The 189,812-nt window shown below is 65.3% G+C and carries 162 protein-coding genes, 1 tRNA gene, 1 other RNA gene and 1 pseudogene (1 of these 165 cut by a window edge); 80 read left to right on the plus strand and 85 right to left on the minus strand.

Features of this window, described 5'->3' with window-relative positions; all coding sequences use genetic code 11:
* On the minus strand, positions 1 to 56 hold the 5' end (the start) of the coding sequence (locus EAH73_RS16620; protein WP_140468558.1) for an arabinan endo-1,5-alpha-L-arabinosidase. Its footprint begins 937 nt before the window's first position; only the first 56 of its 993 coding nucleotides appear in the window; its start codon is at positions 54 to 56; the stop codon falls past the left edge of the window.
* 340 nt (positions 57 to 396) lie between these two features.
* Between EAH73_RS16620 and EAH73_RS16625 the strand changes: the two genes are divergently transcribed.
* From EAH73_RS16625 to EAH73_RS16645, 6 genes are all read left to right on the plus strand, one after another.
* Positions 397 to 1,452 carry a LacI family DNA-binding transcriptional regulator gene (locus tag EAH73_RS16625; protein ID WP_140468559.1) on the plus strand — a complete coding sequence of 352 codons (1,056 nt, stop codon included), beginning with the start codon at positions 397 to 399 and terminating at the stop codon, positions 1,450 to 1,452.
* 166 nt (positions 1,453 to 1,618) lie between these two features.
* Positions 1,619 to 1,753, plus strand: a complete 135-nt coding sequence (locus EAH73_RS23915) for a hypothetical protein (protein ID WP_262711091.1) — start codon at positions 1,619 to 1,621, stop codon at positions 1,751 to 1,753.
* A 132-nt stretch (positions 1,754 to 1,885) separates the two neighbouring features.
* A complete protein-coding gene (locus EAH73_RS16630) occupies positions 1,886 to 2,527 on the plus strand; it encodes an FKBP-type peptidyl-prolyl cis-trans isomerase (protein WP_140468560.1) in 642 nt (213 codons plus the stop codon).
* Positions 2,528 to 2,653: 126 nt separating this feature from the next.
* On the plus strand, positions 2,654 to 3,190 hold the full coding sequence (locus EAH73_RS23420; RefSeq protein ID WP_193560208.1) for a hypothetical protein: 537 nt from the start codon (positions 2,654 to 2,656) through the stop codon (positions 3,188 to 3,190).
* Between the two features lie 84 nt (positions 3,191 to 3,274).
* Positions 3,275 to 5,218: a KUP/HAK/KT family potassium transporter gene (locus EAH73_RS16640; protein WP_140468561.1), complete on the plus strand. Its 1,944-nt coding sequence runs from the start codon at positions 3,275 to 3,277 to the stop codon at positions 5,216 to 5,218.
* A 298-nt stretch (positions 5,219 to 5,516) separates the two neighbouring features.
* Positions 5,517 to 5,783 (plus strand): hypothetical protein, encoded by a 267-nt coding sequence (locus tag EAH73_RS16645; protein ID WP_140468562.1) that lies wholly within the window; start codon positions 5,517 to 5,519, stop codon positions 5,781 to 5,783.
* A 103-nt stretch (positions 5,784 to 5,886) separates the two neighbouring features.
* On the opposite strand, the gene EAH73_RS16650 is transcribed toward EAH73_RS16645, so the two are convergent.
* The 8 genes from EAH73_RS16650 to EAH73_RS16685 all read right to left on the minus strand — a co-directional run bounded on the left by EAH73_RS16650 (position 5,887) and on the right by EAH73_RS16685 (position 21,782).
* The gene (locus tag EAH73_RS16650; protein WP_140468563.1) at positions 5,887 to 7,509 is read right to left on the minus strand and encodes a glycoside hydrolase family 32 protein; all 1,623 of its coding nucleotides are present in this window, start codon (positions 7,507 to 7,509) and stop codon (positions 5,887 to 5,889) included.
* Positions 7,510 to 7,530: 21 nt separating this feature from the next.
* The gene (locus EAH73_RS16655; protein WP_140468564.1) at positions 7,531 to 9,066 is read right to left on the minus strand and encodes a glycoside hydrolase family 32 protein; all 1,536 of its coding nucleotides are present in this window, start codon (positions 9,064 to 9,066) and stop codon (positions 7,531 to 7,533) included.
* A 39-nt stretch (positions 9,067 to 9,105) separates the two neighbouring features.
* Positions 9,106 to 10,011, minus strand: a complete 906-nt coding sequence (locus EAH73_RS16660) for a carbohydrate kinase family protein (protein ID WP_140468565.1) — start codon at positions 10,009 to 10,011, stop codon at positions 9,106 to 9,108.
* 52 nt (positions 10,012 to 10,063) lie between these two features.
* Positions 10,064 to 11,383 (minus strand): sugar porter family MFS transporter, encoded by a 1,320-nt coding sequence (locus tag EAH73_RS16665; protein WP_193560210.1) that lies wholly within the window; start codon positions 11,381 to 11,383, stop codon positions 10,064 to 10,066.
* A gap of 131 nt (positions 11,384 to 11,514) precedes the next feature.
* Positions 11,515 to 13,239, minus strand: a complete 1,725-nt coding sequence (locus EAH73_RS16670) for a RagB/SusD family nutrient uptake outer membrane protein (RefSeq protein ID WP_140468567.1) — start codon at positions 13,237 to 13,239, stop codon at positions 11,515 to 11,517.
* A gap of 23 nt (positions 13,240 to 13,262) precedes the next feature.
* Complete coding sequence (locus EAH73_RS16675) at positions 13,263 to 16,439, minus strand: SusC/RagA family TonB-linked outer membrane protein (protein ID WP_140468568.1); 3,177 nt, start codon at positions 16,437 to 16,439, stop codon at positions 13,263 to 13,265.
* Between the two features lie 320 nt (positions 16,440 to 16,759).
* Positions 16,760 to 19,543: a substrate-binding domain-containing protein gene (locus tag EAH73_RS16680; RefSeq protein WP_140468569.1), complete on the minus strand. Its 2,784-nt coding sequence runs from the start codon at positions 19,541 to 19,543 to the stop codon at positions 16,760 to 16,762.
* A gap of 427 nt (positions 19,544 to 19,970) precedes the next feature.
* Complete coding sequence (locus tag EAH73_RS16685; protein ID WP_240047301.1) at positions 19,971 to 21,782, minus strand: M61 family metallopeptidase; 1,812 nt, start codon at positions 21,780 to 21,782, stop codon at positions 19,971 to 19,973.
* 125 nt (positions 21,783 to 21,907) lie between these two features.
* Between EAH73_RS16685 and EAH73_RS16690 the strand changes: the two genes are divergently transcribed.
* The 3 genes from EAH73_RS16690 to EAH73_RS16700 all read left to right on the plus strand — a co-directional run bounded on the left by EAH73_RS16690 (position 21,908) and on the right by EAH73_RS16700 (position 24,356).
* Positions 21,908 to 22,447, plus strand: coding sequence for a C40 family peptidase (locus EAH73_RS16690; RefSeq protein WP_140468570.1), 540 nt, complete (start codon positions 21,908 to 21,910; stop codon positions 22,445 to 22,447).
* Between the two features lie 685 nt (positions 22,448 to 23,132).
* The gene (locus EAH73_RS16695) at positions 23,133 to 23,570 is read left to right on the plus strand and encodes a DUF2147 domain-containing protein (RefSeq protein WP_140468571.1); all 438 of its coding nucleotides are present in this window, start codon (positions 23,133 to 23,135) and stop codon (positions 23,568 to 23,570) included.
* Positions 23,571 to 23,714: 144 nt separating this feature from the next.
* Entirely contained in the window at positions 23,715 to 24,356 is a 642-nt protein-coding gene (locus tag EAH73_RS16700) for a hypothetical protein (protein ID WP_161599581.1), read from the plus strand.
* A 22-nt stretch (positions 24,357 to 24,378) separates the two neighbouring features.
* Here EAH73_RS16700 and EAH73_RS16705 read toward each other — a convergent pair whose 3' ends face one another.
* The gene (locus EAH73_RS16705; RefSeq protein ID WP_161599582.1) at positions 24,379 to 26,436 is read right to left on the minus strand and encodes a M1 family aminopeptidase; all 2,058 of its coding nucleotides are present in this window, start codon (positions 26,434 to 26,436) and stop codon (positions 24,379 to 24,381) included.
* Positions 26,437 to 26,709: 273 nt separating this feature from the next.
* Between EAH73_RS16705 and EAH73_RS16710 the strand changes: the two genes are divergently transcribed.
* Complete coding sequence (locus EAH73_RS16710) at positions 26,710 to 27,879, plus strand: L-dopachrome tautomerase-related protein (RefSeq protein ID WP_140468574.1); 1,170 nt, start codon at positions 26,710 to 26,712, stop codon at positions 27,877 to 27,879.
* A 415-nt stretch (positions 27,880 to 28,294) separates the two neighbouring features.
* Positions 28,295 to 29,074, plus strand: coding sequence for a DUF5672 family protein (locus tag EAH73_RS16715; protein WP_140468575.1), 780 nt, complete (start codon positions 28,295 to 28,297; stop codon positions 29,072 to 29,074).
* A 34-nt stretch (positions 29,075 to 29,108) separates the two neighbouring features.
* On the opposite strand, the gene EAH73_RS16720 is transcribed toward EAH73_RS16715, so the two are convergent.
* The 4 genes from EAH73_RS16720 to EAH73_RS16735 all read right to left on the minus strand — a co-directional run bounded on the left by EAH73_RS16720 (position 29,109) and on the right by EAH73_RS16735 (position 31,904).
* A complete protein-coding gene (locus tag EAH73_RS16720) occupies positions 29,109 to 29,753 on the minus strand; it encodes a heme-copper oxidase subunit III (RefSeq protein ID WP_140468576.1) in 645 nt (214 codons plus the stop codon).
* 77 nt (positions 29,754 to 29,830) lie between these two features.
* Positions 29,831 to 30,169: a hypothetical protein gene (locus EAH73_RS16725; RefSeq protein ID WP_140468577.1), complete on the minus strand. Its 339-nt coding sequence runs from the start codon at positions 30,167 to 30,169 to the stop codon at positions 29,831 to 29,833.
* The gene (locus EAH73_RS16730; RefSeq protein WP_140468578.1) at positions 30,162 to 30,401 is read right to left on the minus strand and encodes a hypothetical protein; all 240 of its coding nucleotides are present in this window, start codon (positions 30,399 to 30,401) and stop codon (positions 30,162 to 30,164) included. The genes EAH73_RS16725 and EAH73_RS16730 overlap by 8 nt, the downstream gene beginning before the upstream one ends.
* Before the next feature lie 138 nt (positions 30,402 to 30,539).
* A complete protein-coding gene (locus EAH73_RS16735) occupies positions 30,540 to 31,904 on the minus strand; it encodes a M23 family metallopeptidase (protein WP_140468579.1) in 1,365 nt (454 codons plus the stop codon).
* A 93-nt stretch (positions 31,905 to 31,997) separates the two neighbouring features.
* Here EAH73_RS16735 and EAH73_RS16740 point away from each other — a divergent pair, with 93 nt between their 5' ends.
* The 3 genes from EAH73_RS16740 to EAH73_RS16750 all read left to right on the plus strand — a co-directional run bounded on the left by EAH73_RS16740 (position 31,998) and on the right by EAH73_RS16750 (position 34,137).
* A complete protein-coding gene (locus tag EAH73_RS16740) occupies positions 31,998 to 32,849 on the plus strand; it encodes a hydroxymethylglutaryl-CoA lyase (protein WP_140468580.1) in 852 nt (283 codons plus the stop codon).
* A 119-nt stretch (positions 32,850 to 32,968) separates the two neighbouring features.
* Complete coding sequence (locus EAH73_RS16745) at positions 32,969 to 33,346, plus strand: hypothetical protein (RefSeq protein ID WP_140468581.1); 378 nt, start codon at positions 32,969 to 32,971, stop codon at positions 33,344 to 33,346.
* A 35-nt stretch (positions 33,347 to 33,381) separates the two neighbouring features.
* Complete coding sequence (locus EAH73_RS16750) at positions 33,382 to 34,137, plus strand: (Fe-S)-binding protein (protein ID WP_140468582.1); 756 nt, start codon at positions 33,382 to 33,384, stop codon at positions 34,135 to 34,137.
* A gap of 6 nt (positions 34,138 to 34,143) precedes the next feature.
* Here the strand turns inward: EAH73_RS16750 and EAH73_RS16755 are convergent, their stop codons facing one another.
* Both EAH73_RS16755 and dapA read right to left on the minus strand, forming a co-directional pair.
* Positions 34,144 to 35,640 (minus strand): ATP-binding cassette domain-containing protein, encoded by a 1,497-nt coding sequence (locus tag EAH73_RS16755; RefSeq protein WP_140468583.1) that lies wholly within the window; start codon positions 35,638 to 35,640, stop codon positions 34,144 to 34,146.
* A 191-nt stretch (positions 35,641 to 35,831) separates the two neighbouring features.
* Positions 35,832 to 36,698, minus strand: coding sequence for a 4-hydroxy-tetrahydrodipicolinate synthase (gene dapA, locus EAH73_RS16760; RefSeq protein ID WP_140468584.1), 867 nt, complete (start codon positions 36,696 to 36,698; stop codon positions 35,832 to 35,834).
* A 69-nt stretch (positions 36,699 to 36,767) separates the two neighbouring features.
* Here dapA and EAH73_RS16765 point away from each other — a divergent pair, with 69 nt between their 5' ends.
* Entirely contained in the window at positions 36,768 to 37,706 is a 939-nt protein-coding gene (locus EAH73_RS16765) for a polysaccharide deacetylase family protein (RefSeq protein WP_240047302.1), read from the plus strand.
* A 100-nt stretch (positions 37,707 to 37,806) separates the two neighbouring features.
* Positions 37,807 to 38,994, plus strand: coding sequence for a lactonase family protein (locus tag EAH73_RS16770; RefSeq protein ID WP_161599583.1), 1,188 nt, complete (start codon positions 37,807 to 37,809; stop codon positions 38,992 to 38,994).
* Positions 38,995 to 39,083: 89 nt separating this feature from the next.
* On the opposite strand, the gene ligA is transcribed toward EAH73_RS16770, so the two are convergent.
* The 5 genes from ligA to EAH73_RS16795 all read right to left on the minus strand — a co-directional run bounded on the left by ligA (position 39,084) and on the right by EAH73_RS16795 (position 44,828).
* On the minus strand, positions 39,084 to 41,174 hold the full coding sequence (gene ligA / locus EAH73_RS16775) for an NAD-dependent DNA ligase LigA (RefSeq protein ID WP_140468586.1): 2,091 nt from the start codon (positions 41,172 to 41,174) through the stop codon (positions 39,084 to 39,086).
* A gap of 147 nt (positions 41,175 to 41,321) precedes the next feature.
* Positions 41,322 to 41,522 (minus strand): hypothetical protein, encoded by a 201-nt coding sequence (locus EAH73_RS16780; protein WP_140468587.1) that lies wholly within the window; start codon positions 41,520 to 41,522, stop codon positions 41,322 to 41,324.
* A 48-nt stretch (positions 41,523 to 41,570) separates the two neighbouring features.
* A complete protein-coding gene (locus EAH73_RS16785; RefSeq protein ID WP_140468588.1) occupies positions 41,571 to 42,170 on the minus strand; it encodes a hypothetical protein in 600 nt (199 codons plus the stop codon).
* A gap of 139 nt (positions 42,171 to 42,309) precedes the next feature.
* On the minus strand, positions 42,310 to 43,071 hold the full coding sequence (locus EAH73_RS16790) for a hypothetical protein (RefSeq protein ID WP_140468589.1): 762 nt from the start codon (positions 43,069 to 43,071) through the stop codon (positions 42,310 to 42,312).
* Positions 43,068 to 44,828, minus strand: a complete 1,761-nt coding sequence (locus EAH73_RS16795; RefSeq protein ID WP_140468590.1) for a S8 family serine peptidase — start codon at positions 44,826 to 44,828, stop codon at positions 43,068 to 43,070. Before EAH73_RS16795 ends, EAH73_RS16790 begins: the two co-directional genes overlap by 4 nt.
* 112 nt (positions 44,829 to 44,940) lie before the next feature.
* Between EAH73_RS16795 and EAH73_RS16800 the strand changes: the two genes are divergently transcribed.
* A complete protein-coding gene (locus tag EAH73_RS16800; RefSeq protein ID WP_140468591.1) occupies positions 44,941 to 45,744 on the plus strand; it encodes an OmpA family protein in 804 nt (267 codons plus the stop codon).
* 107 nt (positions 45,745 to 45,851) lie between these two features.
* Here the strand turns inward: EAH73_RS16800 and EAH73_RS16805 are convergent, their stop codons facing one another.
* Both EAH73_RS16805 and EAH73_RS16810 read right to left on the minus strand, forming a co-directional pair.
* On the minus strand, positions 45,852 to 47,249 hold the full coding sequence (locus EAH73_RS16805; protein ID WP_140468592.1) for a M20/M25/M40 family metallo-hydrolase: 1,398 nt from the start codon (positions 47,247 to 47,249) through the stop codon (positions 45,852 to 45,854).
* 62 nt (positions 47,250 to 47,311) lie between these two features.
* Positions 47,312 to 47,842 (minus strand): SixA phosphatase family protein, encoded by a 531-nt coding sequence (locus EAH73_RS16810; RefSeq protein WP_140468593.1) that lies wholly within the window; start codon positions 47,840 to 47,842, stop codon positions 47,312 to 47,314.
* Positions 47,843 to 48,173: 331 nt separating this feature from the next.
* On the opposite strand from EAH73_RS16810, the gene EAH73_RS16815 reads away from it, so the two are divergent.
* The 3 genes from EAH73_RS16815 to EAH73_RS23155 all read left to right on the plus strand — a co-directional run bounded on the left by EAH73_RS16815 (position 48,174) and on the right by EAH73_RS23155 (position 50,638).
* Positions 48,174 to 48,860, plus strand: coding sequence for a response regulator transcription factor (locus tag EAH73_RS16815; RefSeq protein ID WP_070742176.1), 687 nt, complete (start codon positions 48,174 to 48,176; stop codon positions 48,858 to 48,860).
* Positions 48,861 to 49,025: 165 nt separating this feature from the next.
* Positions 49,026 to 50,387, plus strand: a complete 1,362-nt coding sequence (locus tag EAH73_RS16820) for a sensor histidine kinase (RefSeq protein WP_140468594.1) — start codon at positions 49,026 to 49,028, stop codon at positions 50,385 to 50,387.
* A 74-nt stretch (positions 50,388 to 50,461) separates the two neighbouring features.
* Positions 50,462 to 50,638 carry a hypothetical protein gene (locus tag EAH73_RS23155; protein WP_161599584.1) on the plus strand — a complete coding sequence of 59 codons (177 nt, stop codon included), beginning with the start codon at positions 50,462 to 50,464 and terminating at the stop codon, positions 50,636 to 50,638.
* A 2-nt stretch (positions 50,639 to 50,640) separates the two neighbouring features.
* On the opposite strand, the gene surE is transcribed toward EAH73_RS23155, so the two are convergent.
* On the minus strand, positions 50,641 to 51,543 hold the full coding sequence (gene surE, locus EAH73_RS16825) for a 5'/3'-nucleotidase SurE (RefSeq protein WP_140468595.1): 903 nt from the start codon (positions 51,541 to 51,543) through the stop codon (positions 50,641 to 50,643).
* A 76-nt stretch (positions 51,544 to 51,619) separates the two neighbouring features.
* On the opposite strand from surE, the gene EAH73_RS16830 reads away from it, so the two are divergent.
* Entirely contained in the window at positions 51,620 to 53,386 is a 1,767-nt protein-coding gene (locus tag EAH73_RS16830) for a M14 family metallopeptidase (RefSeq protein WP_140468596.1), read from the plus strand.
* A 121-nt stretch (positions 53,387 to 53,507) separates the two neighbouring features.
* On the opposite strand, the gene EAH73_RS16835 is transcribed toward EAH73_RS16830, so the two are convergent.
* Complete coding sequence (locus EAH73_RS16835; protein ID WP_140468597.1) at positions 53,508 to 54,419, minus strand: DUF5996 family protein; 912 nt, start codon at positions 54,417 to 54,419, stop codon at positions 53,508 to 53,510.
* A gap of 144 nt (positions 54,420 to 54,563) precedes the next feature.
* Here EAH73_RS16835 and EAH73_RS16840 point away from each other — a divergent pair, with 144 nt between their 5' ends.
* On the plus strand, positions 54,564 to 55,253 hold the full coding sequence (locus EAH73_RS16840) for a 2'-5' RNA ligase family protein (protein ID WP_140468598.1): 690 nt from the start codon (positions 54,564 to 54,566) through the stop codon (positions 55,251 to 55,253).
* 66 nt (positions 55,254 to 55,319) lie between these two features.
* Here EAH73_RS16840 and EAH73_RS16845 read toward each other — a convergent pair whose 3' ends face one another.
* Together EAH73_RS16845 and EAH73_RS16850 are read right to left on the minus strand one after the other, a co-directional pair.
* Positions 55,320 to 56,555: a bifunctional 3,4-dihydroxy-2-butanone-4-phosphate synthase/GTP cyclohydrolase II gene (locus EAH73_RS16845; RefSeq protein WP_140468599.1), complete on the minus strand. Its 1,236-nt coding sequence runs from the start codon at positions 56,553 to 56,555 to the stop codon at positions 55,320 to 55,322.
* A gap of 112 nt (positions 56,556 to 56,667) precedes the next feature.
* Positions 56,668 to 57,855 (minus strand): glycosyltransferase, encoded by a 1,188-nt coding sequence (locus tag EAH73_RS16850; RefSeq protein WP_140468600.1) that lies wholly within the window; start codon positions 57,853 to 57,855, stop codon positions 56,668 to 56,670.
* A 144-nt stretch (positions 57,856 to 57,999) separates the two neighbouring features.
* Between EAH73_RS16850 and EAH73_RS16855 the strand changes: the two genes are divergently transcribed.
* Positions 58,000 to 58,725, plus strand: coding sequence for an FkbM family methyltransferase (locus EAH73_RS16855; protein WP_140468601.1), 726 nt, complete (start codon positions 58,000 to 58,002; stop codon positions 58,723 to 58,725).
* A 242-nt stretch (positions 58,726 to 58,967) separates the two neighbouring features.
* Here the strand turns inward: EAH73_RS16855 and EAH73_RS16860 are convergent, their stop codons facing one another.
* From EAH73_RS16860 to EAH73_RS16875, 4 genes are read right to left on the minus strand one after another with little or no spacing between them, the layout of a single operon-like run.
* The gene (locus EAH73_RS16860; RefSeq protein WP_140468602.1) at positions 58,968 to 60,209 is read right to left on the minus strand and encodes a glycosyltransferase family 4 protein; all 1,242 of its coding nucleotides are present in this window, start codon (positions 60,207 to 60,209) and stop codon (positions 58,968 to 58,970) included.
* 29 nt (positions 60,210 to 60,238) lie between these two features.
* Positions 60,239 to 61,420, minus strand: coding sequence for a glycosyltransferase family 4 protein (locus EAH73_RS16865; protein ID WP_140468603.1), 1,182 nt, complete (start codon positions 61,418 to 61,420; stop codon positions 60,239 to 60,241).
* A gap of 34 nt (positions 61,421 to 61,454) precedes the next feature.
* A complete protein-coding gene (locus tag EAH73_RS16870) occupies positions 61,455 to 62,516 on the minus strand; it encodes a potassium channel family protein (RefSeq protein ID WP_140468604.1) in 1,062 nt (353 codons plus the stop codon).
* 56 nt (positions 62,517 to 62,572) lie between these two features.
* A complete protein-coding gene (locus EAH73_RS16875; RefSeq protein ID WP_070739681.1) occupies positions 62,573 to 62,791 on the minus strand; it encodes a PspC domain-containing protein in 219 nt (72 codons plus the stop codon).
* A gap of 151 nt (positions 62,792 to 62,942) precedes the next feature.
* Here EAH73_RS16875 and EAH73_RS16880 point away from each other — a divergent pair, with 151 nt between their 5' ends.
* The 3 genes from EAH73_RS16880 (at position 62,943) to EAH73_RS16890 (ending at position 71,021) form a co-directional block, all read left to right on the plus strand.
* A complete protein-coding gene (locus tag EAH73_RS16880; RefSeq protein ID WP_140468605.1) occupies positions 62,943 to 64,757 on the plus strand; it encodes a hypothetical protein in 1,815 nt (604 codons plus the stop codon).
* 21 nt (positions 64,758 to 64,778) lie between these two features.
* Positions 64,779 to 65,849, plus strand: a complete 1,071-nt coding sequence (locus EAH73_RS16885) for a pyruvate dehydrogenase complex E1 component subunit beta (RefSeq protein ID WP_262711092.1) — start codon at positions 64,779 to 64,781, stop codon at positions 65,847 to 65,849.
* 666 nt (positions 65,850 to 66,515) lie between these two features.
* Positions 66,516 to 71,021, plus strand: coding sequence for a PA14 domain-containing protein (locus EAH73_RS16890; protein ID WP_140468607.1), 4,506 nt, complete (start codon positions 66,516 to 66,518; stop codon positions 71,019 to 71,021).
* Positions 71,022 to 71,218: 197 nt separating this feature from the next.
* On the opposite strand, the gene EAH73_RS23160 is transcribed toward EAH73_RS16890, so the two are convergent.
* On the minus strand, positions 71,219 to 72,622 hold the full coding sequence (locus EAH73_RS23160) for a hypothetical protein (protein WP_161599585.1): 1,404 nt from the start codon (positions 72,620 to 72,622) through the stop codon (positions 71,219 to 71,221).
* 105 nt (positions 72,623 to 72,727) lie between these two features.
* On the opposite strand from EAH73_RS23160, the gene EAH73_RS16900 reads away from it, so the two are divergent.
* Positions 72,728 to 73,294: a DinB family protein gene (locus EAH73_RS16900; protein ID WP_140468608.1), complete on the plus strand. Its 567-nt coding sequence runs from the start codon at positions 72,728 to 72,730 to the stop codon at positions 73,292 to 73,294.
* Here EAH73_RS16900 and EAH73_RS16905 read toward each other — a convergent pair.
* Both EAH73_RS16905 and EAH73_RS16910 read right to left on the minus strand, forming a co-directional pair.
* Complete coding sequence (locus EAH73_RS16905) at positions 73,291 to 73,758, minus strand: thioesterase family protein (RefSeq protein ID WP_140468609.1); 468 nt, start codon at positions 73,756 to 73,758, stop codon at positions 73,291 to 73,293. The genes EAH73_RS16900 and EAH73_RS16905 overlap by 4 nt on opposite strands.
* 70 nt (positions 73,759 to 73,828) lie before the next feature.
* Positions 73,829 to 74,587, minus strand: a complete 759-nt coding sequence (locus tag EAH73_RS16910; RefSeq protein WP_140468610.1) for a class I SAM-dependent methyltransferase — start codon at positions 74,585 to 74,587, stop codon at positions 73,829 to 73,831.
* A gap of 75 nt (positions 74,588 to 74,662) precedes the next feature.
* Between EAH73_RS16910 and EAH73_RS16915 the strand changes: the two genes are divergently transcribed.
* Positions 74,663 to 74,830, plus strand: coding sequence for a DUF2256 domain-containing protein (locus tag EAH73_RS16915; protein ID WP_140468611.1), 168 nt, complete (start codon positions 74,663 to 74,665; stop codon positions 74,828 to 74,830).
* Here EAH73_RS16915 and EAH73_RS16920 read toward each other — a convergent pair.
* Positions 74,827 to 75,273 (minus strand): hypothetical protein, encoded by a 447-nt coding sequence (locus tag EAH73_RS16920; RefSeq protein ID WP_140468612.1) that lies wholly within the window; start codon positions 75,271 to 75,273, stop codon positions 74,827 to 74,829. The genes EAH73_RS16915 and EAH73_RS16920 overlap by 4 nt on opposite strands.
* A gap of 640 nt (positions 75,274 to 75,913) precedes the next feature.
* On the opposite strand from EAH73_RS16920, the gene EAH73_RS16925 reads away from it, so the two are divergent.
* On the plus strand, positions 75,914 to 76,297 hold the full coding sequence (locus tag EAH73_RS16925; protein ID WP_140468613.1) for a hypothetical protein: 384 nt from the start codon (positions 75,914 to 75,916) through the stop codon (positions 76,295 to 76,297).
* 173 nt (positions 76,298 to 76,470) lie between these two features.
* Here the strand turns inward: EAH73_RS16925 and ffh are convergent, their stop codons facing one another.
* Complete coding sequence (gene ffh / locus EAH73_RS16930; protein ID WP_140468711.1) at positions 76,471 to 77,835, minus strand: signal recognition particle protein; 1,365 nt, start codon at positions 77,833 to 77,835, stop codon at positions 76,471 to 76,473.
* 154 nt (positions 77,836 to 77,989) lie between these two features.
* Between ffh and EAH73_RS16935 the strand changes: the two genes are divergently transcribed.
* A complete protein-coding gene (locus tag EAH73_RS16935) occupies positions 77,990 to 79,321 on the plus strand; it encodes a glycosyltransferase family 4 protein (RefSeq protein WP_240047303.1) in 1,332 nt (443 codons plus the stop codon).
* On the opposite strand, the gene EAH73_RS16940 is transcribed toward EAH73_RS16935, so the two are convergent.
* Positions 79,314 to 81,131: a hypothetical protein gene (locus EAH73_RS16940; RefSeq protein ID WP_140468614.1), complete on the minus strand. Its 1,818-nt coding sequence runs from the start codon at positions 81,129 to 81,131 to the stop codon at positions 79,314 to 79,316. The genes EAH73_RS16935 and EAH73_RS16940 overlap by 8 nt on opposite strands.
* A gap of 62 nt (positions 81,132 to 81,193) precedes the next feature.
* On the opposite strand from EAH73_RS16940, the gene pseB reads away from it, so the two are divergent.
* Complete coding sequence (gene pseB, locus EAH73_RS16945; protein WP_140468615.1) at positions 81,194 to 82,213, plus strand: UDP-N-acetylglucosamine 4,6-dehydratase (inverting); 1,020 nt, start codon at positions 81,194 to 81,196, stop codon at positions 82,211 to 82,213.
* Positions 82,214 to 82,216: 3 nt separating this feature from the next.
* On the opposite strand, the gene EAH73_RS16950 is transcribed toward pseB, so the two are convergent.
* The 3 genes and pseudogenes from EAH73_RS16950 to EAH73_RS16960 all read right to left on the minus strand — a co-directional run.
* Positions 82,217 to 82,615: a hypothetical protein gene (locus EAH73_RS16950; RefSeq protein WP_140468616.1), complete on the minus strand. Its 399-nt coding sequence runs from the start codon at positions 82,613 to 82,615 to the stop codon at positions 82,217 to 82,219.
* Positions 82,609 to 82,809, minus strand: coding sequence for a hypothetical protein (locus EAH73_RS16955; protein WP_140468617.1), 201 nt, complete (start codon positions 82,807 to 82,809; stop codon positions 82,609 to 82,611). The genes EAH73_RS16950 and EAH73_RS16955 overlap by 7 nt, the downstream gene beginning before the upstream one ends.
* A gap of 7 nt (positions 82,810 to 82,816) precedes the next feature.
* Positions 82,817 to 82,975, minus strand: a pseudogene (locus tag EAH73_RS16960) (PKD domain-containing protein); the annotation flags it as partial.
* Between the two features lie 63 nt (positions 82,976 to 83,038).
* Between EAH73_RS16960 and pseC the strand changes: the two are divergent.
* The 9 genes from pseC to EAH73_RS17005 all read left to right on the plus strand — a co-directional run bounded on the left by pseC (position 83,039) and on the right by EAH73_RS17005 (position 92,607).
* A complete protein-coding gene (gene pseC, locus EAH73_RS16965; protein WP_140468619.1) occupies positions 83,039 to 84,220 on the plus strand; it encodes a UDP-4-amino-4,6-dideoxy-N-acetyl-beta-L-altrosamine transaminase in 1,182 nt (393 codons plus the stop codon).
* Between the two features lie 45 nt (positions 84,221 to 84,265).
* Entirely contained in the window at positions 84,266 to 84,919 is a 654-nt protein-coding gene (locus EAH73_RS16970; protein ID WP_140468620.1) for a pseudaminic acid biosynthesis-associated methylase, read from the plus strand.
* Positions 84,920 to 84,951: 32 nt separating this feature from the next.
* Positions 84,952 to 85,650, plus strand: coding sequence for a cytidylyltransferase domain-containing protein (locus EAH73_RS16975; protein ID WP_240047305.1), 699 nt, complete (start codon positions 84,952 to 84,954; stop codon positions 85,648 to 85,650).
* A complete protein-coding gene (pseG, locus tag EAH73_RS16980; RefSeq protein WP_140468622.1) occupies positions 85,643 to 86,677 on the plus strand; it encodes a UDP-2,4-diacetamido-2,4,6-trideoxy-beta-L-altropyranose hydrolase in 1,035 nt (344 codons plus the stop codon). Before EAH73_RS16975 ends, pseG begins: the two co-directional genes overlap by 8 nt.
* 53 nt (positions 86,678 to 86,730) lie before the next feature.
* A complete protein-coding gene (gene pseH / locus EAH73_RS16985; RefSeq protein ID WP_140468623.1) occupies positions 86,731 to 87,276 on the plus strand; it encodes a UDP-4-amino-4,6-dideoxy-N-acetyl-beta-L-altrosamine N-acetyltransferase in 546 nt (181 codons plus the stop codon).
* 67 nt (positions 87,277 to 87,343) lie between these two features.
* Positions 87,344 to 88,387, plus strand: a complete 1,044-nt coding sequence (pseI, locus tag EAH73_RS16990) for a pseudaminic acid synthase (RefSeq protein ID WP_140468624.1) — start codon at positions 87,344 to 87,346, stop codon at positions 88,385 to 88,387.
* Positions 88,377 to 89,687, plus strand: a complete 1,311-nt coding sequence (locus EAH73_RS16995; protein WP_240047306.1) for a hypothetical protein — start codon at positions 88,377 to 88,379, stop codon at positions 89,685 to 89,687. Before pseI ends, EAH73_RS16995 begins: the two co-directional genes overlap by 11 nt.
* 27 nt (positions 89,688 to 89,714) lie before the next feature.
* On the plus strand, positions 89,715 to 91,088 hold the full coding sequence (locus EAH73_RS17000; protein ID WP_140468625.1) for a DUF7033 domain-containing protein: 1,374 nt from the start codon (positions 89,715 to 89,717) through the stop codon (positions 91,086 to 91,088).
* Positions 91,089 to 91,119: 31 nt separating this feature from the next.
* Positions 91,120 to 92,607: an oligosaccharide flippase family protein gene (locus EAH73_RS17005; protein WP_140468626.1), complete on the plus strand. Its 1,488-nt coding sequence runs from the start codon at positions 91,120 to 91,122 to the stop codon at positions 92,605 to 92,607.
* A gap of 104 nt (positions 92,608 to 92,711) precedes the next feature.
* Here EAH73_RS17005 and EAH73_RS17010 read toward each other — a convergent pair whose 3' ends face one another.
* The 8 genes from EAH73_RS17010 to ffs form a co-directional block, all read right to left on the minus strand.
* Positions 92,712 to 93,410, minus strand: a complete 699-nt coding sequence (locus tag EAH73_RS17010; RefSeq protein ID WP_140468627.1) for a hypothetical protein — start codon at positions 93,408 to 93,410, stop codon at positions 92,712 to 92,714.
* A 113-nt stretch (positions 93,411 to 93,523) separates the two neighbouring features.
* Positions 93,524 to 94,543 (minus strand): Gfo/Idh/MocA family protein, encoded by a 1,020-nt coding sequence (locus tag EAH73_RS17015; RefSeq protein WP_240047307.1) that lies wholly within the window; start codon positions 94,541 to 94,543, stop codon positions 93,524 to 93,526.
* 323 nt (positions 94,544 to 94,866) lie between these two features.
* Positions 94,867 to 96,030, minus strand: a complete 1,164-nt coding sequence (locus EAH73_RS17020; RefSeq protein ID WP_240047308.1) for a DegT/DnrJ/EryC1/StrS family aminotransferase — start codon at positions 96,028 to 96,030, stop codon at positions 94,867 to 94,869.
* Between the two features lie 48 nt (positions 96,031 to 96,078).
* Positions 96,079 to 96,972: a glycosyltransferase family 2 protein gene (locus tag EAH73_RS17025; RefSeq protein ID WP_140468628.1), complete on the minus strand. Its 894-nt coding sequence runs from the start codon at positions 96,970 to 96,972 to the stop codon at positions 96,079 to 96,081.
* Positions 96,973 to 96,984: 12 nt separating this feature from the next.
* Entirely contained in the window at positions 96,985 to 97,662 is a 678-nt protein-coding gene (locus EAH73_RS17030) for a cell division ATP-binding protein FtsE (protein WP_140468629.1), read from the minus strand.
* Positions 97,663 to 97,671: 9 nt separating this feature from the next.
* Positions 97,672 to 97,875, minus strand: coding sequence for a fructose-6-phosphate aldolase (locus tag EAH73_RS17035; RefSeq protein ID WP_068232643.1), 204 nt, complete (start codon positions 97,873 to 97,875; stop codon positions 97,672 to 97,674).
* Between the two features lie 97 nt (positions 97,876 to 97,972).
* Entirely contained in the window at positions 97,973 to 98,629 is a 657-nt protein-coding gene (gene fsa, locus EAH73_RS17040) for a fructose-6-phosphate aldolase (RefSeq protein ID WP_140468630.1), read from the minus strand.
* A 140-nt stretch (positions 98,630 to 98,769) separates the two neighbouring features.
* An RNA gene (gene ffs / locus EAH73_RS17045) (signal recognition particle sRNA small type) lies at positions 98,770 to 98,867 on the minus strand.
* 228 nt (positions 98,868 to 99,095) lie between these two features.
* On the opposite strand from ffs, the gene guaA reads away from it, so the two are divergent.
* The gene (gene guaA, locus EAH73_RS17050; RefSeq protein ID WP_140468631.1) at positions 99,096 to 100,631 is read left to right on the plus strand and encodes a glutamine-hydrolyzing GMP synthase; all 1,536 of its coding nucleotides are present in this window, start codon (positions 99,096 to 99,098) and stop codon (positions 100,629 to 100,631) included.
* Between the two features lie 172 nt (positions 100,632 to 100,803).
* Positions 100,804 to 101,532 (plus strand): type 1 glutamine amidotransferase, encoded by a 729-nt coding sequence (locus EAH73_RS17055; RefSeq protein ID WP_140468632.1) that lies wholly within the window; start codon positions 100,804 to 100,806, stop codon positions 101,530 to 101,532.
* A gap of 84 nt (positions 101,533 to 101,616) precedes the next feature.
* Here EAH73_RS17055 and EAH73_RS17060 read toward each other — a convergent pair whose 3' ends face one another.
* The 4 genes from EAH73_RS17060 to EAH73_RS17075 form a co-directional block, all read right to left on the minus strand.
* Entirely contained in the window at positions 101,617 to 102,354 is a 738-nt protein-coding gene (locus EAH73_RS17060; RefSeq protein ID WP_140468633.1) for an SDR family NAD(P)-dependent oxidoreductase, read from the minus strand.
* A 14-nt stretch (positions 102,355 to 102,368) separates the two neighbouring features.
* A complete protein-coding gene (locus EAH73_RS17065; RefSeq protein WP_140468634.1) occupies positions 102,369 to 103,688 on the minus strand; it encodes a family 1 glycosylhydrolase in 1,320 nt (439 codons plus the stop codon).
* Positions 103,689 to 103,930: 242 nt separating this feature from the next.
* A complete protein-coding gene (gene dgt / locus EAH73_RS17070; protein WP_140468635.1) occupies positions 103,931 to 105,307 on the minus strand; it encodes a dGTP triphosphohydrolase in 1,377 nt (458 codons plus the stop codon).
* Between the two features lie 104 nt (positions 105,308 to 105,411).
* Positions 105,412 to 106,080 carry a DUF1361 domain-containing protein gene (locus tag EAH73_RS17075; RefSeq protein WP_140468636.1) on the minus strand — a complete coding sequence of 223 codons (669 nt, stop codon included), beginning with the start codon at positions 106,078 to 106,080 and terminating at the stop codon, positions 105,412 to 105,414.
* A 109-nt stretch (positions 106,081 to 106,189) separates the two neighbouring features.
* Between EAH73_RS17075 and EAH73_RS17080 the strand changes: the two genes are divergently transcribed.
* The 6 genes from EAH73_RS17080 to EAH73_RS17105 all read left to right on the plus strand — a co-directional run bounded on the left by EAH73_RS17080 (position 106,190) and on the right by EAH73_RS17105 (position 113,145).
* Positions 106,190 to 107,122 (plus strand): cation diffusion facilitator family transporter, encoded by a 933-nt coding sequence (locus tag EAH73_RS17080; protein ID WP_140468637.1) that lies wholly within the window; start codon positions 106,190 to 106,192, stop codon positions 107,120 to 107,122.
* A 122-nt stretch (positions 107,123 to 107,244) separates the two neighbouring features.
* Complete coding sequence (locus EAH73_RS24005) at positions 107,245 to 109,296, plus strand: tetratricopeptide repeat protein (RefSeq protein ID WP_140468638.1); 2,052 nt, start codon at positions 107,245 to 107,247, stop codon at positions 109,294 to 109,296.
* 188 nt (positions 109,297 to 109,484) lie between these two features.
* Positions 109,485 to 110,783, plus strand: a complete 1,299-nt coding sequence (hemL, locus tag EAH73_RS17090) for a glutamate-1-semialdehyde 2,1-aminomutase (RefSeq protein WP_140468639.1) — start codon at positions 109,485 to 109,487, stop codon at positions 110,781 to 110,783.
* A gap of 149 nt (positions 110,784 to 110,932) precedes the next feature.
* The gene (locus tag EAH73_RS17095) at positions 110,933 to 111,868 is read left to right on the plus strand and encodes a hypothetical protein (protein ID WP_140468640.1); all 936 of its coding nucleotides are present in this window, start codon (positions 110,933 to 110,935) and stop codon (positions 111,866 to 111,868) included.
* 75 nt (positions 111,869 to 111,943) lie between these two features.
* A complete protein-coding gene (gene dcd / locus EAH73_RS17100; protein WP_140468641.1) occupies positions 111,944 to 112,480 on the plus strand; it encodes a dCTP deaminase in 537 nt (178 codons plus the stop codon).
* A 101-nt stretch (positions 112,481 to 112,581) separates the two neighbouring features.
* Entirely contained in the window at positions 112,582 to 113,145 is a 564-nt protein-coding gene (locus EAH73_RS17105) for a hypothetical protein (RefSeq protein WP_140468642.1), read from the plus strand.
* A 93-nt stretch (positions 113,146 to 113,238) separates the two neighbouring features.
* Here the strand turns inward: EAH73_RS17105 and gldC are convergent, their stop codons facing one another.
* The 5 genes from gldC to EAH73_RS17130 form a co-directional block, all read right to left on the minus strand.
* Positions 113,239 to 113,577: a gliding motility protein GldC gene (gene gldC, locus EAH73_RS17110; RefSeq protein ID WP_140468643.1), complete on the minus strand. Its 339-nt coding sequence runs from the start codon at positions 113,575 to 113,577 to the stop codon at positions 113,239 to 113,241.
* A gap of 161 nt (positions 113,578 to 113,738) precedes the next feature.
* Entirely contained in the window at positions 113,739 to 114,863 is a 1,125-nt protein-coding gene (dnaN, locus tag EAH73_RS17115; RefSeq protein ID WP_140468644.1) for a DNA polymerase III subunit beta, read from the minus strand.
* A 150-nt stretch (positions 114,864 to 115,013) separates the two neighbouring features.
* A complete protein-coding gene (locus EAH73_RS23425) occupies positions 115,014 to 115,667 on the minus strand; it encodes a helix-turn-helix transcriptional regulator (protein ID WP_140468645.1) in 654 nt (217 codons plus the stop codon).
* A gap of 36 nt (positions 115,668 to 115,703) precedes the next feature.
* Complete coding sequence (locus EAH73_RS17125; RefSeq protein WP_140468646.1) at positions 115,704 to 116,519, minus strand: hypothetical protein; 816 nt, start codon at positions 116,517 to 116,519, stop codon at positions 115,704 to 115,706.
* A gap of 82 nt (positions 116,520 to 116,601) precedes the next feature.
* Entirely contained in the window at positions 116,602 to 117,840 is a 1,239-nt protein-coding gene (locus EAH73_RS17130; protein WP_140468647.1) for an ABC transporter permease, read from the minus strand.
* 133 nt (positions 117,841 to 117,973) lie between these two features.
* On the opposite strand from EAH73_RS17130, the gene EAH73_RS17135 reads away from it, so the two are divergent.
* The 5 genes from EAH73_RS17135 to fahA all read left to right on the plus strand — a co-directional run bounded on the left by EAH73_RS17135 (position 117,974) and on the right by fahA (position 124,246).
* Entirely contained in the window at positions 117,974 to 119,251 is a 1,278-nt protein-coding gene (locus EAH73_RS17135) for an asparagine synthetase B (RefSeq protein WP_140468648.1), read from the plus strand.
* Between the two features lie 316 nt (positions 119,252 to 119,567).
* On the plus strand, positions 119,568 to 121,412 hold the full coding sequence (locus tag EAH73_RS17140) for a glycoside hydrolase family 2 protein (protein WP_140468649.1): 1,845 nt from the start codon (positions 119,568 to 119,570) through the stop codon (positions 121,410 to 121,412).
* A gap of 79 nt (positions 121,413 to 121,491) precedes the next feature.
* Positions 121,492 to 122,592, plus strand: coding sequence for an Mrp/NBP35 family ATP-binding protein (locus EAH73_RS17145; RefSeq protein ID WP_140468650.1), 1,101 nt, complete (start codon positions 121,492 to 121,494; stop codon positions 122,590 to 122,592).
* A gap of 20 nt (positions 122,593 to 122,612) precedes the next feature.
* Complete coding sequence (locus EAH73_RS17150) at positions 122,613 to 122,849, plus strand: NifU family protein (protein WP_070741633.1); 237 nt, start codon at positions 122,613 to 122,615, stop codon at positions 122,847 to 122,849.
* Between the two features lie 113 nt (positions 122,850 to 122,962).
* The gene (fahA, locus tag EAH73_RS17155) at positions 122,963 to 124,246 is read left to right on the plus strand and encodes a fumarylacetoacetase (RefSeq protein ID WP_140468651.1); all 1,284 of its coding nucleotides are present in this window, start codon (positions 122,963 to 122,965) and stop codon (positions 124,244 to 124,246) included.
* 112 nt (positions 124,247 to 124,358) lie between these two features.
* Here the strand turns inward: fahA and EAH73_RS17160 are convergent, their stop codons facing one another.
* The 3 genes from EAH73_RS17160 to lpxK all read right to left on the minus strand — a co-directional run bounded on the left by EAH73_RS17160 (position 124,359) and on the right by lpxK (position 128,247).
* Positions 124,359 to 124,955, minus strand: a complete 597-nt coding sequence (locus EAH73_RS17160) for a tRNA-(ms[2]io[6]A)-hydroxylase (protein WP_140468652.1) — start codon at positions 124,953 to 124,955, stop codon at positions 124,359 to 124,361.
* A gap of 86 nt (positions 124,956 to 125,041) precedes the next feature.
* Entirely contained in the window at positions 125,042 to 127,120 is a 2,079-nt protein-coding gene (locus EAH73_RS17165) for a putative porin (protein WP_161599586.1), read from the minus strand.
* Between the two features lie 65 nt (positions 127,121 to 127,185).
* A complete protein-coding gene (lpxK, locus tag EAH73_RS17170; RefSeq protein ID WP_140468654.1) occupies positions 127,186 to 128,247 on the minus strand; it encodes a tetraacyldisaccharide 4'-kinase in 1,062 nt (353 codons plus the stop codon).
* A 128-nt stretch (positions 128,248 to 128,375) separates the two neighbouring features.
* On the opposite strand from lpxK, the gene EAH73_RS17175 reads away from it, so the two are divergent.
* The 14 genes from EAH73_RS17175 to groL all read left to right on the plus strand — a co-directional run bounded on the left by EAH73_RS17175 (position 128,376) and on the right by groL (position 142,966).
* Positions 128,376 to 129,071, plus strand: coding sequence for a DUF6992 family protein (locus EAH73_RS17175; protein ID WP_140468655.1), 696 nt, complete (start codon positions 128,376 to 128,378; stop codon positions 129,069 to 129,071).
* Positions 129,072 to 129,091: 20 nt separating this feature from the next.
* Positions 129,092 to 129,778 carry a uracil-DNA glycosylase family protein gene (locus EAH73_RS17180; RefSeq protein WP_140468656.1) on the plus strand — a complete coding sequence of 229 codons (687 nt, stop codon included), beginning with the start codon at positions 129,092 to 129,094 and terminating at the stop codon, positions 129,776 to 129,778.
* A 23-nt stretch (positions 129,779 to 129,801) separates the two neighbouring features.
* Positions 129,802 to 130,923, plus strand: a complete 1,122-nt coding sequence (locus EAH73_RS17185) for a Nif3-like dinuclear metal center hexameric protein (protein WP_140468657.1) — start codon at positions 129,802 to 129,804, stop codon at positions 130,921 to 130,923.
* On the plus strand, positions 130,913 to 131,683 hold the full coding sequence (locus EAH73_RS17190; protein WP_140468658.1) for a zinc ribbon domain-containing protein: 771 nt from the start codon (positions 130,913 to 130,915) through the stop codon (positions 131,681 to 131,683). Before EAH73_RS17185 ends, EAH73_RS17190 begins: the two co-directional genes overlap by 11 nt.
* A gap of 93 nt (positions 131,684 to 131,776) precedes the next feature.
* Complete coding sequence (locus EAH73_RS17195; RefSeq protein ID WP_140468659.1) at positions 131,777 to 133,357, plus strand: tetratricopeptide repeat protein; 1,581 nt, start codon at positions 131,777 to 131,779, stop codon at positions 133,355 to 133,357.
* Positions 133,358 to 133,375: 18 nt separating this feature from the next.
* Positions 133,376 to 134,668 (plus strand): anthranilate synthase component I family protein, encoded by a 1,293-nt coding sequence (locus tag EAH73_RS17200; protein WP_240047309.1) that lies wholly within the window; start codon positions 133,376 to 133,378, stop codon positions 134,666 to 134,668.
* 191 nt (positions 134,669 to 134,859) lie between these two features.
* Complete coding sequence (gene miaB / locus EAH73_RS17205) at positions 134,860 to 136,296, plus strand: tRNA (N6-isopentenyl adenosine(37)-C2)-methylthiotransferase MiaB (RefSeq protein ID WP_140468660.1); 1,437 nt, start codon at positions 134,860 to 134,862, stop codon at positions 136,294 to 136,296.
* 38 nt (positions 136,297 to 136,334) lie between these two features.
* Positions 136,335 to 136,775 (plus strand): four helix bundle protein, encoded by a 441-nt coding sequence (locus tag EAH73_RS17210; protein ID WP_140468661.1) that lies wholly within the window; start codon positions 136,335 to 136,337, stop codon positions 136,773 to 136,775.
* Positions 136,776 to 136,777: 2 nt separating this feature from the next.
* Entirely contained in the window at positions 136,778 to 138,079 is a 1,302-nt protein-coding gene (locus EAH73_RS17215) for a sigma-54-dependent transcriptional regulator (RefSeq protein ID WP_140468662.1), read from the plus strand.
* Positions 138,060 to 138,599, plus strand: coding sequence for an LPS assembly lipoprotein LptE (gene lptE / locus EAH73_RS17220; protein ID WP_140468663.1), 540 nt, complete (start codon positions 138,060 to 138,062; stop codon positions 138,597 to 138,599). The genes EAH73_RS17215 and lptE overlap by 20 nt, the downstream gene beginning before the upstream one ends.
* A 117-nt stretch (positions 138,600 to 138,716) precedes the next feature.
* A complete protein-coding gene (locus tag EAH73_RS17225; protein WP_140468664.1) occupies positions 138,717 to 140,339 on the plus strand; it encodes a hypothetical protein in 1,623 nt (540 codons plus the stop codon).
* 23 nt (positions 140,340 to 140,362) lie between these two features.
* Positions 140,363 to 140,752, plus strand: coding sequence for a preprotein translocase subunit SecG (secG, locus tag EAH73_RS17230; RefSeq protein WP_140468665.1), 390 nt, complete (start codon positions 140,363 to 140,365; stop codon positions 140,750 to 140,752).
* A 213-nt stretch (positions 140,753 to 140,965) separates the two neighbouring features.
* A complete protein-coding gene (groES, locus tag EAH73_RS17235; protein WP_068232777.1) occupies positions 140,966 to 141,256 on the plus strand; it encodes a co-chaperone GroES in 291 nt (96 codons plus the stop codon).
* A gap of 63 nt (positions 141,257 to 141,319) precedes the next feature.
* Positions 141,320 to 142,966, plus strand: coding sequence for a chaperonin GroEL (gene groL, locus EAH73_RS17240; RefSeq protein WP_140468666.1), 1,647 nt, complete (start codon positions 141,320 to 141,322; stop codon positions 142,964 to 142,966).
* 283 nt (positions 142,967 to 143,249) lie between these two features.
* Here groL and EAH73_RS23765 read toward each other — a convergent pair whose 3' ends face one another.
* The 3 genes from EAH73_RS23765 to EAH73_RS17255 all read right to left on the minus strand — a co-directional run bounded on the left by EAH73_RS23765 (position 143,250) and on the right by EAH73_RS17255 (position 146,439).
* On the minus strand, positions 143,250 to 143,729 hold the full coding sequence (locus EAH73_RS23765; RefSeq protein ID WP_140468667.1) for a putative quinol monooxygenase: 480 nt from the start codon (positions 143,727 to 143,729) through the stop codon (positions 143,250 to 143,252).
* A 128-nt stretch (positions 143,730 to 143,857) separates the two neighbouring features.
* Positions 143,858 to 145,420, minus strand: coding sequence for a peptide MFS transporter (locus EAH73_RS17250; RefSeq protein WP_140468668.1), 1,563 nt, complete (start codon positions 145,418 to 145,420; stop codon positions 143,858 to 143,860).
* A 113-nt stretch (positions 145,421 to 145,533) separates the two neighbouring features.
* The gene (locus tag EAH73_RS17255; protein WP_161599587.1) at positions 145,534 to 146,439 is read right to left on the minus strand and encodes an AraC family transcriptional regulator; all 906 of its coding nucleotides are present in this window, start codon (positions 146,437 to 146,439) and stop codon (positions 145,534 to 145,536) included.
* A gap of 346 nt (positions 146,440 to 146,785) precedes the next feature.
* Between EAH73_RS17255 and pckA the strand changes: the two genes are divergently transcribed.
* Positions 146,786 to 148,423 (plus strand): phosphoenolpyruvate carboxykinase (ATP), encoded by a 1,638-nt coding sequence (gene pckA / locus EAH73_RS17260; RefSeq protein WP_140468670.1) that lies wholly within the window; start codon positions 146,786 to 146,788, stop codon positions 148,421 to 148,423.
* Positions 148,424 to 148,684: 261 nt separating this feature from the next.
* Here pckA and EAH73_RS17265 read toward each other — a convergent pair whose 3' ends face one another.
* A complete protein-coding gene (locus EAH73_RS17265) occupies positions 148,685 to 150,280 on the minus strand; it encodes a Na+/H+ antiporter (protein ID WP_140468671.1) in 1,596 nt (531 codons plus the stop codon).
* Between the two features lie 324 nt (positions 150,281 to 150,604).
* Here EAH73_RS17265 and EAH73_RS17270 point away from each other — a divergent pair, with 324 nt between their 5' ends.
* The gene (locus EAH73_RS17270) at positions 150,605 to 151,399 is read left to right on the plus strand and encodes a S1/P1 nuclease (protein WP_140468672.1); all 795 of its coding nucleotides are present in this window, start codon (positions 150,605 to 150,607) and stop codon (positions 151,397 to 151,399) included.
* 21 nt (positions 151,400 to 151,420) lie between these two features.
* Here EAH73_RS17270 and EAH73_RS17275 read toward each other — a convergent pair whose 3' ends face one another.
* Complete coding sequence (locus EAH73_RS17275) at positions 151,421 to 152,392, minus strand: ADP-ribosylglycohydrolase family protein (RefSeq protein ID WP_193560209.1); 972 nt, start codon at positions 152,390 to 152,392, stop codon at positions 151,421 to 151,423.
* A gap of 85 nt (positions 152,393 to 152,477) precedes the next feature.
* On the opposite strand from EAH73_RS17275, the gene EAH73_RS17280 reads away from it, so the two are divergent.
* Positions 152,478 to 153,185, plus strand: a complete 708-nt coding sequence (locus EAH73_RS17280) for a 16S rRNA (uracil(1498)-N(3))-methyltransferase (protein ID WP_140468673.1) — start codon at positions 152,478 to 152,480, stop codon at positions 153,183 to 153,185.
* 443 nt (positions 153,186 to 153,628) lie between these two features.
* On the opposite strand, the gene EAH73_RS17285 is transcribed toward EAH73_RS17280, so the two are convergent.
* Entirely contained in the window at positions 153,629 to 155,035 is a 1,407-nt protein-coding gene (locus EAH73_RS17285; RefSeq protein ID WP_140468674.1) for an RtcB family protein, read from the minus strand.
* A 35-nt stretch (positions 155,036 to 155,070) separates the two neighbouring features.
* Complete coding sequence (locus EAH73_RS17290) at positions 155,071 to 155,550, minus strand: ankyrin repeat domain-containing protein (protein ID WP_140468675.1); 480 nt, start codon at positions 155,548 to 155,550, stop codon at positions 155,071 to 155,073.
* Between the two features lie 92 nt (positions 155,551 to 155,642).
* On the opposite strand from EAH73_RS17290, the gene EAH73_RS17295 reads away from it, so the two are divergent.
* A complete protein-coding gene (locus EAH73_RS17295; protein WP_140468676.1) occupies positions 155,643 to 156,311 on the plus strand; it encodes a DUF4159 domain-containing protein in 669 nt (222 codons plus the stop codon).
* 76 nt (positions 156,312 to 156,387) lie between these two features.
* Here EAH73_RS17295 and EAH73_RS23165 read toward each other — a convergent pair whose 3' ends face one another.
* From EAH73_RS23165 to EAH73_RS17320, 5 genes are all read right to left on the minus strand, one after another.
* Positions 156,388 to 156,966 carry a hypothetical protein gene (locus tag EAH73_RS23165; RefSeq protein ID WP_161599588.1) on the minus strand — a complete coding sequence of 193 codons (579 nt, stop codon included), beginning with the start codon at positions 156,964 to 156,966 and terminating at the stop codon, positions 156,388 to 156,390.
* A 30-nt stretch (positions 156,967 to 156,996) separates the two neighbouring features.
* A complete protein-coding gene (locus EAH73_RS17305) occupies positions 156,997 to 157,569 on the minus strand; it encodes a 1-acyl-sn-glycerol-3-phosphate acyltransferase (RefSeq protein ID WP_140468678.1) in 573 nt (190 codons plus the stop codon).
* Positions 157,570 to 157,629: 60 nt separating this feature from the next.
* Positions 157,630 to 158,481, minus strand: coding sequence for a patatin-like phospholipase family protein (locus EAH73_RS17310; RefSeq protein ID WP_240047310.1), 852 nt, complete (start codon positions 158,479 to 158,481; stop codon positions 157,630 to 157,632).
* A gap of 65 nt (positions 158,482 to 158,546) precedes the next feature.
* Entirely contained in the window at positions 158,547 to 159,392 is an 846-nt protein-coding gene (locus tag EAH73_RS17315; protein WP_140468679.1) for an MBL fold metallo-hydrolase, read from the minus strand.
* A 105-nt stretch (positions 159,393 to 159,497) separates the two neighbouring features.
* Positions 159,498 to 160,445, minus strand: a complete 948-nt coding sequence (locus EAH73_RS17320; RefSeq protein ID WP_140468680.1) for an acetyl-CoA carboxylase carboxyltransferase subunit alpha — start codon at positions 160,443 to 160,445, stop codon at positions 159,498 to 159,500.
* A gap of 278 nt (positions 160,446 to 160,723) precedes the next feature.
* Here EAH73_RS17320 and EAH73_RS17325 point away from each other — a divergent pair.
* From EAH73_RS17325 to EAH73_RS17355, 7 genes are all read left to right on the plus strand, one after another.
* Positions 160,724 to 160,797, plus strand: a tRNA-Asp gene (locus EAH73_RS17325).
* Between the two features lie 282 nt (positions 160,798 to 161,079).
* Complete coding sequence (locus EAH73_RS17330; protein ID WP_140468681.1) at positions 161,080 to 164,139, plus strand: DUF5691 domain-containing protein; 3,060 nt, start codon at positions 161,080 to 161,082, stop codon at positions 164,137 to 164,139.
* 9 nt (positions 164,140 to 164,148) lie between these two features.
* Complete coding sequence (locus EAH73_RS17335; RefSeq protein ID WP_140468682.1) at positions 164,149 to 165,246, plus strand: ATP-binding protein; 1,098 nt, start codon at positions 164,149 to 164,151, stop codon at positions 165,244 to 165,246.
* Positions 165,247 to 165,372: 126 nt separating this feature from the next.
* The gene (locus EAH73_RS17340) at positions 165,373 to 166,236 is read left to right on the plus strand and encodes a hypothetical protein (RefSeq protein ID WP_140468683.1); all 864 of its coding nucleotides are present in this window, start codon (positions 165,373 to 165,375) and stop codon (positions 166,234 to 166,236) included.
* Between the two features lie 8 nt (positions 166,237 to 166,244).
* Positions 166,245 to 168,566: a DUF5682 family protein gene (locus EAH73_RS17345; protein ID WP_140468684.1), complete on the plus strand. Its 2,322-nt coding sequence runs from the start codon at positions 166,245 to 166,247 to the stop codon at positions 168,564 to 168,566.
* Positions 168,567 to 168,588: 22 nt separating this feature from the next.
* The gene (locus EAH73_RS17350; RefSeq protein WP_140468685.1) at positions 168,589 to 169,125 is read left to right on the plus strand and encodes a CbrC family protein; all 537 of its coding nucleotides are present in this window, start codon (positions 168,589 to 168,591) and stop codon (positions 169,123 to 169,125) included.
* Between the two features lie 12 nt (positions 169,126 to 169,137).
* On the plus strand, positions 169,138 to 170,241 hold the full coding sequence (locus EAH73_RS17355) for a VWA domain-containing protein (protein ID WP_140468686.1): 1,104 nt from the start codon (positions 169,138 to 169,140) through the stop codon (positions 170,239 to 170,241).
* Positions 170,242 to 170,355: 114 nt separating this feature from the next.
* Here EAH73_RS17355 and EAH73_RS17360 read toward each other — a convergent pair whose 3' ends face one another.
* Complete coding sequence (locus EAH73_RS17360) at positions 170,356 to 170,571, minus strand: hypothetical protein (protein WP_140468687.1); 216 nt, start codon at positions 170,569 to 170,571, stop codon at positions 170,356 to 170,358.
* A gap of 71 nt (positions 170,572 to 170,642) precedes the next feature.
* On the opposite strand from EAH73_RS17360, the gene EAH73_RS17365 reads away from it, so the two are divergent.
* Complete coding sequence (locus EAH73_RS17365; RefSeq protein WP_140468688.1) at positions 170,643 to 170,984, plus strand: hypothetical protein; 342 nt, start codon at positions 170,643 to 170,645, stop codon at positions 170,982 to 170,984.
* On the opposite strand, the gene EAH73_RS17370 is transcribed toward EAH73_RS17365, so the two are convergent.
* The 10 genes from EAH73_RS17370 to EAH73_RS17420 all read right to left on the minus strand — a co-directional run bounded on the left by EAH73_RS17370 (position 170,977) and on the right by EAH73_RS17420 (position 182,362).
* Complete coding sequence (locus EAH73_RS17370) at positions 170,977 to 171,399, minus strand: response regulator (protein WP_140468689.1); 423 nt, start codon at positions 171,397 to 171,399, stop codon at positions 170,977 to 170,979. The two genes, EAH73_RS17365 and EAH73_RS17370, sit on opposite strands and share 8 nt — an antisense overlap.
* 4 nt (positions 171,400 to 171,403) lie before the next feature.
* Complete coding sequence (locus EAH73_RS17375; protein WP_140468690.1) at positions 171,404 to 173,134, minus strand: sensor histidine kinase; 1,731 nt, start codon at positions 173,132 to 173,134, stop codon at positions 171,404 to 171,406.
* A gap of 27 nt (positions 173,135 to 173,161) precedes the next feature.
* Positions 173,162 to 174,724: a PAS domain-containing protein gene (locus tag EAH73_RS17380; RefSeq protein WP_140468691.1), complete on the minus strand. Its 1,563-nt coding sequence runs from the start codon at positions 174,722 to 174,724 to the stop codon at positions 173,162 to 173,164.
* Positions 174,725 to 174,884: 160 nt separating this feature from the next.
* Positions 174,885 to 175,664, minus strand: coding sequence for an MBL fold metallo-hydrolase (locus EAH73_RS17385; protein WP_140468692.1), 780 nt, complete (start codon positions 175,662 to 175,664; stop codon positions 174,885 to 174,887).
* Positions 175,665 to 176,241: 577 nt separating this feature from the next.
* A complete protein-coding gene (locus EAH73_RS17395; RefSeq protein WP_140468694.1) occupies positions 176,242 to 177,111 on the minus strand; it encodes a DNA/RNA non-specific endonuclease in 870 nt (289 codons plus the stop codon).
* Positions 177,112 to 177,327: 216 nt separating this feature from the next.
* Positions 177,328 to 177,843 carry a DUF4112 domain-containing protein gene (locus EAH73_RS17400; protein ID WP_170214093.1) on the minus strand — a complete coding sequence of 172 codons (516 nt, stop codon included), beginning with the start codon at positions 177,841 to 177,843 and terminating at the stop codon, positions 177,328 to 177,330.
* 398 nt (positions 177,844 to 178,241) lie between these two features.
* Positions 178,242 to 178,772 carry a GAF domain-containing protein gene (locus EAH73_RS17405; protein ID WP_140468695.1) on the minus strand — a complete coding sequence of 177 codons (531 nt, stop codon included), beginning with the start codon at positions 178,770 to 178,772 and terminating at the stop codon, positions 178,242 to 178,244.
* Positions 178,773 to 179,031: 259 nt separating this feature from the next.
* Positions 179,032 to 179,793: an SDR family NAD(P)-dependent oxidoreductase gene (locus EAH73_RS17410; RefSeq protein WP_140468720.1), complete on the minus strand. Its 762-nt coding sequence runs from the start codon at positions 179,791 to 179,793 to the stop codon at positions 179,032 to 179,034.
* A gap of 84 nt (positions 179,794 to 179,877) precedes the next feature.
* A complete protein-coding gene (locus tag EAH73_RS17415) occupies positions 179,878 to 181,593 on the minus strand; it encodes an IlvD/Edd family dehydratase (protein WP_140468696.1) in 1,716 nt (571 codons plus the stop codon).
* 265 nt (positions 181,594 to 181,858) lie between these two features.
* Entirely contained in the window at positions 181,859 to 182,362 is a 504-nt protein-coding gene (locus EAH73_RS17420) for a DinB family protein (protein ID WP_140468697.1), read from the minus strand.
* A 474-nt stretch (positions 182,363 to 182,836) separates the two neighbouring features.
* On the opposite strand from EAH73_RS17420, the gene EAH73_RS17425 reads away from it, so the two are divergent.
* Entirely contained in the window at positions 182,837 to 185,092 is a 2,256-nt protein-coding gene (locus EAH73_RS17425) for a patatin-like phospholipase family protein (RefSeq protein WP_140468698.1), read from the plus strand.
* Positions 185,093 to 185,357: 265 nt separating this feature from the next.
* On the opposite strand, the gene EAH73_RS17430 is transcribed toward EAH73_RS17425, so the two are convergent.
* Together EAH73_RS17430 and EAH73_RS17435 are read right to left on the minus strand one after the other, a co-directional pair.
* Positions 185,358 to 188,186, minus strand: a complete 2,829-nt coding sequence (locus tag EAH73_RS17430) for a prolyl oligopeptidase family serine peptidase (protein WP_140468699.1) — start codon at positions 188,184 to 188,186, stop codon at positions 185,358 to 185,360.
* Positions 188,187 to 188,291: 105 nt separating this feature from the next.
* On the minus strand, positions 188,292 to 189,812 hold a 1,521-nt coding region (locus EAH73_RS17435; protein ID WP_140468700.1), incomplete at its 5' end, for a serine hydrolase domain-containing protein.

Raw genomic sequence — 189,812 nt, forward strand, 5'->3', positions numbered from 1 at the left:
GCTCCGGCCCCACGGCTAATTAACAGCAGCAGCGCCGCAAACAACCGCTTTTTCATAAGGTCTAGCGAAACATTATCGATTGTGTAAATATGTACAAATTCTGGTAATGCCTACCCCGCTTGGGGCCCATCACCAAGCACCCCGCTGTATTATTTGCTGACAACCACACATTTGATGCATATTGCGCCCTGCCAAATAAATACACCAACTACTCACAAACGTTTGCAGATAGCCTGGCAATACCTTTTTTGGTACTGCTGGGCCCGCGCCCAGGCCTAGGGTGGCCGCTGCCCGGTCCGGCCCTACATCAGTCATTCGGCGCGGCCATTCTTGCACTAACATTGCGCTAAATTTGCGGTAGCGCCGGGTTTTTCGCCCTCAGGTACCGCCCCACGCATGGCCCTTCCCAAAAAACCTTCCCCTACTTCCCCGGCCACAGTTTCGATGGCCGACCTGGCCCGTGAACTGGGCGTGTCGATGACCACCGTATCGCGCGCCCTGAGCGACCACCACAGCATCGGGGCCGCCACCAAGCAGCGGGTGCTGAAGCTGGCTAAAAAGCTCAACTACCAGCCCAACCACATGGCCGCCGCCCTGCGCCGGGGCCAGAGCCGGCTGCTGGGCGTGGTGGTGCCCTACATCGAAGGCAAGTTTTTTCCCTCTGTCATTCAAGGCATTGAGCAGGCAGCCAGCAAGGCTGGGTTCAGCGTCATTGTGTGCCAGTCGCACGAAGACGTGCAGTTGGAGCGACGCAACGTAGAAACGCTGCTCAACGCCCAGGTGGCGGGCGTGCTGGTGTCGCTGGCGCGCAACACCCAAGAGTTTCACCACTTCGACAAGGTGCGGGGCCGGGGCATTCCGCTGGTATTTTTCGACCGGATTCCGGCCGGCGAGCAGGTGAATTCGGTGGTGCTGGACGACCACGCGGGGGCCCTGCAAGCCACCAGCCACCTGCTAGCGCAGGGCTGCCGGCGCGTGGCCCACCTGGCGGGGCCCCAGCACCTCAACATTTACCGCCACCGCCGCCAAGGCTACCTCGACGCGCTGGCCGCCTTCGGCATTGCCCCCGACGAGGCCCTGATTGACTACTCCGACATGACCACCGAGGACGGGGCCGCGGCCATGCGCCGCCTGCTGGCCCTACCCAACCCAGTCGATGGCGTGTTTGGGGCCGGCGACTCGGCCATCCTAGGGGCCCTGCAAGCGCTTAAGGCCCAGGGCATCAGCATTCCGCGCGACGTGGCGCTGGCCGGCTTCAGCAACGAAGGCTTCACGGCCATCACCGAGCCGCGCCTCACCTCCGTTGACCAGCGGTGCGAGGAAATGGGCGAAGCCGCCGTGCGCCTGTTTCTGGAGCTGGCCGCTGCGCCCCACGCGCCGTTTGCCCAGCGCCAAGTGGTGCTCCAGCCCGAGCTATTCGTGCGCGAGTCGTCGCTGCAAGGGCAGGCCTAGGGCACAGGGCGGGTGGGTACGAGCACCGTGCGGCGGGGCGGGGCGCGGCTTTTTTTTGGGCTAAATGTGGCCGCGCAATCGTTGTCATTATGCTGCATGCATAACAAATTGCGGTCGGTGGCGTATCTTTGCCTTACTACTTCACCATCCTATCAACTACGCTGTTATGAAAAAATCCACTGCTTTCTCTTCGCTGCTGCTGCTCGGCGGCTTTGGTTCGCTGGGCTTCCTGGCGGCCCGCCTGCGCTCGCTCGATCTACGCTTCAGCCTGCACGGCGAAGACGCGGACCACTATTGCTAGCAGGGCAGCCTTTTCGCGCGGCGGCCCGTAAGGGGAACAGCCCTGCCCGGCGGCAGGGCTTTTTTGTGGCCGTTCGCGGCGCGGTGCCGACCTTTGCGGCCGGTTTTTTTCCTATCTCAACCACCCTTTTACATGACGCTTGACACCAACCAGCAGCAGGTGAGCTACATCATCGGCCGCGACCTGGCCCGCAACTTTGCCCAGCAGGGCCTGGAGCTCGACGTTGATACCCTGGCCGCCGCCCTCAAAGAAGGGCTGCAGGGCCTCCCCAGCCGCCTCACCCCCGAGCAAATGCAGGCCGCCATGCAGCAGCTGCAAGAACAGCTCGGCGGGGCCCCCGGCGGAGACGATGACGACAACGATTTAGACCCCAACACCATGGCCAACAACAAAGCCGAAGGCGAAGCCTTCCTCGCCGAAAACGCCCAGAAAGCCGGCGTCACCACGCTGCCCAGCGGCTTGCAGTACGAAATCCTCACCGAGGGCAGCGGCAAGAAGCCGACCCTGAAATCGTCGGTGACGACCCACTACCACGGCACGCTGCCCAACGGCACCGTATTCGATAGTAGCTACCAGCGCGGCCAGCCCGCCACCTTTCCCGTAAACGGCGTGATTGCCGGCTGGACCGAAGCCCTGCAGCTGATGCCCGAGGGCTCGAAGTGGCGCCTGTACATCCCCTCCGACCTGGCCTACGGCAAGCGCGGCGCTGGGCGCGACATCGGCCCCGACGCGGCCCTGGTGTTCGACGTAGAGCTGCTGAAAGTAAACAACTGAGGTCCCATCGCCGGTCCCTCCTCCGAAGCCGCTGCGGAATCTTCCGCAGCGGCTTTTGCGGCCCCGCCCCTACCGCCTGGCCCCGCCCCTGGGGCCCCCACGCTGCGCAGCGCCGACGGCCGCTTCGTGCTCACGGCTACCGCCGTGACCGTGCAGGGCCAGGCCTACGCCCTGCGTGAGTTGGAGCGGGCCGATGTCATGCGCGTGCGCTGGCTGCTGTGGTACTTGCTGGGGGCCCTAAGCTTGGCCGGCGTCATGATTGTGTACCTGCAAAACGGACTACGCACCGTGCCCGCCATGGCAGGTATGGCCGCGGCGGCGCTGCTGCTGGCCTACGGGCAGCGCGGCACCAACCGCCTGCGGCTATTTCGGCTGGGGCGCGAGGCGGCCCACTTTGCCCTACCGGGCGAAACCCCGCCTTGGCAGCGCCTCACCGCCGAGCTGAACCGCCGCATCGGCCAAGCCCACGACCAGGCCGCAGCCGAAGCGGCGGCGGCCCTGGCGGCTGCTGAAGCTGAGGCCGCCGTAGCCGCAGCCCTGGCGGAGGCTGAAGCCGCAGAGGCAGCGGCGGCTGCTGAAGCGGCGGTTGGGCTGGGGCCCCTGGGGCCGGGCGGCCTGCCCGGATGGAGCTTGCCGGCGTCCAATTTATTCTTGCGAACGTAGTACCGCCATACCGCGGGTAGGGCCTCGGCCTGGCCCACGGCTTCTGCTTTTTCTTCTCCGCATTCCGAACACCTACCCGTTTTTATGGATTCCAAACAATCGCACACCGCCATCTCCGGGGCGGGGCTGCTCATCGCGCTGGGCATCATCTACGGCGACATCGGCACCTCGCCGCTGTACGTGATGAAGGCCATCGTGCCGGCCCTTATTGAGCCGCGCCTGGTATTGGGCGGCATTTCGTGCGTTATCTGGACGCTCACGCTCCAGACCACCATCAAGTACGTGCTGCTCACGCTGAACGCGGACAACAACGGCGAAGGCGGCATTTTCTCGCTTTACGCGCTGGTGCGCCGGCGCGGGGCCTGGCTCTCGGCGGTGGCCATCATTGGGGGCTCGGCGCTGCTGGCCGACGGCGTAATTACGCCGCCCATCTCGGTGGCCTCGGCCATTGAGGGCCTCAAGCAGGTGTACCCCGGCCTCACGCAGAGCGTGATTGTGTACATTGTCATCGGCATCATTGCGGGGCTTTTTCTGCTGCAAAGCTTTGGCACCCAAATTGTTGGCAAAGCCTTCGGGCCCATTATGTTCCTGTGGTTCACGATGCTGGGCGTGCTCGGCGTCAGCTGGATCGTGCAAGATCCGGCCATCCTCAAGGCCATCAACCCCTACTATGCCTACGACCTGCTGGTGAACTATCCCGGCGGGTTCTGGCTGCTGGGGGCCGTGTTTCTGTGCACCACCGGGGCCGAAGCCCTATACTCCGACCTGGGCCACTGCGGCAAGGGCAACATCCGCATCAGCTGGACATTTGTAAAAACCACCTTGCTGCTCAACTACTTGGGCCAGGGGGCTTGGCTGCTTTCGCACCAGGGCCAGCAGCTCGGCGGCCGCAACCCGTTCTATGAGCTGATGCCGCCGTGGTTCCTGCTCATCGGCATCGGCATTGCCACAGTGGCGGCCATCATTGCCTCGCAGGCCCTCATCACCGGCTCGTTTACGCTCGTGGCCGAGGCCATCCGCCTAAATATGTGGCCCAAGGTGAAGCTCAACTACCCCACCGACGTGAAGGGCCAGCTCTTCGTGCCCAGCATGAACCGGCTGCTGCTCGTGGGCTGCATCGGGGTGGTGTTGTTCTTCCGCGAAAGCTCAAACATGGAAGCTGCCTACGGCCTGGCCATTACGCTCACCATGCTCATGACCACGGTGCTGCTGTGCACGTGGCTGCGGGTGAAGCGCGTGGGCAAACCCCTGATTGTGCTGTTCGCGGTGGTGTACGGCCTCATCGAGGGCTCGTTTCTAATTGCCAACCTGGTGAAGTTTCCGCACGGCGGCTGGGTGTCGCTGGCCATCGGGGCCACGCTCATGGGCGTAATGTACGTGTGGCTCAAGGCCTACTACATCAAGCGCCGCCTCACCGACTTCGTGAAACTGGAGCCCTACGTGGAGGGCCTTAAGCGCCTGAGCGACGACGAGAGTATTCCGAAATATTCCACTCACCTAGTGTTCCTCACCGGGGCCGAGCGCAACTCGGAAATTGAGCAGAAAGTCATCTACTCCATCTTTCAGAAGCGCCCCAAGCGGGCCGATATCTACTGGTTCATCCACGTCGAAACCACCGACGAACCCTACACCATGGAGTATAAGGTGACCGAAGTAGCTCCCGATGACGTGTTCCGCATCACCTTCCGCCTGGGCTTCCGGGTGCAGCAGCGCATCAACCTCTACTTCCGCAAGGTCATCGAGGACTTGGTGCGCAACAAGGAGGTGGACATCACCTCGCGCTACGAGTCGCTGAGCCAGCGCCACATCACCGGCGACTTCCGCTTCGTGGTGCTGGAGAAGTTCCTGAGCGTAGAAAACGACTTCCCCACCCAGGAGAAGCTCGTCATGCAGGCCTACTTCTACATCAAGCAGTTCATCGCTTCCGAAGACCAGTACTTCGGCCTCGATACCTCCTCGGTAAAAGTCGAAAAAGTGCCGCTCGTCATCGCCCCGCCCCGCGAGGTGGCCTTGACGCGCATTCGCTAAATCTTCATTTACTGCCATTTATTTAGCGGGGCCGCACCGATGCGGCCCCGCTTTTTTGTGGCCTGTGGTGTACGTGGCTTGGGAAGTGCTGAATTGCATCGCCCTGTACTTGTTGGTACGGACCGTTTTTAAAGCCCTGAACCTACTCGGCCGCGAATGGGGGGCCCTAAAAACGGGCGCTTTTTGCATCGTCTTGCTAAGCACCTGCCAGGGCCACAGCGCAGCCCCCGCGGCAAATCCGGCGGCGTCAGCAGCGGCTACTGGCGACGCCAGCGGCGTGGGCCCAGGGGCCCATTTTATGACGCTAATCGAAGAGCCGATGAGTAGTGTCGTGCTGACGGTAATGAAAGGTGCTACCACCAATCCTACTGGTTTGCAGGTGATAAGGTCCGTGGCCGGCACTTTCTTGGGCGGCCATAGCTGGGAGCCGGTTGGCCTCAGCAACTACCACATCGAGAAAGGCCAATTCACTTACAACACCACAGAACTACTGCACTGGCGGCTGCTGGGGCTGACAGTGTTCACGCAAGTAAAGGACTTACACGGTACTAAAACCTTGCAGTAATCGGCTAGAAACTTCGTTCCACAATACGAAACAGGGCCCCGGCGCAATTGCACCGGGGCCCTGTTTTTTGGTAATTAAGACACCTAACTTTTCTACCTAAGCACTAGTTAGCGGTGGTAACTGTCAAGTTCTTAAAGGTGGCGGTGGCGTTATCGGCGAACAGGCCCCACGAGGACTGGGGCGCACGGTACACGCGGCAAGTGAGGGCGGCCGTGTTGTTGAGGTACACCACGACGACCGAATTTTCTTCCACGATGTCCACCGTATAATCCGTGTTAGGACTCATTTTGAAAGGCACATCGACCGAAGTGGAGCTGACGGTCACGTTGCGGCGGTCGGTTTTGTCGAGGCTGAAGCGGTTTTGCGACGGGATAAAGCGCAGGCTGTAAAAGCCGTTGTAGTTGTCGCAGGCGCCCAGCATAAAGCCAAAATCTTTTGCGGCGCTGGCGTAGTTAATGGTCGTGCTTACTTTGAATTTCGTAGCCGCGATGGGGTTGAATACCACGCTGTTGAGGAAGGTGCTCGTGGTAGAAGCCAGCGTGTAGGTATTGTTGGTGCCCGCCGTAATGGTGCCGGCCTGGGCGTTTTTCACCAGCGTAATGGGCTTGGCTTCGAGGTTGGCCTTGAGCGTGTGCGGGATGGTCACGGCCAGGTCGCCATTGGCTTGCTGGTAGAGCTTGTGCACCACCAGGTTGCCGCCAAACATGCGGTTGCCGGTGTCGGAGTTGCCTTCCTGCCGGTTTACCCAGCCCATTAGGTAGTTGTCGCCGTACTTGTCGGTGATAAGCTTCGGGGCGTAGAAGCCGTTGCCATCGAGGCGAGCGGTGCCGCTGGGCGCACTCCAGGGGCCGTTGAGCGAGTTGCTTTTGCGGTAGTACGCGTTCTGGCTGCCCTGGTCCGAAAACAGCAGGTAGTACGTACTGCCGAGCTTGAAAACGCTGGGGCACTCCATGTTGAAGAAATTATCCGCTCCCCCATCGTAGAGCACGCCTTGGTAGCTCCAGTTGAGCAGGTTGGCCGAGGTGTACTTGGCTATTATTCCCTTAAAGTTGCCGCCGCCCACATCCTTCCGGGCTGCTATCAGCATCAGGTACTGGTTGCTGGGCGCATCAAAGTACACGTAGGGGTCGCGGAAGTTATCGTTGAAATCATACCCCTGGTTCGAGGGCGCGTAAATGGTCGCGAAGCTGGTATTCTTGGTAAACTTCTGGCCGGGCCCCGTGGCCGTAGCCAGCATCAGGCCCTCTTTTTGATTGGTGCAGCCGCCGGCATTGGGGTTGTTGCCGGTGTAGAAGAAGTAATAAATACCGTTGCGCTGCACCACGCTGCCCGTGCCAATGGCAAAATCCTGGGCGCAGGTCGCCGAATTGCTGCTCAACACTTCGCCGGTCGCAGTTTGCGCGTAGCTGATAAAGTCGGTGGTAGTGAAGGCATTAACCGGATGGTGCTGCTGGGTGGCATCGTTCCAGATGTCGCGCAGGTAGTAGATGTACGAGGTGTTGGACGCCGCATCGTAGTACGGCATCACGTCGCCTACCCCTGCCCCGCCGCTGCCCAGCGGATAGATGGAGTAGTTGGTACCTTCAGCCGGCGCGGCACAGGTAAAGGCGGTGGCCGGCTTGGTGTCATCCACTACCTCCAGGGAGCCAGTATCTTTTTTGCAAGCGCTCAGCGAGAGCAAGGCGATGCCAGCCGCGCCCAGCGCGGAAACAAAAACAGGTTTCATAAAGAGTGGGGTGGGAATGGATTAGCGCTGGCCAACCACCGTTGGTTTGCCCATAGCTTTCGGGGCCAGCGGCGTATTGCTGATTGTCTGGAACGTGATGCCCCGGGTGGCCCGTAGCTTGATGGTAGTCAGGGGCTTGGTAGCGAAGAAAATCTCGGTCATCGCCGTCAGGCCCTGGTCGGCAAACAGCTCGACCGAGGCCGCATCCAGGTACAGCGTCAGCTCGGTGCCGGCCGCCGCGCTCAGGCGCGGGGCCGTGGCGCGGCCCGCAAACTTGGGGCTGAAGCCCACCTGCCCGGCCTTGCTGCGGTCAATGAAGTACTGCTTGGCGGCCTGGTCATAGCCCAGCACTAGCTCCTCGCCGGCCGCATTGCCCAGCACCAGTTCGAAGCTGCTAAGCTGCGCGGTTTTGAGCGTGAGCTTGTGCCTGTCGCCGGTGGCTTTGAGGCGGGTAGTGAGGTCCACCGGGGTTTTTACGGCTACGTTTTGGAGGGTCGTCGCTTTCGTGGCCAGCGTTTCCAGCTCGGCGGCGGGCTGCGAGGTGAGGTACAGCTCGCCGCCTTCCTGGCGCAAGCCCAGCTCGCGCGGAATGGTCATGGCGCTGCGCCAGGGCGAGGTGGGCACCTGGTTGGCGTACTCCCAGTTGCTCATCCAGCCCAGAAACAGGCGGCGGTTGCCGGTGTTGGCCCAGGTCACGCCGGCGTACTCGTCGGGGCCGTAGTCGGCCCACTTCGTCTTCTCGTTAAGGGGCGTAAACGTGTGCCCATCAAACTGGCCCACAAAGTATTGCGTGGCCGAGCCGCCGTTGGGGCCCCCGGGGTTTAGGTTGACCAGCAGCACCCAGTGCGTTTTGCCATTGAGCGTGAGCGGAAACAAGTCGGGGCACTCCCACACGCCGCCGTGCGCGCCCAGCTTCTGGCCAAACTCGCTTTCCTTTGTCCAGTCCTTGAGGTTGGGCGACGAGTAGAAGGTGATGCGGTCGAGGGTGGCCAGCGTCATCACCCACTTGCGGGTGGCCTCGTTCCAGCTCACCTTGGGATCGCGGAAGTCCTTGATGCCGGGGTTTTTAAGCACCGGGTTCCGGTCGTATTTCATCCAGGTTTTGCCCGCATCCAGGCTGTAGGCCAGGCTCTGGTTTTGAAAGGTGTTGGTACCGGCCTTTTCGCCCTTGGGGTCGTGGTGGGTGAAGATGGCCACCAGCGCGTCTTTGCCAAAGCCGGCCGTGTTGTTCTTGTCCACCACGGCCGAGCCCGAGAAGATATAACCCAGGCTATCAGGCGCTAGCGCAACGGGCTGCTCTTTCCAGCTCAGCATATCGGGGCTGGTGGCGTGGCCCCAATGCATGGGGCCCCAGGTCATGCCGCCGGGGTAATACTGAAAAAACAGGTGGTAGGTGCCCTGGTAGTACACCATGCCGTTGGGGTCGTTCATCCAGTGCGCGGCCGGGGTAAAGTGGTAGGCCGGGCGGTACTGCGGCGTGGCGGGCGGCGGAGTGGTCTGGGCAAAAGTTGCCGTGGTGAACAGCGAGCAGCCGAGGAGCGCGAGCAGCTTTTTCATGGTCAGAAAGCAAAGGGTGGGAAAGGGAGAATCTAGTGGCTAAGCAGTTTGCCGCGCCAGCAGCTGGGTTACGTCGCCCGCCGTAATCGCCGGGGTAGCGCCTTGGTGCGTGGCTACCAGGGCCCCGGCCGCGCAGGCAAAGCGCAGCATAGTATCCGGCTCGTCGCCGGCCAGCCAGCCCTTGAGCAAAGCAGCCAGAAAAGCATCGCCGCTGCCGATGGTGTCGCGCACCTCAACCGACAGGCCGGGGGCCCGGTACAGCTGGCCCCCGGTGTAGAGCATCGCCCCGTCGGCCCCGCAGGTAACGCACACGGCCTGCAGCTGGTAGCGTTCGGCCAGCCAGCGCATGGCGGCGGCGCGGTCTTCGCGGTCCGCCACCGGGCCGTAGCCCAGCCAGTCCATCAGCTCGACCAGCTCGTGGTGGTTCATCTTCACCAGGTGCGCCTTGCTGAGCAGGTACTTGGTTATTTCCTCGGTGTAGTGCGGCGGGCGTAGGTTCACGTCGAACACCCGGAAGCGGGCGTTTTCGAGCAGGCGGTAGAGGGTTTCGCGGCTGCCGGCCTGGCGGGCTACCAGGCTACCGTATACCAGCACATCGGCCTGCGCCACCGCTTCGGCCAGTTCAGGCTCGTACTGAATGTAGTCCCAGGCCACGGGCTGTACTATCTTGTACACCACCTCGTTGGCATCGTCTACGTTGGCCTTTACTACGCCCGTGAGGTGGGTGTGGCCCTGCTGCACATGGGCCGTGCTCAGGCCCTTCGACTCGATGAAATCGAGCAGCTCGCGGCCCAGCTCATCGTCGCCCACACGGCTGATCAGCTGTACGGGCTGCCCCAGCTGGTGCAGGTGCACGGCCACGTTGAAGGGCGCGCCGCCCGGCTGCTGGCCGGTGGGTAGGATGTCCCACAGTACTTCGCCAAAGCAGATAACAGAGTTATTCATAGTAGCTTAATTAAAGAGCAGTGCTTGAGGTAGGGGGTAGCAGAAACGCCGATTAGTGCAGCACGAGCACCTTGTCGGCTTCCTCCAGGGTTTTGCCCTTCGTTTCGGGCATTAGTTTCCACACGTACAGCAGCTGGAGCACCATCATGGCGCAGAAAAAGGCAAACGTATTGCCGCCGCCCAGCTTTTCGGTGAGGACCGGAAACACGAACGTGATGGCGGCGGCCAGCACCCAGTGCGTCGAGCTGCCCAGCGCCTGCCCCTTGGCCCGCACGGCGCTCGGGAAAATTTCGGAGATGAACACCCAGATAACCGCCCCCTGCGAAAAGGCAAAGAACGCGATGTACAGAAACAGCAGCACCGGCACCAACATGCCCCGCTGCTGGCTGTAAAAGGCCCACGACACCAGCCCCAGCGTGGCAATGAGCCCCACCGAACCCACCAGCATCAGCTTGCGACGCCCAAACTTGTCGATGATGTTGACAGCCAGCAAGGTAAAACAAAAGTTGACCAGCCCGATGCCCGCCGACGACAGCAGCGCCGCGCCCTGGCCTAGCCCCGTCAGCTCGAAAATGCGCGGGGCGTAGTAGATGATGGCGTTGATGCCCGCCAGTTGGTTGAACATGGCGAAGAGCACCGCCAGCAGCACCGGCCGCCGGTACTGCGGGGCCCAGAGCGACTCGCCGGGGCCCTGCTCGGCTGCATTGGCGACCAGAATGGTGGCTACGTTGGCCTCGGCCGTGGCCGGGTCGATGCGCTCAAAAATGGCCCGGGCCTCGGCGGTGCGGCCGTGGCGCAGCAGCCAGCGCGGGCTTTCGGGGATGCGGAACAGCAGCAGGAAAAACGCGATGGCCGGCACGGCCTGCACGCCCAGCATCCAGCGCCAGGCGTCGGGGCCGATGCCCTTGAGCAGGTAATTGGACAGGTAGGCCAGCAGGATGCCGAATACCACGTTGAACTGAAACATGCCCACCATGCGCCCCCGCGAGGCGGGCGGCGACACCTCCGAGATGTAGAGCGGGGCCGTAACCGAGGAGGCCCCTACCCCTAGCCCGCCTAGGAAGCGGAAAATCATGAACGGCACCCAGGCCGGCGACAGCGCCGCGCCCACCGCCGACACCAGGTAGAGCACCGCAATCCAGGTGAGGGTGGTGCGGCGGCCCAGCGCATCGGAAGGGATGCTGCCAAAAACGGCTCCTAATACGGTGCCAATCAGCGCGATGGACATCGTTAGGCCGTGCTCCCAGGAGCTGAGGTGCCAGATTTGCTGGATGGCCTTTTCGGCCCCCGAAATCACGGCGGTGTCGAAGCCGAACAGCAGGCCACCCAGTGCTACCACTACCGACCAGAATAAGACGTTTTTATTCACGATACCAAAGATGATGTTGCTTGATAAAATAGAAAGCCAGAAGCCAGCCAGACTCCGAGGGTGGGGCAGCGGGCCCTAATCGGTTCCACCCGTTCAGCACCGCTGCGCCGCGCCGAAGCCTGGCGGCTACGTGCTTACCACCCGTTGTTTTGCTTATACAGGCCTTTGCTGAAGTTGATTTGGTTAATCGGAATCGGCATGTATTCGTCGCGGCCCGCCGTGAAGTTGGCCGTGGACAGGTACTGGCGCAGGTTCTTTTCCTTGGCGAAATAGGTGTTCATATAGGGTGCCGCGATGCCCCAGCGCACCAGGTCGAAGAAGCGGCAGCCTTCCATCGCAAACTCCATCCGGCGCTCGAAGCGCAGCGCCTCGCGGGCGTAGGATTGCGAAAAACCAGCGGCGGGATAAAGGCCGATTTTGTAGTTGGAAGTGGGCGCGCCACTAGCCGATTTGAGTAAGCCGGTGCTGTTTTGGGCACGCTGACGAATCTGGTTCATGAGCGGCAGCGCCTCTGAGGAGCGGTTAAGCTCAATCAGGGCCTCAGCCTTCCAGAGCAGCACGTCGGCGTAGCGAATGATGGCCCAGTTCTTCGAGCTGCTCATGAAGGGCGGCGTTTTCTGGAAGCTTGGGTCGGTGGGCAGCACGCTCTCCTTCATCGAGAGGTTGTAGCCGTACACCCCCGGCACCCGCACCCACGAGTTGTCGAACACGAACGTAGGATTGTACTTGAACGGGTGCCCAACCACCGCTACCGTATGGTCCACGCGCGGGTCGACGGTGGTGCTAAGGAAGTCACCAGCCGTCACGAGGTCGCCCGACGTGTTGAAGTCCGTGAAGCGGGGTAGGCCGTTGGCGTCCGTCTTGAAGGCGTTAATCAGGTTTTGGCTGGGCTGGTGAAACGAGCAGCAGCCGTAGTCGGGGTTCATGGGGTAGTTCAGCTCGTTGCCCCGGTCGGTGCGGCCCTTGGGCGTGCCATCGTTGCGCGAGAACTGGATGGCGAATACCGACTCCACGCCGTTGTCGCCCGACGTGAGGAAGTTGGTAGCGAAGTCGCTGTGCAGCGCGTACTTACCCGAGCTGATAACGGCGTCGCACAGCGAGTTCACCTCCGCCATCTTGGTAGCGTCGATGCCCGTCACGGCGTTGGTAGCATTCTGGGTGTAAGCTTGGTAGAGCACCGTTTTGGCCAGGTAGGCCTGGGCGGCCGACTTGTTGGCGCGGCCGATTTCGGACTGGGTGGCGGGTAGGTTGGCCACCGCAAAGCGAAAGTCGTCGGCCACCTTGCTCCAGAGCGCATCGTTGGTCAGCGCCACGTTCGAGATGGTGGGGTACTGGTCGGTGGGTATGGTTTCGTCGATGTACGGCACGTACTTGAACATCTCCTTGAGCAGGAAGTAGAAGTGCCCGCGCAGGAAGCGCATCTCGCCCTGGCGCACGGCCTTGTTGGGCATGGCGGCCACGTCGATGGCGTCGAGGCGGCGCAGCGCGTCGTTGGCCCGCGAAATGCTCAGGTACATGCGGTACCAGAACTCATCGGTGTTGCTGATATCGACGCGGTTGAAGGTAAAGGTTTCGTAGAAGTGAAACGCGTCCACGTCGGCCGTGCCGCCCCCACCCTTGTAGGCGTCGCCGCCGCGCACGTTGCCGTAGGGCCACATGGAGGTGTAGGGCACGTAGTAGATGTCGTTGCCGAGCTGCGAGTAGGCGGCAATTACCTGTTTTTCAATATTATCCGGGGTATTCAGCTGCGAGTCGTCGAGCGCACCGGTGGGGCTTACGTTCAAAAAACTTTTGTCGTTGCAGCTCACCGTAAGGGTAAGCAGCGAGAAAGCCAGCAGGCCAGTTTGGAGGAATTTCATGGGAATTAGCGCTAGCGTATCAATTAGAAAGAGACGTTGAGGCCGGCAGTGAACACGCGCGGAACGGGGTACTGGTAGTTGGTGACCTCGGGGTCGGGGCCGGTGAACTGCTTGCTCTTAATGGTGAAGAAGTTCTGGCCCTGCACGTAGAAGCGCACGTTTTGCAGCCGGATTTTGCTCACCAGCGCGGTGGGCAGGTTGTAGCCCAGCTGGAAGTTGCGCAGCTTTAGGTAAGAAGCATTTTCGATGAAGTAGGTCGAGGCGCGCCCTTCGTTGTTGGAGTTGACAAGGGTAAGGGATGGCACCGAGGAGCCCGTGTTGGTGGGCGACCAGGCATCGAGCAGGCGCTGCCCCCAGTTTTCACCCGAAGCCAGCGACGCGAAATCGGTGCGGAACTTTGCATTGTTGTTGGCATACAGCCCCTGCACGCCCTGCAAAAACACCTGCACGTCGAAGCCCTTCCACGACGCGCCCAGGTTGAGGCCGTAGTTGAAATCCGGAATGGCCTCCGAAATCCAGGTCTGGTCGAAGTTGTCGATTTTGCCGTCGCCGTTCAGATCTTTGTAGCGGATGCGGCCGGGAGCAGCGCCCACCTGGGTGGGGCCCCCGCTCACTTCGGTGGCATTCTGGTACAGCCCGTCGGCCACGTAGCCGTATATGGCGTTGATGGAATGGCCGAGGCGCGTCACGTCCTGGCCGTTGCCGCCGTAGGCGTTAATCACCTCATCCGGCAGGTAGGTGAGCTTGTTGCGATACGTCGAAAGATTGCCGGTAACGTTGAAGGTCAAACCATTAGCCAGCGTATTCTGGTAGCCGAGCAGAAATTCCCAGCCCGAGTTCCTGATGGAAGCGCCGTTCACGAACTTGTCGCCGCCTTCGCCCACCACGCCGAGGTAGGGCAGGTTCACGAGGATGTCGGTGCTGTTCTTGATGAAGTAGTCGACCGAGCCGGTAAGCTTGTTGCCCAAAAAGCCGAAGTCCGCCCCAATGTTGGTCTGGGTAGTGGTTTCCCACTTCAGGTTCGGGTTGGCCTGCTGCACCCGGCGGTAGCCCGAGAGCAGGTTGGTATCGTTGCCGTAGATATCGTAGGCCGTGCCGATGTCGTAGGCAAAGTTGGGGTCGAGCGTGCCCAGGCTCGACTGGTAGATGGCCCGCGAGGCGTAGCTGGCAATGTCCTGGTTGCCGGTCTGGCCCCAGCCGGCGCGCAGCTTCAGGTCGGAGATGAACGCCACCTTGTCTTTCAGGAAACTCTCCTCGCTGAGGCGCCAGCCGCCCGACACCGCCGGGAAGATACCAAACTGGTTATCAGCCCCAAATCGTGAGGAACCATCGCGGCGCACCGTGCCCGACAGCAGGTAGCGGTCCTTGTAGGCGTAGTTGACCTTGGCAAAATAGGAGGCTAGCCGGTACGAGTTGGCCGAGCCGCCGTTATCCTTGTTAGCCGAGCCGGCATCGAGCACGATGTAGTTAGGGTCCTGGCTGGCAAAGTTGGTGCGCGAGGCGTAAAAAGCCTCCTGGTTGTAGCTGATGCGCTCATTACCCACCAAAACGCTCAGCGTATGGTCGCCGCCGCCCAGGCTCAGGTCGTAGTTCAGGGTGTTCTGCCACACCCAGTTGCCGAAGGTGCTTTCGTTGTTGGTAACCCGGTTGTTGGCATTGGAGAGGTAGCCCGCCGTGAAGGTTTTGTACAGCTCGTTGTACTTATAGAGCGAGTAGTCGATGCCAAAGCTGGTGCGCAGGTGCAGCCCCTTGATGATTTCGGCATCGGCAAACCCGTTGCCGAAGAGGCGGTACAGGTCCGAGCGGTTCTGCTGGTTGTCGGTGAGCAGGCGCACGGGGTTGTCGCGGTCGCCAATGCCGTTGACCGGGCCGCCCCAGCCCACGCCGTCCACGGTGTGCACGGGCACGATGTTGAGCAGCTGGCTGCTGCGGTCACGTATCAGGTTCAGGTCGTACTGGGCTTCCTGCAACTTACTCACCGTCAGGTTCTGGCCTATCTTGAGGTGGTCGCCCAGCAGCGAGTAGTCCGAGTTGAGGCGGCCCGTCCAGCGGTCGGCACCGGTGAATTTCAGCGTGCCCGAGTTCTTGTAGTAGTTCAGCGAAAACAGCACGCCGCCGTGCTCGCCGCCGTTGCTCACGTTCACGTTGTACTGCTGCACAATGGCCGTCTGCTGGGTTTCCTTAAACCAGTCGGTATCGGCCGTGCGCTGCGTCTTGGCCGCGTCCAGAAACTCCGGTACCACCACGTTGTCGAGCACCGGCTGCCCGTTGGGGCCCTGGTGCGACTGAAAATTGTAGAACGGGATGTTGGGCGTCGCGCCGTCGTTTATCGCCGCCTGCCAGTAGATGCGCCCGTAGTCGTTGGTATTGAGCATCTTGATGTGCGGACCCGGCGTTTGGGCCGACACGAAGCTGGAAACATCCACTCGCGTCACGCCCTTCTTCGCCTTGCGCGTCGTGATGATAATCACGCCGTTGCCGGCCCGCGAGCCGTAGATGCTGGCCGCCGAGGCATCCTTCAGCACCTGAATGCTCTCGATGTCGTTCTGGTTGAGCTGGTTGATGCCCGTCTTGGTCGGGATGCCGTCAATCACGTAGAGCGGGTCGTTGTTGCCCAGCGTGCCGAAGCCCCGGATGCGCACGGCCGCGTTGGCGCCGCTCGGCGAGCCGTCGGTCGTCACCTGCACGCCCGGCACCCGCCCCTGCAGGTTGTTGACCACGTTGTTGGAGGTCATGCCCTTCACTTCGTCCACCTTCACCACCGCTACTGCGCCCGTCAGGTCGGCGCGCTTCTGCGTTTGGTAGCCCGTCACTACCACTTCGCTTAGGGCCTGGCTGTCCGTAACCAGGGCCACCGTGAACGTGGTGCGGCCCGCCACAGGCACCTGCTGCGTTACGAAGCCCACCGACGAAATTATCAGGGTGGCGTTGTCGGGCACGGTAAGCGAGAAGTTACCTTCGACGTCGGTTGAAGTGCCCGAGCTAGTGCCTTTCACTACCACCGTTACCCCCGGCAGGCCCACGCCCTTGTCGTCGTTGACGCGGCCGCTGATCTTAATGTCGGCTAGTAAGCTGTTGTTAGACCGGGTGGAAAAAGCACTGGCTAGCGGCGTGGCCGGGCCCGCAACCACCGCAAAAGGAGTGGCCACGAGCAGCGTCGGGAGCACGAGTTGGCGTGCAAGTAGTACACGTGTTCGCATGGGAAATGGTAGAAAAAGGGTGGGAGAATTACCGCGCTGGGGCCCTGTTGAGCAGGGCCGCAAACGGTTGCGAGTAGCGAACCAGCAGGCAACCGAACCCAGCAGGAGTAGCAAGGCTTCGGATAAATGCAGCAGCTTCAGGACCCAAAGGTGGGCCGTCTCAGCCCCGAGGTGGTAGCACGATTCACCCAAATACTATCATTATTTGATCAGCCCAAGAGAATAATGCAACTATCTGTAGAACAGCGCTTTTATCAATAAACGCGTCTCTCAGTCACTAACTCGGCTAGTGGTAATGTTACCCCGCTATCGGAATTGGTTCACACGTTGGGGGTCGTGTGCAGGGCCCGGAACTCGGAAGGCGAGATGTGGTACTTGGCCTTGAAGGTGGCCGAGAAATAGGACGGCGATGAAAAGCCCAGGCGATAGGCAACTTCCGCAATCGTTAGCTCCGTATCGAGCAATTGCTGCCGGGCCTTGGTGAGCCGGATGCCCTGCACAAAGTCCGTAACCCCAGTGCCGAGTAGCGCCTTCACCTTGCGGTAGAGTTGCACCCGGGAGATGCCGAGCCGGTGCGCAATGTCCTCCACGCTCAGGTTCGAATTGTCCAGGTTGGCTTCCACGATGGCAGTGAGGTCGCCGAGGAATTTTTGGTCCACGCGTTGCGGGGCCACGGTGGCGGTGTCCACGCTTAGCTCGCGGCGGAAATGCTCGCGCTGCCGCTCCTGGTTGCTCAACAGGGTGCGCAGGTTTTCGAGCAGAAATGTAGGGTTGAAGGGTTTGGTCAGGTACAGGTCGGCCCCGGCTTGTACGCCTTCCACCTGCTGCTCGGGCGCGTCGCGGGCCGTTAGCAGCACCACCGGAATGTGGCTCGTGCGCCAGTCGCCCTTGAGCTGGGCCACTACCTCCAGGCCGCTCAGGCCGGGCATCATCACGTCGCACACCACCACGTCGGGAATAGTTTCGGCGGCCAGGCGCAGGCCCGTGGCGCCGTCGGCAGCCGTTTGCACCTGGAAGTGGGCGCGGAGCTTCTGGGCCAGAAAGGCGTTGACCTCCGCGTTGTCTTCGATGACCAGCACCAACGCCTTGTTGTCCTTGCCGCTCAGCCGCACGGCCGCCGCGTCGTTGGGCGTGGTCTCGGGGCCCACTTCCTCGGCCAGCATGAGCAGCGGCGCGGGCGGCCCGGCACTGCGCAGGGCCACCGGCAGCTCCTGCGGTAGCGTCACGACGAAGGTGGTGCCCTGGCCCGGCTGGCTTGTGAAGGTAAGCTCGCCTTGGTGCAGGCGTACCAGGCCCAGGGCCAGGGCCAGGCCCATGCCCGAGCCCTTGGCTGCGCTTGGGTGGCCCTGGTAAAACCACTCGAAGATGTGGGCCCGGTCTTCGGCGCTGATGCCCGGGCCGGTGTCCTCCACACTGACGCGCACGCTGTGCTGGGCCGGCACGAGCTGAATGCTAACGGTGATCTGCCCGCGCTCGGGCGTGAATTTCAGGGCGTTGGACAGCAGGTTGAAAAAGACTTTGTCGAGAATGTTCACGTCGAACCAGAGCCGGATGCTGGGCTCGGCGGGCAGGAAGCGCAACGCGATGCCGCGCTGGCGGGCAGGCCGCTCAAACACGTCCATAATTTCGCGCACGAAGGCCACCAAATTGCCTTCGGTGGCCCGCACGGGCATTTTGCCCACGTCAATTTTGCGGAAGTCCAGGAGCTGGTTCACCAGTTGGAGCAGGCGCTGCGTGTTGCGGCGCACCAGGCCCAAGTCGTGGCGTTGCGGGGCGGAAAGCGTGCCGCCACTGGTGAGCAGTTCCTCCACCGGGCCCATGATGAGGGTAAGCGGCGTGCGCAGCTCGTGCGAGAAGTTGGTGAAAAAGCGCAGCTTGGCCTCCGTTTCCACCCGGGCCTGCTCGGCCAGGGCCTGAATTTGGTTGCGCTGGGTTCGAATCTCGCCGTTCTGCCCCGCCAGCTTGCGCGTAATGCGGCGGTTGGCGCGCAGGGCCCGCCACGCCAGCACGCCCAGGGCCACCGCCCCCAGCAGCGACGCCGCCAGCACGTACAGCACGGTTTGCTGGTTGGTGTAGGTGGCCAGCTGGGCCTGCAACAGGCCCTGCTGCCGCTGAATGTCCTGCTGCTGCTGGTCCAGCTTTTCGGTCTGCATCTTCACGGTCAGCACGTCCGTCGAGTCGATGACCATCGTGCTGAGGAGGTTTTCTTTGTCGTAGGGCTGCTGCCGCAGAATGCGCATGGCCGTGCGGATGGCTTCTTCGCCGCCCGTCGGGTAGAGGAGCGTGGCCGCCAACACCTTGTCCTGCACCAGCTGAATCCCCCCCTGGGGCCCCGCTAGCCCGTCTACGCCCAGCACTTTTATGCGGCGGTCGAGGCCCAGTTGCTTGCACACCTGGTGAGCGCCCAGGGCCATGCGGTCGTTGTGGGCAAAAATCAGGGTCACCTCGGGGTGGGCCCGTAGCACGGCCGGCAGCGCCTGCACCACCGACGGGCGCTTCCAATCGCCCTGCACCTGCGCCACGAGGCGCACGCCCGGCGCAGCGGCCAACCCCTGCACAAATCCCCGGTGCCGGTCAATTGAGGGCGAAGCGCCCACTTCCCCCAGTATTTCCAGTACGCTGCCGTGCTGATGCAGCAGGCTGCTGGCGTAAGCCCCGGCCGTCTGGCCCACTTCCAGGTTGTTGCCGCCCACGTAGGCGGTGTAAAGTTTTGAAGTAGTGCGGCGGTCGAGGATCACCACGGGGATGCCCCGGTTGAATACCTCTTCCACGATAGGCGTAATCGGCTCTGCTTGGTTTGCCGACACGATGAGTAAGTCGATGCCTTCGCGCAAAAACTCCTGAATGTGTTGCCGCTGCAAGGCGCTGTTGTCGTGCGCGTCTTTCATGTGAAACGTCGCCTGCGGGTAAAAGCTTAGTTCCTTTTTCATGCCCGCCAGCATGGCTTGCCGCCAAGCATCGCCGTTGGTGCATTGCGAAAAGCCGATCCGGTAGGGCTGCGGAGCCGGCGCTGTGCAACTGCTGACAACCGTTCCGAAAAACCAGCACAGTCCCCACACCACCAAAGGGTACCAGTTCTTCCGGGCTGTGGTTGTGCTTTTCATAAGGAATAGCGAAAGAAAGGCACTGGCCACACCGTAAAATTCGCAGCGTTCTGGCTGTATGAGCTACGAAAGTAAGCAAGCGGCCACCCCTGCATAACCACGGTCAGTTTGGGCCGTCCGGCTTCAACGGGTGGTCCGTTAGTGCAAAGCATTAATAAAGCGTGGGTCAGTGAGTTTTCGGCAGCAGCAGCCCGGCTTCTACTTACTACCCAACCAACTCCTAACTGGTGAGTGCTTAACTCGCTGCCCACGTTTTTTGCTGCTTTCCCGCGATGAGAAGCGCCCACGCTTGGCACTGAATTATTCAACGCCCGATCAAGGCCATCTGCAAGGAAAAAGCCCCGCCGGACAATCCGAGCGGGGCCCCTGCCTTATTCTTGTCAATGTATAGCCGGCCGGAACGGACCGAAACCAGAGAACCGGGGCCCTATTTGCCCAGCCACTTGGCCAGCACTTTTTGCTGGGCGGCGGTGGGGTTGGGCAGCGGCTGAATGGTGAAGCGGCGGTCGGGGTCGGCGCGGTAGGTCAGGGTGAGCTCCCGGGGGAGGCCGTCGCGGCGCACCTGCAGCTTGAGGGGGGCCCCCACGGCCCCGCCTTGCAGGGCCTTCACCGACTCCTCGCCGGGCGCTGCGCCGTTGATGAGCAGCACCTCGTCGTTCACGTTCAGGCCGTCGGTCCAGGCCGCGCCGTCGCGCTCGGTGCCCGTGACGAGCAGGCGGCCGGTGCGGTTCGAGAACGTGGCCCCCACCGAGCCGTTGGGGTTGGCCGGGGCGCTGCTGAAGCCCAGGCCCGCGTAGCCGAAGGCCGTGGCGTAGTCCACGGTTTTGGTGTCGTACACGCTCTGCTTGAAGAAATCATCGAAGCGCCGGCCGGCCACCGTGGCCACCGCGTCCTGGTATTCCTGGTCGGTGAAGCCGCGGCCCAGCTTCTTGTAATACGTGTCGTAAAGCAGCCGGAATACGTCGTCGAGGTGCTTTTGGCCCTGGGTGGCGTTGACGATCATCAGGTCGAGCACCAGGCCGATGGTTTCGCCCTTGTCGTAGTAGCTGATGCCCGTGTTGGGCGAGTTTTCGTTGGGCCGGTAGTACTTAATCCAGGCGTCGAAGCTGGCCTCCGACGCCGATTGAACCTTGTTGCCGGGCGTGTTTTCGACCGTGCCGATGGTACTGGCCAGGTGGTCGAGGTAGCCCTGCTGGTCGTAGTAGCCGGTGCGCTTGTTGATAAGGTTGGCGAAGTATTCGGTCATGCCCTCGCTCACCCACAGCATGTGCGTGTAATTCTCCTTGTCGTAATCGAAGGGCCCCAGGGCCACCGGCCGGATGCGCTTCACGTTCCAGAGGTGGAAGTACTCGTGGGCCGCCAGCCGCAGGAACGCCTTGTAGCCGGCCTCCGTGGTATAGGTGGCACGGTTCACCTCCAACGTGGTGGAATACAGGTGCTCCAGGCCCCCACCGCCGCGCTCCAGGTTGTGCACGATGAAGAGGTAGTGGTCGAGCGGGTTTTGGCCCACCACGGCCTGCGCACCCTCGCAAATCTTCTGCATGTCGGCCAGCAAGCGGTTTTCATCCACCTGGTAGGTGCCGTACATGGCCACTTGGTGCACCGTGCCGTTGGCCGTGAATTGCAGCACTTTCTGGTTGCCAATTTCGATGGGCGAGTCAGCCAGCTCGTCGTAGCTGGCGGCCTGGTAGGTGAACTTGGCCCCGCCCGGGGCCGGCCGCAGGGCCGTGCTCACCTGCGCCCAGCCGGGGGCCGGCTGCACCGTGAGGGTGCTGGCCAGGCCCTTGTTCAAGGCCGGGTACACGAAGATGCTGCTGCCGTTGAGGTAGCCGTGGTCGGCGTCGACGAAGCTCGTGCGCACGCTTAGTTCGAAGGCGTACACGCGGTAGGCCACCTTAAAATCGGCCTGCTTGGGGTGGCGCACGCGCCAGGTGTTCTTGTCGATTTTCTCCACCGCCAGCGCCTGCCCGCTCGCGCCGGTGGCCCGGAAGCCCTCCACGTTCTTGGCGTATTCGCGCACCAGGTACGAGCCCGGGGCCCACACCGGCAGCTTCACGTCAGTATAATCCTGGGCGAAGCCGCTCAGGGCCACGCCCACCTCAAAGTAGTGGGTTTGGGGCGCGGGCATGGCCAGCGTGTAGCGCAGCGTGGGCGCCGGGGCCAGCGGGCGGGCCCCGGCGGGTGCGGCCAGCAGGGCCCCGGCGGCCAGGGCCCCCAGCAGGCGGAAGTGATTGGGCATCGTCGAAAGGAAAAAGGAATAGAAAACCAAACCGCAAAGTAAGCCCCCCGGCGCGGCACCAACCTAGCGGCCCACGGCTGCGTTTAGCCCACCGGGGCCCCTTAGCGCCCCCATTCCCTTTGTCCATGCGCATCATCTGGTTGATTTTTATTGGGCTGGCCGCCGCCATTGTCGGGCTGGCTCACCGTGGGGCCCCGGCACGGCCGGCCCCCAGCGCCCCCCCCGCCGCCCTGGTGCCAGTAGTGGCCGTGCCCCCCACCGCGGGCCGGGCCGACAGCGTGGTGGCCTTTGCCCTGCGGCAGCTGGGGGCCCCCTACCGCTACGCTGGCACCAGCCCCACCACGGGCTTCGACTGCTCGGGCTTTGTGCAGTTTGTGTACGGGCGCTTCGGCGTGGCCGTGCCCCATTCCACGGCCTTGCTCATCGGCGCGGGGCGGGAAGTACCGCGCGCCACGGCGCGGCCCGGCGACCTGGTGGTGTTTGCCGGCACGGCCCCGGGCAGCACCACGGCCGGCCACGCGGGCATCGTGGTATCGGCGGCGGGCGCGGTGCCGGTGCGCTTCGTGCACGCCTCCTCGGCGCGGCGCGAATCGGGCGTGAAGGTCAGCGCCATCGAGGGCACGGGCTACGAAACGCGGTTTTTGCAGGTGCGGCGGGTGCTTTAACGATTAGCATTTAATACCCAGTTGCTCGTAGCTGGCTCTTGCGTATTAAATGCTAATTGACAAATGACCCAGGGCCCTAAACGAGCGATGCCCGGTTCGCCAACGAGTGGCAAACCGGGCATCTAATCCTTCAAATCTTACCAAACGGCGCAGCTGGGGTACAGCTCCGGCGTCTTTAACAGTAAGACCTGGGCCAACGTAGGTCCGCGCTAAAAGTTAGTGCGGCCCCGCATAGCTGTTATCTAAGCGCGCACGGCGGTGATGCGTACGACATTGGACAGGCTTGGCAGGATTTGGTTGGGACTACTAGACATTTTGTACCTCCTTTCTTTACGTTCCACATAGCCCCGCCTGCGCGGCCCAGCACATTAGGGTTGCTTGGGCGGGGTCGTAGCACTCGCTACTGCATGTCAAAGTTAGAAGCCTAGCTTAAGGTTCAAAATTATCGGGCCCTTTTTCTTGGGGAATGGCCATTTTTGCGGGTGGTGGGCTGATTTTCAGGGCCATTCATTTTGCCCGGGCGGAGCATTTTTTTAGGTTAGGGCCCCGCCGTTTACTTTGGCCGCAAACTTGCGTTGGCGGGCCCCGGGGCCCCTGTTCGGTGGGCCCAAGTATTTGCCTTACCTTTTCCGCAGCGTTCTGCGCTTCATCGCGGCCTCATCTAATTCCCCCTTTTTCTCCACCCATGAAAAAACTACTTTTCCTGTTGGTTGTGCTGGCGCTGGCCGGCAGCCGCCTGGCCTCGGCCCAAACCCTGAGCCCGTTGGGCGTGTGGACCAACGCCGAGAAAAAGGCCACGTTCGAGATTTATAAATGCGGCGACAAGCTGTGCGGCAAAATCGTGAGCCTGACCACCCCCAACGACGAGAAGGGCAAGCCCAAGACCGATACCCAAAACCCTGACCCCAAGCTCCGTAGCCGCCCACGCCTGGGCATGGTGTTCATGCAAGGCTTCAAGTACGACGATGACAACAAGTGGGACGACGGCAAGATCTACGACCCCGAAAGCGGCAAAACCTACTCGTGCTACATGAAGATGGAAAGCGCCAACGCCATGGAAGTGAAGGGCTACATCGGCTTTTCGCTCATCGGCAAGTCACAAGCCTGGACGCGCGTGAAGTAGGCCGCGGCCCCCAAAAAAAGCCGGTTTCCGCCCGGAAGCCGGCTTTTTTATGCCCACTGGGGGCCCCAATGCCCGAGAAATATTAAAACTATTTGAAAACGCTGGGGTTGCACTCCACTGTTCCCTTTCACCTGATACCCGGCCGTGCGGTCCTTTTTGCGCTCCCTGTTCTCGTCTGCCCCATCTGCCGCCAACGGCGAATGGCGGCCGTTTGCCCTCACCGCCGGGCAGGCGGCGCGGCACGCGCAGTGGGTGGCCGGGCGCATCTACCGCAATTGGCTGGGGCCCTATTTCAAAGCCTACCACCTGCACCGCGGTGGCGCGGGCCGGCGGCACGGCCTGCGGGCCGAGCCCCTGCGCGAGGACGGCCGCCAGGGCGCCATGCTGTTTTACGACGACGAGGACTTTGGGGGTCCCGGCAATTTCCGGCACTTCTACGAGTACGTGGGCGAGCAGATGGTGGCCCTGGGATACCACCGCGCCTGCGCCGACGAGTGCACCCGCCGCCACGAGAGCCTGCACGAGCATACTTATAAGCAGCTATTTAAGCCGCCGCCCACCGATTGCCCCGACAGCGGCCACTGCAACCAACGCTACGGTTTGGTAACGCTCGATTTGGTAAGCCTCAACGGCCAGCCCCTGTTCATCCGCATGGCCGCCAACCCCGTGGTGGACCCCGGCTTCACGCCCGCTGCGCCGTTTGAAGAGCTGATGCGCACCGTGTTTGACGCCCCCATGCCCACCCCCGAGGAGCGGGAAAAACGGTTGGCGTACGTGGAGTTGTAACTCACTGGGGCCCTGGCCGGAGCTATTCGCGGGCAAAGCGCGCCTGGCCCGTCACCGCGCCGTGGGCATCGGTGAGGCGCAGCAGATATAGGCCAGGGGCCAGGGCCTGGGTAGCCACTTGGGCCCCGGTGGCCGGCACAGCCTGCACCGCTACGCGGCGGCCAGTGGCGTCAAATACTTCGGCCGTGGCCGGGCCCGCCAAGGCTGGCAGGTGCAGCGCCTCGCGACACGGGTTGGGAAAGGCCCCGAGCGCAGGCCCGGCGGGGGCCCTGGCGCTGAGCACCAAGCTGGCGTCGGTGCCGCTGGAATTGGCCAGCAGCAGCAGGGATTGGTCGGGGTTGGCGCTGATGCTCACCACCTGGCGGGTGCCCACGGGCACGTCGAAGGCATCGGCGGCCTGCGACAGGCGGCGGCGCAGGCGCTGCGAGGTACCGTCGGTGAAGGTCAGGAGGTAATCCACGTCGAGGTCAAAAAACGGCGTGACGGCGGGCTGCGACACGGTTTCGGTGGTGCGCACGGTGGCCATAGGGCCCACCTGGTACCAGCGCACGGCCAGCGACGGGTAGCCCTGCCCCCGCACCCACTGCTGGAAGAAGTAGCCCAGCGGCCGCCCCGCCTCGGCCTCAAACACGGCCTGCAAATCGGCGGTGCGGGCGGTGCCGCCGGCGTAGCGCCGCTGGTAGGTTTGCAGGGCCCGAAAGAACTTGGCGTCGTCGTTCAGCAGGCCCCGCAGCATGTGCACCACCAGGGCCCCCTTCTTGTAGCTCAGGTCGTAATCAAAGATGCGGGCCACGCTGGTGGTATCGGGCACAAATACGCTGCCCGGGTTGCGCAGGGCATAGCCCCGGGCCTGGTTGAGCCAGTTGGCGGGGTCGGCGGGCTGGCCAAAGGCCTGGTAGGAAAGGTATTCGCCGTACGACGCAAAGCTTTCGTTGAGCCACACGTCGGCCCAACTGGCGCAGGTCACGTTGTCGCCGAACCACTGGTGGAACAGCTCGTGGGCCGTGAGCACGAAGTCGAAGCCGTCCTGGGTGGTCATGGTCTGGTGCTCCATGCCGCCGCCGAGGGGGGCCATGCTGTGCCCATACTTCTCGGTGGCAAACGGGTAGGGCCCCACCAGGCGGGCGTAGTTTTCGATAAAGCCCGGCGTGCGGTCAATTTCGGCACGGTAGAAGTCGAGGGCCGCTTGGTCGTACACGTAGTTCACGATGGGCACGCGCGCGCCCCCGGCGGCGGGGTTGGCGTAGTTCACGTACTCAACGTAGGGAGCCACAGCCACCGAAATGAGGTAGTAGGCAATGGGTTGGCGCGATTTCCACTCGTAGCGCGCTCGGTTGCCGGGCAGCGGCACGGTGCGGGCCAGCACGCCGTTCGAGCCCACCTTGTTGGGCAGCGTGGTCGTCACCCACACGTCCGACGAGTCGGCCTTGTCCGTCAGCACCGGCTTGCACGGAAACCACTCGGGGGCGGCAAATGGCTCGGAGAGCGACCACAGCACCTGATAAGGGTGCGGGGCCCCGGCGTAGGTTACCACATCGGCGCGGTCGAGGCCGTTGCCGATGGCGGCCGAGCCCCCGCCGGCATCGTGCGGGGCCGTGCCGTGGTAGTAGATGCGGGCGTCGGCCAGGGTGCCGGCCGGGGCGGGCGCGGCCAGGGCGGCGGTGGCTTCGGAGCCGGCGCGGCGCACCGCCGAGGCCTGGCGGCCGTTCACCACCACCGAGTCGATGCGCAGCGTGGCGGCACTGGCGGGGGCCCCGGCGGGCGCCTGGTACAGGTCAAAGGCCAGCGAATCAAGGGCCTGCCTTCCCACGCGCACGCGCAGCCAGGCCATGCCCGCCACGTCGCGCGAAGTGGGCTCCAGGGCCAGGTCGAGCTTGTAGTACGTCACGTCGTAGCGGGCCAGTTGGGCGCGGTGGGCCCCCGAGGCCGTCGCGGCCAGCGTGCCCAGGCCGGCGCGCAGGTGGGCGGCGGCGCAGGCACGGCCGGCGTCGGCGGGGCCGGTGCTGGTTTGTGCCCGGGCGCCCGGGGCCCCCAGCCCACCCACCAAAAAGAGTACCCAGCACCAGCGCAGCAGTTTCATGGCCATAAGGCGCGCCGCCGATGGTTCGGCCCGTACGCTAAGTACTGGCAAGATACGGCCCAGGGCCCCGGTTGCCCGCCGCTGCGGGGCCCCCAGCCCAGCAGAGCGAATACAAGGGAGCGGCGCAGGTTTCGGCACAAAATAATCCTCTTAAAACACGCTACTGCCCAATTATTTACCTAGACGCAAGGCCGGGGTTGGAAGCCCAGCGGGGCAACGCCGCGCGCGGCGGGCCGTTGATACGGGTCATTCGCCTATTTCATTCCGCTCCCCATGTCTTTTTCGCTTACCCGGGCCGCCCTGCTTGCCGTTTGCCTGCCGGCCGCTACTGCCGCCTTTGCTCAGCAGGAAGTGCCCCCCGCCCGCACCCGGCCCCTCGGGGCCATCGAAAGTAACCGCCAAGGCATCAAGCCCGTGCAGGTGGCGGCCTTTCCCGACCAGCGCGTGACCGGCGTAACGGTGTCGCGCCAGGGCCGCATCTTCGTCAACTTCCCACTCTGGGAAGACGGGCACCGCGAGTCGGTGGCCGAGATTGTGCCCGGCCAGGCCCCGCGCCCCTACCCCAACGCTGCCTGGAACGCTGCCGTGACCGACCCCAAGGCCCCCGCCTCGCCCGCCGAGCGCTTCGTGTGCGTGCAGAGCGTGGTGGTGGACGACCAGGACCGCTTGTGGGTGCTCGACCCGGCCTCGCCCAAGTTTACGGGCGTGGTGCCCGGCGGGGCCAAGCTGGTGCAGTTCGACCTTGCCACCAACAAACCCGTGCGTACCATTCTGTTTCCTAGCAATATCGCCCCGTCGAAGAGCTACCTCAATGACGTGCGCTTCGACACCAAGCGCAACTTCGCCTACCTCACCGACTCGGGCACCGGGGCCCTGGTGGTGCTCGACCTTAAAACTGGTAAAGCCCGCCGCGTGCTTGAAAACCACCCTTCAGTACACCCCGAGCCTGGCTTTGACTTGGCCGTGAACGGTTTTGTGCTGCGCGAGCCCGACGGCTCCAAGCCCAACTTCCAGGCCGATGGCATCGAGCTGAGCGCCGACGGCAACACGTTGTACTACACCGCCCTGATGGGCCGCACAATGTACCGCATCGGTACCGAGTACCTGCGCAACGCCGCCCTGACGCCCGCCCAATTAGCCACCCACGTGGAGAAATTTGCCGTGCCCAGCGCTTCTGACGGCTACGGCCGCGACGCCGCCGGCAACCTCTACACCTCGGGCATCGAAAACAACAGCATCCACCGCGTGACGCCCGCTGGCCAGGTGACAACCATCGCCCAGGGCCCCGAAATCTCGTGGCCCGACACGTTCGGCTACGGGCCCAATAACACGCTGTATTTCACCACCTCGCAAATCCAAACCCAGGACAAGTACCACGGCGGCAAAAGCACCCGCACCCAGCCCTACGCGCTGTGGAAGCTGGACTTGAACCAGGTGAAGTAGCTGCTCCCGGCCCACAGCCGGGCCCGGGGGCCCTCCTGCCCGCCACGTCCACCGGCGGTAAGTTCACGTTCTAGGGCCCCGTAGAGCCACCAAGCCCACTATTACCAACGCATTAGAAAAGGGAGTTGCCCGCCGCAAACCACAGAAAAGGCGGCCCCGTTGCGGGGCCGCCTTTTCTGTGGTTTGCGGCGGGGTTTGCTAATTAAGCAGAAGCCCAGGCTCTACCAGCAGGCTAGCCAATTTATTATTCCTCAGATTTTTGAATATACAAATGTTAAGTACCTGGGGCGCTGCCCGTAGCCGGGGCCCCGGGCGGGTGGCCAGCCCATTCATTATTTATTCATTGTATCTAATATTTAGTCGTTATTTTTAGGCCTAAAGCAGCATTGAATACACTGGCCCGAGGGGCTTCGCCATGACCAAAGAGCTTGTTACCGTTGTCATTCCCATTCACCTGGAAGAGCCTCTGGAGCTGGAAAAAATTTCACTAGCCCAAACCCTGGCCATACTGCACCGGCACCCCATTACCTTCATGACGCCCACTTGGCTGGACACGGCCTGGTACGAGGAATTTTGCCGGGGCAAGGCAGATGTGCGCTTCGAGCGCTTCGATTGGCGCGGCCACGAAGCCTACGGTGAACTGCAAACCAGCGCAGATTTCTACAAACGCTTCCTGCCCTACGAATACATGCTCGTCGTGCACTTGGATGCCTTCGTGTTTCGCGATGAGCTGGAGCAGTGGTGCCACGCGGGGTACGATTACATCGGCGCGGTTACCTACAACCCCTTGTGGGATCAGCCAAGCTCCGCCTTGCGGCGGCTGACGGGTTTTAGTTACCCAGAGTATTTTGGCAGCGGCGGCTTTGCCCTGAAAAAGAACAGCACTTTTTACCGCATCACCCGCCGGGCCCGATTATATTTTAATGCCTACCACTGGATGCGGCGGCGACGCGGATTGGCGTTTTACGACGACTTATTCCTAGCCCAACACTTCCCCAAGCTGTCGCCTAGCTTTCGGGTCGCGCCCAAAGCGCTGGCCCAGCGGTTTGGAGCAGCCTGGGAGTTTGGTGAGGAAAAAGATTTGCCTTTTTCCAACCACGACAACGCCTCCCTTCCCTTCGGCATCCACGGCTGGATCCGGTATTTCCACGAATACTGGAAGCCCGCCATCCGCCACTACGGGCACAGCATTTGAGCCGGCACGGAGCCTTGCTTAGGATAATACCGGGCTAGTAAAACACCAGGAAGATGCCGAACAGCGCCACCCACAGCACGTCGATGAAGTGCCAATAGGTGCACAGGGCGCGCAGCTGGCGGCGGTGGTAGGGGTTGCGGATGAACACGAGGTGGCGCACGGCGTCGCGGTCGGCGTGCAGCACGCGCAGCGCCAGCGACAGCAGGTACAGCATGCCGCCGAGCAAGTGGGCTACGTGAAGGGCCGAGATGAAGTAGATGAACGTGCCGCTGGAGGCCCCCCGAAACGGCAGGTACGGCAGCAGCTCGCGCCAGCCCAGCACCTGCAGGCCCGTAAAGATGCTACCCAGCAACAGCGTGGCCAGCAGGCACCGGCCGAGGGTGGCCAGGTCGTCGCGGGCGTAGAGGCGCGGGGCCTGCGCCACCACGTAGCTGCTCACCAGCAGCACAATGGTGCTCAGTGAGAAGTAGCGCGGGAACGGGTGCGAGCTCGTGGGGCCCCCATCGGTGAGGCGGGCGCTGACGTAGAGCGCCGCCAAAATGGCAAACATCACGGTGATGGCCACCAGCCCCAGGTACAGGGCCACGAGCAGGGGCGGCAGCCGCTCGATGCGGGCAAACGCCGAAACGGAGGCCCCGGCCCGCACCCGGTTGTTGGGGGTATTGTCAGAATTCCTCATGAACGAAGACGAGCGAAACAGCACAGCGTCAGCAATCAAACCAATCCAGGGGCCTTTGGTTCCGGCAAAACCAGGCGCTAGCGGAAAAACGAGCCCAGCTTGCCCAGCACCGCGCTGAGCGTGATTTTGGGGCCGTTGCGGTCGGGCAGCCCGAAGGTGACGTAGGTTTTGCCTCCCACCCGCAAATCGAGCACCAAGCCCAGGCGGCGGCCCAGGTCGTGGAGCTGCTGCAAGGGGTCGGGGCCCTTGGGCGGCTTGGGGGCCCCGGGCGGGCGCGGGGGCCCGGCCGTGAGCTCGTCGAGCACCTGCTGGCTGGGCACGTTCAGAATGAGGTACGAGCCCGAGCCGGCCAGCTGCAGGGGCTGGCCGTTCCAAGTGAGGACCAGCTGGGCCTCTACTTCGAGGCCGCTAGCCAAGGGGCTGGCTGCCAGTAGCAGGCGCGTCGATGCGCAAGGTGGGGGCGGCCGGCGCGGCCTCGCCCTTGGTGCGGATGCGCAGCGAGCCGTTGAGGCGGTAGGTGCCAGCCGTGCCGTTGGGGTTGGGCACTTGCAGCTCCACTTGGTCGAAGGCCAGGTTCAGCTCAACGCCGCCGGAGAGTTTGGACAGCAGCGACGCGGCGGTGTCGGCCCAGGAAGGGGAATCAGCCATATTTTTTCAGTTATCAGTGAGCAGTTGGCAATGAACAGGCGCAAAGTAGCGTCCTGCGCAGCGAAACGCAAGCCGCCCGGCAGGGTTGCCGGCCCGGCCACTGGCAACGGCCCCGCCCCTACTCCCTGCCCGTTCCCCTCAAATCCGGGCCCAGCCCAGGGCACCCGCGGGGCCCCGCAGCAGGCTGAAGCCGTCGGCTTCGCCCAGCACGGCTACTGGCGTGCGGGCCGGCCAAGCGGCCACCGGGGCTTCGGCGGGCTCCGCGGCTACTTCGGTGGCAGCGGGCAGCAGCAGGCGGCGCAGGGGCGCGGCCTCGGCCGGGCGCACGGCGGCGGCGGCCACGTAGCCCGGGCGGCCGGCGGCGGTGCGCACCCGCAGCAGGGCCCCCTGCTGGCCCAGCACCAGCAGCGGCGTTTGGGCCGCCAGGCGCGGGCCGCTGGCTTTGGAGCCCGCCTTGGATTCCAGGGGCCCAGCGGCGCGCAAGCGCACCCAAGTGCCGCGCAGGTCGGGGCCGGTGGGCGGGGCAGCGGCGGGGCTGGCGCGGCGAACGAAGGGCAATGGGTCAACGGCGCCTTGGCCGGCGCGGTAGATACCGAAGTGCAGGTGCGGGGCCGTGGTGCGGGCGTTGCCGGTGTTGCCCACCAAGCCGAGGGTATCGCCAGGGCGCACGCGCTGGCCGGGCTGCACCAGCTGGCGGTCGAGGTGGGCGTAGTAGAGGTGCTCGTCCGTACCGTCGGCGTTGAGCCACACCACGTTGCCGCCCAGGCGGGTGTTGCCCAGGCGCGTGACGGTACCGGCCGCGGCGGCGATGGCGGGCGTGCCGCGGGGCGCAAAAATATCGATGCCCTCGTGGCGGCGGGCCCCGCCGTCGCGGTCCACGCCCCAGAAGCTGCCGATGGCCGCATCGGCCCGGCCCCGCACCGGGAAAGTGCCCAGGCTGGGCTCGCGGGTGAGGCGCAGGGTGTAGCGGCCAGCGGCCAGCAGTTCGGGCTGTACGCGCAGCAGGTGCTGGCCGCTGGCGTCGGCGCGGTAGCGGAAGTCAAGGGCGGCGGTGTCGGCGCTGGCCAGCGGCGCGGGGGCCCCGCCGGGCCCTACTTCAAAAGCATCGACAAACACGCGGGCCGTGCTGCCAGGGGCCAGCTCCAGGCGCACGCGCACCTGCTCGCCGGCCTGCACGGCGAAGCGGTAGCCGGCCGCGGCGGGCTGGCCGGGCAGGAAATACCCGGTTTCGGTGAAGGGCAGTGCTACCACCAGCGAGTCGCGCAGGGCGCGGTCGGCGGCGGCTAGCCAAGCCCCGCCGGCAGGGCCCCGGTCGAGGCCGGCCTGGCGCAGGCGGTGGGCGTAGGCCTCGTGCGGGGTGCGCGCCTGAAACAGGGCCTGCAGGGTTTGCTGCTTGCCGCACGCGCCCAGTAGCAGCGCGGGCAGCCAAAGAAGAAGGAAAAGCGGGTGGGGAAATAACCGGCGGCGGGGCCGGGCAACGAGGAAATTCGTCCAAAAAAGCATTCCCCGCAACGCCGGCCGCGCCGGGCAAGTTCGCCGCGGGCCCTGCCCCCGCCCCGCTACCTTTGGGGCCCCGCCCACCCGCCCTTGCTGCCCATGAAACTCATCGAATGCCCCCGCGACGCCATGCAGGGCCTCCCCGCCTTCGTGCCCACCGCCACCAAAACCGCTTACCTCAACGCCCTGCTGCGCGTGGGCTTCGACACGCTCGACTTCGGCTCGTTCGTGTCGCCCAAGGCCATTCCGCAGCTGCGCGACACGGCCGAGGTGTTGGCCGGGCTGGATTTAATCGCTACCCAAACCAAGCTCCTGGCCATCGTGGCCAACCGCCGCGGAGCCGAAACCGCCGCCCAGCACCCGGAAATCCACTACTTAGGCTTCCCGCTTTCGGTGTCCGAAACCTTCCAGCAGCGCAACACCAACCAAACCCGCGCCGGGGCCCTGGCCGACGTAGCTGCCATGCAGGAGCTGTGCGAGCAAGTGGGTAAAACCCTGGTCGTGTACCTGTCGATGGGCTTCGGCAACCCCTACGGCGACCCATGGAGCCCGGCGCTGGTTGTGGACTTCACGGCGCAGCTGGCGGCGCTGGGCGTGCGCGTAGTGGCGCCGTCCGACACGGTGGGCGTGGGCACGGCGGCCACCGTGGGGGCCCTGTTTGCGGAGCTGATTCCAGCCTTCCCGGCCATCGAGTTTGGGGCCCACCTGCACACGCTGCCCACCGCCTGGCGCCCCAACGTAGCCGCCGCCTACCACGCCGGCTGCCGCCGCTTCGACGGGGCCCTGGGCGGCTTCGGCGGCTGCCCCATGGCCGCTGACGACCTCACGGGCAACGTGGCCACGGAGCACCTGATCAGCTTTTTGGGCGAACAAAACGAGCCCCTGGGGCTGGATTTAGGGGCCCTGGCGGAAGCCCAGGCGCTGAGCACGGGCATGTTCGGGAGCCACTAATATTGGTTTTACGCGCAGCCTGCGGCCGGGGCCTTATCTCGTGCCCCCCCGCCGTAGGTTACGCGTGCAACCAATGCGGCCGCGCGTAGCTCTTCTCACTGGACTTTCACCTCGCCCGCATGAGAAATACTACTGCTTATTGCTTGCTCGGGGCCCTGCTGCTGGTGTTCGGCGGCTGCAAAAAAGACCAGGACGCCCAGGGCCCCAACGGCACCTGCGCCGCGCAAAGCCCAATCATCAAAACCGTAGCGGACCTGGACGGCACCGTTCGGTTTGACGCCGCCGTGCAGCAGTACCTCATTTACCGGGCCGTGCCCGGCACCTACGATTCGGTGGAGCTGGGCGTGGTGTGCGGCACGCTACCGGCTGATTTGCAAGTTGCCGACGCGCCAGTGCGCTTCAGCGGCACGTACCGCGAATACGCCAACCCGCCGCAAGCGGGCCCCGCCGGGCGCACCTATTATTACCTGGAGCTGACGAAAGTAGCAGCCCGCTGAGTTGGCGGCCGGCCGGGCCCGCTTACTTTTGCTTCATGCCCACGCCCGCCCCCATCGTCGATATTTTCGTCCCCTGCTTTGTCGATCAGCTCTACCCGGCTACGGCCCTGAGCATGGTCAAAATCCTGGAAGCCGTGGGCTGCCAGGTGCACTACAACCCGGCCCAAACCTGCTGCGGCCAGCCCGCCTACAACGCCGGACATCTGGGCGCCGCCCGCGCCGTGGCCACCAAGTTCATCAACGATTTCACGCCCGCTCCCGCCGCTCCGGGGCCCCGCTACGTGGTCAGCCCGTCGGCCTCGTGCATCGGCATGGTGCGCAACAGCTTCACCGACTTGTTTGAGGGCCAGCCCGAGGCCGCTGCCTGCCGCCCCGTGCAGGCCCGCGCCTACGAGCTGACCGAGTTTTTGGTGGACGTGCTGGGCATTACGGCCGTGCCAGGGGCCCAGCTGGCGGGCGCCTACACCTACCACGACTCCTGCTCGGGGCTGCGCGAGTGCCGCATCGGCCCGGGGCCCCGGCTGCTGCTGGATGGCGTGGCCGGCCTCACGCGCCGCGAAATGGCCGAAACCAGCACTTGCTGCGGCTTCGGCGGCACGTTTGCCGTCAAGTTCCAGGCCATTTCGGTGGCCATGGCCCAGCAAAAAGTCGAGCACGCCCTCGATACCGGTGCCGACTACATCATCAGCACCGACGTGAGCTGCCTCATGCACCTGGAAGCTTACGTTAAGAAAGAAAAGCTGCCCCTCAAGTGCCTGCACATTGCCGACGTGCTGGCCAGCGGCTGGTGAGTTTCTTTAAATGACTTTTCCGCCGTCCAGCCGCAGCGTGTGGGTGATGGTGGCGGGCAGCTCCTCCTGGTAGTGGCTCACGTAAATCAGCGCCACCGCGGAGGCGCGGCACAGCGCCTCCAGCACCCGCCGGAACTGCTGCTGCTGAGCCCCGTCCAGCCCCTGCGCGGGCTCGTCGAGGATGAGCAGCGCGGGGTTTTTCACCAATGCCCGGGCCAGCAGGCACAAGCGCTGGCCGCTGGCCGAGAGCTGGCGAAACGGCGTGTCGGCCTGGCCTTCCAGCCCCAGCAGGGCTAGCCAACGGCGGGCCACGGCGGCGCGCGCCGGCTGGCTGGGGCCCCGCAGGCCCAGCGTGTCATCAAACCCCGACTCAACCACACTGGCGGCCGCGCTGCGCGCCGGGAAGTGCTGAAACAGCTCGGGCGAGACAAAGCCGATGTGCTTTTTGATGTCCCAGATGCTCTCGCCGGTACCCCGGCGGCGGTCAAACAGCGTGAGCGGCTGGCCGTAGGCCTGGGGGTTGTCGCCGTTGAGCAGGCTGAGCAGCGTGGACTTGCCCGCGCCGTTGGGGCCCAGCAGCGCCCACCGCTCGCCGGGCCGCACCGTCCAGTGGATGTCGTCGAGCACCACCTTATCGCCGTAGCGCACCGACGCTCCAGCCAGCTGCACCAGCACCTCAAAGGCCGGCGCGGGGGCCCCGGCGGCCAGCAGCGCCAGCAACTCGGCGGCGTCCACGGCAGCGGCTTCGGCGGCAGGCGCTTCGGACGGGGCTCGGTAGTCGGCCCGGGGCCCTGCCCACGCAATACGCCCATCGGCCAGTGCGGCCACGTGCGTGGCCACGGCCGGGATTTCGGTGGGGCCCGTGGCCACCACCAGCATCACGCCCGCGGCGGCAATTTCTGTCAGCAGCGCGTCGAAGCTGGCCCGGCTGGCCGCATCGAGGCCGGCCAGCGGGCGGTCAAGCAGCAGCAGGGCGGGGTTTTTGAGCAGGGCCGCCGCCAGCAGCAGGCGCTTGGTTTCGCCGTTGGAAAGCTGGAGCAGCGAGCGGCTCAGTAGGGGCCCCAGGCGCAGGGTTTCGATAGCGCGGGCCACCGTCCAGGGCCCCGGGCCGGCGGCCTGGGCGGCCGCGGCCAGGTGCTCGGCCACGGTGAACGTGGCGTCGGCATCGGCGGCGTTGTAGCGCTGCTGGTAATAAAACTCAGTAGTGTTGGCGCGGGTGCGCAGGTCAGCCCGGGCGCCGATGCGCGCCACTAGCCGCGTCCAGTTATAGAGCGGGTCGTGGGGGCGGCGGGCGGCGGCCAGGGCCCCCAATCCGTCGGCGTTTAGCCGGCCGGGGTTGGCCGTGAGAGTGCCTGCCAGCGTGGCCAGCAGGGCACTTTTACCAGCCCCGCTGGGGCCCACCAGGGCCCAGTGCTGGCCGGGCTCCAAGGCCAGGTTGAGGCCGGTAAGCAGCGGCCGACCGAGGTGGCGCACGGTGGCGTTTTCAAGAGCCAGCAGGGACATTTTTTCAATTATCAGTGAGCAGTTATCAGCCAATGTGGGGCAGTGGGCCCTGGGCCGTCGTGCAAAGCAGGCCGTTACGTTGAGCGGAGCCGCATCAGCTCTACCGCTCACTAAACCAATCAGTTGGATTAATACCGCAGTAGAGATGCTGCGGCTGCGCTCAGCACGACGGCCTAATCAGTAACCGCCTTTTATAGCAGCTTTTGAATGCGGTCTTGCAGGCCGGGGGTGGCCTCCACCAGAGGCAGGCGCACGGTGGGCTCGCACACGCCGAGGGCGGCCAGGGCGGCCTTCACGCCCACGGGGTTGCTCTCCTCATACATCAGCGGGTTGAGGGGCAGCAGCTCGAAGAGCAGGCGGCGGGCCAGGGTAAAATCGCCGGCCAGGGCGGCGCGGGTCATGTCGGAAAAGCGGCGCGGCCAAGCGTTGGCCAGCACCGAAATGGCCCCCACAGCCCCGGCGGAAGCGATGAGCGCGGGCGTCATCATGTCGTCGCCGCTGAGCAGGGCAAAGCCGGCCGGCTTCAGGGCCCCAATGGTGAGGCACTGCTCCAGGTTGCCGCTGGCCTCCTTGATGCCCACGATGTTGGGGTGGCGGGCCAGGCGCAGGGTGGTTTCGGCGCTGATGTTGGAGGCGGTGCGGCCGGGCACGTTGTAGAGCACCAAGGGCACCGGGCTGGCATCGGCCAAGTGCTGGTAGTGGGCCACCAGGCCGGCCTGGCTGGGCTTATTGTAGGCGGGGCTGGCCGAGAGCACGGCAAACACGCCGTCGAGGTCCACGGTACGGAACAGCTCAGTGGCAGCGGCCGTGTCGTTGCCCCCGATGCCGTACATGATGGGCACGCGGCCGGCTACGTGGGCCTTGGCGGTGCGCAGCAGCTCGGCCCGCTCGGGGGCCCCCACGGTGGGCGACTCGCCGGTGGTGCCGTTGAGGACGAGGTACTCCACACCGCCGTCGAGGCAGTGGTCGAGCAGGCGGTACCAGGCGGCGTAATCAATGGAAAAGTCCGCGGCAAAGGGCGTAACCAGCGCCACGCCGGTGCCGTGCAAAATATTCATGGGAGGGGCTAAGATGAGGTAGCTTTGTGGGCAAAAATACACGCCTTTCACGCCCAACCCCTCCTTTCCTTGCATTCCTCCGCTTACTTTCTGCTGGCCGCCCTGGCCCTGGCCTCGGCCTGCGAATCGAAAACCGCCACCACCGGCGAGGCCAACGTAGCGGCCAAGTCGGCCACCATTGCCGCCACCACCGCTGCGGGCGAAGACCCCGCCGACGCCCCCACCTCGGGTGCAGCCGCCACCGCCACCGAGGAGGCCAACGCCGCCCCGGCCCCCGCCCCCGGCACCATTCCGGCCGCCAAAGCCGCCGACGCGGCAGCCATCTACGCCCGCCCCCAGGTGCCGATTCTCTGCTACCACCAGATCCGCGACTGGACCGGCCGCGACTCGAAAGGCGCTAAGGATTACATTGTTCCGGTGGCTGCTTTCAAGGCTCAGATCAAGATGCTGGCCGACTCGGGCTACCATACCGTCTCGCCCGACCAGCTCTACGCTTACCTCACCACCGGGGCCCGGCTGCCGGCCAAGCCGATCATGCTCACCTTCGACGACACCGATCTGGACCAGTTTACCGTGGCCCGGCCCACGCTGGCCCAGTACAATTTCAAGGCCATGTACTTCGTGATGACCGTGAGCCTGGGCCGCCCCAAGTACATGAGCAAGGCGCAGGTGAAGCAGCTTTCCGACGAGGGCAACGTCATCGGCTCCCATACCTGGGACCACCACAACGTGAAAAAATACCAGGGCCAAGACTGGGTAACGCAGATCGACAAGCCCACCAAAACGCTGGAGGAAATCACGGGCAAGAAGATTAACTACTTCGCCTACCCCTTCGGCCTCTGGAACCCCCAAGCCTTCCCCGAGCTGAAGCAGCGCGGCTTCGTGGCCGCCTTTTCGCTGGCCGAGAAGCGCGACCAGCAGGACCCGCTTTTCACCATCCGCCGCATCATCGCCAGCGGCTACTGGAGCCCGCGCACCCTACACAACAGCATCGTGCAGAGCTTTTAGCACGATTCAATGAGGACAAATAAAAAACCGGCCCTGTTGGCCGGTTTTTTTACACCTTTGCCGTTCTTCACCCTACCAGTTTATGGCCCCACACTTCGCTTTGCCCCGCCGTTCTTTCTTAGCTGTCATCACCTTAGCCGCCGGCACCGGCTTGCTGGGCTGCGCCCGCACGGCCCCCGCCACCGGCGGCGCCAGTGAGCTGGTGTACATCGGCACCAACGTAGCCTCGGCGCAGGAAAACACCATCTACCTCTACCGCCTCAACCCCGCCACCGGGGCCCTCACGGCGGTGAGCGCCTATAAGGGTGGCGCCCAGCCCACGTACCTGACCATGGACGCCGCCCACCGCCACCTCTACGCGGTGAGCGAAACGGGCTCCTTCCAGGGCCAGGACCACAGCGGTGGGGTGAGCACCCTGGCCATCGACGGGCGCACGGGGGCCCTCGCGCTGCTCGGCCAGCAGCCCTCCACGGGGGGCGCGCCCTGCTACATCAGCCTCGACCGTACGGGCCAAAACGTGCTGGTTGCCAACTATACGGGCAGCGCCACGGGCGGCAACGTGGCCCTGCTGCCGGTGCTACCCGACGGCCAGCTGGGGGCCCCTACCGCCACCGACCAGCACCAGCCGCCCGTGGGGCCCCACGCCAACCAGACCACGCCCCACGCCCACTCGCTGCTGCCCGACCCGGCCAACCGCTTCGCCTTTTCAGCCGACCTCGGCACCGACAAAGTGTACGCCTACCGCCTCGACGCGGCGCAGCACAGCTGGCAGCCGATGCCCGCCCCAGCCTTCGTGGCGAAGCCCGGCGCGGGGCCCCGCCACCTCACCTTCCACCCCAACGGCCGCTACGCCTTCTTGGTTAACGAGCTGAATTCCACCGTCACGGCCCTGGCCTACGACGCCACTGCCGGCACCTTCCGGGAGCTGCAAACGCTGACCACGCTGCCGGCCGGCTTCAGCGGCGACAACTCCGGGGCCGATGTGCACGTGGCCCCCGACGGACGCTTCCTCTACACCTCCAACCGGGGCCGCAACAGCATCGCGGTGTTTTCGATTGGCAACGACGGCCAGCTCGCCCCCGTGCAGGACGTAGACACGCAGGGCAAAACGCCCCGCAATTTCTCCCTCGACGCCAGCGGCCGCGTACTGCTCGTGGCCAACCAAAACTCCAACAACGTATTTACCTACCAGGTTGATAAACAAACGGGTAAGCTCACGCCCACCGGCCAGCACATCGACGTGCCCTCGCCCATGTTTGTGGAAGTAGTGCCTGATTTCACCAAGTAGAAATTAAAAGTTGAGCGTTAAAAGTTAAAACCCTGGCTCCGTTGTGAAGCCAGGGTTTTAACTTTTAACGCTCAACTTTTAACTTGTTTTCACCCGAACAGCTCGCCTTGGGCCCCGGAGGACGGAGCTTCGGGCGCGTCGGCCTCAGTCTCGGCTTCGCCGGCGGTGGGCAGCAGGGCCATCAGGTCGGCTTCGGAGATGATGGGGACTTTGAAGCTGGTGGCTTTTTCGCGCTTGGCGGGGCCCATGTTTTCACCGGCCACCAAGTAGCTGAGCTTCTTGGAGATGGAGCCGGTGATTTTGCCACCGTTCGACACGATGATGTGTTGCAGCTCGTCGCGGCTATGCTCAGCAAACACGCCCGAGAGCACGAACGTGAGGCCTGCCAGGCGGTCGGAGGCCGGCACGGGGACATCGCCGGTAAGGGCCAGCTGCACGCCGGCTTGGCGCAGGCGCTCGATAAGGTCGCGGTTCTGGGGCTCTTGCAGCCAGGCGGCGGCGGCCACGGCAATCACGGCACCCACCTCGGGCACGGCGGCCATGTCCTCGGCCGAGGCGGCGGCCAGCGCGTCGATGTCGCGGTAGTGCTGGGCCAGCTTTTGGGCCACAGTTTCGCCCACGTAGCGGATACCCAACCCAAACAGCACCCGTGGAAACGGCACCTGTTTGCTGGCCTCGATGCCGGCGATGAGGTTGTCGATGGACTTCTCGCCCAGGCGCTCCAGCGTCACCAGCTCGGCGCGGCGGGCGGGCAGGTCGTAGATGTCGGCTGGCGTGTTCACCATCCCCAAATCGAAGAGGCGGCCCACCGTTTCGGCCCCCAACCCGTCGATGTTCAGCGCCTTTCGGCTCACGTAGTGCTCGAGCCGGGCCTTGAGCTGGGGCGGGCAGCCGCGCTCGTTGGGGCAGCGGAAATGGGCCTCGCCCTCGGGCCGTACCAGTGGCGTGCCGCAGGCCGGGCAGGCCGTGGGGTACACAATAGGCAGGGCCCCAGCAGGCCGCGCCTCCAGCACCACGCCGGTGATTTTAGGAATGATTTCGCCGCCTTTTTCCACCAGCACCGTGTCGCCAATGCGCAGGTCGAGGGCGGCAATCTGGTTGGCGTTGTGGAGCGTAGCGCGCTTGACGACGGTACCCGCCAGGGGCACGGGAGCCAACAGGGCCACGGGCGTCACGGCGCCGGTACGGCCCACGTTGTACTGCACCTCGCGCAGCTGGGTGCGGGCCGCCTCGGCCGGGTACTTGTAGGCAATGGCCCAGCGCGGGCTCTTGGCCGTGAGGCCCAGTTGGTCCTGCTGGCGCAGGTCGTCCACCTTAATCACGATGCCGTCCGTGGCCACCGGCAGGGTGAAGCGCTGCTTCTCCCACTGATGGATAAAGTCCAGCACCTCAGCCAGTGATGCGCAGATGCGCCACGTATCCGACACGGGCAAGCCGTAGGCGGCCAGGGCCCCCAGGGCCTCGCTGTGCGACGTGAAGTGGCGGCCCGGCGTGAGCAGCGAGTAGGCAAAAAATTGCAGCTTGCGGGCCGCCACCTGGGCCGAATCCTGGAGCTTGAGGGTGCCGCTAGCGGCGTTGCGGGGGTTGGCCAGCAGGGCTTCACCGTTCTGCTCGCGCTCGGTGTTTAGCTCGGCAAACACCGGCAAAGGCAGAAATACCTCGCCGCGCACCTCAAAATCGGTGGGCTGGCCGGGGGCCGGGCGCAGGTGCAACGGCAGCGTGCGAATGGTGCGCACGTTGGCCGTCACCACGTCGCCGCGGGTGCCGTCGCCGCGCGTCACGCCTTGGTGCAGCTCGCCGTTTTGGTAGGCCAGGCTCATGGCCACGCCGTCGAACTTCAGCTCGCACACGTAGCGGTACGGGGCCCCTTCCAGGCCCTTCTGCACCCGCTCGTCGAACTCGCGCAAGTCGTCTTCCGAGTACGTGTTGCCCAGGCTGAGCATGGGGAAGCGGTGCACGGCGGTGGCAAACTGCTTCGTAACGGTGCCGCCCACGCGCTGGGTGGGCGAGTTGGGCAGGGCCAGGGCGGGGTGCGCGGCCTCCAGGGCTTGCAATTCGGCCAAGAGCCGGTCAAATTCCTGGTCCGACACCTCGGACGTGTCGCGCTGGTAGTATTGGTAGTTGAGGTGGTGCAGCCGCTCGGTGAGGGCCTGCATTTGGGCTTGGATGGCGTCGGGCATACGGGTAGAATAGGCGCGGCGGGGGCCGCGGCAACAACGGAGCGCCGGGGCCCCAAAGGGCTTTCGACCTAGCAAAGTAACGCACCCCCGCCCAGGCAGTGCACAAAAAAGGCCGCCTAAGGGCGGCCTTTTTCAACGAATAAGGGGCTACTGCGGCGGGGGCACCGGCGCGCCCGGGCCCGGGCCCACGGGGGCCCCGGGGCCCACCGGCACGTCGGCGCCGTGGCCGCTCACTTCTACTTGCGGGCCCACGGGCAGTACGGGGTTAATGGGGGCCGCCGAGGGAAAAAACCGCTCAAACAGCAGGATGGCCACCAATACGGCCACAAACGACAGGAAGAATTTCATCGGGCAAAAAAGCAGGTAAACGTATTAAATCCAAAGCAAACAGGGGCCCTACTGACTCAGCACCACGGCCTTGCGCATCTTACGTACGTAGGCCAGGCGGCGCTCCGAGCCGTCGGGGCCGGGGAAGTCGAAGGCCACGGCGGTGGGGTCGGCACGCAGGGCCTGCCACACGGCCGCGTCTACCTCGGCGGGCTGCGCCTCCTGGGTGGGCACGGCGGGCTGCGAGAAGTGGCTGGCGGCAAAAAAGGTGTTCATGCCGCGCAGGATGGCAATTTCCTGGTCGCGGGTGGTGGTGGGGCGGGCCTCGGCCTGGCCGTCGAGCAGGGCGCGGGCCGGCAGCACCTCGTGGCGCAGGGTATCGCCGGTGGCGCTGGTCACGATGAGGTGCACCTGGCCGGTGAGGATGCGGGCGCCGCGCAGCTGCAAGGTGAAGTTGTCGCGGGTTTTGGGGTTAGAAAACGCGTGAGTGGCGCGCACTGTATTCAATACTGTGGTGCTGTTGAGGCGGTTGCGAGCCCCGGGGGCCGGGGGCACATAAGTGGTGCGCGGGTCCTTGTTGGTATTGGCGGCTTCGCGCTCGGTAGTGGCGCACGAGAAAGCGGCGGGTAGCAGCGCCGCCGTAGCGAGGTAGCGGAAAAATGATTTCATAATAAAATAACTATACCTGGAAAGGATACCCGGAAAGGAATCCAAAAGTAATGCCGGAACGGCAGCAGCGCCGCATAATGGTTTTTGAATATACGAAAGAAATATGGTAAAAGATGCTACCCATGGCTGCCACCGGGCCTCAAAACAGCCCTATTTCGAAGCCCAGCACCCAGGCCGGCAAATCGGGCCCGCTGCCGGGGCGGCGCACGGGGCCGAAGCGGCGGCGCGCCACCAGGGCGTAGCGGTCGAAGCCCAGGCGGGCCCCCGCCCCACCGGTCCAGCGGCGCAAGTAGGGCAGGCCGGCGTCGGTGGTGGTGGTGCGGGCGGGGCCCCCGGGGGCGGGGTCGTCGGCGGCGGTGCGGGTGGTGCCGGCCACCCAGCCGCCCCAGGCCAGCAGGTCGAGGTACGAGCCCACGGTGTTGCCCCGGCGGCCGGCGTTGAGGCGCAGCCCGCCCTCGGCCTGAATCTGGTGCAGGCCCAGGGTTTCGGACTGGTGCAGGCCGGGGCTGGGGAAGGTTTTGGCGGCGGTTTGGGCGAAGGCGTAGCGCAGGTAGGCGTAGCGGGCATCGGCCACCACGGCCACGTTTTGGGTGATGCGCCGCTTAAGCCGCCCGCCCAGCTGCAGCTCGGCCGAGGCCAAGCCGTGGCGCAGGGGCGCATCGGCGGCCCCGGGGCCCGCAACCAGCCCCCCCCCCATGTAGAGGTGGCCAAAGTAGCGGCGGTTGGGGCCCGTGCGGTTCAGGAGGGTATCGTCGGCCACGTTGGCGCGCAGCAGCACCTGCTGGGCACGGGCCGCACCCGGCAGCAGCAGGGCCGCCGCCGCCAGGGCGCGGGCGCGGGGCCCCAGGCACGTCCAGAATTTGCGCAAGCGCCGGTCAGTTGCAGTAATCAGTAAGCTCATTCCGAGTACGTGGCCGTGTAGCCGTTAAATTCTACCCGCAGTGCATCGCCGCCCCGCAGCAGCCGGCGCGGCACTTGCAGCACCAGGCGCTGCGTCACGGCGCGCACCTCGTAGCGGCGCAGCACGCCGCGGCGGTCGGCCAGGTGCCAGTAGAGGTAGGGCGGGGAATTGGGCCCCGGGCCAGGCGATGGAGCCGGCGCGCTGGGCGGCGGGGGCCCCGGCGCGTCGGGTGCGTCGGGCGCGTCGGCCACTAGGGGCAGCTCCTGAGCCGGGCGCGTGGTAGCGGCGGGGCGCAGCACCACGGCCACCAGCGAGTCGTTGGGCACAAAATCGAAGGTGGGCTCCACCGCGCGGCCAGCGTTTTTTTCCAGGAAGAACGCCGCCCGGGGCAGGCCGTAGCCGCTGGCGTAGTCGAAGTACGGGTGGAGGTCACCAGCCGCCCGCAGCTGCCCGTAGAGCTGGGCCGCCGTGAGGCCCCGGCGCTGCTGCCAGGCGCAGGCCGCAAAGCCCGCCACCAGCGGCGAGGCAAACGAAGTGCCCTCCAGCCGCTCGTAGCGGCCGCCAGGCGTGGTGCTCAGCACAATGCCAAAGGCCGACACATCGGGCTTCACGCGGCGGTCGGCGCTGGGGCCCACCGAGCTGAAGGCCAGGTGCAGGCCCGTGTCGGGGTCGAGCCCGCCCACGGCCAGCACCGAGTCGGCGTCGGCTGGCGTGCCGATGCGCACCCAGTCGGTGTCGCCGTCGTTGCCGGCGGCGCAGACCACCAGCATGCCCTTGTGGGCGGCCAGGGCGGCGGCGCGGGCCACCAGGCTGCGGCCGTTCATTTGCTCGGGGAAGTAGCGCTGCTCGGTATAGGCCAGCGAGGAGTTGATGATGTCGGCGCCCTCGCGGTCGGCCCACTCGGCGGCGGCCAGCCAGGCTTCCTCTTCGCTCAGGGTTTCGCGTAGGGCCCGCTCGGTGCGGGCCAGCAGGTAGTCGGCGGCGGGGGCCAGGCCGAGGGCGGGGCCGGCGGCCAGGGCCGCGCTGGGGCCCCCGGGCAGGCGGCCGGCCAGGCAGCCCAGCACCTCGGTGCCGTGGCTGCCGCCGCGGTACACGTCGGGGCGGTTGGCCAGGAAGTCGTGGGTGGCCACAATGCCGTGGCGCGCCCGCAGCGCCGCAAACGCCGGGTGGGCGTCCACGCCGCGAAACCCGACGTCGAACAAGGCAATGCGCAACCCGCGGCCGTCGAGGCCGGCGCGCTGCCAAGCGGGGGCCCCCAGCACGGCAGTTTGGCGGCGGGCGAGCCGGTAGTCTTCGGGCGCGATGTAGGGCGGCTCGTCGGCGGCCGCGGCCGGGGGCACTGGGGCCACGCGCCGCGCCGCCACGGCGGCCCGCGCCGGCTGCTGGGGCCACGCGGCCACGGCGCGCACGCCGGGCAGGGCCCCCAGGGCGGCGGCCTGGGCCGGGGTGGCGCGCACGGCCACGGCGTTGAACCAGCGGCTGATGAGCGTCACGGTGTCCACGGCGGCGCGGATGCGGGCCAGGTAATCGGCGCGCACGGGCCGGTCCGACTCCTCGAAGGCGGGCAGGTGCTGGCGGGCGCGGCGGGCGCGGGCCGGAGCCGAAAAATAGGCTTGGGGGTCGAAGGCCGTCCCGTTTTTATCGGCCAAGGCCACCCAATAGCGGGTGGCGGGGGCGGCGGGCGCGGCCGTCTGGGCCTGGGCGGTGGGGGCCCCGGCCAGGGCCCCCAGGCAAGCAATTAATAGGAAACGGCGCACGGCAAACAGCGGAAAGCCCAAAGGTAACCCTGGCCAGCCGCGCCCGTTTCAAGCCCAACGCTACGCGAGGCTCCGGACCCGCGCTTTCCCCCACCCTTCCTGCCCCACCTCCATGATGCGTTCCTTCGTCCCCGCCCTGCTCGTGGTTGCCGCGCTGGCCCTGCCCGGCTGCAACAAGAAAGAGATTGCGGCTTTGCAGCAGCAAAACAGCGACTTGGCCCGTTCGCGCGACCAGCTTCAGCTCGAAAAAACCAACCTTGCCGCCGAAAACGCCGAAAAGGCCCGCAGCGAGGAAAGCCTGCGCGGCAGCTTGCTCAATAAAAACAACCAGGTGAACCAGCTCAACTCGACCCTGGGCACCACCGAGCAGGATTTGGCCGGCAAAAACGCCCGCATCGCCGAGCTGCAGCGGGTGCTCGACGAGAAGGACGCTGCCACCAAGGCCCTGCGCCAGCGCGTGAGCGATGCCCTGCTCGGCTTCAATGCCCAGGACCTGCAGGTGAACGTGAAAAATGGCAAGGTGTACGTGTCGCTTTCCGAGCAGCTGCTTTTCAAATCGGGCTCGACGAAGGTAGACCCCAAGGGCCAGGATGCGCTGCTTAAGCTCGCTAATGCCTTGAAGGACAACAAGGACGTGAACGTGCTAGTGGAGGGCCATACCGACAACGTGCCCATCAAGGGCGTGGTGAACGGGGCCAAGGACAACTGGGACCTGAGCGTGCTGCGGGCCACCGAAATCACGCGCCTGCTCACCTCCGCCGGCATGGACCCCACCCAGGTAACCCCCTCCGGCCGCGGCCAGAACCTGCCCGTGGCCCCCAACGACACGCCCGAAAACAAGGCCCTCAACCGCCGCACCGACATCATCCTCACGCCGAAACTCGACGAGCTATTCTCGATTTTGAACCCTAATTAGGCCCATCCGGGCAAATACCAAAAGGGGCCCCGCTGCAAGCAGCGGGGCCCCTTTTTTATGGTTTACGAATCGACCAGCGCCAGTATAATCGCTTTATCGCCAGAAAATTACAAACTATACTTAGCCAGCAAATAAACTAGGGCGGCCATGCTGCCGGCACCCAGCTCCAACTCGCGGCGGTTTACCTTATCGAAGGTGTCGATGGCGGTGTGGTGGAGGTCGAAATAGCGCTGCGAATCACAGTCGTAGCCGATGAGGGCCTTGGGATGCACGGCGGCTTCGAGGGGCTCGATGTCGGTGCCCGAGTGGCCGGGCACGATTTCGGCGGCGTGGTAGGGGCGCAGCAGGGGGCCCCAGGCGGCGATTTTACGCAGCGCCGCGGGGTTGCCCTGCACCGCAAAGCCGCGGGGCGTGAAGCCGCCGCCGTCGCTCTCAATGGCCGCCACGTGGGTTTCGTGGTTGGCTTGGGCCAAGCGGGCGTACTCGTTGCCGCCGCGGGTGCCGTTTTCCTCGTTCATGAAGAGCACGGCGCGCACGGTGCGCTCGGGCTTGAGGCCAGCGGCGCGCAGCAGGCGCAGGGCCTCCATGCTCTGCGTCACGCCGGTGCCGTCGTCGTGGGCCCCTTGGGCGAGGTCCCACGAGTCGAGGTGGCCGCCGACGGTGATGATTTCCTGCGGGAATTTCGAGCCCCGGATTTCGCCCACCACGTTGTAGCTTTTCACGTCGGGCAGCGTGGCGCAGCCCATTTCCAGCTCAAATTTCAGGCTGGGGTCGGCCTTGAGCAGCAGGCTGAGGCGGTCGGCGGCCAGGGTGCTGAGGGCCGCGCCGGGCACTTTGGTGGGCGTGTCGCCGTAGTTGGTGGCGCCCGTGTGGGGGTTGTCGTCGCGGGCGCTGGTGAGGGAGCGCACCAGGGCCCCCACGGCCCCGCGGCGGCCGGCCTCGGCGGGGCCGCTGCGGCGCTGGTCGCCGGCGCCGCCGTAGGCCGAGCCGGGCTCAATGAGGGCATCGTCGAAGGGCCGGTTGAAGAACACGAACTTGCCCTTCACGGCGGCGTCGGGCAGCTTTTTCAGCTCGTCGAGGCTGTGCACCTCCACCACGCCGGCGCGCAGCTTGCCGCCGGTGCCCACCGAGCCACCCAGGGCGCACACGGCCACGGCCACGCCCTTGCCCTTGTTGCCAATGATTTCGCCGCGCTCCTTGGGGCCCCGCACCCAGTGCGGCACCATCACCTCCTGCAAATACACCTTGTCGAAGCCCGCTTTTTCCATCGTGCGCTGGCCCCACTCCACGGCCAGCTGGGCCTGGGGCGAGCCCGAAAGCCGCCCGCCAATCGTGCCAGTGAGGTAGCGCAGGTTCTCGTAGCACTGCCCGCGCAGCAGGGCCTCGTCGAAGATGCGGCGGATGTTGAGCGAGTCGGTGGGGGCCCCGGCGGGCGCGGTTTGGGCCCGGGCAGCGGGGCCCCCGGCCAGCAGGCCGGCCAGGCAAAGAGCGGAAAAGTAACGCATCGGTTGAACAGTAAAAAGACCAGGCAATCGGCCAAAAGTATGGCCTAACGTTGTTTCTACGCTCAGCGGGCCCCGTAATGCCGCACGCGCACCGTGGCGGGGCCCTGGGCCGGCACCCGCACCTCAAACAAGTAGCTGTACTCGTCGTCGGGGATTTCGGGCACCGGCGCGGGGGCCCCCAGCGCGGCCAGCAGCGGCAGCAGCGTGTTGGAGTGGCCCACTACCACCACGGCCCGGCCGGCGTAGGCGCGGCGCAACGTATCGGCCAGGGCCTGGGGCTGCTGGGCGTTGTAGGGGCGCGGGGCCAGGCCGGTTGCGGTGGCCAGCGGGGCCAGGGTAGCGCGGGTGCGCTGAGTATTAGTGGTAAAGAGCACCGCCGGGTGCGCCCGGCGCAAGGCCCCCACCAGGGCCTGGGCGCGAGCCTGGCCAGCGGCCGTCAGGGGCGGGTCGGAGAGGCCGGGGGCCAGCTCTTTTTCGGCGTGGCGCACCAGGTACACGGTGAGAGCGGGCGACGCGGCGGGCGCGGCGGCACCGCCCCAGGCGGTGGCCAGCACCAACAGGGCCAGCGCGAAGCAGAGATTCCAGGGTTTCATAAGCGGCGGGTTGGGAGGGTGAGCGGGGGCCCAAAGAACGGCGCTGGGGCCCCCGGCGGCGCACAAAAGCAACTGAATACGGGGTGGCCCGGCGACTTTTTCAGTCGTCGGGCCGCGCTGACTATTGCCCGGGGCCCTGTTCAACCTGGGGGCCGTATTCGACTATTAAAGTGGCTCGATGACTGAAAAAGTCGCCGGGCCAACCGATTAACTACGGCTATTAAAAAAAACTTCATCAAATCAACAGCAAATCTTCATCTTTATCTAATCATCACGTACCGAATGTTGTGCTGCCGTTGCGGCTTTCCCCCTTTCCCCCCTCCCCCCTGCCATGCACGTTCTGCTTGTCGAAGACGAAAAAAGCCTCCACCAGGAAATGCGGCAGTTCCTGCGGCAGGCCCAGTACCTGGTCGATTCGGCCTTCACTTATTCCGAAGCCTCGGAGAAATTGTTTGTCAACAGCTACGATTTCGTGCTCCTCGACCTGGGCCTGCCCGACGGCGACGGCCTCGACTTGCTGCGCGAAGCCCGCCCCCGCGAGGGCCAAGAGGCCTCGTTCATCGTGCTCACCGCCCGCGGGGCCCTCGACGACCGCATCCGCGGCCTCGACCTCGGGGCCGACGATTACCTGCCCAAGCCCTTCTCCCTCTTGGAATTGACGAGCCGGATGCAGGCCATCACGCGGCGCAAGTTTGGGCTGAAGCGCACGGAAATCACCTTCGGCGACGGCTTCAGCCTCGATGCCACGGCGCGCATTGTGCGCCAGGGCGGCCAGGAGGTGCCCCTCACCAAAAAGGAATTCGACCTGCTGCACTACTTGCTGCTGCACCGCGGCCGGGTGCTCACGCGCCTGCAGCTTGGCGAGCACCTGTGGGGCAACGTGCTGGAGGACGATTCTGACTCGAACTACATCGACGTGCACATTAAAAACGTGCGCAAGAAACTGGCCCAGTTTGCCCCCGCCGACTTCCTCGAAACCGTGCGCGGCATCGGCTACCGGGCCTCGGAGGCGGCGTAGGCCGCCCACTATCATTAGCGGAACGTCATGCTGAGCGCAGCCGAAGCACCTCTCCCGCAGCAGTAGTCCAATTGTTTAACGATTGAATTACTGCTGCGGGAGAGGTGCTTCGGCTGCGCTCAGCATGACGTTCTTTTGCATTTCTACCAAGTTGTATTCAACCCAATGAGACTTGAAACCAAGCTGGCCCTGTTCAATGCGCTCTCGAAGCTGCTGCTGGTGTTGGTGGGGGTGCTCATCGTCACGCCCATCGTGCAGCGGGTGGCGGTGGCCCACACCGACCAGCGCCTGCACGAAAAGAAGCTGGAGGTGCTGGCCCTCGTGCAGCGCGACGGCCTGGACGCCTTTGTGCGCGCCGAGCGCAGCGAAATTTACGCCGACTACAACCTGCTCAAGCAGGAATACATCAGCATCACGCCCCTTGACCAGGGCCCCGGGGCCCCTACTGAGCGCGTGTTTGAGGAGCGGCGACAGGTGGACAACGAGGTGGAAGACTTCCGTATTTTGAGCAGCGTGGTGCCGGCCCAGCGGGCGGGTGGGCGGGCGTTCCGGCTCGAAATCGGCTCGTCGCTGGGCACCCTGGAGCTGCTCACGCACACGTTGCGGCAGCTGGCGCTGTGGGTGCTGGTGGCCGTGGCCCTGCTCACGGTGCTCTCCGACGTAGCCTTTGCCCACTACCTGCTGGGGCCCCTGCGCGAGCTCACGGTGCGCAAGCTGCGCGGCATCCGGCAGCCGTCGGAGTTCTCGTTTGCCCCCATCGCCACGGGCACCACCGATTTCCGCCGCCTCGACGACGGCCTGAACGCGCTAATGCGCCAGATCCAGTCGGCCTTCGAGAAGGAGCGCGAGTTTATGAGCAACGTGAGCCACGAGCTGCTCACGCCGGTGAGCATCTTGCAGTCGCGCTTCGAAAACATGCTGCAAGACAGCACCTTGCCCGAGCAGCACGCCCGCCAGGTGGTGGAGTCGCAGCACACGCTTTACCGCCTGCGCAACACGGTGCGCACGCTGCTGCTCATCGCCAACATCGAAAACGAGCAATACCTGCGCGACGAGGTGGTGAGCCTGAGCCAGACCGTGGCCGACGTGGCCGAGGAGCTCGACGACCGCCGCCAGCAGCGCGACCTGGCCCTGGCCGTAGACCTGGCCCCCGACCACGTGCTGCCCCGCGCCAACGCCACGCTGCTGCACACGCTGCTGCGCAACCTGCTGGCCAACGCCATCAAGTACAACCACATGGGCGGCACCATCCGCATTGCGGGGCGGCCCACGCCGGCCGGCGGCTACGCCCTGCGGGTGGAGGACACGGGCCCCGGCATTGCCGCCGAGCACCTGCCCCAGCTCTTTGATCGGTTCCGGCGGTTTTCGGCGCCCGGCCCGGGGGCCCCCGAGGGCTACGGCCTGGGCCTGCCCATCGCCCAAACCATTGCCGCTTTCCACGGGGCTACGCTGCGGGCCGAGTCGGTGCTGGGCCAGGGCACGGCCTTTGTGGTAGAGTTTGGGCCGGCCGCAGCGGTAGCGGAATAGGGCACATATTCACGGCGGCTTCACCCACCCGGCGCTAGCTTCATGCTGTGGTCGCTGCCCTCCCCTTTCGGGTTATGAAATACATGATTTTCCTGGCCTTGGCGCTGGTGCTGGGCCTACTGGCCTCGGGGCGCCACCGCCGGCGCGCGCAACATCCCAGCCCGGCCGCGCCAGTGGTGGTGCGCAAGCCCGCTTGGGCCACCGGCCGGCCCAAAACCGTGCGCCCGGTGCCGCCGGGGCCCCGGCCGTAGCCCTAGCCCGCGGCCGAACTGCCCAGCTCGGGCGCGGCAATGCCGTAGTCTTCGGCCGGGATGGGCTGGGGCGGGGTGGCGGCCGCGCCGGCGGCGGGCAGCGGCAACTGCCATTGGTGGCTGAGGAATTCCAGGCCGCGGTAGGCCGTCAAGTCGAATTGGCAGGGCACGATGGACACGTACTGATGGGCCAGGGCCCACTCGTCGGTGTCGGTGCCGGAATCAAGGTTTACAAACGAGCCGATGAGCCAGTAATACGGGCGCCGGTAGGGGTCGTGGCGCTCGTCAAACTCCTCCTGCCACTTGGCGCGGGCCTGGCGGCAGAGGCGCAGGCCGGCAATGGGGCCAGCCGAGTTTTTGGGCAAATTCACGTTCAGGGCCGTGCCGGGGGGCACGCCGTGGGCCAGGGCGTGCTGGCAAATCTGGGTAATCCAGGGCCCCAGGTGCGAGAAATCGGCGTCGTCGCCGTATTCGCACAGCGAGAAGCCGATGGCGGGCAGCCCCTCGATGGCCGCCTCGATGGCCGCCGACATGGTGCCCGAGTACAGCACGTTCACCGACGAGTTGGAGCCGTGGTTGATGCCCGACACCACCAAGTCGGGGGTGCGGTCCTTGAGGACGTGGTGCTTGGCGATTTTCACGCAGTCGGCCGGCGTACCCGAGCACTGGTAAGCGGCCACATCGGGCCCGAATACGCGGTTTTCGACCAAGCGCAGCGGCTGGCCGATGGTGATGGCGTGGCCCATGCCCGACTGCGGCGAGTCGGGCGCTACCACCACCACTTCGGCCCCCAGGGCCTGCACGATGCGCACCAGGTGCCCGATGCCGGGGGCGGTGATGCCGTCGTCGTTGGACACGAGGACGAGCGGGCGGGGCGGGGCGGAAGCGAGGGGCGAATCGGACATGAGCGAAGGAGCGGTACTGGGCACCGATACGCGGGGGCCCCGGGCGCGGTTCGGCTTTTTGGCGGAATTTGCAGCCATGTTCGCCCTCCTGCTCGCCGCCCTGCTGCCCGCCCTCGCCCCTGCCCCGCCGCCCGCGCCCGCCTGGCGCACCCCCTTTGAGCGCGACCCGGCCCGCAACACCACCGCTACCCACGCCGAGTGCGTGGCCTATTACCAAAAGCTGGCCGCCGCCTACCCGGCCCTCGTGCGCCTGCGCGAAGCCGGGCCCACCGACTGCGGCCTGCCGCTGCACGAGGTGGTGCTCTCGGCCGACGGCGACACCGACCCGGCCAGCCTGCGGGCCAAGCACCGGCCGGTGCTCTTCATCCAAAACGGCATTCACCCGGGCGAGCCCGAGGGCATTGACGCGAGCATGATGCTGGCCCGCAACCTGGTGCAGCAGCCCAAGCTGGGCAAGTTGCTGGCGGGCGTCACGGTCGTCATCGTGCCCATTTACAACGTGGGCGGGGCCCTAAACCGCAACAGCACCACCCGCGCCAACCAGAACGGCCCGGCCAGCTACGGCTTCCGCGGCAACGCCCGCAACTTCGACCTGAACCGCGACTACGTGAAGCAGGACTCGCGCAACGCCCGCTCGTTTGCGGCCCTGTTTCAGAAGTGGCAGCCCGAGGTATTTGTGGAAACCCACACTTCTAACGGCGCTGACTACCAATACACGATGACGCTCATCCCGACCCAGGCCAGCAAGCTGGCGCCGGCGCTGGGGGCCTATTTGCAACGCGAAATGCTGCCCGCTTTGTACCAGGGCATGGCCCAGAAAAAGTGGCCCCTGACGCCGTACGTGGACTTTAACGGCGAGACGCCGGAGAGCGGGATGCAGGCATTCATGGAGAGCCCGCGCTACTCCACCGGCTACGCGGCCCTGTTCCACACCATCGGCTTCATGCCCGAAACCCACATGCTGAAGGCCTACGGGCCCCGCGTGCAGGCCACCTACGACCTGCTGCTGACCATGCTTGCCACCGTGCAGCGCCAGGCCCCCGCCCTGCTGGCCGCCCGCGCCGGGGCCCTGGCCGCGCAGGCCCGGCAAACCGCCTTCCCCCTGGCCTGGGCCCTGGACGATAAGCCGAGCGACACCGTGCAGTTCCGCGGCTACGCGGCCGGCCACCGGCCCAGCGAGGTGAGTGGCCAGCCGCGCCTGTACTACGACCGCGCCCGGCCCTACACCCGCCCCGTGCCCTACACCAACACGGCCCACCCCACGGCCACCGCCGGGGCCCCCACGGCCTACCTCATCCCGCAGGCCTGGGCCGACGTGGTGGACAACCTGCGCCGCAACGGCGTGCGGCTCACGCGCTTGGCCCAGGACGTGGCCGTGCCGGCCGAGACGTACTACGTGGAGGATTTCCAGACCGTGGCCCGCCCCTACGAGGGCCACTACCTGCACAGCAAGGTGCGGCTGCGCACCACCCAGGGCCCCGTGGCCTGCCGCGCCGGCGACTACGTGGCCCGCGTGGCCCAGCCCGCCGCCCGCTACCTCGTCGAAACCCTGGAGCCCCAGGCCACCGACTCGTTCTTCGCCTGGGGCTTCTTCGACAGCATTTTGCAGCAGAAAGAGCACTACTCCGACTACGTGTTCGAGGACCTGGCCGCCGACCTGCTGCGCCGCGACCCGGCCCTACGCCAGCAGCTCGAAGCCGCCAAAACAGCGGATGCCAAGCTGGCCGCCAGCGGCCCCGCCCAGCTCGAATGGGTGTACCAGCACTCGCCCTACCACGAGCCCACCTTCAACCGCTACCCGGTGGCCCGCTGGCTGGGCGAAGGAAATTTGCCCACGGAGTAGCGGGGCGTGTAACAGCGCAGCGTGAACTTTAAGCAGCTGCGCGAAAGCAAACAGGCCTCGCTTTTAACCTAGACTATTGTCATTAACCACATTAGCTATTAGCTAATGACTTAACAAATAGCTACTTCAAATCCAGCCCTTCCCGGTCCCAGTGGGCCAGGGCGGCGGCGGCTTCGTAGGTGCTTTGGCAGAAATCGAGCACGGCGGCGCGGGGGTCGGGGGCGGTGCGGGCGGCTTCGTAAGGCAGCAGAAATTCGCCCATTTCGGCGCTAAATGCCGCGGTGGCGGGCCGCACGGGGGCCCCGGCGAAGCCATCCGGGGCCGGGTAGGCGTAGCTGTAAAAGGCCGCTTCGGCGCCATTGCCGCCGGGCCACCAGCCGGCGCTGCTCAGCTCGGCGTTGTAGGAAGCGCGCGTCACCCAATCGGCCAGGTGGGGCACGCCGCCGGGGTGCACGGGCGCGGGCCGCCCCGAAAAGCGCGTGACGGCCAGATCGAAGCTGCCCCAGAAGAAATGCACCGGGCTGCACTTGCCCGCAAAGCGGCCGCGGAACTCCTGGAGCACCCCCTCGGCCAGCAGCAGCACGTCCCAGAAGCGCTCGACGGCGGCGGCATCGTAGCTGGCGTGGTGGTGGTCGTCGGGGAAGGGCGTGGCGTCGTCCACCTCCACCGGCACGGGCCATATTTTCACCTCAATGCCCACCTCGCGCAGCAGCGCCCGGTAGCGCTGGTAGAAAGCGGCCACCGACTGGGGCCCCAGCGCGAAGCCGTGCTCGGCCCCGGCGCTGGTGAAAAGCCGCAGCCGGTGGGCCCGAAAATCGAACAGCACCTCAAACGAGCCGCCGGCGTAGGGCACGGGCCCCGTGCTGAGGCCCCGGGGCGTGGCGTAGAACGTGGCCTGCCACCACTGGTTGAGCATGGGGCTGAGGGCCAGGCGGGTTTTGCCCACAATTTGCGTCCAGCGGTGCAGCGTGTCGCGGGTGGGGGCCCAGGCGGCGGCGGGCAGGGCGGGCCAGGAAGCAGCAGTAGCGGGCATAGCGGCAGGTGGTTGGTGCGGGCGGCAAGGTAAGCGCCACCGGCCACGTAGGGCCCTGGCGGCAAAACGGCCCGCACATTTTGCCCCGGGGCGCGACCTTTGGGGCCCCGGACACTACGGCCCGGGGCCCCACAACTGCCCCGCATGAACCTCCAGGAGCACTACGACGCCATGCGCGCCGCCGCCGTCCACCGGCTGGCGCAGGGCCGGGCCGAGCTGGATCCCTTGATTGATTCGCCGGATGACGACCGCCGCGGCATCACGCTGCTGGCGCGCCCCCCGGCCCGCATCACCGCCGCCCTCGAAGCCATCCTGGCCGATTTCCGCTGCATCGAGCCCCAGCAGTACTACTACCCGGCGTCCGACGTGCACCTCACCGTGCTGTCCATCATTTCCTGCTACCGCGGGTTCGAACTGCCCATGATCGACGCCGCGGCGTACCGGGCGGCCGTGCGCGAAATTGTGGGGCCCGTGCGGCCGTTCAGCGTCGCGTTTTCGGGCCTTACGGCCTCGCCAGGCGGCATTATCGTGCAAGGCGAGCCGCTGGGCTCCGGCCTGGCCGAGCTGCGCGACCGCACCCGCGCCTACTTCCAACGCTCCAGCCTCCAGCAGTCCATCGACCAGCGCTACAGCATCCAGACGGCCCACTCCACCGTCATCCGCTTCCGCAGCAATATTCTGGACGCCAACGCCTTGCTGGCCAAAATCGAAAAATACCAGCACCACTTCATCGGCACCTTTGAGGTGAACGAAGTAGAGCTGGTATTCAACGATTGGTACCAACGGGCGGAAAACACCGTGCTGCTGGAAAAATATTCCCTCGCCGGGGCTTAGCGGCCGTACCACCAGCCTCGCCCATGCGGCCCGTGGGGCCCCTGGCGCAGCTCGGCGGTACTGCTTTTAGATTATCCCGGCACCGGCGATGGCGGCTTCGGCGTCGCGTAGGATGTCGTGGCCCATTTTGTCGCGCTTGGTGGCCAGGTAGATGGCGTTGTGGGGATTGGCGGCGATTTCGATGGGTACGGTTTCGACTACCTCCAGGCCGTAGGCCGACAGGCCGGTGCGTTTCTTGGGGTTGTTGGTGAGCAGGCGCATCTGGCGCACGCCAAGGTCGCGCAGGATGGCGGCCCCCACGCCGTAGTCGCGCTCGTCGCCCCGGAAACCCAAGTCCTCGTTGGCCTGCACCGTGTCGCGGCCCTGCTCCTGCAACTTGTAGGCTTTCAACTTGTTGATGAGGCCAATACCGCGGCCCTCCTGGTTCATGTACACCACCACGCCGCGGCCCTCGCGCTCAATTTGCTGCATGGCCTGGTGCAGCTGGGGCCCGCAGTCGCAGCGGCACGAGCCGAAGATGTCGCCCGTGATGCACGAGCTGTGCACCCGCGTAAGCATCGGGGCCGGGTCGCTCAGGTCGCCCTTCACCAGGGCCAGGTGCTGGGCCCCGTTGCTGCGCTGGGTGTAGGCGTAGAGGTCGAAATCGCCCCAGGCGGTGGGCATCTTCACCGAAATCTCGCGCTGAATCAGGCTCTCCTGCGCCAAGCGGTACTTGATGAGGTCCTGCACCGAAATCAGCTTCAAATCCCACTGCTTGGCCACTTTTTCGAGGTCGGGCACGCGGGCCATTTCGCCGTCTTCCTTCAAAATCTCGACCAGCACGCCGGCCGGCGCGAAGCCCGCCAGGCGGGCCAGGTCCACGGCCGCTTCGGTGTGGCCGGCGCGGCGCAGCACGCCTTCTTTGCGGGCCTTGAGGGGGAAAATGTGGCCGGGCTTGCCCAGGTCCTCGGGCTTGGTGGTGGGGTCCACGAGGGCCCGGATGGTTTTGCTGCGGTCGGAGGCCGAGATGCCGGTGGTCACGCCGTTGGTGAGCAGGTCCACGCTCACGGTGAAGGGCGTGGCGTGCAGGGCCGTGTTGCGGCCCACCATCAGCTCGAGGCCCAGCTCGTTGCAGCGCTCCTCGGTGAGGGGCGCGCAGACCAGGCCGCGGCCGTGGGTGGCCATGAAGTTGATGATTTCGGGCGTGGCGGCCTCGGCGGCGCAGATAAAGTCGCCCTCGTTTTCGCGGTCCTCGTCGTCAACGACGACAACAACTTTGCCGGCGCGCAGGTCCGCAATGGCGGATTCAATGGTATCTAACATGGTCAATCGGGCAGTTCGCGGGGAAGAAGCCAGGGCCCCGGGGGCGGCTGGCGGGCTAAAATAAGGTACGCTTAAAAAGGCGGCCCGCCGGAAGCGGCCGGGCCAACGGCAATTAACAATTCAGCAGCAATAAGTTCTCCAGGCCGGCCGTGGCGGCGGCCCAGTCGTAGTGCTGCTGCACAAAGGTGTGGCCGCGGGCGGCCAGCTGCGCGGCCCCGGCGGCGTCGGCCAGCAGCTGACCCACGGCGTCGGCGAGGCCCGCGGCATCGGCCGCCACCAGCAAGTGCTGGCCGGGCGTGCCGCGTAACGCGTTGTTGGCCAGGGGTGTGGTCACGCAGGGCAGGTGCATGGCCATGGCTTCCAGCAGCTTGTTTTGCAGGCCCGTGCCCACCCGCATGGGGGCCACAAATACCCGCGCCTGGGCATAGGCGCTGCGGATGTCGGGCAGCCAGCCGCTCACGGCCACGCCGGGGCGCTGGGCCAGGGCCCGCACCCGGGCCGCGGGCGTGGTGCCGGCCACCAGCAGCCGGGCCCCCGGGTGGCGGCGCTGCACCAGCGGCAGGATGCTTTCGGCCAGCCAGCAGGCGGCGTCTACGTTGGGGTGGTAGCCCATGTTGCCGCAAAACAGCAGGTCGTAGGGCTGGGGGGCCCCGGGCTGGGGCCGGAAGTGGGCAAAGTCGATGCCGTTGGGCACCACGGCGATGGCCCCGCTGGCGGGGTGCGGCAGCAGTTGCCGGTCCTGGTCGCTGATGACGGTGTGGTGGCTGAACCAGGCGAAGGCCGCGGTTTCGTAGGCGGCCAGGCGGCGGGCCTCCAGGGCCAGCACCGGGCGCTGCCAGGCCGGGGCGGTGGCCACCCGCCGCGCCACGCCGGCCGAAAACACGTCCATGTAGTCGAGCGTCATGGGGTGCCGGCCGGCGTGGGCCCGCAGGTACTCGGCCATGCGAATGAGCTGGCAGTAAATATGGTCGGGCCGAAACCCGGCCACCAGCGCATCGACCAGCCGCTGAGCCCCGGCGTGGTAGAAGTACCCCACTTGCAGCGGCCGGCCGCCGGTGGCCAGGGCCCCCAGCAGCCCGCGTCCCCGCGCCGGCAGCGGCAGCCGGTGCACGTGCAGGCCGCCCCGGCACAGCGGGCGCACGGCGGCCAGGGCGGCGGGCCCCACGGGCTCGTCGCTGAGGGCGAGCAGGCAGATTTCGTGGCCCTGCCCGGCCAGGTAGCGCAGCTGGTAGTAGGCGCGCAGCTTGTCCCCCTTGTCGAGCGGGTACGGGAAGCGGGAGAGCAGCACCAAGAGTTTCATGCGGCGCGAAGGTAAAGCCGGCGGCGGCCCCGCCGGCCCCGCCCCGGGCGGCGCGGCGAGCCGTTTCCGGCGGGCCCCGCCTACATTTGGGGGCGGTTTCTCCGCCCGCCTCCGTTGGCCGCTTGCCCGAACAGGGTGTCCCGAATGAAAGAGTTTCTCAAAAAAATCATCAAACGCCTCCCCATTGCCTTCACTCAAAACCAGCGCTACGACCGCCAGACGCAGCAGGTGCTGCGGCGCGTGTTGCACCCGCAGGCCAACTGCGTCGACGTAGGCTGCCACAAGGGCGAGGTACTGGCCCAAATGCTGCGCTACGCCCCCCAGGGCCAACACTTTGGCTTCGAGCCCATTCCGGCGCTCTACCAGCAGCTCACCCGCACCTTTGCCCACCGCCCCAACTGCCATTTCTACCAGCTGGGCCTGGGCGACGCCCCCGGCGAAGTTTCCTTCAACTACGTGCTAAGCAACCCGGCCTACAGCGGCTTCGTGAAGCGCCGCTACGACCGGCCCGAGCGCGACACGCTCATCACCGTGCAGCGCGCCCGCCTCGACGACGTGCTGCCCCCCGACACGCGCATCGACCTGATTAAAATCGACGTGGAAGGCGGCGAGCTGCAAGTGCTGCTGGGGGCCCAGGCGCTGCTGGCCGCCAACCGGCCGGTCATCGTGTTCGAGCACGGCATTGGGGGCTCCGACCACTACGGTACCCGTCCCGAACAGGTGTTCGACCTGCTCACCGCCCCGGCCATCAACCTGCGCATCTCCACCATGACGCGCTGGCTGGCCGGCCAGCCCGCCCTCACCCGGGCCGAGCTGGTGCAGCAGTTCGACCAGAAGCTGAACTACTATTTCATCGCCTACCCCGCTTAAATAGTTAGTTTTTAGCAGCTTAAAACCCATGTAAATAGGCCGACTACCAGCCCCAAAGGGGCGGCCCATCGGTGGTAAAACATGGCCTATTACCAGCAGAAGCCCCAGCGGGGCGACCCAGCACCGTTACGTGCGGTTGGGTCGCCCCGCTGGGGCTTTGTTCTTCAATACCAGCAAATTACTACCGACGGATCGCCCCTCCGGGGCTATAAGCGCGTAAGCCCTATAGCTCAACTCGCTTCTCAACTTCTCCCGCCCGTCAGCAACTGCGCATACAGGGCCTCGAAGCGCTTGGTTACTTGGTCGTTGGCATACACGTCGGCGGCGGTGCGGGCGGCGGCGGCCCCCAGGGCCCCCACGGGCAGGCGGCCATGGTAGTAGTCGCGCAGGGCGGCCTGCCAGGCCGGGGCCCCGTCGCGCAGTACCACGTCGTGGCCGTCGCGCACGGCAATGCCTTCGGCGCCCAGGCCGGTGCTCAGAATGGCCTTGCCCAGGGCCATGCCTTCGATGATTTTGACGCGCATGCCGCCGCCGCTCAGCAGCGGCACCAGCATCAAATCGTACTGCCGCATGAAGGCGGCGGCCGAGTCTACAAAGCCGTGGATGAATACGTTATCGGTGCGCGGGGCCAGCAGGTGGGGCGGCGTGCCGGTGCCGGCCACGTGCAGCTCCAGGTCGGGCAGCTCGGCGTGCACGGCGGGCCACACCTCGCGCAGCAGCCAGTCCAGCCCTTCGCGGTTGGGCAGCCAGTTCAGCGAGCCGATCATGAACACAGAGCGCGGTTTGGGCCGGATGGCCGGGTCGGGCTGGAAGGAGCCCAACTCCACCGCCGCCGGCACCAGGGGCATGGGCCCGGGGCAGCCCAGGGCCCCCAGGCGGGCAATGTCCTCTTCGGTGATGGCGGCAATCCCGTCGAAGCGCCCGAGGTATTCACGCTCAAACCGCTGCATGCGCCCGGCCAGGTGGTTCAGATACCAGCGTTTCAGGGGGTTGCGCTCGCCGCTGGCCAGCCGCTCCCAGATAACGTACTCGATGTTGTGGGCCCGTAACACCAGGGGTGGCGGGCAATTTGTTTCGTTTACCGGGTGCTTTAACTTCCAACGTACAAAGCTCAAGTAGTGGGCAACAAATGTGCCCTCAAATTGCACTACATCAAACTTTGTTTCGCTCAGCAGGTGGCTCAGCGCCGTTACCACATCTTGGCTGATGAACCGCTCTACATTATAGGGTTCACTGGAAAAAAGTAAGTTCCGCAGCGCCTTCAGCGGCTTCAGATTCGTGTCCACGTCCACAGTTACCAGCCGGAACTGGGGCCCCAGGTGGGCCAGGGCGTCGGCGGGCTGGTGGTGCTTGGGCGTGTTGATGGCAAGCATCGTGACGCGGTGGCCAGAGCGCAGCAGCCCAGTGGTGATGTTGTAAATCCCGATAGCCCCGCCGTCGTGCAGCGGAAACGGCACCCGCGGGCTCACTTGAAGAATGTGCATAGGCCGCAAAAATACGCCTGGGGCCCTCCCTACGCCGGGCCAGCGGCCTGGGCGGCTTGCAGGGCCTCCCACAGCACCTCGGCGCTGCGCACCCACGAGAAGCGGGCCACGTTGGCCAGGCCGGCGGCCCGCAGGCGCAGGCGCAGCGGCTCGTCGCGGCTCAGCTGGGCCAAAGCTTCGGCAATGGCGGCCGGCTGGTGTGGGTCGCAGAGCAAGGCCCCGGTGGGGCCGCCCGCTACCTCGGGCAGCGACGACAGGTTGGAGGTGACGACCGGGCAGCCGCTGGCCTGGGCCTCCACCACGGGCAGGCCAAAGCCCTCAAAGAAAGGCACGTACACCGTGGCCAGCGCAGCCGCGTACAGGCCCGCTAGCTCATCTTCGCCTACCCGGCCCGTGAAGTGCACGGCGGCCTGCACGGCCGGCGGCAACTGCCGGTAGGCTTCAAAGATGGGCCCCGCCTGCCAGGCCTCGCGGCCCACCACCAGCAGCTGCACGGCTGCCGCGGGGCCCTCCCCGGCCGCTGCCCCCACCCCTTCCCCTGCCTTGTACAGGCCGAAGGCCCGCAGCAGGTTCGCCAGGTTTTTGCGCGGCTGCAGGGCCCCCACGAACAGGAAATACGGCTGCCCTGCGCTGAACTGAGCCCGCACAGCCGCCTGCTGCGCCGCTGGTTGCGGCCGGAACTGCGCGGCCGGCGCATTGTACGCCACCCGAATGGGCCCCGCGGGCAGCCCCAGCTGCGCGGCCACGTCGTGCCGGGTGGCCTCCGACACAGCCACCAGCTGCGCGGCGGCGCGGGCAAACCGCGGCATGAAATACGTGTAGTAGCGGTGCACGAGGCGGCTCACGTCGTGGGGGCGGTGCAGGTAGGCTAGGTCGTGCAGCACCAGCACCCGGGGCACGCGCGTGTTCAGCACCGTGAAGGACTCGGGCGAGAGCAGCGCGGCCGGGCGGTGCCGCCGCAGCCACCAGGCCACGGCCCCCTCGTACCAGGCCAAAATCAGGAGGGGGTGGCGCGCCGGGGGCCCCAGCACGTGGGGCACCACGTTGGGCCCCAGCACATAGCGCGGGTCGTAGGGCCGGTCGAAGAGGAAGTGAAACGTGCACTCCGGGTGCTGGTGCACCAGCTCGCGCAGGGTTTCGAAGGTGTAACGGCCGAGGCCCTCCAGCTGGTTGCCGGGCAACAGAAAACGGGTGGTAACGGCGATGTGCACGGCGTGGCGAAAGGTAGCCGCAAAAGTAGGGCCCCTACAGCCCCAGCTGGCGGAAGCTCACCTCCAGGCTTTCAATCTGCTGCTCCGAGCCCAGCAGCAGCAGCACGTCGCCGGGGGCCGGGCGGTAGTCGGCCGAGGGGCTCACCGAGAGGCTGCCGTCGGCCAGGCGCAGGCCGATGACGGTGGCCCCGGTGCGCGAGCGCACGTCGAGCTCGCGGATGCTCTGGCCCTGCATGTCGCGGCGCAACTGCTCGTAGCTGAGCTCCTCCAGGCGCAATTTATCGGCCGTAAGGCCCGAGATAAGGTCCAGGAAGCGAATGACTTCGGGGCGCACTACGAGTTTGGCCATGTGCGAGCCGCCAATTTCGTCGGGCATCACCACGGCATCAGCCCCGGCCGAGATGAGCTTGCTCTCGGAAGTTTTCAGCTTGGCGCGGGCAATGATTTTCAGGCGCGCGTTCAGGGCCCGGGCCGAGAGGGCCACGAACACGTTGTCGGCGTCTTTGGGCAGGGCCGTGATGAGGGCCGAGGCGCGGGCCACGCCGGCCTGCTCGAGCACCACGTCGGTAGTGGCGTCGCCAATCACCGTCACGATGCTGCCGCCGGGGGCCCCGTCGCCGTTGTAGTCCTCGCCGGTTTTGCCGTCGCTCACGTCCTTCATCAGCTGCTCGTTTTGCTCCACCACCACCACACGCACGCCGTTGGCGCGCAGCTCTTGGTAGGCGCGGCGGCCGTTGGCCCCGAAGCCGCAAAGGATAATGTGCCCGCTGAAGCGCTGGATTTGTTGGTCGGTCCGGTACATTTTAAACAGGTTGCGCAGCTCGCCGGCAAACAGGAACGTGGTGAATACCGACACCAGGTAGGCCACCACCACGAGGTTGAAGAGGATGTAAAACGACACAAAAATGCGCCCCGCTTCCGAAAACGGGTGCACCTCGCCGTAACCCACCGTGGCAATGGTGGTAATGGTCATGTAAAACGCATCGGCCCAGCCCAGGTGCTCGATGAGGCGGAACCCGGTGAGTCCCGTGCCCAGGCTCACGAGCGTGAGCCCGAAAGCCAACCGCAGGCGGCCCAGGTTGAGGCGCTTAAACATGCACAAAAAGGGAGCGGAGTGGCAGCACGGGCCCCAAAGCTACGGCCGGCGGGGCCCTAAAGGTCCCACACGGTGCTGCGCTGCTGGCGCCAGGCGCGGCGCACGTTCATCCAAAACACGCCCGCGAAGTAGAGCACCACCGGCGAGCCAAACGTGAAAAACGAGGCGTACACAAACGAGAGCCGGATGCTGCGGGTGCTGAAGCCCCACCGCTGGCCCAGGGCCGAGCACAGGCCAAACGACTGCGCTTCGAGGTAATCGGTGAGGGTTTTCATGGCGGGGGGCACGGGCGGGAAAGGGCCCCGGGCTGGGCTAAGTTACAACGCAAACGGGAGCGGCCCCACCGAACCGGGTAGCTTTGCGCGCCCGGGCCCCACCTTTTTTTGGTTCTTGTACGTTTAGGGCGCTCGCTAAAGCCATAATCTGTTGCGTATTATTTCAAAATTAACGGCGGGGGCCCCGCTGCTGGCCGCCGGGGCCCTGCTGCTGGGCTGCTCGCCGCTGCCCAAGGTGCTGCGCGCCGCCGAGGCCGGCCGCCAGGCCACGGCCACCCCCGCCCCGCTCACGGCCGTGGGCGAAACCGTGCCCTTCGAGGTGACGGCCCGCGTGCCCGCCGCCCACCTGCGCAAGGGCGTGGCCTACGAGCTGCTGCTGCGCTACCGCTACGACCACGGCCTGCGCGACGACACGCTGGGCCGCGTCTCGTTTGTGGTGGGCGACTACGTGTACGACGACGAGCACAAGGGCTTTTTAGTGGCCCGCAAGTCCTTCAGCCTGCCCAATACGCCCAGCCGCAGCCCCGGCGAGCTGCTGGCCCGCCCCCAGGTGCGCGTGCTGAAACCCGGTGGCCAGGTGCTACGGGGCCCCGCCGACGTGCGCCTGGCCCGCGGCATTGCCGACCCCGCCCGCCGCGTAGTGCGCGAGGACACGGCCCTGGCTCTGCTGCCCGAAAGCGTGTCCAACCAAGGCGGCGGCACGCGCATTCTGCCATTTTTCTTTGATGACGGGGCCTGGTTCATCCGCTCGTTTTTGGGCACCAACGTGGCGGCCCTGGAAGACCTCATCGACGCCAACCAGCGCACCCAGCGCGTGCTCATCACCGCCGGCCACTCGCCCGACTCGCTCGACGCCCACAACCCGGCCCTGGCCAGCAAGCGTGTCAAAATGCTGCTCTATTACTATAAGAAGCGCGTTGAGGGCTTTTCGTACCTCAACAAGGTGGCCGACATCAAATTCGACACCCTGGCCTACCGCCGCCGCTGGGACCTGTTCCTGAACAAGGTCACGCAGTCGGCCCTCAAGCCCGCCGACCAGGACTCCATCATCGCCATCATCAACGATGCTCCGGGCGACTACGTGGCCAAAGAGAAGGCCCTGCACCGGCTGCAATCCTTTGATTACGTAGAGGAATACATTTACCCCGTGCTGCGCGTGGGCACGGTGGCCGTCACGTTCACGGCCCCGGCGCGCTACAACTCAGAGGTGTACTTGTTGTCGAAAAAGATTGTGGCCAAGCAGGCCGAACTCGACGCCCTCACGCCCGAGGAGCTGCGCTACTCGGCCACCCTCACCCCGCTGTTGGCCGAGAAGCAGCGCATCTACGAAGTGGCCAGCGCCGCCGAGGGCCGCTGGCAGGCCTACCACAACCTGGGCGTGGTGCTGCTGCTGCGCTCCGAGAAGGAGGAAAACCCCAAGGTGGCCCGCGCCTACCAGCGCCGGGCGGCTACCAACTTCACCCTGGCCGCGCACCGCAACCCCACGGCCGAGCTGTTTTACCACGCCGCCACGGCCTACCACCGCGCCGGCGACCGCCTCGAAGCCCTCCAGAACTACGACTACGCCATCAAGCTGGGCGGCGACCGGGCCCTGCTGCGCAAAATCATCTCCGACAAAGCGGCCCTGGAAATAGAAGTCGGCCAGCCCGATGAGGCCCTGCGCACGCTGCGCTTCGCGGGCCCCTCCTACCAAAACGACCTGAACACGGCCCTGATTTACGTGCAAAAAGGGGGCTACGACCTTGCCGAGGCCCAGTACCGCCAGGCCCTGGCGCGGCGCCCCGGGGCCCCGGCGGCCCTCTACGGCCTAGCCGTGGTGGCCGCCCGCCGCCACGACGAGGCCCAGCTGGCCACCTACCTGCACCAAGCCGTAGCCGCCGACCGCGCCTTGGCTAACCAAGCCGTCGAAGACCTGGAATTCCAGGACTACGCCCAGAGCGAGGCCTTCCGTGAAGCACTGAAGTAGGCATTAGTAGGGCCCCTACTAATGCGCGTGGCCCCGGGCACCTTGCCCATCCCGAGCACTGTCGTAGCTTTGCTAAACAGTTCCAAGCCGTTTTTAAGCCAGCATTTCATGCGTCAGATACAATTCCGAGAGGCCCTGCGCGAGGCCATGAACGAGGAAATGCGCCGCGACCCCCGCATTTTCCTCATGGGCGAAGAAGTAGCCGAGTACAACGGCGCTTACAAGGTGAGCCAGGGCATGCTCGACGAGTTCGGTGCCGGGCGCGTCATCGACACGCCGATTGCCGAGTTGGGCTTTGCCGGCATCGGCGTGGGCGCGGCCATGAACGGGCTACTGCCCATCATCGAGTTCATGACCTTCAACTTCTCGTTGGTGGCTATCGATCAAGTAATTAACTCGGCCGCCAAGCTGCACTCCATGTCGGGCGGGCAGTTTTCGTGCCCCATCGTGTTCCGGGGCCCCACCGGCAACGCCGGCATGCTCAGCAGCCAGCACTCGCAAAACTTCGAGAACTGGTACGCCAACTGCCCCGGCCTGAAAGTGGTGGTGCCCAGCACCCCCTACGACGCCAAGGGCCTGCTCAAAGCGTCCATCCGCGACCCCGATCCGGTGATTTTTATGGAGTCGGAGCTGATGTACGGCGACAAGGGCGAAGTGCCCGAGGAGGAATACATCCTCGAAATTGGCAAGGCCAACGTGACCCGCCAAGGCACCGACGTAACGATTGTTTCGTTCGGCAAAATGATGAAAATTGCCCACACCGCGGCCGACGAACTGGCCAAGGAAGGCATCCAGGCCGAGGTCATCGACCTGCGCTCGGTGCGCCCGATTGACTACGACACCGTCATCGCCTCCGTCAAGAAAACCAACCGCCTGGTGGTCGTCGAAGAAGCTTGGCCCCTGGCCAGCCTCTCGGGTGAAATCGCCTACGTGGTGCAGCGCCGCGCCTTCGACCACCTCGATGCCCCCGTGGTGCGCATCACCTGCGCCGACGTACCCCTGCCCTACGCCCCCACCCTCATCGAAGCCTCGCTACCCAACGTGGCCCGCGTGGTGAAGGCAGTGAAGGAAGTGACCTACGCCAAAGTGTAGGGCCCCCAAGTCCGGTTTTGAAAAAGCCCCGCTGGTTGTACCAGCGGGGCTTTTTGCGTTTCGGAGCCCCGGGCGGGGCACGTTGGCAGGTACTGGGCGCTAGCCCGCAGGGCTTGGCAGGGCGTTAGGGGCCCTGGCACCGCATGAGTTGGGCTAGCAATGCGCCTTTGGCGGAAAGTGGGCAGGGATAACGTGCCGGAACTTACTTTATTGTAAAAATGCAAAAAAATATGCTATTACGCAGAAATATTCGTAGCCAAATATATCGATAGTATACCAATTATTTTGGTACGCCTTGCCATTCTAACAGCCGTAGCACCATTAAAACTATCGTGCCAATTCTTCTTTGAAAGACAATATATTAAATGAATCTAATAGTAAAATAATTAAAATGCCTTACACCATACTATAAATCAACTCTTTGCAGCAACAAAATTTTGTGCTTAAAGCTGAACAAGAAGAAATTTTCTATTATAGTTTTATCTGGAATTGATATAAATATTCTATAAAAGGCAATCTACTCATAACCAAAGAATCCATAATCCAAGCCTTGTTACTAAAATTTATGTTTCGAGATTTGAATTAAATAATCCTATTCTGGAAACCTCTGACTTGTTTGCTCTTCTTAGTTTTGGCACAGGTTTCCTTCACTCTTTACTTAATTGTGTGAAGAACAGATTCTCTCTTTTTGTGCTCTGGTTGGTGCTCCTCGGTGTTTTTGCGCCAAAGGCTTGGGCCCAGACCGTTATCTTCAACGCCAGCGCCACGGCTCAGCCGGGCGACGCATTTAGCCTTCAGGGCAGCTTCGGGGCAGGGGCAAAAATTTTTCTCACGGCGGGCTCCTCTACCACTCCAGTGGCCGTGCCCATCATGACCCAAATGGCTGGGCAGGCCACGGGGCAAATCCCCGCCAACCTGCCCCCGAACCTGTACCAGGTGTGGGTGGACGACGGCGGCCAGCGCAGCCCTAGCGTGTACCTCAACCAGGCCCGGGGGCAGCACTTCGACTCGCCGGAAGTAGCCGCTGGTGGGCGCCTGCGCCTGTTCGGCCGGAACCTGTTTATGGGGGGCGGGGCCCAAGTCCGCTTTGTGGGGGCGGGCGGGGCCAGCGTCCAGGCCGACGCCGGCCAGAGCGATGCTTACACGCTGAGCTTCAACGCACCCACCTCGTTGCAATCGGGCACTACGTACCAGGTGATGGTGAGCAACGGCTACGGCGGCGAAACGGCGGTTGACTTCCCCATAAAAGCTGTGGACGGCGGCGCCGACTACTTCAACCTGGGCGTGGGCTGGGCGGGCAAGCTCAACTTCTACGCCAACGTGTACAACGTGCAGACGGACGGCCGCCTGAGCCAGAAAGCCCGGGGCGACGGCAGCACCAACGACCAGCAGGCCGTTCAGGCCGCCATGGACCGGGCCGCCGCCGACGGCGGCGGGGTGGTGTACCTGCCCGCGGGCACCTACAAGTTTGCCCATGGCGGCGGCGCGGGCCTGCTGATGCGCAACCGCGTGGTGGTGCGCGGGGCCGGCAAAGACCAGACGATCATCAAGTTCGGCTACGGCAACGTGAGCCCCGACCGCTGGGGCGTGATCTGGAACAACACCCAGCAGGCGGGCCTGGCCGACCTGAGCATCATTAACGTGAACGACTCGGGCCAGTACATCCAGAACATGACGGGCGTGGGCACCGAAATCTTCATGCAGCGCGTGCGCTTCGACATGAACACCGGCGACTGGCTCTGGCTGGCAAACTCCAACAAGCTGGTCATTGCCAACTCCGACTTTACCCAGGGCGTGGACGACAAAGCGGGCTACCACGGCCCCATTCAGCTGAGCGGCTGCAGCAACTTCGTGCTGTCCAACAACAACTTCACCTTCGCCGTGTACGGCCTGAACATGGGCAGCGTCCACGAAGGGGTACTCGAAAACAACCGCGTGTACCGCGACGGCAGCGCCCGCTACCCCACGTCGCTGACGAACCACGTGCTGATCCTGGACTTTGCCCAGAACGTGGCCTTGCTCAACAACCAGATCAGCGTCATCAAGGGCCCCGCCCAAAACTCCAACGACGGCGAGGCCATCATTGCCGAGGGCGGCGGTAGCGGCGGCACCCGCATCGACGAAGACGCGGGCACCGTGAGCGCGGCCGGGGGCAACACGCTGCAAGACAACAACAAAAACTGGGGGGCCTTCCGGCAGCAGCCGGTCGTGGCCATCGTCAGCGGCAACGGCATGGGCCAGTGGCGCACCATCACGAGCCGCAGCGGCAACCGGCTCACCCTGGACCGGGCCTGGGACGTGACGCCCAGCGCCGGCAGCCACTACGCCATCTTCAACTGGGGGGCCCGCAACTGGCTCGTGAAGGGCAACACGCTGGTGGGCCACCGCCGGGGCATCACCTTCTACCAGAACGCAACGCTGCAAGTAGCCGTCGTGGGCAATACGCTGACCAACAGCGGGTCCATTGACTTTATGCCTTACCAGGGCAACAACGGCTACCAAATGTTTACGCCCATGTACAACAATCAGATCGTGGGCAACAACGTGGCCAATACCGACGGCTCGAACGGGGTCTTCATCGGGGGCCACGTCACGCAGTCGCACCAAACGCAAACCTTTGGCACGTCGATGATCAACCTGGACGTGCGCAACAACACCCTCACGGCGCACTCGCCCAACGTGCCCGCCGTGGTGGACGACAACTTTCCGGAAGGGTACCTCAACTACCTGACTTTCCAGGAGAATGGCGGCCGCTACGTGGACGAGAAAATTCCGGCCCTGTTGGGCTCAGTTTTCCAGAACAACACGGCCATTAACTGCGACAATGCACTGTACATCAATTCCGGCTCGTACGGCACCCTGGTGTGCAACACGAATTTGGTGAACACGCCCAACCTGCTCCAGGACAACCGCATTATCGGCCTGACGCACACCTCCGTGGGCACGGCCTCCTGCCTGGGCTCGACGGTATCGGCGCTGCGCACGCCGGAAAACCCCGACAACACCGACGTGGGCCTGAACTACCAGTACTTTGAAGGCAACTGGAACTCGCTGCCGAATTTCGGCGGCCTCACCGCCATCAAGTCCAGCATTGCCACCGCCTTCGACCTGAGCGTACGGCAGCGCGAATACGGCTACGCCCTGCAATACACGGGCTTCATTACGGTGCCCGCCGACGGCCAATACACGTTTTCGACCAACTCCGACGACGGCTCGCGCCTCTACATCGGCTCGACGCTGGTGGTGGACAACGACGGCCCGCACCAAGTGCAGGAGGTATCGGGCACCATTGGCCTGAAAGCTGGCACCCACGCCTTCACCCTGACCTACTTCCAGGGGGCCGCAAGCCAGGTGCTGGAAGCGAGCTACCTCGGGCCAGGGGTGCCCAAGCAGCCCATCACGAGCGCGGTGCTGCGCCGGGCCAGCACGGGCCTGCGCACACCCGAAAACCCGACCTCTACCGCAACTGGCCTCGACTACACGTACGTGGAAGGGTACTGGAACACGCTTCCGGACTTTACGAACCTGGCGGCCACCAAAGCCGGCACGGCCACGGCCTTCGACCTGGGCCAGCGCCAGCGCGACTACGGCTACGCCATGCAGTACACGGGCTATGTGACGGTGCCCACCGACGGGCAGTACACCTTCACGACGGGCTCGGACGATGGCTCGCAGCTGCTCATCGGCTCGACGCTGGTGGTGGACAACGACGGCCTGCACGACTACGCCGAGCGGGCCGGCACCATCGGCTTGAAGGCCGGCACCCACGCCATCACCATCCGTTACTTGCAAGGGGCCGGCGGCCAAAGACTGACCGTGAGCTACCAGGGCCCCAACCTGGCCAAACAAACGGTGCCGGCCGCCGCGCTACAACGGGCAACGACGACGACCGTTACCCGGCCGGCCCCGGGCGCGGGGCTGCGCACGCCCGAAAACCCGTCCAACACCGCTTCTGGCCTGGACTATAAGTACTACGAAGGGACCTGGAACAACCTGCCCAATTTTGGGGCCCTGGCCACGGTGGCCAGCGGCACCGCGGCCACGCCCAACCTCGACGGCCGCCGGCGCGACCTTAGCTATGCCATGCAGTACACGGGCTACGTGACGGTGCCCACCGACGGGCAGTACACCTTCACGACGGGCTCGGACGATGGCTCGCAGCTGTTCATCGGCTCGGCGCTGGTGGTGGACAACGACGGCTTGCACGGCTACCTGGAGCGTTCCGGCACCATCGGCCTGCAAGCCGGCACCCACGCCATCACCGTCACCTACCTGCAAAACGGTGGCGGCCAAAGCCTGACCGTGAGCTACCAGGGCCCCAGCTTTGCTAGGCAGGCCGTGCCCGCTTCGGCGTGGAGCCGCCTCACCACGGCGGCCACCATTGCCGGGCTGCGCACGCCGGAAAACCCGGCCAACACCACTTCCGGCCTGGATTACAAGTACTACGAAGGGTATTGGAACACCCTGCCCGCCTTCAGCTCCTTGGGCACCACCAAAGCCGGCACGGCTACCACCACGACCTTCAACCTGGGCCAGCGCCAGCGCGACTACGGCTACGCCATGCAGTACACGGGCTATGTGACGGTGCCCACCGACGGGCAGTACACCTTCACGACGGGCTCGGACGATGGCTCGCAGCTGCTCATCGGCTCGACGCTGGTGGTGGACAACGACGGCTTGCACGGCTACCTGGAGCGCTCCGGCACCATCGGCCTGCAGGCCGGCACCCACGCCATCACCGTCGCCTACCTGCAAGGGGGTGGCAGCCAGACCCTGGCCGTGAGCTACCAGGGCCCCAACCAGACAAAGCAGACCTTATTGCCGGCCTCGATGCGCCGCGTGGCCGCCGGCAGCTCCACAGCAGCAGCCAAAGGCCGCGTGGCCCTCGCAGAAGCTGCCACCCCGGAAGTTGCCCCTACCGCGCTGAGCGTGTACCCCAACCCGAGCACGGGCGCCTTCACCGTCGAGTTTTCGATGGCCAAGGCCCAGACGGCTACGCTCACCCTGATCGATGCGCTCGGCCGCACCGTGCAACAGCAGCAAGTGCAAGTCCAGGAGGGCCCCAACCGAATTGCCTATCAGGCTTCGGGCGTCGCCCAGGGCATCTACCGGCTCACGCTGGTGGGGGCCGATGGCCAGCGCCAGGGGCAGAAAGTGACCATCAGCCACTAACCTGGTCGCGCTTCACGCGCACCACCAAATGCAAAGGGGCCCGCTGGAATTTCCGGCGGGCCCCTTTGCGTGGGGCCCTCCCCCATTGTATTGGCTGATGGCTATTGGCTGTTGACGCTTTACTTAAACCTAGCGCTTGGGACGTAGCTGCCTGCTGACGAAAGGAAAAGCCGCCGGCTAATGGCCCGGCACCGGGCTTAGTACGTCGGCACGTCGCCGGGCTGCAGCTGGGCGGCCGTGGCGGCTGCCAGCTGCCAGCCGCCCCACAGCACCGCCGCCAGGGCCCCCAGTGCCACCACCTGCTGCCAGCGGGGCGCCGCCCACCACCGCCGGGGCTGGCACCCCTCGGCCGCCGCCGTGAGCAGCAGCAGGTGCAGCGGCAGCAGGTAGCGGCACTCCACCAGCGTGGGCAGGGCCAAGGCCACCGGCAGGCCCAGGGCCAGCAGCGCCCAGCCGGCCCCGGGGCCTCGGGAATTTGCTAGGGCCCCCAGGGCCCGGGGCCGGCGGCGCAGCAGCCACGCCAGCCCCAGGGCCAGCGCGGCGTAGTTCAGCAGCGGCCAGGGGCCGGGGCCCAGGGGGCGCAAGTGGCGCGGGTAGGGCGTGGGGTACCACACGTCGAGGCCGTTGAACAAGTGGCGGGCGCAGCGGCCGGCCACGGCCAGCGGGTGGCGCGCGGCAAAGGCCAGGTACTGCCCGTAGCTGCCAAACCGTCCGCCCGGCAGCGCCCGCAGCTGCCGGGCCCCCGGCGCGTCGGCAAACGCCACGCCCCCGTAGTGCGCAGGGTCGAGGCTGGACTCGTAGCGCTGGAAGGCCGTGCCCCAGTTCAGCTGCTTGAGGTAGATGGGCGAGCCGCCATCGTCGGTGGCCAGCACCAAGGGCGTCAGCCGGTCGAAATGCCGGTAGTTGATGGCCATTTGGGGCCCCAGCACCAGTGCCGCGCCGGCCGCCGCCGCCGCCCAGCGCCGTGCCGCGGGTCCCCCACCCAGGCCGCGCGCGTGCCACCACAGCCACCCTGCCACCCCCGGCACGCTGGCCAGGTACACGGGCCGCAGGTTGACGGCCGCCGCCAGCAGCACGCCGCCCAGCACCGCCCAGCGCCACCCGGGCCGGGCCCCCGCCACCAGCGCCAGCAGCAGCAGCGTCAGGGCGGGCGCGTCTTGCAGCGCGTAGTTGAAATAGCCGCGCCAAAACGCAAACCCCAGCGCCACCGCCAGCAGCCACGTCCCGCCGCGCAAGGCCCGGCCCGTGGCCGCCGCCCACGCCGCCGGCCCCGCCACCCCATACAGCAGCACGGCCCAGCCCAGGCCCATCAGCTGGGCCCCGGCCAGGGCCGGCCCGCCCGTTGCGTAGCACAGCACCCGCACCGGTACCAGCAGCAGGGGCCCCAGGTAGCCGCGCAGCGGCGCGGCGTAGTGCAGCAGCGAAAAGCGCAGGCCCGGCCCAAAAAACGTGGCCGCCAGGCCCCAGTACTCGCCCGCGTCAAACGGCAGCCGGTCGGCCCCGCTCAGCGGCAAGTAGGCGGCGTACAGGGCCAGCACCACGGCGCACCGCCGCGGCCACGGCCAGGGCTGCGCCAGCACCCGCGCTATAGCGGCCGGCAAACGGCGAAAAAATACGGGGCTCACAGCGGCCAAAGCTACCGGTTGCGGCCCTAAAATTGCGGAACCCGGGGGCCCACGGCCCGCTTCCTTCCCCCCGCCCCGCCCATGAACCACCGCCTGCACCTCAAATTCGAACAGCTCGAACGGGCCACCCAACACCTACTGGCCACCACCGAAGCCCTGGGCCCCGACGCCACCCGCGCCCCCGCCCCCGGCAAATGGGCCGCCACGCAAGTCGTGCATCACCTGCTGCTGGTCGAAAACAGCATTACCGGCTACGTGCAGAAAAAACTGCTCGCCGCCGAGCGGCTGGCCAAGCCCAGCCTGCTCACCCGGGCCCGAGCGTTGCTGGTGAAGCTGCTTCTGCGCTTGCCCGGCCTGCGGTTTCCAGCCCCGCGCGGGGTGGCCGAGCTCACCCACGGGGCCCCCGTGCCCGCGCTGCCGGTCATCCAGGCCGAGTGGGCCGCCACGCGCCGCCGCCTCGAACTGCTGCTCAACGAGTACCCCGGCCGCCTGCTCGACCGCGCCATCTACCCGCACCCGCGCGCGGGCCGGCTCAGCATTTACCAGGTGCTCGACCATTTAGTTGACCACCTCTTGCACCACCAGCAGCAAATCGACCGCATCACCCGGGCCCTCAAAACAGCCCCGCCCGCCACGGCCCGCGCCTAACCGGCGCGGGGCTCCGGCGCCACGTAGGGCGGCAGGGCGGCGAAGGCTGCGGCCAGCGCGGGCGGCGGCACGGTCAGCTTGCGGCGGTCGAGGTCAATCCAGGCCCCGTCCACGGTCACGGTGGCGGCCACCCGGCCGTCGGCTTTGTAAATGGTGTGCACAATGCTCCAGCGCCCGCCGTCGGCCGTCACCGCAGCCAGCCGGCCATCGACGCGGATTTCCTCACCGATGCCGATTTCCTTTACGTACTTGGTTTCCTCGCGAAACAGGATGGGCCCCAGACGCAGCTGCGCAAACCGGGCCACGTCGAAGCCCCAGCCGGCCAGCACGGCCACGCGCTGGTCGGCGGCGTAGTCGGCGTAGGCCGAGTGGCGCATGTGGCCGTTGGGGTCCATATCGGCCCAGCGGGTGCGGTAGGTAGCGGCCTGGGAGGCAATGTTTTCGGCAGAAGGTTCGGCGGACATGGTATGGGAAGCGGCGGGTGAGGCCGCGCCCTTTGGGCCCTGTGGGGGCCCAAAGGGCGCGGCCAGGTGGTTAAATGGCCTGGTTGGCGGCCTCGGCCAGGCCCACGGGCACGAGCCGCACCAGGTACTGCCCGTCCTCTTCCTCGTCGATAAACTCGGCCTGGTAGCCGGCGGTGGCCGCGGCGTCATTTAGCAGGGCCGCGTCGATAAACAGCCAGGGAAACGGCTCACCGGTTTGCTTTTTGTACGTCCAGGTGTACTCCACCTCGCCGTAGTAGGGCCCGTTTAGGTTCAGCACCAGGGCCCCGTCCTCGTCTTCGTAGAGGTAGCTCACGTCGGACGACGTAGCCAGAATCTGGCCACCGGGGGCCAGCAGTGTGCGGGCGTGGGCCAGGAAGCGGTCGAGCCCGTCGAGCGTACCGGCCAGCCCCAGGCCGTTCATGAGCAGCAAAATCGTGTCGTAAGGCCGCTCATCGGCCGGCAGCGGGGCAAATAAATCGTGGCGGGCGGCGGTGCGCACGCCGCGGGCCCCCATCACCTGCACGGCCCCGGCCGACACGTCCACGGCCTTCACCTCGAAGCCGCGGCTTTGCAACTCCAGGGCGTGGCAGCCGGCGCCAGCGCCCACGTCGAGCACCCGGCCGCGGCACTCGTCGAGGGCGCGGCGCTCCAGGGCGGGCATTTGCAGCAGGGTGCGGAAGAAATAAGCGGCGGGCAGCGGCTCGTCGTCGGCCGCGTTGCAGTGCACGGTGAGGGCGGCGGCGGTGCGGCCGCCGTGGTAGTCGAGCAGGGCCTGGCCCAGCAGGTCGGGAGCGGTGAGGGTGGTCATCAGGCCCGAAAAGTAACTAAAACTTCGGAGCCCCGCCGTGCGTTGCACCCGCACCGCCACCCGTTTCGCACCCCCATGCTCCCCGATAAGCTCCGCAAAGGCCAGCTGCCCACCAAAATCTGCGTTACCTGCGGCCGCCCGTTCGAGTACCGTAAAAAGTGGCGCAACAGCTGGGACGACGTAAAATACTGCGGTGAAAAGTGCCAGCGCCACAAGCCCAAGCCGGGCCCCGCCAGCACCTAAGCCGCCATAGACGACCCCAGGGGCCCCATCGACACGGTGGGCAGGCGGTGCACGGTGCGCAGCCACCCCACGGCCGATTCCAGGTCGTCGAACACATGCACCGACGGAGCATCCGGGCCGTGCAGGGCGGCGTCGGTGTAGCACTTCACGCGCAAGTTGGGCGAGTACACCCAGGCTACTTGCTGAACACCCACCAGGCGCAGGTAGGGCAAAAACTCGCGGGCCAGCCACGCCGGCACGTTGGGGGCCATGCCCGTCACGCCCACGTTGCTGTTGAGGATGCGGGCGTAGCGCACGTCAAGCAGGCACTGCGCCACCGCCACGCAGTTGTCCTGCACCAGGGTCAGGCTCAAGTCGCCGTGCCAATCCACGAACAACCACTGGTTGGCAGGGTCGTAAAAAACGGCCAGGTTGGGGGTTTCGTGCAGTAGTTGTAGTTCCATCAAGCGCCGAGATTAAAAGGCCGGACACGCTGCCGGCCATCGCACAGTAAGCTAATTGCAATAAGGAGAAATTATAATTTTAACCGGATATTATTTATCACGTAAAATCATTCTTCTGGCCACAAAGAAAGCGTGTAAAAAACGAATAAGTGTGCCCGAACAACAATGCATTGCCCGTCGCCGCCAGCAGGACAAATTTATCTTGCCAGCTTTCAAAATAGGCTTAACGACAATTCTATTTATGACACATATAATGACTTAAAATATTGATTTACATTACTTTATTTTACAAAAATGCGCTAATAATATATTATTTATAAAATAAATATAATTGCAATTAACCCACACTGAAAAATACTAAATTGTTATTGTTTACCAGTTATTACTTAAATATTTAAACTTGCCAACCCAGCAGAATTAAATCTATTATAACCCATCTAGGTATAACACCAGTCTTTATTTCGGCTTGCATTATTACCCGTTGAACCAGTACCCCACCGCCGGGCATTGGCTGGGCTAGGCGCAGTGGTACCGGGGCCCCAATGCCCGGGCGGTTTCCCGTATTTGGCCCCCCGCCCGGGCCGGGGCCCCAACGGCCGGGCCCGCCGCGGCGTATGTTTAGCATCCATTCCCCTCCCCCATGGCTTCCAACCTCGATTACCTCGCCCCCGCCCTCGAACCGCTCGAAGAAAAAGTAAAGGCTTACCTGCAGGCCGAAGAAGCCCTGCGCAAGGCCCGCCTGGCCCGCGCCGACGCGCCCCAGCAAGCCGCCGACCGCGCCCAGTCGGCCGAAGAATTTGAGCAGCGCCCCCCCACCGGCAGCTACGACCAGGCCACCGACGAGCGCCAGCAGCGCGACGAAAACCTGCGCGACGACCTCGCCCGCCTCCGCCAGGAAATTATGGAGCTGCTGCCCACTCGCGACGCCTGGGTGAAGGTGAACCTGGGCTACGGGCCCAGCCGCGTAGGGGCCTGGGCCGTACCCGGCCCGCCCGCCGGCTACGAGCTGCGCGTGGTGCACTAGCCGCCGGGGCCCCCAATCGGGCCAATTGGGCATGAAAAAAGGACGAGGCATGGCCCCGTCCCTTTTTAAACCAAAACACCTTAAAAAACTATTCTTTCACGTTGGGATAACGAAACGGCCAGGAAAAAATTCCCGGCCGTTTCGTTTTTGTTGCAAATCTGCCTACAGTTGAGCTAGCGCATCATGCCGCCGGGGCCCCCTTTCAGGCCGCCCATCATCTTGGCCATCTGGGCCATGCCGCCCTTGGTCTGGCTCATTTTGTTCATGGTGCGCATCATCTTGCGCATGTCCTCAAACTGCTTCATCAGCGCGTTTACCTGCTGAATGTCAGTACCCGAGCCCTTGGCCAGGCGGCGCTTGCGCGAGCCGTTGATGAGGTCGGGGTTTGCCCGCTCCTCCTTAGTCATGCTTTTAATGATGGCCTCGACGGGCTTGAAGGCGTCGTCGTCGATTTCGACGTCCTTCATGGCCTTGCTCATGCCCGGAATCATGCCCATCAAGTCCTTGATGTTGCCCATCTTCTTGATCTGGTCCAGCTGCGAGAGGAAGTCGTCGAAGTTGAACTGGTTCTTGCGGATCTTGGCGTTGATGCGCTTGGCCTCGTCCTCGTCGAACTGCTGCTGGGCCCGCTCCACGAGCGAAATCACGTCGCCCATGCCCAGGATGCGCTGGGCCATCCGGTCGGGGTAGAACAGGTCCAGCGCCTCCATTTTCTCGCCCGTCGAGATGAACTTGATGGGCTTTTCCACCACGGCCCGGATGCTGAGGGCCGCGCCGCCGCGCGAGTCGCCGTCAAGCTTGGTGAGCACCACGCCGTCGAAGTTCAGGCGGTCGTTGAAGGTTTTGGCCGTGTTCACGGCGTCCTGGCCGGTCATGGCGTCCACCACAAACAAGGTTTCGCTGGGGTTGATGGCGCTTTTGACGGCCTCAATCTCGCGCATCATCTGCTCGTCCACGGCCAGGCGGCCGGCGGTGTCGATGATGACTACCTTCTTGTTGTTTTTCTTGGCGTAGTCGATGGCGTTGCGCGAAATTTCGACCGGGTTCTTGTTCTCGGTTTCGCTGTACACCTCCACCCCGATTTGCTCGCCGAGCACCTTCAGCTGCTCGATGGCGGCGGGGCGGTACACGTCGCAGGCCACCAGCAGCACGGTGCGGTTCTGCTTCTTAATGAAGCTGGCCAGCTTGCCGGCAAACGTGGTTTTGCCCGAGCCCTGCAGGCCCGAGAGCAGCACCACGGCCGGGTCGCCCTTGATGACAATGTCTTGCTTCTCGCCGCCCATGAGCGCGGTCAGCTCGTCGTACACGATTTTGACCATGAGCTGGCCCGGCGAGACGGCCGTGAGCACGTCTCGGCCCATGGCCTCGTCCTTGATCTTATCGGTTACGTCCTTGGCAACCTTGTAGTTAACGTCGGCGTCGACCAGGGCCCGGCGGATTTCCTTGATGGTGCTGGCGACGTTGATTTCGGAGATGCTGCCCTGGCCCTTGAGGGTTTTGATGGCCCGGTCGAGCTTAGTGGAGAGGTTGTCGAACATGTAGCGGTGGGGGTTGGCGAAGGGAGGGATTTCGCGGGGCCCGCGGCGGGGCCCCGGGCGGAAACTGGGCCGGAAATCACCTTCAAAAGTAACCACAAACGGGCGAAAAACGGTCCGGGCCGTACCTTCGCCCGTCCTGCTTAGCCCGTTTATTGTGCCCGAAACCCGCCCGTTGCGCCTGCTCGTCCTCACCTACTACTGGCCGCCATCGGGCGGGGCCGGCGTGCAGCGCTGCCTAAAATGGGTGAAATACCTGGCCGATTTTGGGGTGGAAGCCACCGTGGTGACCGTGGACGCCGCCCAAGCCACCTACCCAGTGCTGGACGAAAGCCTGGCCGCCGACGTACCAGCCAATGTGCGCGTCATCCGCACGACCACGTCCGAGCCGTTCGAGAGCTACAAGAAGCTGACGGGCCGCGCCGTGCCATACGGCGGCTTCGCCAACGAGGGCAAGCCCGGGCTGGTGCAGCAGGCCCTGCGCTTTGTGCGCGGCAACCTGTTCATCCCCGACCCGCGCCGCGGATGGAACAAGCACGCGCTGCGGGCCGTGGAGCAGCTACTGGCCGCCGGCGAAACCTTCGACGCGGTGCTCACCAGTTCGCCGCCCCACTCCACCCAGCTCATCGGGCTGGAACTAAAAAAGCGCCACGGCCTGCGCTGGCTGGCCGATATGCGCGACCCTTGGACGGACATCTACTACTATAAAGACCTGCACCACACGCCGCTGGCCGCCTGGCTCGACGCCCGCTACGAGCGCCAAGTGCTGACGCAGGCCGACGCTGTGCTCGTGACCTCGCCCGAAACCGAGCGCCTGTTCCGGGCCAAGGTGCCGGGGCTGGCGGCCGGCAAAATTCACGTGCTCCCCAACGGCTACGACGCTCCCGATTTTGGCCAGCCCGCGCGCCCGCCGGTCGATTGCTTCCGCATCACCCACACCGGCACCATCACCGAATTGTACCACCTCGACGGCCTGCTGGGGGCCCTGGCCGGGGCCCGGGCGCGCCACCCCGCCGTGCCTGTGCAGCTGCGCTTCGTGGGCCAGGTGAGCGCCGCGCTGCGGGCCCAGGTGAGCGCCGCGGGCCTAGACGAAATCACCGAATACCAGCCGTTTGTGCCGCACGCCGCATCGGTGGCCGAGCTGCTGCGCGCCACGGTGCTACTGATGGCCATCCCCGACGTGCCGCGCAACCTCGGCATTTTGCCGGGCAAAATATTTGAGTACCTGGCCGCCAACAAGCCCGTGCTGTGCGTGGGCCCCGCCGGCTCCGACGCCGACAACCTGCTGCAAGAATGCGGCGCCGGCCAAGCCTTGCCCTACGCCGACGCGGCCCTGATGCAGGAAACGCTGGACGCGCTGCTGCGCCAGTGGGCCATCAACCCCAACCTAGACCTGCCCGCCGCCAGCCACGGACGCTACGCCCGCCGGGCCCTCACCGGGCAGTTGGCCGCCATCGTGGGGGCCCCGGCGCAGGTGCCGGCTACGTGAGCCGCGCCACGGCGCCGCGCAGCTTGGCGGGCACCCGGTTCCAGAGGCGCGCGCGCCAATCGGCCCAGGCCGAGTGCGTTAGCTGCTGGCCCTGCCACTCACCGATGGCCGCGGCCAAATGCTGGGCCAGGGTGCGGTAGTGGCGCGGCTGGTAGTGGCGCAGGTTGTTAGTCACGTCGGCGCGCTGGTTGATGAACGGGCGGGCGTCGACCACGAAGCAGTTGGGAGTGGTTTTCGCAAATTCGTCCAACACTGCATTTAGGGCTGCGTGGCGCTGGGGGGCCCCGGGCTCGCCCGCGCCGGGCACCTCGATTTCGGTGCCGTTGAGGAAGAAAATGGGCACGACCGCCGGCACTTGTTGGCGCAGCCAGGCCAAGTTTTCGCGGAACTGGGCGGGGCTGATGGGGCCCTCAAACTGAAAATCCTGCGCGAACTGCCGCAAAAAATCCTCGTCCATTCCCCGGAACTTGCGCTGGGCGTAGCGGGCCGCCAGGGGCCCCGGCGGTTCAGCCGTCAGGTCGCGGTAGCCACCGAAGGGCACGGCGATGCCCGTGGCCCGCTCGCGGTACAGGTCCTGGGTATAGTCCATCAGCGGGCTGAACACCAGCACGTCGTAGTCGCCAGCCCACAGGCCCGTGGCGTAGGCCTCGGCGCCCAGAAACGGCAGGCGCTGGGCCAGGCGCTGCTGCTCGGCGACGGGCAGCTCGCGGGTTTGGCGCAGCAGCACGGTGTGCTCCAAATGCGCCGTTATCTGATTTTCGTTGAGGAAGTTAAACTCTTCCCTCACGTCCAAATCGAAGGCTTGGAGGAAGGGCGTGAGCTGGCCCAAGTCACAGCCGCCCTTTAGAAACACGCGCAGCCTGGGGCCCCCAGCATCGGGCGCGGGCGGTGCGGCGGGGCCCCCGGCGGCTACCGTCAGCCAGTCGGGCCGGTCGGTACTGTTCAATTCGGTGGCCACCTCGCCCTGCACGTCCAACGCCGGGAAGCCCAACCAGGCGTAGGTGAACTGCTCGACGCCTAGGTGCAGAATGCGGCACGAAAACACGAGTTGCTCCAGCCGGTTTTCGGCCACGTTCAAGCAAAACACGCCCACCAAACCGTAGTCGCCGAACTGGTCGCGCACGCGCACGGTGCCCAAGCGGCGGGCCGGGTCGGCGAAGCTGGCCGCTAGCTCGTCGGCGGCGACGCGCTGCTTGGTGAAGTTGAGCTGGTTGGAGCGGTTGATTAATTCCTCGATGCGGGCCAAGTCGGGCCCCACGCCGGGGCCCTCGCGGAACTCGATTTGCACGCCGGCGGCCCGCAAAAAGGCCAGGTTGTCGCCCTCGTACTGGGCGCGGGCCTGCTGCTGGCGCTCCAGCAACTGGTATTGCTGGAGGCGCGAGAACTCAGGGTCGGGCTTGCCGCTGGCGGCTAGGGCCCCGGCCAGCGCGGGCAGGTCGGCGGGGTCGGCGGTTTGCAGGCCGGGGTTGTAAAAGGCGGCCTCGCGTAGGTTCACGGGGTTGTCGTCGAGAAACAACGCGTTGGGGGCCCGAAGCTGCATGGCGTCCAGCAACTCCTTGATGACCGGGCCCTTGGGCTGCCAGCCGATGCGCAGAAATACGAACAAGTCGCGGATGCCCAGGGCCTCCAGCTCGGCTTCGGCGGCGGCGGGGTCGTTCTTGCTCACGACGGTGTGCACCAGGCCCCGGGCGGCGGTGGCGCGCACCAGGGCCAGGTTTTCGGCGATGGGCGCCACGGGGCCCTCCGAGAGCGTGCCGCGCCAGAAGGTGTCGTCCAGGTCCCAAATCAGCAGTTTCACGGGCTCGGCCATGCCGCAAATTTACGCTGCCCGGCCCGGGTGCGTACTTTTGCCCTTTCCCTTCTTTGCTTTTCATGGCTCTCGACCTCAACCACAAGTCCATCCTCGTCACGGGCGGCACCGGCTCGTTCGGCAAGCAGTTTGTGCGCACCGTTTTCGAAAAATTCCCGCAGGTGAAGCGGCTGGTGGTGTTCTCGCGCGACGAGCTGAAGCAGTACGAGATGAGCCAGGAATTTAGCCCTGCCCAGTACCCGGCCATCCGCTACTTCCTCGGCGACGTGCGCGACCCGCAGCGCCTGCACCGCGCCTGCGAGGGCATCGACATTGTAATTCACGCCGCGGCCCTCAAGCAGGTGCCCGCCGCCGAATACAACCCGATGGAATGCATCAAAACCAACATTTTTGGGGCCGAAAACGTGATTAACGCCGCCCTTGACTGCGGCGTGAAAGACGTGGTGGCGCTGAGCACCGACAAGGCCGCCGCGCCCATCAACCTGTACGGGGCCACCAAATTGTGTTCCGATAAGCTGTTTGTGGCCGCCAACAACATGAAGGGCAGCCGCGATTTGCGGTTTTCGGTAGTGCGTTACGGCAACGTGATTGGCTCGCGCGGCTCGGTGGTGCCCTTCTTTTTGAAGGAGCGCCGCACCGGTGTGCTGCCCATCACCCACCCCGACATGACGCGCTTCAACATCTCGCTCGAAGAGGGCGTGGACTTGGTGCTGTACGCGCTGGAGCACGCCTGGGGCGGCGAGATTTTTGTGCCCAAGATTCCGTCGTACAAAATCACCGAAGTGGCCCGCGCAATCGGGCCCGACTGCGAGCAGCGCATCGTGGGCATCCGCCCCGGCGAGAAGCTGCACGAGGAAATGATCACCGAAACCGACGCCTTGAGCACGGTGGAGCTACCCCGCTACTATGTGATTTTGCCCAACACGCCCAACTGGAACGTAGACAAGTTTGTGGACCACTTCAACGGCCGGCGCGTGCCGCTGGGCTTCCACTACGACTCGGCCAACAACGACGAGTGGCTCGACGCGGCGCAAATCCAGGAAGAAATTCGGCGGCATGTAGACGCCGACTTTGTGGCCTAACCGTCAGCACAATACCTTTACCCAGTCCTGGTACTTGCTGCCGGCGGCGGGGTTGATGAGCCAGTAGTAGTACTGGCCGTTGGGCGTTATGATGTTGGGGATGGTGACGGGGCAGGGCTGGCCGCGCACCAGCAGCGAGTCGCGGGTGGTGCAGCCGGCGGCGTTGCGCAACTTCACGCGGCAGCGGCAGGACGGCAGCGCCGCGAAGGTGGCCGCGGTGCTGCCGTCCTGCCAGCGGTAGGTGGTAACCGCCGGCTGGGGCCCCACGCTGAGTTGGCTGGCGGGTTGCTCGGCGCACAGCACCGTGTCGCGCCCAAGGCGCACCACCGGCAGCGACACCACCGGCACATCCACCAAGTCGCGGGCGGTGCAGCCCTGGGGCGAGATGGCGGCGGTCAGCACTTAGCGGCGCGCACGTCGCGGGTGGCCGTGGTGGGGCCGTTGCTCCATCGGTAGGTAGTGCCCGCGGGCTGGCCGCTGGTGCCGAGGCTCAGGATTTGGCCGGCGCACAACACGCACTGCTGGGGCGCCCAGTTCAGCACAGGTGGGGCCCCCACGGTCACCGTTTGCTGGGCCGTGAGGGTGCCGGTGGGCAACGCTACCTTACCAGTGGCGGTAGTAAGTGCCGGCGGTGGCGTAGGCGTGGTTCACATCCAAGCCCGTGGCCATATTGGTGCCCCCCGCGGCGGGGTCGCCAAAGTTCCAGCTAATAGCAGCGTTAGCCACGGCGGGCGTCAGGGTGGCGCTGAAGGCCACCGGGGCCCCAGCGCAACTGGCGCCCGCAAGCTACGGGCAAACCGCGCCCGCCTTTACCTTTGGGGCCCCATGCCCGACCCCGCTTTCCGCCCCGCCCAGCCCCTGCCCTACGGCCGCCAGCACATCACCGACGCCGACGTGGCTGCTGTAGCCGAGGCCCTGCGCGCCGATTTCCTGACCCAGGGGCCCCGCGTGGCCGAATTTGAAACCCAGTTTGCCGCCTACATTGGGGCCCGCTACGCCGTGGCCGTGAGCAACGGCACGGCCGCGCTGCATTTGTGCGCGCTGGCGCTGGGCGTGGGCCCCGGGCAGCGCGTCATCACCACGCCGCTCACCTTTGCGGCCTCGGCCAATTGCGTGCTGTACTGCGGCGGCGAGGTGCACTTTGCCGACATTGACCCGGCCACGGGACTAATTGATTTGCAGGCCGTTCGGGCGCTATTGGGGGCCCACCCCAAGGGCTATTTCCAGGGCCTAATTCCGGTGGATTTTGCCGGGCTAGGCGCAGATTTAGAGCAGGCCAGGGCCCTGGCCGATGAGTTTGGCCTCTGGATTATTGAGGACGCCTGCCACGCGCCGGGCGGCTTTTTTGTCGATTCGGAGGGCCGGGAGCGGCGCTGCGGCAGCAGTCAGCTGGCCGACCTGGCCATCTTCAGCTTCCACCCCGTCAAGCACATTGCCACCGGCGAGGGCGGCATGGTCACCACCAACGACGAGCGCCTCTACCACCGCCTGCTGCGCCTGCGCACCCACGGCATCACCCGCGACGAGGCCTCGTTTGTGAACCCCGGCGAGGGCGGCTGGTACATGGAAATGCAGGAGCTGGGCTACAACTACCGTATTTCTGACATCAATTGCGCACTGGGCCTCAGCCAGTTGTCCCGCGCCGAGGCCGGCCTGGCCCGCCGCCGCGAGCTGGCCGTCCGCTACGACGACGCCTTCGCCGCCCTGCCGGGCGTGGACGTGCTGGCCCCCGGCCGTCCTGGCCATGCCTACCACCTCTACGTGGTGCAAGTGGCCGACCGGCGCGGGCTGTACGACTTCCTCAAAACCCGGCAAATCTTCGCGCAGGTGCACTACATTCCGGTGCACCGCATGCCGTACTACGAGCGGCTGGGCTGGAGAAAGGGCGACTTTCCGCAGGCCGAGGCCTACTACGCCCGCTGCCTCAGCCTCCCCCTATATCCTACTTTGACCGATGAGGAGCAGGACTACGTGGTGGCGTGCATCCGGGAGTTTTTGGCTGGCTAGCTGCCCCGGGGCCTTCTTTTTCTTACCGTTTTTATTGTTTTTTCCTTGACCTCCACCCAACAAGAAGAATTCTGGTCCGGCGACTTTGGCCGCCAGTACACCGACCGCAACTCGCGCCACTTGGCCGAGTGGAACGCCTTTTACGAAGCCACCTGGGGCCGCACCAAGCTGGCCATGAACGCAGATTTTGTGGGCGACTTGCCCCGCGACGCCCGCATTCTAGAAGTGGGCTGCAACACGGGCATGCAGCTTAAGGGCTTGCAAGATGCTGGTTTTCAGCAGCTCTACGGTGTGGAATTGCAGGCCTACGCGGTGGAGAAAGCCAAGGAATATTCCCAGCACGTCAACCTAATTCAAGGCAGCGGCTTCGACTTGCCCTTTAAGGATGCGTTTTTCGACGTGGTGTGCACCAACGGGGTGCTGATTCACATCGCGCCGGCCGATTTGCCGCGCATTATGGCCGAGATGGTGCGCTGCTCGCGCCGCTACATCTGGGGCTTTGAGTACTACGCGCCGGCCACCACGGCCGTGAACTACCGCGGCAACGAAGGCTTTTTATGGAAGGCCGACTACGCCCAGCTGTTTCTGGACCAGTTTCCGGGCCAGCTGCGGCTCGTGAAGCAGGAGCTGTACCCGTACGTGACGGACGCCGAGCGTGGCAACCGCGACGTGATGTACCTGCTCGAAAAAACCGCCTAATGCCGCGCGTCGGCATCGTTTCGCAGGCGCGCATGACCAGCACGCGCCTGCAGGGCAAGGTGCTGCGCGCGGCCGGGGGCCAGCCGCTGCTGGCCTGGCACGTGGCGCGGCTGCGCCAGGCCGGCGCGCCGGTGTACCTGGCCATCACCACCAACGCGGAAGACGACCCGCTGGCCGACTTCGCCGCCCGCGAAGGACTGCTGTTTGTGCGCGGCAGCGAGGCCGACGTGCTGGCCCGCTACCAGCAGTGCGCCGCGGCGTTCGATTTGGACGTTATCGTGCGGGTAACCAGCGACTGCCCGCTCATTGCGCCCGAGCTTATTGCTGAGGGCCTGGCCGCCTACCGCGCCGCCGCCGACCCGGGGCTGTACGCCTCCAACGCGGCCCCGCGGCGCAGCTACCCGCGGGGCTTCGACTACGAGATTTTCTCGCGCCAATTGCTGGAGGAAGCGTTTGCCCACGCCACCCGGCCCGGCGACCGGGAGCACGTGACGCCCTACTTGCACCAAAACCGCTCGGGCCAGGTGCGCTTCCTCAACCTAGCCCGGGCCGCCGACGCCAGCCAGTACCGCCTGACCGTGGACACGCCCGCGGACTTCGAGCTCATCCGCATCCTGCTGGAGGATTACGGCGCCGGGGCCCTAAACGGGGAAGAATTAATTGCCCTGCTGGCCGCCCACCCCGAGCTGGTGGCCATCAACGCCGAGGTGGAGCAAAAAGGCCATGACTAAGGCCCCGCGCCTAGTGGTGCGTGCCGACGCCAGCCCGCAAATCGGCTTGGGGCACGTAGTGCGCAGCCTGGCCCTGGCCGAACTAGTGGGGCCCCTGTTTGCCGAGGCCGTGCTGCTAACGCAGGCACCATCGGCCGCCGTGCACCAGCTGGCCGCAGCCGCCGGCCTGGGCGTGGTGGAATTGCCCGCGCAGGGCCCCCAGGCGGAGGCCGCGCAGCTGCCGGCCCACCTGCGGCCCGCTGACGTGGTGGTGCTCGACGGCTACGGCTTCGACGAGGCCTACCAGGTTGCTGTGCGGGCCACCGGGGCCCGGCTGGTGCTGGTGGACGACTTGGCCGACAGCCCCACCGTGGCCGACCTGGTCATCAACCACGGCCCCGCCGTGCGGGTGGCCGACTACCGGGCCCTACCCACGACGCGGTTTTGCTTAGGGCCCGCGTTTTCGCTGCTGCGCGCGCCGTTTCGGGCGCAGCAGCGGCTGCCGGAGGCGGTGCCGGCCATTGTTTCGTCGGTGCTGGTGTGCTTCGGTGGGGCCGACCCGCTGGGGCTGACGCACCGGGCACTGGGGGCCCTGCTGGCGTTGCCGCAGGTGGCGCGAGTGGGCGTGGTAATAGGTAGCGCCTTCACTGCCGGAACTGAACTGCGCGCGTTAGCGGCAGGCTTTGCGGGTAAGGACGTGGCATTTTACCACGACGTGCCGGCGGCCGAACTGGCGGCTCTGCTGCTGGGCTACGCGGCCGCGGTGGTACCCGCCAGCACGGTGCTGCTCGAAACTTTGCTGCTCGGCGGGGCCGCCATCACCGGCTACTACGCCGATAACCAGCGGCCGCTGGCGGCCTACGTGCACGCGCACCAGCAGGCCTTTTCGATGGGTAACTTGGGGACCCTGGATGGCGACGCGCTGCGCGACGCACTGCTGGCTGGGCTGCAATTTCACCAAACCACGCGGCGCCAGCCTTATGTGGAGCGGCTGCGGCCGGAGCAGCTAGTGGACGAGTTTCAGCGCTTAATTAGGGGCCCGAGGTAGAGGTCATCTGATTCCATCAATTAATTAACCAGCAACTAACCTTCTCCACCGCTATGCCCACCAACTTGCTGCGCCCACTCACCGCCGACGACTTGGAACTGGTGCGCACCTGGCGCAACTCCGAGGCCGTGGCCCAGTACATGTATACCAGCGCGCCCGTCTCGGCCGAGCAGCAGCAGGCCTGGTTTGCGCGGGTGGTGGCCGATGCCAGCAAGGAATACTGGGTGATTATGCACCAGGGCCGGCCGGTAGGCGTGGCCAACCTCTACGCCATCAACCCCGATTTCCGCTCCTGCTACTGGGCTTTTTACCTCGGCGACCCCGACCTGCGCGGCAGCGGCCTGGGGGCCCGGGTGGAGTACGCGGTGCTGGAGCACGTGTTTGAGGAGCGCAAGCTGAACAAGCTGCTGTGTGAGGTATTCGTGAGCAACGACAAGGTGGTGGCGCTGCACGAGAAGTTTGGGTTCCGGCGCGAATCGTACTTCCGCCAGCACGTGTACAAAAACGGGACCTTTCACGACGTGGTGGGCCTGGCCCTGCTGCGCCGCGAGTGGCAACTGCTGCGCGAGCAGCTGCAGGCGCGCTTCGTGCGCGGCTAGGGGCCCGGCGGCGGGGGCCCGGCGGGCGACGGGGCGTACCTTTGGGCGTTCGTTTTTCTTTGCCGCAATGCCCGAAATCCATATCGGGGGCCGCCCCGTGGGGCCCCAGCACCCGCCGTTCGTCATCGCCGAAATGTCGGGCAACCACAACCAGAGCCTCGACCGGGCCCTGGCCCTGGTAGACGCCGCCGCGGCCGCCGGCGTGCACGCCCTCAAGCTCCAGACCTACACCGCCGACACCATTTCGATGGACACCGGCTTCACCATCCGCGAGGAGGGCCAGTCGCTGTGGGAAGGCCAGGATTTGTACAAATTGTACCAGGCCGCGCACACGCCCTGGGAGTGGCACGCCGCCATTTTTGCCCGCGCCCGGCAGCACGGCATGCTGGCCTTCAGCTCGCCGTTTGACGAGACGGCGGTGGATTTCTTGGAAACGCTCGACGTGCCGGCTTACAAGATTGCGTCGTTCGAAAACGCGCACTGGCCGCTGCTGCGCCGGGTGGCCGCCACCGGCAAGCCCGTGATTGTGAGCACCGGCGCCGCCACACTGGCCGAAATCGACGACGCCGTGCGGGTGCTGCGCGCGGCCGGCTGCCGCGAGCTGGTGCTGCTCAAGTGCACCAGCACCTACCCCGCCTCGCCCCAAAACACCAACCTGCGCACCATCCCAGTGCTGGCCGAAACCTTCGGCTGCCCCATCGGCCTGAGCGACCACACCATGGGCGTGGGCGCCAGCGTGGCCGCCGTGGCCCTGGGGGCCTGCGTCATCGAAAAGCACTTCACCTTGAGCCGCGCCGAGGGCGGCGTCGATTCGGCGTTTTCGCTGGAACCGTCCGAACTGAAGCTGTTAGTAGAGGAAACCGAGCGCGCCCACCAGGCCCTGGGCACGGTGCAGCTGTGCGTGCAGGCCAGCGAGGAGAAGAGCCGCGTGTTCAAGCGCAGCATTTATGTGGCCCAGCCCATTGCCGCGGGCGAGGAATTTACGGCCGAGAACCTGCGCATCATCCGCCCCGGCGACGGCCTGCTGCCCCGCTACTGGGACGTGGTGCTGGGCCGCCGCGCCGTGCGCGACCTGCGCCCCGGCACGCCCCTGGCCTGGGATGCGCTCTGAGCCGGGGCCCCGGCTGGCCCGCCTGCGCGACATCCTCCAACTGCGCTTTACGGATATTTTTGCGGCTATGTCGCCGGCCGCGCTCAGCGGCATCTCGCCCGCCAACCCGCTCAAGCGGCTGGCGCGGGTGGGGGCCTACGCGGCGCTGCGGCTGGTGGGGCACCTGTTTCAACCCATTCGCAACCAGGCCGACTTGCGCGGCGCGGTGTGGCTGTACGTAGTGAGCGCCAACAATTACGAGGCGCTGCAATTCATTCAGCAGAGCCAGCCGGGGGCCGTGCTGGTGGCCGGGCAGGGCAAAAACATTGGGCGCTACAACGGCGCCGTGCAGCGACTCTCGCTGCGCCGCAAGCTGCTGTACTACTGGCAGTACCCGGGGGCCCTGGCGGGGCTGTGGCGCCGGGAGGGGCCCCGGGCGTGGCGGTTTTTTGACCTGATTTTTTATGCCATCGGCTACTACGAGGTGTACGGCCGGGCCCTGCGCAACTACCGGCCCCGGGCCGTGGTATTTGCCAACGACCACAACGACGACGCCCGCGCGATGCTGTTGGCCTGCCGCGCCGCGGGCATCCCCACGGCCTACGTGCAGCACGCCAGCGTGAGCGCGAACTTCCCGCCCCTGGGCTTCGACCTCAGCCTGCTCGAAGGCCAGGACGCGCTGGACAAGTACCGCCGCTGCGGCCCCGTGCGCGGCCGCGCGGCGCTGGTGGGCATGCCCAAGGCCGACGCCTACCTGGCCCGCCGCAACACCGCCCCCGCCGTGCGCCGCGTGGGCCTGGCCTGCAACATCCACGACCCGCTGCCAGCCCTGGCCGATACGCTGGCCTACCTCGCTGGGGCCCTGCCGGAACTGACGCTCACGCTGCGCCCCCACCCCAGCGACACCCGCGACTTTGGGCCCCTACACCGCCAGTTGCCGCAGGTGCAGTGGTCGGACGCGCGGCAGCAAAACGTGTTCGAGTTCCTCGAAACCCAGGACGCATTGGTGGCCGCCGACACCTCCACCCACCTCGAGGCCACGCTGCTGAATGTGGCCAGCATTTACTACCGCTTCGCCGCCAACCCGCTCACCGACGACTACTACGGCTACGTGGCCCACGGCCTAGTGCCCCGCGCCGCCGACCTGACCGCCCTGGGGGCCCTGCTGGGGGCCCTGGCCCAGCACAAGTCCGCCGACCTCTACCGCCGCGCCGCCTACTACAACGCCACCCTCGGCACCCCCGACGAAGGCCACAGCCAGCCGCTGGCCGCCCGCGTGCTGGGCGCGTGGCTGAACGAAGCACCCGGGGCCCCGGCCTGAGCCATGGCCCCGCCTACCTTCGCGCCTATGCTCGCCACGCCCCCTGCTCCTGCCCTGCCGCCCGAGGCGCCGGTTACGGCCGCGGTGCGGCTGGCCTACGTGTGGACGCACTTCGCGCGGGTGTACCCCGGTGCACCCGCGGGGGCCCTAGGCCACGCTGGCAGCGGCGCAGCAGTAGAAGTGGCCGACTTAGCGAGTGATTTTTTTAGCCAAACCCGGCCTTATCCCGATCAACCAAATTGGCGTGAATGGCAAGGTCAAAGCATACCGTTTTTCTTTGATGACGGCGCAGGGCCCCTGCTGACGCTAAGGCCCGGCCGAGCCGAAATCAGCGCCGATATCATCTCAGCCGCCTTTTATTTGCTCAGCGGCTGGCAGGAATATTTCTCGGAAGCGCGCGACCAGCACGGGCGGTTTCCGTACGCATCCAGCGTGCAGGCGCGCTACGGCTTCGTGGCGCTGCCGGTGGTCAATTATTACTTCGACGTGCTGAAAACGGCCGTGGAGCACACCACTGGCCGGCCACTGCATCCGCGTACCTGGGGCCCCGGGGCCCCATTCGCCGCCTTCATCAGCCACGACCTCGATAACCTGCGTAGCGCCTGGAAGGCCCCGGCCAAAGCGGCGCTCCGGACCGGCCGGCTGGTAGATTTTGGGCGGCAGCTGTGGCAGCATTGGACGCATCCCGACGCCTGGGATAACATCGAAGCCGTAGCCGCTGCCACGGCGCAGTACGGGGCCCGGTCCACGTTTTTCGTGCTGCCCGCGCACCGGCCCGGGGCCGACGGCACGCCCAACGCCGATTACCAGCTCACGGCCCGGCTGTGGCGACAGCTGGCTAAGCTAGCGAAGCAAGGCCACGAGTTGGCACTGCACGCCAGCATCGGAACGGCCAATAATTTCACTCAGTTCGATGCCGAGCGGCAGAGGGTGCTTGATGCAGAATGGTGCGGCAACCGCTTCCATTACCTGCGCTGGGAGCCGCGTCTGACCCCTAGTATCTTAAACCAGGCCGGCGATTCCTACGATTCGACCCTGGGGTTTGCTGAACACTTTGGCTTTCGAAATTCTTACTGCCACCCGTTTTATCCCTTTGATTTCCAGCATAACCAGCCTTATTCCTTTCTCGAAATTCCGCTGAACGTGATGGACGCCACGCTGCACCATCCCAATTACTTGCAGTTGGGGCCCGACGAAATTTTGCCGGCCCTGACGCCCATGCTGGTGGAGGTGGAAAAGTTTGGCGGCGTAGTCTCGGTGCTGTGGCACAACCAGAACTTCGACCCGGTCAATACCGCCAACGGGCCCCAGCAGTTCCATGAAATCATGAGCTGGCTGCGCGGCCGCGGCGCAGCATTCCTCACGGGTACCGAAATTTGGGCCCAGTTTCCGGCGGCGTAGGGCCCCGGGATTTTATTTTTCCATTCTTCACTTGGGCATTGTTCAACGCCAGGGCCTCCGCAACACCCTGATTTCTTATATCGGCCTGGGCATTGGGTTCGTCAGCAGCACGCTGGTGCTCACGCGCTTGCTCACGCCGGCGCAGCTCGGCCTCACTTCGGTGCTGGTGTCGCTGGCCACGCTGGCGGCCCAGCTGGCGGCCTTCGGGTTTGCCAGCACGGCGCTGCGCTACTTCCCCTACTTCCGCGATTCGGCGAAGGGCCACTCGGGCTTTCTGCCGCTGCTGCTGGGCGTGCCGCTGGTGGGCTTTGCGGCGGTGGCGGCGGCGCTCTGGGCCGGCAAAAGCTTCGTGCTGAGCCGCTTCTCGGCCGATGCCGCCCTGCTGGGGCCCAACTACCCGGCCGTGCTCCTGCTCACGCTGGCCGTGCTGCTGCTTTCGCTGCAAGACGCCTACCTCAAGTCGCTGTTCCACACCGGGTTTTCGTCGTTTTTGCAGGAGATTTTCCTACGGCTCTACATCGTGGGGGCCGCCGGATTGTTTTGGCGCGGGTACTTGTCATTCGACGGCTTCGTGCTGGCCTACGTGGGCGGCTACGCGCTGGTGGACGTGCTGCTGGCGGCCTACCTACTGGCCATCGGCGAGCTGCACCTGCGGCCCACACGGGCCGTGCTGCGGGTGCGGCCCCTGCGCGAGCTACTGGCCTTCGGGGGCTTCGCGCTGCTGAGCAACCTCTCGGGCACCATCATGGTCACCATCGACGCGCTGATGGTGGGCGCCAAGCTCAGCCTGGCGGCGGCGGGCATCTACGCCATTGCTTTCAACATCAGCACAGCCCTCACGCTGCCGTTCCGGGCCCTCTACAAAACGGCGTTCCCGCTCATCGCCGAGTACTGGAAGGAAGGCGCCATGGAAAAAATGGCCGATTTCTACGCCCGCACCACCCGCCTCAACACCGTGCTGGGCTGCTACTTGGCCCTGGGCCTGGGCCTGAACCTGGACTTCGTGTACGGCCTCATCCACCGCCCGGCCTACGCCACCGGTACCGCCGCCGTGCTGCTGCTGCTGGCGGGCCGCCTGGTCGACGGCATCACGGGCGTCAACGGCATCATCGTGCTCACCTCGCCCCGCTACCGCTTCGATTTGGTGTTCAACGCCGGCCTGGCCGCCGCCATTGTGGTGCTGAACGCGTTGCTCATCCCGCGCCTGGGCCTGGCCGGCGCGGCCCTGTCCAATTGCCTGGCGCTGGTGGGCATCAACCTGTTGCGCACCTGGTTCGTGTGGCGCACCTACGGCCTCCAGCCCTTCGACCGGCGCATTCCGCTCATCGGGGCCCTGGCGGCGGCGGCCGGGCTGGCGGCGTGGCTGCTGCCCGTGCCGCCCAGCATCTGGCTGGCGCTGCTGCTGCGCGGCGGCACGCTCACGGTGCTCTACGCGGCCGGCCTGCTACTCACCGGCGCCGCGCCGGAAGTGAACGCGCTGTGGGCCAAGGGTTGGGCCCGCGTCACGCGCCGGGCTTAAGCTATTGAAACGTTAGCAAATGGAGAAGCGCCGGGGCCTGTGGGTTCCGGCGCTTTTTTGCTAGGTATCGGTGGGGTAGGAATTGGTGGCCGGCGGGCGACGCCTTACAGCGCAAAGTTTTCGTTGAGAACCCAGGTGCCCGGCTGAGCGAAAGTGTCGAGGGTTCGGGGCAAGGGCAGTTTCAGCGTTTTGGTGAGGGTTTTGTCGGCCACTTCGCCCAATGCACCCGTGGTAAACACACCTTTTCGAGTCAAAAAATTATAGCTGTACGCTTGAAAGGTGAAGCTCATGCGGCCTGTAATGGAAAGGTCGGCCCCAATCAGCACGAAATGCTGGCCATCGTACCGAAATTTATACGCGCTGGTGGAGATGTCGTCGTGGGAATCTGGCCGGTTGTACTGGAAATCGATTTTCAATACTCCGCGGGCGATGGAAATGCTGGCAAAAGGGTCGTCCGCTTCGGGGTCGTCGTGGAGTAAAATAAATGAGTTGCTTTGCGCGCCCAAGGCATAGCCCTGGTTCCCTGGCAATTTAAACAGCACAACCAGCATTCGGGGCACCGTCGAGGCGGTCAAGTCCTGCGCATTGGTCGCCCCTTTCCCGGCCGAACGCTCCAGCACCAATGCCTTATCAGCCAGGCCATCTTTGTTCAGGTCGCCGGTTGTCCCGTCGCGTATTTCCCAACCCGGGGGCACAAAATTGATTAGCTGTTGCGCCGTGCGTTTGATGGCAGGGTATTGCATACGTTGGGCGCACGCTGCATGGGCTAAAAAGCTCATGGCAAGGACAATATGAAGCTTCATAAGCTAGCAATAAATGGCAGGAAAGCAGCGAGCACTGGAAAGTGCAGGAAGCAACTGGTAGTGGTCGCGTCATCCACAGCCGGACAAGCAGCACTTCCGGTAGTCATTCGTTGCTACCGCAGCGCGTAGATCCGCTCGATGATTTCCACTACTTTCAGGCCATCCGGGGCCTTGGTGGTGCCGCCGCCGCGGTGCAGGGTTTCCACCACGTCGTCGATGACGTGGCCGTGGTTGGCGGCCGAGCCCTGGTAGAGGCCGTAGTCGTTGGCGGGGTTGGTGGGGGGCAGCGCGGGCAAGGCGTAGTCTTGCACATGGCAGTACTCGATTTTATCGAGGTACTGACCCCCTATTTTTAGGGCCCCGCAGGCGGCTACCACGGTGAGGGAGCTTTCGAGGTTGCGGTCCCACACGGCGGTGCTGTAGCTAAGCGTGCCGCTGCCGCCGCGCACCAGGTCGAACGTAACGAGGCCGCTGTCTTCGAACTCGGTGGTGGCTTGGTGGTTGAAGTTGCGGAAGCGGGCCGCGAGGTTGGCCACGTCACCGAACACCCAGTACAGCAAATCCACGAAGTGGCTGAACTGGGTGAAGAGCGGGCCGCCATCGAGGGCCTGGGTGCCGCGCCAGCCGCCGGGCTGGTAATAGCGGTCGTCGCGGTTCCAGAAGCAACTGAGCTGCACCAGGTACACGTCGCCCAGCCGGCCCGCGGCCACCAGCTCCTTGAGCCAAGCGGCGGGCGGCGAGTAGCGGTTTTGCATGACGCCAAACACCCGGCGGCCGGCCTGCTGGGCCGCTGCCAGGATGGCGCGGGCGTTGGCCGCGGCCAGGGCCAGCGGCTTTTCGACCACCACATGCAATCCGTGGCGCAGGCCGGCCACCGCCTGCCGGGCGTGCAGCCCGTTGGGCGTCGCCACGGTGAGCACATCGGCCGGGGGCCCCACAGCCAGAAATTCCTCAAGCGACGCGAAGAACGGCACGCCGGGAAACTCCGCGGCCAAGCCGTTGCGCAGCGCCGCATCTACATCAACCAGCGCCACCAATTGGGCCCCGGCGCGGCGCGCCACCAGTACCGCGTGGCGCCGGCCGATGTGGCCCACGCCGCAAATGGCGAAGCGAATGGGGGCTGGTGGGGTCACAAAGAAGGGAATTAGTTAATGAGTAGCACAAACCATTAAACCCGCGAGCAGTATCAACGGAGTAACCCCGAGCCAAAAGGCAGTTTTGGCACCAGTTATTGACGCATTCGGGTTGGCATGTAGCCTTTTTAGAAAACGAAATTCATAAATGATACAGTCGAGTGTAACTAACAAAAAGGTTGTTACTAATAATAATCCCCAAGCTTGGCCTATAGCTACTTGATAGGGATACAGCAGCAACATCAGATTCCCCCACAGATACAACTCAATTGAGATAACCACGCATAAAACAACTAGGCATAGTTTTACCATAAATGACGTTTTCATACGCGCTCAGCACTAATCAAATAGCTGTTAAACGCCTCCCCCACATAATCCACCTGCTCGGCCGTTAGCAGCGGGTGCATGGGCAGCGAGAGCACCGTTTCGCATAGCTGCTCGGCCACTGGAAACTGGCCGGCCCGGTAGCCCAGGTAGGCATAGGCCGGCTGCTGGTGGGCCGGCAGCGGGTAGTATACTGCTGTGGGCACGCCGCACTGGTGCAGGTAGTTGCGCAATGCATCGCGGCGGCCGGGGCCCTCCACTTGCACGGTGTACTGGTGGAAAACGTGGCTACTACGCGCGTCGCGGGCCGGGATTTGTAGGCCGGGCACGCCGCTCAGGGCCCCGTCGTAGCGGGCGGCTACGGCCTGACGGGCAGCGGTGTTGGCGGGCAGCTGGCGCAGCTTTACGCGTAGCAGGGCGGCTTGCAGCGTGTCGAGGCGCGAGTTGAGGCCGATGCGCTGGTGGTGGTACTTCTGGCTCTGGCCGTGGTTGGCCAGCTGCTGGAGCAGCGCGGCGCGGGCCGGGTCGCGGGTGAGCAGGGCCCCGCCGTCGCCGAGGGCCCCCAGGTTTTTCGACGGAAAAAACGACGTAGTGCCCACCGCGCTCACCGTACCGGCGTGGACCACTTCGCCGCTAGCGAATTGAAACGTGGCCCCCACCGCCTGGGCGTTGTCTTCAATGAGGGCCACGCCGTGGTCGGCGGCCAAGGCCCCCAGCGCCTCCAAATCAGCGCATTGCCCAAACAAATGCACAGCGATGATGGCCCCGGTGCGCGGCGTGAGGGCTGCTACCACGGCCGCCGGGTCGAGGTTGAAGGTGTCGGGGCGCACGTCGGCCAGCACGGGGCGCAAACCCAGCAAGGCAGCAGCCTCCAGCGTGGCCACGTAGGTAAAGGCTGGCACGATGACCTCGGCCCCTGCCGGCAAATTCAGGCTCAACAGGGCCAGCGTGAGGGCGTCGGTGCCACTAGCGCAAGGCACCACATGGGCCTTGCCGAGGTAGGCCCCCAGCTCGGCCGCAAACTGCCCCACGGCGGGCCCCTGGATGAACGCCGCCTCGGCCAGCACCTCGCGCACAGCCGCGTCGAGGGCTGGTTGCAGGGCCGCGTGCTCGGCGGCTAAGTCGAGCAGGCAGATGGGGGCAGAAGGGCGAGGCAGGCGCAAAATGAGTGGGTGAGCGGGGTGGGCAAAGGTAGCCGGGCGGGGCCCCACTCAGGCGTGTAGCGCCCGCAGTAGCCACAGCAGTTTCAGCGCGTCGAGGGCCGCCAGGTGCGGGCGGGGCCCCAGCAGGTGGCGGCGCAGGGCCGGGGCTGCCGCGCCCAGAGCCGCCCGAGCCGCCCGGACCAGGCCGGCGCGCCGCAGCCGCTGGGCTATTTGCACCAGCCGGGCACTATGCGCCACGCGGTCTTCGCGCAGCAGCTGGGCCAAGTTGCGCACCGCTTGCTCCGACTTGTCGAGGAATGCGACGGCCGTTTCCAGGCCCGCGTGGCACACAGGGTTTTCCAGGTGGCGCACGGGCACGGCGGCAGCAGCCAGTTGCCAGCCTAACTGGGTATCCTCGTGGCCGTAGCCGCGCAGGGTTTCATCGAGCGGAAAGCGCAGCAGCAATTCTTTACCAATTAATAAATTATTTATCAGCAGCTGGCCATACGGCGCGGCCTGGCGCTGGGCCGCTGGCCGCACCTCGCGCGCGTTTCCGTACCGCCAGCGCAGGCGCAGGGCCGCATCGGCCGGGGGCCCCGGGGCGTAGCACACGCCGCCGGCCAGCACCGGCGCAGTGTCCAAAGCGGCGGCGTAGCGGGCCAGGAATTGCCCGTCGGGTAGCTGGCCGGTGTTGTCAAGCAGTAGCAGCCATTCATATTGGGCCCCGGCGGCGAGGCGATTGCGCACGGCGGCGCGGCCCACGTTGGCCGGTAGCTCCTGGTAGCGCACGCCGGGCAGGGCCCCCAGGGGGCAGTTTAGCTGGCGGCAGATTTCTTCTGAACCGTCGTCAAGCAAATAAATTTCAACGGGCCCCGGCCACTGCGGCACCTGCGCCAATAGCGCATTAATTAATTCCGCCACCGGCCGGTTATACACCGGAATGAGGACCGACAGGCCAGGCATGGCGGGGGTTAGTTAATTACGCGCCGAATCCAGCAGGGCCCCGTCCTGGCACGTAAGCACGCGGTGCGGGTATTTCTCAATCACCTGGAAATTGTGGGTGGCCATGAGAATGGCGGTGCCGGCGTAATTAATTTCCGTAAACAATTGCATAATGCTGTCGGCCACTTCCGGGTCGAGGTTGCCGGTGGGCTCGTCGGCGAGCAGCAGCACGGGCTCGTTCAATAGGGCCCGGGCGATGACCACGCGCTGCTGCTCACCGCCCGAGAGGCGGTGCGGCATGCGGCCCGCGGCGTTGCTCAGGCCCACGCGGGCCAGCACGTCGGCCACGCGCTGCTGCTTGCGGGCCTTGCCCCTCCAGCCAGTGGCGTTGAGCACAAACAGCAGGTTTTCGGCCACTGTGCGGTCGGGCAGCAGCTGGAAGTCCTGGAACACAATGCCCAGGCGGCGGCGCAGGTACGGCACCTTGCTCACGGGCAGCCGCGGCAGCGCAAAGCCGGCCACGGTGCCGGTGCCCACCAACAGCGGCAGGTCGGCATACAGGGTTTTGAGCAGCGACGACTTGCCCGAGCCAGTGCGGCCCACCAAGTAGGCAAAGTCGCTCTTTTCCAGCGCAAACGATACGCCTTGCAGCACCGCCTGCGTTTCCTGCATCACGGTAGCGTCGCGCAGCTCAACAATTAATTCGGACATCGCGCAGCGTTAGATCGTGAGCGGGCGGAGCTTGCCAAATTCCAGCTCCGAAATGACGGCCGCCAGCGCCGTTTCCTTGCCTTCGAGGCCGTAGCGGTGCAAATCTTTCAGCGGCCGGTCGGCCCGGAAGTAGGCGATGAGCACAAACTGCTCGTCGCGCAGCTGGATATAGTCCGGAATCTTGGCCTTGCCCTTTACTTTGATGATGTACACAGATTAATTGTTTGAGCGTTGGGGTTTAATTGTTTTTAAAACGGGCTAATTGATTTCCTTTCAAAAAACAATTAAACACCCAACCTTCAACAACTAATTACTTATTCACCTTGGCGTGGTCAGCCAGGAAGGTGGCCAGGCCCTTGTCGGTGAGGGGGTGGTTGAGCAGGCCCAGGATGACGCTGAGCGGGCAGGTTACCACGTCGGCCCCAATTTCGGCGCACTGGATGAGGTGCGGCACGTGGCGCACCGAGGCGGCCAGCACCTGGGTCTGGTAGCCGTAGTTGCCATAAATCTGCACAATCTGCTCGATGAGCTGGATGCCGTCGGCCCCAATGTCGTCGAGGCGGCCCACGAAGGGCGACACGTAGGTAGCGCCGGCTTTGGCGGCCAGCAGGGCCTGCCCGGCCGAAAACACGAGGGTGCAGTTGGTTTTGATGCCCTTATCGGAGAAGTAGCGGATGGCCTTCACGCCGTCGCGGATCATGGGCACTTTCACCACGATGTTGGGGTGCAGGTCGGCCAGCACCTCGCCCTCGCGGATGATGCCGTTGTAATCGGTGGCAATTACTTCGGCCGACACGTCGCCGTCCACGATTTCGCAAATGTGGCGGTAGTGGCCCAGCACGCTGTCCACACCGCGCACATCTTCTTTGGCCATGAGCGAGGGGTTGGTGGTCACGCCATCCAACACGCCCAGCTCAACGGCTTCGCGGATATCGTTCAGGTTAGCAGTGTCGAGAAAGAATTTCATAGAGAGGGATTTGGATTAAAACTGCTCGCCCGGGGCCCTGCCGGCGGCGCGCGGTATGCAAAAAGAATCGGCCCCAAAGCTACTCGCTGCTTCGCCGGAAAGCGAAACGGAGCAGCGCCGGGGCCGACGGGAAAGGACAAAAAAAAGCAAGCCAAAATCGCACCGCATCGACCGCCTACCCTTGCTACCTTCCGGTCCTGGGGGAGTTCAGCAGGAGCTGGTCGTTCTGACTTGCCGATGCAAAGGTAATCACAGATCAAGCTGATTAACCGTGATTTTGCTGATTCCGTCACGAATCAGCTACGATTAACTAGGATGGCTCTGCTCCTTATGATTGTCTATCAATAATTTGCCTTATCTCAAGCCAGCAAAAAAAATCGGTGTCATCGCCGGCAATCACGGCTAATCCGCGCTGAAATCAGCAAAATCACGGTTAATCTGCATAATCAGCGATTAGCTTTGCGGCATGGAACGTATCGTCATTTTGGATTTTGGCTCGCAGTACACCCAGCTCATTGCCCGGCGCATCCGCGAGCTGCACGTCTTCTGCGAAATTCACCCCTACACCCACGCCCCGACCCTCGCCCTGAGCGACGACATTCGGGGCGTTGTGCTATCCGGCTCGCCCTGCTCGGTGCGCGACGCCGACGCCCCCAACCCCGACCTGGGCCACTTGCTGGGCCGCGTGCCGGTGCTGGGCGTGTGCTACGGGGCCCAGCTGCTGGCCCAGCAGGGCGGCGGCGAGGTGCTGCCGGCCACCATCCGCGAGTACGGCCGCGCCCGCCTTTCGCACCTCAACCAGCACCACCCGCTGCTGCACGGCCTCACGCCCGGCTCGCAGGTGTGGATGTCGCACGGCGACACGATTAAGACGCTGCCCGCGGGCTTCCTGGCCATTGCCGGCACGCCCGATGTGCAGGTGGCGGCCTACGAAATCGAAGGCCAGGCCACCTATGGCATCCAGTTCCACCCCGAGGTGACGCACTCCACGGAGGGCAAACAGCTGATCAAAAACTTTGTCGTTGACATCTGCGGCTGCGCTCAGAGCTGGACGCCCGAGCACTTCGTGGATTCGGCGGTGGCGGCACTGCAAAGCACCATCGGTCCCGACGACCAGGTGATTCTTGGGCTCTCGGGCGGCGTGGACAGCAGCGTGGCGGCCCTGCTGCTGCACCGCGCCATTGGGCCCCGGCTGCACGGCATCTTCGTGGACAACGGCCTGCTGCGGCAGGACGAATTTGCCTCGGTGCTGAAGGCCTACGAGGGCCTGGGCCTGAACGTGACCGGCGTAGAAGCCAGTGGTGAGTTTTACACCGCCCTGGCCGGCCTCTCCGACCCCGAGCAGAAACGCAAAGCCATCGGCCGCACCTTCATCGAAGTGTTCGACCGCGAGGCGCAAAAAGTAGCAGGGGCCCGCTGGCTGGCCCAGGGCACCATTTACCCCGACGTGATTGAGTCGGTATCGGTACATGGCTCGTCGGTGACCATCAAAAGCCACCACAACGTGGGCGGCCTGCCCGAGAAGATGAACCTCAAAATTGTGGAACCGCTGCGCATGCTCTTCAAGGACGAGGTGCGCGAGGTGGGCGCCACGCTGGGCCTGCCCGGCGAAATTCTCAACCGCCACCCCTTCCCGGGCCCCGGCCTGGGCATCCGCATCCTCGGCGACATCACGCCCGAGAAAGTGGACTTGCTCCAGCGCGCCGACGGCGTGTTCATCAACCTGTTGAAAGAGCACGGCCTCTACGACAAAGTATGGCAGGCCGGCGTGATGCTGCTGCCCGTGCAAAGCGTGGGCGTGATGGGCGACGAACGCACCTACGAACGCGTGGTGGCCCTGCGCGCCGTGACCAGCGTAGATGGCATGACCGCCGACTGGGCCCACCTTCCCTACGAGTTCCTGGCCGAGGTGAGCAACAAGATTATCAACCAGGTACGCGGCATCAACCGCGTGGTGTACGACATCAGCAGCAAGCCCCCGGCGACGATTGAGTGGGAATAATTAGGGCCCCGAAAGAGTAGTTGGTCCGAAGAATCGTCATGCAGAACGAAGTGAAGCATCTTTACTGCGCAGGCAATTAATTACTGCTGCGGGCAAGATGCTTCCCTTCGTTCTGCATGACGTTTTTTATTGCTGTTTAATAAATCGTGTTACTGTCAATAATTAATTAAAAATGCGCTGGCACTGCCTCCAACACTTACCCGATGAGGGCCCCGGGCACGCCGTCAATTGGCTGGCAGCGCACGGCCACTCGCTGGCGTACACGCGGTTGTTCGAACCGGACCCGATGTTTCCGACGCTGGCCGATTTTGATGGGTTATTAATTCTTGGCGGGGCCATGAGCGTGCATGACGAAGCGCGGTTTCCTTGGCTGCGCGACGAGAAGGCGTTTATCCAGCAGGTGCTGCGGGCGGGAAAAATTACGCTCGCCATTTGCCTGGGGGCCCAACTGGTGGCGCAGGCCCTGGGCGCCGAGGTGCGGCCGAACGCCGAGCCGGAGATTGGGTTTTGGACGGTGCGCTTTTCGGCCAAGGCGCTGGAACACCCGCTACTGCGCGGCTGGCCCGAGAAAGCCGCCGTGCTGCACTGGCACGTCGATGCGTTCACGGTGCCGCCGGGGGCCCTGCGGGTGGGCATGTCGGCAGGGTGCGCTACGCAGGGCTTCGTGTGGGGCGACGGCATTGTGGGCCTGCAGTTTCACCCCGAAATGACCGTGCCGATGGTCGAACAATTAATTCAGTTCGAAGGCCACGAAACGGCCGAAGAACAGGAATTCGTGCAGACCGCCGAGCAGATTCGGGCCAAATTAAAATCGGTGTGGAAAGGCCGCAAACTAATCGAGCAATTACTCGCCAACATGGTAGCACTGCACGAAGAGGAAACTAATTATTTAATTAATTGAATACGTTTTGACCCACTCAAACGAAAGCCGCTTCGATGCATCGAAGCGGCTTTCGTTTGGATAATTAATTGGGGCCCCGGGGCCCTACAAATGGTCAAGTCGGCCGCCGTCTACCAGCAACTCGGAGCCTTGCACAAACTCGGCATCGTCGGAGGCCAGGTAGGCAATGGCGGCGGCCACGTTTTCGGGCTTGCCCACGTCGCTGGGGTTGATTTTTTCGACGCCGCTTTTCACGTTCGGGTTATTCCAGAGCATGGGCGTGTCGATGGCGCCCGGCAGCACGGCGTTGATGCGCAGGCCCTTGGGGGCCCCTTCGATGGCCGACGAGCGGGTGAGCGAGAGCACGGCCGCCTTGGCCGCGGCGTAGGGCGCCACCAGCGCCTCGGTGGCCAGGGCGTGGATGCTCGACACGTTCACGACGGCGCCGCCGGGCTTCATGTGCAGAAAGGCCTGCTTGGTAAAATAGAACGTGCCCAGCAAGTCCACGCTCAGCACCCGCAACCAGTCGTCGCCGGTCAGCTCTTCGAGGGCCTTGAACTGCATGAGGCCGGCGTTGTTCACCACCACGTCGAGGCGGCCGAACTTGGCCAGCGTGGCCTGCACGGTGGCCACCACCTGGGCCTCATCGGCCACGTTGCAGAGGCTGCCGAGCACGTCGGGGGCCCCGGCGGCGTGCACCTCGGGCGCGGCGGCGTCGAGGTTGGCCTGGTTGAGGTCGGCCAGCACGATGCGGGCCCCTTCGGAGGCCAGGCGCTTGGCGGTGGCCAGGCCGATGCCACCGGCCCCGCCGGTGATAATCACTACTTTGTCTTGGAAGCGCATGGAAGGGAGCGAAATTAGTGGGAGCCGGCGAGGGGCGCGTCGCCGGTGGCGGCGAGTTCGGTTTGGACTTGCTGGGCGTCGGCTTCTTGCTGCCGGGCCCAGGCCTGGTTGCTTTGGTCAGGCATCACGATGGGCAGCTGCAAGGCCAGGCTTTGGGCGGGCAGCACCCGCTTCCACTGGCTGATGAGCTTCTTGTAGGCTTCGCCCACGGGGCGGATGTTGCGCTGCAAGTCGTAGAGGCCCAGTGGGTTCACGGTGCCGTTGTTTTCGCGCAGGGCCGTGTCCCAATCCACTTGGTCCACGAGCGAATACCACGTGAAGCCCAGCACGGGCACGCCGTCGTTGCGCACGCGCAGCACGTTGGCCCACTCCTTCCAGAGCCAGTTCACGGCCTCGTCGCCCCGGGGGCCCTGCCAGAGGTTGGTTTCGGTGTGCATCACGGGCAGGCGGTAGCGGTCATAATATTGGGTGGTAATGGTGTGGTAACCAAATATTTCGCCCGACGCCGTGGTGCTGCCGTCGGCGCGCACGCGGTGCTCGTTGGTTTGGTAATAATCGTTGCCCATGATGCACTGGTGCTTGCGATTATTCTTCAGAAAAAAGTGGTACTCGTCGCGCGTCATGCCGTTGTCGAGCAGGTACTCGTACATGTCGGAGTCCACGCGGCGCCCATAGTTGAGGTCCAGCGACAGGAAGCGCTTGGCGTTCAGCAGCTCGGCGGGTTTGATAGCGGACGGGTTTTCGGCGTGAAAATATTCGCTCGATTCGCTCTGGATGAACAGCGCGTCGGGCCGCACCGCCGAAATGGCGTGCATGGCCAGCACGTTGGCCTTCACGATGTACTTAAGGGCCGTGACGAAGGCTTGGTCGCTGGCCAATTGCTCGTTCCACCAGCCGTAAAGAGCCGAAAACTCGGCGCAAACGTACATTTCGTTCACCGGCGTGTAGAGCTGCACCCACGGGAAGCGCTGCGCAAACGCCCCGGCGTAGTCGGCGAACAGCTTGGGGAAATCAGGGTTTTGAAAGTTGCCCAGCCAGTCGGGTACCCCGAAGTGGCACAGGTCCACGATGGGCACGATGTTGCGCCGGTGCAAGTCCTGAAACGTGGCGTCGGCAAACGACCAATCGTACTTCCCCACGCCCAGCCAGGTGGTGTGCAGCGGGGGCCCGTAGCGCAGAAACTCGATGCCCAACTCTTGCACCAAGTCGAAATCCTTCTGCCAGTGCTGGTAATGGCCGCATTTTTCCAGCTCGTCGACACGAACTTTGCCGTTTTGGATGGTGGGGTTGCTATTTTCGATGCCGGTGGCAAAGAGGAATTGGGGAGCGGCCATTGCGGGAAATTAGGGTGGGAACCGGGCGTTAGTAACGGCGGAACAAACGCCCAGGTTATCCCTTAAAGCGCATTCTTTTCTTCACAACCCGTTCATTTTCAAGGCAGGATGCCGCACAACCCTTGCCTGCTGCGCCGCTATCCAGTTGACGTTCAACGACGCAGGCGACAAAGGCGGCGCGGCACCTCCGTTGCCTTACGCAGCACCGTTCGCCGGCGCGCACGCCCAATGCCCTGAGGCCCCTAGAATCCTTTCGGCAATTCGATGCCCTTGATTGTTTTGTAAAGGCTCAGCGCGTTTTGGTCGGTCATGCCAGCCACGTAGTCGGTGAGGAGCAGAATTTTTTCGTAGGCGGAGGCGCCGGCCTGGGGCCCCACGGCGCGGAACTGGTCGGGCACGAGGTCGAGCAATTTGCGAGCGCGGTGGCCGGCGGCGGCGTCGAAAGTGGCGGCCAGAAACGCGTCGAGCAAGCCCCCAAGCACCTCGAAGCCAGCGGCCTCGATTTCGAGCACCGGGCGGCTGCGGTAGAGGCGCTCGACGCTGAGGCGCTGCACTTGCTGCAACTCTTGCCAACAGCCCAGCTCCTTGATGAGCGGCTGGTCGTACTCCCCGCGCAAAATGGCGGGCGCGTGGCGGGCAAAAAGCGTGGCCACCTCCCCCACCAGCTTGCCGATGAGGCGGGCCCGGACGTAGCCCAGCTCCTCGCGCCAGTCGTGCCACTGCACGCTGCCCACGCGCCCGGCCGGGTCGCCGAGCATGGTTTTGAGCAGCGGCAGGCCGGTTTCCGGGGCGATGAGTCCCAGCTTGAGGCCGTCTTCGAAGTCGATGATGCGGTAGCAGAGGTCGTCAGCCGCCTCCACCAGAAACGCCAGCGGGTGGCGGTGGTAGAAGCCAGCCGCCGCGTCTTTGGGCAGCAGGCCCAGCTCGGCGGCCACGTGCCGGAACCGGGCGTTTTCGGCCTGAAAGTGGCCGTATTTTTTCTCCGACGCACCGCCGAGCAGGGCCCCGGCGGCCACTACGCTCGGCTTGGGGTACTTGGTGAAGGCTCCCAGCGTGGCGTAGGTGAGGCCCAGGCCGGCGGTGCCGGTGCTGTGCGCAGCGTAGGTGTGGGTAAGGATGCGGAAGCCCGCCGCGTTGCCCTCAAAGTGCTGCAAATCGGCCACTTCGGCAGCCGACAAGCCGGCCAGGTACGGAGCCGCCGCGGCGCTGGCGAAGTAGCTGCTGATGGCGTCTTCGCCGGAGTGGCCAAAGGGCGGGTTTCCGATGTCGTGGGCCAAGCAGGCGGCGGCCACGATGTCGCCGCAGTCCTGGTCGAGGTTGGGCAGCTGCGCGGCCAGGGCCCCATCGGCCTCCAGCAGGTGGCGGGCGGCGAGGCGGCCCAGCGAGCGGCCCACCACGGCCGTTTCGAGCGAGTGCGTGAGGCGGGTGTGCACAAAGTCGGTTTCGGGCAGTGGCATCACCTGGGTTTTGCGCTGCAAGCGCCGGAAGGCCGACGAGAACACTACCCGGTCGTAGTCTTGCACGAAGGCCCCGCGCACGGGCGCCGCGCTGGTAGGCGGCAGTTGCTGGTCGGGGAAGCGGCGCTGCGAGAGCAGGCGCGGCCAAGTCATTTCAGGCATAGCCGCGAAGGTAGGGGCGGCGGACATCCCAAAAGGCAGCTGTTGAACCAAGCTGCGCCACAATTTTGCAATCGGCTCGTCACAGTTTCTCCTTCCATCCGCCCCTACTCCGCCTGGGCCCGTCCGAGCACCCGCACCGTGCCGTAGCCCAGCAGCAAGAACACGCCGAATACCATAGTGACGCCCCAGGTGCGGGGGTAGGCGAAGGGGTGCAGGAGCCGGTTGAGGATGTCGTAGAAAAGCGTGAGCGGGTTGGCCAGGATGTCCCAGGAATTGTAGCGCAGGTAGCGGCCCAGGTAGATGCCAAAGCTGCTGAGCAGCAGCGCCACCGTGGCGAAGGCCCAGCCGGCCAGGGGCCCCAGGCGCAGGCGCACCAGGGTTTGCATGTCGGCCAGCGAGGCGTAGGCCAGCATCAGGCCGTTCCAGGCGCAGGAGAGGATGAGGGCCAGGTCGAACCAGAGCGGGGCGTCGGGGCGCTCGTCGAGGTGGAAGAGGTCGGTGACGAGGTAGGGCGCGTTGGGGAAAAACAGCAGCCACGCGGCCCCCACCGGCAGCAGCAGCCGCGCCCGCAGGGGCCCCCGGGCCAGCCCGAGCAGCGTGCTCAGCGCGTAGGGAATGAGGGCCAGGAAGAGGTTCCAGGCCAGGAACAGGAACCGGATTTGGTGGGTGATGGCCACGCGCCCGGCAATCAGCAGCAGGCTCAGGCCCACCGAGGCGGCCAGCACGAACAGCAGCGCGACCCGCGTGCGGGTGAAGGGCAAGGTGGGTTCCATGCCGGCGAAAGTACGGCCGGGGGCCCCGTGGCCACCGGGGGCCCCGGGCGGGGCGCGCACAACCCCCGCGGCCAGCGCGCGTACCAGGCGCTCATTCCATCTTCATTTTATGGCGGGCAGTTCTTCCTCCAAAACCGTGGTGTACGGGGCCATCGGGGCCAACGTGGCCATTGCCGTGGCCAAGTTTGTGGCGGCGTTTTTCACCGGCAGCGCGGCCATGCTCTCCGAGGGCATCCACTCGCTGGTGGACAGCGGCAACGGGCTGCTGATTTTGCTGGGCCTGAGCCGCAGCGCCCGGCCGGCCGACGACGAGCACCCGTTTGGGCACGGCAAGGAGCTGTATTTCTGGACGATGATTGTGGCCGTGCTCATCTTCGCGGTGGGCGGCGGCATCTCGCTCTACGAGGGCTGGATTCACATTAAAAACCCCGCGCCCCTCTCCGACCCCACCTGGAACTACTGGGTGCTGGGCCTGGCCGTGGTGTTCGAGGGCGTGGCCTGCACCCTGGCTTACCGCGAGTTCAACAAAACGCGCGGCGACGCCGGCTTCTGGCAGGCCCTGCGCGCCAGCCGCGACCCGGCCGTGTACGCCATCCTCCTCGAAGACCTGGCCGCGCTTGTGGGCCTGCTGATTGCGCTGGCGGGCGTGTTTTTTGGGCACTTGCTAAATAACCCCTACCTCGACGGCAGCGCGTCGCTGGCCATCGGGGTGCTGCTCATCGGCATGGCCGTGTTCATGCTGACGGAAACCCGCGGCCTGCTGGTGGGCGAGGGCGTGGACGCCGCCACCCTGGCCAGCCTGCGCGCCCTGGCCGCCGCCGAGCCCGCCGTGGCGCGCCTGCACCCGCCGCTCTCGATGTACCTGGGGCCCCAAGAGGCCATTTTGGCCCTCGACGTGCGCTTCCGCCCCGAGCTGTCGGCGGCCGAAACGGTGGCCGCCACCGCCCGGCTGGAGCACGCCATCCGGGCCAAGCACCCCGAGTTCACGCGCATTTTTGTAGAGGCCCAAAGCGTGAACCCGTCCGTGCCCGCCGGGGCCTAGCGCCGCACTACAGGCCCGGGTGGCCGGCGGGCGGGCCCGCAACCAAGCTGGCCGCCGCGGCCCGGAACAGGGCCCCGGCGGGCCCTGCGTACTTTTGCGGGGCCACTCATTCCGCGTTTCCCATGCCCTTTGCTTTTCCCCGCCGGTTTCGGCTGCCACGCCTGCTGCTGGGGGCCCTGTTGCCGCTGGCCGCCGCGGCCCAAACGCCCACGACCGCGCCGGGTGCCAAGCCCAGCGTGGTGAAACCGGCCACCAAACCTGCCCCCAAAGCGGCTGCTGGCGTTCCCGCCGCGGCCAAGCCCACTACCGGCGCCGCGAACACGGCCAAGCCAACTGCTGGGGCTTCCGCAGCGGCTAAACCTGCTTCTAGCACTTCTGCCGTTGCGAAGCCAGCGGCTGGCACCGCCGCAGCCAAGCCAGCCACTGGTAGCGCTGCCAGCTCTAAGCCTGCTACCGGCGCCGCTCCTACGGCAAAGCCCGCCGTTGCCAAACCCACAGTTACCAAACCGGCCCCCGCTAAGCCTGCTGCCCGAACTGGCAGCCCGGATGCCCATTACCGCGCTGGCAAGGTACAGCTCGACCAGGGCCAGTACGCGGCAGCGCTGCTCGAACTGGAGCCCCTGGCCCAGCCGGGGGCCCGTTTTGCGCACGCCGCCGACGCGGCCTACCTCGCCGCCGTGGCCAACGCCCGCCTCCGGCAGTGGGCCGACGCCGAGCAGCTCCTCAACCTGCTGCGCGCCGAGTACCCCGCCTACCCCAACCTCAACGAGGCGCTGCTGCTGCAAGGCCAGGTATCGCTGGAGCAGGGCGACTACGACACGGCCCTGAAAACGCTGGGGGCCCTGCCCGCCGACTTTGGCCCCACCCGCGACGCGCTGAAGGCCAGCTACCTGCCCCGCCTCAACGACCGCGGCACCTGGCAGCGCCTACTGCGCCGCACCCCCGACGATGCCGCCCTGGCCCGCGCCTACGCCGACCGCCTGGTGGTGCCCAACGGCTTGGGCACCGAGGCCGACCGGCCCCAACTCGACGAGCTGGTGGCCAAGTTCAAGCTCGACCCGGCCCGCTACGCCGGGCCCCTGGGGCCCCGGGTGCCGGCCCGCTCCACGGCCCGCAAAACCAGCTACAACGTGGCCGTGCTGCTGCCCTTCGAACTCGACGACCCGAGCTGGCAGAAGCTGCGCAAAAACCAGTTCGTCACCGACCTCTACGCCGGCCTGCGCTTGGCCCAGGACTCGCTCCAGCGGGCCGGGCACCCGGTGCAATTGTTCGCCTACGACACCGGGGCCGACACCCTGCGCCTGAAGCAAGTGCTGGCCCTGCCCGAGCTGGCCGGCATGGATTTGCTAATCGGGCCGGTGTACAAGTCGGGCGCCCGGCTGCTGGCCCGCTACGCCCAGGAACACCAGATTATCTGCGTCAACCCGCTCTCGCAAGACGGCGACCTGGTGCTCGACAACCCCTGGCACTACCTCAACAGCCCCGGCGCGGCCACCCAGGGCCGGTTGGCGGCACAGTTTGCCGCCGATGCCTTCGGCATTGGCCGCCCGGCCGTGCTGCTGCACGAAGACGCCCACGACGAAACCATTTTTGCCGACGCCTACCAGGCCACGTTCGAGGCCCTGGGCGGCAAGATCAGCGCCCGCCGCCGCTTCAACCCCGAGCTGGACGAGAGCCTGGCCGCCGCCAGCGCCGGCCTCGACCTGGCCGGCACTGGCCACCTCGTGGTGGCGTCCGACAGCCGCAAGGCGGGGCCCTATTTCCTGGGTGTGCAGCGCGCTGCGCCGGCCGCCACCCGGCCCCCGCTGCTAGCCTCGGGGGCCTGGCTCGACAACCCCCGCCTCGACCCCAGCCAGCTCAACGGGCCCGGCATCTACTTTGTGCAGCCCAAGTACATCGACGAGCAGGCCCTGGGCTACCGGCGCTTCCGGCAGCTGTACTTGCAGCGCCAGCACCTGCCGCCCACCCCCTACGCCGGCCAGGGCTTCGACCTGCTCCTGTTTTTCAGCAACGCGCTAACTGAATTCGGGCCTGCATTTCAGTCCGGCCTCGCCACCGAGCCGCCCGCCCCGGGCGCCGTGTTCCAGGGCTACGCCTACCCCAACGGCTTCCGCGATAACCAGGTAGTGCCCATCACCAAGCTCGACGGCCTGGAGATGCGCGTGGTGAAGTAGTGCGGTATTGAGCGGAAATTAGGCAGTCGTGCTGCGCTTGGCGAAGCATCTCTACTGCGTACCTAATTATTGATTACTACCGCGGGTGAGATGCTTTGCCAAGCGCAGCACGACTGCCTGAAATAAGTAGAAATATCGAACCCAAACGACGTTCCCCGGCTTATTAAATAAACTGCCAACCGAATTTCATGCTAAACCAAACGACTTCCGACGCCCTTTTCACCCAGGCCAAAGACCTGATTCCGGGGGGCGTCAACTCGCCGGTGCGGGCCTTCCGCTCGGTGGGCGGCACGCCGGTATTTATGCAGAGCGCCGCCGGTGCCTGGCTCACCGACGTGGACGGCAACCGCTACGTTGATTTCATCAACTCCTGGGGCCCCATGATTTTGGGCCACGCCCCGGCCGTGGTGCTCGACGCTGTGCGCGCCGCCCTGCCCCACTCGCTCAGCTTTGGGGCCCCCACGCGCCGCGAGAGCGAGCTGGCCCAGCTCATCACCACCATGGTGCCCAGCATCGAGAAAGTGCGCCTCGTGAACTCCGGCACCGAGGCCTGCATGTCGGCCATCCGGGTGGCGCGGGGCTACACCGGGCGCGCCAAAATCCTCAAGTTTGAGGGCTGCTACCACGGCCACGCCGACGCCTTTCTTATCGCGGCCGGCTCGGGGGCCCTCACCCTGGGCACGCCCGATTCGGCCGGCGTCACGGCCGGCGTGGCCCAGGATACCCTCACGGTGCCCTACAACGACCTGCCCGCCCTGCACGCCGCCGTGGCCGCCAACCCCGGCCAGATTGCCGCCATCATCCTGGAGTCCGTGGTGGGCAACATGGGCCTGGTGGCCCCGCAGGAGGGCTATTTGCCGGCCCTGCGCGCCCTGTGCACCGAGCACGGCATTGTGCTGATTTTTGACGAAGTGATGACCGGCTTCCGCCTCGCGCCCGGCGGGGCCCAGCAGCTGTTCGGCATCGTGCCGGATATGACGACGCTGGGCAAAATCATCGGCGGGGGCCTGCCGGTGGGGGCCTACGGCGGCCGCGCCGACATCATGAACCAAGTGGCCCCGGCCGGCAAGGTGTACCAGGCGGGCACGCTCTCGGGCAACCCGCTGGCCACCGCCGCCGGCCTGGCCCAGCTGCGCTACCTGCACGAGCACCCCGAGCTGTACGCCCAGCTCGACGCCACCACCGCCCGCCTGGCCGATGGCACCCGCCAAATCGCCCAGGAACTCGGCCTAAACTATACCGTGAACCGGGTGGGGTCCATGTTCAGCCTGTTCTTCACGGCGCAGCCGGTGAACAACTTGGAAGATGCCAAGCAGTGCGACCTGCCCGCCTTCGGCCGCTACTTCCATGCCATGCTGGAGCGCGGCATCTACCTGGCGCCCTCACAGTTCGAGGCCCTGTTCATTTCCACGGCCATCACCGACGAGCTGGTGGACAAGTACCTCACCGCCTGCCGCGAATCGCTCATCGAGGCCCACGGCTTGTAGCGCCTGGCTCCGCCGAAACGAGGACCTGCCCGGGGCCCCACAACTCAGGAAAGGTTCGCAAATGCTTCCCACCGGCGGCGTTTGCGAACCTTTCCCATTTAAAGTGTGCGAACTTTACGCCACGAATTCTTGCGCGCTGCCCTTTGCTTATGCTAAAACTCCCCTTCCTCGCGCTCCTGCTGCTGCTCGCCCGGCTCGCCCCGGCCCAAACGCCCGCCCAGGCCAACAAGGCGCTGTTCGACAAAACGGTGGACGAGCTGAACTTCCGCACCTTCGAAACGGTGTACGATAAGTCCTTCACCCGCGGCAAGTTCCCGGTCACGCTGCGCACCGCCGCAGCCCGCCGGCAGTTCGACCAGTTCGGCGACAACGCCGCCCTCAAAAAGCTGTTCCAGAACTACAACGCCAGCGCCGAGCGCTACAAAAACCGCTTCGGCACGGGCCCCGTGTCGCTGGCCGAGTTCAACAAGCAGCTCAACGGCATCCTGCGCGACCGCAACTTCGAGTTCTTCATCCACGGCCTGCCCCGCGACGAGCGGGTGGCCTTGGTGCGGGCCGAGGAGCGCCTCATCAAGCAGGCCGACGCCCAGTTCAACGCCGCCGGGACCCCCGCCGATGCGGCCGCCGTGCCCACCGAGGCCGAGGGCCCCATGGCCGCCCCCCTCACCACCAACGACGGCAACGACGATGGCAACGCCCGTGCCGCCGAGGCTCCGGAAACCGCCGCCGGCGCCCTCACCAACACCGACGATACGGCCGTGGCCTCGCCCCAGGCCGGGGGTCCCGCCCCGCGCCACAACTGGCTCGACTACCTCACGTTCTTGCTCAGCCTGAGCAGCTTCCTGCTGCTGCTGCACCTGGTGCTCAACGTCATCCCCGGCCTCCAGCGCCGCATTGAGTACCTGGCCCCCGAGGGCGAGCCCGAGCCCGACGTGGCCCCGCCCACCCCGGGGCGCAGCCTGCTCAGCCGCCTGCGCGACGCCCGCCCCAAGCCCCTGCGCGACGACCGCTACGCCGACGATGACGACGACGAGGACGAAGCACCCGACGGCACCGTGGGGCCCCAGCGGCCCGGCTACGAGTAGCCGCGCCTATCCTTTTTACCCTTACCCTGCGGCGGGGGCCCTACGCCACCCACCCACCTTTTTTCCTGCCCCGTTTTGATCCTGACCGACCAGCAAATCCTTGCCGAAATTGAGAAAGGCACCATCGTCATCGAGCCCTTCGACCGCAGCTGCCTCGGCACCAACTCCTACGACGTGCACCTGGGCCGCTACCTGGCCACCTACCGCGACGCGGTGCTCGACGCCCGCCGCCACAACGAAATTGACACCTTTGAGATGGGCGAGGAGGGCTTCGTGCTCCAGCCCGGCCAGCTGTACTTGGGCGTGACGGCCGAGTACACCGAAACCCACGCCACCGTGCCCTTCCTCGAAGGCAAGAGCAGCGTGGGCCGCCTGGGCATCGATATTCACGCCACGGCGGGCAAGGGCGACGTGGGCTTTTGCAACCACTGGACGCTGGAAATCAGCGTATCAGTACCCGTGCGCGTGTACCCGGGCATGCCCATCGGGCAGCTCATTTACTTCCTGGTGCAGGGCGACGTGGCCACCCTCTACAACCGCAAGCCCAGCGCCAAGTACAACCACCGCACCGACCGCCCGGTGGAGTCGATGATGTGGCAAAACACGTTTTAAGCCAACCGGGCCCCGGGGTTTACCGTTACTAATGGGCAGGGGCCCCGCGGGCGCGGCGCGGTCCTTGCGTACCGTTTGGTTTCCCATAACCCCTTCCGCCCATGAACAACCGCCTTTCCTCTGGGGCCCTGGCCTGCCTGCTGGCCCTGGCCGCCCCCGCCGCCTGGGCCCAGCAAGTGGCCCTGCCGCCGGTGGCCGTGCAGGATAAAACCCAGCCCAGCCCCCGCCTCAACCCCGACGCCACCAACCGCGCCGAGCGCCTGAGCGACTACATGGTGCGCGACCTGCGCCTCAACGGCTACCAGGCCGCCCGCCTGCGCGCCATCAACGCCGAAAAAACCACCAAGCTGGAAGAAGCCGAGCGCCGCAACGCCAAAAACGCGGCCGCCCTCGACCAGCAGCGCAACGGCATCCTGCACGAGCGCGACCAGGAGCTGAAAGCCGTGCTCAGCACCGACCAGTACTCCAGCTACTACGACGCCCGCGGCCGCTACAACAAGGCCGACCGCGATTTCGCCAGCGCCGCAACCCAGGCCGCCACCCAGGCCCTCGTCAAGTCGGTGCAGGACCCCGCCCCGGAACGCGCCAACAACGCCACCATCGGCCCGGCCAGCTCCAAAGCCACCACCCGCCCCGCCGGCAACCTGGGCCGCAACGCCCGCTAGCCCCGGGGCCCCCAGCTGAAATAAGCCCACAAAGAAGCCCCGCTGGCGCACTGCCGGCGGGGCTTCTTTGTGGGTTTATTTCAGCTGGGGGCCCTAGCTCAAGCCCTGCTCCTGCTGGTCGAGGTAGTCGGACAGTTCCTTGCAGAGGGCGCGGATTTTCTTGGCCATTTCCACGTCGTTGGTAGCCGTCACGATGTTTTCGGCCATTGAACCCATGTTGTCCACGCAGAAGCGCTTCATCTCGTCGGTGGGCATGTCCTTGGTCCAGAGGTCGATTTTCATCGTGCCCACCTGCTCGCGGTCCCACAGGGCAATGTTGATGGCTTTGGCAAAGTGAATGTCGGGCCCCGCATCGGTGGCCGACCAGCTGATGGCCTCAGGCACTTTTTGGTCGTCGAGGGCAATGCTGAAGCGAATTTCGGATTTCTTCATGAATCGCAGATTATGCAGATTAACCGTGATTTCACGGGTTAATCGAATCGTTTAGTAAATTTCAAAATAGTAGAAAACTCTGCTCTACCCGTTGCCAATGCTCGTCCCGCTTTCGCCGGATTGAATCAGCGAAATCGCGTTTAATCTGCAAAATCTGCGATTTAGACGTAATTATTGAGCATCACCGGCATCACCAGCATCAGGATGCTTTCGTTGTCGTCGGCGGCGGCGGGCATCAGCAGGCCGGCGCGGTTGGGGGTGCTCAGCTCCAGGGTGATTTCCTCAGAATCAATGTTGGAGAGCATTTCCTGGAGGAAGCGGGCGTTGAAGCCGATTTCCATGTCCTCGCCGTCGTACTGGCAGGCCAGGCGCTCGTTGGCCTCGTTGCTGAAGTCGAGGTCTTCGGCCGACACGGTCAGCTCGGAGCCGGCTAGGCGCAGGCGCACCTGGTGGGTGGTTTTGTTGGAGTAGATGCTAATGCGGCGCACCGAGTTCAGCAGCTCCTGGCGGTTGATGGTGAGCTTGTTGGGGTTGCTCACCGGAATTACGTTCTCGTAGTCGGGGTAGCGCTCGTCGATCAGGCGGCACACGAGGCGCATCTGGTTGAACGAGAAAAAGGCGTTGCTCTGGTTGAATTCGATGCGCACCGGGGCAGCCTCCGAGGGCAGCGCGCCCTTGAGCAGGTTGAAAGCCTTGCGCGGGATGATGAGGTTGGCGGTTTGGCCGGCGCCCACGTCTTGGCGGCGGTAGCGCAGCAGGCGGTGGCCGTCGGTGGCCACGAAGGTGATTTGGGCGTCGGCCAGCTGCACCAAGATGCCGGTCATGGCCGGGCGCAGCTCGTCGGTGCTCACCGCGAAGATGGTTTTGTTGATGGCCCGGGCCAGCGACGACGACGGGATTTCAACCGGGGCCGAGCCCTTCACCACCGGCACGCGGGGGAAGTCGGCGGCGTTTTCGCCGGCCAGCTTGTAGCGCCCGTTGGCCGAGCCGATTTCGATGGTGTACGTTTCCTCGTCGATGGTGAAGGTGACGGGCTGATCGGGCAGGTTTTTGAGCGTGTCGAGCAGGATGCGGGCGGGCGCGGCGATGCGGCCGGTGTCGCGGGCCTCCACGGGCAGCTCGGTGATCATGCTGGTTTCCAGGTCGGAAGCCGTGATGGTGAGCTTGCCGGCCTCAATCTCAAAGAGGAAATTCTCGAGAATGGGCACCACGGGGTTGTTCGTAACCACGCCGTTGATGCTCTGCAGCTGCTTGAGCAGGGCGGAGGACGAGACGATGAATTTCATAAGACGAAGGCTAGGCTAGGGTTGGGGGACGGCAAAGATACGCGGGCGCGGCGGGCTTTTGGAAGCCCTCACGCCCGCAAAGTACCGGCGTCGGCCGGGGCGCTGGGCGGCCCCGGCCGCTCCCGCCGCTGGGGCCCCAACAAGGCCCCGCTAGCGCCCCTGGGCCATGTCCAACATTTGGCGTAATAGCTGCTGCTGCTCCAGCAGGTGCTGGTTGCGCAGCTCGGCCAGCGCCAATTGGTGCAGCAGGTGCTGGGTTTGCAGCGCGGCGCCGATGGCCACGTCGGGCGCCGGGGCAGCGGCCGCCGCGGCCGCCGCTGGGGGCCCCACGGGCGGCGCGGCTATCGGCGCGGGGGCCACGGCAGGGGGCACTGCCAGCGGCGGCGCAGCGGCGGCGACCAGTGGCGCAACCGGGGGCACGGCCGGGCCGGCCGTGGGGACCGGTGCTTCGGGGGCATCTTCGGTTGCTTGGGCGGCGAAGAGCGAGGGGGGCCCGGCGGCCTTTTTTAGGGCTACGGCGGGGGCGGGCGGGGCTGGGGCAGCGGCGGCGGGGGCGGCCTGGGGGCCCTCGGCGAGCAGCATGGGGCCCTGGCCTTCCATCAGCCAGTCCTTCGATACATTTGGGTAAATCTCAAAAACCTTGCACAGCAGGTCGTAGCCGGGCTTATTGCGGCCGTCGATGAGGTGCTGTACCACGCTGGCGGTTTTGCCCAGCGACTGCGCGAAGGCATTCTTAGTCAGGCCAACTTCTTGAATGAGTTCGGCGAAGCGGAGGTTGACGGGGGCCAGCATGGGTATTTGCACAAATGAGAAGTTGCGCAAATGTATAACAACCGGCGGCTACGGCTTTTTTGAGGTCCCGGCGGCATTGGCTACCGGCACCAGGGGGCCCCGGGGGCGCACCCGCGCGTAGGGAAAACGGTAGGTGTCGTCGGGCTCGAAGTTTTGGATGACGTGGGGCAAATCGAACCGGTAGAACAGCAGCAGCGCCTGGGGCGTGAGGGCAAATTCGTCGAGGCCAACGGCCGCCGCCGCTTCGGTGCGGCCATTCGTTTCGAACACAACCCGCCGGGCGTCGGCGCGCCAATGGAAGCGCTCGGCTAAGTAGGTCATCTCGTCCTTGTTGGTGGGGTCGGCGGCCAGCTGGCCCAGGTGTTCGCCGATGCGCCGGCTGATGGCGCCCTGCATCCGAAGCGTTAGCTGGGCGGGGGCATCGGCGATGAGATTCGCCAACCGGAGCTGGCGGCCGGTGCGCAGGTCAAAGGTGGCGTGCTGGGTCGATTGCGAAGGGTACGCCCCAAGGTATTCAAAGTTGAACGCAAACGAGAGCAGAAAATGCTGGTTCAGCAATATCTTGTACTCTGCGCCCACAAAGCCCTGGCCGTACCTACGCAAGACCTTCGCTTCAGCATCGTAGCGGCTTTCGCGGTCGGCTTGGTGCAGCTGCTGCTGGGCCGTCCCCAGCGAATCGACGTTGTCCGTTTGGGCCCCGACAATAAGCCGCAGTAACGTGCGATTGATGCGCCGGGCCACGGCGGCGTCCGCCAGCTTCACCTGCGGCACGGTGAAATCGGCTTCGGTCACGCCGTACACTTGCGCCCGGCCGGCCGCCACGGCCTGCGCCCGCGCCGGGGCCCCCAGCAGCGCGAATCCCACCCAAATCCCAAACCCGCAAACTGCCCGGGCGGAACCCCAAAAAATACGTCTCATCCGCTGAAATCCGTTAAATCTGCGGTCCTTACTCGTAGCGCAGGCTTTCGATGGGGTCCAGGGCCGCGGCTTTGCCGGCCGGGTACGAGCCCGAGAGCAGGCCCACGCTCACGCAGATGACCAGGCCCACCAGCATCCACAGCCAGGGCACGTAGAACGAGCCGCTGCCGATGAGCAGCGCCACGCCGTTGCCGCCGAGCACGCCCAGGCCGATGCCCAGGGCCCCGCCGAGCACGCAAATCACGATGGCTTCGATGAGGAACTGCTGCCGGATTTGGACCGCCGTGGCCCCCAGCGCCTTGCGGATGCCGATTTCGCGGGTGCGCTCCGTGACGGACACCAGCATGATGTTCATCAGGGCGATGCTGGCCCCGAGCAGGGTGATGAAGGCGATGACGCCGCCAGCGGCCCGCATGTTGCCCGAAATGTCGTCGAGCTTGTTGGCCAGCGAGTCGCTGCTCTCGATTTCAAACGAATCGGGCTGGCCCAGGCGGTCGTGGCGCACGTTGCGCATGATGCCAGTGGCCTGGTCGAGCAGGTAGGGCAGCAGGGCCGGGCGGGTGCTGGCCGTTTTCAGGGCGTAGGTGAGGGCCCCGGCGCGGGGCAGCTGGTTGCCGGTTTCGAGCGGCAGCAGGGCGATGCGGTCGGCCCCGCCCCCGCCCATGGTGCTGCCGCTGGGCGCGAGCAGGCCCACGATGAGAAAACGCCGGCCCAGGGCCGTCACGTACTGCCCCACCGGGGTTTGGCGCGGAAACAGCTTCTCGCGGATTTCGTCGCCCACGATGGCCACGTTGGCCCCGCGGGTGAGCTCGTTTTGCGAGAAGCTGCGGCCCTGGGCCAGGTTGTAGCCCTGGATGCGCAGGTAGTTTTCATCGCCGGCCACCACCTGCATATTGGGGTTGGTTTTTTCGCCGTTGGCCTTGAGCTCGGTGGCCCCCGAGATGAAGGCCGACACGCCCACCTCGGCCTCGGCGCCCAGCTGGGCCTTGTACTGGCGCACCTGCAGCAGCGTGAGGGCCGGGTACTGCTTGCCGGCCACGCCGCCGCGGCGCGAACGGTTATTGTAGCCCTTGGCCCGGATCTCGAACGAGTTGCTGCCCAGGCTGGCGAAGGTCGTGTTCAGCGAGTTTTTCATGGCGTCGATGCTGGTGAGGATGCCCACCAGGGCAAACAGGCCGATGCTGACGATGAGGGCCGTGAGCACCGTGCGCAGCAGGTTGCTGCGGATGGAGCGGAAGGCTTCGCGGATGTTTTCGAGCAGGTTCATAGGGCGGCGGGGCGGGCGGTGGGGCCCCGGCGGGGGGCCCCGGGCCGCGCCAAAGTTCGGCGGCCCGCGCCTAACTTGAACCACCGTTGCGGCCGCCTCGTTGGGCGGGTGCGTCATTTTCCCCAAAAAACCTATGCTACTCAAGCGCCTTGCCCTTTCGCTGCTGCTGGCCGTGGCTGGCCTGGCCGGGCCCCTGGCGGCCCGCGCCAACCACGTGCTCATCCCGATGGACAACACCCAGAAGGAAGCCCTGAAAGCTTACGGCCTGGCCTTCTGGCTGTTGCAGCGCGAAGTGCCCGTGGACTGGCTCCTCAACTACCGCGGCGGCTCGTTTGCGTTCGACGTGACGCCGGGGGCCGAAACCGAGCTGGCCGCCCGCGGCGTGAGCTACGCCGTCATCAGCGAGGCGCAGTACAGCGGCATCCTGGCCGAAATCGCCGATGCCAACGCCAACATGGACGTGATGAAGCTGGAGAAGGTGCCCAAAATTGCGGTGTACACGCCCAAGGGCAAGCAGCCCTGGGACGACGCCGTGACGCTGGTGCTGGAGTACGCCGAGATTCCGTACGACAAGATTTACGACGACGAAATACTGGGCGGCGTGCTGCCCAAGTACGACTGGCTGCACCTGCACCACGAGGACTTCACGGGACAGTACGGCAAGTTTTACGCCACCTACCGCAACTACCCCTGGTACCAGCAGCAGGTGCGCGACGCCGAGGCGGCCGCCAAGCGCAACGGCTTCGGCAAGGTGAGCCAGATGAAGGCCACGGTGGCCGTAAAAATGCAGGAGTTCATCGCCGGGGGCGGCTTTTTGTTCGCCATGTGCTCGGCCACCGACAGCTACGACATTGCCCTGGCCGGCCTGGGGGTAGACATGGTGGAGAGCATGTACGACGGCGACCCCGCCGACCCGCAGGCCCAGAGCAAGCTCAACTTCAACCGCTGCCTGGCCTTTCAAAACTTCCAGCTCGTGCGCGACCCCTACCGCTACGAGTATTCTAATATTGACATGGAGCCCTTCGAGCGGGGCCTGGGCGAGCAGAACGACTACTTCCAGCTCTTCACCTTCTCGGCCAAGTACGACCCCGTGCCCACCATGCTCACCCAAAACCACGAGAAAGTCATCAAGGGCTTTATGGGCCAGACCACGGCCTTCCGCAAGAGCGTGGTGAAGCCCGACGTGGTGGTGATGGGCGACACCAAGCAAGACGGCGAGGTGCGCTACCTGCACGGCACGCTGGGCAAGGGCACCTGGACGTTTTACGGCGGCCACGACCCCGAGGACTACCAGCACCTGGTGGGCGAGGAGCCCACCGACCTCACCCTGCACCCCAATTCGCCCGGCTACCGCCTGATCCTGAACAACGTGCTGTTTCCGGCGGCCAAAAAGAAGAAACAGAAAACCTAGCCGGCTGAGGAATACTAAAACGGAGCAGGGCAAAAAAAATAAGTCGAATAAACCTTGAATAATAAAGGACTTTTAGAAGTTTAAACAGTACGTCAGGCTGACGAAAGAAGCTTCTTTTCCGTTGACCAGCCCAACCGATTGGGTGGCCAGCGCGGAAAAGAGGCTTCTTTCGTCAGCCTAACGCGCTATTGGGGATTTTCTCGCCCGGGGCCCTACCCTTTTCTTATCACCGGTACACTATAACTTTTCCTAGTTCGTTTCGTGGTTTTTGCCCACCTTGCGGCCTTTGCTATTTGTTCGTCCTTATTTCCTATCCATGCTCCCTCCCACCCCTAACTACGGTTTCTCGACCCTCAGCCACGACCCGCACCTGGCCAACCCCCTGCCCCGCGCCGTGGTGCGCGACAACAACTACCTGCTGCTGGACGGCGAATGGCGCTTCGCCGTGGACCACCAGGACGTGGGCCTGAACGACGACTGGGCCCTGGGCCACACCTACGAGGGCGTGGCCAGCTGGCCCGGCTCGGTGGAGGAGCACATGGCCGCCGCCAAAGGCCAGGCCCAGCCCGCCGTGTGGCAAGACCAGGTGGTGGCCTGGTACGAGCGCGAATTCTACCTGCCCCAGCGCGACGCCGCCGACAAGCACTCGCTGTTTCAGCTCACCTTCGGGGCGTGCGGCTACGAAACTCGCGTGTGGCTGAACGGCCATTTGCTGCGCACCATCGAGGGCGAAGACGTGCACTACGGCGAGTACACTTCGTTTTCGTTCGAGCTGCGGCCCGGCCTGCTCCAGCCCGTCAACCGCCTCACGGTGCGCGTGGCCGATACGATGGACGCCGAGCGGCCCCGCGGCAAGCAGGAATCGCACGTGTACAAGCGCGGCGGCATTTGGTACCAAACCCAGACCGGGGCCGTGCGCAGCGTGTGGCTGGAAATGGTGGAGCGCAACCGCCTGCGCTCGCGCGTGGGCGTCGACAGCGTGATTGAGGACCGCCTGGTGCGCTTCAACCTCAGCACCCGCATCCAGGACCCGGGGCTCTACACCCTGCGCCTCCAGGTGTTTGAGCGCATCGAGAGCGCGCCCAGCCCGCTGGCCACCGCCGATTTCCCGCTGCGCCTCGCCGCCGGGCAGCGCGAGCAGCGCGTGGTGCTGGAGCTGCCCGGGGCGCGCCTCTGGCAGCCCGGGGCCCCCAACCTGTACCGCCTCGTGGCCCAGCTCATCGACCAGGACGGCTACGCGGCCCAGATTGAAACGGACTTCGGCCTGCGCAAAATCGAGAGCCGCGGCAGCCGCGTGTACCTCAACAACGCGCCCGTGTACCTCGACGGCATCCTGTACCAGCCCGGCACGGCTACTTACGAGGAAATCCGCCGCCACTTCTACGCCATGCAGGAGCTGGGCTGCAACCTGGTGCGCGTGCACATCGCCGGCATCGACCCGCGCCTGTACGCCCTGGCCGACGAGCTGGGCCTGCTGCTGTGGGTGGAAGTGCCCAGCCCGCACAGCTCCACCACCCGCAGCCGCCAAAACCACCGCGCCGAGCTGCTGCGCATGCTCGCCCTGATGCAGTCGCACCCCTCGGTGGTGATTTGGAGCCTGTACAACGAGGACTGGGGCTGCCAGGACATCGCCACGAACCCCGAAACCCGGGCCTACATCGTGGACATGTACCACTACATGCAAATCAACCACCCCCAGTTTCTAGTGGTGGACAACGACGGCTGGCACCACATTTCCGACCACGGCCGCTTGCAGTCCGACCTGCTCACGGCCCACCTCTACACCCCCGACCTGAGCCGCTGGCAAGAGCTGCTCGACCGCCTCGTGCACGGCGAGCTCGACGGCACCGCCGCCTTCCCGCTCGTGGTGGGCGACCCGTTCTTCTACCGCTGCCAGAAGCCGCTGATTGTGAGCGAGTGGGGCGGCTTCGGCTTCTCCGACTACGGGGGCCCCGCCGACGCCGAGGCCCGCACCAACAGCATCCGCGCCTTCAAGCACGAGCTGCGCCAGCGCTCCATTGCCGGCGACGTGTACACCCAGGCCACCAACATTGAGGACGAGCGCAACGGCCTTATCAACTTCCACACCGGGGCCCTGGAGGTGCCGGCCGGCGTGCTGGCCTCACAGCCCGCGGTGCCGGCGGGGCCCCACGGCGAATAACTAACCCGGCGGGGCCGAACCCACGGCCCCGCCCACGGGTTATCTTTGCAGAGCGCCCCCAACGGGTGCCGTTTCCAAGATGCCAATAACCGAAGAAGCTGTTTTTAAGGCCCTGAGCTACGTGGAGGAGCCCGACCTGGGCCAGGACCTGGTGACCCTCAAAATGATTGAGGACGTGCACATTGACGGCCTTACCGTGGCCTTCACCGTGGTGCTCACCACGCCCGCCTGCCCCCTCAAGCAGCTCATCCACGACGCCTGCGAGCGCGCCATCCACACGATGGTGGACAAGGACGCCAACGTGGTGATTACCATGACCTCGCGCGTGACCACGCTGCGCAACAGCAACGAGCTGCTGCCTGGCGTGAAGAACATCATCGCCATTGCCTCGGGCAAGGGCGGCGTGGGCAAAAGCACCGTCACGGCCAACCTGGCGGTGGCGCTGGCCGCCTCGGGCGCCAAAGTGGGCCTCATCGACGCCGACATTTCGGGCCCCAGCATGCCGCTGATGTTCGGGGTGGAGGACGCCCGCCCGCACGTGTTCCAGGGCCCCAACGGCAAAAACCTCATCCAGCCCATCGAAGCCTACGGCGTGAGGTTGATGAGCATCGGCTTCCTGGCTCCGGCCGAAAGCGCCATTGTGTGGCGGGGCCCCATGGCCTCGTCGGCGCTCAAGCAGTTCATCACGGAAGTGGAGTGGGGCGAGCTGGATTACCTGCTGCTCGACCTGCCGCCCGGCACCTCCGATATTCACCTCACGCTGGTGCAATCGGTGCCCGTGACCGGGGCCGTGATTGTGACCACGCCGCAGCGCGTGGCCCTGGCCGACGCCCAGAAGGGCCTCCAGATGTTCCGCCAGCCCCAGATCAACGTGCCCGTGCTGGGCATCGTTGAGAACATGGCCTGGTTCACGCCGGCCGAGCTGCCCGACAATAAATACTTTATCTTCGGCGAAAACGGCGGCCAGCGCCTGGCCCAGCTGCACGACGTGCCCCTGCTGGGCCAGCTACCGCTGGTGCAGAGCATCCGCGAGGACGGCGACCAGGGCCGCCCCGCCGTACTCGATGCCACGTCGGCCGTCGGCCAGGCCTTTGCTAACCTAGCCGAGGCCGTAGCTCGGCAAGTGAGTATTCGCAACAACATTGCACCCAAAACGACCGTTGTAGAAATGCAGCGCTAGCCTGCTTTAATCCCACCCCAATGACCCTCGACCATCCCCTGCTGCCCCGCATCGAAGCCGCCCTGGACGATTTGCGCCCTTACCTGGCCACCGACGGCGGCAACGTGCGCGTGGCCAACATCACCGCCGAAGGCGTGCTCCAGCTCGAATGGGAAGGCGCCTGCGGGGCCTGCCCCATGTCGCCGATGACGCGCGCTGGCCTTGAAGACACCGTGCGCAAAGCCGTACCCGAAATCACGGCCGTAGAGGCTAAGTAAACCACTCGCCAACACCGGTTTGCCCCGGGTTCGGGTTGCGAAGGCCACGCCCAGCGTGCCGCTTCCGCAACCCGAACCCGGGGTATTCGTTTGTAAGGGCTTACCTCCTTTGCATGTCCGCTTCCGCCCTGAACGACCCCAGCCTGCGCGCCTGGATTGACATTCCGTTCCAGCACGATTTCCCGATCCAAAACCTGCCGTTCGGCGTGTTCGAAACCGACGAGCGGGGTCCCCGTCTGGCCGTGGCCATCGGCGATTACGTGCTCGATTTGTACGTACTCAGCTCGTTCGGCTTTTTCGATGACCTCACCGAGTTGGGCGACGCCCAGCCGCGGGTATTCCGCCGCCGCTCGCTGAACGGATTTTTACGGCTGGGGCGGCCGGCGTGGCGGGCCGTGCGCCAGCGCGTGAGCGAGCTGCTGCGCCACGACAATGCCGACCTGCGCGACCACCCCGAGGCCGCCCGCGCCGCCCTAGTCCGTCAGCGCGACGTGGCCATGCTACGCCCCGTAAAACCCGCCAACTACACCGATTTCTACAGCAGCCTCACGCACGCCGCCAACGTGGGCACCATGTTCCGGGGCCCCGAAAACCCCTTGCTGCCCAACTGGCGGCACCTGCCGGTGGCTTACCACGGCCGCGCCAGCAGCATTGTGGCCAGCGGAACGCCCATCCGCCGGCCCCAGGGGCAAATGCTGCTGCCGGGTGGCGATGCGCCCAGCTTCGGCCCCAGCCAGCAGCTCGATTTTGAGTTGGAAATGGCCTTTATCGTGGGCACCGCTTCTACCCTGGGCACACCCGTAGCCACCGAGGAAGCCGAGAATCACATCTTCGGCCTGTGCTTGTTCAACGATTGGAGCGCCCGCGACGTGCAAAGCTGGGAGTATGCGCCGCTGGGGCCCTTCCTGGGCAAGAACTTCGGCAGCAGCCTGGGGGCCTGGGTGGTCACGCTCGACGCGCTGGAGCCCTTCCGTACCGCCGGGCCCGTGCAGGAGCCCACGCCCCTGCCCTACTTGCAAACCGTTGGCGACCACCACTTCAGCATCCAGCTCGAAGCCGCCCTGGCGCCCGCTGGGGGCCCCGAAACGGTGCTGGCCCGCCCCACCTTCCAGGGCCTGTACTGGAGCATGGCCCAGCAGCTGGCCCACCACACCTCCAACGGCTGCAACCTAGAGGTGGGCGACGTGTGCGCCTCGGGCACCATTTCCGACCCCGACGCCTTCGGCTCGCTGCTGGAGCTGGCAGGGCGCGGCACCCAGCCCGTGCCCCTGGCCGACGGCACTACCCGCGCCTTCCTGCTCGACGGCGACACCGTAACTCTACGCGCCTACGCCGAGGCCAACGGCGTGCGCATCGGCTTTGGCGAGGTAAGCGGCACTATTTTACCCGCCGAATAACCAACGCGCGAAGTAGCGCCAAGTGTAAAAAGGAAGTCTCGCCAAGTAGCTGTAATTGCACTACTTGGCGAGACTTCCTTTTTACACTTGGCGCTACTTCGCGCGTACGCGATTAGTGCATCCGGTCGTCGCGCACGGGCAGGTTGGTTACGATGTCGCCCTCGATTTTTAGCAGTTCCTGCAAGCGGGCGTCCACGTCGTAATCGGCGCAGTATTCTTTGGCTAGGTCGACGTAGCTCACGAAATGGCCAGCTTCCGACACCATTAGCTCGTAGTAGAACTGGCTGAGGCCGGGGTCGGGAATGTGCTTCCAGAGCAGCTTAAACCGCTCGCAGCTGCGCGCCTCGATGAGGGCCGACACGAGGAGCTGGTCCAGGAGCTGGCGCTCGCGGGCCCCGCCCTTGCGCACGTGGGCCAGCAGCTGCACCACGTACTCGTCGCGGCGCGGGCGGCCCAGCGCGAAACCACGCTTGCGCAGCTCGTCGAGCACGCGCTCGAAGTGTCCCCACTCCTCGGCCACGAGCAGCGTCAGCTCGTCCACCAGCCGGGTTTTTTCGGGGTAGTGGATGATCATGCTGATGCCGGTGCTGGCCGCTTTCTGCTCGCACCAGGCGTGGTCGACGAGGATATCCTCGATGTTTTTGCTGGCAATGTCCACCCACCGCGGGTCGGTATTCAGCTTAAGTTTCAGGATGGTTTTCTCTTTCATAAAATGGGGGCCCGAATTAATTATTCCGCCCAATTAATTTCCCTAAACCGCTCAGTAATTAATTAATTCGCACTACTGCCAACGAATTAGTTGAAGAACTTCCAGTTCAGCCCAAACTGGAGGCGGCGGGGGTAGGCGGGGTAGAACGGCGAGGCGAAATAACCCTGCCCGGCCAGGCCCTGGTTGAGGTAAGGCACCTTTAGGAACACGGACACGGTTTTGATATCGGCCGCGAAAAAGGCGCTGGCCACACCGTAGTTGCGGATGGTGAAATCATCCTGTAAGTAGAACTGCTGCGTGCTGGGGCTGTAGTTGTAGCCTTTGAACCGGGATTGATAGTAGAACTCCAGGCCCACCTGCGTGAACATGGCCCGGCCAAAAATGTAGCTCTGGTAGTACGCCCGCGACTCGGTGACGAGGGCCGGAATGCGCAGAGCAGCGCCCTCATTTCCGGCCCCGCTGGTGTACGTACCCTGGTTATCAAGCCCGAACCGCCCGAGCCGCACCCGGTGCCGAGCCGAGCCAATAATTAACTGCTTGGAGGCAGCAAGTTGATTGGGTATCCCGCGCTGGTCGTAGTACACGTAATTAACCAAGTTCACCAACGACGCGCTGGCCTCGAACAGGTGGTCGGCAAAGCCCGGCAGCGCCTGTTTCAGCCGGCCCGTGAACTGCTGGGTTGACGTGTTGGGGATACTGGGGTCGCCTCTGCCGTCCACGTTATTCCATTGGTAATGGTTGCCGGTAAACTCGCGCTGGGTGAGCGTGGGCGAGTACGAGGCCAGCAGCACCTCGCCCGACAGGGGCCCTGTGCGCACCGTACCGCGCAGCCAGTACTCGCTATTTTGGATGGCCGTCAGGGGCATAGTAGTGAGCTGGTTGAGCTCAGGCAGTTTGAGTTCGCCGGCTACTTCCACCGCGTAGATGCTGCGGTAGTTGAAGGCCGCCGTGCCGCCGACGAAGCCCTGGGTATAGCTGCGGCTTTGCACCTGCTCCAACCGGGTGGCGGCCGTGGGCACCCCGCTCACGGTGGTGGGCTGAATGACGTAGGGCTGGTCGGAATAGGCGTTGAGAAAAGCGTTGCGCAGCCGCCCATACACGCGGTATTCCACGGCGGTGTTGCCCAGTGCATCGGTGTGGCCCAGTAGGCCGAAGGTGTTCTCTACCTGCTTGTAATCGACGCGGTCGAGGGTGCTGGTGAGGGTGCGCAGCGGCGTGCCCGGGTAAAACAGCAGCTTCGTAGTAACGGGGTCGCGCGGCAGCAGGCCGTCGGAGAAGCTGTTGAACTGGTGCTTGAAATCGAGTACGTGGTAGGCCGTCAGGCCCCGGCCCAGCAGCCGGTAGCTCTGAAAGGCGTGGAACTGGTCGCGGTCTTCGGTGTTCTGGGCCTGCGTGAGGTACACCCGCTCGCTGGAGTAGTTGAACAGGTTGCCAGGGTAATTCGCCGCGTCGGTGACGGTTTCCGTGTCGCGCGGGTATACGCCGCCCTGCTCCACGGCGCGGTGGCGGCTGGTACTGATGTTGGCCAGCAGGCGGTAGCGGCCGTTTTCGGACTGGTAGCGGGTAAAAAACAGCAGGTTGTTGTGCTCCACCAGGCCCACCCCGCCCACGGCGCCCGAGGTGGTGCCGATGATTTTGTTCGACGCGATGCGCTCGTAGGCGGCCCCCACGCTGAAGTTCTTTTTCAGGCTGCGGCTGTAGCTGATTTCAAACACCTGCTCGCCCGAAGTGGACTGCAAAATTCGGAAAAACGAATACGGCGAGCGGCTGTCGTAATACGGAATGTCGCTGCCCTCGCGGGCGTACTTGTCGAACACGTTGCGCCCCAGCCGGGCCCCCAGCTTCAGGTTGGGCTGGTAAAGCAGCGGCCGCGTGGCCGAGCCCACCGTGCCCAAGTCCTGCTGAAACGTGGAATCGTGCATCCAAAACCGGATTTGCGGCAGCTTCACCAGGCTGGTATCGACGGTCGTGCCGGCCGTGGAGTCGCGCAGCACCTCGGCCTCATAGATGACGCGGGTGGTTTTGGGCCCGTACAGCACCTTGGTCGAGTCATCGACGACTTGGGCGCGGACCGCCAGGGGCCCCAGCAGCGCCCCGGCCAGCAGCAGGGCCCCGGCGAACCCGCCGCGGCTCAGCAAATGCAGAAAGAAAAGGAAGTAGTGCAAACGGGCAAAAGCTAAGCGGCGCAAGGCCGGGCAGGGCGAAAAAACGGGTAAGCGGGTGCGGGGCTTCAGGCGGCGCGGGGCCCCGGCGGGGCGGGCAGCCGGGCGCGCAGCACAGCCGCGTCGGTGGGGCTCAACGCCGCCTGCACCGCAATGGTATAGAGGGGCAAGCCGGCCAGCGCGGCCGCCAGCGCGGGGTCGGCCAGCCGGGCGGCGTCCTTGGTGGTGGTAAAAATAGGCCACCCGGGCCGCCAGTGCGCCCGCAGCGTCGCCAGGTCGGCGGGCGCGAAGGCGTGGTGGTCGGGAAAATCGGCGTGAAAGGCTATTTCGTAGCCCAGGCTTTCGAGGTGCTGGCGCAGGGGCCCCGGCTGCGCAATGCCGGTGAGCAGCAGCGCCGGGCCGCCCGGCGCGGGCAGGCTGGTGGCCGCGGCCAGGGCTTGCGGCGGGCCGTATTCGTAGCTTGAAAATAGCACCGGGGCCCCGGGCCGGGCGTAGCGGTCGATGCGCTGGGCCACGGCGGCGCGGGCAGCAGCCGGGGCCCCGGGCGGGCATTTCGTGGCGATGATAATATCGGCGCGGCGGGCCCCGGCGCGGCTTTCGCGCAGGCGGCCGGCGGGCAGCACACGGTCGGCGTAGAACGGGCGGGCCCACTCGGTGAGCAACACGTTCAGGGCGGGGCGCACGGCACGGTGCTGGTAGGCGTCGTCGAGCACCACAACGGTGATTTCCGGGTGCGCGTGCAGCAGCAATTCCACGCCCAGGCGGCGGGCTTCGGCCACGGCCACGGCCACCCCCCGGGGCCCAAACTGCTCAAAGTATTGCCAGGGCTCGTCGCCCACCGTGGCCGCCGAATCGGAGGCCGTGGCCAGGCGGGGGCCCCGGGTGCGGCGGCCGTAGCCGCGGCTGAGCACGGCCGGGCGGTGGCCCTGGCGCAGCAGTTCGTTGAGCAACCACTCGACGTGGGGCGTTTTGCCGGTGCCACCCACGCGCAGGTTGCCCACGCCTACCAGCGGCACGGCGAAGGCCACCGACGGCTTCCAGCCCCGGTCGTACAGCCAGTTGCGAACGGCCAGCACGCCCGCGTAGAGCCAGGAAAACGGCAGCAACAGAAAAGCGAATCCAGCGGGCATACGGGGGCAATGTGCCAAAGCAACGGCCTGCAAAAGTACGGCCGCCGCCGGCCCGCCCGCACAAACCGGCGGCTGCGTGGTTGCTTGCGGCACCGTTGCGGCATTCTTGCCTGCCGCGGACCCATCCCATGCGTTTTTTTCTCCTCTTGCTTGCCTTGCTGGGGCCCCTGGCCGCCCGCCCCGCCGCTGCTCAATCGGCTGCTCAATCGGCTGCTCGATCGGCTGCCCAACCGGCCACCGACACGCTGCACCCCGCCGTGCCGCCACCCGCCGCGGCGGGGCCCCTGGGCAGGTTCGACGCCGAGCGCCGCCGCCTCGACCAGCGCGGGCTGCTCGTGCTGGGCGGTTGGGCGGCGGGCAACTTGCTGGTCAGCGGCATCGCCACGGGCCAAACCGACGGCTCGGCCCACTACTTCCACCAGATGAACATTGGCTGGGGCGCCGTGAACCTGGCGCTGGCCGTGCCCGGCTTGCTGGCCGCTCGCCGCGCCGCCCGCGCCCCTGGGGGCCCCGCCGCCGACCGCCCCGGCGCCGTGCGCGCCCAGGGGCGCACCGAAAACCTGTACCTTTTCAACGCCGGCCTCGACGTGGCCTACCTGGCCACCGGCGCGTACTTCTTGGAAAAGAGCCGCAACCCCGCCACCGACAACCCTAACCGCTGGCGCGGCTACGGCCAATCGCTGCTGCTACAGGGCAGCTTTTTGCTGCTCTTCGACGGGTTTCAGTTTGCCGCCCACCACCGGCACGGGCAGGCGCTGTACCCGCTGCTGAGCCGCGTGCGCCTGGGCCCCGGCGCGGTGGCCGTGGTGCTGCCGCTGCGCTGATTTCGCCCGTATTTTGCCCCATGCCCACCTTCGCCGACCGCCTGCTGCGCTTTCTTACCACGTTTCCGCTGCCCGGGGCCCTGCCCGGCGGCGTGGAGGCGCTGAGCCCGTTCCGCGAGCCGGCGGTGCAGGACTTGCTCGGCCAATTTGCGCACAAATTTTACGCCGACAACCGGCCCCGGGTGGCCGTGCTGGGCATCAACCCCGGCCGGCTGGGCATGGGCCGCACCGGCGTGGCCTTCACCGACCCGGGGGCCCTGGCCGAGTTTTGCGGCATTGCGCACGGCCTGCCCCGGCAGCGGCCCGAAATCTCAACCCAGTTTGTGTACCAAGTGGTGGCGGCGCTGGGGGGCCCCGCGGCGTTTTACCAGCACTTCTACCTGGGCTCGGTGTACCCGCTGGTGCTACTGCGCAACGGCTTGAACTACAATTATTACGACGCGCCCAACCTCACCAAAGCCCTGTGGCCCGACATGCAGCGCTCGTTGCGCCAGCAGGTGAACGAGCTAGGCCTGCGCGCCGACGTGGCCATCAGCCTAGGCAAGCGCAATGGCCTCTTCTTCAACAAGCTGAACGACGAGCTGGGCCTGTTCAAAAAAATTATCGTCCTCGACCACCCGCGCTACCTCATGCAATACCACCGCCGCGAGCTGGCCGCCAACGTGGCCCGCTACGTGGAGGCGCTGGGCGAGTGCCTGGTCGATTAACACCGAATCAACACCTACTCGCAATGCCTACCGTTCACGACTTGGCCCAGCTCCTCGAAGCCGCCGCGCCCCTCGCCTACCAGGAAAGCTACGACAACGCCGGCCTGCAGTGCGGCGACCCGCAGGCCGCAATCACGGGCGTGCTCATCACGCTCGACTGCACGCCGGCCGTGGTGGCCGAGGCCGTGCGCCGCGGTTGCAACGTGGTGGTGGCCCACCACCCGGTCATTTTCCGGCCCCTCAAGCGCCTCACCGGGGCCAACGAGGTGGAGCAAACCATTATGGCGGCCCTGAAAAACGACGTGGCCATCTACGCCGCCCACACCAACCTCGACAACGTGCGCGGCGGCGTGAACGACAAGCTGGCCGAGAAGCTGGGCCTGACCAACACCCGCACCCTGGCCCCGCAGAGCGGCCGGCTGGCCCGCCTCACCACCTACGTGCCCAACCGCCCCGAGGACCAGGCCGCCGACGTAGCCGGCCGCGTGCTGGGGGCCCTGTACGCCGCCGGTGCCGGCCAGGTGGGCCAGTACGCGGCGTGCAGCTTCCGCGCCGATGGGCTGGGCACCTTCACGCCCGGCGCGGGCACCCGCCCCGCCATCGGCCAGGAAAACCGCCCCGAAACCGTGCCCGAAACCCGCCTCGAAGTGCTGCTGCCGCTGCACCGCCAGGCCGCCGTGCTGGGGGCCCTGCGCCAAGCCCACCCCTACGAGGAAGTGGCCTACGACCTCATTAAGCTCGAAAACACGCACCAGGACGTGGGCGCCGGCCTGGTGGGCGAGTTGCCGGGGCCCCTGGCGCCCGCCGCCTTCCGGGCCCTGCTCAAGCAGCAACTGCGCGTGCCAGTGGTGCGCTTCACGGCGTTCGAAAAGGACATAAAAACCGTGGCGCTGTGCGGCGGGGCGGGCGCGTTCCTCATCGGGGCAGCGCGGGCGGCCGAGGCCGACGCCTACGTGACGGGCGACGTGAAGTACCACGAGTTTTTCGGGGCCGAGGGCCGGCTTATGCTCTGCGACGTGGGCCATTTCGAGAGCGAGCAGTTCACGGGCGAGGTATTCCGCGATTTGCTCCTGGCCGGTTTTGGGCGTACTTTTGCGGTCTTATTCGCTGAGACTCCTACGAATCCCGTTCACTATGACTGCTAAAGCTGCCGCCCTGGCCCACGCCGATGTTCCCGTAGCCACCAAGCTGGAAGCCCTGCTTGCCCTGCAGCGCCTTGATTCCCAGCTCGATGAAATTCGGCGCGTGCGTGGCGACCTGCCCGAGGAAGTGCGCGACCTCGAAGACGAGATTGCCGGCTACGAAGTGCGCGTGAAGAAATTCGACGAGGACATTCAGGGCCTCAACGACTTCATCAAGAGCCGCAAACAAGCCAGCAAAGACGCCGAAACGCTCATCAAGAAATACGACGAGCAGCAGCAGAACGTGCGCAACAACCGCGAGTTCGAAGCCATTGCCAAGGAAATGGAACTGCAGCGCCTCGAAATCCAGATTTCGGACAAGAAAATCAAAGAATCGCAGTACCAGATCGACGTGAAAAACGCCGAAATCGCCGGTACCAAGAGCAAGCTCGACGAGCGCCGCAAGGACCTCGACACCAAAAAGGGCGAGCTGGACACCATCATCGCCGAAAACGAAGAGGAAGAGCGCGGCATCCTCACCCAGCGCGAGGAAGCCACCGCCCCGGTGGAGCCCCGCCTGCTGACGGCCTACACCCGCATCCGCGGCAACGTGCGCAACGGCCTGGCCGTGGTGCTGGTGCGCCGCGACGCCTGCGGTGGCTGCTTCAACACGGTGCCGCCCCAGCGCCAAGCCGACATCATTTCGCACAAGAAAATCATCGTGTGCGAGCACTGCGGCCGCATTCTGGCCGACGTGGAAGGCCGCGCCACCGCCAACGTTTAGTTAACCAAGCGGGGCCCTGCGCGGCCCTTACTTGGGAAGAATAAGGAAAAGGAACGGCCCCGCGCCGTTCCTTTTTTGTTGACCGGCCCTTCCATGTTTCAATTACGCCTTAGGCACTTCTTCCGCCGTTTCCAGTCGGCCGCCCAGGCGCTGGGGGCCCTGCTGGGCCTGTGGTTACTGACGGCCTTCGCGCCGCAGGGCCCCGCCAGCGGTGAACTGCCCGGGGACCCCACACCAACGCCGGCCACCGCCGCCGCGGCCGATAACCAGCTGCCGCCCAGCAGCCAGCGCGCCTACGCCGAGGTGCTGAAGCTGCGCCTCGGCGCCGCCCGGCAGCTGCTGGCGCCCGAGCTGGCCCGCGCGCCCGGGGCACCCGCTCCCCTGCTGGTGGCCGACTGCGCCGACTTCGTGGAGCTGCTGGCCACCCAGGACGCAGCCCGCTATGCGCAGCTAGTACCCGGCCAGCAGGCCCGGCTCGACGCCCTGGACGGGGCCCCCGCGGGGCCCTGGCGCGACTACGCCCGCGCCGAAATCCGGCTGCACCTGGGGCTGGAGCATGTGGGCTTCGGGCACGAAGTGCTGGGGGCCTGGCAACTGCGCCGGGCCTACCAGCAGGTGCAGGCCCTGGCGCAGCAGTACCCGGGCTTCGTGCCGGCCCGCACCACGCTGGGCCTGGGGCAGTTCGCCCTCGGCACGCTGCCCCCGGGCTACCACTGGTTGCTGCGCCTGCTGGGCCTGCCCGGCGACGTGGACGCCGGCCTCGCCAACCTCGGCCAGGCCGCCGACCAGCCCCACGCCTTCCAGGCCGAGAGCCAGCTGTTCCGGGCCCTCATCCGCGAAACGTACTTCAAGCAGCCCGCCGAAGCGCTGCGGCTGGCGGCCCTGCTGCCCACCCAGCAGCCCGATAACCTGCTCTTTGCCTACGTGTCCACCACCGTGCTCAAGCGCCAGCACCAAACGGCCTCCGCCCTCGCCGCTTACCGCGCCCGCCCCACCGGCCCGGCCTACCTGCCCTTCGCCTACCTGCACCACCTGGCGGGCGACTTGCTGCTCTACCAAGCCGATTACGTCGGTTCGGAACGCGAGAATTTGCAATTCCTGCGCGAATACCGGGGCCAGAACTACCGCAAAGACGCCGCCTTTAAGCTCTACCTAGCGGCCTGGCTGGGCGGGCAGCCGGCGGCAGCAATAGAGCGCTACCGCCAGCAAATCAACCTGGCGGGCCCCACCATGGTGGAGGAAGACGCTTACGCCCAGCGCTTCTACCATAACGCCCAGAACCTCAACCCCGTCCTGACCCGCGCCCGCTTGCAGCTCGACGGCGGCTACTACCGCCCGGCGCTGGCCACACTGCGCGCCTTCCGGGCCACGGCCGCCACGCCCCTGCGCGACCGCCTGGAGGGCCCCTACCGCTACGCCCGCGCCTACCAGGGCCTGGGCCGCCCCGATTCGGCCCGCCAAGCCTACGCCCAAACGCTGGCTATTTCTACCCAGGCCGGCGAGAACGCCTACTACTTTGGGCCCCAGGCCGCCCTGGAGCTGGGCTACCTGGCCCGGGCTGCCGGCCAGCGCCCGCAAGCCAAGGCCTACTTCGAGCAAGCCCTTCACTCGCCCAAGCACGAGTACAAAAACAGCACCGACGCCAAGGCCAAGCTGGCGCTGCGCGGGCTGTAGCCTTTTCATTAGTTCGTTTTGGAACAGTTTGTTACCATTCATTTAGCTCAGCTACCTATTTCGCCCGACGAGTTCCGGCGGCGGGCCCTGCAGTGGGCGGCGCAGTTTCCGCACTGCGCATATTTTGAGCACAGCGGCCAGCTGGAATACCCCCGGGGCCCCTTCGGCCGGCTGCTGGCGGTGGCGGCCGCAGCCCCCGGGGCCCCTAGTTCGTTGGCCGAGCTGGAAGATTATTTGGCCCGGCCCGCGGCGGGGGCCCCGCGCTGCGGCTTCCTCACCTACGACCTCAAGAACGAGATTGAAGCCCTGACCAGCGCGAACTTTAGGGCCCTTGACTGGCCGCAGCTACACTTCTTCACGCCCGAAACCTGGCTGGTGTGGCAGATCGAAACCGTGGAAATTCACGGTGTTTCCGCCGGAATAGTAGCCGCAATTCTGGCCACAGCCTTACCTGCCGGGGCCCCGCCGCGGGTGCCCGCCCTGCGCCCGCGCCTGCCCCGGGCCGACTACCTGCGCGCCGTGGCGGCGGTGCGCGAGGACATTCTCAACGGCGAAGTGTACGAGCTGAACCTGTGCCAGGAGTTCTACGCCGAAAACGTGCAGCTCAACCCCACGGACCTGTTTTGGCGGCTCAACGCGGCCTCGCCGGCCCCGTTTGCGGGCTTCGTGCGCTGGCAAGACCACTACTTGCTCTGCGCCTCGCCCGAGCGGTTTTTGGCCCGCCGGGGCCCCACCGTCCTCTCCCAGCCCATCAAAGGCACCCGTCGCCGGGGCCCCACCCCGGCCGACGATGCGCAGCAGCGCCAGGCCCTGCTGGCCGACGAAAAGGAGCGCGCCGAAAACCTGATGATCGTGGACCTGGTGCGCAACGACCTGGCCCGGGTGGCCGAAACTGGCTCGGTGCGCGTCCCCGAACTCTTTGGCCTTTACCCGTTTCGCCACGTGTGGCAAATGATTTCAACCGTAGAAGCGGACTTGCGCCCGGGCGTGGCACTGCCCGAAATCCTGCGCGCCACCTTCCCGATGGGCTCCATGACCGGGGCCCCCAAGGTGCGCGCCATGCAGCTCATCGAGGGCTACGAGCGCAGCCGCCGTGGCCTCTACAGCGGCAGCATCGGCTGGGTGGGCCCCGGCGGCGATTTCGACTTCAACGTAGTGATTCGCAGCCTCCAATACCGCGCCGACACCGGCTACCTCAGCTTCCAGGTGGGCTCGGCCATCACCTATGACTCCGACGCCGAGCAGGAATACGCCGAGTGCCTGCTCAAAGCCCAGGGCCTGTTAGAAGCGCTGGGCACAAGTATCATTTAACAATCATCAATCAACATTTAACATTGTTGATGCGCTAAGCGGCACCTGCCCTTTTGCGCAGCGAAACGGCACGGCGCAACGCGCTAACTATTAAATGTTAACTACTAACTGTTAATTGACCCTCCCTGCCATTCTGTCATTTTCCGGTGGGAAGCCGTATCTTTGCGGCCCGTCGAAAAGCGGCCTTTGCCATGTCCCAACCCCTGCTGACCCTCGATTTTTTAGATAAAGCCGCTGCCCCCGAGCACGCCCCGAGCGGCGAGGTGCGCGTGAGCGCCGCTACCCGCACGGGCCGCCCCCGCTCGCTCTACATCGAGAGCTACGGCTGCCAGATGAACTTCTCGGATTCCGAAATCGTGTCGAGCATCCTCTACGACGAGGGCTTTGACCTGACCGAGGACCTGGCCACCGCCGACCTCGTGCTGCTCAACACCTGCTCTATCCGCGAGAAGGCCGAGCAGACGGTGCGCATGCGCCTCAAGCAAATCAACTCGCACAAGAAGCGCCGCCCCGGCATGCTGGTGGGCGTGCTCGGCTGCATGGCCGAGCGCCTGAAAAGCAAGTTCTTAGAGGAAGAAAAAATTGTGGACCTCGTGGTGGGCCCCGACGCCTACCGCGACTTGCCTCAGCTCATCAGCCAGGTCGACGGCGGCCAAAAAGGCGTGAACGTGCTGCTCAGCCGCGAGGAAACCTACGCCGACATCACGCCCGTCCGCCTCAATTCCAACGGCGTGTCGGCCTTCATCAGCATCATGCGCGGCTGCGACAACATGTGCTCGTTCTGCGTGGTGCCCTTCACCCGTGGGCGCGAACGCAGCCGCGACGCCCACAGCATCTTGCAGGAAGCCAGCAACTTGGTGGCCGCCGGCTACAAGGAAGTAACGCTGCTGGGCCAGAACGTAGACTCCTATAAATGGACCAGCGCCGACGGCACCGAGCACGTCAACTTCGCCCAGCTGCTCGAAAGCGTGGCCCTTATCAGCCCCGCGCTGCGGGTGCGCTTCTCTACCTCGCACCCCAAGGACATTACCGACGAGGTGCTGCACACCATGGCGCGCCACGAGAACATCTGCAAGTACATTCACTTGCCCGCCCAGAGCGGCAATTCACGCGTACTGGCCCTGATGAACCGCACCTACGACCGGCCCTGGTACGAGGACCGGGTGCGAAAAATCCGCGAAATCCTGGGCGACGACTGCGCCATCAGCACCGACATGATTGCCGGTTTCTGCTCCGAAACCGAGGAGGAGCACGAGGACACAAAAAGCCTGATGGAATTTGTGCGCTACGACATGGCCTACCAGTTCTTCTATTCGGAGCGCCCCGGCACGCTGGCCGCCCGCAAGCTGGCCGATGATATTCCGCTCGAAACCAAGAAGCGCCGCCTCCAGGAACTTATTGACATTCAGCAACTTCACAGCGCCGAACGCAATAAGCGCGGCGTTGGCCAAGTGCATAAGGTGTTGGTCGAGAACTTCTCGAAACGCTCGAAAGAGCACCTCAGCGGCCGCAACAGCCAAAACCAAGTCGTCATCTTCCCAAAACAAGACTTCGTGAAAGGCGACTACGTGAACGTGCTCGTGCACAGCAGCAGCGCCAGCACATTGCTGGGCGAGGCGGTAGCTTAGTTATCAGTTGCTTGTTGTCAGTTGTTAGCAAGTTCTTTATGGAGAGGTCTTACAGCGATTTAAGTGTCTGGCTTAAAAGTAGAGAAATGACTAAGCGGGTTTACGAATTAACCCGACAATTTCCTAAAGATGAATTATTTGGCTTGACTAATCAACTGAGACGCGCGGCTGTTTCGGTACCCTCAAACATTGCCGAAGGCTGTGGTCGTCAGCACACAAAAGATACCATCCAATTCTTGTTTATCGCTCGGGGTTCTTTGTTTGAGGTAGAAACGCAACTCTACCTCGCCCATGACTTAAACTACATTAGCGAACAAACGCTGCAAGACGAATTATCAGCTTTAACTGATTGCAAAAAGCTTTTACAAGGCTTCATCCGTTACTATCGTTCTCTCGCTCAGTCGTCCCAAACGTCTCAAGTTGCCGAAGATCTTCCGGCCTATTTCACTGACAACGGACAACTAACAACCGACAACTGAAATTGACTCCGCAAGAAATTCAATCCATCAAGCAGCGGTTCGGCATCATCGGCAACGCGCCGGCGCTGAACTACGCCATTCAGGTAGCCACGCAGGTGGCCCCTACCGACATGACGGTGCTCATCACCGGCGAGAGCGGGTCGGGCAAGGAGTCTTTTTCGAAGATCATCCACGCGCTGTCGCCGCGCAAGCACGGGCAGTTCATTGCCATCAACTGCGGCGCCATCCCGGAGGGCACGATTGATTCGGAGCTGTTTGGGCACGAAAAAGGCTCGTTTACAGGGGCCAACGAGGCGCGCAAGGGCTACTTTGAGGTGACCAACGGCGGCACCATTTTCCTCGACGAGATTGGCGAGATGCCGCTCGGCACCCAGGCCCGCCTGCTGCGCGTGCTCGAAAACGGCGAATTCATCCGCGTGGGCAGCAGCAAGGTGCAGAAAACCGACGTGCGCGTGGTGGCCGCCACCAACGTGAACCTGCTGGAGAATGTGCGCAACGGCCGTTTCCGCGAGGACCTGTACTACCGCCTGAGCACGGTGCCAATTACGGTGCCGCCGCTGCGCGAGCGGGGCGAGGACATTTACCTGCTGTTCCGCAAGTTCACGGCCGACTTTTCGGAGAAGCACCGGGTGAAACCCATTTCGCTGACGCCCGACGCGGTGCAGCTGCTCACGCGGTTCCGGTTCCCAGGCAACATCCGCCAGCTCAAGAACATCGCCGAGCAAATCTCGGTGCTGGAAATGGAGCGCGAACTCGACGCCCGCCAGTTGGCCAAGTACCTGCCCACCGCCCAAACCAGCCAGCTGCCCATGCTGCTGGGCGCCGGCGGCGCGGCCGAGGGCCTCGGCGGCTACTCGGAGCGCGACCTGATGTACAAAATCTTGTTCGACATGCGCCGCGACATGACCGACCTCAAGAAGCTGGTGTTGGAGCTGGCCGCTGGCCAGCGCCCCCACGACGCCCAGGAACTGCTGCGCCAAAACAGCCACCTGTTTGCTGCTGGGGCCCCCAGCGCCGCCAACGGGTTTGACGGCACCCCGGGGGCCGAGTACTTCCTGGGGGCCCCGGCCAGCCCGGGCCTGCACGCCGAGGCCGACGACTACGACGACGAGGTGCAGCCGGTGGAAGACATTTCGCACGAAACCGAAGAAGAAACGCTCTCGCTCGACGTTAAGGAGAAGGAGATGATCCTTAAGGCCCTGCGCAAGCACCACAACAAGCGCAAGTACGCCGCCCACGACCTGGGCATTTCCGAGCGCACCTTGTACCGCAAACTCAAGCAATATGACCTGGAGCAAGTTTAGGCGCGCCGTTACGTACCAGCTGCTGGCCATTGGCTTGGTACTGAGCCTATCGGGCTGCGGAGTGTACTCGTTCAACGGCACCAACATCGACCCGGCCATTCGCACGTTTTCCATCCAAACCATTCAAACTACTGCTCCCAACGCGCCGGCTTTTTTGACGCAGCGGTTCACGGAGGATTTGAAAGATTATTTCCAGCGCAACACCAGCCTGAAACTGGTGCCGCGCGACGGCGACATCCAGTTCGACGGCAGCATTGTGGCCTACGACTACGCCCCGGCCGCCATTCAAAAGGTGGAAGGTGTGGACCTGGCCGGCTCCAGCCGCCTCACCATTCAGGTGAAGGTGCGCTTTGTGAACAGCAAGGACGAAAAGGCGAGCTTCGACCAAGTATTCCAGAGCTTCGGTGACTTCCCCTCGACCCAAGACGTAGCATCCGTGAACAACGACCAGACGGCGGTGCGCAAAATCACCAGCAACGTCATCACCGATATTTTCAATAAATCGGTGGCCAACTGGTAGTTGCGTAATTATAAATTAAAAGTTGCGGATGACGCCCTTTCAAGGCGGACCGCCGCCGGATTTATGGCGCAGCTTATTAATTTATAATTCATAATTTTCAATTCATAGCTAAGCAATATGACCCGCGCCGCCCTTCTGCACGTCCTCGACCACCCCACGGCCATTGCGCCGGCGGAGGTGCGCGAGCTGGAGCAGCTGGCCCAGGCGTTTCCCTACTGCCAGACGGCCCACCTGCTGCTGGCCAAAGCCGCCCACGACCAAGGCACCATGCTGGCCAGCCAGCGCCTGCGCCGCGCCGCCACCTACGCCACCGACCGCGAGCTGCTGCGCCGCCTCATCGAGCAGGTAGCCCCCGCAGAGGCCGCCAGCGCCGCACCAGAAATCCCCTCCGCGGAAGCTGTGCCCGCGGCCATTGGGGCCCCCAGCGCCGTACCAGAAATTACCCCCGCGGAAGCCGCGCCCGCGGAGCCAATAGCTCCTGTTGAGGCCCCAGCTGCCGGCCCAGTGCCTGCCCCCGCCGAGCCCGAGGATGTAGCTGAAGCCACGCCGGTGGCAGCGGTTAGCGCCCCGGCAGCGGCCCCGACGCCAGAAACTTCGGCTCCTGAAGCTTCGGCCCCCGAAACTTCGGCAGCGGAGGGCTCAGCAGCGACACAAGAGCAAGCGGCGGAAGCCCTGGCCCTGCCCCTAGCGGAGCCAATGCTGGAAGCAGCTGCCGCGGAGGCAGTAGCCGGGGCCCTAGCACCCGAAGTTGCGCCGGCCGCAGAGGTACCGGCCGAAACAGCGCCAGCCGAAGAAGTGTCGGTTGGGGCCCCAGCATCCGAAGCTGCGCCGGCAGAGGCTGCGCCAACTGAAGTAATAGTGGCCGATGGTCCCCTAGCGGCCGGCCAAGAAATACTGACCCCGGCCGCGGAAAAGGAATCAGTCGCCCAGGCGGAACCAGCGGCCGAGCCTGCCCAGGCAGCAACCGACCTGCCGGCCGCCCCGGCCCCCGAGCCGCTTCCGGATGAGCCGGCCGGGGCCCCTGAGGAGCCCGAGCTGCCGGCCGTAGCCCCCCCCATCCACCCGCCGGAAGCGGCCAGCGCGGCCCGGGTAGAATTTGATTTGCTGGAAGCGCCCGTGCTTGTGGCCCCCGTATACGAGTTGCCGGGCCTGGTAGACGAGTGGGCCGCGGCGGCCTCCACGCTGGCGCTGGCCCCGGCCCCGGCGGCACTCCTGCCGGCCGAGCCCCGCGCGCGGCCCCTGACGGCGGCCGACTTCACCGGCGATGCGGCCTTGGGTTACGGCCTGGACGGCGGCAGCCGCCTGGGTTTTGCCGTGCAGCTGCGAAATTCCTGGGACGCTGACGACCAGGCCGCCGCCGCCGCCCAGGGCCCCGCGGCCGCGCTGCCGCCCACGGGCGAGTTCTTTGCCCCCGACGCGCTGCTGCTCGACCACTGGACGGCCCACCGCCCGCCGGATGCGCCCTCGTCCATCGACCTCATCAACACCTTTTTGCGGCGGCAGCCGCGCCTCACACGCCCGGCCATGCTGCCGCCCAGCTCCGGGGCCCAAGTTGACCTGAGCGTCCGCAACACCCGCCCCGAAACCGAGCTTGCCTCCGAAGGCCTGGCGCAAATCTTGGCGCGGCAGGGCAAAACCGCCCGGGCCATTGAGATTTACGAACGCCTGATGGTGAAGCAGCCGGAAAAAATGGCGTACTTTGCGGCCCAAATTCACCAATTGCAACCCCCGGCCCGCTAGGTGCCGCTGTTTCCTTTCTCCTGATGTACACTGCCTTAATTATCCTGATTCTGCTTGTGTGTTTCCTGCTCTCGCTGGTAGTGCTGGCTCAAAACCCCAAGGGCGGCGGATTGTCCGGCCAGTTTAGCGCCGGCGGTGCGGCCAGCATGATTGGCGTGAAGCGCAGCGGCGACCTGCTCGAAAAGCTCACCTGGGGCTTCGCCATTGCCCTGGTGGTGCTCTCACTCGGCACCCACATGCTGGGCCAAGGCGTGGCCGGCCCCGCCCGCAGCGTGAACCAGCAGCGCGCCCTCGAAACCAAGCTGCCCGCCGCCCCGGCCCTGCCAGCGCCCACGGCCCCGGCCCCGGGTGCGGCGGCCCCCGGCGCTACGGCCCCGGCCACGCCCGCCCCGGCTACCCAGCCCGCCAACTAGCCAGCCGCGGGGCCCCGCCCCGCTTAAGCTGCGCCGTACCGGCGGCTCCGCAACCAGCGGGGCCGCCGGTTTTTTGTGGCCTTGGCTTGCCATTTTTGCCAGGTGGCGGGGCCCGATTGGCGCATTTTGTCAGGCTTTGGGGCCCTGGCACGGGAAGTGAAGAGGTCGTGCTTATCCTGATTACCCATCCTTTTTAACCTTAACAAACCCAGAATGGCACTTAGCATGAAACCGCTGGCTGACCGCGTCATCGTCCGCGCCGCCGCCGCCGAGGAGAAAACCAAATCCGGCATCATCATCCCCGACACGGCCAAGGAAAAACCCCAGCGCGGCGAAGTAGTGGCCGTGGGCGAAGGCAAAACCGCCGACAGCGGCTCGCTCATCAAGCCCCAGGTGGCCGTGGGCGACCAGGTGCTGTACGGCAAGTACGCCGGCACGGAAATCACCGTTGACGGCGAGGACCTGCTCATCATGCGCGAGTCGGACATTTTCGCCGTGTTGTAAGCCTCGGCTTGCCCCGCGAAAGTTCCTAATCAACCCATCCCCTCATACCCTCATTACCTAGTAATGGCTAAGAACATCCAATTCGATACCGAAGGCCGTGCCCGCTTGCAGGCCGGTGTAAACAAACTGGCAAACGCCGTGAAGGTGACCCTGGGGCCCAAAGGCCGCAACGTCATCATCGACAAGAAATTTGGGGCCCCCTCGATTACCAAGGACGGCGTGACCGTGGCCAAGGAAATCGAGCTGCGCGACCCGATTGAAAACATGGGCGCCCAGCTCGTGAAGGAAGTAGCCTCGAAAACGGCCGACCAGGCTGGCGACGGCACCACGACGGCCACCGTGCTGGCCCAGGCCATCTACACGGCCGGTTCGAAAAACGTGGCCGCCGGGGCCAACCCGATGGACCTGAAGCGCGGCATCGACAAGGCGGTAATCGCCGTGGTGGCCAACCTGAAGACCCAGTCGAAGAAAATCGAGAATAACTCGGAAATCGCCCAAGTGGGCACGATTTCGGCCAACAACGACGCGGAAATTGGCAAAATGATTGCCGATGCCATGGATAAAGTGGGCAAGGAAGGCGTGATCACCGTGGAAGAAGCCCGCGGCACCGAAACCGAGGTGAAAACGGTGGAAGGCATGCAGTTCGACCGCGGCTACCTCTCCCCTTACTTCGTGACCAACCCGGAGAAGATGGAAGTGGAGTTCGACTCCCCTTACGTGCTGATTTACGACAAGAAAGTGAGCACCATGAAGGAGCTGCTGCCCGTGCTCGAGCAAGTGCTCCAGACCGGCAAGCCCCTGGTTATCATCTCGGAAGACGTGGACGGTGAGGCCCTTGCTACGCTGGTGGTGAACAAGCTGCGCGGCTCGCTGAAAATTGCTGCCGTGAAGGCTCCTGGCTTCGGCGACCGCCGCAAGGCCATGCTGGAAGACATCGCCACCCTCACGGGCGGTACCGTCATCAGCGAAGAGCAGGGCTACAAGCTCGAAAACGCCACCCTGGAGTACCTGGGCACGGCCGAGAAGATCATCATCGACAAGGACAACACGACCATCGTGAACGGTAAGGGTGAGAAAGAGGCCATCAGCGGCCGCATCGCCCAAATCAAAGCCCAGATGGAAACCACCACGTCGGACTACGACAAGGAGAAGCTGCAGGAGCGCTTGGCTAAGCTGAGCGGTGGTGTAGCCATCCTCTACATCGGCGCCAGCACCGAGGTGGAAATGAAAGAGAAGAAAGACCGCGTGGACGATGCCCTGCACGCCACCCGCGCCGCCGTTGAGGAAGGCGTGGTACCCGGCGGCGGCGTAGCCCTAGTGCGTGCCATTGAGGCCCTGGCCGCGGTGGACACCCACAACAGCGACGAGCGCACCGGCGTGAATATCATCCGCACCGCCCTGGAGGCCCCCCTGCGCTGCATCGTGCAGAACGCCGGTGGCGAAGGCTCGGTAGTGGTACAGAAAGTGCGCGAAGGCAGCGGCGATTTCGGGTACAACGCCCGCGAAGACCGCTACGAGAACCTCGTGGCCGCTGGCATCATCGACCCGACCAAAGTAACCCGCCTCGCGCTGGAAAATGCTGCTTCGATTGCAGGCTTGCTGCTGACGACCGAAGCCGTGATTTCGGACGAGCCTGAGCCTAAGGAGTCGGCCGGTGGCCATGGCGACGGTGGCATGGGCGGCATGGGTGGCATGGGCGGCATGATGTAATCGCAGATTATGCTGATTTAGCGGATTTCGCTGATTCATCATTGCCCCTAAAAAAAGCCCCGCTGGACAATGTCCGGCGGGGCTTTTTTGTGGGCTAGCCGCTTCGTAGGCAGGATGCTGGGGGCCCTACTCCTGGCAACCATTTGCCGGCGAACTTGGGAATAGTTTGGTTCATACCGAGCCTGGACAGCTGGGGGCCCTAGCCCTGGCAAGCCTTGAAGCAGTTGCAAATTCGGCACAACGCTCAACCGTTGGCATTGCCTAGCTGGCTTTGAGCCAATGCTTAGTTTTTCACCTTCCCCGTGGGCAGCAGCGGCACTTCGTCGATGAGCTCGAGCGACTTGACCATTTCCTTGGTGCCGGCCTTGTACTTTAAAAAATGGGGGGACTTTAAATGCGCCTGGTAGGCCGCTTGGCTGGCATAGATTTCCAGCACGGTGATGCGCTCGGGGTGCGCGGCGTCGGCCATGGGATACAGCGTCAGCACGCCAGGCTCGACGCGCAACGCGGTTTCAGCGTGCTCCTTTAGCGCGGCCAGGTAGCTGGTGAGCTGGGCCGGGTAGATTTCGAGCTTGGCCAAGTGCACCACCTGCGGGCCGGCCTGGGCCACCGCGCTGCTGCCCGCCACCAGCACCAGTAGGCCGGCCGCCAGCAGCACAGCCAGCCCCCGGAGGCGGCGTTCCGAGCCTTTCTTACCGGAGGCTACGCTTCCCAATTGCTCCGTTTGCGGGCAGCGTTGCGAATGGGCTGGTGTCGTTTTCATTTTTGAGCGGCGTTGGTTGAAGGAATGAAATTTTATGGGCACCAAAGAACAATTATTTATTCCGAAAGTAAAATAGAAAGCCCCGCTGGCCAGGCCAGCGGGGCTTTCTGCGTGTAATGCTGGGGGCCCTAAGCGGCCGCCGGCGCGTGGTTGCGGGCGTCCATCATTTTGGCCAGCTTGCCGCTGATGGCGAACAAGATCACCGCCGCCACGGCGGCCGACACGACGAAGACCAGAAAGAAATCGTAGAGGTTTTCGATGTGGTAGCCGAGCAGCACCGGGGCGGGCTTCGTCGATTTGGGGTCGGGGTAGAGACTGCTCATGTAGCCGGCCAGGTAGTTGGCGGCGGCGTTGGCCAGGAACCACACGGCCATCAGCAGGGAACTGAATTTAACTGGGGCCAGCTTATTCACCAGCGACAGGCCGATGGGCGACAGGCACAGCTCGCCGATGGAGTGGAAGAAGTAGAGGGCCACCAGGAAGAACATGCTCACCTTCATGCCCGGCTGCACGTCGTGTACGCCGAAGCACATCACGAGGTAGCCCAGGGCCAGCAGGGCCAGGCCCATGGCCATTTTGACGGGCGACGGTGGCTCGGCGCCGCGGCGGCCCAGGGCCGTCCAGATCAGGGCCATTACGGGGGCCCCGGCCACCACGAAGAAGCCGTTCAGGTTTTGGAACAAGCTGGCGGGCAGCTCGTAGCCGAAGAGGTGGCGGTCCATCTGCTCGTCGGCAAAGAAGGTGAGCGAAGCCGGGGCCTGCTCGAACGCGGCCCAGAAAAACACCACGAAGAACGACACGATGAAGATAACCAGGATACCCTGGATGTCGGCCCCGCTCAGCGACTTATCGCTGAAAATCATGAAGGCGATGACGACCACGGCGATGCCCAGCAGCGGGGCGATGGTGGCAAACTTAGCCGAATCGAGCCACAAAATGCCGATCATGACGGCCAGCAGCACCGGCAGCAGGGCAAACACGCCCTTGATGCCGCCGGAGTTCACCGGGGTTTCGCCCACCTGCTCGCCGGTAGGCGTGTGCAGGTAGCGAGTTTTGCCCCACTGGAAAAACACGGTGCCCAGCACCATGGCAATGCCGCAGGCCAGGAACGCCCAGCGGAAATCCTCTGACCGGCCGGTGTCGCCCACTAGGCTGGTGACGGTGTTGCCGAAGAACGAACCCAGGTTGATGCCCATGTAGAAGATGGTGTAGGCCGCGTCCTTGCGCTTGTCGGTGGCGCTGTAGAGCGAGCCCACCATCGACGAAATGTTGGGTTTAAAGAAGCCGTTGCCCAGAATCATCAGGCCCAGGCCGAGGTACAGCAGCTGGTGGCTGAGGGGGTGCGTGGCTTCGGCGCCGTAGTTGGAGGCGGCCGCGAAGAGCGTGAATTGCCCGAGCGCCATCAGGGCCCCGCCGGTGAGGATGGAGCGCCGGTTGCCCCAGTAGCGGTCGGCGATGAAGCCGCCGATGAGCGGCGTGAGGTAGATTAGGCTGGTGTAGCCGCCGTAGAACTTTGAGGCAAACGCCTTGTCCATCAGCATGGCCTTGGTGAGAAACAGCACCAGCACGGCCCGCATGCCGTAGTAGCTGAACCGCTCCCACATTTCGGTGGCGAAGAGCAAGTACAGGCCCTTGGGGTGGCTGGTGGAGGCTGGAATGGGTTGCTCGCGCTGGGCAGCAGCAGGTTGCATACAGTATATGTAGGGGTGAAAAAAGGCCGCACGGCCGGCCACCACAAATGGCCGGCAATACGGGATGGGTAAAGCTAGGGAAGTTTTGGCAGTCGGCCCCCGGGGCCCCCGCCCTAGGGCTGGGCGGCGGCCGGGGCCCCCGCGGCCTGGTAGGCGCGGGCGCGGTAGGCCCCGGGCGAGAGGCCGGTTTGCTTGCGGAAAAAGCGCGTGAAGTAACCGGGGTCCACGAACTGCAGCTCGTAGGCGATTTCCGATACCGGGAGCGCCGTGTACACCAAGTAGTTGTGGGCCCGGCGCAGGGTGTGGGCCTGCACAATTTGCAGGGCCGTGCGCCCCTTCACGGCCTGGCAGATACGGTTGAGGTGCACGGGCGTAATCTTGAGCTCCTGGGCAAAGTCGGCAATTTTTTTCTCGAAGGGCGCGGCGCGGGCAATGGCCTTCTGGAACTCGCGGAAGTAGTGCAGGGCCCTATTGGGGCTGGCGGCCTTGCGGCGGTTGTGGTGCAGCAGGCGGAACAGCTTCACGAACAGCAGCTTGAAGAGGCCATTAAGGGCGAGCTGCTTGCCGGGCAGGTCGGCGTGGGTTTCGGCGTGGATTTGCTGGGCCAGGGCCAGCAGGTCGGCAAAGGGCACCTCAGCGCTGAACTCGGCCAGCACGTGCACCGCGTTTAGCTCCACCAGCACGTCGGGCGTGGCCTGTAAAATGGTGTCGAGCAGGCCCTCCGAGAGCGTGAGCGTGCGCCCCTTCACCTGCGGGCTGAACGTGAAGCCGTGCACCGTGCCCGCCGGGATGACCACCACGCAGGGCGTGATGAGCGCCGCCCGCGCGGGGGCCTCGAACGCGGCGCGGCCGGCCTCCAGAAAAAACAGCTGGAACAGGTTGCCGTGCAGGTGCGGCTTCAGGCCCCAGTCGGTGAGGCGCTGACGGGGCGCGATGAGCTGGCTCTGGAGGTAATCGTAGCGGACGCCGGCCTGGTGGTCGCCGTAGATGCCGTTGTAGCGCGCAATTTCCTGGGGCATGGCCGGACGGGAGAAGATGGGTGATTTTTTACCGTAAACCGATGGAATTCTGCCGCAAGGTATGATTTGTCCTGGTAATGGGTTCAATTGTTTCAGTGCGCCGCAGGGGGCCCCCGCTACCTTTGTCATGTTCAAAAAGCCCCCGCAACTGCTCGCCAATTTTGCAGATTTTGCCCATAAGCCACTCGCTTACACGCTATTTGCTCCTATCCATAGGTGTTCCTGACCGCTCGGCCGCCGGGGCCCTCCCGCCAAAATGCTTTACCCTGGGGCCCCCAGGGCCGGGATGTTTTGTGCCTGTCCTTCCGCAGTAATTTAATCCCACCCATCTTTTTCCATTTATCTTATGCCAACGCCCATTTCCTCGCCCGCCGTTGCCGACCGCTTAGCCCCCTTGGGCTTCGGCGCCACCACCGGGGCCGTGCACCTCAACCTGCCGCCCGCTACGCTGGTTGACCACGCCCTGCGCCGCGGCGAAGGCGAGCTGACCGACACGGGAGCCCTGATGTGCGATACCGGCCAGTTCACGGGGCGCTCGCCCAAAGACCGCTTCATTGTGCGCGACGCCGGCACGGAAAGCAGCGTGTGGTGGGGCGACATCAACATCCCGTTTGCACCGGAAAAATTCGACCAGCTGCACCAGAAAATGGTGAATTACCTGGCTGATAAAGAAGTGTTTGTGCGCGACGCCTATGCTGGGGCCCACCCCGCCTACCAGCTGCGGCTGCGCGTGGTGAACGAACTGGCCTGGCACAACCTGTTCTGCCACAACCTATTCCTGCGCCCCGCAGACGGCGCCGACACCGCCTGGCTGCCCGATTTCAGCATCATCTGCGCCCCGGGCTTCGAGGCCGACCCGGCCGTGGACGGCACCCGCCAGGCCAACTTCGCCGTCATCAACTTCACCAAGAAGATGATTCTGATTGGGGGCACGGCTTACGCCGGGGAGATGAAAAAGGGCATTTTTGGGGTGCTGAACTACTTGCTGCCTCACCAGCACGCCACGCTGCCCATGCACTGCTCGGCCAACGTGGGGCCCCAAGGCGACACGGCCATCTTCTTCGGCCTCTCGGGCACGGGCAAAACCACCCTCTCGGCCGACCCCAACCGCGGCCTCATCGGCGACGACGAGCACGGCTGGACGCCCGGCGGCGAGGTATTCAACTTCGAGGGCGGCTGCTACGCCAAGGTGATTGATTTGAGTGAGGAGAAGGAGCCCGAAATCTGGAACGCCATCCGCTTCGGGGCCATCGTGGAGAATACGCGCTTCGTGCCCGGCACCCACACCGTGGACTACGCCAATAAATCGGTGACCGAAAACACGCGCACCGCCTACCCCATCGACTTCATTGCCAACGCCGTGGAGCCGGGCGTGGCCGGGGCCCCGCAGCACATTTTCTTCCTCACCGCCGACGCTTTTGGGGTGCTGCCGCCCATCAGCCGGCTCGACAAGAGCCACGCCATGTACCTGTTCATGTCGGGCTACACGGCCAAGGTGGCGGGCACCGAAATGGGCATCACCGAACCGCAAACCACGTTTTCGGCCTGCTTCGGGGCGGTATTCCTGCCGCTGCACCCCACCCGGTACGCCGAGATGCTGGGCCAGAAAATGGACGAGAACCCCAACGTGAACGTGTGGCTCATCAACACCGGCTGGACCGGGGGCCCCTACGGCACCGGCCACCGCATGAAGCTGGGCTACACCCGCGCCATGATTACGGCCGCCCTCAACGGCCAGCTCGACGAAGTAAAATTCACCCCCCACCCCGTATTTGGGGTGATGGTGCCCGGGGCCGTGCCCGGCGTGCCGAGCGAAATCCTGGACCCGCGCCGCACCTGGGCCGACAAAGCCGCCTACGACCAAACCGCCAACGCCCTGGCCGACAAGTTTGTGGCCAACTTTGAGAAGTACGCCGCCGCGGCCAGCGAAGAAATCCTGGCTGGGGCCCCTAGGGCCCACAAGGCAGCGGTGGCAGTGGCTTAGGCTAAGGGCGCTCGTTATTGGTTAGCAGGCTTTTTGCGAGTAAGGAATTGCACAAAAAGGCGGCCGTGCGGAGCGCAGTCGAAGCACCTTTCCCGTGTCGTTGAACGATTGGCTTACTGCCGTGGGAAAGATGCTTTGACTGCGCTCCGCACGGCCGCCTAATGTTCTGGCTTTTTTAGTTTGGCAACAAGCCTATTGACTGATAACTGACTGATAACGAACGCCTAATAGCCCAAATCCCTTGGCTAAAGCCAGCGGGGCCTACGAAGCCTTGTCCAGCGCCAACCGGCCTTCTTCCAAGTCCAGCTCGTTTTCGAGCTTGCGGAGCACTTCTTCGTTGGTGCGCTGGGCGCGGCGCAGCTCCTGCAGCTGCCCGCGCTCGAAGTGGATGAGCACTTCCTGGAGCTGCTGGAAGGGGCTAAGGGTGGCGGCGGGCACGGCCTCGGGGCCCCCGGCGGCACGCTGGCGCAGGCGGTCGAGGCGAATTTGGTAGCGCGACTGCATGCGGCCCAGCACGTCGGCCGGGGCCTGGGCGGCGGCTTCAGGGCTGTGCAGGTAGGCCAGCGTGCGGGTGGCCAGGCGCACGCGCAGGGCCTGCTCCTCGCGCTCGGCCAGGCCGTCGGCCTCCAGCCCCAGCCAGCCGATGAGGGGCCGCAGCGTGAGGCCCTGCACCAGCAGCGACACCAGAATGACCACGAAGGTGAGCAGCAGCATGGGGTTGCGCTGCGGAAAAGCATCCCCGTTGGGCAGGGCCAGCGGCAGGGCCAGCGCGGCGGCCAGCGAGAGCACCCCCCGCATGCCGCCCCAGCCCAGCAGGGTAGCCTCGGCCCAGGTGGGGGCCTCGGTTGGCTGCGCCCGGCCGCCGCCCAGCCAGCGCGGCAGGTAGGCGCTGGGGTACACCCACAGCATGCGGGCCCCCAGCACGGCCAGGCTGATGAGCACGCCGTAGCCCACCAGCGGCCAGCGCAGGCCGGGGGCCACGCCCGCCACCACGCCCGGCAGCTGCAAACCAATTAGGATGAATACCAGGCCGTTGAGTAGAAACTCCAGCGTGTCCCATACGGCCGCGGCTTGCAGGCGGCGGTCGTGGTCGGTGGCGCGGCCCGCGTGCTGGCTGGCGAAGAGCGCCGCTGCCACCACCGCCAGCACCCCCGAGCCGTGCAGGGTTTCGGCCAGCAGGTAGGCCGCGTAGGGCGTGAGCAGGGTCAGGCTGGTGTCGATGGCCGCGCTGGTGCGCGAGAGCCGGTGCACGCCGTAGAACGCGGCCGCCACCGCCAGCCCCACCCCAATGCCCACGGCCGTTACCAGCAGCAGCTGCCCCGCCGCCTGCCCCAGCGCAAACTGCCCCGTGACCACCGCCGCCACCGCGTAGCGGTAGGCAATGAGGCCCGTGGCGTCGTTCACCAGGCTCTCGCCCTCCAGCACCACGCTGATGCGCCGCGACACGGGCAAGCCCTTGGTGGCCACCGCGGCCGACACGGCATCGGTGGGCGACACGATGGCGGCCAGCACAAAGGCGGGGCCCCATCCGAAGCCCGGCAGCGCGTAGTGGGCCACCGCCGCCACCAGCGCCAGCGAAAACAGCACGCAGCCCACCGCCAGCAGCGTAATGGGCCGCGCCTCGGCCCGAAACGACGACCACGACAGGGCCCAGGCCGAGGCATAAAGCAGGGGCGGCAGAAACACGAAAAACACCAGGTTGGGGGCCAGCACCACCGGCGGCAGCCCCGGCCACAGGCTCAGGGCCAGGCCCGCCAGCACCAGCACCACCGGGTAGGGCACCCGCAGCCGGTTGGCCACCTCGGCCAGCGCCGTCGTCACGGCCAGCAGCAGGACCAGGAGTTCAATTTCGTGCATATATATAGAAGAGCCGTACGGGGGAGAAAGGGCCCGCCGGCACGCGCGGTGCGCCCGGCGGCGGGCATTGTTTACGGCGGGGGCCCTCGCCTGCCATTGCCCCGCGCCAAATAAAAGGCGGATCTGCCATTAACATACTGTCTTTCAATTTTAAAACTAAAAACTGCCGGCTAGCCCCGGCCCACGCGGCCGCTTGATTTTGGAGCGCCGCACCTCCTGAGCCGCGCCCGCGGCCGGGGCCCCGGCGCAACCCCCAGCCGCGGGCGCGGTCTATGGGCGCGCGCCGGGGCCCCGGCGGCGCTATTTTTGGGCTTTCCTTTTTATATGATGCGTTTCCGTTTCCTGCCGCTGCTTCTCTTACTGCTGGCCCCCGCCCGCCTCTGGGCCTGGGGCGTGGAAGGCCACCGCGCCGTGGGGCGCATAGCCGAGCACCACCTTAGCCCCCAGGCGCGCCGCGCCGTGCACGAGCTGCTGGGCACCGAAAGCGTGACGCTGGTGAGCACCTGGGCCGATGAAATCCTGTATCCGCCTGTGCCCGAGTTCAAGGGCACCAGCCCCTGGCACTACGTGAACAGCCCCAGCGGCCTCGGCCACGACCAGTACGTGCAGGACCTCAAGGCCCAAACCATCCCCAACGCCTACCGCGCGCTGCTCGACAACATGGCCATTCTGAAGGACAAAACCAAGCCCCGCGCCGACCGGGTGGTGGCGCTGAAATTCGTTATTCACCTCGTGGGCGACGTGCACCAGCCCCTGCACGCCGGCCGGCTCGAAGACCGGGGCGGCAACAGCATCAAGCTCACCTACCGCGGCAAGGAAACCAACCTGCACAGCCTCTGGGACAGCGGCTTGCTGGATTACCAGGGCCTGAGCTACTCCGAAATGGGCCAGCAGTACGACGACGTGCCCAAGGCCCAGCAGCGCCAGTGGCAGCGCGACGACGCGGCCCAGTGGCTGTGGGAATCGTACCAGCTCAGCGAGCAGATTTACGCCGAAGCCGCCCAAAACCCCACCGGCTTCGACTACCGCTACTACCCCGCCCACGGGCCCCAGGTGCAGCGGCGCATCCAGCAAGCCGGCCTGCGCCTGGCCGCCGTGCTGAACGACGCGCTGAAATAGCGCGCCGGGACCCCTATTTGGTTAGCCAGCGGCTACCAAACGGCTGGCTAAATCCTCAATGTCGGCGCGGCAGGCCAGAGGCCCCAGCCACTCCGCGGGCAACGCCGCTTCTCCATAGGCCAGGCCGGCCAACCCGCCCGCCACGGCCCCGGTCGTGTCGGTGTCGCTGCCCAGGTTGACGGCCGCCAGCACCGTGGCCGGGTAGCTGGTTTGGGTGAGCAAGCACCACAGCGCCGCTTCCAGGGTGTGCACTACGTAGCCGGAAGACTCGATTGCGGCTTCGGGCAGCGCGGGCAAGCTGCCGTCGAGCACCCGGCGGTAGTAGATATCCTCCACAGCCGCGGGAATGCTGCCCTGCCGCAGCCACGGGTTGGCTGCCGCCATCATTTGGGCATACGCTTCGGCCGGCCCCAGGCCCGCCAGCAGCCCCCGCGCCACCAGCAAGTACAGGAAGCAGCCCAGCGTGGAGCGCGGGTGCCCGTGCGTGACGCTGGCCACGGCGGCCGTGAGGGCCCACGCGGCGTCCAGGTCCAGCCGTTCGGCGCGCCAGGTTTGGTGGAAGGCCAGCGGCAGGATGCGCATCAGGGCCCCGTTGCCGTTGTCTTGGGCCGTGCGGGGCCCCGCGCTGGTGGGCTCCGCGCCTTGCCGCAGGCGGCCAATGGCGGCGCGGGTGGCGTTGCCCACGTCGAAGGTTTCGGCGGTGGCCGTCCAGTAAGCGTTATCCAGCCAGTTGATGCAGCGGCGGGCAAAATCGGCCAGGTCCGGGGGCCCCAGCAGGCCCTTGGGCCGGGCCAGGGTTTCGGCCAGGCAGAAGGTGAGCGAGGCGTCGTCGGACCAGGTGCCGGCCGGCTGGTCGTGCGTGCCGTGGGCGCGCAGGCCAGCCACGGGGTCGCGGCGACGCTCGTCGCGGCTTCGGAACTCAACGGGCACGCCCAGGGCGTCGCCCACGGCCAGGCCCAGCAGGGCGGCCCGGGCAGCAGGTAGTAGCAGCATGGGGCCAAAAGTAGCGCCGGAACCGCCCGCTTTTCCCACCGCAAACTGCGCGCCGGGGCCCCAACTTGGCCGACCTTTGCGCCCCATGCTGACCTGCTACGCCCCCGACCTGCACCCCGGCCAACCGGCCTACACCCTCTCCGAAGAAGAAAGCAAGCACGCCGTGCGCGTGCTGCGCCTGGGCCCCGGGGCCCCCGTAGCCCTCGTGGACGGCCGCGGGGGCCGCTACCAAGCCGAGGTGGCCGACGCCAACGCCAAGCGCTGCCAGCTGCACATTACCGCCCACGAGGCCGTGCCGCCCCGCTCCTACCTTGTGCACGTGGCCGTGGCCCCCACCAAAAACCTCGACCGCATGGAGTGGTTCGTCGAAAAAGCCGTGGAAGTGGGTGTGGACCGCATTTCCTTCCTCCGCTGCGCCCGCTCCGAGCGCCGCGAGCTGAAGCTGGAGCGGCTGGAAAAAATAGCGGTCAGCGCCCTCAAGCAGAGCGGCCAAGCGTGGCTGCCGCAGCTGGATGAGCTGATGGACTTCGCCCCGTTCGTGGCCACCGCCGACGCGGCCACCACCTTCATTGCGCACCTGGAGGAGGGCGAGCGCACGGCCCTGGCGCAGGTGGCCGCCACGGGGCCCGGCTGCTGCGTGCTCATCGGGCCCGAAGGCGACTTTTCGCCGGAGGAAATTGCCTTGGCACTGGCCCGCGGCATCCGCCCCGTTACGCTGGGGCCCTCGCGGCTGCGCACCGAAACAGCAGCGCTGGCGGCCGTATTCACAGCCCAAATCGTGCGGGCGGGGTAAGGGTTGCCGCAAAAGCTGGCGGCGCGCGCCGAGCCGGTGCGCAAAGGCAAGGGGCCCGGCGTCTCTTTTTTGACGGCTACGCTCCACAAGCGCCGTTATGAGCGAGTTGGCCTGGTTCTGCCGGCGGGCCCACACGGCATCGGTAATGGTTGCATCCGGCTCGCTCGCCGTAAAGTGGGTGTATTTCGCGCTGGCTTGCCGGTTTGGGGCGGTGAGCTCGGCGCACCTCCGCAAGCGAGCTAGCACCCAGTGGCCGCGCGGCCTGCGTTTCGACGCTCCTGTTTTGACAAAATGAGCGCCTGTCGCTGGCATGGGTCCTAGCCGTTTCAGTGCCCGGCTCGCATGAAGCGGTAAGCCTGCTTCGACAGGCGAACGCCAGATGCGCATAATTGCCCCTTCCCAACCTAATACCAAGCAAGTATTCATCATCAGGTAGTTACAAACTACTCCTCCCCACCTAGCTCTTCCCGGGCGGCCAGCTTGGCCCGGCGCTTTTGCTTCCACGGCGCGTCCTGCTCCCAGTCGCCGGCCATGATGCAGCCGTAGGGCCGCACCTCGTCGAGCACGGTGGCCAGGCCAAACTGCGCAATCTGCTGCTGCACCGCGGCAGCGTCTTTATAGGCGCTGGGCAGCTCCGAAATATCGATGCGGTTGAAGAAAAACCGGGCGTCGATGCCCTGCGTTTCCTCCGCAAACCACTCTTCCTTGGTCTTGTCGGTGCGGCTGGCTTTGTGGCGGGTGCGGCTGAGGTTGCGGCCCGCCCCGTGCGGCGCAAAGCCCAGGTTGTTGGCCGTGGTGGCGCCCTCCACAATCAAAATGGGCTGCGCCATGTTGAGCGGAATGATGCGCGGGCCGGTGATGTCAGGCATAAAGCGCGGGTCGAGCGGCGTGGCCCCCTTGGCATGGTAGTAGAGGTCGCCGGTTTTGAACACGAAGTTGTGCTCGTTCCAGTAGCGCTGCTGCACGGGCACGGCCAGGCGCTGGGCAATGTCGTCGTGCAGGCACAAATGGTTGAGCTTGGTCCACTTGCGCACCGTTTGCAGGGCCTCCCAGTAGGCCACGCCCTCGGCCGAATCGGCAGGCAGCCAGGCATTAGCGGGCGCGGTTTCGGGCGAGAGCTGCTGGCGGAAGCGCTCGGCCACCTTCATACCCTGGGTGTAGAGCCGCGCGCCCACCCCGCGCGAGCCGTGGTGCGTCACGAGCACGGTGTCGCCGGTGTTGCGCGAAATGCCCACGTACAGGAAGTGGTTGCCGTCGCCCTGCGTGCCCAGCTGCTCGTGGGCCAGGGCGAGGGTCTTGTCGGTGTCCAGAAAGGGGTTAGCCTGCATCTCGGCCCGCAGGTCGGCGGGCAGCGCGTAGCGCCGTTCCGGCGGCCGGCCGCCGGGGCCAAAGTGCGTTACCTGCTGGGCCACGTCCAGCACTTGCTTGGGGTCGGCTTTGCCCAGGTTGGTCAGCATCACCGAGCAGCAGATGTCGGCCGAGTGCATGCCGGGGTGAATGGCGTTGCGCGCCACCACCACCCCGCCCACCGGAATGGTACCGGGGGGGCCCGCCGGGCAGGCATCGGGCATAATGGCACCCGTCACCACGGTGGGCGTGCGCATGAGCAGCCGCATCGACGCTTTCACGTAGTCGATGTTTTGCTGCTCCACTACCGAGCTGGCGCTGATGTTTTCGTAAAAAGGCAGCGGCTCGGGCAGCAGCGGCAGCTCGGCCGGCGGCTGCACCGTGGCGAGGTAAGCCAGCATCGGTTCGCCGGTCAGGCCGTGGGCGTTGATGTGCTCCAGGGCCCCTTTAAACCACTTGCCCGATTTGAAGCCTAGGTCGAGGAGGTCTTTACCATTGGTCATAAACATCTATTATACAAATGCTTCACATCATTGAATTAGCCTATACTAATCGATTCTATCACTTTTCTGAATGGTTCTGGATAGTCATTTAGGCCGCTCAGATTAGCTCCTTCTTGCACGTAAAGCTTCACAATTCGCAGGTCATCTTTAGCATGAAAAACAGCCCTCCAGAGGGGCGCATTGCCGTATACATCTAGTAAATTCAGGTCTGCTCCAGCCTTCAACAGCATCCTAGCCGCGTCTTCGTTCTTCTCCTGGCCAGCAAAATGCAGAGCTGAATCTCCATTTCTATCCTGATGGTTGACGTTAGCCCCTTGCTCAATAAGCCAACCTAGCAAATCCTCATTTTTGCGAAGAGTTGCCAATATTAAAGCGGTTCGCAAATAGTCATCCGTAGACTCAATGCCCGTTTCCGCTAAAATCTTTTTGACGCCCTCATTGTCATGCTGCCGAATAAGCCAATCTACTTCATCAAATCTGGGGTCTGTCTTGTGGGGTCGTCCGGCCCTAGCCATCGCTGGTTGAGTTAAGTGCTGAGTTCAAATATAAACTCATTTCCAGCCAAGCAACTTATACTTGCTGCCTTCGATTCGTAAGCTTAAATACTATGCTCCGCAACTTCCTCCTCGCTGCCGCCCTGCTCCTCACCGCCACGGCCGCCGCGCCGCCCGGGGCCCCCAGCTTTCGCATCGCCAAGCTGCACTACGGCGGCGGCGGCGACTGGTACGCCAACAAAACCAGCCTGCCCAACCTCATCAGCTTCTGCAACCAGGCGCTGCACACCAACATTGCGCCCGACGAGGCCACCGTGGAACTGGACGGAGCGGAACTGCTCGATTACCCGTTCGTGCACATGACGGGGCACGGCAACGTGAGCTTCACCGCCGCCGAGGCCCAGAACCTGCGCAAGTACCTCATCGGCGGCGGCTTCCTGCACATTGATGATAATTACGGGCTCGACAAGTTCATTCGGCCCGAGATGAAGAAGGTATTTCCCGAGCTGGAATTCGTGGAGCTGCCCTACTCCCACCCCATCTACCACCAGAAATACCCGTTCCCGCGGGGCCTGCCCAAGGTGCACGAGCACGACGGCAAGCGCGCCCAAGGCTTCGGCCTGGTGTACAAGGGCCGGCTGGTCTGCTTTTATAGCTTCGAGTGCGACCTGGGCAACGGCTGGGAAGACGTGGGCACCTACCCCGAAGACCCGCCCGCCGTGCACGAGGCCGCCCTGCGCATGGGCGCCAACCTGGTAAGCTACGCCCTCACCCAAAACTAGCTTTTAGTTGTCAGTTGCTAGTTGTCAGTCAGTTGGTTTGTCCGTTGTTAGCAAACTAGCTGACAACTAGAATCAGCTACCACTCCCGCCGGTTCAGGATTTCGCTGAGCACGAAGGCGGCCCGCACGTTGGCGGGTTGGGCCAGTAGGCGGCGCACGGCGGTACCGGTGCTTTCGGGGGCCGGCGCGGGGGCAAATGGCCGGTAGGTGGCGTCGGGCTGGGCCGTTATTACGGCCCGGGGCAGGTTGGCGCCGCGCTGCGCGATGGGCGTGGCCGGGCTCATGGGGCGGGCCGTGGCCGGGGCTTCCAGTGAGGTAAGGCGGCGCGGCGCGCGGCGGGCGGGGCCCTCCTGCGGGCGGGGCACCGGCACGGGCCGGCCACCGGGCAGCGGGCCGGGGCGGGCCGCCGGGCCGGTGGGCGCGGGCAGAAACTGACCGGTAGCGGGCACCGTGGGGGCCCCGGGTGCGTCGGCGTTGCGGGCCTGCATCTGCTTGAGCAGCTCCTGAAACGTGGCGGTGGGCAGCGCGGGCACGGCCGGCGTGCGGGGCCGCTCGCGGGACTCCTGGGCGGCGGTGGCGCGCATTTTTTGCACCATGCGGTACACGAAGCCGCCGAGGCCGAGCGCAATCCAGAGCAGCGTTTGCACCTTTTCCATGCGGCTAAGGTAGCGCGCCGGGCGCCAAACCTAGCGCACGCCCTGGGCGGGAAAACGGCCGGTTTTGGTGCGGTAAAAGGCCTTGATTTTTTCCTCGTCGGCGGGGTAGTCGCCGCTCGGGTACACGGCGGGGCCAATGCCGGCTTCCTTGTTTTTGTAGTCCAGGTAGCCCAACCGGATGGGTACGTGCGCGGCCAGGGCGGCGAAGTAATAGCCTTTGCGCCAGCGCGGTTGGTACTTGCGGGTGCCCTCGGGGGTGATGAGGATCACCAGTTCGTCGTGGGCGTTGAAGAGCTCGGCCATGCCCTCCACGAGGCTGTTGTTCTTGGTGCGGTCCACGGCCAGCCCCCCCACCGAGCGCACCAGCCCCCCGAGCAGCCAGTGGTCGGTCCACTCCTTTTTCACGGTGAAGCGCACGTCCACGTCCATCAAATAGAACGCGGCGCGGGCATAAATCAGGTCCCAGTTGCTGGTGTGCGGGGCCGCAATCATCATGCTTTTCTTGATCTCCGGATTAGCGATTTGGCCCAGCTTCCACCCCGACACCCAGAACACGAATTTGGCGATGTAGAACCAGACGGTAGAGGTTTTGCGGGCGGGCATCGAACTAAGTTAGGAGTGAGCAAGAAACGCAAAGGTAATAAGGTAACGCCGGGGCCCGCCTCAGGCCAGCAGGGCCCCCAGGGCGGCGGCCTGCCCCAGGGCGTAGCGGTGGCCGATGTCGAACAGCTCCGCGCCCCGGCGGTAGTCGAGCGGGCGGAAGTGGCGCAGCGCGGGCGGCTCCAGCAGCAGGGCGCACTGGGTTTTGCGGTGGGCCGTGTTGGCGTTGATGGCCAGCTGCAGCGTGCGCTCCACCAGCCGGCGCAGCGTGGGAATGTGCGCTTCCTGGTTGATGGGGTTGCAGTGCACGCCCACCACGGGGCCCCCAGCGGCCAGCAGCGGCTCCACGGGCAGGTTGTTGAGCAGGCCGCCGTCCACCAGCTGCCGACCCTGGTAGGCCACGGCCCGGTACACGATGGGCACCGCCGACGAAGCCAGCAGCGCCGGCAGCAGGGGCCCCGCGCTGAAGTACACCGACTCGCCGGCCAGCAAATCAGTGGCCACCAGCGTGAGTGGCCTTTGCAAATCCTCGAACTGCACCTGGGGCCCCAAGTGGCTGGCCAGCAGCGCCTCCACCGCGTCGAGCCCCAGCAGCCCCAGCCGGCTAAAGGCCGGCCGCGTGAGCCGGGCCAGGTTGGTGGCCAGCAGCAGCCGCAAAATCTCGCGCGGCGCAAAGCCAGCCGCGTAAAACGCCCCCGCAATGGCCCCCGAACTCACGCCCGCCAGCCGCCCCACCGGCAGGCCCAGCTCATCCAGCGCCGCCAGCACGCCCAGGTGCGCAATGCCCCGCGCCCCGCCGCCCGATAGCGCCAGGCTTAAAGTAGCTATTGGCGGCTGGCTGCTGGCTGCTGGCCCCTCCATTTTAGTTGGCTGCTGGCTACTGAAATCCTCCACTTTATCAACCTTTGCAATCACCGGGCCCTCTAAAAAAGAGCTAAAAGCCAACAGCTAAGGGCTCAAGACAACAGCCAATAGCTAAATTACAAGTCACTGATGCGCAGGCGCTCGGCTATGCCTACGCCGCGCTCGGTTTGCTGCACGGTGCAGGCCTCGGTGAGGTGGTCGTGCTGGAGCACCAGCACCCAGTTTTCGGCGGCGGCGCGGGCCAGCACGGCTTCCTTCTCGGCCAGCGTCACCAGCGGGCGCATGTCGTAGCCCATCACGTAGGGCAAGGGCAGGTGGGCAGCGCTGGGCAGCAAATCCGACATAAACGCCAGCGTGCGCCCTTGGTATTCCAGCACGGGCACCATCAGCTTCTCAGTGTGCCCGTCGGCAAACAGCAGCTCGCGGAACGGCAGCCCGGCGGGCACCCCAGCGGCGGGGTCGATAAAGCGCAGCTGACCGCTTTCCTGGAGCGGGAGGATGTTCTCCTTCAGAAAGCTGGCTTTTTCGCGCGGGTTGGGGTGGGTGGCCCAGTCCCAGTGCGCCTGGTTGCTCCAGTACGTGGCGCGGGGGAAGGCCGGCACCAGGGCCCCGTCGGGCCGGCGCGCCACCGCCCCGCCCACGTGGTCGAAGTGCAAATGCGTCAGAAAAACGTCGGTAATGTCGGCCCGCTCAAAACCCAGGGCCCCCAGCGACTGGTCGAGCACGCCGGTGGGCTGGTAATCGACGCGGCTGAAAAACTTCGCGTCCTGCTTGTCGCCCAAGCCCGTGTCGATGAGCGTCAGCCGGTCACCGTCCTCGATGAGCAACGAGCGCATGGCCCAGGTACACAAGTTATTGGCATCGGCGGGGTACACCTTTTGCCACATCGACTTGGGCACCACACCGAACATGGCGCCGCCGTCGAGTTTGAACAAACCGGTATCAATGGCGTGAATCTGCATGGCAAAAAACGAGGGAATGGGTAGGAACGAGCGGCAAGAAACGAAAAAGCCCGTTCGGAAGCCGCGCCGGCTCCCAAACGGGCCGTTTTCGGGACCACCGGGGCCCTATTCTACCACCACGCCCATGGCCGAAAACTTGTCGATGCGCTGCGAAATGCGCTCGGCGGCGGGCACCGCGGCCAGCTCCTTGAGGGTTTTGAGCAGCGTCTTTTTCAGGGTGGCAATCATGGCCTCCGGGTCGGTGTGGGCCCCGCCCAGCGGCTCCTTCACAATGCCGTCCACGAGGCCCGCCTTCTGCATGTCGGTGGCCGTGAGCTTGAGGGCCTCGGCGGCCTGCTCCTTATAGTCCCACGAGCGCCACAGGATGCTGCTGCACGACTCGGGCGAAATCACCGAGTACCAGGTATTTTCCAGCATCAGCACCCGGTCGCCGATGGCAATGCCTAGGGCCCCGCCGCTCGCGCCCTCTCCTATGATGACGCAGACCACCGGCACCTTCAGCATAAACATCTCCTTGAGGTTGCGGGCAATGGCCTCGCCCTGCCCCCGCTCCTCGGCCTCCAGCCCCGGAAACGCGCCGGGCGTGTCAATCAGCGTCACGATGGGCACGTTGAACTTCTCGGCCAGCTTCATCAGGCGCAGGGCCTTGCGGTAGCCCTCGGGGTTGGGCATGCCAAAGTTGCGGAACTGCCGCTGCTTGGTGTTGTGGCCCTTTTGCTGCCCAATGAACATCACCGGCTGCCCGTCAATCTCGCCGAAGCCGCCCACCATGGCCTTGTCGTCGCCCACGGTGCGGTCGCCGTGCAGCTCCACAAATTTCTCGGCCATGCCGCCGATGTAGTCCAGGGTGTAGGGCCGCTCGGGGTGGCGCGAGAGCTGCACCCGCTGCCAGCGCGTGAGGTTGGCGTAGGTTTCCTTCTTGAGGGTTTTGATTTTGGTTTCCAGCGCCGCCACGGCGTTGGTCACGTCCACGTCGCTGTCGGCGGCCAGTTTTTGCATTTCCTGGAGCTTGCCTTCAAGGGCGGCGATGGGTTGTTCAAAATCGAGTAGCATTGCAGGCACGGCTGGGGGAGAAGATAAAAAGCAAGTACGGAACAAAGGAAGCAGCCGCTGGGGGCCCTCCCACCCGCCAAAAAAGCGGTTGGCAAAGGTAAATCATCCGCCGTTGGGACGCCTACCAAAAAACAATGAGCCTGAAAAACAAGTCACAAGCTCCAAAACGGCCCCCTTTCAAGAGAAAAAATGCCTCCCAGCTTGCAAACGCCCATTTCGTTTCCCTACCTTTGTATCACCAAAACGGAAAAACACACGGTTTTTCTAGCTCGGTAAACGGTTTGGTAGTTCAGTTGGTTAGAATGCCGCCCTGTCACGGCGGAGGTCGCGGGTTCGAGTCCCGTCCAGACCGCACCGTTTAATTAAAAGGCCCTGTAAGTATCTAACTTACAGGGCCTTTTTCTTTTACTCCACTTCGAGGGGACGCTACGGGGGACAGATTTAATAGCTATTTCTGCGGCGCTTTCTATAGTGGGCTGAAGTGGAAGCTTTGCAACTACCGGTGGGGGCAGATGGCAACGATGGGGGCCCCTCGTTGCTGTTGAGGCGGGGGACAGACGCGGGGAGGAACGAGGATTTCATTTCCCTTGCTACTTTGTGCCGCAATGCGCGCCGCCTCTGCCCTTCCCACCGAATGATTTCCTACTCCGAAGACCAGGCACGGGCCTTCGTGACCAATGCGGGCACTTGGCAGCGCGGGCAACCGCTGGCCCAGCCGGCTAAGTGGGCCAACGTGGGCCGCACCGATGCCACGGCGTGGGGCGAGTGCGCCGGCAGCGGCGCCAAGCCGTACCTGACGGGCATCGACCTGCGCGAACCCGCTTTTAAGTGTTCCTGCCCGAGCCGGGTGTTTCCGTGCAAGCACGGGGCGGGCCTGCTGCTGTTGCTAGCCCGTCAGCCCGCGCTTTTTACTGGTTCGACGGAGCCCGCTTGGTTGGCGGAATGGCTGGCGAAACGCCAGCAGATGCAGGAAAAGAAGGTGGACAAAGCTGGCCCGGGGCCCCGGGCGCTGGCGGGCGAACCGGCCGGGGCGGTCGTGGCGGCCGACGCAGCGGAGCCGGCGCAGCCAGCCGCGGCGGAACCGGGGGAAGAGGTAACGCCCGCCCGGCTGGCCCGCATGGCGCAGGGCGCCGACGAGTTGGAAACCTGGCTGCTGGACTTGGTGCGCAACGGGCTGGCCACGCTCGACCAACAACCTGCTACGTTTTGGGAAAGACAGGCGGCCCGCTTGGTGGACAACCAGCTGCCCGGCCTGGCGGCCACGGTGCGGGAGCTGGCCACGTGGCGCCACGCCCACGCCGACTGGCCCGCCCGCCTGCTGGCCCGCCTGGGCGAGGTGTACTGGCTGGTGCGCGCCTTCCAGAACCGGGCGCAGCTGCTCGCTGCCACCCAGCAGGAGGTGCTGCAACAAGTGGGCGTAAGCCTAAAGAAGGAAGCTCTGCCCGCACTAGCCCCGCCAGTGGCCGACGAGTGGCGAGTGCTGGGGCAGTTTACTTGGGAGGAAGACCGCCTCACGGCCCGCCGCAGCTGGCTACGGGGCCGGGCCACGGGGCGCCACGCGCTGGTGCTGGAATTTGCGTTTGGCCGCCAGTCTTTCGCCACGCCTTTGGCGCCGCACGGCTGCTACGCGGGGGGCCTGTTGTTTTACCCCGGCCCGCTGCCGCTGCGCGCCACGCCGGCGGCGCTGGCCTTTGCGGGGACGGCTTCGCTGGCAGCCGCGCCCCCGGCCCAGCGGCCCAGCCAACTGCTGGACGAATACGCCACGGCCCTGGCCAGCCAGCCATGGCTGCGGGAGTGGCCCGCCACCCTGGCCCCGGTGGTGCCGGTGCGGCAGCCCGACGGAACTTGGCTGCTCCAGCACCCAGCCGAATCTGGGGGCCTGCCCCTGCGCTTTGCCAGCGCCGAGGCCCCTTGGGAATTGCTGGCCCAGAGCGGCGGCCATCCCATGACGCTGTTCGGCGAATGGGACGGCCGGGCGTTCCGCCCGTTGAACAGCTGGCCCTGCCAACCTGAGCCCGAAGCGGAGGCTGCTCAACGACCAGAACTAGCCGTTGGGGGCCCTGGGGGCGCAGCACCTGCCGCACCGGTATCGGTTTCCGACGTGGCGGCGGGCGCGGTGGGGGAAGCAGCGGCAGCTGCCGATTACCCGGCATTTTCTCAGCTGCTGCGCATCGGCCTGCTGGGCACCCGCCAGAGCGGCGAAGTACTACCGGCCCTGCCGGGCATCACTACTCCCGCCGACGGGCCTGAACAACGGCTCTTATTGGGGGCGGGGGCCCTGGCCCTGATGCAGAAGGCTGGCTTCCGGCCGCCGGCTGCGGCCGGGGCGCCGCCCGCGCCCGCGCCGGCCGAGGCTTGGCAACCGCTGGGGCCCCTGGGCACTGAATGCTTCCGCGCGCTGCTGGCGGGCAGCCGCTTTGTGGCATTTCGCACCGGCTACTGGACGCAGATGGAAGAGCATAAGCGCCTGGTGCCCCCGGGCTTGCTGGTGGCGGCGCTGAACAACGCCGATTTCCGGCTGCACCTGCCCGGCACGATGTCGGCGCTACTGGGGGAACGGGGGCAGTGGCTGGCGCAGCAAAACCCCGACTGGCACGCCGTGCTGATGCCCCGGCACACCTCCCGGGACCCGGCGACGTGGGAAACGGGCAACCTGCACCAGCGCCGGTTCTTCATTGAACTTCTGCACAAGGACGACCCGGAGCAGGCGCGGCAATTGCTGGCCGCAGCGCTGCCAGCCGAGCCCGCCGCAACCCAGGCCGCGCTGCTGGGCGAGCTGGAGCATACGGTAACGGCGGCCGACGCCCCGCTGCTGCTTAGTTACTTGACTTCCAAAAGCAAGGAGGTGCGCCAAACCGTGGTGCCGCTGCTGGTGCGCCTGCCCGGCGCGGAACTGGTGGAGCGGCTCTGGCAGCGGGCCTTGCCTTTGCTGACGATGAAACGCCCGCTGCTGGGCCGCAACAAGCTGCTGGTGGAATTGCCTGAGGCCTGGGATAAAGCGTGGCAAGCCGACGGCATCGAGCAGAAGACCACCAGTTTCGAGGGCGGGGAACGGGCCGGGTGGCTGGGCCAGCTGCTGGCGCTGCTGCCGCCCAGCCGCTGGGCCGCGCACTTGCAGGTAACGGCTGAGGAACTGCTGGTCCTGGCCGAAGCCACCGACTGGGGCCCCCTGCTGCTCCGCGCCTGGGCACGGGCCGCGTACCTGCACCAGGATAAGGCGTTCGTGGCGCCGTTGCTGCTGCGCCACTTCGTCCAGCCCGGCCTGTTGCACCACCAGCAAGCCGCGCACCTGGCCTGGCTGCTGAGCGACGCGGAGAAAATCGCGCTGCTGCGCACGCTACTGCCGCCGCGCACCAGCGACGTACCAGCGTTTTTGCCGGAATTCTTGAACTACATCTTCGCGCCGTGGCCCGCCGACCTTGTGCAGGCCGCGCTGCGCAGCATTGCCCACGGGCTGGCGCCGGCCGTGACCAACCCGTACGGCGAGCCCCACCAGCGGCTTTCGACGCTGCTCTACCGCCTGGCCAGCTACGTGCCCGACGACCAGCTGCCCGCGTGCACGGAGGTGCTGGGGCCCCTGGCCGCCACGTACCCGCCCGTTGTCCAGCTGGTCGAGCAGTTTTTCGAGTCGGTGCGCTTCCGCCAGCAGCTCGCCGCCAGCCTCACCGAACCTCCCACGCCTTCCCTCTTCTAACGCTTCCGCATGGCTTCTCCCCTGCCCACCGCACTGCTGCGCCCCCACGCCGAAGACCTCTACGCCGAGGAGCTGGCCGCCCTGAAGGCCGCCGACGACCGTCCCAAGCCGCCCAACTGGCAGCTCTCGCCCTGGGCCGTGGTGACGTACCTGCTCGGCGGCACGCTCGACAACGGCTTCGCCATCGAACCCAAGTACATCGGCCAGCGGCGGCTGATGGAAATTGCCGTGGCTACCCTGGCCACCGACCGCGCCCTGCTGCTGCTGGGCGTGCCCGGCACGGCCAAAAGCTGGGTGAGCGAGCACCTGACGGCGGCCATCAGCGGGCACACCAACCTGCTGGTACAGGGCACCGCCGGCACCGCCGAAGACAGCCTGCGCTACTCCTGGAACTACGCCCGCCTGCTGGCCGAGGGCCCCTCGCTGGGGGCCCTGGTGCCCAGCCCGCTCTACAAGGGCATGCAGGCCGGCCAGCTCGTGCGCATCGAGGAGCTCACGCGCATCCCCTCCGACGTGCAGGACACGCTGCTGACCATGCTCTCGGAAAAGGTGCTGCCCATCCCCGAACTGAGCACCGAAATCCAGGCCACGCAGGGCTTCAACGTCATCGCCACGGCCAACGACCGCGACCGGGGCGTGAACGAGCTGAGCAGCGCCCTGCGCCGCCGCTTCAACGCCGTGGTGCTGCCGCTGCCCGCCACGCTGGCCGAGGAAGTGCACATCGTGCAGACGCGGGTGGCCAAGCAAGGCAAGGCCCTGCAACTGCCCGTGGAGGCCCCCGCGCTGGAGCAAATCAGCCGCCTGGTGACGGTGTTCCGCGAGCTGCGGGCGGGCGTGACGGACAACGGCAAAACCAAGCTCAAGTCACCCACCGGCACGCTGAGCACCGGCGAGGCCATTTCGGTGATGAACGCAGGCCTGGCCCTGGCCGCCTACTTCGGCGACGGCACCCTGCGCGCCCACGACCTGGCCGCCGGCCTCATGGGCGCCGTCATCAAAGACCCCGCCCCCGACCGCGTGGTGTGGCTCGAATACCTGGAAACCGTGGTCAAGGAGCGCGACGGCTGGAAGGATTTGTATAGGGCTTGTCGGGAAGTGGTGGAGTAGTAGTTAATAGTATTGCAATTAAACCAAAATCACAACCAATAAACCCATAGTAAGATGCGAGAAACAGAAATCATCATGGGATTCATAGATTTCCTTACAACAAAAGGTTATCCCAGATTATCGCTGATGCTTGAAGCTCCGCTTACATCGCAACAGGGTGAAAAAAGGAGCGTGCGTGGTATTGTGGATTTAATAATTTTAGACGTTGACTTCAATAACTATCTTGCAATTGTAGAGTTTAAATATAAAAACAATAAAACAATATTATCGGGAGCAGAGGAACAAGTAAAGTCATATTTAAACCTAATTGATATTGAAGGGCTACCAGCCTATCTTGTTACAGTTGATGAAAATAAAGATTTAGAAATCTACATTCTTATAGATGAAGGATGGAAAAAAATAAAAGCTGCTGATTTTCCAGATTATACAACATTACAATCTAAATCACAAGCAGATATAAAAAATGTTTCAAATATATCAGAGAAAAAAATCTATAAGAACAGAAGAGAACTTACAATAAATATCGCACAAAGCGCATTAATTAGCTTAGGATTAGGGATATCTTTTATCGCCATCGTTTATAATTTCAACTTAAAATCCATATTTATAGAACCGGAAAATAAATATCAAGCCGAAATTAATTTATTAAAAAAGGAAATCAAAGATTTACAATTTTTAGATACGAAGTCCCGCAGCATAGATTCGGTACTCACAAAGCCAAACCAGAAAATATCTGATATAGACAACAGATTAGTATCCATTGAAAAAATAATAACAAATTCACCCGATAAGTTATTAAAAATACAAGAAATTAATTTTCAATTCAAGGAATTAGCAAGTTCAATCGCAAAAGAGAAAGAGATAAGCGAAATTAAGTTGAACAGTTTAAAAGAAAGAATTGACCAAGTAATTATTTGGACATCAGGGCTAATCATAACAATAATTGGCTCTATTGCAGGTTTTGCAATAAACGCCTTTAAGAAAAACTAGTCCTACCAATGCCCACCGACCTGCGCCTGTTCGGCATTCGCCACCACGGCCCCGGCAGCGCGGCCAGCCTCGTAGCGGCGCTCGACGACTTCCAGCCCGACCTCGTGCTGCTGGAGTGCCCCGCCGATGCGGAAGCGGCCCTGGCCACCGCCACCCACCCGGAGCTAATGCCGCCCGTGGCGCTGCTCGTGTACAACCCCAAGCAGCAGGGCCAGGCCTCGTTTCTGCCGTTTGCCACGTTTTCGCCCGAGTGGCAGGCGGTGCACTGGTGCGCCCGCCACGGGGCCCACGTGCGCTGCATGGACTTGCCAATGACGCTGCGGTTTGGGATGCGGGACGCGGTGGCCGATGCGCCGGATGGTACGGCCGCGGGCGCCCCGGCCGCGACGGAGCCGGTGCCCACCGGGGAGGCAACGCCGGGCGACGCCGCGCCCGAACCCGCCGCGGAGGGCCCCACGGCAGCGGCGCCCGACGACGCCCTGGAAGCCGACCCGGTGGCCTACATCGCCCGGCTGGCGGGCTACACCGATTCGGAGCAGTGGTGGGAAACCCACCTGGAGCACGCCCCCGGCAACGCCGATACCTTCGCCGTGGTGCTGGATTTGATGATGGCGCTACGCGAAGAGCTGGCCCGCCCCGAAAGCGAGGAAACCCTGCTACGCGAGGCCTTCATGCGCGAAACCCTGCGCGCCACCCTGGCCCAGGGCTACGCCCGCGTGGCGGTGGTGTGCGGGGCCTGGCACGCGCCGGTGCTGCGGCCCGAGCTGCTCAAGAAAGAGGACAAAGCCCGGCTGAAGGGCCTGAAAAAGGTGCCCACCGAAACCACCTGGATTCCGTGGACCTACGAGCGGCTGTCGCTGAGCTCGGGCTACGGGGCCGGGGTGCTCTCGCCGGCCTGGTACGAGCTGCTGTTTGCCCAGCCCCGGGCCGAAGTGCTGACGCACTGGATGGTGCAGGCCACGCGCCTGCTGCGCGGGCAGGACGTGGACGCCTCCTCGGCCCACGCCATCGAGGGCGTGCGGCTGGCCGGGGCCCTGGCCGCCGTGCGCGGGCTGGCGCTGCCGGGCATTGACGAGCTGCAGGAGGCGGCCGTGGCCATCCTGGGCGGGGGCTACGCCGAGCCGCTGGCCCTGGTGCACCGGGCCCTAGTCATCGGCGAGAAGCTGGGCGAAGTGCCCGCCGGCCTGCCCGCCACCCCCCTGCAGCAGGACCTGGCCCAGCAGCAGAAAAGCCTACGCCTCAAGCCCGAAGCCCTGCCCAAGCCGCTCGACCTGGATTTGCGCCAGGCCGCGCAGCTCGACCGCAGCCACCTGCTGCACCGCCTGCGCCTGCTGGATATTAAGTGGGGCGAGCCGGAGGCCGTGAGCGGCCAGCGCGGCACCTTCCACGAGCTGTGGCGGCTGGCGTGGGCGCCTGAAATGGCCCTGGCCGTCATCGAAGCCGGCCGGTGGGGCAACACGGTGCTGGGCGCCGCGGCGGCCCGCGCCACCGCCCGCGCCGCCGAAGCCACCGGCCTGGAGGCCGTGAGCGCGCTGCTGGAAGAAGCCCTGCGCGCCGACCTGGGGCCCGCCATTCCGGCGCTGGTGGCGCGCCTCGAAACCATTGGGGCCGGTACCCGCGACGTGACGCACCTGCTGGCCGCGCTGCCCCCGCTGGTGCAGGTGCTGCGCTACGGCAACGTGCGCCGCACCGACACGGCCCAGGTGGCCCAGGTAGTGGACCAGCTGGTGCCGCGCCTCTGCATCGGCCTGCCCGCGGCCTGCGCCGGCCTCGACTACGACGCGGCCCGCCCACTGCTCGCGCGCCTGGAGGCCACCCACCAGGCCCTGCGCCTACTCGAGCAGCCGGCGCACGAAGCGGCCTGGTACGGGGCCCTGGCGGCAGTGCAGCGCAACGCCGCCAGCAACGGCCTGCTGGCCGGGGCCGCCGCCCGCTTCCTCTTCGATGCCCAGCACGCCGATGCCGACGCCACGGCCACCACGCTCGGCCTGGCCCTGGCCCCCGCCCAACCCACCGACTACGCCACGGCGTGGATCGAGGGCTTTTTGCGCGGCAGCGGTTTGCTGCTCATTCACCATCACGAATTATTCGCCCTACTCGACGCCTGGCTGGGGGCCCTGCCGGAGGATACTTTTCGCGAAATCGTGCCGCTGCTGCGCCGGGCCTTCACCGACTTTTCGCTGCCCGAGCGGCGGCAGCTGCTGGAGCTGGCCGGGACGGACCCGAAAGCACTGGCGACGAGCGCGGCGGCCGTGGACTTCGACTGGGAACGCGGGGCGCGTGTGCTGCCGGGGCTGCGCGTGCTGCTGGGGGATTCTGTCGCGGTTTGATTTTTCAGGAGACGTATCAACCATGACCCCACCCGATTTCTTTTATAGCCCCAATGCTTATTCACTGGGCATTATTGAGCAGCGAGCTATAACGTGCCAATGCTGTGACCAGGTACGGGACTTCTATTACACGGGCGGCCTATACTGCAAAGCTGAGGTAGACACTCTTTGCCCTTGGTGCATTGCCGACGGCAGCGCCGCCGAGAAGTACAGCGGGTCGTTCGTCTCTGATTTTGAAGGCTTAAATCCTGGGCCAACTGGCTTAGGACCGCCGATGTCGCCGTCATCGATGGAGCAGGTGAGCAGCCACACGCCGGGCTACGCCTCCTGGCAAGGCGACGTTTGGCTCGGCCACTGCGGGGAGGCCTGTATTTTTCTGGGGTACGTGGGCAGCAAAGAGCTGGCGCCGGTATGGGCCGAAGTTCGGGACGACGCCGTGGCCAGCGGCTGGGGCGAAGACACAATTCAGCACCATATGCACAAGGACGGCGACATGACCGGCTATTTATTTCAATGCCAGCACTGTGGCAAACACCGCCTCCACGTCGACGCCAATTAACGCGCTACTGCCATGAATACCACCCGCTGGAAACTTGTGCTGGGCAGCGCCGCCGATGCGGCCAACGCCGTGCCCCTGCCGCCCGACTACGGGCGCATGGACGACGTGCTAACGGCCCTCTACGACGGCGACAAGGCCGCGCGCAAGGCCGGGCTGGGCGGCTCGGCCCCGCGCGTGAGCCGCTGGCTGGGCGACATCCGCGAATACTTCCCCGCCGAGGTGGTGGCCGTGATGCAGCAGGACGCCATGACGCGCCTGGGCCTGAACCAGCTGCTGCTGGAGCCCGAAATCCTGCGCACGGTGCAGGCCGACGTGCACCTGGTGGGCACGCTGATGGCGCTGGGCCGGGTGATGCCGCAGAAAGCCAAGGCCACGGCCCGCGAGGTCATCACCAAGGTGGTGCGCGCGCTGGAGCAGAAACTGACCAACCCCTTACGCCAGGCCGTGCAGGGGGCCCTAAGCCGGGCCGTGCGCAACCCGCGCCCCCGCTACCACGAAGTCGACTGGGGCGCCACCATCAAGGCCAACCTGCGCCACTACCAGGCGGCCCACAAAACCGTGATTCCGGAACGGCTGGTGGGCTACGGCCGGCGCGGGCAGGCGCTGAAGGAGATTGTGCTGTGCGTGGACCAGAGCGGCTCGATGGCCTCGTCGGTGGTGTACGCGGGCGTGTTCGGGGCGGTGCTGGCCTCGCTGAAGGCGGTGAAGACGCACATGGTGGTGTTCGACACGGCGGTGGTGAACTTAAGCGAAAACCTGCACGACCCGGTGGATTTGCTGTTTGGGGTGCAGCTGGGCGGCGGCACCGACATCAACCTGGCCCTCACCTACTGCCAGCAGCTCATCACCCGCCCCACCGACACCATCCTGGTGCTGGTCACCGACCTCTACGAGGGCGGCAACGCGCGGGAGCTGATCAAGCGCGCGGCGGCACTCAAGGCCGCCGGCGTCGCCTTCGTGGTGCTGCTGGCCTTGAGCGACGACGGGGCCCCCAGCTTCGACCGCCACCTAGCCGAGCAACTGGCGGCGCTGGGCATCCCGAGCTTCGCTTGCACGCCGGCCCGGTTTCCGGCGCTGATGGCGGCGGCCATTCAGGGCCAAAAGCTGGAGGCTTAGCCACCATTAGCCCGCGCGCTGCGGTGGCTGGCAGCGCGCGTCTTTGGGGCGCGGCGCATACCGTTCTCATACTCGCGCCATGCTTCCGCCATGCTCGCGCTATGGTCGCGGGGCTCAGGCGGCGCGGCGCAGCGGTGGGTTGAGGGCGGCGGTGACCTGCTGCTCGTCGAGGCCGGTGTGGTGGCAGAAATCGGCCACGGTGAGCAGGGCCCCGGCGGGCTTGCCGGCGGCGGCGCGGGCCTGGCGCAGCAGGCGCTTGGCGGCATCGTAGCTGCGGCCAGTGAGGGCGGCCACGTCTTTGGAATAAATGCAGATTCGGAGCGGGGGCATACGGGGGCGAGAGGGGGGCAAATGGGGCACTGCGAAGATAATTCAGGCCGGGATCCCGCTAGCTTCGTTCCATGAAGACGCAGAAGACCCGCGCCATCGTCGGCATGGACGAAACCAACGACCGCGGGGCCCGGGTGATGGACAAGGACAACGCCCTGGAACTGGTGGGCTTCGACTTCCACGCCGCCGCGTCGCTGGGCCAGATCTTCTTCGGGGCCCACACCACGGCCGCGGCCGGCGCGTACTTAACCATCGGCCTGCCCAGCCTCAACGGCTTGACCGATGTGGCCGCCCCGCAGAGCGCGGCGCACTTTGAGTTGATGCTGGGGTTGGCGGCAATCAACTTCGAAACGGGGAGAGCGGACCAGCTGGGCCGCTCGTTTTGGTTTGGCCAAGTGTCGCCGGTTAGCTAGCGGCGGCGTGGCCAAAGTGCTCCTGCAGCACCTGGTTGACTTTGTCGCGGGTCAGGGGCTTGGTGAGGTAGCCGGCAATGGGCAGGCCCTGCATCTGCGCCACGTCGCCCGGGTTGAGGGAGGTGGTGAGCATGATGATGACAACCGCGGGGTTTTCTCGTTCGGACCGCTGGGCGTAGGCCTGCAGGAACTCGAAGCCGTTCATGCGCGGCATCTTCATGTCGAGCAGAATCAGGGCCGGGCAGTTGGGCGACGCGGGCGGCGCGCAGTGGGCATGCAGCAGGTCGAGGGCTTGCTGCCCATTGACGGCCACCAGCACTTGGTCGCTGACGGCCATGCGCCGGAGCAGGGTTTGGTTAAGGAAGTTGGTGGTGGTGTCGTCGTCGACGAGCAGGGTGCAGGAAAGGACGGCCATGACTTCAGGAAGGGCGGTAGGCGGGAAAAGGGGCCGCGCCGGCGGGGGTGGTGTGGGGCAGGAACACAAAGAAGGTGGTGCCAGCCCCGAGCTGGCTGTGGACCTCGATGCGGCCGCCGGCGTTCTCAACCATGCGCTTGACCATGTACAGGCCAATGCCCGAACCCTCGACGTGGTCGTGGAAGCGCTGGAACATGCCGAAGAGCCGGGGCAGTTGGTCGGGCGCGATGCCCAGGCCGTTGTCGTGCACTTCAAATACGGTGTGGCCGGGGCGCACGTGGGCCCGCACGTCGACGTGCGGAGGCCGGGCGGGCGAGTGGTACTTAACGGCGTTGGTGAGCAGGTTGTAGACGATGCTGCGCAGGTTTTTTTCGGAGAACTGGATGGCGGGCAGAGCCGGCACGTCGACCACCAGCTTGGCGCCGGTGGCCTGCAGCAGCGGCAGAAGGTCCTGGCGCACGTCCTCGACCACGGCGGCCAGGTTGACCGCGACTGCGTCGGCGGCGTGCTCTTTTTGCAGCTTGGATACCTCCGTTAAGTGGTCAATGGTGCGCTTGAAGCGCTCCACCGCGTCGAGCATGCGGGTCAGGACAGGGCCGACCGCGTCGTCCTGGATTACGGCCGAGGGCAGCTCTTCCTGCAGCAAGTAGAGCAGGCCCTCAATGTTGGAGATGGGGGCCTTGAGGTCGTGGCTGGCAGTATAGATGAAATTGTCCAAGTCCACGTTGGTGCGCGTGAGTTGGGTATTAGACTCATGCAGGTCTTCGTTGGTGGCCGTGAGCTCCTCGTTGATGGCGGCCAACTCCTGGTTGAGAGATTCTACCTGTCGGCGGGCCTCGGTCTGTTCAGTGATGTCGAATACGAGCGTGTAGCAGCCCACCACCTGGCCGTGCTGCACGTCGGGCACGTAGGTGGTGCGAATAACCTTCGCAAAATCGGGGCGAAAGGGCATGGCGGTTTCGAAGTCTACCCGCTCGCCGGCCAGGGCCTGTGCCACATAACCCCGGATGTTTTGGTAGGCGATTTCGCCGGCTACCTGGCGGATGGGCTGGCCGAGCAAGGCGGTCGGGTCCTGGTGGAACCAGGCGCGGTAGGCTTCGCTGGCAAAGCGGTACTTTTCGTCGCGGTCGAGGTAGCCGATAAGCACGGGCAGGGCATCGGTGATGTCGCGCAGCTGCCGGGCGCTGGCCTCACTGGCCTGGCGGGCGCGTACCTGCTCGGTGACTTCAAACGCGAAGACGAGTACGCCATCGATGCGGCCGTGGGCGTCGCGGCGGGCCTGCTGGAGGTAGTTGAAGTAGCGGTCTTCCAGCGCTCCGTCGCTGGGCCGGGCCAGGGGGATGAGCAGGGTTTTCTCCTCGCGCGCGATACCGGTGGCGTACACGGCGCGAAAGCCCTGGTACACGGCGTGGCCGGCGATTTCGGGCAGGGCGTCGAGGACGGAACGGCCCAGCAGCGCACGGCCCGGGAACAGGTCCTGGTAGTTGGGGTTGACCAGCTCGTACACCAAGTCGTCGCCGCCGAGGATGCAGATGGCGGCGGGGGCTTGCATGAACAGGGCGTATAGCTGCTCGCGCTGCGCCTCGCGCTCCTGGCGGGCCAGCACCTGCGGGGCCACGTCGTAGGCGAAGGTGGAGATACCCACGATTTCGCCGTTTTCGCGGTAGGCCTGGTAGGTGAAGGTGAAGTACATCTGCTTCGGCGGGCCTTCGGGCTGGGCAATGAGCAGCGGCAACTCGTAGCCGTAGTACGTTTCGCCGGTTTAGTACACGCCGTCGAGCAGGGCGACCACGCCGCTGTCCACGGTTTCGGGCAGCACCTCGGCCACCGTCCGGCCCAGCAGCTCCCGGCCGGGGAAAAAGGCCTGGTAGGCCGCGTTGGCGTACTCGTAGCGGTGCTCCGGGCCGCGCTGGATGCAGATGGCGGCGGGGGTTTGCTCAAATAGCTGGTAGAAAGCTTCGCGCTGCTGCAGCTGACGCTCGGCGGCGGCCAGCACCTGGGCCTGCAGGGCCTCGGCCTGCTGGCGGGCCTGTACCAAGTCCGTCACCTCGAAGCCGAAGACGAGCACGCCGTCGATGCGGCCCTGCTCGTCGTAGCGGGCCTGCTGGAGGTAGTTGAAGTAGCGGTCTTCCAAGACCCCGTCGGCGGTGCGCGCCAGGGGCACGTGCAGGGCCTGCTGCCACAGGGTCTCGCCGGTTTCGAACACCCGCCGCATTGTGTGGTAGGCGGCGTGGTCGGCCAACTCGGGCAGGGCTTCCCGCAGGGGTTTACCGAGCAGCTGGCGCTCCGGAAAAAACTGCTGGTAGATGGGATTGACCAGCTCGTAGGTCAGCTCCGGCCCGGCCAGGATGCAGATGGCCGCCGGCGCCTGCGTAAATAAGCGCTCGAGGCGCTGGCTTTGCGCCCGCACTTGCTCGGTGCGCTGCTGCACGCGGGTTTCGAGCTCTTGGTTGAGCTGCTCCACCTGCTGGCGGGCCCGCACCTGCTCGGTGACGTCGGTGCCCACGGTGAACAGGCCGCTGATGCGGCCGTCGGCGTCGCGCTGGGGCTCAAACACGATGTTCCAGTACACCTGCTCCGCCCGCCCGTGGCGGTGGAGGGTGCTGGCCTGCTCGTAGGCCGTGTGGGCGGTGCCGGTGGTGAAGACCCGGTCGAAGAGGGCGACAACCTCGGGCGTGGCGGTTTCGGGCAGGGCCTCGAACACGGGCCGGTGCAGCACCTCCTCCAGGGGGCGGCCCCAGATGGCCAGCGTGGTGGCGTTGGCCATGGCGATGCGGTGCTGGGGCCCGTGGTACACGGCCACGGCCACCGGGGCCTGCGCGATGAAGTGCTGGAATTCGATCCGCTGCTGCGCGGCGTCGGCGCGGGCCGCTTGCTCGCTGGCCTGGCTTTCGCGCAGCTGCCGCGCGGCCAGGCGCTCGGCGGTGATGTCCCGCACGGACTGGATGATGAACTGCACCTGGCCGGCCGCGTCGAGCACGGGCGTGTGGCGCGGCTTCCAGTGGCGCTCGACGAACTGGCCGGGCTGGGTGGGGTCGGGCACGTCGTAGTGCTGCGGGGCCATCTCGTGCGGCTGCTTGGTGGCCATGACCTGGGCCAGCGAGGCGCGCACGTTGGCCACGGCGTTGGCTTCGGGGGTTGCGGGATTGTCGGGGAAGGCGTCGAAAATGTGCCGCCCGATAAGGGTGGCCCGCTCGGTAAGGGTCGCGGCCAGGTAGTCGTCGCTGGCCCCCACAATTACCCAGCCGGGCGACAGCAGCAAGGTGGCGCCGGGCTGGGCGTTGAAAACAGGCAGCAGGTCGGGAAAGGGCGGGGCCGTGGGCATCAAGGCAGCGGAAGGTCGGGAGTGGGGTTGAGAATACGAAAGTTAGGTTAATAGCCCGGGGGCCGACAGGGTGCTTTGCGCTGGCAGGACCGTTTACCTAAAGAAGTTTTTGCACGGGAGGGCCCCGGCCGGCGCCTGGCAGGAGGTGGTTGGCGTTGCGTTACGGGGCGGCCGGGTACCAGTTGCGCAGGCGCACGTCAATCTTCTTGTTGGCCGCGTTCACGGTTTTCTTGAAGCTGGCCACGTCGCTCAGGCCGTTCTGGCCGCGGTAGTGGTAGGGGTACACGATGCCCGGCTTGAAGGCCAGCACGCCCTGCGCGGCCTGGTTCACGTCCATGGTGTAGGGTAGGTTCATGCACACGAAGGCCACGTCGATATTCTTCAGGGCGCGCATTTCGGGGATGTCTTCGGTGTCGCCGGAGAGGTAGACGTTTTTGCCGCCCAGGTTCAGCACGTAGCCGTTGCCCCGGCCCTTGGTATGCGGCGCGTCGGCGGCTTCGGGCAGGTTGTACATCGGAATGGCCGACACGCGCAGGCCCAGCGTGTCGAGCCGCTGGCCATTGCGCAGGACGCGAACCTGGGCTTTGTACTCCACGGGCAGCTTCTCGGCCACCGCTGGGGGCACGACCATTAGGGCCTTGCCCACGGAGAGGCCCGCCAGCGTCTGGGGGTCGAGGTGGTCGCCGTGGATGTCGGTGAGGAGGATGACGTCGGGCGCGGCCAGCCCGGCGTAGGCGGCGGCCCCGCCGTAGGGGTCGACGTAGATGGTCTTGCCGTTCCAGGTGAACACCACGCTGCCGTGGGTGATGGGCTGCACCGTGAGGGGGCCCTTGCTGGTGGGAATCTGGTCGGCGGCCGCGCGCGGGGCGGGGGTGGTTTGGGCCGGGGCTTGCAGGGCCAAAGCCGCCAGCGCGGCCGTGAGGAGAAGCGTGAGTTTCATTTTTCTGCCGGTTGAGGAAGGGGAAAACGTAAATTAAAACGGCGGCCAGTCATTGGGGCGGCACCGGCCGCAAACTTAACGGGGCTCATGGCGAAGGGAGGTTGAGGGCGCTGTTGCGTGGAATGCTTACAGCTTCATCGTGATGAACCAATAGCCGCTCCCTTGGCGGAGAACGTGGAGTGAAATCTGGTCCTGCTATTACTAGCGTATTATACAGTCTATGCTGGAGTCAATTGCCCGCCTCGCTTCGTGGCCCAACGCTTGGAATAGATTTGCGCGGCCTTTGTGCTCACGATCGTAGTGGTTGCTCACATACAGGCGTTCGTGATGCTGGTCAACGTTTTTAGCTACATGCTTTTACCCCATTTACGTAGGCTGGTCTTCGCTCTCGAGTATGGGATGAATGCGCTCAACCGCCGGTTGGGCACGACTCGAAGAGAAAGTGAATTTTCCCGCATAGGCATCGAGCAAGCTCGTTTGAGCAAAAGTGCTTTGGATGAAGTACTTGGATGACTTGCCGACGGTGGACGGAGCCATCACTGAATAAAGGGCCTATGGTACGACAGGCGGTAATGCATTAGCTGGTTGGCCCGTTGTCTGTCTTGGCTTCAATGGTTTGCTGGATACCGACGGGTACCGCCGACAGGAGGTCTAAGCCGGTGGCGGCTTCGATGGCGTCGACGCTGGTGCGGTAGGTACCCCAGTCCGTGCGGAGCGAGTTGTCGTTCGGGGTGTCGATGGCAATGACGCGGGTGCTGCCGGACACGCGGGCGGCGTCGTTGCTGCCAACGGGCAGGACGACCACGACCTTCCAGCAGTGGGACGGGACGGTGACGCGGCCGTTGTCGAGGGTGGTGGCGTACCCTTCGGTACCGGTGCCGCCTTTGCCGTAGCTGCCGCAGATGAGGTAGAGTTCGTGGCCGCTGCCCAGCAAGGTGCGGGCGTAGTTCTCCAAGTTGGCCCAGGTTTGTTGGTTGTTGCGGGGGGCCTGGGGCATCATGTTGCTCATGAGGAACGTGGCCGAATTGTTGGCCGCGGTGCTGGTGCGGTCGGCGCTGGGGCAGTTGTGGCCGCGGTCGAAGCCCGAGCCGGCGTAGCTGCTGGCGGTGACGCGGTACCAGGCAGCGGGCAGGTCGGCGTCGGGCCGGAAATCGTCTTGGCGGGCGGCGCTGCCGACCCAGGAGCTGCTCAGGTGCCAGCTCACCCAGTTCGGCTTGCCTTGGTCGCGGTGGTACGAAAGGGCGTACTGCGGCTTTGAAAGGAGGTAATTGGTGGGGTAGGCCGCGTCGGTGGTGGCGCCGCTGGGGTTGCCGAGGGTCAGGTGCTCGGGGAAAGTGGACTGGTTGGGGGCCTGCGTAGGCGCGACATCGATGGTGGCGCAGGCCGTGGCTAGCAGTGCCAACAGCGCTAGGGCCCCGGTGCGGGCAAGTAATTGTAGTTGTTGCATGAGCAGCGTATGGGAGCGCGAAAGTGGGGCCGCAGCGGCGAGGCAACCTACCCAACAGGCAGAGGCTACGCCCGGGGTGGTGCGGGCATTGCTGGTTTTCCAGCCCTTGGATTACTTGGTTCAAGGGCTCGCCCGCCCTGCGCCGCCGCGCTTGGTTGATTGCGTTCTGGCTTTTGGTGGGCCCCGGCTTGGTGCCGGGGCTTGCTGTTATCAGCGCTAGGTACTCAGGATGGGATGGGCGCTAAAGTAATGCCACACCCAACCGATCAGCGCCACGCTGCCCCAGGCCACCAGGCCCGCAACTGCCAGGAAAGCCAGCAACAACAAGGCCACTAGGCCTTTGCCACTGCCCGTGTGCCGACCCTCGGCGTAGTGGCGGCGCAGCAGGGCCACGTTGCGCTCGTTGCTTTTGTAGGCGAAATCGAACACGTTGCCGAGGACAGGAACCGCTCCGACGACGGTGTCAAGCAAAATGTTGAGGGCCATGCGCACCACCACTGCCCCGCTGGCGCCGTGGCGCAGCATGGTCAGCAGCAAGACGACTGACACGGCGGTTGACGACAGGTCGCCCACGATGGGAATGAGGCCGAGCAAGGGGTCGAGGCCGAAGCGGAAACGGGTGCCGGGCAGCCGGAACTGGCTGTCCATGAGGCGGGCCACGTGCTCGACCCAACGCAGGCGCGCGTCAACGTCGAAGGGGGCGGGCACGGCGGGGCGGGGGAGCGTGGGCATCGGCAAAGGCCTTAGTGGGGAGTAGTAAACGGGGGCTATACGCCCCCGGAGTTCGGAAGGACGCGACGAGGGCCCCGCCCCTACCCGGCCAGGGCCCCCAGCTTCGCCCGCTACCTCGCCGAGCGGCTGGCGGCGCTGGGCCTCCCGGGCTGCGCTCGCCCGCCCGCCGGCCTAGTTTCTGGGGCTGATGGCGGCGGCCATTCAGGGCTAAATGCTGGCAGCTTGGCCGCCCCGGCCCATCGGTGGGCCGGGGCCCCGCGTAGCCACCTGGCCGGGGGCCCCACGGGCAAAAAAGCTGGGTGACACCCGAGGCAACGGCAGCGCCAGACGGTTGGGACGGGCTGTTGCACGCTTGCCGGGCCGGGCGCACGCGGGCAAGCACGCCCAGGAACAGCCGGTTAAACCTGGCCGAGGCTGCGCATGTAGGCCTGCACCACGGGCAGAAACAGCGGCACGGCCGCGTCGAGGTAAGCGCGTTCGGCGGCGGTCCAGTGGCGCGGGTGGCCAAACACGCAAGGCTGCAAAATGCCCCACAGCTGGCCGTGGTCGGTGATGTGGGCGTGCACCAGGGCCCGGTGGCCAAAGGTGGTGCGCTCAAACTCCTGGTTGAGCACCTCGGGGCCCGCCTCCAGCACGTCGTCGACGAACACGGAGGGGCGGGCGGCCAGCGCAGCGCGGAACAAGGGGTCTTGCTGCGGCAGGTCGCCGGTGTCGTCTTGCCAGTCGTGGCGCGGGTCGGGCACGGCCTCGTCGAGGCGCCACACCAGGGCGATGCGGCCACGGCCCTGGGCCGGGTCGCGCACGTAGAGAAAGCACCGGTCGGCGCGCAGGTATGGGCCCACCAGGTCGAGGCCGCGCTGCAGGGCGTCGGCGGGCGAAGCATCGGCGGCCAGCACGGCGGCGAGTTCGGCGAGGGGAAAATCGGGCATGGGGCGGGATTAAAGCAACCGGAAGCTGGTACGGCCACCAGCCGCCCGCGGCTGAAACCGGCCGCTTTTGGGGCCCCAGCGGGTTGCGCCTGCCTGCGTACCCAAACCGCTGGGGCCCTAAAAGACTGTTTGCGGGACTGCCCTCATGCACCCAACCGACGCAGTATGAGCGTAATCCCTCACCTCAAATAGCCAGCCGCTAGCCGCCCACCGGGACAACCCGAAGGCCCGGGGGCCCCAGCGCGACGGCGGGGAAGCCCTAGGCGGGCCCCGGGCTGGTGCTCGTCCAACCCCCGTCGACCACCACGCTTTGGCCCGTGATGTGGCGGGCGTGGTCGGACACGAGGAACAGAGCGGCCTGCGCAATGTCGGCCACGGTGGCGGGCCGGCCCATGGGGGTCAGCTTTTGCCAGGTGGCTTCGTAGGCGGGGTCGTCCTGCGTGCGCTCGGTGAGGGTGGCGCCGGGCGCGACCGTGTTCACAGTGATGCCGTGGGCCGAGAGCTCGATGACCAGGCTTTTGGCCAGCATTTCCAGGGCGGCCTTGCTCATGCCGTAGGCGGCGAGCTGCTTGTGGGCCTGGTGGCCGGTGACGGAGGACGTGAACAGCAGGGCCCCGCCGTGGGCCTGCTGCTTCATCTGGTTGGCGGCGGCCTGGGCCAGGAAGAAGGTGCCCCCCAGGTTCAGTTGCAGCACTTTGAAGAACGACGCGGGCGGGTAGGTCAGGAAATCGCCGAATAGGGTGATGCCGGCGTTGGCCACCACCACGTCGAGGCGGCCGAAGCGGGCCGTGGCGTCGGCCACCAGGGCGTGGATGAAGGCCAGGTCGCCCGCGTCGCCGGCCAGCGGCCAGCAGGTGCCCGCCGCCTGTTCCTGGATGCGCGCGCTGGCCGCCGCCGTCAGGTCGGCGTCCAGGTCATTGAGCAGCACGTGGGCCCCTTCGCAGGCCAGCTGCCGGGCAATTTCGAAGCCAATGCCCTGGCCCGCACCCGTGACGATGGCCACTTTGTTTTCAAAACGCATCATGGGAAGCAGCGACTTTTTGCATGATTATCAACAAGTTTACCAGTGCCCAACCGGGGCCCGGCGCAGCGAGCGGCCGGCGGGTCAGTGCGAATCGCGGACGACGGCGCTGCCCGAGCCGCCGCGCAGAAAATCGAAATCGGCCCCCAGGTGGGCCTGCTGCACGTGCTGCTGAAACAGCCGCACGTAGCCGCGGCTGGCCAGCGCGGCGGCGCGGGGGCCCTGGGCCCGGCGCTGCGCCAGCTCGGCGTCGGAGAGGGCCACGTGCAGGGTGCGGTTGGGCACGTCGAGGGTAATCACGTCGCCGGTTTGCACCAGGCCCAGCGCGCCGCCCACCGCCGCTTCGGGGGCCACGTGCAGCACCACGGTGCCGAAGGCGGTGCCGCTCATGCGCCCGTCCGAGATGCGCACCATGTCGGTGACACCTTGCGCCAGCAGCTTGGCGGGAATGGCCAGGTTGCCCACTTCCGGCATGCCGGGGTAGCCCCGGGGCCCCACGTTTTTGAGCACCAGCACGCTGGCGGCCGTCACGTCCAAATCGGGGTCGTCGATACGGGCCTTGAAGTCCTCGATGTCCTCAAACACCATTGCGGGGCCCGTGTGTTGGAGCAGCGCCGGACTGGCGGCGGAGGGCTTGATGACGGCCCCGTCGGCGCACAGGTTGCCCTTCAGCACCACGATGCCGGCCACGGGGTTGAACGGCTGCTCAATGGGCGCCACCACGGCGCGGTTGTAGCATTCGCTGGCCGCGCAGTTCTCCCCGATGGTGCGGCCGTTCACGGTCATGCAGTCGTTGTGCAGGAAGGCGGCCAGCTCCTTCAGCACGGCGGGCAGGCCCCCGGCGTAGTACAGGTCTTCCATGAAAAATTGCCCCGACGGCTGCAAATTGGCCAGCAGCGGAATGCCCGCCGTGACGTGGTTGAAGTCGTCGAGGGCCAGCTCGACGCCCACGCGGCCCGCAATGGCCAGCAAGTGGATGGCAAAGTTGGTGGAGCCGCCGATGGCGGCGTTGGCCATCATGGCGTTTTCGAAGGCCGGGCGCGTGAGGATGCGCGACAGCTTCAGGTCTTCGCGCACCATGCCCACGATGCGCATGCCGGAGAGGTGGGCCAGCACCTTGCGGCGCGCGTCGGCGGCCGGAATGGCGGCGTTTTGGGGCAGCGACAGCCCCAGGGCTTCCACCATGCAGGCCATGCTGGAGGCGGTGCCCATCACGGCGCAGTGGCCCGCGCTGCGGCACATGCTGGCCTCGATGGATTCGAACTGGTCTTGCGGCAGCAGCCCCGCGCGGCTGGCTTCGCTGAGGCGCCAGAGGTCGGTGGTGCCGATGGCGCGGCCCTGGTAGTTGCCCGTGAGCATGGGCCCGCCCGAGACCACCAGCGTGGGCAAGTCGACGCTGCACGCGCCCATCACCAGCGCCGGGGTGGTTTTGTCGCAGCCGCAGAGCAGCACCACGCCGTCCACGGGGTTGGCCCGGATGGATTCTTCCACGTCCATGCTCACCAGGTTGCGGTAGAGCATGGCGGTGGGCTTCATCAGCGTCTCGCCGAGCGACATCACCGGGAACTCGACCGGGAAGCCGCCGGCCTCGTACACGCCGCGCTTCACGGCCTCGGCCAGGTCGCGGAAGTGCGCGTTGCAGGGCGTCAGCTCCGACCACGTGTTGCAGATGCCGATGACCGGGCGGCCGTCGAAGGCGTGCGCCGGGATGCCCTGGTTTTTCATCCAGGCCCGGTAGATGAAGCCATCTTTGCCGGTGCGGCCAAACCACTGGCGGCTCCTAAATTCTTGTTTTTCCACGGGTTGGGGGCGGGCCGGGGCCCTAAGCGGGTGGGAAGGAAGGGCAGCGCTCGGCGCCGGCCAGCGGCAGGCAAAGCGCCCCGCGGCGGCCGCGCCGGAAAACAGCAGTTGTTGGTTCGGGGGCCCTAGTTACGCAGTTATGGGCAAACGGCGCGGGCGCTGCCGAGCCGCCGGGCACCGCCCCTTACTCGCCACAGGCAGGTACCGCCTGCGGCGCAGCGCGGCCCGTTAGCATTCATTAGCAGGGCCCCGGCGCGCCCCGCTCCTACCCGGCCGGGGCCCCCAGCAGGCGGCGCAGCAGCACGATCTGGCCCACGTGGTAGGCGTTGTGGTCGGCGATGAGCAGGGCTTCGCGCAGCAGCGTTTGGCCGTCGCCATGGGCCAAGGGGGCGTACAAATCGCGGGCGGGCTCGTGCAGCAGGGCCTCGAAGGCAGCGCGGTCGCGGGCAATTTGGGCCAGGGCCTCGTCCCAGGCGGCGTCGGTGGCGGGGGCCGGGTCGGGCGTCCAGTAGCCGGCCGGCCAGGGCGGCGACTGGTGGGCGGCATCGCGGGAGAACTCCAGGATGTCCCACTGCGCAATGCGAATGTGGTCGACCAGCTGCCAGATGCTGTAGGGCAAGTTGGCGGGCTGCACGCCCCGCAGGTGCGCGGGCAACCCCTCGAGAGCAGCGTCGAAGGAAAGGTGGGCCTGGCGGCCCTCCAGGAGCTGCAAGAGCTGGGTGCGGACGGCCGTGGTGGCCGCAGCGAGGGATGGGGTGGAATCCGGCATAGAAATGAGGGTGAATGAATTGCAGCGAATCAGACGGCGGCACATGGGGCCCCGGTCAGTTAGCACTTTCGGCCCCACCGGCGCGGGGCAGCTGAATGCGTACCCAAGCTACTACCGCAGGAACAAGCGGTGCGCAGCGGGCGACCCGCTGGCAGGGCGGCCCCGTCACGGGCCATCGGGGCGTCACCACAGGCGGGTAGAGTCAAGCAAGCACCCGGGCCCAAATCAGCTTGGCCGCCCTACGAGTCGCGCGGCAGTGGCTACCGAATCAATAGCCCCGCCGGGCCCTGGGGCCCTCAGCCGCTGCGCAACGCTGGACTTTTACTGGGCGGGGGCTGGCTCAAAACATCCTACAATAAATTATAAAGTTTATATATTGCCCCGTCCTCATGCTTCCTGTGACGGCATTTTTGTTGGTAATTAATTCTTTAGGTGCCACCCGCGGGCCGGTGCTTTCCTCCTTTTCTAGCTGCTATGCGGAAGTGGGTTACGTTGCTCGTCGTGCTGCTAATGGGGGCCGGGGCCCTGCGCGCCCAGCGGCTCCCGGGGCCCCGGCCCCGGGTGGGCCTCACGCTCAGCGGCGGCGGGGCCCGGGGGCTGGCCCACATCGGCCTGCTTAAGGCCTTGGACTCGGCCCGCGTGCAGGTGGACTACGTGACAGGCACGAGCATGGGCGCCATCGTGGGCGGGCTGTACGCGGCGGGCTACTCGGGCGCCGAGATTGAGCGCATCGCCGGGGGCCTCGACTGGGACGCGCTGCTCACCAACGCCGCGCAGCTGCCCACCATTACCCTGCCCGAGAAAGACGACTTCGGCCGCTATGCCCTGGAAGTGCCCTTTGCCAAGGGCGGGTTCCAGTTCACGAGCGGCGTCATCGAGTCGGAAGAGCTGTGGCTGAAGCTCAGCGAGCTGTTCTTCCCGGTGTACCGCACCAAGGATTTCGGCCGGTTCCGGCGCGGGTTCCGGTGCGTGGCCACCGACGTGATTTCCGGCGAGCCGGAGGTGCTGAGCCGCGGCGACATCGTGTCGGCGGTGCGGGCCAGCATGGCCATTCCCTCGTTCTTTACGCCGGTGCGCTACCAGGGGCACCGGCTCGTGGACGGCGGCATCGTGCGCAACTTCCCGGTGTCGGAGGTGCGGGCCATGGGCGCGGGCGTGGTCATCGGCAGCAACGTGTCGGCCGGCGCCTACACCGAGAGCACCCTGCGCAGCCCGGTGGACGTGCTGCTGCAAATCACTTCCTTTAAGGACAACACCGATTTCAAAACCCAGAAGCTGCTCTGCAACGTGTTCGTGGACTACCCGCTGGGCGACTACAGCAGCGGCAGCTTCGCGGCGTCGGGGCCCATCACCGCCATCGGCCTGCGGCGCGGGCGGGCGGCCTACGGGCCCCTGGTGGCGCTGCGCGACTCGCTCGACGCCCTGTACGGGCCCCTGCCGGCCCCGCCCCCGGCGCCGCCCCGGCCCGACTCGGTGTACCTAGCCGGCTACCGCGTGCAGGGCCCCGACAGCGCCGCCGCGCCCGAACTGGTGCGGCAGATGCAGCTGCGGCCCGGCCGCTTCTACACCGCGCCGCAGCTCACCAGCGCCATCCGCAACGCGTTTGGCACGCGGCGCTTTCGCAAAATCACTTACGCCCTGCAGCCCCTGGCCGACTCGGCGGCCCGCCTCGTGCTCGACGTGGAGCGCGCCCCGCGGGCCCGCGTGGGCGTGGGGCTGCACTACAACTCGCTCACCGGCATCGGCCTGATTGGCAGCGCCACGGCGCAGGACCTGCTGGCGCCGTTTTCGAGCAGCCAGGTGGCGGTGAACATCGGCGAGAACCCGCGCCTGCGCCTCAAGCACGTGCAGTACCTCACGCCGCGCAAAAACGTGGTGGGCCGCTTCGTCGCCCAGGCCGAGCAGGTCAGCATCACCACCTACACCGCAGCCTTTGCCAAAGCCGGCCTCTACACCCAGCGCTACGCCACGGCCAACGCCCAACTGCTGCGGCTGCTGGGCCGCAACCGGGCCCTGGGCGTGGGCACGCGCTACGAGTACGGCCGCTTCCAGCCCGAAATCACGGCCCGCCTCCAGCTCGACGGCCGCATCCGCCTGCTGAACAGCTACTTGTTCTTTGAAGAGAACACGCTCAACGCCGTGGCCTACCCCACCCGGGGCCGCCGCACCGAGGTGGAGCTGGGCGTGGTGTACGGCCAGCGCCCCGCCTTCCGGGTGCTGAACGACACCGCGGAGGTGGGCACCGAAAACTCGCCCCAGTTCTCCTTTCGGCCCTACGGCCACTACCGGCTGAACCTGGAGCAGTACCTGCCCCTGACGCCGCGCACCACCCTGCTGCTGCAAGCCCAGGCGGGCGTCAACTGGCGCTTCCGGCAGGCCATTGCCAACGACTTCGTGGTGGGCGGCCTCAGCAACGTGCTGCGCAACCAAATCACCTTCGCTGGCCTGCCCGAAACCGGCGTGTACACCAGCAGCGCCGTGGCCGCGCTGGTGGGCTACCGCTACGCGCTAAGCCCGAAGCTGTCCGTCACGGCCAAGTCCAACGCGCTGTACCACAGTTTTCTACGCGGCAACTACAATGCCCAGTCGGACCAGCTAATCTACGGTGGGGCCCTCACACTGGGCATCAACTCACTGCTGGGCCCCATCGACGCCAGCCTCATGTACTCGAACCTCTCGAAGCGCCTCCTGCCCTACTTCAACATCGGCATTCCCTTCGGCTACCGCTAGCCAGGGGCGGCGCCGGGGGCCCCCGGCGCGGCGGGGTTCCGCCCAAAAAGCAAGCCCCGCGCCGGAGTGGCGCGGGGCTTGCTTTTTAAGCTATCAGAGCAGACTAATCAGGCAAAAAACCCGGTCATGCAGAGCGCAGCGAAGAATCTCTACTGCTCCACTAATTATTTACTGCCGCGGGAGAGATGCTTCGCTGTGCGCTGCATGACCGGGTTTATAGCGACCGAAACTTGACAAAATTATGCTAGCCCTATAACCCCAGGCGCTACTTGGTGGAGGCTTCCAGGCCCCAGTTGCGGCCTTTTTCGACGGCGGGGACGCCTTTTTCGAGCCACACGGGGGCGGGGGCCCCTTTGAGGTAGTGGTCGAAGAACTGCAGCTCGCGGATGGAAATGTCCTTGCGGTTTTCGCGCTTCACCAGGTTGTGGGCCTCGCCGTTGTACTGGAGCAGCCACACGGGCTTGCCCAGGCGGCGCAGGTCGGTGAACATTTCGATGCCCTGGTACCACGGCACGGCCCCGTCGGCGTCGTTCGACATGATGACGACCGGCGTTTGCACTTTGGGCAGCGCAAACAGCGGCGAGTTGCGGATGTAGGCCTCCGGCTTTTCCCAGAGCGTGCCGCCGATACGGCTCTGCGTGTGCTCGTACTGAAACTGGCGGCTCATGCCCGATTCCCAGCGGATGCCGCCGTAGGCCGAGGTCATGTTCACGACCGGGGCCCCGGCCCAGGCCGCGGCGTACATATTGGTTTGGGTGATGAGGTAGGCCACCTGGTAGCCGCCCCAGCTTTGGCCCTGGATGCCCACGTGGGCCCCGTCCACCCAGGCATTTTTCTTAAGCGCCTCCACGCCCGAGTTCACGAACTCGACGGCCGAGGGCCCCGGCTCGCCGATGGTGTAGCTGATGTCGGGCGTGAACACGAGGTAGCCGTTGCTAGCAAACAGGGCAATGTCGAGCCGCGAGGGCGTGGGCGCCGGCGCCGTGTATTTATACAGGCCGTCCGACAGCTTTTCGTAGAAGTACACCACCATCGGGTACTTTTTGGCGGGGTCGAAGTTTTCGGGCTTGTAGAGCACGCCGGTGGCGGCGTAGCCCTTGGGCGTGGTCCAGTGCGTAAGCTCGGCCGTGAACCAGTTGTAGTCCTTTTGCTGGGCGTTGATGCTGCTGAGCTTGGTTTCGTGCTGGAAGTCGCGGCTGGCGTAGAGGTCGGCCGGCTGGGCCACGTTGGCCTTGGTATAGATATAAACGTCAGCGTTTTTGGCCTGCATCAGCGGCGAGTAGCCATAGGGCCCCAGGGCCAGGCGCTGCGGGGCCCCGGCGCTGGCCAGGTTCTTTTTGTAATAGCCCCACTGCTTGGTGGTTTCGTCCTGCACCAGCAGCATCAGGTCCTCCTTGGGCTCCACAAATTTCTGCTTTTCGGCCGCCATGCGGTAGCGGAAAATGAGCTTGCCGCGCCGCCCCAGGCCGCCGGTGAAGTTGGTAGCGGCGCCGGTTTTGGGGTCAATTTTCCAAAGGTCGTAGCGGTCGTGCACGAGCAGGGCGGCGTCGTCTTTGGCCCAGGCGGCAATGCCGTAGGGCTGGGCGTCGTCGGGCGAGTCGTTCTCTTCGTCGGCCATCGCCACGCCGGTTTTGGCGGTCAGGTTGGTGGTTTTGCGGGTGGCCACGGCAAATGAAAACCAGTTTTTCGACGCGTAATCGTACCACACCACGTAGCGGCCCAGCGGCGAGAGCTGGAACCGGCTCTTGGCCGCTTTCGGATTAATAGCAATCCGCTCGCCGGTGCGCGTCGACACCAGGTAGGCCTGCTTGAGCGTGGTGCCCTCCCACTGCATCGACACGCGCTTGGCGGTGTCGGTCACGGCCAGCACGTACTCGGCGTTGTTCTTTTCGGCCGTGAACGAGTCGCGCAAATACTCGTCTTCGAGCTGCACAAACTTGTTGCCCTGCCGCGGGTAGGCCACGGCTAAGTAGTTGCGCTGCAAGTCTTTCTTGAGCGTTTTGAGCTGCATGGGCTGCAAGTAGTCGTCCTTGTAGTTCCACACGTCGAGCTTGGCCGTTTCAAAATCCACCAGCGTCGTGTCCTGCGGAATGGGGTCGGCCGCGGTGCCGAAAAACAGCTTCTCGCCGTTGTCGCTGAAGAGCACCTTGCCGAAGCCGCTCGGCGACCAGCCCTTTTTCAGGCCCGCGCCCCCGGGGCCCAGCACCAGCCGGGCGCTGTCGCCGCGGAAGTCAGAATAGTAGAGGCTGAAGGGCTTGACCAGCGCTTTTTCGGGGTGCTTTTCAGCCGTGAAGGCCAGCTGCTGGCCCGCGTCGTCGAAGGCCAGGTTCTTGTACACGCCCTTGCCGGCGCTGACTTGGCGCACGCTGTTCGCGGCCAAATCGTACACGAACAGGCCCGATTTAATCTCCGGGTCCTTGTTGCCCTTGGGCGCGGCCACGGCAAACGCCACCTTGTTGCCCGGCTTGCTCACCTGGTAGTCCGTCACGGCCCCGAAAGTGCGCCGGCGGCCCGTCAGCAGGTTCAGCACCGTCAGCTGGGCCCCTTCCTTGTTGGTTTGCAGCAGCCGGTCAGTGATTTTTTTGACCGTGTCGGCCGGCGCTTTTTTCAGCGAGTCCTTCACCGCCGGCTTGCTGGCCAGAAAGGCGAGTACCGACGCCTCCTCGGCCAGGCGGAACGACTTCACGTCGGCGTACTTGGTGAGCTGGCCCGGGCCCAGGGCAAACACGCCCAGCGAATCCTTGGGCATTTGGTCGGGTTTTTTCTTCTTGATTTTGGCCTGGCGCACGTCCTGGTAGCGCGGCTTGATGGCGAACACGGCGAACTTGGCGTCGGCCGTGAACAGGGCCGAATCGCCGCGGCTCACCTGGCGCAGGGCCCGGCCGGCCACCGTTTTCAGGTACAGCGTGCCGTCGCCCTGCTGGGGCTTCACCTCGAAGAGCACGTACTTACCGTTGTTGCTGATGCGCTGGCGGCCAACGCTTTGCCACTGGTCGTACACGGTGTGGTCGAGCGGCTTTTTAGGCGTGGGCTGCGCGCGCAGGGCCCCGGGCCCAGCCAGGCACACCAGCAGAAAGAGAAAGGGTTTGATCATGCAAGCAGGGAATTAGCAGCGCCAAGTGGCGCCGAATCAAAACTAAAAAAAGCACACCGTCAGCCAAAGACAAGCCGAGCCGACCGAGGCTGCGCGGCGGGGGCCCTACTGGCCCGCCAGCTTCAGGTCGAGCTGCTGCACGCGGGCCGGGTTTTCGGGCGAGAGGGTGAAAAAGACGTCAATTGTGCCCCGCGCGCCCACCAGCTGGAAGCGGCCGCGCAGCTGGTTTTCCGGCACCAGGGGCCCTACGGCCGTGATGGCGCCGGCCTGGGCAAACAGCGCCTGCGCGGCCTGCCGGCGCGTGGCCGCGTCCTGGTCGAGGAAGAAGTTTTCGGCGAAAACAGCGTTGTCGGCGGCCGCGCCGGGGCCGAAGCCGGGCAGCAGGCGGGCCAGCTCGGCCTGGCGCTGCGCCAGGATGGGCGAGGCGGCCACCGGGCGCGGCCGCAGCCCGGCCAGCGCCACCAGCGTGTCGAGGGCTCCGAAGTTGGCGATGGTGGGCGCGGCGTAGGTTTGGTTGGCGAAGGCCACCACGGCGAGGCCGTAGTCGGGCAGCAGCCACCAGTGTGCGCCGAAGCCGGGCAGCCCGCCGCTGTGGCCCACGTAGCGGCGGCCACTGCCGTCCTGGGCCGTGCGCAGGCCGTAGCCGTAGCCGGCGGCCACCGGGCTGGCGCGGCCGCTGGGGTAGCGGAAAGCGGCATTCAGGCCGGCCGGCGTCCAGGCTTGCTGGGCCTCGCGCACCGAGCTGCGCCGCACGGGCCCGGCGTCGGGCCCCGGGCGCGCGGGCCACGCCGCAGCCTGAAACGCCAGGTACTTGGCGAAATCCTCGACCGAAGTGAGCAGCCCGCCCAGCGCCGCAAACGACTCGCCGTCGGGCAGCAGCGCCTCTTCTTGCCAGGCGGCGCCGGCCGGGCGGTAGCCGTGGGCGAGCAGGGCCCCGGGCACTTGGCGGTAGTCCCAGTAGGTGTGCGCCATGCCCAGGGGCCGCAAAATGTTGGCCGTGATGTAGGCCTGGAACGGCTGGCCGGCCACCGTGCTCACGAGGCGCCCCAGCAGCGCAAACGCCAGGTTGCTGTACTCGTAGGCCACGCCCGGGGCGTTGGCCGCCGACACGCCCCGCGTCAGTAAAGCGCGCAGGTCGGCGTCGGGGCGGCCCATTTGGCGGTCGCCCCAGGGGTTGTCTTCGGGCAGGCCGGCGCTGTGGCTCAGCAGCTGGCGAATGGTGATGGGCGGCGCGTCGGCGGGGGCCCCGGCCAGCAGCGGCGGGTGCGCCCGCAGCTCGGGCAGGTACTTTTCGGCGGGGTCGTCGAGGCGCAGGCGGCCGGCGTCGCGCAGGCGCAGCACGGCCAGCGCCACGAAGCTCTTGGTCATGCTGGCGATGCGGAACACGGCCTGGGGCCCTGCGGGCGCTTGGGTGGCCACGTTGGCGTAGCCCACGGCCCCGGTGTGCACCAGCTGGCCGTTCACCACTAGGCCGTAGGCCAGACCGGGCACGTGCTGCCGGGCGGCGTAGTCGGCGTACAGCTTGTCGAGCACCGGAAACGCCGCCGCGATGCGCGCGGCCCGCCCGGCGTCGGGCGGCGCGGGCGCGGCCGCGCTGGGGGCCCCGGCGGGCCGCACAGCGGGCGG

The sequence above is a fragment of the Hymenobacter nivis genome, from assembly GCF_006439025.1.
GTDB lineage: Bacteria > Bacteroidota > Bacteroidia > Cytophagales > Hymenobacteraceae > Hymenobacter > Hymenobacter nivis_A.

Coding starts and splice junctions, on each gene's coding strand:
- EAH73_RS17095 (WP_140468640.1), top strand. CDS start 110,933: ATGCTAAAACTCCCCTTCCTCGCGCTCCTGCTGCTGCTCGCCCGGCTC.
- guaA (WP_140468631.1), top strand. CDS start 99,096: ATGGAACGTATCGTCATTTTGGATTTTGGCTCGCAGTACACCCAGCTC.
- dapA (WP_140468584.1), bottom strand. CDS start 36,698: ATGAATATTTTGCACGGCACCGGCGTGGCGCTGGTTACGCCCTTTGCC.
- hemL (WP_140468639.1), top strand. CDS start 109,485: ATGCTAAACCAAACGACTTCCGACGCCCTTTTCACCCAGGCCAAAGAC.
- EAH73_RS16715 (WP_140468575.1), top strand. CDS start 28,295: ATGACCAAAGAGCTTGTTACCGTTGTCATTCCCATTCACCTGGAAGAG.
- EAH73_RS17160 (WP_140468652.1), bottom strand. CDS start 124,955: ATGAAAGAGAAAACCATCCTGAAACTTAAGCTGAATACCGACCCGCGG.
- EAH73_RS16630 (WP_140468560.1), top strand. CDS start 1,886: ATGACGCTTGACACCAACCAGCAGCAGGTGAGCTACATCATCGGCCGC.
- EAH73_RS16640 (WP_140468561.1), top strand. CDS start 3,275: ATGGATTCCAAACAATCGCACACCGCCATCTCCGGGGCGGGGCTGCTC.
- EAH73_RS16995 (WP_240047306.1), top strand. CDS start 88,377: ATGCGCTCTGAGCCGGGGCCCCGGCTGGCCCGCCTGCGCGACATCCTC.
- EAH73_RS17275 (WP_193560209.1), bottom strand. CDS start 152,392: ATGCTGCTACTACCTGCTGCCCGGGCCGCCCTGCTGGGCCTGGCCGTG.
- EAH73_RS16875 (WP_070739681.1), bottom strand. CDS start 62,791: ATGAAAACCCTCACCGATTACCTCGAAGCGCAGTCGTTTGGCCTGTGC.
- EAH73_RS16885 (WP_262711092.1), top strand. CDS start 64,779: ATGCGCGTGGCCCCGGGCACCTTGCCCATCCCGAGCACTGTCGTAGCT.
- EAH73_RS16975 (WP_240047305.1), top strand. CDS start 84,952: ATGACCAGCACGCGCCTGCAGGGCAAGGTGCTGCGCGCGGCCGGGGGC.
- EAH73_RS16790 (WP_140468589.1), bottom strand. CDS start 43,071: ATGAGCTTACTGATTACTGCAACTGACCGGCGCTTGCGCAAATTCTGG.
- EAH73_RS17255 (WP_161599587.1), bottom strand. CDS start 146,439: ATGCCCCAGGAAATTGCGCGCTACAACGGCATCTACGGCGACCACCAG.
- EAH73_RS17410 (WP_140468720.1), bottom strand. CDS start 179,793: ATGCGTTTTGAAAACAAAGTGGCCATCGTCACGGGTGCGGGCCAGGGC.
- lpxK (WP_140468654.1), bottom strand. CDS start 128,247: ATGCCCGCTGGATTCGCTTTTCTGTTGCTGCCGTTTTCCTGGCTCTAC.
- EAH73_RS17265 (WP_140468671.1), bottom strand. CDS start 150,280: ATGCACGAAATTGAACTCCTGGTCCTGCTGCTGGCCGTGACGACGGCG.
- EAH73_RS17425 (WP_140468698.1), top strand. CDS start 182,837: ATGCGGAAGTGGGTTACGTTGCTCGTCGTGCTGCTAATGGGGGCCGGG.
- EAH73_RS16940 (WP_140468614.1), bottom strand. CDS start 81,131: ATGGCCGAGCCCGTGAAACTGCTGATTTGGGACCTGGACGACACCTTC.
- EAH73_RS16720 (WP_140468576.1), bottom strand. CDS start 29,753: ATGAGGAATTCTGACAATACCCCCAACAACCGGGTGCGGGCCGGGGCC.
- EAH73_RS16745 (WP_140468581.1), top strand. CDS start 32,969: ATGAGAAATACTACTGCTTATTGCTTGCTCGGGGCCCTGCTGCTGGTG.
- gldC (WP_140468643.1), bottom strand. CDS start 113,577: ATGAAGAAATCCGAAATTCGCTTCAGCATTGCCCTCGACGACCAAAAA.
- EAH73_RS16850 (WP_140468600.1), bottom strand. CDS start 57,855: ATGAAACTCTTGGTGCTGCTCTCCCGCTTCCCGTACCCGCTCGACAAG.
- EAH73_RS16655 (WP_140468564.1), bottom strand. CDS start 9,066: ATGAAAAAGCTGCTCGCGCTCCTCGGCTGCTCGCTGTTCACCACGGCA.
- pseH (WP_140468623.1), top strand. CDS start 86,731: ATGCCCACCAACTTGCTGCGCCCACTCACCGCCGACGACTTGGAACTG.
- EAH73_RS16915 (WP_140468611.1), top strand. CDS start 74,663: ATGCTCCCCGATAAGCTCCGCAAAGGCCAGCTGCCCACCAAAATCTGC.
- EAH73_RS16660 (WP_140468565.1), bottom strand. CDS start 10,011: ATGAATAACTCTGTTATCTGCTTTGGCGAAGTACTGTGGGACATCCTA.
- EAH73_RS16815 (WP_070742176.1), top strand. CDS start 48,174: ATGCACGTTCTGCTTGTCGAAGACGAAAAAAGCCTCCACCAGGAAATG.
- fahA (WP_140468651.1), top strand. CDS start 122,963: ATGTCCGCTTCCGCCCTGAACGACCCCAGCCTGCGCGCCTGGATTGAC.
- pseC (WP_140468619.1), top strand. CDS start 83,039: ATGCCCGACCCCGCTTTCCGCCCCGCCCAGCCCCTGCCCTACGGCCGC.
- EAH73_RS17430 (WP_140468699.1), bottom strand. CDS start 188,186: ATGATCAAACCCTTTCTCTTTCTGCTGGTGTGCCTGGCTGGGCCCGGG.
- fsa (WP_140468630.1), bottom strand. CDS start 98,629: ATGAAATTCTTTCTCGACACTGCTAACCTGAACGATATCCGCGAAGCC.
- EAH73_RS17335 (WP_140468682.1), top strand. CDS start 164,149: ATGGCTTCTCCCCTGCCCACCGCACTGCTGCGCCCCCACGCCGAAGAC.
- EAH73_RS24005 (WP_140468638.1), top strand. CDS start 107,245: ATGCCCTTTGCTTTTCCCCGCCGGTTTCGGCTGCCACGCCTGCTGCTG.
- EAH73_RS16755 (WP_140468583.1), bottom strand. CDS start 35,640: ATGTCCCTGCTGGCTCTTGAAAACGCCACCGTGCGCCACCTCGGTCGG.
- EAH73_RS17250 (WP_140468668.1), bottom strand. CDS start 145,420: ATGCAACCTGCTGCTGCCCAGCGCGAGCAACCCATTCCAGCCTCCACC.
- EAH73_RS17195 (WP_140468659.1), top strand. CDS start 131,777: ATGTTTCAATTACGCCTTAGGCACTTCTTCCGCCGTTTCCAGTCGGCC.
- EAH73_RS16625 (WP_140468559.1), top strand. CDS start 397: ATGGCCCTTCCCAAAAAACCTTCCCCTACTTCCCCGGCCACAGTTTCG.
- EAH73_RS16645 (WP_140468562.1), top strand. CDS start 5,517: ATGACGCTAATCGAAGAGCCGATGAGTAGTGTCGTGCTGACGGTAATG.
- EAH73_RS17145 (WP_140468650.1), top strand. CDS start 121,492: ATGCCAATAACCGAAGAAGCTGTTTTTAAGGCCCTGAGCTACGTGGAG.
- miaB (WP_140468660.1), top strand. CDS start 134,860: ATGTCCCAACCCCTGCTGACCCTCGATTTTTTAGATAAAGCCGCTGCC.
- EAH73_RS17180 (WP_140468656.1), top strand. CDS start 129,092: ATGCCCACCTTCGCCGACCGCCTGCTGCGCTTTCTTACCACGTTTCCG.
- EAH73_RS16710 (WP_140468574.1), top strand. CDS start 26,710: ATGTCTTTTTCGCTTACCCGGGCCGCCCTGCTTGCCGTTTGCCTGCCG.
- EAH73_RS17285 (WP_140468674.1), bottom strand. CDS start 155,035: ATGACCAATGGTAAAGACCTCCTCGACCTAGGCTTCAAATCGGGCAAG.
- EAH73_RS16685 (WP_240047301.1), bottom strand. CDS start 21,782: ATGCCCAATCACTTCCGCCTGCTGGGGGCCCTGGCCGCCGGGGCCCTG.
- EAH73_RS16800 (WP_140468591.1), top strand. CDS start 44,941: ATGATGCGTTCCTTCGTCCCCGCCCTGCTCGTGGTTGCCGCGCTGGCC.
- EAH73_RS23765 (WP_140468667.1), bottom strand. CDS start 143,729: ATGAAAACGACACCAGCCCATTCGCAACGCTGCCCGCAAACGGAGCAA.
- groL (WP_140468666.1), top strand. CDS start 141,320: ATGGCTAAGAACATCCAATTCGATACCGAAGGCCGTGCCCGCTTGCAG.
- secG (WP_140468665.1), top strand. CDS start 140,363: ATGTACACTGCCTTAATTATCCTGATTCTGCTTGTGTGTTTCCTGCTC.
- EAH73_RS16910 (WP_140468610.1), bottom strand. CDS start 74,587: ATGACCACCCTCACCGCTCCCGACCTGCTGGGCCAGGCCCTGCTCGAC.
- EAH73_RS16785 (WP_140468588.1), bottom strand. CDS start 42,170: ATGAAATCATTTTTCCGCTACCTCGCTACGGCGGCGCTGCTACCCGCC.
- EAH73_RS16735 (WP_140468579.1), bottom strand. CDS start 31,904: ATGCTTTTTTGGACGAATTTCCTCGTTGCCCGGCCCCGCCGCCGGTTA.
- EAH73_RS17420 (WP_140468697.1), bottom strand. CDS start 182,362: ATGCCGGATTCCACCCCATCCCTCGCTGCGGCCACCACGGCCGTCCGC.
- EAH73_RS16855 (WP_140468601.1), top strand. CDS start 58,000: ATGAAAGAGTTTCTCAAAAAAATCATCAAACGCCTCCCCATTGCCTTC.
- EAH73_RS16730 (WP_140468578.1), bottom strand. CDS start 30,401: ATGGCTGATTCCCCTTCCTGGGCCGACACCGCCGCGTCGCTGCTGTCC.
- EAH73_RS17340 (WP_140468683.1), top strand. CDS start 165,373: ATGCTTGAAGCTCCGCTTACATCGCAACAGGGTGAAAAAAGGAGCGTG.
- dnaN (WP_140468644.1), bottom strand. CDS start 114,863: ATGAAATTCATCGTCTCGTCCTCCGCCCTGCTCAAGCAGCTGCAGAGC.
- EAH73_RS16680 (WP_140468569.1), bottom strand. CDS start 19,543: ATGAAAAGCACAACCACAGCCCGGAAGAACTGGTACCCTTTGGTGGTG.
- EAH73_RS16750 (WP_140468582.1), top strand. CDS start 33,382: ATGCCCACGCCCGCCCCCATCGTCGATATTTTCGTCCCCTGCTTTGTC.
- EAH73_RS17270 (WP_140468672.1), top strand. CDS start 150,605: ATGATGCGTTTCCGTTTCCTGCCGCTGCTTCTCTTACTGCTGGCCCCC.
- EAH73_RS17210 (WP_140468661.1), top strand. CDS start 136,335: ATGGAGAGGTCTTACAGCGATTTAAGTGTCTGGCTTAAAAGTAGAGAA.
- EAH73_RS16870 (WP_140468604.1), bottom strand. CDS start 62,516: ATGTTTAAGCGCCTCAACCTGGGCCGCCTGCGGTTGGCTTTCGGGCTC.
- dgt (WP_140468635.1), bottom strand. CDS start 105,307: ATGCCTGAAATGACTTGGCCGCGCCTGCTCTCGCAGCGCCGCTTCCCC.
- EAH73_RS17320 (WP_140468680.1), bottom strand. CDS start 160,445: ATGCTACTCGATTTTGAACAACCCATCGCCGCCCTTGAAGGCAAGCTC.
- groES (WP_068232777.1), top strand. CDS start 140,966: ATGGCACTTAGCATGAAACCGCTGGCTGACCGCGTCATCGTCCGCGCC.
- EAH73_RS16650 (WP_140468563.1), bottom strand. CDS start 7,509: ATGAAACCTGTTTTTGTTTCCGCGCTGGGCGCGGCTGGCATCGCCTTG.
- EAH73_RS17365 (WP_140468688.1), top strand. CDS start 170,643: ATGAAGACGCAGAAGACCCGCGCCATCGTCGGCATGGACGAAACCAAC.
- EAH73_RS16835 (WP_140468597.1), bottom strand. CDS start 54,419: ATGCCCGCTACTGCTGCTTCCTGGCCCGCCCTGCCCGCCGCCGCCTGG.
- EAH73_RS17295 (WP_140468676.1), top strand. CDS start 155,643: ATGCTCCGCAACTTCCTCCTCGCTGCCGCCCTGCTCCTCACCGCCACG.
- EAH73_RS16805 (WP_140468592.1), bottom strand. CDS start 47,249: ATGCGTTACTTTTCCGCTCTTTGCCTGGCCGGCCTGCTGGCCGGGGGC.
- EAH73_RS17385 (WP_140468692.1), bottom strand. CDS start 175,664: ATGAAACTCACGCTTCTCCTCACGGCCGCGCTGGCGGCTTTGGCCCTG.
- EAH73_RS16925 (WP_140468613.1), top strand. CDS start 75,914: ATGGCTTCCAACCTCGATTACCTCGCCCCCGCCCTCGAACCGCTCGAA.
- EAH73_RS17105 (WP_140468642.1), top strand. CDS start 112,582: ATGAACAACCGCCTTTCCTCTGGGGCCCTGGCCTGCCTGCTGGCCCTG.
- EAH73_RS16840 (WP_140468598.1), top strand. CDS start 54,564: ATGAACCTCCAGGAGCACTACGACGCCATGCGCGCCGCCGCCGTCCAC.
- lptE (WP_140468663.1), top strand. CDS start 138,060: ATGACCTGGAGCAAGTTTAGGCGCGCCGTTACGTACCAGCTGCTGGCC.
- EAH73_RS17345 (WP_140468684.1), top strand. CDS start 166,245: ATGCCCACCGACCTGCGCCTGTTCGGCATTCGCCACCACGGCCCCGGC.
- EAH73_RS16690 (WP_140468570.1), top strand. CDS start 21,908: ATGCGCATCATCTGGTTGATTTTTATTGGGCTGGCCGCCGCCATTGTC.
- EAH73_RS17395 (WP_140468694.1), bottom strand. CDS start 177,111: ATGCAACAACTACAATTACTTGCCCGCACCGGGGCCCTAGCGCTGTTG.
- EAH73_RS17080 (WP_140468637.1), top strand. CDS start 106,190: ATGGCGGGCAGTTCTTCCTCCAAAACCGTGGTGTACGGGGCCATCGGG.
- pseB (WP_140468615.1), top strand. CDS start 81,194: ATGGCTCTCGACCTCAACCACAAGTCCATCCTCGTCACGGGCGGCACC.
- EAH73_RS17185 (WP_140468657.1), top strand. CDS start 129,802: ATGCCTACCGTTCACGACTTGGCCCAGCTCCTCGAAGCCGCCGCGCCC.
- ffh (WP_140468711.1), bottom strand. CDS start 77,835: ATGTTCGACAACCTCTCCACTAAGCTCGACCGGGCCATCAAAACCCTC.
- EAH73_RS17065 (WP_140468634.1), bottom strand. CDS start 103,688: ATGGCCGCTCCCCAATTCCTCTTTGCCACCGGCATCGAAAATAGCAAC.
- EAH73_RS17140 (WP_140468649.1), top strand. CDS start 119,568: ATGCTCCCTCCCACCCCTAACTACGGTTTCTCGACCCTCAGCCACGAC.
- EAH73_RS17030 (WP_140468629.1), bottom strand. CDS start 97,662: ATGTCCGAATTAATTGTTGAGCTGCGCGACGCTACCGTGATGCAGGAA.
- EAH73_RS17400 (WP_170214093.1), bottom strand. CDS start 177,843: ATGCCCACGCTCCCCCGCCCCGCCGTGCCCGCCCCCTTCGACGTTGAC.
- EAH73_RS16830 (WP_140468596.1), top strand. CDS start 51,620: ATGTTCGCCCTCCTGCTCGCCGCCCTGCTGCCCGCCCTCGCCCCTGCC.
- EAH73_RS16845 (WP_140468599.1), bottom strand. CDS start 56,555: ATGTTAGATACCATTGAATCCGCCATTGCGGACCTGCGCGCCGGCAAA.
- EAH73_RS17405 (WP_140468695.1), bottom strand. CDS start 178,772: ATGCCCGATTTTCCCCTCGCCGAACTCGCCGCCGTGCTGGCCGCCGAT.
- EAH73_RS17135 (WP_140468648.1), top strand. CDS start 117,974: ATGCTACTCAAGCGCCTTGCCCTTTCGCTGCTGCTGGCCGTGGCTGGC.
- EAH73_RS16695 (WP_140468571.1), top strand. CDS start 23,133: ATGAAAAAACTACTTTTCCTGTTGGTTGTGCTGGCGCTGGCCGGCAGC.
- EAH73_RS16740 (WP_140468580.1), top strand. CDS start 31,998: ATGAAACTCATCGAATGCCCCCGCGACGCCATGCAGGGCCTCCCCGCC.
- EAH73_RS17175 (WP_140468655.1), top strand. CDS start 128,376: ATGCGTTTTTTTCTCCTCTTGCTTGCCTTGCTGGGGCCCCTGGCCGCC.
- EAH73_RS17360 (WP_140468687.1), bottom strand. CDS start 170,571: ATGCCCCCGCTCCGAATCTGCATTTATTCCAAAGACGTGGCCGCCCTC.
- EAH73_RS16920 (WP_140468612.1), bottom strand. CDS start 75,273: ATGGAACTACAACTACTGCACGAAACCCCCAACCTGGCCGTTTTTTAC.
- EAH73_RS17025 (WP_140468628.1), bottom strand. CDS start 96,972: ATGCCTGGCCTGTCGGTCCTCATTCCGGTGTATAACCGGCCGGTGGCG.
- pseG (WP_140468622.1), top strand. CDS start 85,643: ATGACTAAGGCCCCGCGCCTAGTGGTGCGTGCCGACGCCAGCCCGCAA.
- EAH73_RS17060 (WP_140468633.1), bottom strand. CDS start 102,354: ATGCGCTTCCAAGACAAAGTAGTGATTATCACCGGCGGGGCCGGTGGC.
- EAH73_RS17225 (WP_140468664.1), top strand. CDS start 138,717: ATGACCCGCGCCGCCCTTCTGCACGTCCTCGACCACCCCACGGCCATT.
- EAH73_RS17370 (WP_140468689.1), bottom strand. CDS start 171,399: ATGGCCGTCCTTTCCTGCACCCTGCTCGTCGACGACGACACCACCACC.
- EAH73_RS17280 (WP_140468673.1), top strand. CDS start 152,478: ATGCTGACCTGCTACGCCCCCGACCTGCACCCCGGCCAACCGGCCTAC.
- EAH73_RS16860 (WP_140468602.1), bottom strand. CDS start 60,209: ATGCACATTCTTCAAGTGAGCCCGCGGGTGCCGTTTCCGCTGCACGAC.
- EAH73_RS23165 (WP_161599588.1), bottom strand. CDS start 156,966: ATGGAAAAGGTGCAAACGCTGCTCTGGATTGCGCTCGGCCTCGGCGGC.
- EAH73_RS17355 (WP_140468686.1), top strand. CDS start 169,138: ATGAATACCACCCGCTGGAAACTTGTGCTGGGCAGCGCCGCCGATGCG.
- EAH73_RS17290 (WP_140468675.1), bottom strand. CDS start 155,550: ATGGCTAGGGCCGGACGACCCCACAAGACAGACCCCAGATTTGATGAA.
- EAH73_RS17315 (WP_140468679.1), bottom strand. CDS start 159,392: ATGCAGATTCACGCCATTGATACCGGTTTGTTCAAACTCGACGGCGGC.
- pckA (WP_140468670.1), top strand. CDS start 146,786: ATGCCAACGCCCATTTCCTCGCCCGCCGTTGCCGACCGCTTAGCCCCC.
- EAH73_RS17000 (WP_140468625.1), top strand. CDS start 89,715: ATGCTCGCCACGCCCCCTGCTCCTGCCCTGCCGCCCGAGGCGCCGGTT.
- EAH73_RS23155 (WP_161599584.1), top strand. CDS start 50,462: ATGAAATACATGATTTTCCTGGCCTTGGCGCTGGTGCTGGGCCTACTG.
- EAH73_RS23915 (WP_262711091.1), top strand. CDS start 1,619: ATGAAAAAATCCACTGCTTTCTCTTCGCTGCTGCTGCTCGGCGGCTTT.
- EAH73_RS17380 (WP_140468691.1), bottom strand. CDS start 174,724: ATGCCCACGGCCCCGCCCTTTCCCGACCTGCTGCCTGTTTTCAACGCC.
- EAH73_RS17055 (WP_140468632.1), top strand. CDS start 100,804: ATGCGCTGGCACTGCCTCCAACACTTACCCGATGAGGGCCCCGGGCAC.
- EAH73_RS16780 (WP_140468587.1), bottom strand. CDS start 41,522: ATGAAATTCTTCCTGTCGTTTGTGGCCGTATTGGTGGCCATCCTGCTG.
- EAH73_RS17150 (WP_070741633.1), top strand. CDS start 122,613: ATGACCCTCGACCATCCCCTGCTGCCCCGCATCGAAGCCGCCCTGGAC.
- ligA (WP_140468586.1), bottom strand. CDS start 41,174: ATGCCCGACGCCATCCAAGCCCAAATGCAGGCCCTCACCGAGCGGCTG.
- EAH73_RS17350 (WP_140468685.1), top strand. CDS start 168,589: ATGACCCCACCCGATTTCTTTTATAGCCCCAATGCTTATTCACTGGGC.
- EAH73_RS16820 (WP_140468594.1), top strand. CDS start 49,026: ATGAGACTTGAAACCAAGCTGGCCCTGTTCAATGCGCTCTCGAAGCTG.
- EAH73_RS16905 (WP_140468609.1), bottom strand. CDS start 73,758: ATGTCCGCCGAACCTTCTGCCGAAAACATTGCCTCCCAGGCCGCTACC.
- EAH73_RS17305 (WP_140468678.1), bottom strand. CDS start 157,569: ATGCCCGCCCGCAAAACCTCTACCGTCTGGTTCTACATCGCCAAATTC.
- EAH73_RS16670 (WP_140468567.1), bottom strand. CDS start 13,239: ATGAAATTCCTCCAAACTGGCCTGCTGGCTTTCTCGCTGCTTACCCTT.
- EAH73_RS17190 (WP_140468658.1), top strand. CDS start 130,913: ATGACTGCTAAAGCTGCCGCCCTGGCCCACGCCGATGTTCCCGTAGCC.
- EAH73_RS16675 (WP_140468568.1), bottom strand. CDS start 16,439: ATGCGAACACGTGTACTACTTGCACGCCAACTCGTGCTCCCGACGCTG.
- EAH73_RS16705 (WP_161599582.1), bottom strand. CDS start 26,436: ATGAAACTGCTGCGCTGGTGCTGGGTACTCTTTTTGGTGGGTGGGCTG.
- EAH73_RS17010 (WP_140468627.1), bottom strand. CDS start 93,410: ATGAAGCTTCATATTGTCCTTGCCATGAGCTTTTTAGCCCATGCAGCG.
- EAH73_RS17130 (WP_140468647.1), bottom strand. CDS start 117,840: ATGAACCTGCTCGAAAACATCCGCGAAGCCTTCCGCTCCATCCGCAGC.
- EAH73_RS17075 (WP_140468636.1), bottom strand. CDS start 106,080: ATGGAACCCACCTTGCCCTTCACCCGCACGCGGGTCGCGCTGCTGTTC.
- surE (WP_140468595.1), bottom strand. CDS start 51,543: ATGTCCGATTCGCCCCTCGCTTCCGCCCCGCCCCGCCCGCTCGTCCTC.
- EAH73_RS17330 (WP_140468681.1), top strand. CDS start 161,080: ATGATTTCCTACTCCGAAGACCAGGCACGGGCCTTCGTGACCAATGCG.
- EAH73_RS16900 (WP_140468608.1), top strand. CDS start 72,728: ATGAACCACCGCCTGCACCTCAAATTCGAACAGCTCGAACGGGCCACC.
- EAH73_RS16810 (WP_140468593.1), bottom strand. CDS start 47,842: ATGAAACCCTGGAATCTCTGCTTCGCGCTGGCCCTGTTGGTGCTGGCC.
- pseI (WP_140468624.1), top strand. CDS start 87,344: ATGCCCGAAATCCATATCGGGGGCCGCCCCGTGGGGCCCCAGCACCCG.